The 224,864-nt window shown below is 62.1% G+C and carries 221 protein-coding genes and 2 other RNA genes (2 of these 223 cut by a window edge); 109 read left to right on the forward strand and 114 right to left on the reverse strand.

Going from position 1 to position 224,864, the window contains the following annotated elements:
• The 3 genes in view from ACYQ12_RS00915 to ACYQ12_RS00925 are tightly spaced (at most 59 nt apart) and all read right to left on the reverse strand, a layout consistent with a single transcriptional unit that may run on beyond the window.
• Positions 1-969: the 5' portion of an MFS transporter gene (locus tag ACYQ12_RS00915; protein WP_459866337.1), read on the reverse strand. Its footprint begins 255 nt before the window's first position; the window shows 969 of its 1,224 coding nt (coding positions 1-969); it begins with the start codon at positions 967-969; the stop codon falls past the left edge of the window.
• An 11-nt stretch (positions 970-980) separates the two neighbouring features.
• Positions 981-1,904, reverse strand: a complete 924-nt coding sequence (locus ACYQ12_RS00920) for a SphA family protein (RefSeq protein WP_459866340.1) — start codon at positions 1,902-1,904, stop codon at positions 981-983.
• A gap of 59 nt (positions 1,905-1,963) precedes the next feature.
• Positions 1,964-2,947: a helix-turn-helix domain-containing protein gene (locus ACYQ12_RS00925; RefSeq protein ID WP_459866343.1), complete on the reverse strand. Its 984-nt coding sequence runs from the start codon at positions 2,945-2,947 to the stop codon at positions 1,964-1,966.
• Between the two features lie 484 nt (positions 2,948-3,431).
• Between ACYQ12_RS00925 and ACYQ12_RS00930 the strand changes: the two genes are divergently transcribed.
• The gene (locus ACYQ12_RS00930; RefSeq protein WP_459866346.1) at positions 3,432-4,274 is read left to right on the forward strand and encodes an inositol monophosphatase family protein; all 843 of its coding nucleotides are present in this window, start codon (positions 3,432-3,434) and stop codon (positions 4,272-4,274) included.
• Between the two features lie 84 nt (positions 4,275-4,358).
• Here ACYQ12_RS00930 and ACYQ12_RS00935 read toward each other — a convergent pair whose 3' ends face one another.
• Positions 4,359-5,564 carry an MFS transporter gene (locus ACYQ12_RS00935; RefSeq protein WP_459866349.1) on the reverse strand — a complete coding sequence of 402 codons (1,206 nt, stop codon included), beginning with the start codon at positions 5,562-5,564 and terminating at the stop codon, positions 4,359-4,361.
• Between the two features lie 132 nt (positions 5,565-5,696).
• On the opposite strand from ACYQ12_RS00935, the gene ACYQ12_RS00940 reads away from it, so the two are divergent.
• Positions 5,697-6,299, forward strand: a complete 603-nt coding sequence (locus ACYQ12_RS00940; RefSeq protein ID WP_459866352.1) for a histidine phosphatase family protein — start codon at positions 5,697-5,699, stop codon at positions 6,297-6,299.
• A 159-nt stretch (positions 6,300-6,458) separates the two neighbouring features.
• Here the strand turns inward: ACYQ12_RS00940 and ACYQ12_RS00945 are convergent, their stop codons facing one another.
• From ACYQ12_RS00945 to ACYQ12_RS00965, 5 genes are all read right to left on the reverse strand, one after another.
• Positions 6,459-8,015 (reverse strand): MDR family MFS transporter, encoded by a 1,557-nt coding sequence (locus tag ACYQ12_RS00945; protein ID WP_459866355.1) that lies wholly within the window; start codon positions 8,013-8,015, stop codon positions 6,459-6,461.
• Positions 8,008-9,120: an HlyD family secretion protein gene (locus tag ACYQ12_RS00950; protein ID WP_459866358.1), complete on the reverse strand. Its 1,113-nt coding sequence runs from the start codon at positions 9,118-9,120 to the stop codon at positions 8,008-8,010. Before ACYQ12_RS00950 ends, ACYQ12_RS00945 begins: the two co-directional genes overlap by 8 nt.
• 1 nt (position 9,121) lies before the next feature.
• Entirely contained in the window at positions 9,122-9,601 is a 480-nt protein-coding gene (locus ACYQ12_RS00955; RefSeq protein ID WP_459866361.1) for a MarR family transcriptional regulator, read from the reverse strand.
• A 115-nt stretch (positions 9,602-9,716) separates the two neighbouring features.
• A complete protein-coding gene (gene pyrC, locus ACYQ12_RS00960) occupies positions 9,717-10,769 on the reverse strand; it encodes a dihydroorotase (protein WP_459866364.1) in 1,053 nt (350 codons plus the stop codon).
• Positions 10,770-10,917: 148 nt separating this feature from the next.
• The gene (locus ACYQ12_RS00965) at positions 10,918-12,126 is read right to left on the reverse strand and encodes an MFS transporter (RefSeq protein WP_459866367.1); all 1,209 of its coding nucleotides are present in this window, start codon (positions 12,124-12,126) and stop codon (positions 10,918-10,920) included.
• 106 nt (positions 12,127-12,232) lie between these two features.
• Between ACYQ12_RS00965 and gmk the strand changes: the two genes are divergently transcribed.
• From gmk to ACYQ12_RS00995, 6 genes are all read left to right on the forward strand, one after another.
• Positions 12,233-12,937 carry a guanylate kinase gene (gmk, locus tag ACYQ12_RS00970; RefSeq protein WP_459866370.1) on the forward strand — a complete coding sequence of 235 codons (705 nt, stop codon included), beginning with the start codon at positions 12,233-12,235 and terminating at the stop codon, positions 12,935-12,937.
• A 59-nt stretch (positions 12,938-12,996) separates the two neighbouring features.
• Positions 12,997-13,248: a DNA-directed RNA polymerase subunit omega gene (gene rpoZ, locus ACYQ12_RS00975; RefSeq protein ID WP_459866373.1), complete on the forward strand. Its 252-nt coding sequence runs from the start codon at positions 12,997-12,999 to the stop codon at positions 13,246-13,248.
• A gap of 34 nt (positions 13,249-13,282) precedes the next feature.
• Positions 13,283-15,412: a bifunctional GTP diphosphokinase/guanosine-3',5'-bis pyrophosphate 3'-pyrophosphohydrolase gene (spoT, locus tag ACYQ12_RS00980; protein ID WP_459866376.1), complete on the forward strand. Its 2,130-nt coding sequence runs from the start codon at positions 13,283-13,285 to the stop codon at positions 15,410-15,412.
• A gap of 117 nt (positions 15,413-15,529) precedes the next feature.
• On the forward strand, positions 15,530-15,919 hold the full coding sequence (locus ACYQ12_RS00985; RefSeq protein WP_459866379.1) for a RidA family protein: 390 nt from the start codon (positions 15,530-15,532) through the stop codon (positions 15,917-15,919).
• A 183-nt stretch (positions 15,920-16,102) separates the two neighbouring features.
• Positions 16,103-16,627 carry an RNA 2',3'-cyclic phosphodiesterase gene (thpR, locus tag ACYQ12_RS00990; protein ID WP_459866382.1) on the forward strand — a complete coding sequence of 175 codons (525 nt, stop codon included), beginning with the start codon at positions 16,103-16,105 and terminating at the stop codon, positions 16,625-16,627.
• A 74-nt stretch (positions 16,628-16,701) separates the two neighbouring features.
• Positions 16,702-17,232 (forward strand): acyloxyacyl hydrolase, encoded by a 531-nt coding sequence (locus tag ACYQ12_RS00995; protein WP_459866385.1) that lies wholly within the window; start codon positions 16,702-16,704, stop codon positions 17,230-17,232.
• 88 nt (positions 17,233-17,320) lie between these two features.
• Here ACYQ12_RS00995 and ACYQ12_RS01000 read toward each other — a convergent pair whose 3' ends face one another.
• The gene (locus ACYQ12_RS01000; protein ID WP_459866388.1) at positions 17,321-18,196 is read right to left on the reverse strand and encodes an SDR family oxidoreductase; all 876 of its coding nucleotides are present in this window, start codon (positions 18,194-18,196) and stop codon (positions 17,321-17,323) included.
• A gap of 96 nt (positions 18,197-18,292) precedes the next feature.
• Here ACYQ12_RS01000 and ACYQ12_RS01005 point away from each other — a divergent pair, with 96 nt between their 5' ends.
• Positions 18,293-19,213 (forward strand): hydrogen peroxide-inducible genes activator, encoded by a 921-nt coding sequence (locus ACYQ12_RS01005; RefSeq protein ID WP_459866391.1) that lies wholly within the window; start codon positions 18,293-18,295, stop codon positions 19,211-19,213.
• The gene (gene recG / locus ACYQ12_RS01010; RefSeq protein ID WP_459866394.1) at positions 19,210-21,291 is read left to right on the forward strand and encodes an ATP-dependent DNA helicase RecG; all 2,082 of its coding nucleotides are present in this window, start codon (positions 19,210-19,212) and stop codon (positions 21,289-21,291) included. The genes ACYQ12_RS01005 and recG overlap by 4 nt, the downstream gene beginning before the upstream one ends.
• Before the next feature lie 88 nt (positions 21,292-21,379).
• On the opposite strand, the gene ACYQ12_RS01015 is transcribed toward recG, so the two are convergent.
• Complete coding sequence (locus ACYQ12_RS01015) at positions 21,380-21,697, reverse strand: HU family DNA-binding protein (protein ID WP_488193314.1); 318 nt, start codon at positions 21,695-21,697, stop codon at positions 21,380-21,382.
• A gap of 162 nt (positions 21,698-21,859) precedes the next feature.
• On the reverse strand, positions 21,860-23,020 hold the full coding sequence (locus ACYQ12_RS01020) for an FAD-dependent oxidoreductase (RefSeq protein ID WP_459866400.1): 1,161 nt from the start codon (positions 23,018-23,020) through the stop codon (positions 21,860-21,862).
• Between the two features lie 158 nt (positions 23,021-23,178).
• Between ACYQ12_RS01020 and ACYQ12_RS01025 the strand changes: the two genes are divergently transcribed.
• The 4 genes from ACYQ12_RS01025 (at position 23,179) to phoR (ending at position 26,716) form a co-directional block, all read left to right on the forward strand.
• Complete coding sequence (locus tag ACYQ12_RS01025; protein WP_459866403.1) at positions 23,179-23,649, forward strand: chorismate--pyruvate lyase family protein; 471 nt, start codon at positions 23,179-23,181, stop codon at positions 23,647-23,649.
• A 30-nt stretch (positions 23,650-23,679) separates the two neighbouring features.
• Complete coding sequence (gene ubiA / locus ACYQ12_RS01030; RefSeq protein WP_459866406.1) at positions 23,680-24,567, forward strand: 4-hydroxybenzoate octaprenyltransferase; 888 nt, start codon at positions 23,680-23,682, stop codon at positions 24,565-24,567.
• Positions 24,568-24,689: 122 nt separating this feature from the next.
• Complete coding sequence (gene phoB, locus ACYQ12_RS01035) at positions 24,690-25,379, forward strand: phosphate regulon transcriptional regulator PhoB (protein ID WP_459866409.1); 690 nt, start codon at positions 24,690-24,692, stop codon at positions 25,377-25,379.
• Positions 25,380-25,381: 2 nt separating this feature from the next.
• On the forward strand, positions 25,382-26,716 hold the full coding sequence (phoR, locus tag ACYQ12_RS01040) for a phosphate regulon sensor histidine kinase PhoR (protein ID WP_459866412.1): 1,335 nt from the start codon (positions 25,382-25,384) through the stop codon (positions 26,714-26,716).
• 251 nt (positions 26,717-26,967) lie between these two features.
• On the opposite strand, the gene ACYQ12_RS01045 is transcribed toward phoR, so the two are convergent.
• The 7 genes from ACYQ12_RS01045 to ACYQ12_RS01075 all read right to left on the reverse strand — a co-directional run bounded on the left by ACYQ12_RS01045 (position 26,968) and on the right by ACYQ12_RS01075 (position 35,161).
• The gene (locus ACYQ12_RS01045) at positions 26,968-27,579 is read right to left on the reverse strand and encodes a superoxide dismutase (protein WP_459866415.1); all 612 of its coding nucleotides are present in this window, start codon (positions 27,577-27,579) and stop codon (positions 26,968-26,970) included.
• A 296-nt stretch (positions 27,580-27,875) separates the two neighbouring features.
• Complete coding sequence (cysZ, locus tag ACYQ12_RS01050; protein ID WP_459866418.1) at positions 27,876-28,601, reverse strand: sulfate transporter CysZ; 726 nt, start codon at positions 28,599-28,601, stop codon at positions 27,876-27,878.
• A 102-nt stretch (positions 28,602-28,703) separates the two neighbouring features.
• Entirely contained in the window at positions 28,704-29,435 is a 732-nt protein-coding gene (gene phoU, locus ACYQ12_RS01055) for a phosphate signaling complex protein PhoU (protein ID WP_459866421.1), read from the reverse strand.
• Positions 29,436-29,468: 33 nt separating this feature from the next.
• A complete protein-coding gene (pstB, locus tag ACYQ12_RS01060; RefSeq protein ID WP_459874444.1) occupies positions 29,469-30,242 on the reverse strand; it encodes a phosphate ABC transporter ATP-binding protein PstB in 774 nt (257 codons plus the stop codon).
• A gap of 65 nt (positions 30,243-30,307) precedes the next feature.
• Positions 30,308-31,936 carry a phosphate ABC transporter permease PstA gene (pstA, locus tag ACYQ12_RS01065; RefSeq protein WP_459866424.1) on the reverse strand — a complete coding sequence of 543 codons (1,629 nt, stop codon included), beginning with the start codon at positions 31,934-31,936 and terminating at the stop codon, positions 30,308-30,310.
• On the reverse strand, positions 31,936-34,113 hold the full coding sequence (locus tag ACYQ12_RS01070; protein WP_459866427.1) for an ABC transporter permease subunit: 2,178 nt from the start codon (positions 34,111-34,113) through the stop codon (positions 31,936-31,938). The genes pstA and ACYQ12_RS01070 overlap by 1 nt, the downstream gene beginning before the upstream one ends.
• Before the next feature lie 85 nt (positions 34,114-34,198).
• Positions 34,199-35,161, reverse strand: coding sequence for a PstS family phosphate ABC transporter substrate-binding protein (locus ACYQ12_RS01075; protein WP_459866430.1), 963 nt, complete (start codon positions 35,159-35,161; stop codon positions 34,199-34,201).
• A 243-nt stretch (positions 35,162-35,404) separates the two neighbouring features.
• On the opposite strand from ACYQ12_RS01075, the gene ACYQ12_RS01080 reads away from it, so the two are divergent.
• Complete coding sequence (locus ACYQ12_RS01080; RefSeq protein WP_459866433.1) at positions 35,405-35,812, forward strand: acyl-CoA thioesterase; 408 nt, start codon at positions 35,405-35,407, stop codon at positions 35,810-35,812.
• Here the strand turns inward: ACYQ12_RS01080 and ACYQ12_RS01085 are convergent.
• The 4 genes from ACYQ12_RS01085 to hexR all read right to left on the reverse strand — a co-directional run bounded on the left by ACYQ12_RS01085 (position 35,791) and on the right by hexR (position 40,768).
• Positions 35,791-36,900 (reverse strand): TRAP transporter substrate-binding protein, encoded by a 1,110-nt coding sequence (locus ACYQ12_RS01085; protein WP_459866436.1) that lies wholly within the window; start codon positions 36,898-36,900, stop codon positions 35,791-35,793. The genes ACYQ12_RS01080 and ACYQ12_RS01085 overlap by 22 nt on opposite strands.
• 96 nt (positions 36,901-36,996) lie before the next feature.
• The gene (locus ACYQ12_RS01090; RefSeq protein ID WP_459866439.1) at positions 36,997-37,464 is read right to left on the reverse strand and encodes a phosphate-starvation-inducible PsiE family protein; all 468 of its coding nucleotides are present in this window, start codon (positions 37,462-37,464) and stop codon (positions 36,997-36,999) included.
• Positions 37,465-37,555: 91 nt separating this feature from the next.
• Positions 37,556-39,775 carry a DNA helicase II gene (gene uvrD / locus ACYQ12_RS01095; protein ID WP_459866442.1) on the reverse strand — a complete coding sequence of 740 codons (2,220 nt, stop codon included), beginning with the start codon at positions 39,773-39,775 and terminating at the stop codon, positions 37,556-37,558.
• A gap of 138 nt (positions 39,776-39,913) precedes the next feature.
• Entirely contained in the window at positions 39,914-40,768 is an 855-nt protein-coding gene (hexR, locus tag ACYQ12_RS01100) for a transcriptional regulator HexR (protein ID WP_459866445.1), read from the reverse strand.
• 270 nt (positions 40,769-41,038) lie between these two features.
• Here hexR and ACYQ12_RS01105 point away from each other — a divergent pair, with 270 nt between their 5' ends.
• Positions 41,039-41,236 carry a PA3496 family putative envelope integrity protein gene (locus tag ACYQ12_RS01105; RefSeq protein WP_459866448.1) on the forward strand — a complete coding sequence of 66 codons (198 nt, stop codon included), beginning with the start codon at positions 41,039-41,041 and terminating at the stop codon, positions 41,234-41,236.
• Between the two features lie 206 nt (positions 41,237-41,442).
• Here the strand turns inward: ACYQ12_RS01105 and ACYQ12_RS01110 are convergent, their stop codons facing one another.
• Together ACYQ12_RS01110 and ACYQ12_RS01115 are read right to left on the reverse strand one after the other, a co-directional pair.
• Positions 41,443-42,810, reverse strand: coding sequence for a sodium-dependent transporter (locus ACYQ12_RS01110; protein WP_459866451.1), 1,368 nt, complete (start codon positions 42,808-42,810; stop codon positions 41,443-41,445).
• Positions 42,811-43,144: 334 nt separating this feature from the next.
• A complete protein-coding gene (locus ACYQ12_RS01115) occupies positions 43,145-44,011 on the reverse strand; it encodes a DUF72 domain-containing protein (RefSeq protein WP_459874445.1) in 867 nt (288 codons plus the stop codon).
• Positions 44,012-44,234: 223 nt separating this feature from the next.
• On the opposite strand from ACYQ12_RS01115, the gene ACYQ12_RS01120 reads away from it, so the two are divergent.
• Both ACYQ12_RS01120 and mltA read left to right on the forward strand, forming a co-directional pair.
• Complete coding sequence (locus tag ACYQ12_RS01120) at positions 44,235-44,909, forward strand: DUF6198 family protein (protein WP_459866454.1); 675 nt, start codon at positions 44,235-44,237, stop codon at positions 44,907-44,909.
• A 179-nt stretch (positions 44,910-45,088) separates the two neighbouring features.
• Positions 45,089-46,186 (forward strand): murein transglycosylase A, encoded by a 1,098-nt coding sequence (mltA, locus tag ACYQ12_RS01125; RefSeq protein WP_459866457.1) that lies wholly within the window; start codon positions 45,089-45,091, stop codon positions 46,184-46,186.
• 161 nt (positions 46,187-46,347) lie between these two features.
• Here mltA and ACYQ12_RS01130 read toward each other — a convergent pair whose 3' ends face one another.
• A complete protein-coding gene (locus ACYQ12_RS01130) occupies positions 46,348-47,370 on the reverse strand; it encodes a hypothetical protein (RefSeq protein ID WP_459866460.1) in 1,023 nt (340 codons plus the stop codon).
• Between the two features lie 862 nt (positions 47,371-48,232).
• Here ACYQ12_RS01130 and ACYQ12_RS01135 point away from each other — a divergent pair.
• From ACYQ12_RS01135 to ACYQ12_RS01145, 3 genes are read left to right on the forward strand one after another with little or no spacing between them, the layout of a single operon-like run.
• Positions 48,233-49,057 (forward strand): heme/hemin ABC transporter substrate-binding protein, encoded by an 825-nt coding sequence (locus ACYQ12_RS01135; RefSeq protein ID WP_459866463.1) that lies wholly within the window; start codon positions 48,233-48,235, stop codon positions 49,055-49,057.
• Complete coding sequence (locus ACYQ12_RS01140) at positions 49,054-50,097, forward strand: FecCD family ABC transporter permease (RefSeq protein WP_459866466.1); 1,044 nt, start codon at positions 49,054-49,056, stop codon at positions 50,095-50,097. Before ACYQ12_RS01135 ends, ACYQ12_RS01140 begins: the two co-directional genes overlap by 4 nt.
• A gap of 9 nt (positions 50,098-50,106) precedes the next feature.
• Entirely contained in the window at positions 50,107-50,874 is a 768-nt protein-coding gene (locus ACYQ12_RS01145) for an ATP-binding cassette domain-containing protein (protein ID WP_459866469.1), read from the forward strand.
• 167 nt (positions 50,875-51,041) lie between these two features.
• Here the strand turns inward: ACYQ12_RS01145 and ACYQ12_RS01150 are convergent, their stop codons facing one another.
• Positions 51,042-53,255, reverse strand: a complete 2,214-nt coding sequence (locus ACYQ12_RS01150) for a TonB-dependent hemoglobin/transferrin/lactoferrin family receptor (RefSeq protein ID WP_459866472.1) — start codon at positions 53,253-53,255, stop codon at positions 51,042-51,044.
• 413 nt (positions 53,256-53,668) lie between these two features.
• Positions 53,669-54,091, reverse strand: coding sequence for a helix-turn-helix domain-containing protein (locus tag ACYQ12_RS01155; RefSeq protein WP_459866475.1), 423 nt, complete (start codon positions 54,089-54,091; stop codon positions 53,669-53,671).
• 80 nt (positions 54,092-54,171) lie between these two features.
• Here ACYQ12_RS01155 and ACYQ12_RS01160 point away from each other — a divergent pair, with 80 nt between their 5' ends.
• Positions 54,172-54,660, forward strand: a complete 489-nt coding sequence (locus ACYQ12_RS01160; RefSeq protein ID WP_459866478.1) for a DUF2938 domain-containing protein — start codon at positions 54,172-54,174, stop codon at positions 54,658-54,660.
• Between the two features lie 194 nt (positions 54,661-54,854).
• Here the strand turns inward: ACYQ12_RS01160 and ACYQ12_RS01165 are convergent, their stop codons facing one another.
• Positions 54,855-55,775: a DMT family transporter gene (locus tag ACYQ12_RS01165; protein ID WP_459866481.1), complete on the reverse strand. Its 921-nt coding sequence runs from the start codon at positions 55,773-55,775 to the stop codon at positions 54,855-54,857.
• A gap of 261 nt (positions 55,776-56,036) precedes the next feature.
• Between ACYQ12_RS01165 and ACYQ12_RS01170 the strand changes: the two genes are divergently transcribed.
• From ACYQ12_RS01170 to ACYQ12_RS01180, 3 genes are all read left to right on the forward strand, one after another.
• Positions 56,037-57,098, forward strand: a complete 1,062-nt coding sequence (locus ACYQ12_RS01170; RefSeq protein ID WP_459866484.1) for a LysR family transcriptional regulator — start codon at positions 56,037-56,039, stop codon at positions 57,096-57,098.
• 150 nt (positions 57,099-57,248) lie between these two features.
• Positions 57,249-57,869: a LysE family translocator gene (locus ACYQ12_RS01175; RefSeq protein WP_459866487.1), complete on the forward strand. Its 621-nt coding sequence runs from the start codon at positions 57,249-57,251 to the stop codon at positions 57,867-57,869.
• Between the two features lie 383 nt (positions 57,870-58,252).
• Positions 58,253-59,092 (forward strand): AraC family transcriptional regulator, encoded by an 840-nt coding sequence (locus ACYQ12_RS01180; protein ID WP_459866490.1) that lies wholly within the window; start codon positions 58,253-58,255, stop codon positions 59,090-59,092.
• Here the strand turns inward: ACYQ12_RS01180 and ACYQ12_RS01185 are convergent.
• The 3 genes from ACYQ12_RS01185 to ACYQ12_RS01195 all read right to left on the reverse strand — a co-directional run bounded on the left by ACYQ12_RS01185 (position 59,072) and on the right by ACYQ12_RS01195 (position 61,125).
• Positions 59,072-59,665, reverse strand: a complete 594-nt coding sequence (locus ACYQ12_RS01185) for a LysE family translocator (protein WP_459866493.1) — start codon at positions 59,663-59,665, stop codon at positions 59,072-59,074. The two genes, ACYQ12_RS01180 and ACYQ12_RS01185, sit on opposite strands and share 21 nt — an antisense overlap.
• A 102-nt stretch (positions 59,666-59,767) precedes the next feature.
• On the reverse strand, positions 59,768-60,145 hold the full coding sequence (locus tag ACYQ12_RS01190; protein ID WP_459866496.1) for a carboxymuconolactone decarboxylase family protein: 378 nt from the start codon (positions 60,143-60,145) through the stop codon (positions 59,768-59,770).
• The gene (locus tag ACYQ12_RS01195) at positions 60,142-61,125 is read right to left on the reverse strand and encodes an aldo/keto reductase (protein ID WP_459866499.1); all 984 of its coding nucleotides are present in this window, start codon (positions 61,123-61,125) and stop codon (positions 60,142-60,144) included. The genes ACYQ12_RS01190 and ACYQ12_RS01195 overlap by 4 nt, the downstream gene beginning before the upstream one ends.
• Positions 61,126-61,172: 47 nt before the next feature.
• Between ACYQ12_RS01195 and ACYQ12_RS01200 the strand changes: the two genes are divergently transcribed.
• From ACYQ12_RS01200 to ACYQ12_RS01215, 4 genes are all read left to right on the forward strand, one after another.
• Entirely contained in the window at positions 61,173-62,120 is a 948-nt protein-coding gene (locus tag ACYQ12_RS01200) for a LysR family transcriptional regulator (RefSeq protein WP_459866502.1), read from the forward strand.
• A 130-nt stretch (positions 62,121-62,250) separates the two neighbouring features.
• Positions 62,251-62,793, forward strand: a complete 543-nt coding sequence (locus tag ACYQ12_RS01205; protein ID WP_459866505.1) for a GNAT family N-acetyltransferase — start codon at positions 62,251-62,253, stop codon at positions 62,791-62,793.
• A 155-nt stretch (positions 62,794-62,948) separates the two neighbouring features.
• Positions 62,949-63,527 (forward strand): nucleotidyltransferase family protein, encoded by a 579-nt coding sequence (locus ACYQ12_RS01210; protein ID WP_459866508.1) that lies wholly within the window; start codon positions 62,949-62,951, stop codon positions 63,525-63,527.
• Positions 63,517-63,957 carry a GNAT family N-acetyltransferase gene (locus ACYQ12_RS01215; RefSeq protein WP_459866511.1) on the forward strand — a complete coding sequence of 147 codons (441 nt, stop codon included), beginning with the start codon at positions 63,517-63,519 and terminating at the stop codon, positions 63,955-63,957. Before ACYQ12_RS01210 ends, ACYQ12_RS01215 begins: the two co-directional genes overlap by 11 nt.
• A 173-nt stretch (positions 63,958-64,130) precedes the next feature.
• Here ACYQ12_RS01215 and glmS read toward each other — a convergent pair whose 3' ends face one another.
• From glmS to erpA, 19 genes are all read right to left on the reverse strand, one after another.
• Entirely contained in the window at positions 64,131-65,966 is a 1,836-nt protein-coding gene (gene glmS, locus ACYQ12_RS01220; RefSeq protein WP_459866514.1) for a glutamine--fructose-6-phosphate transaminase (isomerizing), read from the reverse strand.
• A 12-nt stretch (positions 65,967-65,978) separates the two neighbouring features.
• A complete protein-coding gene (gene glmU, locus ACYQ12_RS01225; RefSeq protein ID WP_459866517.1) occupies positions 65,979-67,343 on the reverse strand; it encodes a bifunctional UDP-N-acetylglucosamine diphosphorylase/glucosamine-1-phosphate N-acetyltransferase GlmU in 1,365 nt (454 codons plus the stop codon).
• Between the two features lie 136 nt (positions 67,344-67,479).
• On the reverse strand, positions 67,480-67,905 hold the full coding sequence (locus tag ACYQ12_RS01230) for a F0F1 ATP synthase subunit epsilon (protein WP_459866520.1): 426 nt from the start codon (positions 67,903-67,905) through the stop codon (positions 67,480-67,482).
• A 27-nt stretch (positions 67,906-67,932) separates the two neighbouring features.
• A complete protein-coding gene (gene atpD / locus ACYQ12_RS01235) occupies positions 67,933-69,309 on the reverse strand; it encodes a F0F1 ATP synthase subunit beta (protein WP_459866523.1) in 1,377 nt (458 codons plus the stop codon).
• Between the two features lie 49 nt (positions 69,310-69,358).
• On the reverse strand, positions 69,359-70,228 hold the full coding sequence (atpG, locus tag ACYQ12_RS01240) for a F0F1 ATP synthase subunit gamma (RefSeq protein WP_459866526.1): 870 nt from the start codon (positions 70,226-70,228) through the stop codon (positions 69,359-69,361).
• Between the two features lie 65 nt (positions 70,229-70,293).
• Positions 70,294-71,838 (reverse strand): F0F1 ATP synthase subunit alpha, encoded by a 1,545-nt coding sequence (atpA, locus tag ACYQ12_RS01245; RefSeq protein WP_459866529.1) that lies wholly within the window; start codon positions 71,836-71,838, stop codon positions 70,294-70,296.
• 16 nt (positions 71,839-71,854) lie between these two features.
• A complete protein-coding gene (locus ACYQ12_RS01250; RefSeq protein WP_459866532.1) occupies positions 71,855-72,400 on the reverse strand; it encodes a F0F1 ATP synthase subunit delta in 546 nt (181 codons plus the stop codon).
• 11 nt (positions 72,401-72,411) lie between these two features.
• Entirely contained in the window at positions 72,412-72,882 is a 471-nt protein-coding gene (locus tag ACYQ12_RS01255; protein WP_459866535.1) for a F0F1 ATP synthase subunit B, read from the reverse strand.
• Between the two features lie 66 nt (positions 72,883-72,948).
• Positions 72,949-73,197: a F0F1 ATP synthase subunit C gene (gene atpE / locus ACYQ12_RS01260; RefSeq protein WP_011508579.1), complete on the reverse strand. Its 249-nt coding sequence runs from the start codon at positions 73,195-73,197 to the stop codon at positions 72,949-72,951.
• A 56-nt stretch (positions 73,198-73,253) separates the two neighbouring features.
• A complete protein-coding gene (atpB, locus tag ACYQ12_RS01265; protein ID WP_459866538.1) occupies positions 73,254-74,117 on the reverse strand; it encodes a F0F1 ATP synthase subunit A in 864 nt (287 codons plus the stop codon).
• A 14-nt stretch (positions 74,118-74,131) separates the two neighbouring features.
• Positions 74,132-74,530 carry an ATP synthase subunit I gene (locus tag ACYQ12_RS01270; protein WP_459874446.1) on the reverse strand — a complete coding sequence of 133 codons (399 nt, stop codon included), beginning with the start codon at positions 74,528-74,530 and terminating at the stop codon, positions 74,132-74,134.
• A gap of 202 nt (positions 74,531-74,732) precedes the next feature.
• Positions 74,733-75,650 (reverse strand): ParB/RepB/Spo0J family partition protein, encoded by a 918-nt coding sequence (locus ACYQ12_RS01275; RefSeq protein ID WP_459866541.1) that lies wholly within the window; start codon positions 75,648-75,650, stop codon positions 74,733-74,735.
• Positions 75,651-75,687: 37 nt separating this feature from the next.
• A complete protein-coding gene (locus tag ACYQ12_RS01280) occupies positions 75,688-76,455 on the reverse strand; it encodes a ParA family protein (RefSeq protein ID WP_459866544.1) in 768 nt (255 codons plus the stop codon).
• Positions 76,456-76,502: 47 nt separating this feature from the next.
• Positions 76,503-77,138 (reverse strand): 16S rRNA (guanine(527)-N(7))-methyltransferase RsmG, encoded by a 636-nt coding sequence (gene rsmG, locus ACYQ12_RS01285; RefSeq protein WP_459866547.1) that lies wholly within the window; start codon positions 77,136-77,138, stop codon positions 76,503-76,505.
• Positions 77,135-79,030: a tRNA uridine-5-carboxymethylaminomethyl(34) synthesis enzyme MnmG gene (mnmG, locus tag ACYQ12_RS01290; RefSeq protein ID WP_459866550.1), complete on the reverse strand. Its 1,896-nt coding sequence runs from the start codon at positions 79,028-79,030 to the stop codon at positions 77,135-77,137. The genes rsmG and mnmG overlap by 4 nt, the downstream gene beginning before the upstream one ends.
• A gap of 586 nt (positions 79,031-79,616) precedes the next feature.
• On the reverse strand, positions 79,617-80,390 hold the full coding sequence (locus ACYQ12_RS01295; protein WP_459866553.1) for an amino acid ABC transporter ATP-binding protein: 774 nt from the start codon (positions 80,388-80,390) through the stop codon (positions 79,617-79,619).
• An 11-nt stretch (positions 80,391-80,401) separates the two neighbouring features.
• A complete protein-coding gene (locus ACYQ12_RS01300; RefSeq protein WP_459866556.1) occupies positions 80,402-81,073 on the reverse strand; it encodes an amino acid ABC transporter permease in 672 nt (223 codons plus the stop codon).
• 140 nt (positions 81,074-81,213) lie between these two features.
• A complete protein-coding gene (locus ACYQ12_RS01305) occupies positions 81,214-81,990 on the reverse strand; it encodes a transporter substrate-binding domain-containing protein (RefSeq protein WP_459866559.1) in 777 nt (258 codons plus the stop codon).
• A 136-nt stretch (positions 81,991-82,126) separates the two neighbouring features.
• Positions 82,127-82,480: an iron-sulfur cluster insertion protein ErpA gene (gene erpA / locus ACYQ12_RS01310; RefSeq protein ID WP_459866562.1), complete on the reverse strand. Its 354-nt coding sequence runs from the start codon at positions 82,478-82,480 to the stop codon at positions 82,127-82,129.
• 229 nt (positions 82,481-82,709) lie between these two features.
• Here erpA and ACYQ12_RS01315 point away from each other — a divergent pair, with 229 nt between their 5' ends.
• The 6 genes from ACYQ12_RS01315 (at position 82,710) to ACYQ12_RS01340 (ending at position 89,431) form a co-directional block, all read left to right on the forward strand.
• Positions 82,710-84,461: a chloride channel protein gene (locus ACYQ12_RS01315; protein WP_459874447.1), complete on the forward strand. Its 1,752-nt coding sequence runs from the start codon at positions 82,710-82,712 to the stop codon at positions 84,459-84,461.
• A gap of 87 nt (positions 84,462-84,548) precedes the next feature.
• Complete coding sequence (gene hemJ / locus ACYQ12_RS01320) at positions 84,549-84,980, forward strand: protoporphyrinogen oxidase HemJ (RefSeq protein WP_459866565.1); 432 nt, start codon at positions 84,549-84,551, stop codon at positions 84,978-84,980.
• Entirely contained in the window at positions 84,980-85,822 is an 843-nt protein-coding gene (thiD, locus tag ACYQ12_RS01325; protein WP_459866568.1) for a bifunctional hydroxymethylpyrimidine kinase/phosphomethylpyrimidine kinase, read from the forward strand. The genes hemJ and thiD overlap by 1 nt, the downstream gene beginning before the upstream one ends.
• Positions 85,809-86,465: a thiamine phosphate synthase gene (gene thiE, locus ACYQ12_RS01330; RefSeq protein WP_459866571.1), complete on the forward strand. Its 657-nt coding sequence runs from the start codon at positions 85,809-85,811 to the stop codon at positions 86,463-86,465. Before thiD ends, thiE begins: the two co-directional genes overlap by 14 nt.
• 76 nt (positions 86,466-86,541) lie before the next feature.
• Positions 86,542-87,837, forward strand: coding sequence for a glutamate-1-semialdehyde 2,1-aminomutase (gene hemL, locus ACYQ12_RS01335; protein ID WP_459866574.1), 1,296 nt, complete (start codon positions 86,542-86,544; stop codon positions 87,835-87,837).
• Positions 87,838-87,856: 19 nt separating this feature from the next.
• Positions 87,857-89,431 carry a bifunctional aminoglycoside phosphotransferase/ATP-binding protein gene (locus ACYQ12_RS01340; protein ID WP_459866577.1) on the forward strand — a complete coding sequence of 525 codons (1,575 nt, stop codon included), beginning with the start codon at positions 87,857-87,859 and terminating at the stop codon, positions 89,429-89,431.
• 79 nt (positions 89,432-89,510) lie between these two features.
• Here the strand turns inward: ACYQ12_RS01340 and ACYQ12_RS01345 are convergent, their stop codons facing one another.
• The 6 genes from ACYQ12_RS01345 to ACYQ12_RS01370 form a co-directional block, all read right to left on the reverse strand.
• Positions 89,511-90,203 carry a hypothetical protein gene (locus tag ACYQ12_RS01345; protein WP_459866580.1) on the reverse strand — a complete coding sequence of 231 codons (693 nt, stop codon included), beginning with the start codon at positions 90,201-90,203 and terminating at the stop codon, positions 89,511-89,513.
• A 50-nt stretch (positions 90,204-90,253) separates the two neighbouring features.
• Positions 90,254-90,727: a hypothetical protein gene (locus ACYQ12_RS01350; protein WP_459866582.1), complete on the reverse strand. Its 474-nt coding sequence runs from the start codon at positions 90,725-90,727 to the stop codon at positions 90,254-90,256.
• 206 nt (positions 90,728-90,933) lie between these two features.
• A complete protein-coding gene (locus tag ACYQ12_RS01355; protein ID WP_459866585.1) occupies positions 90,934-91,764 on the reverse strand; it encodes a CsgG/HfaB family protein in 831 nt (276 codons plus the stop codon).
• A 62-nt stretch (positions 91,765-91,826) separates the two neighbouring features.
• Positions 91,827-92,225, reverse strand: coding sequence for a curli assembly protein CsgF (locus ACYQ12_RS01360; protein WP_459866588.1), 399 nt, complete (start codon positions 92,223-92,225; stop codon positions 91,827-91,829).
• Positions 92,226-92,250: 25 nt separating this feature from the next.
• On the reverse strand, positions 92,251-92,595 hold the full coding sequence (locus ACYQ12_RS01365) for a CsgE family curli-type amyloid fiber assembly protein (RefSeq protein ID WP_459866591.1): 345 nt from the start codon (positions 92,593-92,595) through the stop codon (positions 92,251-92,253).
• A 134-nt stretch (positions 92,596-92,729) separates the two neighbouring features.
• Entirely contained in the window at positions 92,730-93,413 is a 684-nt protein-coding gene (locus ACYQ12_RS01370; protein ID WP_459866594.1) for a LuxR C-terminal-related transcriptional regulator, read from the reverse strand.
• Between the two features lie 426 nt (positions 93,414-93,839).
• Between ACYQ12_RS01370 and rdgB the strand changes: the two genes are divergently transcribed.
• The 4 genes from rdgB to ACYQ12_RS01390 all read left to right on the forward strand — a co-directional run bounded on the left by rdgB (position 93,840) and on the right by ACYQ12_RS01390 (position 97,322).
• Positions 93,840-94,439 (forward strand): RdgB/HAM1 family non-canonical purine NTP pyrophosphatase, encoded by a 600-nt coding sequence (gene rdgB, locus ACYQ12_RS01375; protein ID WP_459866597.1) that lies wholly within the window; start codon positions 93,840-93,842, stop codon positions 94,437-94,439.
• Positions 94,436-95,602, forward strand: coding sequence for a radical SAM family heme chaperone HemW (hemW, locus tag ACYQ12_RS01380; RefSeq protein WP_459866600.1), 1,167 nt, complete (start codon positions 94,436-94,438; stop codon positions 95,600-95,602). Before rdgB ends, hemW begins: the two co-directional genes overlap by 4 nt.
• 54 nt (positions 95,603-95,656) lie before the next feature.
• On the forward strand, positions 95,657-96,346 hold the full coding sequence (locus ACYQ12_RS01385; protein ID WP_459866603.1) for a YiaD family glycine zipper/OmpA-like lipoprotein: 690 nt from the start codon (positions 95,657-95,659) through the stop codon (positions 96,344-96,346).
• A 127-nt stretch (positions 96,347-96,473) separates the two neighbouring features.
• Positions 96,474-97,322, forward strand: a complete 849-nt coding sequence (locus ACYQ12_RS01390) for a 23S rRNA (adenine(2030)-N(6))-methyltransferase RlmJ (RefSeq protein ID WP_459866606.1) — start codon at positions 96,474-96,476, stop codon at positions 97,320-97,322.
• A 2-nt stretch (positions 97,323-97,324) separates the two neighbouring features.
• Here ACYQ12_RS01390 and ACYQ12_RS01395 read toward each other — a convergent pair whose 3' ends face one another.
• The 6 genes from ACYQ12_RS01395 to rpmH all read right to left on the reverse strand — a co-directional run bounded on the left by ACYQ12_RS01395 (position 97,325) and on the right by rpmH (position 104,807).
• The gene (locus tag ACYQ12_RS01395) at positions 97,325-99,076 is read right to left on the reverse strand and encodes an ABC transporter ATP-binding protein (protein WP_459866609.1); all 1,752 of its coding nucleotides are present in this window, start codon (positions 99,074-99,076) and stop codon (positions 97,325-97,327) included.
• Positions 99,069-100,859: an ABC transporter ATP-binding protein gene (locus ACYQ12_RS01400; protein WP_459866611.1), complete on the reverse strand. Its 1,791-nt coding sequence runs from the start codon at positions 100,857-100,859 to the stop codon at positions 99,069-99,071. Before ACYQ12_RS01400 ends, ACYQ12_RS01395 begins: the two co-directional genes overlap by 8 nt.
• Positions 100,860-100,949: 90 nt before the next feature.
• The gene (mnmE, locus tag ACYQ12_RS01405; protein WP_459866614.1) at positions 100,950-102,323 is read right to left on the reverse strand and encodes a tRNA uridine-5-carboxymethylaminomethyl(34) synthesis GTPase MnmE; all 1,374 of its coding nucleotides are present in this window, start codon (positions 102,321-102,323) and stop codon (positions 100,950-100,952) included.
• Between the two features lie 172 nt (positions 102,324-102,495).
• The gene (gene yidC, locus ACYQ12_RS01410; protein WP_459866617.1) at positions 102,496-104,172 is read right to left on the reverse strand and encodes a membrane protein insertase YidC; all 1,677 of its coding nucleotides are present in this window, start codon (positions 104,170-104,172) and stop codon (positions 102,496-102,498) included.
• A gap of 102 nt (positions 104,173-104,274) precedes the next feature.
• The gene (rnpA, locus tag ACYQ12_RS01415; protein ID WP_459866620.1) at positions 104,275-104,661 is read right to left on the reverse strand and encodes a ribonuclease P protein component; all 387 of its coding nucleotides are present in this window, start codon (positions 104,659-104,661) and stop codon (positions 104,275-104,277) included.
• 11 nt (positions 104,662-104,672) lie between these two features.
• Positions 104,673-104,807, reverse strand: a complete 135-nt coding sequence (rpmH, locus tag ACYQ12_RS01420; protein WP_011508608.1) for a 50S ribosomal protein L34 — start codon at positions 104,805-104,807, stop codon at positions 104,673-104,675.
• A 580-nt stretch (positions 104,808-105,387) separates the two neighbouring features.
• Between rpmH and dnaA the strand changes: the two genes are divergently transcribed.
• From dnaA to gyrB, 4 genes are read left to right on the forward strand one after another with little or no spacing between them, the layout of a single operon-like run.
• Positions 105,388-106,857, forward strand: coding sequence for a chromosomal replication initiator protein DnaA (dnaA, locus tag ACYQ12_RS01425; protein ID WP_459866624.1), 1,470 nt, complete (start codon positions 105,388-105,390; stop codon positions 106,855-106,857).
• A 45-nt stretch (positions 106,858-106,902) separates the two neighbouring features.
• Positions 106,903-108,006, forward strand: a complete 1,104-nt coding sequence (gene dnaN, locus ACYQ12_RS01430) for a DNA polymerase III subunit beta (RefSeq protein ID WP_459866627.1) — start codon at positions 106,903-106,905, stop codon at positions 108,004-108,006.
• 59 nt (positions 108,007-108,065) lie between these two features.
• Complete coding sequence (gene recF, locus ACYQ12_RS01435) at positions 108,066-109,151, forward strand: DNA replication/repair protein RecF (RefSeq protein WP_459866630.1); 1,086 nt, start codon at positions 108,066-108,068, stop codon at positions 109,149-109,151.
• Between the two features lie 19 nt (positions 109,152-109,170).
• Positions 109,171-111,585 (forward strand): DNA topoisomerase (ATP-hydrolyzing) subunit B, encoded by a 2,415-nt coding sequence (gene gyrB / locus ACYQ12_RS01440; RefSeq protein WP_459866633.1) that lies wholly within the window; start codon positions 109,171-109,173, stop codon positions 111,583-111,585.
• A 60-nt stretch (positions 111,586-111,645) separates the two neighbouring features.
• On the opposite strand, the gene ACYQ12_RS01445 is transcribed toward gyrB, so the two are convergent.
• Positions 111,646-112,176, reverse strand: coding sequence for a carboxypeptidase-like regulatory domain-containing protein (locus ACYQ12_RS01445; RefSeq protein ID WP_459866636.1), 531 nt, complete (start codon positions 112,174-112,176; stop codon positions 111,646-111,648).
• A 690-nt stretch (positions 112,177-112,866) separates the two neighbouring features.
• On the opposite strand from ACYQ12_RS01445, the gene ACYQ12_RS01450 reads away from it, so the two are divergent.
• Together ACYQ12_RS01450 and ACYQ12_RS01455 are read left to right on the forward strand one after the other, a co-directional pair.
• The gene (locus ACYQ12_RS01450; RefSeq protein ID WP_459866639.1) at positions 112,867-114,042 is read left to right on the forward strand and encodes a zinc-dependent alcohol dehydrogenase; all 1,176 of its coding nucleotides are present in this window, start codon (positions 112,867-112,869) and stop codon (positions 114,040-114,042) included.
• A 15-nt stretch (positions 114,043-114,057) separates the two neighbouring features.
• Positions 114,058-114,624 carry a hypothetical protein gene (locus ACYQ12_RS01455; protein ID WP_459866642.1) on the forward strand — a complete coding sequence of 189 codons (567 nt, stop codon included), beginning with the start codon at positions 114,058-114,060 and terminating at the stop codon, positions 114,622-114,624.
• A gap of 456 nt (positions 114,625-115,080) precedes the next feature.
• On the opposite strand, the gene ACYQ12_RS01460 is transcribed toward ACYQ12_RS01455, so the two are convergent.
• The 4 genes from ACYQ12_RS01460 to glyQ form a co-directional block, all read right to left on the reverse strand.
• Positions 115,081-116,133 (reverse strand): SDR family oxidoreductase, encoded by a 1,053-nt coding sequence (locus tag ACYQ12_RS01460; protein ID WP_459866645.1) that lies wholly within the window; start codon positions 116,131-116,133, stop codon positions 115,081-115,083.
• An 11-nt stretch (positions 116,134-116,144) separates the two neighbouring features.
• Positions 116,145-116,738, reverse strand: coding sequence for a D-glycero-beta-D-manno-heptose 1,7-bisphosphate 7-phosphatase (gene gmhB, locus ACYQ12_RS01465; RefSeq protein WP_459866648.1), 594 nt, complete (start codon positions 116,736-116,738; stop codon positions 116,145-116,147).
• A 147-nt stretch (positions 116,739-116,885) separates the two neighbouring features.
• Complete coding sequence (gene glyS, locus ACYQ12_RS01470) at positions 116,886-118,952, reverse strand: glycine--tRNA ligase subunit beta (protein ID WP_459866651.1); 2,067 nt, start codon at positions 118,950-118,952, stop codon at positions 116,886-116,888.
• Positions 118,953-118,954: 2 nt separating this feature from the next.
• Positions 118,955-119,917, reverse strand: coding sequence for a glycine--tRNA ligase subunit alpha (gene glyQ, locus ACYQ12_RS01475; RefSeq protein WP_459866654.1), 963 nt, complete (start codon positions 119,915-119,917; stop codon positions 118,955-118,957).
• Between the two features lie 151 nt (positions 119,918-120,068).
• Here glyQ and rfaD point away from each other — a divergent pair, with 151 nt between their 5' ends.
• Together rfaD and waaF are read left to right on the forward strand one after the other, a co-directional pair.
• Positions 120,069-121,025, forward strand: a complete 957-nt coding sequence (gene rfaD, locus ACYQ12_RS01480) for an ADP-glyceromanno-heptose 6-epimerase (protein ID WP_459866657.1) — start codon at positions 120,069-120,071, stop codon at positions 121,023-121,025.
• Positions 121,018-122,064: a lipopolysaccharide heptosyltransferase II gene (gene waaF / locus ACYQ12_RS01485; RefSeq protein WP_459866660.1), complete on the forward strand. Its 1,047-nt coding sequence runs from the start codon at positions 121,018-121,020 to the stop codon at positions 122,062-122,064. The genes rfaD and waaF overlap by 8 nt, the downstream gene beginning before the upstream one ends.
• Here waaF and ACYQ12_RS01490 read toward each other — a convergent pair.
• The 5 genes from ACYQ12_RS01490 to ACYQ12_RS01510 all read right to left on the reverse strand — a co-directional run bounded on the left by ACYQ12_RS01490 (position 122,057) and on the right by ACYQ12_RS01510 (position 128,259).
• Entirely contained in the window at positions 122,057-123,625 is a 1,569-nt protein-coding gene (locus ACYQ12_RS01490) for a sulfatase-like hydrolase/transferase (RefSeq protein ID WP_459866663.1), read from the reverse strand. The two genes, waaF and ACYQ12_RS01490, sit on opposite strands and share 8 nt — an antisense overlap.
• Before the next feature lie 153 nt (positions 123,626-123,778).
• Positions 123,779-124,834 carry a glycosyltransferase gene (locus tag ACYQ12_RS01495; protein ID WP_459866666.1) on the reverse strand — a complete coding sequence of 352 codons (1,056 nt, stop codon included), beginning with the start codon at positions 124,832-124,834 and terminating at the stop codon, positions 123,779-123,781.
• A gap of 9 nt (positions 124,835-124,843) precedes the next feature.
• Entirely contained in the window at positions 124,844-125,644 is an 801-nt protein-coding gene (locus ACYQ12_RS01500) for a glycosyltransferase family 2 protein (protein ID WP_459866669.1), read from the reverse strand.
• A gap of 32 nt (positions 125,645-125,676) precedes the next feature.
• On the reverse strand, positions 125,677-127,530 hold the full coding sequence (locus ACYQ12_RS01505; RefSeq protein ID WP_459866672.1) for a DUF3413 domain-containing protein: 1,854 nt from the start codon (positions 127,528-127,530) through the stop codon (positions 125,677-125,679).
• Positions 127,531-127,536: 6 nt separating this feature from the next.
• Positions 127,537-128,259 carry a 3-deoxy-D-manno-octulosonic acid kinase gene (locus ACYQ12_RS01510; RefSeq protein ID WP_459866675.1) on the reverse strand — a complete coding sequence of 241 codons (723 nt, stop codon included), beginning with the start codon at positions 128,257-128,259 and terminating at the stop codon, positions 127,537-127,539.
• Here ACYQ12_RS01510 and ACYQ12_RS01515 point away from each other — a divergent pair.
• From ACYQ12_RS01515 to waaA, 3 genes are read left to right on the forward strand one after another with little or no spacing between them, the layout of a single operon-like run.
• Positions 128,258-129,394: a glycosyltransferase family 9 protein gene (locus tag ACYQ12_RS01515; protein ID WP_459866678.1), complete on the forward strand. Its 1,137-nt coding sequence runs from the start codon at positions 128,258-128,260 to the stop codon at positions 129,392-129,394. The two genes, ACYQ12_RS01510 and ACYQ12_RS01515, sit on opposite strands and share 2 nt — an antisense overlap.
• Positions 129,384-130,814, forward strand: a complete 1,431-nt coding sequence (gene hldE, locus ACYQ12_RS01520; protein ID WP_459866681.1) for a bifunctional D-glycero-beta-D-manno-heptose-7-phosphate kinase/D-glycero-beta-D-manno-heptose 1-phosphate adenylyltransferase HldE — start codon at positions 129,384-129,386, stop codon at positions 130,812-130,814. Before ACYQ12_RS01515 ends, hldE begins: the two co-directional genes overlap by 11 nt.
• A 1-nt stretch (position 130,815) precedes the next feature.
• Positions 130,816-132,114 carry a lipid IV(A) 3-deoxy-D-manno-octulosonic acid transferase gene (gene waaA / locus ACYQ12_RS01525; protein WP_459866684.1) on the forward strand — a complete coding sequence of 433 codons (1,299 nt, stop codon included), beginning with the start codon at positions 130,816-130,818 and terminating at the stop codon, positions 132,112-132,114.
• A 52-nt stretch (positions 132,115-132,166) separates the two neighbouring features.
• Here waaA and rpiA read toward each other — a convergent pair whose 3' ends face one another.
• Positions 132,167-132,835, reverse strand: coding sequence for a ribose-5-phosphate isomerase RpiA (rpiA, locus tag ACYQ12_RS01530; RefSeq protein ID WP_459866687.1), 669 nt, complete (start codon positions 132,833-132,835; stop codon positions 132,167-132,169).
• Between the two features lie 162 nt (positions 132,836-132,997).
• Here rpiA and ilvA point away from each other — a divergent pair, with 162 nt between their 5' ends.
• Positions 132,998-134,512 (forward strand): threonine ammonia-lyase, biosynthetic, encoded by a 1,515-nt coding sequence (gene ilvA, locus ACYQ12_RS01535; RefSeq protein WP_459866690.1) that lies wholly within the window; start codon positions 132,998-133,000, stop codon positions 134,510-134,512.
• 499 nt (positions 134,513-135,011) lie between these two features.
• On the opposite strand, the gene ACYQ12_RS01540 is transcribed toward ilvA, so the two are convergent.
• The 3 genes from ACYQ12_RS01540 to ACYQ12_RS01550 form a co-directional block, all read right to left on the reverse strand.
• Positions 135,012-135,662, reverse strand: coding sequence for a 5-formyltetrahydrofolate cyclo-ligase (locus ACYQ12_RS01540; protein WP_459866693.1), 651 nt, complete (start codon positions 135,660-135,662; stop codon positions 135,012-135,014).
• Positions 135,663-135,841, reverse strand: a non-coding RNA gene (gene ssrS / locus ACYQ12_RS01545) — 6S RNA.
• Between the two features lie 50 nt (positions 135,842-135,891).
• Positions 135,892-136,200 (reverse strand): cell division protein ZapA, encoded by a 309-nt coding sequence (locus ACYQ12_RS01550; RefSeq protein ID WP_459866696.1) that lies wholly within the window; start codon positions 136,198-136,200, stop codon positions 135,892-135,894.
• Between the two features lie 193 nt (positions 136,201-136,393).
• Here ACYQ12_RS01550 and ACYQ12_RS01555 point away from each other — a divergent pair, with 193 nt between their 5' ends.
• From ACYQ12_RS01555 to ACYQ12_RS01570, 4 genes are all read left to right on the forward strand, one after another.
• On the forward strand, positions 136,394-137,011 hold the full coding sequence (locus ACYQ12_RS01555) for a UPF0149 family protein (RefSeq protein WP_459866699.1): 618 nt from the start codon (positions 136,394-136,396) through the stop codon (positions 137,009-137,011).
• A 44-nt stretch (positions 137,012-137,055) separates the two neighbouring features.
• Positions 137,056-138,396, forward strand: coding sequence for a Xaa-Pro aminopeptidase (pepP, locus tag ACYQ12_RS01560; protein ID WP_459866702.1), 1,341 nt, complete (start codon positions 137,056-137,058; stop codon positions 138,394-138,396).
• A gap of 153 nt (positions 138,397-138,549) precedes the next feature.
• Complete coding sequence (gene ubiH / locus ACYQ12_RS01565; protein ID WP_459866705.1) at positions 138,550-139,752, forward strand: 2-octaprenyl-6-methoxyphenyl hydroxylase; 1,203 nt, start codon at positions 138,550-138,552, stop codon at positions 139,750-139,752.
• Between the two features lie 133 nt (positions 139,753-139,885).
• On the forward strand, positions 139,886-141,106 hold the full coding sequence (locus tag ACYQ12_RS01570; protein ID WP_459874448.1) for a UbiH/UbiF/VisC/COQ6 family ubiquinone biosynthesis hydroxylase: 1,221 nt from the start codon (positions 139,886-139,888) through the stop codon (positions 141,104-141,106).
• A 270-nt stretch (positions 141,107-141,376) separates the two neighbouring features.
• Here ACYQ12_RS01570 and ACYQ12_RS01575 read toward each other — a convergent pair whose 3' ends face one another.
• From ACYQ12_RS01575 to gpmI, 3 genes are all read right to left on the reverse strand, one after another.
• Positions 141,377-142,690 (reverse strand): S41 family peptidase, encoded by a 1,314-nt coding sequence (locus ACYQ12_RS01575; RefSeq protein ID WP_459866708.1) that lies wholly within the window; start codon positions 142,688-142,690, stop codon positions 141,377-141,379.
• A 93-nt stretch (positions 142,691-142,783) separates the two neighbouring features.
• A complete protein-coding gene (locus ACYQ12_RS01580; protein ID WP_459866711.1) occupies positions 142,784-143,959 on the reverse strand; it encodes a murein hydrolase activator EnvC family protein in 1,176 nt (391 codons plus the stop codon).
• Positions 143,960-144,005: 46 nt separating this feature from the next.
• Complete coding sequence (gpmI, locus tag ACYQ12_RS01585) at positions 144,006-145,577, reverse strand: 2,3-bisphosphoglycerate-independent phosphoglycerate mutase (RefSeq protein WP_459866714.1); 1,572 nt, start codon at positions 145,575-145,577, stop codon at positions 144,006-144,008.
• A 466-nt stretch (positions 145,578-146,043) separates the two neighbouring features.
• On the opposite strand from gpmI, the gene ACYQ12_RS01590 reads away from it, so the two are divergent.
• The 7 genes from ACYQ12_RS01590 to ruvX all read left to right on the forward strand — a co-directional run bounded on the left by ACYQ12_RS01590 (position 146,044) and on the right by ruvX (position 150,875).
• The gene (locus ACYQ12_RS01590) at positions 146,044-146,463 is read left to right on the forward strand and encodes a rhodanese-like domain-containing protein (RefSeq protein WP_459866717.1); all 420 of its coding nucleotides are present in this window, start codon (positions 146,044-146,046) and stop codon (positions 146,461-146,463) included.
• A 77-nt stretch (positions 146,464-146,540) separates the two neighbouring features.
• A complete protein-coding gene (gene secB / locus ACYQ12_RS01595) occupies positions 146,541-147,026 on the forward strand; it encodes a protein-export chaperone SecB (RefSeq protein ID WP_459866720.1) in 486 nt (161 codons plus the stop codon).
• Positions 147,027-147,752 carry a 16S rRNA (uracil(1498)-N(3))-methyltransferase gene (locus ACYQ12_RS01600; protein WP_459866723.1) on the forward strand — a complete coding sequence of 242 codons (726 nt, stop codon included), beginning with the start codon at positions 147,027-147,029 and terminating at the stop codon, positions 147,750-147,752.
• A 123-nt stretch (positions 147,753-147,875) separates the two neighbouring features.
• Positions 147,876-148,832, forward strand: coding sequence for a glutathione synthase (gshB, locus tag ACYQ12_RS01605; protein ID WP_459866726.1), 957 nt, complete (start codon positions 147,876-147,878; stop codon positions 148,830-148,832).
• Positions 148,833-148,847: 15 nt separating this feature from the next.
• On the forward strand, positions 148,848-149,879 hold the full coding sequence (locus ACYQ12_RS01610; RefSeq protein WP_459866729.1) for an energy transducer TonB: 1,032 nt from the start codon (positions 148,848-148,850) through the stop codon (positions 149,877-149,879).
• 14 nt (positions 149,880-149,893) lie between these two features.
• Complete coding sequence (locus ACYQ12_RS01615; protein WP_459866732.1) at positions 149,894-150,451, forward strand: YqgE/AlgH family protein; 558 nt, start codon at positions 149,894-149,896, stop codon at positions 150,449-150,451.
• Entirely contained in the window at positions 150,444-150,875 is a 432-nt protein-coding gene (gene ruvX, locus ACYQ12_RS01620; protein ID WP_459866735.1) for a Holliday junction resolvase RuvX, read from the forward strand. The genes ACYQ12_RS01615 and ruvX overlap by 8 nt, the downstream gene beginning before the upstream one ends.
• A gap of 62 nt (positions 150,876-150,937) precedes the next feature.
• Here the strand turns inward: ruvX and ACYQ12_RS01625 are convergent, their stop codons facing one another.
• On the reverse strand, positions 150,938-151,972 hold the full coding sequence (locus ACYQ12_RS01625) for an aspartate carbamoyltransferase (protein ID WP_459866738.1): 1,035 nt from the start codon (positions 151,970-151,972) through the stop codon (positions 150,938-150,940).
• 199 nt (positions 151,973-152,171) lie between these two features.
• On the opposite strand from ACYQ12_RS01625, the gene ACYQ12_RS01630 reads away from it, so the two are divergent.
• Positions 152,172-153,026 carry an SDR family oxidoreductase gene (locus ACYQ12_RS01630; RefSeq protein ID WP_459866740.1) on the forward strand — a complete coding sequence of 285 codons (855 nt, stop codon included), beginning with the start codon at positions 152,172-152,174 and terminating at the stop codon, positions 153,024-153,026.
• 98 nt (positions 153,027-153,124) lie between these two features.
• Here the strand turns inward: ACYQ12_RS01630 and ACYQ12_RS01635 are convergent, their stop codons facing one another.
• Together ACYQ12_RS01635 and uraD are read right to left on the reverse strand one after the other, a co-directional pair.
• Positions 153,125-153,979, reverse strand: coding sequence for an IclR family transcriptional regulator domain-containing protein (locus tag ACYQ12_RS01635; RefSeq protein ID WP_459866743.1), 855 nt, complete (start codon positions 153,977-153,979; stop codon positions 153,125-153,127).
• 78 nt (positions 153,980-154,057) lie between these two features.
• Positions 154,058-154,585, reverse strand: a complete 528-nt coding sequence (uraD, locus tag ACYQ12_RS01640) for a 2-oxo-4-hydroxy-4-carboxy-5-ureidoimidazoline decarboxylase (protein ID WP_459866746.1) — start codon at positions 154,583-154,585, stop codon at positions 154,058-154,060.
• A 172-nt stretch (positions 154,586-154,757) separates the two neighbouring features.
• Here uraD and uraH point away from each other — a divergent pair, with 172 nt between their 5' ends.
• From uraH to ACYQ12_RS01660, 4 genes are all read left to right on the forward strand, one after another.
• Positions 154,758-155,111 carry a hydroxyisourate hydrolase gene (gene uraH, locus ACYQ12_RS01645; protein ID WP_459866749.1) on the forward strand — a complete coding sequence of 118 codons (354 nt, stop codon included), beginning with the start codon at positions 154,758-154,760 and terminating at the stop codon, positions 155,109-155,111.
• 88 nt (positions 155,112-155,199) lie between these two features.
• Positions 155,200-156,378, forward strand: a complete 1,179-nt coding sequence (locus ACYQ12_RS01650; RefSeq protein ID WP_459866752.1) for a urate hydroxylase PuuD — start codon at positions 155,200-155,202, stop codon at positions 156,376-156,378.
• Positions 156,379-156,388: 10 nt separating this feature from the next.
• A complete protein-coding gene (locus tag ACYQ12_RS01655; protein ID WP_459866755.1) occupies positions 156,389-157,744 on the forward strand; it encodes an 8-oxoguanine deaminase in 1,356 nt (451 codons plus the stop codon).
• Positions 157,745-157,830: 86 nt separating this feature from the next.
• Positions 157,831-158,559: a GntR family transcriptional regulator gene (locus tag ACYQ12_RS01660; RefSeq protein ID WP_459866758.1), complete on the forward strand. Its 729-nt coding sequence runs from the start codon at positions 157,831-157,833 to the stop codon at positions 158,557-158,559.
• Between the two features lie 82 nt (positions 158,560-158,641).
• On the opposite strand, the gene ACYQ12_RS01665 is transcribed toward ACYQ12_RS01660, so the two are convergent.
• The 3 genes from ACYQ12_RS01665 to ACYQ12_RS01675 form a co-directional block, all read right to left on the reverse strand.
• A complete protein-coding gene (locus ACYQ12_RS01665) occupies positions 158,642-160,096 on the reverse strand; it encodes an NCS1 family nucleobase:cation symporter-1 (protein ID WP_459866761.1) in 1,455 nt (484 codons plus the stop codon).
• Between the two features lie 75 nt (positions 160,097-160,171).
• Entirely contained in the window at positions 160,172-161,503 is a 1,332-nt protein-coding gene (locus tag ACYQ12_RS01670) for an NCS1 family transporter (protein WP_459874449.1), read from the reverse strand.
• A gap of 217 nt (positions 161,504-161,720) precedes the next feature.
• A complete protein-coding gene (locus tag ACYQ12_RS01675) occupies positions 161,721-162,461 on the reverse strand; it encodes an aspartate/glutamate racemase family protein (protein WP_459866764.1) in 741 nt (246 codons plus the stop codon).
• A gap of 301 nt (positions 162,462-162,762) precedes the next feature.
• Here ACYQ12_RS01675 and puuE point away from each other — a divergent pair, with 301 nt between their 5' ends.
• The 8 genes from puuE (at position 162,763) to ACYQ12_RS01715 (ending at position 168,623) form a co-directional block, all read left to right on the forward strand.
• Positions 162,763-163,698: an allantoinase PuuE gene (gene puuE / locus ACYQ12_RS01680; RefSeq protein ID WP_459866767.1), complete on the forward strand. Its 936-nt coding sequence runs from the start codon at positions 162,763-162,765 to the stop codon at positions 163,696-163,698.
• A gap of 43 nt (positions 163,699-163,741) precedes the next feature.
• Positions 163,742-164,593 carry a bifunctional allantoicase/(S)-ureidoglycine aminohydrolase gene (locus ACYQ12_RS01685; RefSeq protein WP_459866770.1) on the forward strand — a complete coding sequence of 284 codons (852 nt, stop codon included), beginning with the start codon at positions 163,742-163,744 and terminating at the stop codon, positions 164,591-164,593.
• An 18-nt stretch (positions 164,594-164,611) separates the two neighbouring features.
• The gene (locus ACYQ12_RS01690) at positions 164,612-165,100 is read left to right on the forward strand and encodes an ureidoglycolate lyase (RefSeq protein WP_459866773.1); all 489 of its coding nucleotides are present in this window, start codon (positions 164,612-164,614) and stop codon (positions 165,098-165,100) included.
• Between the two features lie 193 nt (positions 165,101-165,293).
• On the forward strand, positions 165,294-165,569 hold the full coding sequence (locus ACYQ12_RS01695; protein ID WP_459866776.1) for a BrnT family toxin: 276 nt from the start codon (positions 165,294-165,296) through the stop codon (positions 165,567-165,569).
• Positions 165,547-165,819 (forward strand): BrnA antitoxin family protein, encoded by a 273-nt coding sequence (locus ACYQ12_RS01700; RefSeq protein ID WP_459866779.1) that lies wholly within the window; start codon positions 165,547-165,549, stop codon positions 165,817-165,819. Before ACYQ12_RS01695 ends, ACYQ12_RS01700 begins: the two co-directional genes overlap by 23 nt.
• Before the next feature lie 232 nt (positions 165,820-166,051).
• Positions 166,052-166,993 carry a hypothetical protein gene (locus ACYQ12_RS01705; protein WP_459866782.1) on the forward strand — a complete coding sequence of 314 codons (942 nt, stop codon included), beginning with the start codon at positions 166,052-166,054 and terminating at the stop codon, positions 166,991-166,993.
• Between the two features lie 13 nt (positions 166,994-167,006).
• Complete coding sequence (locus ACYQ12_RS01710) at positions 167,007-167,735, forward strand: hypothetical protein (protein WP_459866785.1); 729 nt, start codon at positions 167,007-167,009, stop codon at positions 167,733-167,735.
• Positions 167,736-168,311: 576 nt separating this feature from the next.
• The gene (locus ACYQ12_RS01715) at positions 168,312-168,623 is read left to right on the forward strand and encodes an antibiotic biosynthesis monooxygenase family protein (RefSeq protein WP_459866788.1); all 312 of its coding nucleotides are present in this window, start codon (positions 168,312-168,314) and stop codon (positions 168,621-168,623) included.
• 19 nt (positions 168,624-168,642) lie between these two features.
• On the opposite strand, the gene ACYQ12_RS01720 is transcribed toward ACYQ12_RS01715, so the two are convergent.
• From ACYQ12_RS01720 to trhO, 6 genes are all read right to left on the reverse strand, one after another.
• The gene (locus ACYQ12_RS01720) at positions 168,643-169,386 is read right to left on the reverse strand and encodes an endonuclease (protein ID WP_459874450.1); all 744 of its coding nucleotides are present in this window, start codon (positions 169,384-169,386) and stop codon (positions 168,643-168,645) included.
• A gap of 1,019 nt (positions 169,387-170,405) precedes the next feature.
• The gene (locus ACYQ12_RS01725) at positions 170,406-171,494 is read right to left on the reverse strand and encodes a hypothetical protein (RefSeq protein ID WP_459866791.1); all 1,089 of its coding nucleotides are present in this window, start codon (positions 171,492-171,494) and stop codon (positions 170,406-170,408) included.
• Between the two features lie 988 nt (positions 171,495-172,482).
• The gene (locus ACYQ12_RS18525) at positions 172,483-173,028 is read right to left on the reverse strand and encodes an abortive infection family protein (protein ID WP_488193310.1); all 546 of its coding nucleotides are present in this window, start codon (positions 173,026-173,028) and stop codon (positions 172,483-172,485) included.
• Between the two features lie 74 nt (positions 173,029-173,102).
• Positions 173,103-173,312, reverse strand: coding sequence for a hypothetical protein (locus ACYQ12_RS01735; RefSeq protein ID WP_459866794.1), 210 nt, complete (start codon positions 173,310-173,312; stop codon positions 173,103-173,105).
• Positions 173,313-173,954: 642 nt separating this feature from the next.
• Positions 173,955-174,334, reverse strand: a transfer-messenger RNA (tmRNA) gene (ssrA, locus tag ACYQ12_RS01740).
• Positions 174,335-174,486: 152 nt separating this feature from the next.
• Positions 174,487-175,434: an oxygen-dependent tRNA uridine(34) hydroxylase TrhO gene (trhO, locus tag ACYQ12_RS01745; protein WP_459866796.1), complete on the reverse strand. Its 948-nt coding sequence runs from the start codon at positions 175,432-175,434 to the stop codon at positions 174,487-174,489.
• Between the two features lie 160 nt (positions 175,435-175,594).
• On the opposite strand from trhO, the gene ACYQ12_RS01750 reads away from it, so the two are divergent.
• Positions 175,595-176,842, forward strand: coding sequence for an amino acid deaminase (locus tag ACYQ12_RS01750; RefSeq protein ID WP_459866799.1), 1,248 nt, complete (start codon positions 175,595-175,597; stop codon positions 176,840-176,842).
• Between the two features lie 38 nt (positions 176,843-176,880).
• Here the strand turns inward: ACYQ12_RS01750 and ACYQ12_RS01755 are convergent, their stop codons facing one another.
• On the reverse strand, positions 176,881-177,792 hold the full coding sequence (locus ACYQ12_RS01755; protein ID WP_459866802.1) for an NAD(P)/FAD-dependent oxidoreductase: 912 nt from the start codon (positions 177,790-177,792) through the stop codon (positions 176,881-176,883).
• 170 nt (positions 177,793-177,962) lie between these two features.
• On the opposite strand from ACYQ12_RS01755, the gene ACYQ12_RS01760 reads away from it, so the two are divergent.
• From ACYQ12_RS01760 to ACYQ12_RS01770, 3 genes are read left to right on the forward strand one after another with little or no spacing between them, the layout of a single operon-like run.
• A complete protein-coding gene (locus tag ACYQ12_RS01760) occupies positions 177,963-178,517 on the forward strand; it encodes a LemA family protein (protein ID WP_459866805.1) in 555 nt (184 codons plus the stop codon).
• Positions 178,517-179,299: a TPM domain-containing protein gene (locus tag ACYQ12_RS01765; protein ID WP_459866808.1), complete on the forward strand. Its 783-nt coding sequence runs from the start codon at positions 178,517-178,519 to the stop codon at positions 179,297-179,299. Before ACYQ12_RS01760 ends, ACYQ12_RS01765 begins: the two co-directional genes overlap by 1 nt.
• A gap of 39 nt (positions 179,300-179,338) precedes the next feature.
• Entirely contained in the window at positions 179,339-179,956 is a 618-nt protein-coding gene (locus ACYQ12_RS01770) for a TPM domain-containing protein (protein ID WP_459866811.1), read from the forward strand.
• Here ACYQ12_RS01770 and ACYQ12_RS01775 read toward each other — a convergent pair.
• Both ACYQ12_RS01775 and ACYQ12_RS01780 read right to left on the reverse strand, forming a co-directional pair.
• On the reverse strand, positions 179,953-180,396 hold the full coding sequence (locus ACYQ12_RS01775; RefSeq protein WP_459866814.1) for a BLUF domain-containing protein: 444 nt from the start codon (positions 180,394-180,396) through the stop codon (positions 179,953-179,955). The two genes, ACYQ12_RS01770 and ACYQ12_RS01775, sit on opposite strands and share 4 nt — an antisense overlap.
• Before the next feature lie 16 nt (positions 180,397-180,412).
• Positions 180,413-182,053 carry a putative bifunctional diguanylate cyclase/phosphodiesterase gene (locus ACYQ12_RS01780; protein ID WP_459866817.1) on the reverse strand — a complete coding sequence of 547 codons (1,641 nt, stop codon included), beginning with the start codon at positions 182,051-182,053 and terminating at the stop codon, positions 180,413-180,415.
• 238 nt (positions 182,054-182,291) lie between these two features.
• Here ACYQ12_RS01780 and ACYQ12_RS01785 point away from each other — a divergent pair, with 238 nt between their 5' ends.
• The 5 genes from ACYQ12_RS01785 to ACYQ12_RS01805 all read left to right on the forward strand — a co-directional run bounded on the left by ACYQ12_RS01785 (position 182,292) and on the right by ACYQ12_RS01805 (position 186,076).
• The gene (locus tag ACYQ12_RS01785; RefSeq protein ID WP_459866820.1) at positions 182,292-183,290 is read left to right on the forward strand and encodes an MBL fold metallo-hydrolase; all 999 of its coding nucleotides are present in this window, start codon (positions 182,292-182,294) and stop codon (positions 183,288-183,290) included.
• A gap of 2 nt (positions 183,291-183,292) precedes the next feature.
• Positions 183,293-183,910, forward strand: a complete 618-nt coding sequence (locus ACYQ12_RS01790) for a cyclodeaminase/cyclohydrolase family protein (RefSeq protein ID WP_459866823.1) — start codon at positions 183,293-183,295, stop codon at positions 183,908-183,910.
• Between the two features lie 57 nt (positions 183,911-183,967).
• Positions 183,968-184,909, forward strand: a complete 942-nt coding sequence (locus ACYQ12_RS01795; RefSeq protein ID WP_459866826.1) for a DUF808 domain-containing protein — start codon at positions 183,968-183,970, stop codon at positions 184,907-184,909.
• Positions 184,910-185,062: 153 nt separating this feature from the next.
• Positions 185,063-185,515 carry a YqaA family protein gene (locus ACYQ12_RS01800; RefSeq protein ID WP_459866829.1) on the forward strand — a complete coding sequence of 151 codons (453 nt, stop codon included), beginning with the start codon at positions 185,063-185,065 and terminating at the stop codon, positions 185,513-185,515.
• 90 nt (positions 185,516-185,605) lie between these two features.
• On the forward strand, positions 185,606-186,076 hold the full coding sequence (locus ACYQ12_RS01805) for a COG4315 family predicted lipoprotein (protein ID WP_459866832.1): 471 nt from the start codon (positions 185,606-185,608) through the stop codon (positions 186,074-186,076).
• A gap of 30 nt (positions 186,077-186,106) precedes the next feature.
• Here the strand turns inward: ACYQ12_RS01805 and ACYQ12_RS01810 are convergent, their stop codons facing one another.
• Positions 186,107-187,864, reverse strand: a complete 1,758-nt coding sequence (locus tag ACYQ12_RS01810) for a sensor domain-containing phosphodiesterase (RefSeq protein ID WP_459866835.1) — start codon at positions 187,862-187,864, stop codon at positions 186,107-186,109.
• Between the two features lie 323 nt (positions 187,865-188,187).
• Between ACYQ12_RS01810 and corA the strand changes: the two genes are divergently transcribed.
• The 8 genes from corA to ACYQ12_RS01850 all read left to right on the forward strand — a co-directional run bounded on the left by corA (position 188,188) and on the right by ACYQ12_RS01850 (position 194,851).
• Complete coding sequence (corA, locus tag ACYQ12_RS01815; RefSeq protein WP_459866838.1) at positions 188,188-189,156, forward strand: magnesium/cobalt transporter CorA; 969 nt, start codon at positions 188,188-188,190, stop codon at positions 189,154-189,156.
• A 226-nt stretch (positions 189,157-189,382) separates the two neighbouring features.
• Positions 189,383-190,549 carry an amine dehydrogenase large subunit gene (locus ACYQ12_RS01820; RefSeq protein WP_459866841.1) on the forward strand — a complete coding sequence of 389 codons (1,167 nt, stop codon included), beginning with the start codon at positions 189,383-189,385 and terminating at the stop codon, positions 190,547-190,549.
• Positions 190,546-191,079 (forward strand): MauE/DoxX family redox-associated membrane protein, encoded by a 534-nt coding sequence (locus ACYQ12_RS01825; RefSeq protein WP_459866844.1) that lies wholly within the window; start codon positions 190,546-190,548, stop codon positions 191,077-191,079. The genes ACYQ12_RS01820 and ACYQ12_RS01825 overlap by 4 nt, the downstream gene beginning before the upstream one ends.
• Entirely contained in the window at positions 191,076-191,681 is a 606-nt protein-coding gene (gene mauD, locus ACYQ12_RS01830) for a methylamine dehydrogenase accessory protein MauD (RefSeq protein WP_459866846.1), read from the forward strand. The genes ACYQ12_RS01825 and mauD overlap by 4 nt, the downstream gene beginning before the upstream one ends.
• An 11-nt stretch (positions 191,682-191,692) precedes the next feature.
• Positions 191,693-192,232 carry a methylamine dehydrogenase light chain gene (locus tag ACYQ12_RS01835; protein WP_459866849.1) on the forward strand — a complete coding sequence of 180 codons (540 nt, stop codon included), beginning with the start codon at positions 191,693-191,695 and terminating at the stop codon, positions 192,230-192,232.
• A gap of 75 nt (positions 192,233-192,307) precedes the next feature.
• Positions 192,308-192,763 carry a c-type cytochrome gene (locus tag ACYQ12_RS01840; RefSeq protein ID WP_459866852.1) on the forward strand — a complete coding sequence of 152 codons (456 nt, stop codon included), beginning with the start codon at positions 192,308-192,310 and terminating at the stop codon, positions 192,761-192,763.
• Positions 192,764-192,858: 95 nt separating this feature from the next.
• Entirely contained in the window at positions 192,859-193,155 is a 297-nt protein-coding gene (locus tag ACYQ12_RS01845) for a c-type cytochrome (protein WP_459866855.1), read from the forward strand.
• 250 nt (positions 193,156-193,405) lie between these two features.
• Positions 193,406-194,851, forward strand: coding sequence for a methyl-accepting chemotaxis protein (locus tag ACYQ12_RS01850; protein WP_459866858.1), 1,446 nt, complete (start codon positions 193,406-193,408; stop codon positions 194,849-194,851).
• 75 nt (positions 194,852-194,926) lie between these two features.
• Here ACYQ12_RS01850 and ACYQ12_RS01855 read toward each other — a convergent pair whose 3' ends face one another.
• The 5 genes from ACYQ12_RS01855 to ACYQ12_RS01875 form a co-directional block, all read right to left on the reverse strand.
• Positions 194,927-195,409 carry a cupin domain-containing protein gene (locus ACYQ12_RS01855; RefSeq protein WP_459866861.1) on the reverse strand — a complete coding sequence of 161 codons (483 nt, stop codon included), beginning with the start codon at positions 195,407-195,409 and terminating at the stop codon, positions 194,927-194,929.
• A gap of 47 nt (positions 195,410-195,456) precedes the next feature.
• Positions 195,457-196,347: a complex I NDUFA9 subunit family protein gene (locus tag ACYQ12_RS01860; RefSeq protein ID WP_459866864.1), complete on the reverse strand. Its 891-nt coding sequence runs from the start codon at positions 196,345-196,347 to the stop codon at positions 195,457-195,459.
• A gap of 185 nt (positions 196,348-196,532) precedes the next feature.
• A complete protein-coding gene (locus tag ACYQ12_RS01865) occupies positions 196,533-197,510 on the reverse strand; it encodes a YihY/virulence factor BrkB family protein (RefSeq protein WP_459866867.1) in 978 nt (325 codons plus the stop codon).
• A 165-nt stretch (positions 197,511-197,675) separates the two neighbouring features.
• On the reverse strand, positions 197,676-198,251 hold the full coding sequence (locus tag ACYQ12_RS01870) for a hemerythrin domain-containing protein (RefSeq protein ID WP_459866870.1): 576 nt from the start codon (positions 198,249-198,251) through the stop codon (positions 197,676-197,678).
• Between the two features lie 154 nt (positions 198,252-198,405).
• Positions 198,406-198,627, reverse strand: a complete 222-nt coding sequence (locus ACYQ12_RS01875) for a DUF3820 family protein (protein ID WP_459866873.1) — start codon at positions 198,625-198,627, stop codon at positions 198,406-198,408.
• Positions 198,628-198,717: 90 nt separating this feature from the next.
• On the opposite strand from ACYQ12_RS01875, the gene ACYQ12_RS01880 reads away from it, so the two are divergent.
• Complete coding sequence (locus ACYQ12_RS01880) at positions 198,718-199,014, forward strand: YciI family protein (protein ID WP_459866876.1); 297 nt, start codon at positions 198,718-198,720, stop codon at positions 199,012-199,014.
• A gap of 7 nt (positions 199,015-199,021) precedes the next feature.
• Positions 199,022-199,360: a hypothetical protein gene (locus ACYQ12_RS01885; protein ID WP_459866879.1), complete on the forward strand. Its 339-nt coding sequence runs from the start codon at positions 199,022-199,024 to the stop codon at positions 199,358-199,360.
• A 36-nt stretch (positions 199,361-199,396) separates the two neighbouring features.
• On the opposite strand, the gene ACYQ12_RS01890 is transcribed toward ACYQ12_RS01885, so the two are convergent.
• Together ACYQ12_RS01890 and ACYQ12_RS01895 are read right to left on the reverse strand one after the other, a co-directional pair.
• Entirely contained in the window at positions 199,397-200,269 is an 873-nt protein-coding gene (locus tag ACYQ12_RS01890; RefSeq protein ID WP_459866882.1) for a sirohydrochlorin chelatase, read from the reverse strand.
• Positions 200,270-200,392: 123 nt separating this feature from the next.
• Positions 200,393-201,352 carry a siderophore-interacting protein gene (locus ACYQ12_RS01895; RefSeq protein ID WP_459866885.1) on the reverse strand — a complete coding sequence of 320 codons (960 nt, stop codon included), beginning with the start codon at positions 201,350-201,352 and terminating at the stop codon, positions 200,393-200,395.
• 399 nt (positions 201,353-201,751) lie between these two features.
• Here ACYQ12_RS01895 and ACYQ12_RS01900 point away from each other — a divergent pair, with 399 nt between their 5' ends.
• The 11 genes from ACYQ12_RS01900 (at position 201,752) to ACYQ12_RS01950 (ending at position 212,379) form a co-directional block, all read left to right on the forward strand.
• Complete coding sequence (locus ACYQ12_RS01900) at positions 201,752-202,771, forward strand: TRAP transporter substrate-binding protein (protein ID WP_459866888.1); 1,020 nt, start codon at positions 201,752-201,754, stop codon at positions 202,769-202,771.
• Between the two features lie 11 nt (positions 202,772-202,782).
• Positions 202,783-203,307 carry a TRAP transporter small permease gene (locus tag ACYQ12_RS01905; protein WP_459866891.1) on the forward strand — a complete coding sequence of 175 codons (525 nt, stop codon included), beginning with the start codon at positions 202,783-202,785 and terminating at the stop codon, positions 203,305-203,307.
• The gene (locus ACYQ12_RS01910) at positions 203,297-204,586 is read left to right on the forward strand and encodes a TRAP transporter large permease (RefSeq protein WP_459866894.1); all 1,290 of its coding nucleotides are present in this window, start codon (positions 203,297-203,299) and stop codon (positions 204,584-204,586) included. The genes ACYQ12_RS01905 and ACYQ12_RS01910 overlap by 11 nt, the downstream gene beginning before the upstream one ends.
• A gap of 183 nt (positions 204,587-204,769) precedes the next feature.
• Complete coding sequence (locus tag ACYQ12_RS01915; protein ID WP_459866897.1) at positions 204,770-205,999, forward strand: FAD-dependent monooxygenase; 1,230 nt, start codon at positions 204,770-204,772, stop codon at positions 205,997-205,999.
• Positions 206,000-206,144: 145 nt separating this feature from the next.
• On the forward strand, positions 206,145-206,897 hold the full coding sequence (locus ACYQ12_RS01920; RefSeq protein WP_459866900.1) for a maleate cis-trans isomerase family protein: 753 nt from the start codon (positions 206,145-206,147) through the stop codon (positions 206,895-206,897).
• 15 nt (positions 206,898-206,912) lie between these two features.
• Positions 206,913-207,713 carry an alpha/beta fold hydrolase gene (locus tag ACYQ12_RS01925; protein WP_459866903.1) on the forward strand — a complete coding sequence of 267 codons (801 nt, stop codon included), beginning with the start codon at positions 206,913-206,915 and terminating at the stop codon, positions 207,711-207,713.
• A gap of 18 nt (positions 207,714-207,731) precedes the next feature.
• Complete coding sequence (locus ACYQ12_RS01930; RefSeq protein WP_459866906.1) at positions 207,732-208,775, forward strand: 2,5-dihydroxypyridine 5,6-dioxygenase NicX family protein; 1,044 nt, start codon at positions 207,732-207,734, stop codon at positions 208,773-208,775.
• Positions 208,772-209,404 (forward strand): isochorismatase family protein, encoded by a 633-nt coding sequence (locus tag ACYQ12_RS01935; protein WP_459866909.1) that lies wholly within the window; start codon positions 208,772-208,774, stop codon positions 209,402-209,404. Before ACYQ12_RS01930 ends, ACYQ12_RS01935 begins: the two co-directional genes overlap by 4 nt.
• Positions 209,405-209,519: 115 nt before the next feature.
• A complete protein-coding gene (locus ACYQ12_RS01940; RefSeq protein WP_459866912.1) occupies positions 209,520-210,203 on the forward strand; it encodes a TetR/AcrR family transcriptional regulator in 684 nt (227 codons plus the stop codon).
• Between the two features lie 174 nt (positions 210,204-210,377).
• On the forward strand, positions 210,378-211,853 hold the full coding sequence (locus ACYQ12_RS01945) for a protein adenylyltransferase SelO (RefSeq protein ID WP_459866915.1): 1,476 nt from the start codon (positions 210,378-210,380) through the stop codon (positions 211,851-211,853).
• A 46-nt stretch (positions 211,854-211,899) separates the two neighbouring features.
• Entirely contained in the window at positions 211,900-212,379 is a 480-nt protein-coding gene (locus tag ACYQ12_RS01950; protein WP_459866918.1) for a YtfJ family protein, read from the forward strand.
• 24 nt (positions 212,380-212,403) lie between these two features.
• Here the strand turns inward: ACYQ12_RS01950 and ACYQ12_RS01955 are convergent, their stop codons facing one another.
• The 3 genes from ACYQ12_RS01955 to ACYQ12_RS01965 all read right to left on the reverse strand — a co-directional run bounded on the left by ACYQ12_RS01955 (position 212,404) and on the right by ACYQ12_RS01965 (position 214,782).
• Positions 212,404-213,504, reverse strand: coding sequence for an NAD(P)H-dependent flavin oxidoreductase (locus tag ACYQ12_RS01955; RefSeq protein WP_459866921.1), 1,101 nt, complete (start codon positions 213,502-213,504; stop codon positions 212,404-212,406).
• A 274-nt stretch (positions 213,505-213,778) separates the two neighbouring features.
• Positions 213,779-214,207, reverse strand: coding sequence for an organic hydroperoxide resistance protein (locus ACYQ12_RS01960; RefSeq protein ID WP_459866924.1), 429 nt, complete (start codon positions 214,205-214,207; stop codon positions 213,779-213,781).
• A 113-nt stretch (positions 214,208-214,320) separates the two neighbouring features.
• Positions 214,321-214,782, reverse strand: a complete 462-nt coding sequence (locus ACYQ12_RS01965; protein ID WP_459866927.1) for a MarR family winged helix-turn-helix transcriptional regulator — start codon at positions 214,780-214,782, stop codon at positions 214,321-214,323.
• 136 nt (positions 214,783-214,918) lie between these two features.
• Here ACYQ12_RS01965 and ACYQ12_RS01970 point away from each other — a divergent pair, with 136 nt between their 5' ends.
• Positions 214,919-215,428, forward strand: coding sequence for a sterol desaturase family protein (locus ACYQ12_RS01970; RefSeq protein ID WP_459866930.1), 510 nt, complete (start codon positions 214,919-214,921; stop codon positions 215,426-215,428).
• Here ACYQ12_RS01970 and ACYQ12_RS01975 read toward each other — a convergent pair.
• The 7 genes from ACYQ12_RS01975 to fni form a co-directional block, all read right to left on the reverse strand.
• Positions 215,405-216,052, reverse strand: a complete 648-nt coding sequence (locus tag ACYQ12_RS01975) for a LysE family translocator (RefSeq protein ID WP_459866933.1) — start codon at positions 216,050-216,052, stop codon at positions 215,405-215,407. The genes ACYQ12_RS01970 and ACYQ12_RS01975 overlap by 24 nt on opposite strands.
• A 105-nt stretch (positions 216,053-216,157) precedes the next feature.
• A complete protein-coding gene (locus ACYQ12_RS01980; RefSeq protein ID WP_459866936.1) occupies positions 216,158-216,937 on the reverse strand; it encodes an AraC family ligand binding domain-containing protein in 780 nt (259 codons plus the stop codon).
• Positions 216,938-216,965: 28 nt separating this feature from the next.
• On the reverse strand, positions 216,966-217,967 hold the full coding sequence (gene crtB, locus ACYQ12_RS01985) for a 15-cis-phytoene synthase CrtB (protein WP_459866939.1): 1,002 nt from the start codon (positions 217,965-217,967) through the stop codon (positions 216,966-216,968).
• Entirely contained in the window at positions 217,964-219,457 is a 1,494-nt protein-coding gene (locus tag ACYQ12_RS01990) for a phytoene desaturase (protein WP_459866942.1), read from the reverse strand. The genes crtB and ACYQ12_RS01990 overlap by 4 nt, the downstream gene beginning before the upstream one ends.
• Positions 219,454-220,644 carry a lycopene beta-cyclase CrtY gene (gene crtY / locus ACYQ12_RS01995; RefSeq protein ID WP_459866945.1) on the reverse strand — a complete coding sequence of 397 codons (1,191 nt, stop codon included), beginning with the start codon at positions 220,642-220,644 and terminating at the stop codon, positions 219,454-219,456. The genes ACYQ12_RS01990 and crtY overlap by 4 nt, the downstream gene beginning before the upstream one ends.
• Complete coding sequence (locus tag ACYQ12_RS02000; RefSeq protein WP_459866948.1) at positions 220,641-221,936, reverse strand: nucleotide disphospho-sugar-binding domain-containing protein; 1,296 nt, start codon at positions 221,934-221,936, stop codon at positions 220,641-220,643. The genes crtY and ACYQ12_RS02000 overlap by 4 nt, the downstream gene beginning before the upstream one ends.
• Positions 221,929-222,990: a type 2 isopentenyl-diphosphate Delta-isomerase gene (gene fni / locus ACYQ12_RS02005; protein ID WP_459866951.1), complete on the reverse strand. Its 1,062-nt coding sequence runs from the start codon at positions 222,988-222,990 to the stop codon at positions 221,929-221,931. Before fni ends, ACYQ12_RS02000 begins: the two co-directional genes overlap by 8 nt.
• Positions 222,991-223,127: 137 nt before the next feature.
• On the opposite strand from fni, the gene ACYQ12_RS02010 reads away from it, so the two are divergent.
• Positions 223,128-224,048, forward strand: a complete 921-nt coding sequence (locus tag ACYQ12_RS02010) for a polyprenyl synthetase family protein (protein ID WP_459866954.1) — start codon at positions 223,128-223,130, stop codon at positions 224,046-224,048.
• Between the two features lie 9 nt (positions 224,049-224,057).
• Here the strand turns inward: ACYQ12_RS02010 and ACYQ12_RS02015 are convergent, their stop codons facing one another.
• Positions 224,058-224,204: a type 1 glutamine amidotransferase family protein gene (locus ACYQ12_RS02015; protein ID WP_459866957.1), complete on the reverse strand. Its 147-nt coding sequence runs from the start codon at positions 224,202-224,204 to the stop codon at positions 224,058-224,060.
• Between the two features lie 193 nt (positions 224,205-224,397).
• On the opposite strand from ACYQ12_RS02015, the gene kdpF reads away from it, so the two are divergent.
• Positions 224,398-224,478, forward strand: coding sequence for a K(+)-transporting ATPase subunit F (gene kdpF, locus ACYQ12_RS02020; RefSeq protein WP_459874452.1), 81 nt, complete (start codon positions 224,398-224,400; stop codon positions 224,476-224,478).
• A 10-nt stretch (positions 224,479-224,488) separates the two neighbouring features.
• Positions 224,489-224,864, forward strand: the 5' portion of a protein-coding gene (gene kdpA / locus ACYQ12_RS02025; protein WP_459866960.1) for a potassium-transporting ATPase subunit KdpA. The gene runs 1,343 nt beyond the window's last position; 376 of the gene's 1,719 nt are visible here — the first part of the coding sequence; it begins with the start codon at positions 224,489-224,491; its stop codon lies off the right edge, out of view.

Consider the following 224,864-nt stretch of genomic DNA (forward strand, 5'->3'; position numbering starts at 1 on the left):
GGCATTGGGCACCAGCAAGCCGGCGCCGATGCCATGGACGGTGATGGCGAGCATGGCGGCAGGATAACTATGCGACTCGACCAACCCCACCAGGCCGGCGGCAAGCAGCAGCAGCAGCAGCACATTGCAGCCGCGGGAACCGAACGTGCGCCGCGCCCAGGGCCACAACAAGGCACCCAGGAGGGTAGCCAGCAGCCCCAGGCCCGTCGCCAGGCCGATCAGGGTACTCGACGTCACACCCAACCCGACCAGGATCACCGGGGCCTGGATGGGAACGACGAAACTCAGCACCATGCCCAGGCCGATGAGCAGGTACCCGGCGATCAGCGTGCCCATGGCCACCGTGTCTTCACCCCGCTCATGGTCGCGTGCTTCCTGGTGCTCGACGGACGGCTCCCACAGCACGCGAGCCATGAACGGCACCAGTGCCAATGGCAACAAATAGAGATAGAAGGGAGCTCGCCAGGACGATTCGCCCAGCATGCCACCGATCACGAAGAACGCGGCGCCGACCAGGCCGATGGTCACTACCTGGCGATTGACGTAACGCATGCGCTGCTCGCCACGCCAATAGTCGGCGATCAGCGTCGAACAGCCGGTCATGATCATGGCCTCGGCGACGCCGAACAGCAGCCGCACGCCGACGATGCCCATCAAGGCATCGAGTTGCGCCGGCAAGGCCCCCAACACGCTGTACAGCAGCGTCGCCACGATCAGCATGGACTTGCGGCCGAAGCGATCGGCCAGCCAGCCGGCCACCGGCGCGAAGAGCGCAATGGCCAACGCCGGTCCGGTGATGGCCAATGGCACCCAGAGCTCGGCATGCGGGTTGGACGGAGCGAACTCCGCCATCATCTTGGGCAACACCGAGGTCACCATCACCGAGCCGACGATGGTCAGGCTGCTGCCCAGCAGCAGCACGGCACCTTCACGGGCCCCGGCCTGCCTGTCTACGATTGTCGTTGTCATCATCTAAATCCCTAGAAACTGTAGGCGACGCGAAACGCGAGGTTGTAGCCTTCGGTGCGATTCTCGGCGGAAAACTCCTTGTAGGCGTGAACCCAGAAGGCCGGCTTGCCAGGCGCGACGTAGCTGAGCGCCGGCCCTGCGGCCCAGACCTTGGCCCGATTGCCATTGCCGTCGGCCAGCGTGGCGCTTTCGTCGTCGGTCAACTGGTCGTAGTAGTAGCCGGCCACGCCGGCCGTCCAGGCACCGAAATGCTGGCCGAGCGCGAACTCATTGCGATACTCGATCCCGTTGCGGTAATCCGTGTCGTGATTGCGGGTATTGACGTCCAGTTGCGACAGCGTCGAGACTTCGAAGCCACTGGGCGTGATGTAGCTGATGCCGACGATCGGCGAGAAGGTCCAGTGGTTGAGCCCCGGATTGACCAGCCGATCCTCGTCATAATCGCCGGTCGGTGCCTGGATCTGGAATTGCGCGGTCACCCCCATCCCGGGCCTGGGTCGCCACTCGAGCATCAGCGGCAGGAGTTGCAGATCGGCCTGGGCGAACGGGTCCGCCTCGTCCTCGAACACCGTCTGCCCGCCGACGTTGACGCCCAGCGAGGCATCCATGTCGAAGAACGGCGCCACGCCACCGAAACCGTAACGCGCCCCCAGCAACCGTTTGTCTGTCATATGGATATAGGCGACACCGATCGAGAGCACGTCGAGGGAGAAGTCGTTGCCTGAAGATGACCCATCGGCGGTCTTCTGCTCATCTGCTGTGTAGTAGGCCGTGCGAAGCCCGAAGGTACCGTGTGGTGTCGAGGGAGGCAGGAAGCCGGAACCGAAGTCGTAAGTCCCCATCGCGGTGGTGGGCGCGCCGCCTTCGGTGGCCAGGGCCGGTGCCGTGCAGGCGATGCCGGCCAGCGTCAGACATACAGCGAGATTGTTGTTCATTGTGCACCTTGTCATTGTCATTATTGTGCACGAGCTTAAGACCCTGCCTTGACCGTGTGTTATCCAAAATTGGCACAATTACTCTGAGACCGCTGCAGGGTTTGCGAAGGTCTCTCGCCGAATAGCCTTCTGTATTCTCCGGAAAAACGCCCCAGGTGATAGAAACCCCGGCGGGCCGCTTCGTCCTGGACATGGGTCGCCCCACCACCGTTCAATAGCGATTTATGGACTTCATTGAGTCGAAATAGCCTGATGTAAGTCACCGGACTGACACCGAGACAGTCTTGAAAACAATATTGCAATTTACGCCGACTCACCCCGATTTCATGACACAAGGAAAGAATGGTTATTGAATCGCCTTCGTTCGCGGCAATGACCTCACGCGCCCGGTCCACGACACGCTTGCGCGCTGATGCGGTTACCTTTTCGACGTCGCCCCGGTCCAGCAAATCGAGCATCTGGCCCAATAACGCATCACGCAATTCGTGCCGCACTGCCGGATAGTCATAAGGTAGCCGTGAGTGGCATATAAACTCGAAAAGCTGGGCCAGCTTTCGGTAGCTAGCCGAAGCCGGTATATAGCAGGGCTCTGCCAGCGAACGGTCAATGTCGGTACTCGGCCCCTCCAGCAACCCCGTCAGATAATGAGCGTCCATACTCAGACAGAGCAGGTCCAGGCCCGCCGGCACCCTGATCTCCGGCAATTCTCCGCCCTTCACGGCCAATATGCCGGGATAATGATAGGTCTTGCCCTGGCAGATAAGCGGCGATGTGGGTCTTGAGAGCGGAATACTGAAACTGATCGAAGCGTTCTCGAGCTCACCTTTCTTGAGGATAGACTGATTGATTCTATCCTTGATGACCTTGAGTCCCTCCAACTCGAAGCAGGCTATTTCGCCTTCGAACGGTCCTTCAGTCATTTGCAGAAAATGTAGATCCCAACCTTTTAAGGCGTTGACATGTTGTTCGATGTCTTGAGTATTGCTATAGAAAAATGACGACAATTTCTTGGCATTTTTATAGCGACAGTCTCTGTTTTCCATGACGACAACCTTCCGTGTGAAAGGGCTAGTCATTACCTAGCCTTACCGAGACCCTGCGCTAAGTCTCTAGTACCAGAGGCGCCAATTCACCCAGCATCCCGGCATCGATCGGTCCCGAACGAATATCATCGAAAATCGCGGTCGCGGCATGAGCTCCCGGAGAATTCGGTTTCATTCTTCATACCATCATTGGGTGAACAGGATATCGAGTATCGCGACATTGATTCAGTTAACGCAGCCGATGAGACAAATGCTTGGCAGCGCGTGCCGGACAATTGACCGAATCTGCCACCTGGCGATCTCGCGACGTTCACCAGCCGCAAGGCCGTCACGTCATGTCCCAGCGGCGTGCGTCGAGACTATTGATCGGCGCCAGAGCCTAGCCCAGTCGGCCAGACGCGGCAGCAAAGCCGGCTTGCCTCGAAGCGATCGGCTCGGGAATCGAGTACGCTGATAACCGTCGCCGACAACCCAGGAGATCCCCATGCCGACCGCCAGAGTCATCACGCCGAGCGAACAGCAGCAACTCATCGATATCGTCCGCCGCGCCGCGCAGGCGGAGATCCTGCCGCGCTTTCGCAATCTCGATGCCGATGCCATCGAGACCAAGAGCGGCCCGGAGGATCTGGTGACGATCGCCGACAAGCGCGCCGAAGCCTTCATCCAGCGCGAGGTCGCGGACCGCTTTCCCGAGGCGACCATCGTCGGTGAGGAAGCCGTCTCCGCAGATCCGGCGCTGCTGGAGAAGATTGCCGGGGCCGAGATGGCGGTGATCATCGACCCGATAGACGGTACCTGGAATTTCGCCCGCAACCTGACCCACTTCGGCGTGATCCTGGCCGTGGCGAGCAAGGGCGAAACGGTGTTCGGCCTGCTCTATGATCCGGTGATGGACGACTGGATCATCGCCCGGCGCGGTCACGGGGCATTCTATGCGCGTCCCGACGGTACCGAGCGGCGCCTGGAAGTGTCCGCCAAGGATCGCCTGGAGGAGATGACCGGCTTCACCTCCCTGCGCCTTTTCCCCAAGCAACAGCAGTACCGGCTCGCGGCGACCTTTCCCGATTTCTCGCGCATGATGAGTATCGGCTGCGCCTGCCATGAGTACCGCACCCTGGCCAGCGGCTTCGGCGACTTCAGCCTGATCGGCGCCTTGATGCCCTGGGACCACGCCGCGGGTATCCTCGTGCATCAGGAAGCGGGCGGCTACTCGGCCCTGCTCGACGGGCGCCCTTACTCCCCCACGATCCATCAGGGCCAGTTGCTGGTCGCCAGCAGCCAGGACAATTGGGAGCGGCTTCGCGAACACTTCAGCTTCATGCTCTAGGCCCTAAGAGTGCATCAAGCAATGAAGGGGCGGCACAAAGGAAACCTCGTGCGTGATCCATGAGGGGAGTCTGACGCTTTTCCGTCACGCCTGTCGGGCGGCGAGCCGGCGACGCTCCGTCCAGACACCGGCCATGAAGATTGCCAGACCTCCAGCGGCCAGCACCGCTCCGACCAGGCCGGTGGTCGACCAGGCGAAGCCTAGCTTGACGGTAACGCCAGCCAGCCAGGCGCCCAGGGCATTGGCGATATTGAAGGCGGCGTGGTTGAGCGAGGCCGCCATGGTCTGGGCGTCCTCCGCCACATCCATCAGTCGGGTCTGCAATGCCGGCCCCAGCGCCATGCCGGTTCCTACCAGCCCGACGAAGAGTATGCCCAGCCACACGGAGCTGGCAGCGAAATAGAATCCGCCCTGGACGATAATGCACCAGACGAGGATCAATGGAATCGCGCGCATCAGGTTCTTGTCCGCAGCGCGCGCGCCGACCAGGTTGCCGATGATGGTACCGACACCGAAGATCGCCAACACCAGCGGTCCCAGCGTTTCGTTCATGCCGGCCTGCTCGGTCAGGGTGGGAATCACGTAACTGAACACCGCGAACATGCCGCCGAACCCGACGCAGGCCACGCCCAGGGTGAACAGCACACGCGGCTTGACCAGTGCGGTAAGCTCGCGCCCGGGACTGGCATGAGGATCGGCAGGCTGTGCCGGAACCCATGACACGATCAACAGCGCGGTGAGCAGTGCAATGCCTCCCACCCCGGCAAAGGCCGTCTCCCAGCCGAACTGGTTGCCGGCCCAGGTGGCCAACGGCGCGCCGGCCAGGATCGCCACGGTCAGCCCCAGAATCACCCGGCTTACCGCGCGGGCGCGCTGTTCGATGGGTACCGACGCCGCCGCGACCAATGCCGCCACGCCGAGATAGGCCCCGTGGGGCAGGCCAGCCACGAAGCGCAGCGTCACGAAGGACCAGAATTGCGGCGCCAGGGCGCTGGCCAGGTTGCCGAGCGCGAAGATCAGCATCAGACCGATCAGCAACGCCCGCTTGGGCATGCGGGCCGCCAGCACGGAAATGATCGGGGCGCCCACGACCACGCCCAACGCATAGCTGCTGATGGCGTAACCCACATCGGGCACCGCCACCTGCAGATCCTCGGCAACGCGATTCATCAGGCCCATGATGACGAACTCCCCGGTACCGATGGCGAAACCGCCCAGCGCCAGGGCCAGCTCGGCCAGACGCGGATGAACGACCTTGGGAGGGGGCGTAGCCGGATTGGCGTGACTCATGCATGGTCTCCGTATCCATGGATAGCGTTGCGTATCGCCGCTCAGGGAGCTGACGATGGGGTGAACCCGCCAGTATACGACTTAAGTTTAAAAAGAGTAGGATCAAACGACATGCTTCGACACGAGGCCCCCATGCCCGAACTGATTCGGCGCCCCTTTGTCTTCCTGCGTCATGGACAGAGCGTGCGCAACCTGGAAGGACGCATCGCCGGCAGCTGCGACGTTCCCCTCACGCCCCAGGGCGAGGCGGAAGCGCAGGCGGCGCGCATGCTGCTGGAAGCCGTTGAATGGTCACTGGTGGTCAGCAGCCCCCTCGAGCGTGCCCGGCGTACCGCCGAGCTGGCCGTCGGCCGCGCTCCCGATCGTCTCATCGAGGGCTTGAGGGAGCGCCACTGGGGCGTACTCGAGGGCCAGCCTGCGCCACGCCCCATGCCCCACCTGATCGAACCCGAGGGCGGCGAGGCCTGGCACGTCTTCGTCGAGCGCATCGTCGTCACGCTCAATGCCGTGCTGGAGCAGACCGAGGCGCCGCCGCTGATCGTCGGCCACTCCGGCCTGCCCCGCGTGATGCGTTTTCTGGTCCATGGCACGCCCGAAGGGCCGCGCACCGCCAACGCCATTCCCATGTGGGTGGCGCCAGCCGCCGACGGCTGGGAGATGCGCCCGTTTACCGCTGACGACGTTGCGGCATTACGCCAGCTTCCGGCCACGCTGCATGCAACGAAGGAGTGCTAAGTTCTGTCTGGAAAATGCCGGCGCTCGGCGCACGATGCGCGAACGAGACCACGGTCATCCAGGAAGTGAAGCCATCGCAGGATACATCGGCATCCTGTCGAACTCGCACATGAGCCGGCTCTAACGCCTCGGGAATGCTTCAGCCATTCAGGCCGCAGGCTAGCGCCGCTGGTACATCAACGCCGTGGGCACCAGCGCCACCAGGAAGAGCAGCGCCACGGCAAGAAAGCTTTCGCGAAAGCCCATCATGTAACTCTGGGCGTATACCACCTGACCGAGATAGTGGCTGGCCGCGGCCGCCTGAAGCGACTCCGGGAGCCCGGCCTGGGCCATCAGCCCGGCGGTACTCTCGAGCAGCGCACGGGAAGCGCTGTTGGCGGCGTCCTGAGTGGCGGTGAAGGCTTGCGCATACAGTTGGGTGCGGTGCTCGAGCAGGATCGACAGCAGATTGACCCCGAATGCGCCGCCGAGCTGGCGCACGAAGTTGATCGCCCCGCTACCCTGGCTGAGTAGCGCCGCAGGCAGCGCTTTCAGGGCACCGGCGTTGAGACTGGGCAGGATGAACCCCAGGCCGACGCGACCGAGCATGATCCAGCCGGCGAAGGTCCAGAACGGCGTGTTGGTATCGGCGTCCCCCATCAGGAAGCAGGACAGGGCGAACAGGATCAGGCCGAACATGATGGTGAGCGGCGGCGGCGTCCTGTCGGTGGCACGCCCGGCGATGGGGAACACCAGTGCCAGGATGAAGCCGGCGGGCATCAGCAGCAGCCCCGAGCGGGTCGGGGTGTAGCCCTGGATGGTCTGCACGAACAGCGGGATCAGATAGGTGGAACCGTAGATGCCGGCGCCGAAGATGAACGCCACCACTGCGGCTCCGGAGAATACCCGGCGCGAGAACAGTCCCAGGTTGAGCAGTGGCGTGGCGGTCTTGAACTCCCAGGTCACGAACCCGGCGAAGGCGAGCAATGCGAGGGTGAAGTTCGTCAGGATGGTATCCGACAGCCAACCGTCGCGCTGGCCGTTGGACAGGCCGTTGAGCAGGGTGACCAGAAACAGCGTCAGCAGCCCGAACCCCAGCCAGTCGAAGCGCTTGGCCGGCCCCGAATGCGACCGCCCCGGCATGAACAGCAGCGCCAGGAAGGGTCCCGCCACGCTGAACGGCAACGCGATGAAGAACACGTAGCGCCAGCTGAAGCTGTCGACCATGATCCCGCCCAGGGTCGGCCCCAGTGCCGGCGCCAGCACCACCCCGATGCCGTAGATACCCATCGCCGAACCTCGCCGCTCGGGCGGATAGACCTGAAAGATCACCTGCATCGCCAGCGGCTGCAGGATGCCGGCGGCGCAGCCCTGCAGGATACGCGCCAGGATCAGTTCCCCCTCGTTGACCGACAGGCCGCCCATGATCGAGGCCAGGGTGAACACGCCCATGGCGAGTATGAAGGTCATGCGCTGACCGATGGTCTCCACCAGCCAGGCATTGAGCAGCATGGTGCCGGTCATCGCCGCCAGAAAGCCGGTGGAGAGCAGCTGCGCCTTGTCCTGGCCCATGCCGAAGGCACCCATGATGTCGGGCAGGGCAACGTTGATGATGGTCGCCGTGAGTACAGTGGCGATGGTGCCCATCATTACCGTCGCGGTAACGAGATAACGATAGGTCGGGCCATAGCGCGCAAACAACGCCTCGAGACTGTCCGAGCGTGGTGCATCACTCACCGGTGGAGGCCTCGAGTTCCACCATCATGCCGGGCTTGAGCAGGCCTTCGTGCTGAGACACCGCAATACGTACCGGCAGGCGCTGGGTGATCTTGGTGAAGTTACCGCTGGGATTGGGGCTCGGCAGCAGGGCGAATTCGCTGGTGGCGGATTGGCCGACGCGTTCGACGGTGCCCTGGAAGGCCCGGTCCGGCAAGGCATCCACCCGGATAGCGAGGTTCTTGCCGGGCGGGAAGTGACGGATATCGGTCTCCTTGACGTTGGCCTCGACCCGCACCTTCCCAGGATCATGAACCATCAGCAGCCGCTGGCCCGGCGTCACGTACTCGCCGTCATCGACAAAGACCCGGTCCACCACGCCATCGAAGGGCATCACGAGGGTGCGATCCTCGAGGTCGAGCCGAGCCTGCTGGCGCTGGGCCCGCAACTGCTGCGCCTGGGCCTCGAGCCCGGCGAGCTGGCGCTTGAACACCGCCAGCTCCTCGCGATCCGCCTTGGCCTCCTGCCACTGGGCGCGCGCGCCGCCGAGATCCTGGCGCGCGGTCTCCAGTGCCGTCTGGGTCTGATCCAGCCGCGCCTGGTTGACCGCCCCCTGCTTGACCAGCTTCGCCACCCGCTGATTGTCGATCTTCGCCAGCTTGAGCCTGGCCTCGGCCGAGGCCACCGCAGCCGAAGCCACCTCGATGGCGCTCTGGGTCTGGTGATCGACCATCTGCAGCCGGGCGGCGGTCTCGTCATGGCTGGCGGCGTTAGCGGCAAGCTGGGCATCGAGCGCCTGCACTTTCAGGCGGCTCTCACGGGCATCGATAGTGACGATGGCCTGGCCGCGTGCGGCGGTATCGCCCTCGATGACGTCCACGTCGGTCACCCAGCCGGGAACGCGACTGCTCAGCACCACCATATCCGCGGCGATCCGCGCATCGATGACATTGACATGGGTGAACTGATCGTAGAGCCAGGCACCGCCCCCGGCGAGGATCGCCAGGCCAATGATCATGCCTGCCAGCATTCGCCGCCGTTGCAGCCAACCCCGACGTGGCCCGTCGGCGGGTGAAGCGCTGGATGAGGCGGGCTTCGCCGCTGCCTCATGCTGAGAACTTGTCATGTCACGTGTCCTTGCTGAAGGTGAGCCCCCGATCATCGTCGACAACCGTGGAACCGAGCCTGCCGACGATGCGCTCGAAGACGTTCAGGCAGGTCTGCAGATCGTCTGCGGCAATCCCTGCCAGGATCTCGCCACGCACCTTGCTGGCCACGCTCTGGATGCGTTCGAGAACGGGCGTGGCCTTGGGTGTCAGATGCACCGTCTTGACTCGCCGATCGCCGCTGGTGGCCCGGCGTTCGATCAACCCCTGCGACGCCAGCCAGTCGAGCGATCGCACCAGCGTCGGCCCCTGAACGTTGATGGCCCGGGCCAAGGTGGTTTGCGTGACCGCCTCCTGCGCCCGGGAGAGCTGCAGCAGAATCCGCCAGCGCGACTCGGTCAGGCCGTACGGCGCCAGGCGCTGGTCGATCTCCGCGCGCCACAAACGGGCGACCTGACCCAGCATCTGGCCGAAGATTTCCCGCGGGTCGCTGTCTTGCATCTCGTGATCCTCGTTCCGGTTATATTATTAGCACGCCCTTCAATAGGTAGCTAGCTATCAATAAGTGGCATAAAAAAACCACCATGATGCGACACATGGCGGTTAGGTGGCGGAACTAGCCGCTGCGCTTGACCGACCAGGCCAGCGTCTCGCCGGCGCGAAACGGCACCAGACGATGCTCGCCCTCGCCGATAGTCTCGGGCACCTGACATGGCGTGCGGGTGAGTTCGATGGTGGCCTCGTTGGGCGCCAGGCCGTAGAAACGCGGCCCGTTCAATGAGCAGAACGCCTCGAAGTGCTCGAGTGCCCCTTCCTCCTCGAAGACGGTGGCGTACACCTCGAGCGCCGAGGGGGCGTTGAACACCCCGGCGCAGCCGCAACTCGTCTCCTTGGCGGGGATCACGTGCGGTGCGGAATCGGTACCCAGGAACAGCCGCGGATGGCCGCTGGCGATGGCCCGGCGCAACGCCTGCTGATGCGTGCCGCGCTTGAGTATCGGCAGGCAGTAGAGGTGCGGACGGATGCCACCGACCAGCATGTCGTTGCGGTTGTGCGCCAGATGCTGCGGGGTGATCGTCGCCGCCAGAAACTCGTTGCCTTCACATACGTACTGGGCGGCCTCGGCAGTGGTGATGTGCTCGAAGACGATCTTGAGCTCGGGGAACTGACGACGGATCGGTTCCATGACCTCGTCGATGAAGGCCTTCTCGCGATCGAAGATATCCACTTCGGCGTGGGTCACCTCGCCGTGGATCAAAAGCGGCATCCCCAGGCGCTGCATGGTCTCGAACAGCGGGTAGATCGCCTTGACGTCGCGTACGCCATGCGCGGAGTTGGTGGTGGCGTTGGCCGGATAGAGCTTGGCGGCGGTGAATACGCCCTCGATAAAGCCATGCTCGAGTTCTGCGGCATCGACGCTCTCATTCAGATAGCAGGTCATCAGCGGCGTGAAGTCGTGCCCGGCCGGCAGCGCGGACAGGATCCGCTCGCGGTAGGCCTGGGCGGACGCGACGGTCGTCACCGGCGGCACCAGATTGGGCATGATGATCGCCCGGGCATAGAGACCGCTGGTATGGGGCAGCACCGTCGCCATCAGTTCGCCGTCGCGCAGGTGCAGGTGCCAGTCGTCGGGGCGGCGGATGCGTAGGGAAGAGGCGGGCGCGGTCATGTCAGGCTCCATTGTCACTGGGCACGGCTGCGGCGCGCGCAGCCCCGATAAGGCAAGAATTGACGAGACGACGATTTTACCGCGACTCGGCGCGTCATTCGTGACAATTTTCATGGCGTCGACATGACGCGGCCGTTCATCCGGTCACTCACGAAGAGGCTGCCACCGCCTGGCGCCGGTGAATCAGCAGCCCCAGCGCCACCGCCGCCAGCAGGGCCACCAGGGCGGCGAAGCTCATTCCGGTGGTCGCCAGCCCGAAAAAGCGCGCCGTCAGCCCGATTCCCACCACCGGGATCGAGATCGCCACGTAGGCGACAAAGAAGAAGGTCGAGGTGACCGTGCCGCGCTGGTCGGCGGGGCTGGCCGCGGTGACCAGACCCAGCCCGGCGCGAAAAGCGATGCCCTGCCCCAGCCCGACGATCACCGCGCCGGCCAGAAACAGCGCCAGGGAGTGGGCACCGATGCCGGCACCGACCAGGCCCACGCCGAGGATCACCACCGCGCAGCCCAACGGCAGCCGCCAGGCCTTGGCGAGGCGGTCCTGCACGCTCTGGCCCAGGATGGAGGCGAAGAACACCACCCCTACCACCACACCGATCAAAAAGAGGTTGTCGTAACCCAGCACCTGTCCCATGAAGGCCGGCGCCGTGGCGGTGAAGAAACCGAACACCGCGAATCCGGCGAAACCGGCGATGGCGGCAGGCAGGAACACCGCGCGCACCTCGGCCGGCACGCTCAGGCGTTGCAGGCCGAGGCGTGGATGAGCAGGCCGCTTCACCGTTTCGCGAACCCGCCACACCGCGACTGCGGCAATGACGAGCAGCGTCAGGTGCACGGCGTAGGCCAGATGCAGCGGCCAGGGGGCATATTCGCCGAGCCATCCGGCCATCACCGGCCCCATTCCCAGCCCCCCCATGTTGGCGGCAGTGGCCGTCAGGGTGGCGAGCGGCTTGTTGTCCTCGGGCGCCAGCTCGATCACCGCCACGGTGGCGGTGCCGGTGAAGATCCCGGCGGAGATACCCGACATCACGCGACCGATGAGCAGCGCCACCAGGCCGTCGCTCTGGAAGAAGATCACGTCGCTGACCGCTGCGGCAGACAAGCCGGCGAACAGCAGCGGGCGCCGGCCGAGCTGATCCGACCAGCGGCCGGTGACGATCAGCGCGGCGATCACGCCCACGGCGTAGGCGGCGAAGATCACCGTGATCATCAACTCGGAGAAGCCGAACTGCTGGCGATAGAGCGGATACAGCGGCGTCGGCAGGGTGGTGCCGAGCATGGTCACCAGAAAGGCAAAAGCGACACCGAGAAAGGCCAGGCGCGGTATCGATGCACCGCTGGCTGCAGAATCGGGCATATCGAGCATCCTTGTTCACAGTCGTCCGTTCGCGTCAGTGTAGAGGCAGGCGGGCATGTGCGATAATGACGAGCTCCTTTCGCAGCGGCTCAATCGGACACCCACCATGTCCCACGGTACTTATTCTTCATCTTCATCCTCTTCTTCGCGTTCTCCCCATGAGGCATCGTCCGACACGACGCCCCACGGTACGCTGTATATCGTTTCCGCGCCCTCGGGAGCCGGCAAGACCAGCCTGGTCCGCGCCCTGCTCGAGCGCGTCGACGGCATTCAGGTCTCGGTTTCCCATACCACCCGCGCGATGCGCCCGGGCGAGGCCGACGGCACCAACTACCACTTCGTGGACGCGTCCACCTTCGAAGGCATGATCGCTCACGGCGACTTCTTCGAGCATGCCCGGGTCTTCGACAACTACTACGGCACCTCGCGTTCGGCGGTGCAGGCATTGCTCGCCGCCGGCACCGACGTGATTCTCGAGATCGACTGGCAGGGCGCGCGCCAGGTGCGCCATCAGATGCCCGATGCGGTGTCGGTGTTCATTCTGCCGCCGTCGCGCGAGGCGCTGCGCGAGCGCCTGTCCGGGCGTGGCACCGATGATGACACGATCATCCATCGGCGCATGCGCGACGCCGTCAGCGAGATGTCGCATTTCGACGAGTACGATCACGTCATCATCAACGACACCTTCGCGCATGCCGTGGCCGAACTCGAGTGCCTGGTGCATGCCGAACGCACCCGCCTGGCGCGGGTTCGAGCCCGGCACGGCGCCCTGCTCGAGGCGCTCTTGTCACGCGAGGAAGACGTCGAGTAGACTCAAGGGTCCTACCGTATTTTCCCGTATTTGTTTCCTACTACCATCAGGATACTTTCATGGCACGCGTCACTGTCGAAGATTGTCTGGAACATGTCGAAAACCGTTTCAAGCTGGTCATGATCTCCACCCAGCGCGCTCGCCAACTGTCGCGCGGTTCCCGTGATGCCCTGCTGCCCTGGGAAAACGACAAGCCGACCGTCATGGCGCTGCGCGAGATCGCCGCAGGCCGCATCGATGAGAATGTCCTCGACGAGCCGATGGAAGCCGCCCCGGTACGTGCACGCCGCGAGCCCGAGATTGATAGCTGAACCGGCACCCCTCGCCTCACGACAGGCGCGCTTGATGTTCACCATCGATGATCTCACCGACCGCCTGGGCGGTTACCTGCCGGCGGAAGAGATCCAGCAGGTCAGGCGCGCCTTCTACTACGCCGAGCAGGCCCACGACGGCCAGCGACGGCGTTCCGGTGAGCCCTACGTCACGCATCCGCTCGCCGTCGCCAATATCCTCGCCAACATGCACATGGACCATCAGAGCCTGATGGCCGCCATGCTGCACGATGTGATCGAGGATACCGGCGTGTCCAAGGAGGCACTGGCGGCGCAGTTCGGCGAGCCGGTGGCGGAACTGGTCGACGGCGTCTCGAAGCTGACCCAGATCACCTTCGAGGACAAGGCGGTCGCCCAGGCCGAGAACTTCCAGAAGATGGTGATGGCGATGTCCAACGACATCCGCGTGATCATCGTCAAGCTCGCCGACCGGCTGCACAACATGCGTACGCTCGGTGCGTTGCGTCCGGACAAGAAGCGCCGCATCGCCCGCGAGACGCTGGAGATCTACGCCCGCATCGCCGGGCGCCTGGGCATCAACACCATCCGCATCGAGCTCGAGGACCTGTCGTTCCAGGCCATCTATCCGATGCGCGCCGAGCGCATCAAGCGCGCGGTGACCAAGGCGCGCGGCAACCGCCGGACCATGATGCGCCAGGTCCAGGACAGCCTGCAGAAGTGCCTCGACGATGACGGCCTGACCGGCACCGTGGTGGGCCGTCAGAAGCATCTGCTGTCGATCTATCGCAAGATGCGCGATCAGCAGAAGCCCTTCGCCGAGATCATGGACGTGTTCGGTTTTCGTATCATCACCGACAACGTCGACAGCTGCTACCGTATCCTCGGCGCGGTACACAATCTCTACAAGCCGGTTCCCGGGCGCTTCAAGGACTACATCGCCATTCCCAAGGCCAACGGCTACCAGAGCCTGCATACCACGCTGTTCGGCGCCAATGGCATTCCCATCGAGGTGCAGATCCGCACCCGCGAGATGGAAGCCATGGCCAACAACGGCATCGCCGCGCACTGGCTCTACAAGGCCGGCCAGACCGAGCGACCGATCGCCGTGGGCAGCCATGCCCGGGCCCGGGAATGGGTCCGCGGCCTGCTCGAGATGCAGCGCCACGCCGGCAATCCGCTGGAGTTCATCGAGCACGTCAAGAACGATCTGTTCCCCGACGATACCTACGTGTTCACTCCCAAGGGCGACATCATGGAGCTGCCGCGGGGCGCCACCGCAGTGGACTTCGCCTACAGCGTGCATACCGACATCGGCAACAGCTGCATCGCCTGTCGCATCGACCGCCATCTCGCGCCACTGTCCACCGAGCTGGAAAGCGGCCAGACGCTGGAAATCATCACCGCCCCGGGTGCACGTCCCAATCTGGCGTGGCTCAACTTCGTGATCACCGCCAAGGCCCGCTCCGCCATCCGTCATGCCCTGAAGAACCAGCAGCGCACCGAGGCCATACAGCTGGGCCGGCGGCTGCTCAACAAGGCATTGACGAGCTTCGACACCAGCCTCGAGGAGCTGCCCGAGGCCAGCATGCCTTCGCTGCTGGGCGAGCTGGAAGTCACTCACGAAGACGACCTGCTGGAATCCATCGGTCTGGGCACGCGCATGGCCTATGTCGTCGCCCGCCGCCTGGTCGAAGGCGAAAGCATGGCGAAGTCCGACGTTCCGGCCGCTCGCCAGGACGGGCCGATTCAGATCAACGGCGCCGAAGGCATGGTGCTGAGCTTCGCCCGCTGCTGCCACCCGCTGCCCGGCGACCCGGTGCTCGGACACCTCTCGGTGGGCAAGGGCATCGTCGTGCATCGTCACGACTGCAGGAACCTCGACGAACTGCGCAGCGACCCCGACAAGCTGTTTGCCCTGGAGTGGTCGAAGCAGATCGATCAGGATTTCCCGGTGGCGCTGCGCATCGAGGTCGAGACCCGGCGTGGCCTGGTGGCCGAACTGGCCAGTCTGGTCACCGACGCCGATGCCAATATCGAGCGTATCGGTATCGAGGAGCGCGACGTTCACCTGTCGATCGTCAACCTGACGCTGGCGGTACGCGATCGCGTCCACCTGGCGCGAATCATCAAACGGATACGTAACCTGCCCCATGTCGGCAGGATCACTCGCGTCACCAATTGACCCCTGGCGACTGCCCTGCCGCGGCCGGCGCGGCAGGGCAGTCGTTTTTGTTTCCTGCCGTTCCGGCGGCAAATGACAACGCTGGCACACACGACATAACGATAAGGAACAGACATCATGAGCAATATCGCCGTCATCAGCACCGAGCGCGCCCCGGCCGCCATCGGCCCCTACTCCCAGGCCATCAAGGCCGGCAACACTGTCTATCTGTCCGGGCAGATTCCCCTGGACCCGAAGACCATGGAACTCGTGGAAGGTGATTTCGAAGCCCAGGCACGCCAGGTGTTCACCAACCTCGCCGCCGTCTGCGAGGAAGCCGCCGGCTCGCTCAAGGAGATCGTCAAGCTCAACCTGTATCTGGTCGATCTCGACAACTTCGCCGTCGTCAACCGGGTGATGGAGGAGTTCTTCCAGGCACCCTATCCGGCCCGTGCCGCCGTCGGCGTCAAGGCCCTGCCCAAGGGTAGCCAGGTCGAGGCCGAAGCCATCATGGTCATCGGCGATTGACGGAACGCTGAACCACTGTCTGCGCGGACAGATCACTGCGTTGCGCGGTGCTGGCGTGTCGTCCCGGCCGGAATCATCACCTGCAAGTTTCCAGGCTCCGGCTCCCGCGCTCCGTGCGCTTTGCTCCGCTCGCCGAGCTTTTCAGGTTCCCGACACCGACCGTCGGCTGGGGAAGACGAGAATATGCGTCTATTCTTCGCTTTATGGCCCGACGCCGCCCTGCGCGGGCAGTTCGATACCTTGGCGCAAGCGGCACATGATGTCTGCGGAGGCCGTCTCACGCGCCCGCAGACGCGACATCTGACCCTGGCCTTTCTTGGCGAGGTCGCCGCAGCGGATGTCGCGCCCTTGGTGGCATTGACCCGCTCGCTGCCGGTGATGCCCGGACAGTGGCGGCTGGATCGGCTTGGCTACTTTCCGCGTGGCGGAGTGGTGTGGGCGGGCAGTCGCGAGCCATCGCCCGATCTCGACGCGCTGCATGCCAAGCTGCATCAGGCGCTGGCGGCACGCGCCCTGGCGCCCCGCGTGGAGGAATCCTTCATTGCGCACGTCACCCTGCTTCGTCACGCCCGCAGACCTCAGCCTGGCAGCCTGCCGCCTCTCCCCCTGACATGGCGCTATAGTCATCTCGAGCTGGTGCATTCCGTTCCCGACGGTTCACGCAGGCGATATGAGACGCTGGCCCGCTCGGTAGATGCCACCCCCTAGACTCACTCCTCTGCATTGCTTATCGCTATAAGCTTTGCTTAAATCATTAACGAAACCTAAATCAAGGATGAAACATGGGATTTCGTACTCTTCGCGGCCGGAGCGTCGCTTCTACACTGGCAGCCGGTCTGGCGGTGCTTGCATCCGCCTCTTTCACCCCTGCCCAGGCGGATGTCTCCGTGGCACTGGGCAGCAGCAGCGAAAGCACACCCGTCTACAAGGTGGAAGTGGACAGGCAGTTCTCGCTTCATCAATGGCATCCTGCGCTGAGCCTGCGCCTGGCGGGCGGCGCCATGTGGTTGCCTGGCGATGACGACGACGACAATGCGGCGCTGCTGATCACGCCGGCGTTCCGTTACACCTTCATGAGTTCGTCCTATCGCCCGTTCATCGAAGCGGGCGTGGGCGCTGCCGTGTTCATGAACACGCATTTCGAGGATCGTCGGCTGGGCTCGGCGTTTCAGTTCGAGGATCGCCTCGCGGCAGGCATGCGCGTGGGTCCGGGGGAGCTGGGCGTGAGCGCCACTCACTACTCGAATGCCGACATCAAGTCACCCAACGACGGCTTCGAGGTGTACGCGGTGAACTACCGGCTGCCCCTGTAGGGCAACCCTCTGTCGATTGGGGCAGGCAAGAAGCAGGAACGGCCCATGATCATGGGCCGCCTTGGCGATGCAGACCGCAGCCGACAGGTCAGGCGCTTTCGGGCTGTCGGGAGCCGTTCTCCTTCAGCACTTGGGCATAGCCCTCGCGATAGGAGGGATAACGGAAGCGATAGCCCGTCTCGCAGAGCCGGGTGTTATCGCAACGCTTGCTGGCGCGGCGGCGCAGCGGCGACTGGATGGTCTCGGTGAGCTCCACCTTGAGCTGCTTGGCGAGCCAGGCCATGACCTCATGCAGCGGCGTGGGCTCGCAATCGCTGGCCAGATAGAGGTCGTCGACCGGTTGCCCGTCCAGGGTGCGCTGAATGAGATGTACCAGTACCCCGGCGCAATCGTCGCGGTGAATGCGGTTGGAGTACATCGGCGGATTGGCCGCAGCGCTTCGCCCTTCGCGGACCTGACGGATCAGGCGATCGCGTCCGGGGCCGTAGATACCCGAGAAACGGACTACGGTACCCGGCAACGCATGATCGAGTAGGGCCTGTTCGGCATCACGCATCAGTTGGCCCGAGAAGCCGCTGGGCGCCGTGTCGGAGGTTTCGTCGACCCTTTCACCATCCTGCTGACCGTAGACGCTGGTCGAGGAGACGAAAAACACGCGCCTGGGGTGTTTGTCGCGCCCCTCGAGCTCCGCCAGCAGCGCTTTCATGCCTTGGGGATAGGCCGCCTGATAGGCGCTCTCCTCGAAGCGATCGGCAGTGAGGACGTAGACGACGATATCCGCGTCGGGCAGCTGCGCCAGGGCCCCTTCGGCATTGATATCCAGCGCCAGCGGCTCGATTCCGGTACCCTCGAGAAGCGCGGCGTTACGTCGGACGCCGACGACACGCAAACCTTCGGCAGTGAGTTGTTGGCCAAGCACGACACCGATGTCGCCACAGCCGAGAATCAGACAGGTTTTCTTCACCTTTCCCTAGCCTCTTGGTAAAAAGTCCCTTGGTGATACATCCTTGATACAAAACCGAACTCATCGCGCTGACAGGAGGCCCTTGCGGGCCGCACCATGACTCTAACAGAACTCCGCTATATCGTAACCTTGGCGCAGGAGCGTCATTTCGGACGCGCCGCCGAACGCTGCTTCGTCTCGCAGCCCACGCTCTCGGTGGCCGTCAAGAAGCTCGAGGAGGAGCTGGGCATCGCCCTGTTCGAGCGCTCCAAGTCCACGGTTCAGGTCACGCCGCTCGGCGAGAAGATCATCGAGCAGGCCCACCGTGTCCTCGAACAGGCCAGCGTCATCAAGGAAATGGCCAGCGAGGGCAAGGACCAGTTGGCCAGCCCGCTGCGCATCGGCGCCATCTACACCATCGGTCCCTACCTGTTCCCCCATTTGATCCCCGAGCTTTCCCGTAGCGCCCCGCAGATGCCGCTGTACATCGAGGAGAACTTCACCGCCACCCTGCGCCGCAAGCTGCGCAACGGCGAGCTCGACGCCATCATCGTGGCGCTGCCGTTCACCGAGCCGGACGTGCTGACCAAGCCGCTCTACGAGGAGCCCTTCGAGGTGCTGATGCCGGCCAATCATGCCTGGGCGGGCAAGGCCGCCATCGACAAGGAGGATCTGCTCCACGAGAAGCTGCTGCTGCTCGGCGAGGGGCACTGCTTTCGTGACCAGATTCTCGAGGCCTGCCCGGCGATCGGCGCCCAGCTCAACAGTCCCGGCAATACCTTGATCGCCGAAGGCGGCTCGCTGGAAACCATCCGCCACATGGTCGCCTCGGGACTCGGTGTGACCGTGCTGCCGCATTCCGCCATCGGCACCGGACACTACGAGTCCGGCATGCTCGAGAGCCGGCCCTTCGCCAGCGAACCGCCCAGCCGCACCGTGGCAGTGGCCTGGCGGGCCAGTTTCCCGCGTCCCAAGGCCATCGACGCCCTCACCGAGGCGATCGGCTTCTGCCAGCAACGCGACTTCGAGGCGGCATGAACGATCTCGATGCGCCGGTGACGGCCCTCGCCGGCGTTGGCGACGCCCTGGCGGCCAAGCTGGCCCGGCTGCACATCGAGAGTATTGCCGATCTGCTGTTCCATCTGCCGCTGCGCTACCAGGATCGTACCCGCATTACGCCCATCGGCACTTTACGTGCCGGTCATGAGGCGGTGATCGAGGGTGAGATAAGTGCCGCCGATATCGTCAAGGGACGTCGCCGCAGCCTGCTGGTCAGACTCAAGGACGACTCGGGCATCCTCAGCCTGCGCTTCTTTCACTTTTCCCCGGCCCAGCACAAGCAATTCACCCGTGGCGTGCGGGTGCGCTGTTTCGGCGAAGCGCGCGCCGGAAGCACCGGTCTCGAAATCTACCATCCCGAATACCGGCTGCTGGCTCAGGGCGAGGCGCCGGTCGACGAACACCTGACGCCGATCTATCCCACCACCGAGGGACTGACCCAGCCCCGCCTGCGGGGACTGATCGGTCAGGCGCTCAAGCGGCTGCACGAGGAGCCCGAGGCGTTGCCGGACTGGATTCCCGCACCCCTGCGCGAGCGCTTTCGCCTACCCGAGCTGCACGCGTCGCTGAGCTACCTGCACGAACCGCCGCCGGACGCCCCGGTGGAGCGCCTCGCGACGGGCCAGCACCCCGCCCAGCGCCGTCTGGCGCTGGAAGAGCTGCTCGCCCATCAGTTGAGCCTGCGTCAGGTGCGCCTGCGCATCCAGACCGACGGCGCCCCGGTACTGCCCTCCGGCCGCAGCCTGCAGGCGCGCTTTCTGACGCAGTTGCCCTTCGCGCTGACCGGGGCCCAGCGCCGCGTGCTCGACGAGATCGCCCGCGACCTCGAAACGCCGGTTCCCATGCTACGCCTGGTGCAGGGCGATGTCGGCTCCGGCAAGACGGTAGTCGCCGCCATGGCCGCACTGCAAGCGATCGCCGGCGGCTGCCAGGCGGCGATCATGGCCCCCACCGAGATTCTCGCCGAGCAGCATTTCCGCAACTTTCGCGACTGGTTCGCACCGTTGAACATTGATGTCGCCTGGCTCGCCGGCAAACTCAAGGGCAAGACACGCCTGGACGCCAAGGCCGCCATTGCCGATGGCCGTGCCCAGATCGTGGTCGGTACCCACGCGCTATTCCAGAGTGATGTGCACTTTCACTGCCTGGGCCTGGCGATCGTCGATGAACAGCATCGTTTCGGCGTGCATCAGCGGCTGGCACTGCGCGAGAAAGGCGAAGCCGGCGGGCTGACACCGCATCAGTTGATCATGACCGCCACGCCGATCCCGCGTACCCTGGCGATGAGTGCCTATGCCGATCTCGATCTGTCGGTGATCGATGAGCTCCCCCCCGGGCGCACCCCGGTACAGACGGTGGCCATACCCGACGAACGGCGCCCCGAGGTAGTGGCGCGCATTCGCCGCGCCTGCGCCGAAGGCCGCCAGGCCTACTGGGTCTGCACGCTGATCGAGGAGTCGGAAGCGCTCACGTGCCAGGCCGCCGAAGCGACCCGCGAGACGCTTGGCGAGGCATTGCCGGAACTCGCCATCGGGCTGGTGCACGGGCGCATGAAGGCGAGCGAGAAGGCCGAGGTAATGGCAGCGTTCAAGGCCGGCGAGCTGGACCTGCTGGTTGCCACCACGGTCATCGAGGTGGGCGTGGACGTGCCCAACGCCAGCCTGATGATCATCGAGAATCCCGAGCGTCTGGGGCTGTCCCAGCTGCATCAGCTGCGCGGGCGTGTGGGGCGCGGCAGCACCGAGAGCTTCTGCGTGCTGCTCTACCATCCTCCGCTATCGCATCATTCACGCGAACGGCTGGGGGTAATGCGAGAAACCAGCGACGGCTTCCGTATTGCCGAGAAGGATCTGGAGCTACGGGGACCCGGCGAGGTGCTCGGCACCCGCCAGACGGGGCTGGCGCAGATGAAGATCGCCGATCTCGAGCGCGATCGTAACCTGCTCGATGTCGTCAGTGCGCTGGCCAAGGCGCTGCTGGCCGAGGCACCGGATGCCAGCGAGCCGCTGATTCGGCGCTGGCTGGGAGAGGAAGCCGGGCGCTACGGACAGGTGTAAGCCTGTCCCGAAAACCGCATCGGCCGCCGCCGACCCGCGCCGGCATTCACGCTCCGGCGCGATGACACCTGTCGGACGGATGTCCGGATTACTTGGAAACGGCGTCCTTGAGCGCTTTGCCGGGCTTGAAGGCCACGGTCTTGCTCGCCGGGATGGTCAGGGGCTGACCGGTCTGAGGATTCTTGCCAGTACGCTCGGCACGCTCGCGCACCACGAAGGAGCCGAAGCCGATGAGGGAAACGTCATCGCCCTTGGCGACCGTTCCGGCGATTTCGTCGAGAATCACGTTCAGAACCTGACTGGCCTTGTCCTTGGAAAGATCAGCACGCTCGGCGATCGCCGCGGCGAGTTCTGGCTTGCGCATAAAGCCCTCCTGATGGAATGAGACGTTGGCCCCGCATGGGATGCCGTTGTTGTTTTCGAAAATGGTGGATACGTGTTGTTACAAGCTCCGCGAGCGCCATGATAGGCCGCAAACAACCCGTCTTGTCCAGTGGCTGCACATAAAAAAACACGCCTTTTTCTCATCTCGGCATGCTGGTGCCCGACCAGATGGCTTGCAACATCGCTAGCCTAGCAATGGCGGGGCCGCCCGCGCCAGTTCGACTTTACGCCGGACACAGTTTCCGGTCAGGGCGAAACCCAGCAGTCGGCCATGAACATCCTCGGCCAGTGCGGTCAGATCGCGGCCCTCCCCTTCGATCCGCCAGCGTGCCGGCACCTCACGCGGCGCCAGGGCGACGACCGGGCAGGCCGGTGTCTTGACCAGCACCGGCCAGGGTCCGTAGGCCACACGGGTCGGCGTCCCGGTCAGCGTCGCCGCCAGCGCCCTGACACTGGCCTGCAGGGGCTGGACATACATGGCGTTGATGCCCGCCACGCAGGCCGCGTCCCCCAGCGCATAGACGTGCGGCGCCGACGCGGCCAGGGTGCGGTCAGTGTGAATGCCTGCCGCACTCACCTCGAGTCCGGCGGCTTGCGCCAGTGCCGTACGCGGTGCAAGCCCAGTGGCGAACAGCACCACGTCCGCCCGCAACGCGTCGCCATTGTCGAGACGGAGTAGCACATCGTCTTCGGCAAGCGTCATGCCGTCGAGACTGCGCCCCAGTTGCATGGTAACGCCAGCAGCATGCAGGGCCTCACCCAGTACCCGGCCCAGCGGCTCCGGCAACAGGCGCGCCAGTGGCGTGGCCTCCGGCGCGATCAGGCTGACCTCATGGCCGCCGGCCACCAGGTCGTTGGCGAACTCGCAGCCGACCAGTCCCGCGCCGAGAATGGCCACGCGTGCCGGCTGCCGGTGTGCGCAGAGAAAGTGGTGAAAGGCTCGATAGTCGTCGAGGTCGTTGATGGTGAATACCCGATCGTCGAGCTCGGCGGGGAGGGTGAAGGGAATGTGCGGTGCAGCACCGGTGGCGATGACCAGATCGCCATAGGGCAGCCGCTCGGCGCCGATCACCAGCTCACGCGCCGCCACGTCGATGGCTTCGACCCGGGTATGCGTGCGGACCACCGCGTTGAAGGCATCGGCTATCTCGAGCGGCGTGCGCTGCACGAGACGTTGTGGCGTCATGCGCTTGGCAAACCCTGTCGACAACAGCGGCTTGGAGTATTCGTCGCCGCTGTCCGCGGTGATCAGGGTAATGGCCCGCTGCGGATCGCGGGCGCGTAGTTGACGAGCCAGCCCCAGCCCGGCCATGCCCGTGCCGAGAATGGTCAATGATGCAGTCATGCCGCTCCTGGAGAAAAGATTCAGCCGTGTCACGCCGATGTTACACTACCTGCAGATTTTTTGGCCCGGAGGCGACATTGACCCACGACCGTGCTGTCCTGTGCTGGCCTTCGGCTCCCCCGCTTCGCTGGCGTCCCGTCAAGGCCTGGCGACCCGAGATGAGCGATGCCTGGTGGCAGTGGGTGGCCTCGACCGATTCGCTGACGACCCGGCTGGTCGACGCAGCCGCCGAACCGTTCCAGGTACGTCTGATCTCGCAGCGCCTGGCCCGGCCGCGGCGTGACGAGGCGCTGGCGCTGCATATTCCGTTCAGCCAACACGCCTGGTGCCGTGAAGTGGCGCTGTGCGTCGGCGGGCGCCCCTGGGTCATGGCGCGCTCCCTGGCCCCGCTGGCAGCGCTTCGCGGCCAGCGTCTGGGGCAGCTCGGAGAGCGCTCGCTGGGCGCGTGGCTGTTTCGTCAGCCGGGTCTGCAGCGCGGTCCGATCACCGTCACTGCCGCTTCTGCCTGTCCTGAAACGCCTCGCCTCTGGGGACGGCGCTCGGAATTTCGTCATGGCGACTTTCGGGTGCTGGTGCAGGAGTTCTTTCTGCCACGGATGGCGGATGAACTGGGCCTGCCTTCACGCTAGACTGGCGGCGTCCTGTTTACGGAGGCCTTCATGGAAGACGCTTATCGCCCTCGCGGCCTCGCCCGCCTGCCCGATTTTCTGCGCCTGACGCGCCTCGATCGGCCCATCGGTACCTGGCTGCTGATGTGGCCCACGCTGTGGGCCTTGTGGCTGGCGGCCGAAGGCGTGCCCGAGCGCACCACACTGCTGATCTTCGTTGTCGGCGTCTATCTCATGCGCGCCGCGGGCTGCGTGATCAACGACTATGCCGACCGCCACTTCGACGGACACGTCAAGCGCACCCGGGAACGCCCCCTGGCCACGGGGCGCATCACCGAAGCCGAGGCCAAGGGGCTGTTCGTGGCCCTGGTGGCCCTCGCCTTCGTACTGGTGTGCTTCACCAATCCATTCACCATATTGCTATCGCTGGGTGGCGTGGTGCTAGCGTTCATCTACCCCTTCATGAAGCGCTACACCCATCTGCCCCAGGTGGTGCTGGGCGCCGCCTTCTCGTGGGGCATCCCCATGGCGTTCGGCGCCGTACGCGAGAGCGTGCCCCTGGAAGCCTGGCTGCTGCTGGCGGCCAACGTGGCCTGGACAGTGGCCTACGACACCGAATATGCCATGGTCGATCGCGACGATGACCTGAAGGTCGGCATCAAGTCCACGGCGGTACTGCTGGGCAAGGCGGATCGCCTGGCCATCGGCCTCCTGCAGGCGCTGACACTCGCGCTGCTGGCCTGGGTCGGTGTCCGGGTCGCACTGGGCGGCTTCTTCTGGCTGGGCCTGACGGCGATGGCTGCGATCTTCGTTTATCAGCACTATCTGATTCGTCAGCGTGAGCGCATGCCCTGCTTCCAGGCCTTTCTCAACAACCACTGGGCAGGGCTGGTGGTGTTTGCAGGCATCGCCCTCTCCTGGTGGCCCCAGGGGAGCTAAGCGACCATGCCGTCGGAGCGGAGCGTTGTCACGGCACTGTCATACAAGCACGGTGTAATTGTCATTATCCTGTCATTGCCGGATGCTTCGACACATCCCGGCCATTTGCATGAGGCAAGTGCATGACCGCCAAGACCGTTCTCATCGTCGATGACGAAGCCGCCATTCGCGAGATGATCGCCGTGGCCCTGGAAATGGCCGATTATCAGGTGCTGGAGGCCGACAATGCCCAGGCCGCCCATGCCATGGTGATCGATCACCAGCCCGATCTGGTACTGCTGGACTGGATGATGCCCGGCACCAGCGGCATCGAACTGGCCCGGCGCCTGAAGCGCGAGGACACGACCCGTGAGCTGCCGATCATCATGCTCACGGCCAAGGGCGAGGAAGACAACAAGATTCAGGGGCTGGAAGCCGGCGCCGACGACTACATCACCAAGCCGTTCTCGCCGCGCGAACTGGTGGCCCGTCTCAAGGCAGTGTTGCGCCGCACCACGCCGCGGGGCATCGAGGATCCCGTCGAGGTCGAGGGGCTGCGGCTCGATCCTGCCAGCCATCGGGTCTCCGCACACGGTAGCGCCGTGGAGATCGGTCCCACCGAGTATCGCCTATTGCAGTTCTTCATGACCCATCCGGAACGCGCCTATACCCGCAGCCAGCTTCTCGATCAGGTCTGGGGCGGCAACGTCTATGTCGAGGAGCGCACCGTCGACGTGCATATCCGGCGCCTGCGCAAGGCGCTGGGTGACGCCCATCAGCATCTGATCCAGACCGTACGGGGTACCGGCTACCGCTTCTCCGCCAAGGTGTAGACGTGCATTACTGGACCAACGAACTGTGGCGCCTGGCCTACCTGACGCTCGGCCTGGGCGTGCTGGGCCTGCTGCTTGGCGAACCCGGCTGGGGCGTGGCGGCGGGGCTCGGACTCTACGTTTTCCTGCATCTGCGTCACCTGCGCGCCCTGTATGTCTGGTTGCTTTACCATGTTCAGGAGGAACCGCCGCCCGGCAGCGGCGTGTGGGGCGACCTGTTCGATCGGCTCTACAAGTACCAGAAGGGACAGCGCCAGAGCCAGGAGCGTCTGCGCGACATCATCCGCCGGGTTCAGGACTCCTCCGAGGCAATGCGCGACAGCGTGGTCATGCTCGACAGCCACGGCGACATGGAGTGGTGGAACAGCGCCGCCGAACGGATGCTGGGCCTGCAAGCCGCCCATGACCGTGGCCAGCACATCACCAACTACCTGCGCGATCCGCGCTTTATCGCCTATTTCAATCAGCGCGACTACCGCGAACCGCTGACCCTGTCCTCGCCGATCCGCGACGACCTGATCCTGCAATATCAGATCACCTTGTACGGTGACAACGAACGCCTGGTGATGGCCCGCGACATCTCGCGATTACACCGCCTGGAGCAGATGCGCCGCGACTTCGTCGCCAATGTCTCCCACGAGCTACGCACGCCGCTGACCGTGCTCGCCGGCTACCTGGAGACTTACTCGGCGTACTCCGATCAGCTGCCGGCCCGCTGGCAGCGTGGTCTCACCCAGATGGAAGAACAGACCACGCGCATGCAGAATCTGGTGAATGACCTGCTGCTGCTGTCGCGCCTGGAAAACGACAATATCCCGCCGAATGCAGCCCCGCTGCCCGTGGCACCGCTGCTGGACAGCATCCGCGACGATGCGCTGGCGCTGTCGGGGGGGCGCCATGCCGTGAAGGTGGAGATCACCGAAGCCCGTCTGCTGGTCGGCAATGCCCAAGAGATCCGCAGCGCCGTCTCCAACCTGGTGTTCAATGCCGTGCGCTATACCCCCGAAGACAGCACCATCACCATACGCTGGAAGCCCTGGGAGCAGGGCGCTGCCCTGGAAGTGGAGGACGATGGCGAGGGGATCGACATGCAGCATCTGCCCCGTCTGACCGAGCGCTTCTATCGGGTCGACAAGGGGCGCAGCACGGCGACCGGCGGTACCGGCCTGGGACTGGCCATCGTCAAGCATGTCCTGCTGCGCCACGGCGCGCGTCTGGAGATCATCAGCCATCCCGGCGAAGGGGCCCTGTTCCGCTGCCTGTTCCCCGCCGAACGTCTGGACACGCCGAAGCCTCAAGCGCCGCACGTGATGTCGAGCGGGCAGTTGCCGCAGTAGCCCACCCCGGGCAGCACGATCTTGTGCTTGAACCTCGCCAGGGGGCCGACAAGCAGGGGGAAAGGGAGGGAATCACGCCGGAGATGTCGGCCTGCGCCAGCGGCATCGCGACTCGTATCCGCGATCTTTCAGCATGGCGGCCAGGGCCGGTGGAATAAAAAACAAAAAACCGGCATCAGCCGGTTCGATCAGGCAAGAATGAAAGCCTCACTCTCGATGCAATGCCGCCCCGCATCGGGGCGGCGCTGACATCACGCCATGGCGTCATCGTAACGACGGGCGACTTCTTCCCAGTCGACGACGTTGAAGAAGGCGCCGATGTACTCGGGACGACGGTTCTGATACTTCAGGTAGTAGGCGTGCTCCCAGACATCGAGACCCAGAATCGGCGTGTTGCCGTGCATCAGCGGGCTGTCCTGGTTGAGCGTGTTCTCTACCACCAGCTTCTTCTGGGGCGTTACGCTGAGCCATGCCCAGCCGCTACCGAAGCGTCCTACGGCTTCCTGGGTGAAGGCTTCCTTGAAGGCATCGAAGCCGCCCAGTTCGCTCTCGATGGCATCGGCCAGCTTGCCCGTCGGCTTGCCGCCACCGTCCGGTGACATGATGGTCCAGAACAGCGAGTGGTTGGCATGGCCACCCCCGTTGTTGCGCACGGCGGTACGGCTGTCTTCCGGGACCTGGTTGAGATCGGACACGATCGCCTCGACCGGCATGTCGCCCAGCGAGGTGCCTTCCAGCGCCTTGTTGAGCTTGTCCACGTAGGTCTGATGGTGCTTGGTGTAGTGAACTTCCATCGTCATGGCGTCGATGTGGGGTTCCAGCGCATCGTAGGCATACGGAAGCGTCGGTAAAGTATGGGCCATAATCAAAGACTCCCTTCGTATGAAACGTCAAATCGGTGAATGACGTGCGAGACCAGACCGGCCTCACTACCCGCAGGGCGAGGCCTGTGTCCGCCTCCCCCCGCAAATTCTGTCAATCGTTCACATGCCGGGCCTTGAACCGGATAGCCGGCGTGTCTTCAAGCCCGGGCCGTGTCATGCCCTTTCTTTGCATATATGCGCGCAAAGAGATAAATCAAGGCCCTCAGTAAAAATAGTTCTCATGTCCTGTTTGGCAAGTTCCCTCTGAAAGCCCCTTGCGCGGAGCTTCGCCGGTATCAGAGCCGCATGGGCAGTTGCCGGTAATGCCGGTCCCAGAGCATCACGGCACCGGCCACGCCTCCCGGCAGCAGCACGAGATTGGCCAGCGGCACCCAGGTCGCCACCGACATGCAGGCGCCGAAAGTCAGAGTCGGCCACCAGCGTACGCGCAGACGATGGCGCATGTCACGGAAGCTGACCTTGTTGTTGTCCATCGGATAGTCGAGATACTGGATGGCCAGCATCCAGGCGGAGAATCCCGCCCATAGAAAAGGCATGAACACGTTCAGCCCCGGCACGAAACCGAGCACGAACAGCAGGGCCATGCGCGGCAGGATGTAGCCCAGCTTGACCAGCTCGCGACCGATGGCGTCAAGGGCGGTCCTGGCCAGGCCACGGTCGTCGAGCGGCGGCTTGCCGGTGATGCGCAGTTCGACCTTCTCGGCCAGAAAGCCATAGAAAGGTGCGGCGATCAGGTTGGAGACCAGCGTGAAGGTGAAGAACACGACCAGCACCAGACTCACCACCAGCAGCGGCCAGATCAACCACTCCAGCCATGTCAGCCACTCCGGCACCTTGAGCATCCAGTAATCGATCCACCCACCGAAATCCCTCAGCAGATAAAAGATCGTGGCAGCGTAAAGCAGCAGGTTGACCACCACCGGGGCAATGACGAAACGCCGCAGCCCGGGGGACAGCACCAGCCGCGTGCCATGGATGATGGCGCTCAGCGCGTTGTTCATGCAGACACCTCATGACTCGTCTCGTAAACGAGAGAGGCTAGCATGAGTCCGCCCCTGCATGCTGCCCGCCGGGCTCCCGGGACGCTCAGCGGGGGAGGTCGGTCAGGGCGTGAACGACTCATCGTCGAGGTCGTCGACGTTTTCGATGTCGGTATGGCGGATGTCGAGCCCCTTGACCAGATAGATCACGTGCTCGGCCAGATTGTCGGCATGATCGCCGACACGCTCCAGAGCGCGCAGGATCCACATCACGCTGAGCACCGAGGTGATCGAGCGTGGATCCTCCATCATGAAGGTCACCAGCGAACGCATGGCGGTGGCGTATTCGCTGTCCACCTGGTTGTCATCGTGGACCACCTTGAGTGCCAGACGCGTGTCGAAGCGCGCGAATGCCGTCAGGGAATCGCGCACCATGGCACGTACCAGTTCACTGATATGGCGCACCTCGACCAGACCGCGCGGGCTGCGCTCCGACTCGATGAGCGTGATCGCGTTGCGCGAGATCTTGTTGGCCTCGTCGCCGATGCGTTCGAGATCCGAGGTGGCACGAATCACCGCCAGCACCAGGCGCAGGTCGGATGCCGCCGGCTGGCGCCGGGCCAGCACTCGGGTGCACTCCTCGTCAATCTTGAGCTGCATGTCGTTGACGGCCTTGTCGTTGTCGCGCACACGCTCGGCCAGGCCACTGTCGCCGTCGAGCAGTGCCTGGACGGCATCCTGCACCTGGCGCTCGACCATCCCGCCCATGGCCATCAGGTGGGTCTTGAGTTCGTCCAGTTCCTGGTTGAACTGCTTGGAAATGTGCTGGCTATGGATATCGCTGGTGATGTCCATGAGACCACCTCCGCTGGGGTCGTGTCGTTCGGCTCAGCTGAGCCGGCCGGTAATGTAATCTTCGGTGCGCTTCAGGCGCGGGTTGGTGAACAACGTGTCGGTGGGGGCGTACTCCACCAGTTCGCCGGCTTGCAGAAAGGCGGTAACATCCGATACCCGCGCCGCCTGCTGCATGTTGTGCGTCACCAGAATCAATGTCAGCCGCGACTTCAGGCTACGGATCAGTTCCTCGATCTTGAAGGTCGAGATCGGATCGAGCGCCGAGGCGGGTTCGTCGAGCAGCAACACCTCGGGCTGCACGGCCAGGGTCCGGGCAATGGTCAGACGCTGCTGCTGTCCGCCGGACAGTCTCCACGCCGAGGTATGCAGGCGATCCTTGACCTCGTCCCAGAGTGCCGCCGATACCAGCGCCCATTCGATGACCTCCTCCAGATCGCGCTTACGCTTGATACCCTGCAGGCGTAGCCCGTAGGCGACATTCTCGTAGATCGACATGGGAAATGGGTTGGGATTCTGGAATACCATGCCCACCCGGCGACGCAACTCCGCCACATCCGTGCCCCGGGCGTATATGTCCTCGCCATTGAGTGTCACGCGCCCGTGCATGGCAACCTCGTCGTTGAGATCGTGCAGACGGTTGAACACCCGCAGCAGCGTGGACTTGCCGCATCCGGAGGGGCCGATGAAAGCCGTGACCCGGTGACGCGGGATTCGCAGACGCAGATCGCGCAGCGCAGTCTTGCCAGCATAGTCCAGACTCAGTCCATCGATATCGAAACAGCTCGACTCGAGGGAAAAGTCGGTAATGACCGGCGAAGCCTGGCGTTCCCTGACGGACGACGATGAAGTGACGGACAACGGCGATTCTTCTCCTAATGCTCGAGCACGCGATAACGCACTCGCAGATGATGACGCAGAAATATTGCAGTCAGATTAAGCACGCCGATCACGCCCACCAGCAGCAATGCCGTGGCATAGACCAGCGGCAGCGCGGCTTCGACGTCGCGGCTCGAGAAGCTCAGGTCGAACAGATGATAGCCAAGGTGCATGAACTTCCGGTCAAGATGCAGGAAGGGAAACTCGCCGTCCAGCGGCACGTCGGGAGCCAGCTTGGCCACGCCGACCAGCATCAGCGGTGCCACCTCGCCCGCGGCCCGTGCCACGGCGAGAATCACCCCGGTCAGCATCGCCGGCAGGGCCATGGGCAGCACCACTCGCCGGAGCGTCTCGACTCGTGTCGCGCCCAGCGCCAGCGACCCCTCACGCAATTGCGTGGGGATACGTGCCAGGCCCTCCTCCGTGGCGACGATGACCACCGGCAGGGTCAGCAGGGCCAGGGTCAGCGAGGCCCACAGGATACCGCCGGTACCGAAGGTCGGCGACGGCAGGCGGTCGTCGAAGAACCAGCGGTCCAGCTGCCCGCCGATGCCGTAGACGAACACGCCCAACCCGAACACGCCATAGACGATTGAGGGCACTCCGGCCAGATTGCGCACCGCGATGCGGACCAGGCGGATCGCTGCCCCCTGCCGAGCCACCTCGTTGAGATAGATCGCCGCCAGCACTCCGAATGGCGTGACCAGCAGCGACATCAACATCACCATCAGTACCGTGCCGAAAATCGCCGGCCACACCCCGCCTGCCGTATTGCCGGCCCGGGGCCCCTGCGACAGGAAGGCCCAGAGCTGCCGGACCCAATGGTGCATCTTGTCCCACTCGCTCATGGCGTTGGGGCGGTAGGCCGACAGCACCTCGCTCAGAGACTGCTCGACCCGCCGGCCTGCAACGCTTTCCAACACGACCGTATCGCGTGCCATGGCGGACTGCAGGGCCATGACCTCCGCGCTGGCTTCCGCCAGTGCCGTCTGCAACGCCTGGATGCGTCGGTCCGGCGTATCGCCGTGCTCCTCGCTCAAGGCCTCGAGTTCACGCACCCGGGGGGCAATGACCGTTTCGCGCAGCGCGTCACGTCGCTCGCGTAGTGCCTCGACGCGCGCCAGACGCGCTTGCAGAACCTGCCAAGGCGTCGCTGTCGCGCTGTCCTCGTGGTTTCCCGCCACGATCGGCTTGCCATCCTCGAGCACGCCGACGACACGACCGATGAACTCGCTCCAGCGCGTACGCGATACGACTGCCAGTTCCGGCGGTGTCTGTCGCGCCACGATCGCGTCATGCGCCACCCAGCGCCAGACCTCGCCGTCCAGGTCGCGATTGCCGGTGCGATAGAGCGTCTGTGCAACCCCATCCGCGACCCTCTCCTCTTCCCGTACGGCGCTGCCCGCCACACGGCTGCCGTCCGCGAGCGTCACCAGTTCCACCGGCGCTGGCCAGAAGTGGGCCAGCCCCCGTCCGGCCAGCAACGTCAGCAAGGCAAGGACCATCAGCAGCGACAGTGCCACCCCGGCCGCACTGAGCCACGGCCAGACACCCTCTCGCCCTTGGGAAGAAGAAGAGCGCCGCTTGGCAGGCACCGTGACAGGAGCGGAAAAGGTATGGCGCATCACCGACCTCCGCCATACAGGCGGTAACGGCGTCCCAGATGGAGGCGGACCCCCTCGGCAAGCGTATTGACGAAGAAGGTGAACAGGAACAGCACGAGCGCGCACAGCAGCAGCAGGCGGTAGTGCGTACCGCCCACCGCCGCCTCGGGAAGCTCGATGGCCAGCGTCGCCGCCAACGAGCGCAGCCCCTCGAACAGGCTGGCGGACATCAACGGCGTGTTGCCGGTGGCCATCAGCACGATCATCGTCTCCCCCACGGCACGCCCGATGGCGATCATGATCGCCGCAAAGATACCGGCACTGGCGGCGGGCAGTTGCACGCGACGCAGGGTCTGCCAACGGGTCGCTCCCAACGCCAGGGAACCTTCGGCCAGACTCCGGGGCACTCCGGAGAGGGCGTCCTCGGCCAGCGAATAGAGGGTGGGGATCACCGCGAAGCCCATGGCCAGACCGACGATCATGGCATTGCGGCTGGCATAGTCCAGCCCGGCCACGCTTTCCAGCCACCCCCGCAGGTCACCGCCGAAGAACGCCGCTTCCAGCCACGGCGAAAGCTCGAGCGCCGCCCATGTCAGCAGGGCCAGCCAGGGGATCAGCCAGATACCCGCCGCCCCCTCCGGTAACCGCGCCTGCACGGCCGATGGCAGGCGCGGCCAGACGCGGCTCGCCAGCCACACGCCGGCGGGGATGAGCAGTACCAGGCTGAGTACGCCGGCCAGATGGCGCTCGACGTAGGGCGCCAGCACCAGGCCGGCGATGAAGCCGACCACCACGCCGGGCATGGCCTCCATGAGTTCGAGCGTCGGCTTGATGCGCTGGCGCCAGCGCGGTGTCATGAAGCAGGCGGTATGGATCGCGGCCCCCAGCGCCAGAGGAATGGCGAACACCAGCGCCCAGAACGCGGCCTTCAGCGTACCCCAGGCCAGCGGTACCAGGCTCGGTTTGAGAGCTTCCTCCGCCTGCGTGGTGCTGGCCTGCCAGCGGTACTCGGGCTGCTCGAATCCCGCATACTGCACCGGTGTCCACAGCGTTCGCCAACTGACTCCGGCATGCTCGGCATCGAACGTCAGACGCCGCAGGACACCTTGCCCATTCAGCCAGTAGAGGCTCCCGGCAGCATACGTCGCGACGGCCTGTTCCGGGGAAGGTACCCGGCCCTGCCAGCGTCGCCCCGCCGTGGCATGATAGAGTCCCAGCTTGCCCGCCGCGTTCACGGCCAGGAACCGGTGCCGCGCCGGGTCCGCCAGCAGGGTGACGATTGCAGCCTCGCCCAACGGCGCATAGGCCGCAGTGGGTTGCAGGGAGCGTTCGGTATTCAGCCAACGGCGCACGCCACCGGTACTGTCGCCGACGATCAGCGTCTCGCCGTCCACCAGATAGGCCAGGGCGGTGACGCGCCGCGATTCTTCCAGCACGGTGACGGTGTCCAGACGCTGCGGCAATTCGCCACCCAGCGACCATATCGCGATCCGCCCGCCTTCGGCGGTCGCCAGCCGCCATCCGCGCCCCAGCGCCACATGCTCGGCCGCGGTCGGCAGTGCTCCGCGCTCGACCCGGGCATCGTCGGCCAGGGGCCAGCGTCCTGTCAGCCATGCGACCTGTCCCGTTGCATCGAGCCCCGCCACGGCCCACCGCCCGTCTTCCACACGCAGGGTGAGCCGCTTGACGCCGGTCCGCTCGAACAGCGTCCAGCTTTGCGCCTGTGTCCAGTCGGGCCGGCCCTGCGCATCCCGGGGAACCAGTGCGACACGGCCGTCCTCCAGGCCCAGCGCCAGCGGGCCCTGCGCTGCACTCCCGGCCACGACGGCGATGCGCGTCTTCGCGGACAGCACTTCCTGTCGGCTCCCCGCATGGCCATCCATCGTCAGGGTGCGAAGCACGCCATCGCGCGACAGCAGTCGCAGCGAGTCCTGCGACGTAGGCTCGAGCCACACCGCCTGCGCTGTACCGCTCAGCCGGGTATCGTCATGGAGAGCGTCGGAAGAGGTGAGAGTGTCGGCGGTCACTCGGACCGGAGAAAACAGCGGCAGTGTCGCGACGACCAGATAGACCCCGATCATCAGCACGGCGGCGATCACCCCGATACCGCCGGCACGGATGGCCAGCGTCGCCAGGCGATCGCGGGAGTGACGCAGCCGCCGCCGCAGCCGCATCCTGGGCGAGGAGAAATCGATCATGGGTACCAAGCGCAGGTGGTGGCTGAAAGCATGAGGCGATGGAACGACAATTACGTCAGTTTCGTGACAGAATGATGACAGTGGCTCAATCGGGGGCGGTCGACAACCCCAACATACGCCGCGCACGGTGCAGCGTCTTCTCCGGCAGCGCGATGAAGCCCTCCTGCACCACGATGGCCTGTCCCTCCCGGGACAGCACCAGATCGAGAAAGGCCCGCTCCAGAGCCGGCAGCGCCGTGTCCGGTGGCGCATTGACATAGAGGTAGAGTTCTCGCGACAACGGATAGCGCCCGTTCGCGACATTGACGGCGCTGGGCTGCCAGGCCTGCCCCGTCTCGTCGCTCAGTGCCACGACATGCACCATGGGCGTCACATAGCCGAGCCCGGCATAACCGATGGCGTCAGGGCTTGCGCCCACGGCGGACACCACCGCCGCCGACCCCGGCAACGCATTGACGTCGTCACGGAAATCGCCACCGCACAGTGCCCGGCGCCGAAACACACCATAGGTGCCCGAAGCCACATTGCGGCCGTAACGCGCCACGGGGCGCGACGCCCAGGCGCCCTCCAGACCCAGCGCTCCCCAGCGGGCCACCGTTTGCGGCGCCCCGCAGCGTCGGGTCGCGGAGAACAGAGCATCCAGCTGCTCGATGCGCAGCGCCACGAGAGGATTGTCGCGGTGGACGAACACGGCCAAAGCGTCCAGCGCCACCGGTACGGCGGTGGGGGCATAGCCTTGGCGATCGATGAATGCCGCCCGCTCCTGCGCCGTCATGCGCCGTGACATCGCCCCCAGACGCGTCGTCCCTGCGGCCAGCGCAGGCGGTGCCGTGGCGGAGCCGGAAGCCTGAAGCTGCAGGCGGACCCCGGGATAACGCTCGGTAAGCGCTTCTCCCCAGCGCATCATCAGGCCCGCCAGGGTGTCCGAACCCAGCGACGACAGCGTTCCCGCTATGCGGGTATGCTCGGTCTCGGCCCGGGCCGGGGAAAGCGCCACCAGCAGACACATCGTCAACACTGCGGCATGACCCAACACCGAATGTCTCATGCTTGTCTCGCTCCGCTGATGAGAGATGGCGGGCATTATTCACTTAGCGGGAAATTATCGCAAAAGGCGGTTTCGCGGCTGGCCGGAGCGACCCGTCGACGTTTACCATGTGCGGGCAGGCGGGGCCGGAGATGACGGACCTAGCCTGCGTGACGCTGCAATCCCATCCATAACAATAAGGCTTGAACGTGTACGAGGCGCCAATCAGGTGTGTCTGTCGTGCATGGTCCAGAATGAAATGACATGACCGATCTCGACGATATTCCCGCTCCGCAAGGCCAGCTGACACTCAAACTCGTCGCCTCGCGCCAGGACACCAACTTCTACGGCGACATTCCCGGCGGCTGGCTGGTCGACCGCATGGATCAGGCGGCCGAACTGGCGGCGGGTCGCCAGGCACACGGACGCACCGCCACGGTGGCCATCGAAGGCATGGATTTCCTGTGTCCGGTACGGATCGGGTCGGTGGTCAACATCTTCACGGTGGTGCGTGAGATCGGCCGCAGCTCGATCAAGATCGACGTGCAGGTGTGGATTCGTCCGCCTCACGAGCGCGACCCCGATGAACTCTACAAGGTCACCGAGGCCCGCTTCGTGATGGTGGCGCTGGACGACAACGGCCGTATCCGTCAGGTGCCCGTCGACGCCTGAGACTCCGATACCATCTGGCGAGTCTTCAGATAGGCGAACTCGCCGATGTCGGTGTAACGGCGTATCTGTTGCTGGAACTGCCGGTAGGAGTCGTAGATCTTCTCTGACGCGGCGTCACCGGTAGCCTGCTCCTGCAGAACAGCATTCGATGCCTCGCTGAGTGCCCCAAGCACGTCGTCGGGCAGCGCGCGCAGCTCGACGCCATGCTCCTCGACCAGGGTCCGCAGTGCCTCGGCATTGCGATAGGTGAACTCGTCGATCATTGCCAGGTTGGCGGAACGCGCCGCCTCGGCGACCACTATCTTGAGATCGTCCGGCAGCGCATTCCAGGCATCCAGATTGACGGTCCCCTCGAGAATCGCGCTGGGCTCGTTCCATGCCGAGGTGTAGTAGTACTTGGCGACCTGATACAGGCCGAAGGCCAGATCGTTGTAGGGACCGACCCAGTCGGCGGCGTCGAGCACGCCGGTCTGCATGGAGGTGAAGATTTCCGACCCCGGCATGTTCACGGCAGTCGCTCCGATGCGGTTCATGACCTCGCCGGCCAATCCCGGCAGACGGATCTTGAGTCCCTGCATGTCGTCCAGCGAGTTGATTTCCTTCTTGAACCAGCCGGCCATCTGGGTGCCGGTGTTGCCCACCGCGAAGGGCTTGAGGTTGTGCTGGGCGTAGAGCTCGTCCCACAACGTCATCCCGTTGCCCTGGTAGAGCCAGGCGTTGGTCTCGAGGGCGTTCATGCCGAAGGGCACCGCCGTGAAGAACTGCGCCGCCGGCACCTTGCCGCGCCAGTAGTAGGAAGCGGAATGGCCCATCTGCGCCGTGCCGCTGGAGACGGCATCGAACACTTCGAGAGCCGGCACCATCTCGCCGGCCCCATAGACATGCACTTTCATGCGGCCGCCGGAAAGCGTCTCGATACGCTTGGCGAAGTCGTTGGCGCCGGTGCCCAAGGCGGGGAAATTCTTGGGCCAGGACGTCACCATCTTCCAGGTGACGGTATCCTGCGCCCGGGCCGTGGACACGAAGGGGGCACAAGCGGCCCCTGCCGCGCCGGCACCCAGTGCGGTGAGAAATTGACGACGTTGCATGAAAGCTGGCTCCTGGTTCTTGATCTGACATCGCCCCGAAGTGGGCAGTCGACCAGTATGCTCAGACGCTACGCGAGATACGACTCGACCTTCGGCTCAGCCATCCTCCCGCCGCCCCTGGCGCACCAGCCAGTAGCTGATGCCCAGCGTCATGACCGCCACCGCCAGCGCCATGATCTTCCAGGCATCGATACTGTCCAGATCCATTACCATGAACTTGCGCACCAGGGCCATGATGGCGATCAGCACGACGATCTCGACCTGGATGAAGCCGCCACGCTCGAACATGGTACGCACGATGGAGTTGTTGAATTCCATGGCGATCAGTACGGTCAGGATCATGTCGAACACCGCCTGGAAGAGCCGGTAGTCGAAAGGATCGCGGCTTTGCACGAACAGCAGATCGATGACGTGCATGACCAGATAGTACAGCGCCACCACCACGACAGCGCCGATCGAGATGCTCAGGATCAGCGACACCAGACGCTCGAAACGCTGATAGCCGGACAGACTCGACCATTGGTTGGTGAGTTCGGGAAATATCCGCAACAAGTATTTCTTCATCGCCTCTCTCTCCATGAGATCGCTGACTGATGGGGCACGTTGTTGTCATGAGCCGGGGCAGCCGCCTCCGGCCGGACGCGAGATCGCTGCGTTACAGCGGGGTCAGCTTGGCGAACCCCAGCACCAGCCACTTGTCGCCCTGGCCCTCGAAGCTGACATGGACCCGGGCGCGGGCCCCTTCCCCCTCGGCGTCGAGAATCACGCCCTCCCCGAACAGCGGATGACTGACCCGTTGGCCCAGCGACAGACTGGGCAGGTCCGCACCGCCCTCGACACGTTCCTGGCGCGACAGTCCGCTGGTCGGACGCGAACTCACCGGACGCGAGACCTGACCGCGCAGGCGCACCTCCTCGAGCAGCGCCTCGGGCAGCTCACGCAGGAAACGCGACGGGCGCTGCAGGGTTTCCTTGCCGTGCAGGCGCCGCAGTTCGGCGTAGGTGAGATAGAGCTTGCGCATCGCTCGGGTCAACCCGACATAGCAGAGACGGCGCTCCTCCTCGAGCCGGCCGGGCTCCTCCAGCGACATCTTGTGCGGAAACAGCCCCTCCTCGACGCCGGCGATGAACACCACCGGAAACTCCAGCCCCTTGGCGGAGTGCAGGGTCATCAGCTGCACGCTGTCCTCGAATTCGGCAGCTTCGTGGTCACCGGCATTGAGCGCCGCCTCGGACAGGAACGGTTCCAGGGACGCCGCGCCCTCGCCGATCTCCTGCATGGCGAACGGATCCCCCTGAATGAAGGCACGCGCGGCGTTGATCAGTTCCTCGAGGTTCTCGACCCGGGCCTGACCCTTTTCGCCTTTCTCGTTGCGGTGATGCTCCATCAGCCCGGAAATCTCCACCACATGGGTCACGATCTCATGCAGCATCATGCCTGCGGTGTCGTTGTCGAGGCGCTCGATGAGATCGGCAAACGCCATGAGCGCGCTGCCGGCGCGCCCCTTGCAGGTGCCGTCGCTGACACTGTCGTGCAGCGCCTGCCACAGCGAAACATTCTGCATGCGGGCCCGCTCGCGCAGGATCTCTACGGTGCGCGTGCCGATGCCGCGGGCCGGCACGTTGATCACCCGTTCCAGCGAGGCGTCATCCTCGCGGTTGAGCAACAGCCGCAGATAGGCCAGCGCGTTCTTGATCTCCAGACGCTCGTAGAAACGCTGCCCGCCGTAGATGCGATAGGGCACACCGGAGCGGATCAGCGTCTCCTCGAGCACCCGCGACTGGGCATTGGAGCGATACAGGATGGCGATGTCACGGCGGGAGTGACCGGCACGTACCTGTTCGGCGACGCTGTCGACGATGAAGCGCGCCTCGTCGAGATCGTTGAAACCGGCATACACGGAAATCGGCTCGCCCTTCTCGCCCGAGGTCCACAGTTCCTTGCCCATGCGCCCCGCATTGTGGCTGATCAGGGTATTGGCAGCCTCGAGGATTGCGCTGGTGGAACGATAGTTCTGTTCCAGGCGCACCGTGCGGGTGCCGGCGAACTCCTGCTCGAAGCGACGGATGTTCTCGACTCGAGCCCCGCGCCAGCCGTAGATCGACTGGTCGTCATCGCCGACTACGGTCATGCAGGCGCGATCCCCGGCCAGCAGTTTGAGCCAGGCGTACTGCAGGGTGTTGGTGTCCTGGAACTCATCGACCAGCAGCTGCGAAAAACGCTCGCGGTAGTGATTGAGCAGCGCCGGGGTATCGCGCAACAGTTCCAGGCTACGCAGCAGCAGCTCGCCGAAGTCGACCAGCCCGCCGCGCTCGCAGGTCAGTTGATAGAGCTCGTAGAGTTCCACCATTCGCCCCATGTAGGCGTCGCCGTGGGTCTGCACCTGTTGAGGGCGCAGCCCCTCCTCCTTGCAACTGGAGATGAAATACATCACCTGGCGTGGCGGAAAGCGCTCGTCGTCGACGTCATGGTCCTTGAGCAGGCGCTTGACCAGGCGCAGTTGATCGTCGCTATCGATGATCTGGAAGTGCTGCGGCAGTCGTGCATCCTGCCAATGGGTACGCAGCAGGCGATGGGCGATGGAGTGGAAGGTGCCCACCCACATCGAACGCAGCGAGAAGCCCTGCAGGGCCTCGAGACGCGTGCGCATCTCGCGGGCCGCCTTGTTGGTAAAGGTCACGGCCAGAATGGCGTACGGAGAAAGTTGCTCGACCTGCATCAGCCAGGCGATACGATGCACCAGCACCCGGGTCTTGCCGGAACCGGCACCCGCCAGTACCAGCATGTTGCCCGGCGGGGCACTGACGGCCTCGCGCTGGGCCGGATTGAGATCATCGAGAAGCGGCGAAACGTCGCCCGGCGAAACGTCGTCCATGGAAGCGGCCGTCGGTATATCGAAGTGGACGCTCAGCTTACCATATCCCTCCTTGGCGACGCCGAAGTCTCCTTCGTGTCCTCCAAGGATATGGCAGGAGCGGACGCAGCCGAGCTCATGGCGCCGAATGCAGCAGCGTCACTGGGGCTCGGGAAAGCGCAGCGGGTTGAGGCTCTTCTTTACCGCTTTCAGCTGCTCGGCAAGTCGCGGGCCGCGGGTCTTGGCCACGCCTACCGCCAGCACGTCGACAATCACCAGATGCGCGATACGCGAACTCATCGGGGTATAGATCTCGGTATCCTCGTGCACGTCGATGTACAGCGGCAGCGTCACTTCGGCAGCCAGCGGCGAATTGCTGGGACACAGGCCGATCACCGTGGCGCCCGCCTCGCGTGCCATGCGCACGCTCGCTACCAGCGCGCGGGTACGGCCGGTCTGAGAGATCGCCACCACCACGTCGCCCTCCTTGAGGGTCGCCGCCGACATGTTCTGCATGTGCGGATCGGCATAAGCCGATGTCGATATCTGCAGACGAAAGAACTTGTGCTGGGCGTCGAAGGCCACGGCGCCGGAGGCACCGAAGCCGTAGAATTCGACGCGATTGGCCATGGCCAGCGCCGTGACGGCCTTGCCCAAGGCATCGTTGTCGAGCCGGTCGCGTACCGACAGCAGCGTTCCCACGGTGGAGTCGAAGATGCTGTGGGAAAATTCGGCGACGCTATCGCTGTCGTTCATCGAGAACTGGGCGAACTGGCTACCGGTGGCCAGCATCTGCGCAAGCTTGAGCTTGAAATCCTGGAAGCCGTTACAGCCCAGCGCGCGGCAGAAGCGCACCACGGTCGGTTCGCTGACGTTGGCCTCGGTGGCCAGATCGACGATCCGCATGTGGATCACTTCGTCGGGATGGCGCAGCACGAAGCGCGCCACCTTTTGCTCGGAACGACGCAGATTCTCCATGCGGCGTCTGAGTTCGTCGAACAGGGCACGGCTCACGAAACGCTCCTCTCTAACCCATCCTTCTGCCGACAGCTGTCGTTCTGTTGACGGCCGTTCTGACGTCAGGTTGGTAACGGGTATTGAACTTGCTAAATTAAACGAGACGAAACATGAAAGTCAGTATGCCTCACTTGTCGTGACAGAGGAAAACGTGTCTCTGCAGGCAGGTATGGCCACGGCGTCATGATTCTGTCAAATGAAACAGTGTAAAAGAGACCCGCCGAGCAAAGTACGGCTCGCAGAAAAACATCTTCCGGGATTGTGATCATGCGAAACGTCGAACAGATCAGTGCCCTGAAAAGCGAGATTCTCGATATCTTCATGCACATGGAGATGGATGAACACGAGCAGCGCAAGAAGAGCGCCGCGCAACGCTATCTACGCGCCAGACGTGGCATCGAGAAGCACAAGGAAATCAAGCATCTCAAGCGCAACATCGCTGTCTTTGACGATGATGTTCCTTAAGTTCCGTCCGGGAATCGACGAGCGATGTCCAGGCACGGAAAAATCGACGCAGAAGCCCGGTTTACTGGACGTAGATGAGCCTTCTGAGTCGATTTTTGCACCGTACGGACAAGCGCAGGCCTCTTCGGACAGAGCGTAGCCCAGTCTCTGCAGGAAACGGCCCCCGAATGACGGGGGCCACGGGCGTCTGATCCATCGGCAACGCCTCAGAGGCTGCTGACGAAGACCACGATCACGCCCAGCGGTGCCACGAAACGCGCCGTAAAGCGCCATAGATTGAAAGCGCTATCGCTCATGTTGAGCTGAGAGCGAACCTCGTCACGGCCCAGTATCCAGGCGACGAAGAGCACCGTGGCCAGCCCGGTCAGCGGCAGCATCAGCTTGCTGGTGACATAGTCCAGCAGGTCGAATACCGTCATGCCGGCAAACTTGTCGAAGGCGCCCAGCGGGGCGACATCTCCCCATAGATTGAACGACAGTACCGTGGCGATGCCCAGCAGCCAGGTCGCGGCTCCGGCCACCAGGGTGGCACCGACACGCGACAGGGGAGAGCGCTCTTCAAGCCATTCCACGACAGGCTCAAGCAGCGAGATGGCCGATGTCCAGGCGGCGAAGACCAGCAGCAGGAAGAACAGCAGTCCGAACAGCCACCCCCCGGTCATGTTGCCGAAAGCCAGCGGCAGGGTGGTGAAGATCAGTCCGGGTCCGCCACCGGGATTCAAGCCGTTGGAGAAGACCACCGGGAAGATCGCCAACCCCGCCAGCAACGCGATGAGGGTATCCATGATCACCACGATCAGCGCCGTACGCCCGATATTGACGTCATCGGAGAGGTAGGAACCGTAGGCCATCATGATGCCCATGCCCAGGCTCAGCGTGAAGAAGGCATGTCCCAGTGCGGCCAGGACGCCGTCGGCGGAGAGCTTCGAGAAGTCGGGGTTGAAGAGATAGGCGACGCCTTGGGCGAAGCCATCGGTGGTCGCCGCATAGCCGACCAGCACAATGAGGATCACCGCCAGCGCCGGCATCAGGATCTTGGCCGCACGCTCCAGCCCGCCGGCGACACCGCCCACGACGACCCCGATGGTCAGGATCATGAAGATGCTGTGTCCCAGCAGCAGCTCGCCGGGACTGGCCAGCAGATTGCCGAACAGCGCGCCCACGGCATCGCCATCGAGTCCCGAGAACGTGTCGGTCGCCGCCATCCAGGTATAGGAAAGCGCCCAGCCGCCGATCACGCTGTAGAAGGACAGGATCAGGTAAGCGCCCAGTATGCCGAGCACCCCGATCAGCACCCAGGCCTGGCTGCGCTTGAGCCGGCGGGTAATGTCGCTCATCGTCGAGATGGGGTTCTTCTGCCCCAGCCGGCCGAGCAGCCACTCGGACATCAGGATCGGCAGGCCCACCAGAAAGATGCAGACCAGATAGATCAGCACGAAGGCACCGCCTCCGCTCTCGCCGGTCATGTAAGGGAATTTCCAGATATTGCCCAGCCCCACGGAAGAACCGACCGCGGCTAGAACGAAGGCAAGTCGGGAGGACCATTGGGCATGCGAATGAGACTTGTAGGACATCGGATCACCATGAGTTTCGGAACATCATCGATCGGTCGGATGCGATGACGGCGTTATCCTTGTTATTGCCATGTCCCGGACGCCATGGATCGCACGGCTCGAGACGGACATGACAGGATCCCTGGCCAGGCAGGATCTCCGCCAAGGCGCGTTGCCGGCGTAAGCCAAGACAACAACATGAATCGGTGCCGGTAAACACCCCCGAAAGCGAGAATAGCACTCCCTTCCGATAGCCTCTGTCGCACTGGGCGACAGAAAGCCACCAAAACTATCTGAAACTCCCCGGCAAGGCCAGCCGAACGCCAGCTGATCCTGGACATGTTCCACGGCGCAGTCAGAACAGCGAGGCCTGATGCTCTCCGGCAAATTCGCCTATTTTCTGCAGTACATCGCAGCGCTCGGCAACGCGATTGTATAGCCGCCGGGCCAATATCGGCGCCTCGCGATTGTCGGGTGTATGCACAAATAGAAAAGGGGTTTTCCCCTGTTTTATCCACAAGACGAGACGTTCGATCCAGGGGGTGAAAAGCGTCTCGTTGATGTCGCGATCGAAATGCCCGATGAAGCGCACCACCGGACGATTTGCCGTGGAAATCACGTGTAGCGGACGTTTCGGCTTTTCCGCCTGGGCCTTGGCAAGGCGCAGGTCGTCGGTGGCAGAGGTGGCGAAAAGCGGCCTGACATCGAGCATGACTCGATCCACGCCACAAGTTATCAACAGGCGGTTGAGTTGCTGCTCCGCCTCCCCTTTGTGGAAAAATTCACTGTCACGCACCTCCACGCTACATGGCAGCTGACGCGGCCAGCGCTCCAGCACCGCCGCCAGACGAGGCAGTTCGCGATGACCGAAATCCCTAGGCAACTGGATCATCAACGGACCAAGCCGATCATGTAGAGGCGCAAGGCGCGCGAGGAAGTCGTCCAACTCCGACTCGACATCTTGCAGGCGCCGCTCATGTGTCAGCCGGGCCGGAAGCTTGAAGCAGAAACGGAATCCCGGTGGTGCCTGCCTCGCCCAGGCCTGGACCACCTCGTGCCTCGGCGCTCCGCTGTAGAAGGTGGTGTTGCCTTCCACGGCACTGAAGCACTTGGCATATTCCTCCAGAGCTTCCTCGTTTGCCGCATGCGGCGGATACAGGCTGCCGCGCCATTCCGGGTTGGCCCACATGGGCAGCCCCAGATAGAGTCGGGGTGGTGTCATGTCCTGCATCGCGCCCTCCTGTCCGCCCAAATCCTGCATCCTACTCCCCGTCGTGCCTATCCCGCGCTATGCTTGCGCCGCACGAGCCGCCTCAAGGTATGCTTTTTGCAATCAATGCACCAAGTCCTTGGCGGGACTCGCCGTCGGCGGGCCAAAAGCCCACCGATAGCCGCCGAATACCCTCGGCATCGTTTTCTGCTTCCTTACCCCGGGAGACATCGCAATGAATATCGCATGGCGTCAATGGCTGACGCTGCTCGAAGGCTGCCTGCTGGTTGCCCTCGGCGTGCGCCTGCTGCAATCCTCCGAGTTGCTGGTCAGCGGCACGGCCGGTCTCAGCCTGTTGCTCAGCGACTTGGGCCCACTGAGCTTCGGCCTGACCTTCTTCCTCATCAACCTGCCCTTCTACGGGTTGGCCTTAAGCCAGCTGGGCCGAGATTTCACCCTGCGCACGCTATGCTGCGTCACGCTGCTTTCGGTACTCAGCGACGTGCTGACCATCGCGCTGCCGCTGGGCAATACCAGCGCACCGGTATGTGCAGTCGCCGCGGGGCTGCTTATCGGCCTGGGCCTCGCCCTGCTGTTTCGTGCCAACGCCTCGCTGGGCGGGCTCAATATCCTCGCCCTGTATCTCGAACGTCGGGCCGGCTGGCATGCCGGACGGACCACCCTGTTCTGCGACCTGCTCTTGCTGACGCTAGCCTTCTCCATCTATCCCCTGTCGCAGGTGGCAGGCTCGGCCCTGGCCTTCGTGACCCTGAGCATCGTGCTGGGACGCTATCACCGCAACAGCACTGTCAGCCGTCAGGCGGAGGAGCGGGTGCCGCGCCACAAAGGCGCATTGTCGCCCCATCGCGCTTCAGCAACGCGCATCCGCAACTGGAACGTGGAAGGGTAACGACAAATTCCCCCTCGTCTCCCTGCAGTCATATCGCCACGCTTCGCCTATAATCGGCGAAGCCGACGCCGAGGCGTCCTGGAGCGCCATCCGGGCGACCCCGCTGTCGTCGATTCAGGGACTCGAACATCGAGGTGTGTCACGTGCTTTTCTCCTTCGTCAAGCGAGGCGTCAGTGGTATGGGTCAACCGCCGCATCGCTTGTGTCTGCTGGCCTGGCTGGTGCTGGCATGTCTGATCAGTGCCTGTAGCAGTCGTCCGCTGGCTCCCGTCAGCTCCGTCGAGCGGGGCGTGACGCATCAGATGCAGCGCATGGCCTGGCAGGACCTGCCCGGCTGGTCCCAGGACAATGCCATTCCCGCCTGGAGCGCCTTTCTGGCCAGTTGCACGCGGCTCGAGCGCAAGGCGCAGTGGGCCGAAGCATGCGCCGATGCCCGTCGCATCGACCCCCTCGACAATCGCGCCATTCAGCGCTTCTTCGAAGAGCGCTACGACCCTTATCTGCTGGCCAACGAGGATGGCTCCACCGTCGGTCTCATCACCGGTTATTACGAGCCGATCCTGCGCGGCTCCCGGAAGCGTCACGGTCCCTACCAGATACCGCTCTACCGGTTTCCCGCGGCCTGGCAGGCCCACCCCGACCGCAAGCGCGCCTCGCGTGCCGAACTGTTACGCATCGGCGCCCTGCGCGATCAGGAACTGGTCTGGGTGGATGACCCGATCGAGGCCGCCTTTCTGCAGATTCAGGGCTCCGGGCGCATCGAGCTCGCCGAAGGCGGTGTGATGCGCGTGGGGTTTGCCGGCACCAACCAGCAACCGTTTCGTTCGTTCAGCCGCTGGTTGATCGACCGCGGCGACATCACCCCGGCCCAGGCAACCCTGCCCGGCATCCGCCGCTGGGCGAAGCTCAATCCTGGACGCGTGGAAGAACTGCTTAACGTCAATCCGCGCATGGTCTTCTTCCGCGAGCTCGAGGCCGGTGAAAGCGATCCCCATCAGGGGCCGATCGGCGCGCTCGGTGTACCGTTGACCTCGGAACGCAGCATCGCCGTGGACCCCGCACGCATTCCCCTCGGCGCTCCCGTCTTTCTGGCGACCACCCGACCGCTCTCCAACGAGCCGCTACAACGCCTTATGGTTGCCCAGGATACCGGCAGCGCCATCAAGGGAACGGTACGCGCCGACTTCTACTGGGGACATGGGGACTCGGCGGGCGAGATCGCCGGGCGCATGAAACAGCAAGGCCGGATGTGGGTGCTGATGCCCAAGGCACGCTAGTTTCAGCCCGGGGAATCGCTCAGCATTGGTATGTGTGCCATTTATTCATCCATCGCTGTCGACAGCATGGGCCGGCGAAGGCTGGCGGTGCCGCAGGCCGCCGGAACCCGACGAGCGGGTTCCGGCGGCTGCCAGACATCAAGGCAGCATGGGAGGGCCGATCAGGCCGGATCGGCGATCTGGATGTTGTTGGGACCGTTCAGATCATGCAGACCAACGATCTCGACTGCAAAATCGCGATCGTCCAGTTCTCCCTGCACATCTCCATTGTCCGCAAAGACGAAGGTGTTGCCTCCTGATTCGAAAACGTAATACGTCGACGGATCATCGTTGGCGTTGGATTCACGCAGCGCCACCTCGTAGCCCTGATCGATCGTTGCATATTCGCAGCCACACGACATGCGGATCTGGGTCAGTACATCGCCGTTATCGAGTTGTATGCCGCCCGACACGAGGGTGTCGTCATCGTCGAATCCATCGATAAGCGCCGTATCGCCGTAGGTGGAGTCGACCTCGACATTCTGGGCCCCACCGGTCAATGTCACATTATCGCCCCGCTCCACGCTCACCGTACCGCTACAGACTTCGGTGGTGTCCTCATTGCCGATATAGCGCCCGTGACTCGAGACCACATCCTCGACGGTGATGGTGGCGGTTGCCGGTGTAGAGTCGACACTACCGTCATCGTCCTGAGCAGCGTAGTGGAACGTCACCTTGCCATCGAAATCGAGTTCGGGGACAAACCGTAGCGTGGCGGTATTGTCGGTAGCGCTGATCGTGTCTCCCGCTTCGAGCACGGTATCGCCGTTATACAGCGTGCCATGCGCCGGCAGGTCGTTGAGTGTGAACTGCACGATCTGCCCATCCTTGTCGTTACCGCTCAGGGTGATGGGAATCCCCGCGCTATCTTCCTTGCCTTGCGCGCAAACATTGTCGGTTTCCGGTGCGATATTCTTCGGCTCTGGAGTGCAGCCCTTGCCATGATGGCTATCGTGATGCCAGCCCCATTTTTTATCGTCATGGCCCCAGAAGCTCCCCTTCTTGTCGAAGCTTCCCCTCTTGTCGAAATAGTTACCGATCCCGCCCTTATGGCCATCATGACCCCAGAAGATATCCTTCTTATGGCCATGGCCATCGAAGCCGCTCTTGTGGTGGCTGAAATCCCCGAAAGCAAACTTGTCCAATATGCTGGACACGCCATTGAGAGCATGCCCTTTAGTTCCTATCACCGAAGATAAGACATTGAAAAACATATCGTAGACCTCTCAGTTATGCGTTATTTGATTTATAATCAGCTAATATAAAGAAGACGGCTAACCCGTAGCCTGATCAAGACATGGTTTATCACCGGCGGGTTATGACTTGCTTTTTACCGTCGACTTACGCTGGTGCCGCCATGAGCCGTGCTGTCTGACGCAACGTTGGCAGACCGTTGGATAAAACAGCACTTATCGCGACGCATTTCGGCCCCAGCAGCATATACGTTAAGTTAGTTTTTGTTTCGTTATTTAGACATTAATATTACTTTAAAGGTACTTTTTTTAGAGCCAATTAATACTAAAAAAACAAAACAGCTTGTCTTTTTAGTTAGCCATATTTATTTTATTTAATCTCCCCAGAAAATGGAAACGTTGTCCCGCCGACTAAGGTGGCGATCCGTGTACCAGCGACGACGCCAACGTGCAGCGCTTGGTGATGGTGGGTACCGGGATTGGCCCCATTCCCGGCCTGGTGGCAGCCGCTCACCTTGCGGCGCGTATCCGCCAGGCCACGAGCTGTTGCATGGTTTCGAGAAACGAGCGTCACCGGCCGGTCAGGTCTCATGGTGTATGCACGATCCTTTCCCGATTGCGCACCGCGCTGGCAAAGGGAATTGACGAGCGAGGCAGTTGTTTTTTCTTTAAAGATAATTATTATTATTTGCATTAACTCATCGACGCTGAGCCTCCGATGCCTTCGTACCTTGCCAATCGATCGTGTCCTTACCGAAACGCTGTCTTCGCTTCGCAGCCTACGCTCTCTCTGTTGTGGGTCATTCGGTGGACGATGAGCCTGGTGATCATGCTATCGATGTGCATCGCATCGGCCGCACCGGCCCAGGAAGCGCCACGCACGGTGGTGATCGGCGGCGATATCGGCGAGATCCTGGCGGCGTTGGATGCGGCCGACTCGCTGGTAGGGCGTGATGACACGGTGCTTTATCCACCTGAGCTAACAGCTCTGCCCAGTATCGGCTATCTGCGTCGACTGACCGCCGAAAGTGTCCTCTCGTTGCGCCCACAGCGGCTGATCGTTAGCGCCGATGCGGGGCCGGAAGAGGTTCTGGAGCAATTGCGTGCCAGTGGCGTCTCCATGGTTACCATACCCGCAGAGAAGCGCCTCGATGCCATCCCGGACAAGGTACGCAAGGTGGCTGCCGCAGTGGGCGCCGATGAACGCGGAGACGCCCTTGCCGAGTCGTTGAGCGCACAGATCGACGCCCTGCGAGAATTGCCGCCACTGGATCTTCGCGGCATGTTTCTGCTCAGCCATTCCGGCATGACGCCCATGGTGGCGGGTCAGGACACCGGCGGCGGAGGAATCATGCAGGCGGTGGGTATCGAAAATGCCTTTGCCTCGCTCAACGGGTATCGCCCTGTCGGCTCGGAAGGACTGGTGTCGCATCAGCCCCAAGTCATCATCGCCACGACCCTCGGTGTGCAGGCGCTGGGTGGCGAAGAGGGCGTCTGGGCGCTGCCGGGGATGGCGCTGACGCCAGCCGGTCGCAACCAACGTCTGCTGATCTTCGATGACCTGGCGCTGCTGGGCTTCGGTCCGCGTACGCCCGACACCTTGTTGAAGCTCAGGCGGGCATTGGAAACGCTGCAGTGAGCGAGTCGGCCATCTTGACCGAGCCGGGCGAGTCGCCTGACGGTGCCACCCGCCACCGACGTCGTGTGCTGTGGGGCTTCTCCCTGCTGCTGTTGGTGGCACTCGGCGTGGCGGCGTTCAGTGGCTCGGTCGGGCTATCGCCACGCTTGCTGCTTGGCGAACTGCCATCGTCGCTGGATGGTTACGTGTGGTGGCAGCTCCGCCTGCCCCGGTTACTTGCCGCCGTGCTGATTGGCGCCATTCTTGCGGCAAGCGGTACAGCGATGCAGGGACTGTTCCGCAATCCTCTCGCTGATCCCACCTTGCTGGGGATTGCCAGTGGTGCAGGGTTGGCGGTGGCAGTATGGATCGTGCTGCTCGGTGGTACAGGCGGCGCCTGGGGTTTGTACGGACAGTTCGTGGCGGGCTTTCTCGGCGCGCTGGGAATTACCGTACTGGTCTTTGCCCTGGGGCGGCGGGCTCAAGGGGGAGGTACGCTGACGGCACTTCTGCTTACCGGGCTGGTGCTCAACACGCTGGCGAGCGCCGCCGGTGGCTTGTTGGCGTTCATCGCCAATGACGAACAGCTGCGCCAACTCAGCCTGTGGGGCATGGGAACGCTGGCGCATTCGCTATGGCCGGGCGTGATCGCCGCTTTATTGGTCATTCCGCCGACGTTGATCCTGCTGCTGCGCAGCTCGCATGGACTGGACCTCCTGCAGCTGGGCGAATTCACGGCCTTCGGGGCCGGGCTGGATACGGCTCGCCTGCGCCGCAGCGTGATTGTTGCCACGGCGCTCGGCGTCGGCTTGAGCGTCGCGCTGGCCGGTATCATCGGATTTCTCGGCCTTTTGGTCCCTCACACGCTGCGCCTGTGGCTGGGGCCGGGGCATCGATTGTTGATGCCGGCTTCGATGCTGGGCGGCGCACTGCTGCTGGTGATTACCGACACCTTGGCTCGGACCTTGGCGAGTCCCGCCGAGATTCCGGTAGGTTTGCTGACGAGCCTGGTCGGCGGTACTTACTTCCTGTGGCTGCTGCTACGCCGTCAGATTCACTGAGGAGCTGGCATGCTGCGATTGAACGGAGCGGGGCTGATTTCGACGCCTGCGCTGATGCCGATCAGCGATTGCATCGTTCCTGGAGAGTTGCTGGCTATCGTCGGGCCCAACGGGGCCGGCAAGAGTACGCTCCTGGCGATGTTGGCCGGCTTGCGCCAGGCCGAGCTGGGGAGTGTCGAATTGGACGGACGCTCACTCGACGAATGGCGACCAAACGACCTGGCGGCCCGGCGAGCTATTGTCGCTCAACAGGAACTGCCAAGCTTTGCCTGGAAAGTCCGTGATCTGGTGGCACTCGGCGGTGAACCTTCTCCGCGCCGTCTGGCCGGCACCCTCGAAGCGATGCAGTTGACACCATTGGCCGCGCGCGAGGTCACGCACCTTTCGGGAGGCGAGGCGCAGCGCGTCATGATTGCCCGTGCCCTGTGCCAGCTGGCCGCACGCCGCGAGGACAGCGAGCGGCCACGATCCGGGGGCATGCTGCTGCTCGATGAACCCACCAGCGCACTCGATATCGGCCATCAGCAGCGCTTGATGCGACTGTTGCTGCATTGCGCGCATCAGGACGAGCTGGCCATCGTCTGTGTCCTGCATGATCTCAATCTGGCGGCCCGCTATGCCGATCGCGTCTGGCTGTTGCAGGGGGGAGAGCGCGCCGCGCATGGTCGTGCTGAGGAAGTCTTGACGGCAGAAACGATCACCCAGGTATTCGGTGCCGAACTCACCACGCTGCGTTTTCCCGACGGTCGTGGCCAGGCGCTGTTGCTCGACCGTTAACTGTACCGCTTCGACAGCGTGTGGCCTCGACGGGATATCCTAGAGTGGCCCACCGATGACCTCGGGCAGGTCAGGCTGCCGGCCTTCTCCGCGATGCCCCTACGCTCAAGACAAGGGAACGGCACGCAGCAAAGGCTGGTGCCGTTCCTTTCGTACTGGCTGGAGGCCTAGAAGACGTACTCGGCGCTCACGCCAAAGTTGCGTCCTGGCTGCGTATAACGCTCGATTCCCGCATAGCTCGTCGAGACGCCTCTGACGTCATCCCATACCCAGTATTGCTTGTCCAGCACGTTGAATACACCGCCACGCAGTGTCAGGTGGCCTCCTATGCTCACGTGTCCAGTCAGGTCATAGAGCTGGTAGGCGGCGGGCGCATAGTTGTCATCCGCGTCGTGGTCGCTGACATGGTTGACGAACGTTCCCACGAGTTCGCTGCCCCATCGATGATCGGGAGCCTCATAGCCGAAGGCAACAACGGCCTGGATGGGTGGGATGGATTCTATCGCATCGCCATCCTCCAGATTCTTGCCCTCGATATAGGCTGCCGCTGTGCGGGCATACCAGCCTTCATTGGTGCCGATGGCCTGGTGCAGGTCCAGTTGGCCCTTGAATTCGGCGCCTCGGATGATAGCGCGGTCGATGTTTTCGGTGGTGTACTCCCCACGAGGATAGTTCGCGGGGTCGATGCTCACCGAGACCGAACTCTCGATGAAATCACGGTAGTCGGTGTAGAAGCCCGTGAGTTCGGCGCTGCCGAGAGCGCCTTGCCGACGCAGCCCGAGTTCCACGAAACGACTGTGCTCATCGTCGAGATCGGGGTTGGCGACGATGCGATAGCCTCTGCCTGCGTTGTAGTCGTAGTAAAGCTCTTCATAGGACGGCGCCCGGAAGCCGAGGCCGGTTTTTCCGAACAGCTCGGTGTTCGAGGTGATGTTCCAGGTCCCGCCGAGCTGGCCGGTCAGTGCCTGACCCTCGGCGCCGTCGTAGGATTGAGAGGTCAGGTTGTCGTTATCGAGGTCGTACTCGTAATGGTCGAATCGCACGGCTGGGGTCAGGCTGCCGCGCTTGTCCGCCAGCGATAGCCGATCTTGCAGATAGAGTCCGACACGTGTCGCGGTGCCCGGTGGCGAAAAGCGCGATTTGTCCACCATGTCGGCATCCAGATTGTAGTCTTCGCTGAGGCTCTCGTAGTCATCACGTTTGAGAGTCATTCCATAAGCCAGTTGCTGTGGAACACCTGCATCGATCCGCTTGCTGAAGTCCGTCTTGAGCTGCCAGGTGGTTTGGTCGTAGTCACGATCGACCAAGCGATGGTAGCCGTTGTAGACCATCGAGCTGTCGTTGACCGTCTCGGTGCGTTGCCAGTCGATCTGCCAGTGGAAAGCGTCGAACAATGACGTCTGGTGGTCGGCATCCTGATAGATACCCAACCTAGAGCGCGTCAGCGTGTCGTCGGCGTAATAGTCGCTGTATCGGGAGTCTTCCAACGAATAAAGGTGGAGGTCAGACGTCGCTCGATACTTTTGTGCCACCATCCCGACCCGTCCATTGTCGTTGAGCTTCTGGAGTTTCAGCAGAACATCGTAGTTGTCCACCTCGCCGGGATCGGGCGTGGTGCGCTCATCGCCGCTGGTTCGGTCGTTTTCACCACTGCCGTTGTAGTTCTCGGTCGCATCGCCATTGCGGTTGGTGGCGACCAGCAAGGACTCATAATCGCCGCGTCGTGCGGCCAGCGTGACGTTCTCGAAGACGCCATCGCTGTCGCTGCGATAGCCTCCCTGAACGCTTGCATAGGTGTCGTCGCCGCTTGGGTCGAGAAAGTCTTGCGGCGAGTGCAACTGCAAGGAAACCGAACTGAAGCCCGACCCTCGTTGGGCGTTGCCGCCCTTGACCACCGATACGCTGGAAAGTGACGAGACATCGGCGCTCAGTCGCCCGGTATCGAGATAGCTCGAGGTCGGGCCATAACTCTCGGCCATCTCGACGCCATCGAGCTGAACCGATATCCGGTTTTCGTCGAGCCCGCGAACATTGAAACCGGCGAGGCCGAAACGCCCCTTGTCGGTCGTCAATATGCTGGGATCGTAACGAAAGAGATCGTCAGCCGAATAAGCCACCGTATTGTCTAGGCGTTGGGCATCGATCACGGTGACCGAGCCTTCTTCCCTGGCGGTCTTTTCGGTCGCCGAGATCGGCCGCTCAGCTGTCACCCGAACGCGAGGTAAATCGACCGTTGTGCCCTCGTTAACGCTTTTTCCAGCGATGGAGAGCGCTGAGGTAGTGTCAGCCTGCGCTGCGGAGAAGGCGACAAGCGAGGCGAAGGTCAAGGGGAAGATAGCGTAGCCGGAACGGCTGGCAGGGTGCGGTATGTAGAGTTTCATTTCTCTTCACTGAGCGGTAATGGTTTTACCTATCATAAGTTAATGATAACAATTTGCAATAGCACCGAGTTGTCAATAAGGAGGCGATACAAAATTTGCTGCCCTGGGGCGACGGAGGCATCGTGATTGCCATGCTCCCCTCAGTACTGGTCTCGCATGGCCTGTCGGCGTGGTCGGGCTTCGCCACGTTCGGTATCTGCAGTCGTGGTGTACTGTTTTAGCCATGGGCTTGCAGACTGTCGCTCAGGCGTCGGTCCAACGGGTCTGGTCACTCTTCCGTTGACCTATGGGCTGATCGCGTGAGGCATGCTGCTGAATACCTTGGCCGAAGCAGTGCCTGTTATGGCTTCGTGTACCTAGGTGGGCTGAGCGATGTCACGGCCCTGGCCGGCGGTGTTCATCGAGGGAGCCGGCTAACGCAGGGCATCGCCGCGCCGGCGGGGACGGCGCGCGACATCGGCCATGGCCAGGCCCATCAGGCGCCGGAAGGTGGGGCATTCCAGATGGCTGGGCGCCGAGCACTCCGCCGCGTGGCGCAGGCCATCGCGCATGGCGGTCAACTCGCGGATGGTGCGGTCCAACTGGTCGGCCTTGTCGCCAAGCGCCTGGCGATCGATCCGCGGCTGGCCCGGGTCGCCCAGCATGGGCGCGATCTCCTCCAGCGAGAACCCGGCCGAGCGGCCCAGGGCGATCAGCGCCAGCCGCTCCAGTACCCGAGGGCTGAACTGACGACGCAGGCCGCGCCGCCCCACGGAATGAATCAACCCTTTTTCCTCGTAGAAGCGCAGCGTCGATGCCGGCAGCCCGGCCTGTTTCGCCACTTCGGAAATATCCATCACCCGACCTTTACTTAAAGTGAACTTGAAGTCGTAGGCTAGCACAGCACCTTCCCATTCCATCCCTAGCGGAGAGAACCATGGAAACCCTGCTGCCTACTCTGATCATCGGCATTGGCGCCACCGCGGTGATGGACGCCTGGAACCTGGCGCGCCAGGCCCTGCTCGGCCTGCCCGCTCCAGATTTCGGCCTGGTGGGGCGCTGGCTCGGGCATATGTTCCGGGGTCGCTTCCGCCATGAACGCATCGCCACGGCGCCACCGATCCCCGGAGAACAAGCGTTGGGCTGGACCGCCCATTACCTGATCGGCATCGCCTTCGCCGGCCTGCTGGTGTGGCTGGGCGGCCCGGTCTGGCTCGATCGGCCCACCCCGGGACTGGCGTTGGCCGTGGGGGTCGCCACCGTGGCGGCGCCCTTTCTGATCATGCAACCGGGCATGGGCGCCGGCCTCGCCGCCCGCCGAACGCCGCGCCCCTGGCTGGCGCGCCGGCAAAGCCTGCTCAACCACGCCGTGTTCGGGCTGGGCCTGTACGGCGCCGCCTGGCTCGCGACGATGCTGTCCGGCTAACGCCAGACGGGCGGGGACTGGCGATGCTGGCGGACCATGGGCTCGCTGATCTCCGCGGCGGCGCGGGTACTGGCAACCGTCCGCTTCGGGTCGGTTTAGCCAAGCCGCTTTGGTTTTTTATCGTCCAGTGCCTACCGTCATTGGCTGTGCTGCTGGGCCTAACGAAAGCAGGGATCCAACAGACAGGGGATGACTCAACCGGTTTTTGCGCCGACGTTCGGACTATAAATCATCCCTTCAACGCGAGGCCAACTGGCCCACAGCGATGCGGACACGATCAGCACTCCCCCCACCCAAGCGAACGCGCTCAATTGCTCACTCAGCCACAGCGCGGCGAACAGTGCGCCGAAAAGCGGCTCCGACCCCATGAGCAGGGACGCGCGTGTCGGTGTCGTCCGCTTGACCGCGTAGTTCTGGGCGAAGAATGCGAATAAGGTCCCAAACAACACCAGGTACACAGTCGCCACCCAAAACGGTGCGTCAAAAGGCAGTGGGGGAATGTTCCCTGGAGCTAAGACAAACACGGCCAGGCTCCCGATACCGACCACCCCAGACTGAACCGCAGTCAGGGCTAGCGCGGAGACATCGGTGTGCTGGGTCAGCTTTTTGGTCAGACACACCATGCACGCACGGCAAAGCGCTGCTGCAATCATCAGACAATCGCCCAGATTCATTTCGATGTGTCCGGCTTGGGTCAGTAACAGTGCCCCCGATAGTGACACGGCTGCTGCGATGAGCGCGCTTCCCGGCGGCCGGTGTTTAAACACCCACCATTCCACCAGAGGAGTAAAGACAACGCACAAGCTGATCAAAAAAGCCGCATTCGAGGCGGTGGTGATCGCCACTCCGTACGTCTCGCACAAAAAAATGGTGAGGAGCACCAGACCTAACGGGATTCCAGGCAAAACGGCTTTCAATGGCTGTGCTCTTAACGCCGGCAGCAACAGCAAAAACGTAAGCAGAAACCGCACCGCGAGAAAGCCCAGCACCGGGTAGGAAAGAAGCGCGCCTTTCGCCACGCCGTAGCTGGTCCCCCACACGATCGCAACGGCGAGCAACATGAGATCGGCGTGCCGGGCAGCCACGGCCTCCGCAAAGCGATTCAAGTTAGCCATGGGACGCCGTCCGTGCAAAGGCGATAACCAGTGCATCCCGATACCCGGGCCGCTCGGTGCAGACAACCGTGGGCCGTCACCTGCTCCTCTGAGATCCATTTGCAAATGCTTTGGGGTGCGACGAACTGTTCCAGGTTGTCCAGGCATCCATGACGTAGGTAGCTGCTATCCACGCCTCCACTAAAAAGCGTCAGAACGTGTTCACACCGGCCCGCCAGAAACTCGATATCCTCCAAACTCCGTACTTCCTTGGATGGCTTCATGCTGTTTGCTTCCGCTCGTCTGCGCAGCAAAGCGCTGCCTGGAAAAGCATTGTCAGGAAGCGGCGAAGGGGGAACAATCGAGTTCTCAATACAACAGTTTTGCGCCATGAGAACGAATCAATATATGGGGCTGATGCCCTATATGGCTGTGTTTGTGAAAGTAGTGGAATGCGGAAGCTTCTCGGGCGCAGCGGAGCGACTAGGCACCACTGCGTCGGCGGTCAGTCGACAGGTGGCGAGTCTCGAGGCGGCGTTGTCGGTGAAGCTGCTCGAACGGACAACGCGCAAGCTGCGTTTGTCCGAGGCTGGCGTCGAAGCCTATGTGAGATGCTGTCACCTCGTTGAGTCGTGCCAAGCGGTTATGGAGGTGACCAGCCGCTTCAACAGCAGCCCTCAAGGGCTCGTAAAGCTGAGCGTCCCGAAGGCGTTCGGCCGAAAGCTAGTCGGCCCACACATTCCGGCTTTTCTGAGGATGTATCCGGATATCAGTGTCCAACTGATGCTGACCGACAACCCGGTCGACCTGATCAGCGATGATTTGGACCTGATGATCAAGATCACTGACATGCCGCCGTTAGGGCTGGCTGCTCGACCGTTGACCAACGTCTGTCATGTCCTGTGTGCCACCGAAAAGTACCTGTCAGAGCACGGCATACCCCTGCATCCCCGTGATCTTGCTCAACATAGCTGCCTATATCTTGGAGAAATTCCGAGCGACAACCGATGGCAGTTTCGGCACAAGGGAACCAATGAGTGCGTGAACGTAACGGTAAGCGGGCGCTTCGTAACCAATCACAGCGAAGCCCGCCTTGACGGAGTTCTGGAAGACCTAGGTATTGGCTGCCTGCCGGTCTTCACGGCGGAAGAAGCACTTAAGAAGGGTCGTATCGTCCAGGTATTGCCGGATTGGCACTACGTCACCTCTTACTTCGGGATGGCCTGGATTCTTTACCAGCCGAACCGCTATCTGTCGCCAAAATGTCGTGTTTTGATCGATTATTTGGCTGCTCGGTTTGCCTCAGCGGATGACGGGGCTAGCACACCGCTACCCAACGGGTAACGCCAGACCAACCGCTATCATCTTCTCAGGATCCAGCACTTCTGAATATGCAGCCGACAGCTTTAGCTCGGAAGCTCGAAGACTCGTACGTTACCTCATGAAGGATACGATGCACTAAAGTGAAATAATCTAAAAACAAGGAGTTTCATCATGTCGTTTGAACTCTGGCTATCGTTTGTCCTGGCCTCGTTCCTGATCATTGCTTCTCCAGGCCCCGCTGTTGCGCTGCTAGTTGCCACTGGTATTAACCAAGGACGCAAGGCTGCCCTGGCCATGCTGCCAGGTTTCTTTCTTGGTGACTTGGTTGCCATGTCTCTTTCCTTTGCCGGGGTCGGTGCACTGCTCATGGCTTCGGCTGAGTTGTTTAGCCTGGTTAAATGGTTGGGGGCAGCCTACCTGGTTTATTTAGGGGTCAGGATGTGGCGTGAAGCTGGGCAGCTGAATGACTTGGAGGCGTCCCGTGCGCGGCTTCATGTAAGTACTGCCAAGGCTTTTCTCGTGACGGTTCTCAACCCAAAAAGCATCCTTTTCTTCATGGCGTTCATGCCCCAGTTTGTGGAGCCGGATCAACCATTACTACCGCAGCTGATAGTCCTCTTCTCAACTTTCCTGTGTGTTGGAGTCGTAACGGATCTGGGCTACACCATGCTCTCTACTACCGGAGGCCAACTGATGACAGCCAGGTTCCGCCGGATCTTGCATCGGTGCGGCGCAAGCAGTTTGGTGGGGGCTGGCATATTGATGGCGGTGATGCGACGCCCGGCTGCCTGAATGAACGCTGGTTCGATAGGTCATACCTCGACTCCTTTCATACCTTCGTCGGTATAGCGGGCGCCTGCCACTGCAAGGCGCGCAATGTCGCGGTCCAGTTGGGCGAGGTCCTCAGCGCTCAGCACGACAGAGAGTGCATCGACGTTTTCCTGCAGGTAGCGCGCGCGCTCTTGCTTGTTGTGTTCTATCCACGTGCAGTCTTCGAAAAGCGGCTACAAGATGCCTGGTCGTGTTTCGAATGGGGGTTAGTAGTCGAACTGGTGGCTAGCGTTGTAGCAAAATCGGTTATTCTTCTTACTAAGAAATGATTGGTTGCAAGATTCGGTAGCCGTGCACAAGCGGATCAAGCAAGAAAGAAGCCAGAGAAATGGTGTGGACTGGACATGAGCACTGAAAGCAAGTCTCTATTTTGGCGAGACGGCCGCCTTCCTCATGTGGAGTTGCGTAAGGTCAGTGATGGACGCCAAGTCTGTTATGCTCCTCATAGCCACACTCAGTGGTCAATAGGCGCCATTACTGGGGGTGAAAGCACTTTTCAGTATCGGAGCGAGCATTACCGGGTACGTGCTGGCGACCTCGTGCTAATGAATCCGCAATGGATCCATGCCTGCAACCCTATTGACGATATGCCATGGGCATATCTGATGCTGTATGTGGATGCCGGATGGCTCACGGATTTGCGGTTCCGTGCGGGTTTACTGCAGGAGGCTCAGTGGCAGGACATTTCTAGGGCTACGATATCCGACCCGCTCTGGTACGAACGCTATTGCCACATGGCGGGCTGCCTTCTCGATCCGCAGCGTGATCTACTGGAAAAGCAAACGGAGGTGGCGGAGTTTCTATCGGATCTGATGCACAAACTTTCCAGACAGCCAGTGGTGAAAGAGCCAAATGCACCGGAGACTCTGAAGATGTTGGCTACCTATCTGGACGACTACACTGCTGAAGATACTTCGCTGGACATGCTTTGCGAAATTTCAGGGTATAGTGCAGGCCACTTGATTCGTGCTTTCAGACAATATTCTGGTATTACGCCCCATGCTTATTTGGTGAACCGGCGGGTAAAGATTGGTCGCCATGAACTGAAAAATGGCACTCCGATTGCAGCAGCGGCCCTTAACGCAGGCTTTGCAGACCAGCCCCACTTCCATCGAACGTTTAAACGGCTGATGGCGGTAACACCAAACCAGTACCGACTCTCCTCACCCGACCAGAAGATATAGACAACTGGCGCCGAGCAGGAGGGCCAATATCCGGTTTACGGTGGCGAGTATCTCTGGCCGCTGAACATATCTGCGAAGGAAAGCACCGGCGTATACCCAGCAGGCCAGCGACAGCCAGCATATTGGCAGATAAATGGTGGCGAACAGTAGAACCTGCTGTAGGTCATTTGCGCTGGTGTATGCGCCGATGCCAGAAGCCGAGGCCAGCCAGGCCTTGGGGTTAAGCCACTGCATCAGAACTCCGGTCCCGAACCCAGGGGCCTTTTCGGTTCTGTTCTCTGGCAGTTGTCCGTTGTCCATGGCCAACTTCAGGCTTAGGTAGAGTAAAAAGACTACGCCTACCCATCTCAACAGGTCTTCAAATACTGGCACCACGCTCAACAGCGAGTAAAGCCCCAGCCCTACGGCAATGAATAGCGCGATGAAGCCTAGCGTGGCTCCGGTAACAAAGATCAGCCCGCGGGAGACGGGGTAGTATGTGCCGTTGCTTAGGCACACAAGGTTAACTGGCCCAGGAGATATGGAAGCCGCTAGCGCAAAGGCAGACATGGGCAGAATCAGGGAAAGGCTCATTGTTGGTATGCTCGATTTCAGGTTGCAGGCGGAGTCTGCCCTGAACGTCGGCTTTGGTATTGAACAAAATTGAGGTCCTTGCCGGTCTGAAAGATAACGCTGCTATACATCCAGTGCTTTTCTGGCCGCAGCGACGCCATTCATGCAGGCAGGGACCCCTGCATAGACGGCCATTTGTAGCAGGATCTCGATGATTTCCTCTCGACTCACTCCGGTATTGAGAGCGGCACGGATATGAAATTCCAGTTGTGCCGGCGCAGTGCCCATCGCGACGAGCGCCGCGACCATCAGCATCTCGCGTGTCTTGAGGTCGATGCCGGGTCGGGACACGACATCCGTGAAGGCAAAGCCCAGCACGATCTCCAGAAAGTCATCGGACAAACTATCGAGATTCGCCGAGACCTTGTCGGGCGCCTCGCGATCCAGCCGTTCGAGAAGCGCCAATGCCTGGGCGCGGCGGGTATTGGTTGAATGGGTCATACCTCGACTCCTTTCATGCCTTCGTCGGTATAGCGGGCGCCTGCAACTTTAAGATGCGCAATGTCGCGGTCCAGTTGGGCAAGGTCTTCGGCGCTCACCTCGACGGAGAGTGCATCGACGTTTTCCTGCAGGTAGCGCTCACGCCGGGTGCCGGGAATCGGCACGATATCGTTGCCTTGAGCCAGCAGCCAGGCCAGCGCGATCTGCGCGGCGGTGCATCCCTTGCGCTCGGCAAGCTGACGAACGACATCCACGATCAAGCGATTGGTGGCCATGTTCTCGGGCGTGAAGCGGGGCATCGAGGCACGGAAATCGCCCTCCTCGAAGCGCGTGTCGCTCTGGAAACTGCCGGTCAGAAAGCCGCGGCCCAGTGGTGAATACGGGACGAAACCGATACCCATTTCCCGACAGGTCGGTAGCACCTCAGCCTCAACGTTACGCGTCCATAGCGAGTATTCCGTCTGCACCGCCGTGACCGGGTGCACGGCATGGGCGCGGCGCAGCGTGGCTGCGCTGACCTCGCACAAGCCGATCCTGGCAATCTTGCCTTCACGGACCAGCGTGGCAAGGCCTTCCATCGTCTCCTCGACCGGCTGATCGAAATCCAGGCGATGCACGTAGAAGAGATCGATGCACTCGATGCCCAGACGGCGAAGCGAGGCCTCGCAGGCCTGCCGCGCATAGGCGGGCGTATTGTCGATCTGTCGCCGGTACTCACCGGGTCGCCGCACGATACCGAACTTGGTGGCGATCTTGACCTTGGCACCGTAAGAGGCGAGAAAACGTCCGATCAGCTCCTCGTTGTGGTGAGGGCCGTACATGTCGGCAGTATCGAAGAAATCGATGCCCAGTTCCACGGCACGCTCGAGCACGCGCAGCGATACCTGATCGTCGCGGGGGCCATAGAACTCGCTCATGCCCATGCAGCCGAGTCCCAGGGCCGAGACTTCGAGATCGTGACCTAACTTGCGTCGTTGCATGTCGCTTCTCCTTGTGAAAGTCAGAAGGAGTATGGTTTTCTGAATTCATGAAAACTACGCGCAAAAACAGAAACCAGCCTTCCGATAATGGAAAGCCGCTCGCCTCGGGTCTGAACTGGGACGATGCCCGGATATTCCTGGCGATTGCCCGTGCCGGCACCCTGAGCGCAGCAGCCAACAGGCTGGGCCTGGGGATTGCGACGGTGTCACGGCGCCTCGAGCGCCTGGAGGCGGCGCTGGGAGTTGCACTGTTCAGTCGCCACCAGAGCGGTTATCAAGTGACCGACGAAGGCGCCGCGCTCATCGCCAAGGCCGAAGCGCTGGAGCAGGCGGGACACTCCTTCGGAGCGGCCGCGCAGGGCCTGGGGGAAGTGACGGGGTGCGTTCGACTCGCCACCGCCGAGAATTTGGCGAATCCGTTGATCGTCCCCTCGTTGGGCACGTTGTTCGCCAGACACCCCGAACTGCGCGTCGAGGTGCTGACGGGCATCCAAACAGTCAACCTGCACCGCCGCGATGCCGACCTGGCGATTCGCATGGTCAGGCCGGAACAGGGGAATGTCACCCTGCGGCGCCTGGGTGGACTGGGATTCGGGTTGTATGGCTCATCCGACTATGTTCTGCAGCGTCAATCCTGGCCTGATGTGGCTAAGTTCGATAAAGACGACTTTATCGGCTGGACCGAGCTGCATCAGCATTTCCCCGCGGCGCAATGGTTGGATCGTGCCCTGGGCGGGCGGACCTGCCGGATCACGACCAGCACCCTGGCCAGCCAGATCTCTGCGGCCAGCGCAGGGCTCGGGCTGGCCGTCCTGCCACATTTCCTGGCCCGGGGGGCCGGCCTGGTCTGTGTCGATGCCGAGCTCGGCGTCGATCAGCCCATCTGGCTGGTCATTCACTCGGATCTGGCCCATTCCCGGCGAGTCCGGGTGGTCGCCGATCATCTAATCGAGCTGTTTCTGGCACATGGGCCGGCGTTGCGAGGGGAAATCTAGGCCACCCCAGAGCCACGAGAATCAAAACGAGGTTGCAGGCCACCTGGCGCAGACCCAACACACGGGTTACGTTCCAGGAAGCTAACCAACCGACTGGAAGCTAACCAACCGGCTGAGAGCGGAAACTGGAATGTTCTATCGGTACATCAATGACGACCTGCAGGTTGCCCTGACCTTGCCAAAGCATGCCGAAGCGCTGTTTTCCTTGACCGACGAGAACCGGACCTATCTGAAGGCGTGGTTGCCTTGGCTTGATGATGTGAAAACGGCCAACGACACAAGACGATTCATCGAATCGAACCTGGAGAGCTTCGCCAGCGGTACGGCTCTGCACGAAGTTCTACTTTACCAAGGCCATCTTGTCGGCGTGCTCGGCTTCAATACGATAGACAATAAGAATCGTATCGCTCAGATCGGTTACTGGCTCGGCAAGGCTCATGTCGGAAAAGGTCTCATGACCTTGGCGGTAGACGACTTGATCAATCTCGGGTTCGAGGAGCTTGGGCTACAGCGCCTCGAAATTCGTTGCGCTACTGAAAACTTCAAGAGTCGAGCCATTCCGGAGCGCCTGGGATTCCAGCATGAAGGCACCCTGCGTAGTGTGGAAAAAGTAGGCGAAAAAACGTATTCGCATGCCGTATATGGCCTGCTACGTGAGGATGTGAAAAATTAAAGGCCAACCGTCGATATGCCCAACGTCGGCTGGCGAAACCAGAACGAACGACTGTAGTCGGGCAAGAACAAGGCCTTGCCCGGCTTACGGCTTCGACTGCCCTTCACTTCACTGTCACCAACTTGCGACTAACCTCCCGAAAGGCAGGACGATGCATGACGATCCCGATAGAGGAAATGTTAATCGCTTGGATCGAGGCGGATCCAGAAAGGAAAGAAGCACTAAAGGTAGCAAGCCAGCTTCAGCTCAACGATTGGAGCCTGGCGGCGGGATTCGTGCGTAATCTCGTTTGGGACAGGCTGCATGGTTATTCAGAGCCCACGCCTTTGGAGGATATCGACCTGATCTATTTCGATCCGACAGACGTCAGCGAGAGGCGCGATAGGCTCCTCGAATCGCGACTTCACGGGATGCTGGGACGGCGCTGGTCAGTTAAGAATCAAGCCCGAATGCATGTACGAAATGATGATACTCCTTACCATTCCATGGCCGATGCAATGACGTACTGGGTTGAGCTGGAAACGGCGGTAGGCGTGCGTTTGACAGGCGGAAAGGCTAATGTTTTGGAAATAGTCGCTCCGTTGGGGCTTGAGTCGTTATTCAACCTTAACGTGACAATGAATCCCAAGAGGAAGAAGCCAAAAGCCTTCGCTGATCGAGTTCAGGGTAAGGGATGGAAGAAAAAATGGCCAATGCTAGTCATTGAAAACAGCAATAAGCATCATGAAATATAAGACAGTGATATCTTTGTCATTCAAGAAATCAGAAGATTCCCGGTTTGCTGAACGAATGATTATTGCCAATATGCAGGCAGACTATCTGCATCACGGCATTGAATGGGATTCAATCCAGTTCAGGCAAAGCTGGCTAGAGACCTGTAATTATCTTCTCGAGGCCGACAAGCAAGTCATCGGTCTGGTGAGAATGAATTTCCAGAATGAATCCTGTTACCTGAACGACTTGCAGGTCATGAAGTCTTGGCAAGGGCAAGGTGTCGGCTCAAAGGCATTGGATGAAGTGTTAAACAGGGCAAGAGAGGCAGGATGCTTGACCCTTCGCCTGAAAGTATTTGCCGATAGCGATGCAGTACGGCTCTATCTCCGCAAAGGCTTGCAAATAGTCAAGCAGGAGGGGCCACTGCTCTTTATGGAAGCGAGATTATAGGCATCTCTGGCACCAGAAACATTCGTTCACGGTAGTGAAGATGACACCCGGTTCCAATGAAAAACCAGTAACCATTGAATAGCCGGTATGCCCAACGTCGGCTGGCGAAACCAGCACGAATGACCGAAGTCGGGCAAGGACAAGGCCTTGCCGACTTCGGCACCGGCCGTCACTCACTCCACGGTGACCGACTTGGCCAGATTACGCGGCTGATCGACGTCGGTGCCCTTGAGTACGGCAACATGATAGGCGAGTAACTGCAGCGGCAATGTATAGACGATGGGCGCCAGAATCTCGTCGACATGAGGCAAGCGCACGATATGCAGATTGTCGGACGGATCGAGCTTGATCTGCTCGTCGGCGAAGACGAACAGTTCGCCCCCCCGGGCCCGCACTTCCTGCAGATTGGACTTGAGCTTTTCGAGCAGTTCGTCGTTGGGCGCCACGGCGATCACCGGCATCTCGCTGTCGACCAGCGCCAGAGGGCCGTGCTTGAGTTCTCCCGCCGGGTAGGCCTCGGCGTGGATGTAGGAAATCTCCTTGAGCTTGAGCGCGCCTTCCAGCGCGATCGGGAACTGCGTGCCGCGCCCCAGGAACAGCGCATGATGTTTCTCGGCAAACACCGCCGAGAGCCGTTCGATCTCGCCATCCAGCGCCAGAGTCTGGCTCATGATACCCGGCAGTTCGCGCAGCGCCTTTACCAGTTGGGCTTCCCGCGCTTCATCACCGCCGCGTATGCGCCCCAAGGCCAGGGTGAACAGCAGCAACGCGACCAACTGGGTGGTAAAGGCCTTGGTCGAGGCCACACCGATTTCCGGTCCCGCCTGGGTCATCAGCGTGAGGTCGGATTCACGCGCCAACGAACTCCCCGGCACGTTGCAGATCGCCAGGCTGCCTACATAGTCACGCTGTCTGGCGAAGCGCAGTGCCGCCAGGGTGTCCGCCGTCTCGCCGGACTGAGATAGCGTCAGGAAAAGCGTGCCCTCGGGAACCACCACGTCGCGGTAGCGGTATTCGGAGGCCACCTCGACCTGCGTCGGCACGCCCGCCAGCCGCTCCAGCCAGTAGCGCGCCACCAGGCCGGCATGATAGCTGGTCCCGCACGCCACGATATGCACCTGACGCACCCCGGCAAACAGGGATTCGGCCTCGACGCCGAAGCTCTTGATCAGCACGTGGCGCTCGCTGACCCGTCCCTGAAGCGTGGCCGCCACGACCTGGGACTGCTCATGAATCTCCTTGAGCATGAAGTGGCGGTAGCCCTCCTTGCTGGCACTGCCACTGCCGTGCTCGAAGACCTGGACGGGCCGCTCGACACTCTGCTGCTGCATGTCGAAAACTTCGACATGCCCCCCTCGGGAAAGACGCGCCACGTCTCCTTCCTGCAGGTAGATGAAGCAGTCCGTGACCTGCAGCAGGGCCAGCGGGTCGGAAGCCAGGAAAGCTTCGTCGATCCCCACCCCGACGACCAGCGGACTGCCCTTGCGCGCGCCGATCACCACGTCGGGTTCGGCCTTGTGAATCACCGCCAGGGAATAGGCACCCTCGAGTGCGGCCACGGTGTGCTGCACGGCGACCAGCAGATCGTGGGTACGCGTGTATTCACGAGCCAGCAGGTGCGCCATCACCTCGGTATCCGTTTCGGAAGTGAACACGTAGCCCTGGGATTCCAGCTCGGCCTTGAGCACCTCGTAGTTCTCGACGATGCCATTGTGCACCACCGCCAAGCTCTCGCCGGAGTAGTGCGGATGAGCGTTCTGCTCGCTGGGACGGCCATGGGTCGCCCAGCGGGTATGCGCGATGCCCACGCCACCCTTGAGGGGCGCCTGGGAGAGCTTTTCCTCCAAGGCCATGACCTTGCCTGCCGCCCGCTGGCGATTGAGGCGCGCCTCGCCCGAGAGCACGGCCATTCCGGCCGAGTCATAGCCGCGATACTCCAGCCGTCTGAGCCCTTCGAGGAGAATGTTCTGTACGTTGCGTTCCGCAACAGCCGCCACGATTCCACACATGCGATCTTCTCCTCAGGATTGCGTCTTGCGCGGTCGACGCCAACCCGCCTTGCTGATCTGGCGACCTCGCGCTACGGCGAGCGCGTTCGCCTCGACATCGCGGCTGATGGTCGATCCCGCACCGATGGTGGCACCGTCTCCCACCGCGACCGGCGCCACCAGCGCGGAGTTGGAGCCGATGAAGGCGTTATCGCCGATATCGGTGCGATGCTTGTTGGCGCCATCATAGTTGCAGGTGATGGTGCCGGCACCAATGTTGACGTTACGCCCCAGGCGGGCATCTCCCACATAGCTCAGGTGATTGATCTTGCTGCCCTCGCCGACCTCGGCGTTCTTGGTCTCGACGAAATTGCCGACCTTGGCGCCGCGGGCCAGGCGGGTACCGGGACGTAGCCGGGCGAAGGGGCCGACATGATTGCCTCCCGTTGCCTGGGCGCCATCGATCACGCTGTGCGCTTCGATGACGCTATCCTCGCCGAGACGGCTGTCGCGGATCACGCAGTAGGGGCCGATGCGCACGCCATCGGCGAGTTCGACTTCACCTTCAAACACACAGCCGACATCGATCTCGACATCACGGCCACAGCGCAGCGAACCGCGAACGTCCAGGCGCGCCGGATCGGCCAGGGCCACGCCCTCGCGCATCAGACGCTCGGCCTGGTCGCGCTGGTAGGCACGTTCCAGCCTCGCCAGTTGCAGGCGATCGTTGACGCCTTCGACCTCGACGGGTGAAGCGGGCGCTACCGTGGTCACGGCCACGCCATCGGAAACCGCCATGGCAATCACGTCGGGGAGGTAGTACTCGCCCTGGGCATTGTCCGCCGAAAGCCGGGGCAGCCAGCGTCTGAGCTGTTCGGCAGTGGTGGCCAGTATGCCGGTATTGCACTCTTGAATGTCGCGCTGCGCCTCGCTGGCATCCTTGTGCTCGACGATGGCAGTGACATGTCCTTGCCCGTCCCGCACGATACGCCCGTAGCCCGTGGGATCGTCCAGCGTCACGGTGAGCAATCCCAAATGGGTCTCGTCGGTCTCGGCGAGCAGGGCCGCAAGCGTGTCGCGACGAATCAGCGGCACATCGCCATACAGGACCAGCACCTTGCCATCGCCCAGCGCTTCGAGCGTCTGCGCCACGGCATGCCCGGTTCCCTTCTGCTCGGCCTGGAGCGCGAAATCCAGCGTCTTGTCGGCCAGCGCTTCACGCACTTGCTCCGCGCCATGGCCCACGACCACATGCAACCGGCCGACCTCGAGCGAGTCAGCGGTCTCGATGACATGGCGTATCATCGGCTTGCCGGCGAGTCGATGCAGTACCTTGGGCTTGGCCGAACGCATGCGAGTCCCCTGACCCGCGGCCAGTATCACCACATCCAGGGCCATGCGATTTCCTCGTCCATTGAAAGTGTCTCCATTCTAGCGCCGCTCCGGCGGCATACCAATCCATCATCGTTTCGCCAGGTACTGAAACGACAAGGGCGGCCCGAAGGCCGCCCCGTCATGGACCGCGAGAACGCGCTCAGCCCCTGCCGCCTCGATTGCGCAGTTGCTGAATGGTCCGCAGCTGAGCCATGGCCTCGGCCAGCTCCGCGGCTGCACGCGTGTAATCGATATCGGACTGCTGGTCGTTCAGATGACGCAGCGCCTCCTGACGCGACTCCTCGGCGGAAGCCTCATCGAGATCATGGGCACGCAACGCCGTATCCGCCAGCAGTGAAACGATATCCGGCTGTACCTCGAGGAATCCTCCCGTCACGTAGAAGAGCTCCTCCTCGCCGTTTTCGCGAATGATCCGCACCGGGCCCGGCTGCAGTTCTGTCAGCAGCGGCGCGTGTCCGCGCAGGATACCCAGATCGCCCATCTTGCCGGCAGCGACGATCTGCTCGACGCTGCCCGAAAAGATGGCCTTCTCGGCGCTGACGATTTCGCATTGGAAGCTAGCCATACCTGTTTCCTCTTCCGGTGGACGGCCTTACTTCATGTTGCTGGCTTTCTCGACAGCTTCGTCGATGGTACCAACCATGTAGAAGGCCTGTTCCGGCAGCTCATCGTAGTCGCCGTTGAGGATACCCTGGAAGCCACGGATGGTCTCCTGGAGGGAGACGTACTTCCCGGGAGCCCCGGTGAACACCTCGGCGACGAAGAACGGCTGGGACAGGAAGCGCTGGATCTTACGCGCCCGGGCCACGGTCTGCTTGTCCTCGTCGGACAGCTCGTCCATGCCCAGAATCGCGATGATGTCCTTGAGCTCCTTGTAGCGCTGCAGCACGTTCTGCACGCGACGCGCCGTGTCGTAGTGCTCGTCGCCGACCACCAGCGGATCGAGCTGGCGTGAGGTGGAATCTAGCGGATCGATGGCCGGATAGATCCCCAACTCGGCAATCGAGCGCGCCAGTACCACGGTGGCATCCAGGTGGGCGAAGGTGGTGGCCGGAGACGGGTCGGTCAGGTCGTCCGCAGGCACGTAGACCGCCTGTACGGAAGTGATCGAGCCGGTCTTGGTGGAGGTGATGCGCTCCTGCAGAACGCCCATCTCCTCGGCCAGCGTCGGCTGGTAACCTACCGCGGACGGCATACGGCCCAGCAGTGCCGAGACCTCGGTTCCCGCCAGGGTGTAACGATAGATGTTGTCGACGAACAACAGCACGTCGCGGCCTTCGTCGCGGAACTTCTCGGCGATGGTCAGACCGGTCAGCGCCACGCGCAGACGGTTGCCCGGCGGCTCGTTCATCTGGCCGTAGACCAGCGCTACCTTGTCGATAACGTTGGACTCGGTCATCTCATGATAGAAGTCGTTCCCTTCACGGGTCCGCTCACCCACACCGGCAAACACGGAGTAGCCGCTGTGCTCGGTGGCGATGTTGCGGATCAGCTCCATCATGTTGACGGTCTTGCCCACACCGGCGCCGCCGAACAGGCCGACCTTGCCGCCCTTGGCGAACGGGCAGACCAGATCGATGACCTTGATACCCGTCTCGAGCAGCTCGTTGGAACCGGCCTGATCCGCATAGCTGGGCGCCTTGCGGTGGATGGGCATGCGCTCCTTCTCACCGATGTCGCCGGCTTCGTCGATCGGCTCGCCGAGCACGTTCATGATACGTCCCAGCGTCTCGGTACCTACCGGCACGGAGATCGGCGCACCGGTCTCCTCGACGACCAGTCCGCGACTGAGGCCTTCGGTGGTGCCCATGGCGATGGCACGCACCACGCCGTCTCCCAGCTGCTGCTGGACTTCCAATACTGTCCCGGCGTCCGAGACTTTCAGCGCTTCGTAGACCTTGGGCACTTCGTCCCGCGGAAACTCTACGTCAATCACCGCGCCGATGATTTGTACGATACGTCCGCTCATCTTGGTTCCTCTCAAACCTGCAAATGAAACCTGCTTGGCCAAGCCGTGCTTACACCGCTGCGGCGCCGCCGACGATTTCCGAAATTTCCTGGGTGATCGAGGCCTGACGAGCCTTGTTGTAGACCCGCTCCAGGTCGCCGATCAGATCACCGGCATTGTCGGTCGCGTTTTTCATCGCGATCATGCGCGCCGCCTGTTCGCAAGCCGCATTCTCGACCACTGCCTGGTAGACCTGCGATTCGACGTAACGCACCAGCAGTTGATCGAGCAGGGACTTGGCGTCCGGCTCATACAGGTAGTCCCAGCTTCCGGGACGGTCTTGTTCATCATCGTCCTGACCGGCGGCGAGGGGCAGCAATTGCTGCACGACCGGCTTCTGAACCATGGTGTTGACGAACTCGTTGTACACCACGTAGAGCCGATCCAGACGTCCTTCGTCGAAGGCGTCGAGCATCACCTTGACGCTACCGACCAGATCCTGGGCCTCCGGGGCTTCGCCGAGACCACTCTTGGCTGCCACCAGGTTGCCGCCATGATTGCGGAAAAAGGTACCGGCTTTCTTGCCGATCGAGGCGAAATCGGCCTCGACGCCCTTGTCGCGCCATTGCTTGGCGTCTCTGACCACTGCCTTGAACACGTTGATGTTGAGACCGCCGGCCAGGCCGCGATCGCTCGACACCACGATATAGCCCACACGTTTCACGTCACGATCGATCATGTAGTCGTGACGATACTCGGGGTTGGCCTTGGCGATATGGCCCACGACCCTGCGGATCAGCTTGGCGTAAGGCTGGCTGGCCGCCATGCGATCCTGTGCTTTACGCATTTTCGACGCAGCGACCATCTCCATGGCGCTGGTGATTTTCTGCGTATTCTTGATGCTCCCGATCTGGGTGCGTATCTCTTTTGCAGCTGCCATCGCGATCTACCTCATTCATGCCGCTCAGATGGGTCATAGGCCCGGCGAGTGCCGGGCCGCATGGTTTACCAGGTCTGAGTGGCCTTGAACTTCTCGACGCCTTCCCGGAGACCCTGCTGGATCTCTTTGTCGTAGTCGCCGGTCTGGTTGATCTTGTCGAGCAGTTCACCATGCTCGGACTTCATGTAATCGCGCAGGGCGCGTTCGAAGTCGAGCACCTTGTTGACTTCGACATCATCCAGGAAGCCTTCGTTGGCGGCGTACAGCGACAGGGCCATCTCGGCAACCGACATCGGCGAGAACTGCTTCTGCTTCATCAGTTCGGTGACGCGTTCGCCATGCTCGAGCTGCTTGCGGGTCGCTTCGTCGAGGTCGGAAGCGAACTGCGAGAACGCTGCCAGCTCTCGATACTGAGCCAGCGCCAGACGCACGCCGCCACCGAGCTTCTTGATGATCTTGGTCTGGGCCGAGCCGCCGACACGGGATACCGACAGACCCGCATTGATCGCCGGGCGAATCCCCGAGTTGAACAGGCTGGTCTCGAGGAAGATCTGGCCGTCGGTGATCGAGATCACGTTGGTGGGTACGAACGCCGAGACGTCGCCGCCCTGAGTCTCGATCAGCGGCAATGCGGTCAGCGAGCCGGTCTTGCCTTTCACTTCGCCGCCGGTGAACTTCTCGACGTAGTCGGCATTGACGCGCGAAGCGCGCTCGAGCAGACGCGAGTGGAGATAGAAGACATCGCCCGGATAGGCTTCACGGCCCGGCGGACGACGCAGCAGCAGGGAAATCTGGCGATAGGCCCAGGCCTGCTTGGTCAGGTCATCGTAGACGATCAGCGCATCTTCGCCGCGGTCGCGGAAGTATTCGCCCATGGAGCAGCCGGCATACGGCGCCAGGAACTGCATGGCGGCCGGATCGGCGGCACCGGCGGAGACGACGATGGTATGCTCCATCGCACCGTGCTCCTCGAGCTTGCGTACCAGCCCGGCGATGGTCGACTGCTTCTGTCCGATCGCCACGTAGATACAGGTGATGCCCTTGCCTTTCTGGTTGATGATCGCATCGATGGCGATCGCCGACTTACCGATCTGGCGGTCACCGATGATCAGCTCACGCTGACCGCGGCCGATCGGCACCATGGCGTCGATCGATTTCAGGCCGGTCTGGATCGGCTGGTCGACGGACTGACGGCTGATGACGCCAGGCGCGACCTTCTCGACCGCATCGGTGAGCTTGGCGTTGATCTCGCCCTTGCCGTCGATGGGGGTGCCCAGCGCGTCGACCACGCGGCCAACCAGCTCGGGACCTACCGGCACCTCGAGAATGCGCCCGGTGCACTGAGCGGTCATGCCCTCTTCGAGCTGCTGGTAATCGCCGAGTACCACGGCACCCACACTGTCGCGCTCGAGGTTGAGCGCCATACCGTAGATGCCGCCGGGGAATTCGATCATCTCACCGAACATCGCATCGGCAACACCGTGGATCTGCACGATGCCGTCGGAGACGCTGACGATGGTGCCCTGATTGCGGGCTTCGGATGCGACATCCAGCTTCTCGATGCGCTGTTTGATGATGTCGCTAATCTCGGAAGGATTCAGTTGCTGCATGCCATGTCCCTCAGACTCAAGCGGAGAGTGCGTCGCGCAGACGTGCCAATCGACCGCGTACCGAACCGTCGATGACGGTATCGCCGGTACGCAGGATCACGCCGCCCAACAGGTCGCGGTCCACTTGAGTGGTAATGGAGATTTCGCGGTTCAGGCGCTTCTTGAGCGCGCGCGCGAGCTTATCCTGCTGTTCGGTATCCAGGTCGAAAGCGGAGACGATGGTGACGTCCACTCGTCGCTCTTCCTGCGCCCGCAGCTGCTCGAACTGCTCGGCAATGGCAGGAAGGGCGTCAAGGCGACCCTGCTGCCCGAGGGTCACGACGAAGTTGCGTACCGACTCGTCGAGCGAGTCACCACCGATCTCGAGCAGCACATCCGTCTTCTGCCCACTGGACAGACGGGGATTGTGCAGGACGCGCTGACTCAGCTCCTCGTTGGCGACGGTCGCCGCCACCAACGCGAGGCTCGCGGACCAGGCATCAAGCGTCTTGTGGTCTCGCGCAAACTCGAACGCCGCTTTAGCGTACGGTCGGGCTACGGTCGACGTTGACGTTACAGCCATGGATCACCTCCTCAGAGCTCGGCGGCGAGCTTGTCGACGAGCTCGCGATGTTTGGTCTCGTCAATGGAGGATTCGAGGATCCGTTCCGCGCCTTCGACAGCCAGCTTCGCGACCTGGGCGCGCAGCTCGTCCTTCGCGCGGTTGATCTCCTGCTCGATCTCAGCGCGGGCGTTGGCGATCATGCGTTCGCCTTCGGCACGTGCGTTGTCGCGCGCCTCCTCGATCATCTGGTTCGACCGTTTATGGGCCTGCTCGATGATTTGTGCAGCCTGCTCCTTGCTTTCCCGCAGCGTCTCGTTGGCCTGCTCCTGGGCCAGTTCGAGATCGCGGGAAGCGCGGCTGGCCGCATCCAGGCCATCGGCGATCTTTTTCTGGCGTTCCTGCAACGCCTGCATGACCGGGGGCCATACATAGCGCATGCAGAACCAGACGAAGACCGCGAAGGCAATGGCCTGACCGATTAGGGTTAGGTTCAGATTCACGCCAGCACCTCTCGCGTCACAAGTTTGGGGTTAAGGTTACCTCGGCCGGATGGCCGAAACGGCACGTTAACCGACAAACGGGTTGGCGAAGGTGAAGAACAGGGCGATACCGACACCGATCATGGTCACGGCGTCCAGCAGGCCGGCCACGATGAACATTTTCACCTGCAGCTGAGGAATCATTTCCGGCTGACGTGCGGCGCCTTCGAGGAACTTGCCGCCGAGAATGCCGAAGCCGATGGCGGTGCCCAGTGCACCCAGGCCGATCAGCAGGGAAACGGCGATTGCAGTCATGCCCAGTACTTGTGCTTCCATGGTGGTCTCCAGTTTTGCTTAAGTGGTTTAGCGGTTAAGGGTTAAGGGGATCGAACTCAGTGTTCTTCCGAGGCCATGCTCAGGTAGACGATGGTCAGCATCATGAAGATGAAGGCCTGCAGCGTCACGATCAGGATGTGGAACACCGCCCAGGGGAAGTGCAGCGGCAACTGCCAGATGCCCAGCATGGCGATGAGAATGAAGATCAGCTCGCCTGCGTAGAGGTTACCGAACAGTCGCAGCGCCAGCGAGATGGGCCGAGCCAGCAAGGTGACGGCTTCGAGCAGGAAGTTGACCGGGATCAACAGGACCTGCAGGGCCTTGTTCGAAGTATTGAACGGATGCAGCGTCAGTTCGGCCAGAAAGCCCGATACGCCCTTGTTGCGAATGGCATAGAAGATGATCAGGGCGAAGACCGACAGCGACATGCCCAGCGTGGCGTTGACGTCAGTGGTCGGCACGACCTTGAAGTAGACGTGTGCTGGGTCGGCGCCCAGCATGCCGCCCACTTTCTGAGCGATTGCCGGCAGGAAGTCCACGGGTACCAGATCCATGAGGTTCATCAGGAATATCCAGCAGAAGATCGTCAGCGACAGCGGCGCGATCAGCCGGCTCTTGCCGTGAAACGTTTCCTTCACCGACTTGTCGGTGAACTCGACCATCATTTCGACGAAGTTCTGCAGGCCGGTGGGAACACCGGTGGTGACGCGCTTCGCTGCCGAACGGAACACCAGCAGGAAAAGCAGGCCCAGGGCGATCGACCAGCCCATGGTATCGACGTGGATCGCCCAGAAGCCCATGTCCTGGGCGTCTTGCGGCGAGTGCGCGAAGGACCAGCCGTGCTCGGGATGCAAGCCGTACGTCAGGTTCTGGAGGTGATGCTGAATGTACTCCGTGGGAGTCGGGTTGTTGCCTGCCATAACTCAGCCTCGATTCAGGTGTGCGACGGTCGGCGCAAGAGCCAGGGACCCAGCCAGTGCACCAATTGTGTCGCTACATAAGCGCCAAAGAAGAAAGCGGGGTTTGAGGGGGGCACGGTCAAAAAGACAAGCGTGAACAATGCCACCGTCAAACCGAACTTGCCGGCTTCAGCCCGATAGAAACTCTTGACGATGTCTCGAGTAAAGCGCGCTCCCTGGTAGCGGAAGGCTCGCCAGGCGAAATAGATATTGGGAATCCAGGCGACCATTCCACCGAGCAGAGCGGACAGTGCGGCCTGTCCTCCCAGCGTGACCAGAGCAACCAGAGAGATGCACAGGGCAAAGCTCAACTGGGTCAGGGCCAGGGGCAGAATCCTTGGGCGTTTCAGCGTGGCCGGTGCCGGTTTTCGCATCACGTCGGGTTCGCCTGTCGGTTGTGGCTGCCTGCGATCCGTCAGGCAAATCCCGGCGGATTATAGGGGAGCTCCCCCGTGCCTTCAACCGAACTTGCACCGAATTTGCACGAATTAAGAGTGCTTTACAACCAAAGAAGCGCGAAAAGCGGGCAACTTCAGTTAACGTGCTAAATGTTTTTTACACTTCGTTAACTGTCAACTAGCGGATATGCGACAGAATGCCATCCAGCTCGTCGAGACTGGAGTAACGGATGGTCACCCTCCCCTTTCCCGACTGGCCGTGGGCGATCTTGACCGGCGCCCCGAGCAGGTCGGCGAGCTGGTTCTCGAGCCGCCCCACATCGGCCGGCACCTTCGCCGCAGGCGGCTTGGCCGTTTGCCCCGCCGCCCATTGCTTGACCAGGGCCTCGGTCTGACGAACGGTGAGATCCCGATCGACCACCTCGTGTGCCGCCTTGCGCTGCCTTGCCCCGGAAAGCGCCAGCAGCGCCCGGGCATGGCCCATGTCGAGATCGCCTCTTTCGAGAAGCGTCTGGACTTCGGGATCGAGACTCAGCAGGCGTAGCAGGTTGGCGACCTGGGCTCGAGACTTGCCGACGGCGTCGGCCACCTGCTGCTGGGTAAGCTCGAACTCCTCGAGCAGGCGCTTGAGGGCAAAAGCCTCCTCGACCGGATTGAGGTTCTCGCGCTGGATGTTCTCGATCAGGGCCAGGGCCAGGGCCACCTCATCGCTGACCTCGCGTACCACGGCGGGGATGACATCGAGTTCGGCAAGCTGGGCCGCCCGCCAGCGGCGTTCCCCGGCGATGATCTCGTAACGTTCCTTGCCGACCGGGCGCACCACGATGGGCTGCATGACGCCCTGGGCACGGATCGAGTCGGCCAGTTCCTCGAGCGCTTCGGGCTGGATCTCGCGGCGCGGCTGATATTTGCCGCGCGAGAGCTGCCCCAGCGGCAGGCGCATCAGACGCTCCTGCATTTCCGATGCCGCCGGATCCTGGGCGGGAGGCGTCTCGCCCGGCGCCGTCTGGCCTTCGATTTCCAAGCCTTCGCGGCGACGGGCACCGGCCCCGATCAGGGCGTCCAGGCCGCGCCCCAGCGCACGTTTACGCGTCATGGAGAGTCCCTCGAATGATTTCCAAGCGTCAGGTCAATTACAGCGACAGGCGTCGAATCAGTTCCTTGGCCAGTACCCGGTGGGCCTGGCTGCCCCGTGACAGACGGGCATACTTGGTCACCGGCAGGCCATGACTGGGCGCCTCGGCGACTCGCACGTTACGTGGAATGGTGGTCTTGAGCAGGGTATCGCCGAAATAATCGGCGAGTTGCTTGCTGACATCACGGGTCAGGCTGTTGCGGGAGTCGTACATGGTACGCACGATGCCGTAGACGGCGAGCTCGGGATTGACGCTCTCGCGGATCTGCTCGACGGTGTCGAGCAGCGCCGACAGCCCCTCGAGAGCATAGAACTCGCACTGCAGCGGGATCAGCACGCCATGGGCGGCGGTCAGGGCATTGACGGTGAGCATGTTGAGCGATGGGGGACAATCGATCAGCACCACATCATAGTCGCCCGCCACGCTGGCAATGGCATCGTGCAGGCAGCGCTCGCGCCCGTCACGTCCGAGCAGCTCGACCTCTGCCGCCGTCAGGTCGCCATTGCCGGGCAACAGGGCATAGCCGGCCCGAGGGCAGTTGCGAATCACCTCGCCGGCTGGCTTGTCGCCGAGCAGCACGTCAAGCACGCTGGCCGAGAGCGCATGCTTGTCGACTCCGCTACCCATGGTGGCATGTCCCTGGGGATCGAGATCGATCAGCAGTACGCGCCGATCCAATGCCGCCAGACATGCCGACAGGTTGACCGCGGTGGTCGATTTGCCGACCCCGCCTTTCTGATTGGTCAACGCGATGATCTTGGTCACAAGTGACTCCCTTGCTTCGATGATCCCACTGGCGCCGTGACCTGGTATCAGGCCTTATCCTTGCGCTTCATTCGCAGCAGGTGGCGCTGCCCCTCCTCGCCGGGAACCCTCAGTTCCCGACACTCGAGCGCCTCGACCCCCTCGGGAAGCTCCGCGAGTTCCTCGCTGTCGATACGCCCCTTCATGGCCAGCCACTCGCCCTGGTCGGCAAGCAGATGCCCGGTCAGCTGCACGAAATCGCCCAGGCTGGCAAAGGCCCGGGAGATGAGCTGGTCGAAGTCGGACGGCGCGAAGCTCTCGACCCGAGCCTGCACCGGCGTGACATTGCTTAGCCCCAGTTCGAGCACCGCCTGGCGCTGGAAGCGCACCTTCTTGCCGTTGCTGTCGAGCAGCGTGACCTGCAGTTCGGGTCTGAGGATCGCCAGTACCAGTCCCGGCAGCCCCGGGCCGGCTCCCACATCCAGCAGGCGCGGTCCCGTCACGGCATCGAGCACACTGGCACTGTCGAGCAGATGGCGAGTCACCATCGCTTCGGCCGAACGTACCGCGGTGAGGTTATAGGCGCGGTTCCACTTGTGCAACAGGACCAGCAGGGCCAGGAGCCGTTCCCTGGCCTCGGGCGTCACGCGGATATCCAGCGACTCGAGCCCGCCGTCGAGCAGTCGTTCGCAGGCTGGCGTCATGCGTTCACCGCCCGGCTGTCGTCGATCAGACGACGTTTCTTGAGATGGATCAGCAGGATCGAGACCGCAGCAGGCGTCACGCCGGAGATACGTCCCGCCTGGGCCAGCGTCTCGGGACGCACCGCGGCAAGCTTCTGGCGAATCTCATGGGACAGCCCCTCGACCCTGGCGTAATCGAGATCCGTCGGCAACGGCGTGGCTTCATGGCGACGCAGACGCTCGATCTCATCCTGCTGACGGCCGATGTACCCCTCGTACTTGGCCTGGATCTGTACCTGTTCGGCGACGGCCTCGTCGCTCACCGCTTCGCCCTTGAGGTCGCCCAGATCGGCGTACCCCAGCTCGGGGCGCTTGAGCAGATCCAGCAGGGTGTATTCACGACCCAGCGGCTTGCCGGTCTTGGCCTCGATCCTTGCCGCTTCCGTCGAGCCGGGCTGGACCCAGGTCGCCTTGAGGCGGGCGCTCTCGCGCTCGATCGCCTCGCGTTTGGTCGCGAACGCCTCCCAGCGGGCGTCATCCACCAGCCCCAGCCGGCGCCCGCTCTCGGTCAGGCGCAGATCCGCATTGTCCTCGCGCAGCAGCAGACGGTATTCCGCCCGCGAGGTGAACATGCGATACGGCTCCTGGGTGCCCATGGTGATCAGATCGTCGACCAGCACGCCGAGATAGGCCTCGTCGCGCCGCGGCGTCCAGACATCCTGGTTCGTCGCGCGGCGCGCGGCGTTGAGCCCCGCCAGCAGTCCCTGAGCGCCCGCTTCCTCGTAGCCGGTGGTGCCGTTGATCTGTCCGGCGAAGAACAGGTTGTGGATAAATTTGGTTTCCAGCGAGTGCTTGAGATCGCGGGGATCGAAGAAATCGTACTCGATGGCGTAGCCCGGCCGGGTGATGTGCGCATTCTCCAGCCCCTTGATCGAGCGCACCACCTGCAGCTGCACGTCGAACGGCAGCGAGGTGGAAATCCCGTTGGGGTAGAGCTCGTGGGTATCCAGCCCCTCGGGTTCGATGAACACCTGGTGGCTCGATTTGTCGGCGAAGCGATGCACCTTGTCCTCGATGGAAGGGCAATAACGGGGCCCGACCCCTTCGATGACACCAGAATACATCGGCGAGCGGTCGAGATTGGCGAAGATGATCTCGTGGGTTCGCTCATTGGTATGCGCGATATGACAGTTGACCTGGCGCGGATGCTGCTCGCGATGTCCCAGATACGACATCACCGGTGTCGGCGTATCGCCGGGCTGCTCCTCGAGGACCGAGAAGTCGACGCTCTTGGCATCGATGCGCGGCGGTGTGCCCGTCTTCAACCGTGCGACACGAAACGGCAGGGCGCGCAGACGTTGCGCCAAGGCGTTGGACGGCGGATCACCGGCACGGCCGCCGGCATGCTGTTCAAGCCCGATATGGATCACACCGCCGAGGAACGTACCGGTACACAACACCACGGTTTCGCCGTGAAAACGAATACCGCTCTGGGTGATCACACCGCAGACGGTGTCGTTGGCCACGAGCAGGTCATCCACCGCCTGCTGAAACAGCGTCAGGTTGGGCTGGTTCTCCAGCATGCCACGGATCGCCGCCTTGTAGCGCACGCGATCGGCCTGGGCGCGGGTCGCGCGAACGGCCGGCCCCTTGCGGGCGTTGAGTACCCGAAACTGGATACCGCCGCGGTCGGTGGCCATGGCCATGGCGCCGCCGAGTGCGTCGATCTCCTTGACCAGATGGCTCTTGCCGATGCCGCCGATGGCCGGGTTGCAGGACATCTGCCCGAGGGTCTCGATGTTGTGTGTCAGTAGTAGCGTCTGACAGCCCATACGGGCGGCGGCCAGGGCGGCTTCGGTTCCCGCATGGCCACCGCCGATGACGATGACGTCAAAGCGGTTGGGATAATCCACGTAGCACCTCGAATCACGCCTGACGGCGCGGGTTTGGAAACTGAGGTCGAAAGAAGCCGCACAGTATAAACCTCCTGTGGGTAACCGTCAGGGGTTTTCCACACCCCGAGTTCATTTGGGTCCCAATCGAGACTTAAAACAAATATATAAAAGAAGAAAGAAAAGAAGTTCTGCTGTGGTTGTAATTATTAGTGTGGATATATTTTGTGGATAAGCGATTCATCGTCAGGCATTTCAAAAGGTTGCTTTGTTAGCGATCGATTGGAAAAGCCGTTTCCAGCCTGCGGAGATCCTGGCGTGAGGCTGTGGATGAAAAGGGCGCTTATCCACATCGCGATGCGCACACGGCTTATCCACCGTCGGATACCATCGTTGTCACCGCAAGCACTCACATGAGGCGAATTTTTCTCTCAGGCCTGCCACGGCAGGCCTGAGGACGGTATCGAGCCATAAAGTGAAAATAGTTATCCACAAACGGATTTTTAGCTTGTGCAAGAAAAAAAGCAGGTAGTGCGAGGGGAGAGGTGGCGAACGTAACCTCTGACCGGAGCCATTGGCCGCCCCGGTCAGGGCCTGGCAGGTAGCGTCAGTGTTTCAGTACGCGGGAAAGGAATGCCTGAGTCCGATCATGTCGGGGGCGGTCGAACACCGCATCGGGCGGCCCCTGTTCGACGATCTCGCCGCCGTGAACGAAGATCACGCGATCCGCCACTTCACGAGCAAAGCCCATCTCGTGGGTGACGATCATCATGGTCATGCCTTCGGAGGCCAGCTCGCGCATGGCATCGAGCACCTCGCCGATCATTTCGGGGTCGAGCGCCGAGGTGGGCTCATCGAACAGCATCAGACGCGGTTCCATGGCCAGAGCCCGGGCCAGTGCAACGCGCTGCTGCTGGCCTCCGGAGAGCTGGCCGGGAAACTTGTCGGCCTGATCGGCGATACCTACCCGTTCGAGCAGACGCTGGGCCGTTTCAGTGGCCCGGGCCCGGCTCCAGCCACGCACCTTCATGGGTGCCAGCGTCACGTTGTCACGTACCGAGAGATGCGGAAACAGGTTGAACTGCTGGAATACCATGCCGACTTCGGTACGGATGGTCTGCAGCGATTTGCCTCCCTTGCCGTGCGGCAGCAGTTCGTTGCCATCGACGACGATACGTCCGCTCTGGAACTCCTCCAGTCCATTGACGCAGCGGATCAGTGTCGACTTGCCGGAGCCACTGGCACCGATGACCACCACCACTTCGCCGGGAGCGACCTCGAGATCGATGTCGCGCATGACATGCAGGCTGCCGAAGTGCTTGTTGACCCTGTCGAGCCTGACGATCGGCGGCTGTGCCGAGAAAGCGTGCGATTCACTCATGGAAGCTCTCCTTATTGGCCGACCAGGCCCTTGCGCTCAAGCATGCGCAGGGCGAAGGACAGGCTTAGGGTGATCACCAGATACATCATTGCGACCATGAAGTAGACCTCCAGGGCGGTGAACGTGGTGGCGATGTAGACCTGCCCCTGCCGCACCAGCTCACCCACGCCGATCACCGAGAAAAGCGAGGTGTCCTTGATGCTGACAATGCCTTGATTGCCGAGTGCCGGAATCATGCGTCGCAGCGCCTGGGGCCAGATGATGTAGCGGAACGCCTGGGTCCGGGACAGGCCTAGCGACAGGCCGGCTTCCCGCTGGCCCTTCTCGATGGACTGCACGCCACCGCGCACGATTTCCGAGATGTAGGCACCGGCATTGAGCGCGATGGCCGCGATCCCGGCGGTCAGGGCATTGATCGGTCCTCCAAGCAGTTGGGGCAGGCCGTAGAAGATGAACAGGACCTGAACCAGCACGGGCGTGCCGCGGAAGACTTCGATGTAGGCCACGGCCGGCCAGCGCAGCAAGCGTAGTGGACTGATGCGCAGAAGGCCGAAGATGATGCCGATCACGAAACCGATGGCCAGGCCACCAAAGGAGATCAGCAGAGTCCAGGGAATGCCTTCGAGCAGGTAGGGGATGGAGGCGATGGCCGCCTCCCAGTCGAACTGGAAAGTGACGTCCACTAGGATTCTCCAGGCGACGGGCTCCCGACCGGCGTACGCGGCACGTTCGGAGGTGTCCCGTCACGTTGTCTAATGTGTTGTCCAATGAAAAGGGGCCGGGCAGTTTCGGCCACCCGGCCCCGGCGATCCTTGAAAGGAGGTTACTGGGCGTCTGGCGCCTCGCCGAACCACTTCTTGTGGATCTCGTCGTAGGTGCCGTCCTCGCGCATTTCCGCCAGCGCCTGGTTGGTGGGTTCGACCCACTTGCTGCCATTGGTGAAGGCGATGCCGTACTGCTGGCCCTCGTAGAGCGGACCGACGGTCTTGACCCGGCCCTGGCCGCGGGTCTGGGCAAAGTAGCCGACGTTGGGCGCGTCATAAAACACGGCATCGACACTACCGCCCATCAGTGCCATGTACATGTCGGCACTGCCGGGATAGGGAGTGATCTCGGCCTCATCGCCCAGCTCCTGCTGCAGATAGTCGTAGCTGGTCGAGCCGATCTTGGTGCCGATGCGCATGCCTTCGAGATCGCTGATCTCGTCGACATCGTCATTGTTGGCGGAAACCAGGATACGCAGGCCGGAATCGTAGTAGGGGTCGGAAAAGTCGACGATCTTCTCACGCTCGTCGGTAATCGTGATACCGGCGATGGCGAGATCGACGTTACCGGTCTGCACGGCGGGAATGATGCCGTTGAAATCCATGGTATTGATGTCGGCCTGGAAACCCGCACGATCGGCGATCTCGCGCAGGATATCCATGTCGAAGCCGACCATCTCGCCGCTGTCCTTGTCGAGCATTTCGAACGGAACGAAGCTGGGGTCGGTGGCTGCCTTGAGGGTGGGTGCCTGCTGAGCGACGGCGAGCCCGCTGATACCGAGCGCCACGGTCAGCGCGGACATCCGCAGAGTGTAAGCCAGTGTCTTGTTTTTCATAACGTTCCCCACTTGGAGTTTTGTTCATGGAACCGCTAATAACCATGACCAGAACGAGGGGAAGCGTCAAGCGGACGTTAGGCCGAAGCCGATGGCCCGAGCCGCGAACAGACGGGCCAGGCCACTGCGGTGCGAATCAGACCATGAAGGAAGAACCGCATCCGCAGGTCGAGGATGCATTGGGATTCTTGATCACGAAGCGCGCCCCGGCAAGGCCCTCCTCGAAATCCACGGTGGAGCCGACCAGGTACTGATAGGACAGCGCATCCACCACCATGGCGACATCGCCGTTTTCGATCACGGTATCGTCTTCGGCCACCTTTTCGGCGAAATCGAAACCGTACTGGAAGCCGGAACAGCCGCCTCCCGTGACATAGACGCGCAATTTCAGCGCCGGATTGTTCTCCTCGGCAACCAGCGCGCGGACCCGCTTTGCGGCGGCGTCGGTGAAGAACATCGGCGTCGGGACGAAGCTTTCAGCCCCGCTCATAGGCCACCTCCAATGGGTTGGTCGGGTGTGCAGCTCCTCATTATCGTGAAAACCCAGCAAAAGGGTCAACTTTGTTGCTGGCGAAGGTCGGCGTCTTGTCCGGTCGATGCGGCCTGTCAGTTGCCGAACGAAGCCGGGACGGGACTCCGCGAGTATGATACACAAGGGAAGAGCAAGCCTCGTTATACCCGCGTGTGAATGGTCAAGACAGGAGAACCGTGTGCTACGCCTGCCTCGCGTACCGCTGCTGCAGCCGAGACTGGAACGCTTTCGACGCCAACTGGCCAGCGTCGATGCACTGCCGCAGCTTTGCGTGCTCGGGATACTGTCGGGACTTCTGACCGGCAGCCTGATGGTCGGGTTCCGGCTGTTGCTCAACCTGGGCGCCTGGACCTTCATGCCCGATGCCAGCCCCGAGGCCTTCGAGGCATTGTCGCCACCGGTTCGCGCGCTGCTGCCGATCATCGCGGCGGCACTGATCGGAGCGTGGCTGTGGCGCCAGCCGATCAAGAATCGCAAGATCGGCATCGGCCACGTGATCGAGCGCCTGACCTACTACCAAGGCAAGATGCCGCTACGCAACTGGCTGACGCAATGGTGGATCGGCGTCATCTCGGTGGTCGGTGGGCTATCCGCGGGACGCGAGGGGCCGGCGGTCCACCTGGGCGCGGCAGCATCGAGCTGGATCGGCCAGTTCCTGCGACTCCCCCACAACAGTCTGCGGGTACTGGTCGGCTGCGGTACGGCTGCAGCGATCTCGGCCTCTTTCAACACCCCGATCGCCGGTGTCATCTTCGCCATGGAAGTGGTAATGATGGAGTACACCACGGCCGGCTTCATGCCGGTGATTCTGGCCTCGATCATGGGCGCGCTGGTATCGCAGCTCGTCTATGGGCCGGACCCCGCCTTCGAGGTGCCCAGCGTACACCTCAACTCCCTGATGGATCTGCCATGGATCGTGGTCAGTGCCCTGATCATCGGTCTGCTGGCCGGTGCCTTCGTACGGCTCGCCCATGCCGGACCGCGCCTGGCGCGGTGGCCGGTGTGGCTGCGTCTGGCGCTGATCGGCGGAGCCACCGGCACGGTGGCCTGGTGGTATCCCCAGGTTCAAGGCATGGGCTACGACACGCTGGGCGCCACATTGACTGACATGCCCGCGCTCGATGTCCTGTTCGCCGTGGCCATCGGCAAGCTGCTGCTTACCGCAGGCGCCATCGCCTGCGGCGTACCGGTGAGTATCATCGGTCCGGTACTGGTCGTGGGCGGTACCGCGGGCGCCTTGTGCGGCATGGCGGGGAGTGCGCTGATGCCCTCGCTGGCCTCGACGCCCGATGTCTATGCCATGCTGGGCATGGCGGCGATGATGGGCGCCGTACTGCAGGCGCCGCTGGCCGCACTCATGACCCTGCTCGAGTTGACGCACAACTCGAACATCATTCTGCCCGGCATGCTGGCAGTGGTGGTGGCGGTCCTCACGTCTCGCCAGCTATGCCATTGTCAGGGATTCTTCCTGCTCAATCTGACCCAGCAGGGCCTGCATCCGTTGCAGCAGCCCCTGATGCAGGCGTTGTCCCGCGTCGCCGTGCCGGCAGTGATGGAGCGCAGCCTGGCGCGTACCTCGCGTCGGGTCAGCCGCGAGCAGGCGCAGGCGCTGCTCGAGGACAAGCCGACCTGGCTGGTGATCACCCGCTCCAGCGAAGACAAGCCGACGGTGGGGCTCAAGGCAGCGGATCTGGCGCGGACGCTGCTCGACGAGCAATGGGCCGAGGAATCGGAGTTCGATCTGCTCGAGATTCCCGGCCAGCGCCTCGATCTTGTCCCGATTCATCTGCAGGCGACACTTTCGGAAGCCTATGACCGGCTCAATGAGTTCGGGGTGGATGGGCTGTTCGTCGAGCACACCACGGCGCCGATGATTCGCAAGATTTCCGGTATCATTACCCGCGAAGCGATCGAGAACTACTATCGCTACAAGAAATGATCGCTACGAGAAATGACATCGTGTCATCCGGTCAGGAAACCCTGGCGACAGGATGCCGAAGAGACTTATCCACATCGAGGAGCTGGCATGTATCTATGGATCGAGGCCTTTCACCTGATCGCGGTGGTGACCTGGTTTGCTGCACTGTTCTACCTGCCGCGTCTGTTCGTGTATCACGCCATGGCGCGTGACAAGGGCGACACTCAGGCGATCGACTACTTCACCACCATGGAGCGCAAACTCTACCGTGGCATCATGCTGCCCTCGATGATCGCCGTGCTGATTCTGGGCGGAACCCTGCTGTTCATGGCGCCCGGCTTCTTGAGTTCCGGATGGCTGCACACCAAGCTGCTGCTGGTGTTGCTGGTGGTGGGCTATCACCATGTCTGCCTCTCCTACATGAAGAAACTGGCTGCCGGTACCTGTCGGAAATCGCACGTCTTCTTTCGCTGGTTCAACGAGGCCCCGGTCGTGGCGCTGGTGCTGATCGTGATCCTGGTCGTGGTCAAGCCCTACTGATGAAGCCTGTCGCGCCCCGCCCGCCTGTGGTGCTGGTACTGGCCGGGCATGATCCTACCGGCGGCGCCGGGCTGATCGCCGACAGCGAGGCGATCCGGGCCTGTGGCGGCTGGGCGGTAACGGTGCCCACTGCACTGACGGTACAGACCTCATCCGATGTCGTCAGCGTCTCGTCCTGTTCGCCGGAGAGCATTCTCGCTGCCACCGAGGCGCTCTTTGCGGATATGGAAATCGCTGCACTCAAGGTCGGGTTGATCGCCGACGCGGCGGTACTCGATGCGGTGGTCGACATTGCCCGTGCCCACCCCGAGCTACCTCTGGTGATCGATCCGGTACTGAAGGCCGGGGGCGGAAAAGAGTTATCCACATCCGGTCTAGTGTCGCGCTTCATGGAACGCCTGCTACCGCTTGTGGATATCCTGACGCCCAACCGCCTGGAGCTGGCGCGGCTGGCCGAGGCCGCCGGGAGCGATGAGCAACGGGTGGCGCGCCTGCTGGGACAGGGGTGCGGCGGCGTACTGGTTACCGGTACCGACCAGCCGCCCCCAGGCGCTGACGAAACGTGCGTGGTGCATGCGCTGTACATGCCGGGTAGCTACCATCGATGGCACTGGCCGCGCCTGCCCGGGCACTACCATGGCTCGGGCTGTACCCTGGCGTCAGCCTTGAGCGCGCGCCTGGCGGCGGGCGAATCTTGGGCCGCTGCCTGCGAGCAGGCGCAGCGCTTCGCCTGGAACAGCCTGAAGCAGGCGTTGTATCTCGGCAGAGGCCAGGCCCTGCCCAACCGAAGCAGCGCCGATCTTTTCCTGACAGCCGGTGGGGATGACCATGCCTGTGCATGACTGGACGCAAGGCGTCTACGCTATCACCGATGCCAAGCTGCTGCCCGATGATGAGCGTCTGCTACAGGCCTGCGAAGCGGCGTTGCGGGGCGGACTGGCGCTGCTGCAATATCGTGACAAGTCGGACGATACTGCCAGGCGCTGGCGTCAGGCCAGGAGCCTGGCCGCATTGTGTCGTGATTTCGGTGTACCGCTGATCATCAATGATGATCTGACGTTGGCTGCACGGCTGCAGGACGATTATGGTAAAGGCGTCGGGCTGCATCTGGGCCAGCAGGACGGCTCGTTGACGCAGGCCCGCGAACGGCTGGGGCGCGAGGCCATCATCGGCGCCACCTGCCATGCCCAGTTGGATCTCGCAGTACGCGCAAGCGCCGAAGGCGTCAGCTACCTGGCGTTCGGGCGTTTCTTCGCCTCGCGTACCAAGCCGCAGGCGCCACCGGCCAGCCTCGATCTGCTGGCCCAGGCGGCACGTTTCGGCCTGCCCCGGGTGGCCATCGGCGGGATCGATGCCGACAATGCCCGTAACGCTCACGCAGCAGGTGCCGATCTGCTGGCCACGGTACATGCCGTATTCGGTCAGCGGGACCCCCAGGCCGCGGTACGCACCCTGAGACAGCAGATGAGCCGCGACAGGACATGAAAACATATCCACAGGCATGTGTGCCGAGTTGTTCCACCTGTCCAGAGATTTATCCACACGTTCGAGCGAGACGATCATGACGACCTCCGCACAACTTTATGAACAGGCCTGCCGCCACATTCCCGGTGGCGTGAATTCTCCGGTACGTGCCTTCAAGGGACTGGAGCGGGCGCCCGTCTTTATCGAACGGGCCCAGGGCGCCTACCTGTTCGACGTCGAGGGCAAGCGCTACATCGATTACGTCGGATCCTGGGGACCGATGATCACCGGGCATGCCGATCCCGACGTGCTAGACGCGGTTCGCGAACGCCTCGATGCCGGACTCTCCTTCGGTACCCCGACGGCGATCGAGACCACCATGGCCGATCTGATCTGCGAGATGATGCCCTCCGTCGAGATGGTACGCATGGTGAACTCGGGGACCGAGGCGACCATGTCGGCGATCCGCCTGGCTCGCGGCTATACGGGCCGCGACAAGATCATCAAGTTCGAGGGCAACTACCATGGTCACTCCGATTCGCTGTTGGTCAAGGCCGGCTCCGGCGCACTGACGCATGGCGAACCGAGTTCGCCGGGAGTGCCTGCCGCCCTGGCCGAACATACCGTGACCCTGCCCTACAACGACATCGATGCCGTACGCGAGAGCTTTGCGGAGATCGGCGATCAGGTGGCGGGCATCATCGTCGAGCCGGTGGCCGGCAACATGAATTGCATTCCGCCGTTGCCGGGGTTTCTGGAAGCGCTGCGAGAACTCTGCGACAGCCATGGCAGCGTGCTCATCTTCGATGAGGTCATGACCGGTTTCCGTGTGGCGCTGGGCGGGGCCCAGGCGCACTATGCCATCACGCCGGACCTGACCTGCCTGGGCAAGATCGTCGGCGGCGGCATGCCGGTGGGAGCCTTCGGCGGCAAGCGCGAAATCATGTCGCAGATCTCCCCGCTGGGTCCTGTCTACCAGGCGGGCACGCTCTCCGGCAATCCGCTGGCCATGGCGGCGGGGATCACCCTGCTGAACAAGCTGCGCGAACCGGAATTTCATGAGGCGCTGACCCAACGGGTGAACACCTTGTGCGATGGCCTGGAGTCACGCGCCCGGGCCGCCGGCGTGGAGATGCTCACGCAGCGGGCCGGCGGGATGTTCGGACTCTTCTTCACCGCCCAGTCGCGGGTGGATAACTTCGCTCAGGCAACCGCCTGCGACGTGACGGCTTTCCAGCGCTTCTTCAGTACCATGCTGGATCATGGCGTCTACCTGGCACCTTCCGCCTATGAGGCCGGCTTCATGTCCAGTGCCCATACGCCGGAAGACATACAGGCCACGCTGGACGCCGCCGAGCATGCCTTTGCCGAGCTGGCCCGGGCGACACGTTGAGTAATCGTAGGAGAGCATTGTGAGCCAAGCTCTGATTCGCGCGCTGCAGGAAGGCAACGGTTTTGACCATTCCATCGGCACGATCGAAGTGCACGAGACGCACATTTCCTGGGTCGTGCTGACCGGCGACTACGCTTACAAGATCAAGAAGCCGCTGGACTTCGGCAAGTTTCTCGATTTCTCCACCCTGGAGAAGCGCCGCCGGCTATGCGAGCAGGAAGTGCGGCTCAACCAGCGTCTGGCGCCGGCGTTGTATCTCGAGGCGGTACCCATCTCCGGATCGCCGGAAGCGCCGCGCCTCAATGATGCCAGTGCGCCTTTCGAATATGCCGTGAAGATGCGCCAGTTCAGCAATCGCCATCTCTTCAGCGCCTTGCAGGCCAGCGGCGAGCTGTCGCTGGAGCTGCTCGACGATCTGGTCGATCAACTGGTGGCGTTCCACGAAATAGCGCCGCGGATCGAGGGCGATCGCGAGTTGGGATCTCCCGACTCGGTGCGTCGGGTCGTCGATCGCGAGTTCCGGCTCATCGAGTCGCGACTTGGCGCCCCCGAGGATAAGCGGCGCCTGGCGCTGCTGGAAACCTGGACACTGGAAACCTTTGCGCGTCTGCAGGATGAACTCGAACGCCGCTGGCGTGGCGGGTTCGTGCGCGAGATCCACGGCGACATTCACCTGGGCAACGCGGTACACCATGAAGGGCGGGCGCTGCTCTTCGATGGCCTGGAGTTCAATGAAGAGCTGCGCTGGAACGATGTCGGCTGTGAGCTGGCCTTCCTGCTGATGGATCTCGAGGCACGCGATGAGCAGGCCTATGCCAGTCATGTCCTCAACCGGTATCTGGAACTTTCGGGCGACTACGATCTGGTACGTCTGCTCTCCTATTACAAGATCTATCGGGCACTGGTCCGGGCCAAGGTCGCGATTCTGCGCTACCACCAGCCCGAGCTGCACGATGCCGACCGCCCCAAGGTGCTGGCCGAATATCGTCGCTACATCGAACTGGCCGAACGCTACAGCGAATTCAGCTTCCCCTATCTGGTCATCGGCGTCGGTGTGTCCGGAAGCGGCAAGAGTCGATTCACCGGCGAGATGGTACGCCGGCTGGGAGGCGTGCGGGTACGCTCCGACGTCGAGCGCAAGCGTCTGCATGGATTCGCTCCCGAAGCACGCACCCAGGCAGACGGCAGCGGTGAAAGCATCTATACCCCCGAAGCGACCCAGCGCACCTATGCGCGTCTGGCGGAACTGGCCGGGGTCCTGCTGGAATCGGGTATTCCGGCGTGTATCGATGCGACCTGCCTGAAGCGCGACCAGCGCCGGCGGCTACGCTTCGAGGCCGAACGGCGTGGCCTGCCGGTAGTGATGATCAGTTTCGAGGCTGACGAGGCGACACTCAGGACGCGCATCGAGAAGCGTGCCCTGCGCGGTGGCGATCCCTCCGAGGCGGGTCTTGAAGTGCTCGAGCATCAGTTGGCCAATCAGGAGGCGTTCGCCGACGACGAACTGGCGCATCTGGTGCACCTCGATACCACCGCTCCCAACGCCAACCTGACGCTGGTGGCGATGATCCAGGAACGAATGCGGTTGAACTGATCATTGTGTCGTTTTGCATAAAAAAGGCCCCACGCAAGTGGGGCCAGGATAAGCGCGATGAAGATGAAATAACCGCTGATTAGTATTGGCTGACAGTAGCCGTGTTGTAGCTACCGCTCTGCGTGATGTAGGACGCACTGTTGTAGGAAGCCTGCGTGACTTGTGCCGTATTGCCCGTTCCCGGTTGGGTGATTTCCGAGTAGTTGTCTGCACCACTCTGGGAAACTTCGGCTGAGTTGTAGCTACCGGTCTGAGTGATATCCGAGTCGTTACCGACACCGTTCTGGGTCACTTCGGCGAGGTTATAGTCGCCGCTCTGGTAGACCTTGCTGTTCTGGCTCAGTCCGTACTGGAGAATAGTGGACTCGTTGTTGTTACCTGTCTGGTAAATGTCGGAATAGTGTCCACCCAGTTCCGCCTGAGTCACGCTAGCCTGGTTGTTGTGACCGAGCTGGTCGATATCGGAATCATCGCCGCCTTTCTGCGAGACGCTGGCCTGGTTGTTGTTTCCGTTCTGAATGATGTCGGAAACGTTCTTGCCAAAGTTCTCCTGGGCGACATCCGCCAGATTGCTTTCGCCACCCTGCTTGATGATGGAGTAGTTTTCTCCCAGCCCTTTCTGTGTAACGGTAGACTTGTTGTAATCTCCGCCTTGGGTAATGCGTGAGGTGTTGTCACCGCCCCAGCCGCCAAGTTTGCCGCCGTTAGCGCTTGCGGTAGCCGAAAGGGCCATGACCAGAGCGGATGCTGCGAAAACCGTTGCCTTTTTCATAAATTCCCTTTGCACCTTATCAATGTTGCTTGTTATTCAGCCAATGCGATTCATTGGGCTGTTCGCACCGCGACTGAAGCCGTGCTGTTGGTGCTTGACCAACGCACGCCCTGGGCCGGGGTCTGGTACAGTCGGATCTGGCTTCCGCCACGGCCTGACTGCTTCACGGAAGCCGCCAAGCCATTGCCCGACTGTGAAATCGAGGCTTCGTGGGCGTCTCCCAACTGAGTAATATCGCCGTAATTGTCATTACCCTGTTGGGTGATTTCCCCACGGTTGTCATTACCAACCTGATAAATACTGGCTGTATTGCCGTAACCGATTCCTGCAGCAGCCTGTCTGATACGTGCCTGGTTGTAAGAACCGCTCTGATGAATCGTGGCGGTGTTACTGCCTTTTTCCATGGTGACGGAACGATCCTGAAGCGCGCTGAGAACCTCTGAATCGATATCGCTGGCAAGGCTCTGGCTAGATACGAGTGTCAGGAAAGCCGGACCTATCAATGAGGCCATCAGGGTGAACAATCTATTTCTTGAGTGATTCATGGATTCGGCCCGTTGCATGAAAGCTGAAATAATTATGGGCCGTGCCGGTTTGTTATCTATCGTAATTTAAGCGTATTTTATGTGATTAAAATTGTGATTATTACAAGCTTGACGAGTGCTAGATATTTGATTTAAAGGCATTAAAAAAGGTGCCGTATGGCACCTTTCTAACGGCAAAAAAGCGGCTATAACATGGGGGTGGGCGCCTGAAGGTAGGCCTGAAGCGTGGAGTTATCGATCTGTTCGGGCTCCTGGAGATTCCACAAATGGCTTTCAATACCTCGAGCAATCAGGTGAATGACGGAGGACTCGATTGCCGACATGACAGCAAGCTGTACCGGTTCATTGTTGGTAAACCCGATCTCGCCCTCCAGCAGCCGCTTGAAATCGATGAAGCGATAGACACCGGCCCGGACTTCCTGGGAGTAGATGGTCTTCGTCGTCGTGACGTTGGCCAGGACTTCACCGCTGGATATTTCCACGGCACGCAGGTTGATGGTCACCTGGTCCACCTGGTACTGACCGGAGGCGCCAATACCGAAGTATTCTGCACCGGCCCCACCGGTCCGAACGTTCGATTCGTAGGCGATGATCCCGCCTTCCAGCAATACCGCAGCCGAGCGCAGCGATGGCAGGCTGTCCGGTCTGCCGTAGCGTTCGTCTTCGGCACGGATGATCTTGCGTTCAGTCAGCAGATTCTGCAGTCCGACCCGTTCGAGCGGAGTAAACCAGCCGGAATCCGCCAGTGCCCCGGTCAGCATGGCGGAGGCGCCTTGCGTGACAGCGGTCGAAAAGGTACTCGCCGGGGCGGGCCGGTACTGGCCGGTCAGGTCGCGAAAGTCGTAGATGGCGGCGGCTATCTTGCCGGCGGGCGGAGGCAGGGCGATCAGATCCTGATAGGTTCCACTGCGGGGCGTCAGGGTCGCCGGTGCGCCCTCCAGCCCTTCCGAATGGCTGACGACACCCGCGCAGCCGCTCAAGGCAGCCGCGAGCAATAGCGCAACTAAGCGTTTCATGGAGGTCCCTTGCGTATAGACGTTATGAATATATTTTTCTTATGCGTTCTTATGCACTGCGCTTACGGATTGAAGCTCAGACCTCCGACCTGAATGCTGGTCACGTCGCCGGAAACCAGATCCGTCACTTCCAGGGACAGGGCCCCGCCGCTGTTGTCGACAACGACGCTGTAATCGTCACTGACGAAGCTTCCCGTCTGGCCGTCCTCGACACCATTGACGAGGTCGGCAAGCAGCCGGCTCTGCAGGCTCTGAATCATGCGCTCCGTTGCCGTGAGGCTGGTGTAGTCCTCCAGGCTTGGATCCTTGTGGGTGTCCTGCGCCTGGGCCTTGCCCAGCAGGTAACTACCGTTGAAGGGGTCGCCTCCGAAGGAGGGATTGATCGGCTGGTAGACCAGTTCGCCGGCCCCGGCCATACCGGACAGGCATAGGCCCAGCAGGCAAGCGTAATGTGGCTTCATGATGTTTCTCCGCGACCGATAAAGCCTAGAGGCCGTTACCGGCTAGATCCTGATTGGGTTGCAGCGCGTCCATGAGGCGCTTTTTCAATATGCGTTCCTGAACCACTTCGATGGCCTGCTTGACGTCATCGTCCAGGGTAGAGAGCCGCGGCGAGAGCGTCGTTCGGTACAGGATATCGTCGCCTTCGGCGATCCAGATCAGGCTGCCCCAGCGTGCCGAAGGGCGTTCATGAATGGTGAGGCTGGCATCCGGCAGGCCAGGTGCATACAAACGCATCTGGGCAAAGCGCGAAAAGAACGTCTTTGCCGCCAGCGTGATGGTTCGATCCACCAGGATGCCATTGAGCCCGGCGTCGTGATGTCCGCTCAATGTCGCCTCGGTATCATGCGCGCGACTGGACACATCACGTCTGGATGGCGCTGTTCCATCAGACGTGGTGTCGGCAAGGGCCCCCGTTCCCCAGACCAGAAGCAGTACGAGGGGGAGCGTAGTCGCACGTGCGTTCAAGAGACTTTCGAACGGCGGCCGTTGCGCAGGTGCGCCGCAGGCGGAGCTCCTAGGTTCTGGCGTGCCCAGTTCATTGCCTGGATACGGTTGTGTACCTTGATCTTGCGGAAGATGTTGTAGAGATGCGATTTCACCGTATGCTCGCTGACGAACAGCTGGTCGGCGATCTCGGTATTGGAAGCCCCGGACCCCAGAAGACCGATGATCTCGAGTTCCCGGTGGGTCAGCCCGCATACCGGCCGGTAGGCGTTGAGCTGCTGACGGCGATAAAAGTCGATGAGCCGGGTCGTGAGCGCGCGCGACATCCACAGATCGCCCTCGAGCAGCTTCGAAATGCCCTTGCAGATCAGCAACAGGCTATCCTGACGGTAGAAGACGCCCTGCAGGTGCAGGCTGACCAGCAGCTCCGCGGCGTGCTCGTCGTCACGCAGGTTGAAGGCCGCCAGCACCATGTCGGGACATTCGCTGGCCCGGGTGTTCCACAGGTGCATGCAGTTTTCGTCGACATGATCGGCATCGAGCAGCACCAACATTGGCGCGGACTCGGGGAGACTGATCTCCTCGTCCGGTCCTAAGGGGATCACCTCACAATCCAGCTGCTGACGAATGTAGTCGATGAATAGCTGAGACTGCGGGTTGAAATCGGTGATCAATAATACCCTTGCGTTGTCCAAGCTCATGGTTTCCGTCCCTTATGAGTGATGTTATGGAGTTATAGTTTTTCCCGACTTTCAGATGGCTCGGGTCATCCAAATCTCCCTCAGTAGCGTTGCCGCTATCGTCCTTTATGTAAATAAGCGTTAAGGGCGCTTTGATATATAGAAATGTTATTTAATTATACTTTTTATAAATAAGTAATTTTTTTATAGACAAAACATAAAGTTAAATAAAAATAGCAGGCTAATTAATTAGACAGCAGGCTAGCGAGGAGATAAATTTCAGCTGGGTGGATCTTTTTTGTTACCTGTTTTTCAGTAAAAAAGTATGAATTACCTAATCAGAAGCGAAAAAATCCTTCCTCCAGCCCCGAGACGGCGCCGAATCTCCCTTTTCCCTTGCCCTGAGGTTCCCCGTAGAATGAGCATGAGTTTCATGGGAGGACGCTGATGACGAGTACACGGACGCTGGTAGTGGCAAGCGGTAACCGCGGCAAGCTGATCGAGTTTCATAACCTCCTGGCTCCGCTGGGTTTTACGGTTCGCCCCCAGGTGGATTTTTCGGTTCCTGAGGTCGAGGAGACGGGGCTGACTTTCGTCGAGAACGCTCTGCTGAAAGCGCGTGAAGCTTGTCGTGTCAGTGGTCTGCCGGCACTGGCTGACGATTCGGGGCTGGAAGTCGATGCGCTCGATGGTGCACCGGGAATCTATTCGGCCCGTTATGCCGGCGAGCCCAAGAGCGATGACGCCAACAACCGCAAATTGCTCGAAGCACTCAAGGAAATCCCCGAGGGGCAGCGTACGGCGCGCTACTGGTGCGTACTGGTATATCTGCGCCACGCCGAGGATCCCGTGCCGCTGATCGTGCAGGCCAGTTGGGAAGGCGAGATCCTGGCTCGGCCCCGCGGCGAAGGCGGATTCGGCTACGATCCGCTGTTCTGGGTACCGGAGCGGAGCATGAGCGTCGCCGAGCTATCGCGTGAGGACAAGAACCGTCTCAGTCACCGTGGCCGGGCTCTCGAGGCACTGATCTCCCAGTTGCGCGCATGACGCTACCTCCCCTCGCTCTGTACGTGCACGTTCCCTGGTGCGTTCGCAAATGTCCTTACTGCGACTTCAACTCGCATGGCCTGGGACGAGAACAGGCCCTGCCGGAAACGGCCTACGTCGAGGCATTGCTGGCGGATCTCGACGCCGAGCTGCCCTGGGTGGCGGGGCGTGAGCTGACCAGCATCTTCATCGGCGGCGGCACTCCCAGCCTGCTCTCCGGTGAGGCCTATCGACACCTGTTCGACGGACTGCGCTCACGACTGGCGTTCGCTGCCGATATCGAGGTCACGCTCGAGGCGAACCCCGGCACCGTGGAGCAGGGACGCTTTGCCGCCTACCGCGAGGCCGGTGTCAACCGCCTGTCGCTGGGGGTGCAGAGCTTTCAGACCGCACAACTCGAGGCGCTGGGGCGCATCCATGGCGGCGAGGAGGCCGAGCGTGCCGTGGACAGCGCCCGTCGGGCGGGTTTCGATAACTTCAATCTCGACCTCATGCATGGTCTGCCCGGGCAGACCATCGCCCTGGCGATGGCCGACATCGACCGGGCCCTGGCGCTGAAACCGACGCATCTGTCGTGGTACCAACTGACGCTCGAGCCCAATACCGAATTCCATTCCCAACCGCCTCGACTCCCCGAAGACGAAACGCTGTGGGACATTCAGGATGCCGGCCATGCCCGGCTCGAAGCGGCAGGGTATTCACGCTACGAAATCTCGGCGTACGCCCGGCCGGGGCATGGCTCGCGACACAACCTCAACTACTGGGCATTCGGCGACTATCTGGGAATCGGGGCCGGGGCGCACGGCAAGTTGAGCCGGCGTGAAGCCGACGGAAGGCTGCACATCGAACGGCGCTGGAAGACCCGCCAGCCCGAGGCTTACCTGCGTCGGCGCCACGATCCCCGAGGATTCCTGGCCGGTCGTCACGCAGTGGAAGCGGAGGAACTGCCGCTCGAGTTCCTGATGAACGCCCTGCGCCTGGTCGAAGGGGTTCCGTCCGCCTACTGGGAGTCGCGCACCGGGCAGCCGTTTCATCGGCTCGAGGCGCGCCTGAGGCCCGCTCGTGAAAAAGGATTAATGGTGCAAGCGCAGGAACGTCTGCAGGCCAGCCCTCAGGGTCTGTTATTCTTGAACGAGCTTCTCGCACTATGTGATGACAACTAGTCCATCCTGTCGCAGGGACGAAGCGATGATCCATCAGGTAAGGAGTTATACCCAATGAAGAAAGCGATCTGGCTTGCGCTGCCGCTATCCGCCGCCATCGGCCTGACCGGTTGTGCCAGTAACACCCCCTACTCGGGACAGTCGCAGAATCAAAGCCAGAACCAGAGCCAGCACGGCAAGACGCTCACCGGGGCCGGTATCGGCGCCGCGCTCGGCGCAGTCGCCGGTGCGCTTTCGGGCGACGGCAGTTCCAGCCGCCGGGATCGTGCCCTGATCGGTGCCGCTGCGGGTGCTGCCCTCGGCGGTGGCGTAGGTGCCTACATGGATGCCCAGGAGGCCGAGCTGCGCGAAGGCCTGCAGGGAACCGGCATCGACGTCGCTCGTGAGGGGAACGATATCGTACTCAACATGCCCAACAGCGTGACGTTCGGTTTCGATTCCAGCGAACTGCAGACATCCGCCCGTCAGGCACTCAACGACGTCAATGCGGTGCTGCGCGAGTACCCCGAAACCCGGATCACCGTGGCGGGACACACCGACAGTACCGGCTCCGACAGCTACAACCAGCGCCTCTCCGAGCAGCGCGCCCAGACAGTCGCCAACTATCTGGCTCAGGGCGGTGTCTCCAGCTCACGCATCAACGCCGTGGGTTATGGCGAGAGCCGCCCCGTGGCCAGCAACGACAGCGAGTCGGGGCGCGCCCAGAACCGCCGTGTCGAGATCACTCTGACCCCCACGCAGTAAGTTGCGACGGCCATCGCCTGCCCGGGCGGTGGTCGCCTCTTCTCTCCCTGTTCATTCGCTCCTTCGGTTCAGCTCGCCTGACGCGTTATCATGCGTCGATCGTTTCCTTTCCCTGCGAGCCGTGACCATGCTTGCCTACCAGCACGCCTATCATGCCGGCAACTTTGCCGACGTTCATAAACATTTGACGCTGTATGCCGTACAGCAATCCTTGTTACGTAAAGAATCCCCCATTACGTACTTCGATACCCATGCCGGTCGGGGGCTCTATCCATTGGCGGCGGAGGAGACCCAGCGTCTGCAGGAGTATCAGCAGGGCATCGCCCCGCTCTGGTCCGCGCGTCAGCGCCTGACGCGCGACACGCTGCTGGAGGGATGGTTCGAGGCGCTGGCTCGACTTCAGCAGGGTGAGAGCCTGCGCTGCTATCCCGGCTCTCCCTGGTGGCTTGCCCAGACCCTGCGCAAGCAGGATCGCCTGAGTCTCTACGAGCTGCATCCCGGCGAACATTCCCATCTCGAGGCGCAGACGTTGCCGGCCAATGCCCGGCGCCTGCATGCCGATGGTCTGGCCGGGTTGCTCAAGGCACTGCCTGTTGCCACTCCCCGTCTGTGCGTGCTGATCGACCCCAGTTACGAGAACAAGGCGGAATATGCCCAGGTGGCCGCGACACTGGCCTCCGTCGTTCGCAAGGCCCGTCATGGCGTGGTCATGATCTGGTATCCGCTGCTGCCTGCTGGGCGCCACCAGCAGTTGCTGGACGACTGCAAGGCAGCGGGTCTGCGCAAGCTGTGGTGCAGCGAGCTGCGTCTGCGCGACCCGCAGACCGGCGAGGGGCATGGCATGTACGGTAGCGGGATGCTGCTGCTCAACCCTCCCTGGGGGCTCGATACGCAGTTGTCGAACAGCCTGGAGCGGGTAGCCACCGTGCTGGGCGGATCGGCGAAGCATCGTGGCCAGTGGTGGGTCGAGGAGTGACGCTAGCGCGCTGCGTCCGGTAAGCGTGTCGCCTCGCGCTGCCAGAGACGACGATAGCGCCCTTCCGGAAGCGCCAGCAGATCCTCATGCGTGCCCTGCTCACGGATACGTCCGGCCTCCATCACCACCAGCCGGTCCGCATCACGCACGGTGGACAGTCGATGAGCCACGACGATCAGCGTGACGCGGCCTCGCAGCGACTCCAGTGCCGCCTGAAGACGTGCCTCGGTGGCACTGTCGACGCTGGCCGTCGCCTCGTCGAGCAGCAGAATGCGGGGCTGACGCAGCAGGGCCCGGGCCAGCGCCAGCAACTGACGCTCGCCGGTGGACAGCGTCAGGCCACGTTCACCCAGCCGGGTATCGAGCCCCGCCGGTAGTCGGCTGATCAGATCGTCGAGCTGGGCGTCGTGTAGGGCCTGACGGAGCGTGGCGTCGTCGATGGCACGATCCAGAACCAGATTGTCGCGTAGCGTCGTCGAGCGGATGAAGGGCTCCTGCGGCACCGTCGCCACCGTCGTGTTGACCACGTCAGGCGCGAGGGTGGACAGAGGCCGCTCGTCAAGCAGCAGGGTACCGCCCGTGGCGGACTTGAGCCCCGCGAGCAGATCGAGCAGGGTCGATTTGCCGCTGCCGGTGGGTCCCACCACGCCGATGAAACTGCCCGGTGCGATATCGAGCGTGAGTCCGCGCAACGTGTCGTCCTCGGCCCCATGATGGCGAAAGCGCAGCCCGTCGAGATGGAAGTGCGGTGTGCGGATTGGTCGCCGGTCCTCGCCGAAGTTGGCTGCGGGGCGGTCAAGAAGGGCTTGCAGGCGCGTGCCGGCCACGCTGGCCTGCTGAAAGATGTTGAAACGCTGGGTAATCTCGATCAGCGGCTCCGAGACGCGCCCCAGGTAGGTGACAAAGGCGTAGAGCACGCCGATTTCCCCCGCTCCCTGCAGGTGATCCAACCCATAGCCGAGCAACAGGCCGGCGAGTATGACCACGCCGATCAGGTCGACCGCCGAACGCAAGAACAGTCCCGAGATACGTACAGTGCGCATGCGGGCACGATATTGTGCGGCGTTAAGGGTATGGAAGCGCTCACTGAAGCGGCCGATCTGGTTGTAGCTCTGCAGGACCGTCATGCCACCGATCGCTTCGTTGATGCGAGCGTTCTGCTCGGCACGCAGGTGGCGCACCTCCATCGCCGCCGGTCCGCTCAGGCGCTGATAGCACCAGATAACCGCCAGTGCAGTCGGGATCAGCATCGCCGCGATCGCCATCAGGCGCAGATCCATCAATGCCATGGCCGTCAGGATACCGATCAGCAGCACCACGTTCTGCAGCACGGTGGCCAGGAAGGCGACATACAGCTCGCGCAGGGCATCGGTATCGTTGGTCACCCTGGCGACCATCTCGCCGACCGGCGTGGCGTCATGGACGTGCTGCGGCAGTTGCAGGACATGACGGAACAGGCGCTTGCGGATGTCGAGTACCGCGTCCAGTGCGATACGGGCAAAGCGCAACGTCTGCAGGTAGCGGCCGAGAGCGGCAAGGCTCTGAGTCGCGACGTACAGCAGGACCAGAATCATCAACGGTGCCGGGCGCAGATCGCCCGGCACCAGGAAGTTATCCAGATAGTACTTGGTCAGCCACGGTCCGGTGACATCGAGCGCAGTGGCACCGATCAACAGCAGCACCGCCACCAGCAGGCGGCGTCGGTTGGCGATGACCGGGCCCAGCAGCAGCGACAGCAAGCGGCGATCAGGCATGGCGCCCCCCATGAAGCGACAGGTCGAAACGCGCGCTGCCGCGGTCATTCCCTTGCCGACGGGCCTCGGTCTGCTGATAGCTCCACAGCCGGGCATAATGGCCCGCCTGGGCGAGCAGGGTGTCATGGTGGCCCTGTTCGACGACCCGGCCTTCCTCGAGGACCACGATATGATCGGCACCGGAGACCGCCGAGAGGCGGTGGCTGACGATCAGGCAGGTCCTTCCATGTTGCTCCCTGAGCGTGGCCAGCAGGCGTTGTTCGGTGGCGTAGTCCACTGCCGACAGCGTATCGTCGAGTAACAGCACCGGGGCCTGAGAGAGCAGGGCACGGGCCAGTGCCACACGCTGGCGCTGGCCGCCGGAGAGCGTGATGCCGCGCTCGCCGACCGGTGTCTCCAGCCCCTGCGGCAGCTCGGCGAGGTCGGTGGCGAAAGCGGCATCCTCGAGTGCCTGGACGATCTCGTCGCGGCTGGCCTGTGGTCGGCCGAGCGCGACGTTCTCGCCCAGCGTGGCGGCGAACAGGAACGGGTCCTGGGGCACGTAGGCGAACGTCGCCCGCAGAGTGGCAAGCGTGTACTCACGAATGTCGCTTTCAGCGAGGCGGATCTCGCCTTGCTCGAGCGGATACTGGCGCAGCAGCAGGCGAATCAGCGTGCTCTTGCCGCTTCCGGTGGTACCGACGATACCCAGCGTCCGACCCTGGGGCAGGGAGATGTCGATGTCCTCGAGCGCCGGCGTGGCGCTGCCGGGATAGGTGAATACCGGTACATGAAAGCGGATGTCGACACTGTCCACGGTCCGGCGCGTCCCCTTGTCGACGATGGTCTCCCGCTCGCCAAAGAAGGCCTGCAGCCGCCGTGCCGCGGCCTCGCCGCGCTGGAGGATGTTCAGACACCAGCCGAGGGCGAACATCGGCCAGATCAGCTGAACCAGATAGAGGGTGAAGCTGGTCAATTGGCCGAGCGTGATGGCAGCGTCGAGATAGCGCCATGTGCCCACCGACAGGGTCAACAGCGTGGCCGCCCCCAGCGCCAGGAAGACGACCGGATCGTAGCGCGCCTCCATGCGCTGGACCTCATAATCGGCACGGGCGGCGGCCTCGGCGCGTGCATTGAAATCCTCGATCTCCACTTCGACAAGTGAATGCTGACGCAGCATGCGCAGCCCGCCTAGCGCTTCCTGGGTACGGTCGTTGAGCCGCGAGAAACGTTCCAGCGACTGGCCGAAATGGTGCTGGACGCGTCTGGCGACGCGATAGAAACCCCACGCCATGAACGGAAACGGCACCAGGGCGAGTAACGCCAGTGGCGCGTCGATGCCGATGATCATCACGCCCAGTACCAGGAACAGCGTCATCGCACCGTCGACGCTGGACAACACCCCTTCGCCGGCCGCCGTTTCCACCGCATCGATATCCTGCGTCGAGCGGGCCAGCAGATCGCCGCTGCGGTGAGTCTGAAAGAACCCCGGGTCGAGGCGCGTCAGCTTGGTGTAGTAGGCATCGCGCAGCTCGATGCCGAGCCGATAGGAGGTGCCGAACAGTTGCACTCGCCAGGCGTAGCGCAGCACATACATGCCCAGGCCGACGGCAATCAAGAGAGCGGCACGTGTCAGCAGGTCACCGCGATCGAGCTCACCGTCGCGCAGGGCGTCGATGGTGGCGCCGATCCACCACGGCAGGACCAGATTGAGCAGGCCGACACCGAGCAGGCAGATGATCGCCGCGAGATAGGCGAGGCGATGGCGGGCGAAGAAGTCACTGAGAATGCGCCATAACGCCATGGGCAGAGTCCGGGTCGAAAGGGTAAGAAATCATGATACTTGCCAGCTCGCTCATGGAGCTCGTGTCGTATCGCCTCACTTGCCGATTGCTCATTTACCGATGCAGAACTCGCCGAAGATCTTGCCCAGCAGATCGTCGGCGCTGAATTCGCCGGTGATTTCGCCAAGCGCCTGCTGTGCCTCGCGCAGATCCTCGGCAAGCAGTTCCCCTGCGGCATGGCCTTGCAACTGGGCCTCGCCATTATCGAGTGCGGCATCGGCCCGGCCCAGGGCGTCGAGATGGCGTCGTCGCGCCGAGAAGCGTCCTTCGCTCCCGCTCTGATAGCCCATCACCGCCTTGAGGTGCGCCTTCAGGTTATCCACACCCGTTCCGGTCGTGGCGGAGATACGCAGCACCGGTGGGGTTGTGGATAATTCGCTTTGCGGCGCTTCGCCGGTGGTATCGATCTTGTTGCGCACCAGCGTCAGTCGGGACGCATCGGGCAGCCGCGAGACGAACTCGGGCCAGATCTTCATCGGATCGGTCGCCTCGGTGTCGGCGGCGTCGACCAGCAACAGTACGCGGTCGGCACGCTCGATCTCCGCCCAGGCGCGCTGCACGCCGATTCGTTCGACTGCGTCCGGCGTATCGCGCAGCCCGGCGGTGTCGATCACGTGCAGCGGCATGCCGTCGAGATGAATATGCTCGCGCAGCACGTCGCGGGTCGTGCCGGCAATGTCGGTGACGATGGCCGTTTCCTGCTCGGTCAGAGCATTGAGCAGACTCGACTTGCCAGCGTTGGGACGCCCGGCGATGACCACCGTCATGCCTTCGCGCATCAGCGCCCCCTGACCGGCGGCCTCGCGCACACGATCCAGTTCATCGCGTATCCCGGCGAGTTTCGCGGCGACCTTGCCGTCGGCGAGAAAGTCGATCTCCTCCTCGGGAAAGTCGATCGCCGCTTCCACGTACATGCGCAGTTCGATCAGGCGTTCGACCAGACCATGTACCCGGCGTGAAAACTCGCCCTGCAGCGAACGCAGGGCGTTCTCGGCGGCGGCACGAGAATTGGCATCGATCAGGTCGGCGATGGCCTCGGCCTGGGCCAGGTCAAGCTTGTCGTTGAGAAAGGCGCGCTCGGAGAATTCGCCGGGCCGGGCCAGACGCGCGCCGAGCTGCACGCAGCGCTCGAGCAGCAGGTCCATGATCACCGGGCCGCCATGACCCTGCAGTTCCAGGACATCTTCGCCGGTAAAGGAGTGCGGGCCGGCAAAGAACAGGGCGATGCCCTCATCGATCTGTCCCTGTGCGCCTTCAAATGGACCGTAGTAGGCATGGCGAGGAGGCGGGCAGCTGCCGAGCATGGCCTGGGCCACACGGCGGCTCTCCGGGCCCGAGACCCGAATGATGCCCACGCCGCCGCGTCCCGCCGGCGTGGCCAGGGCGGCGATGGTGTCCTGAGTGTAAAGCGTCGAAACTGGCATGGCGGCTTCCGTAAAGCAGAACCGTAACGTCATCAGCCCGCACGCTGGCAAGTGCCGGGTGACGTTGCATTGTAGACATGAAGAATCCGATATCGCGAGGTGCCATCCCGCTTCATCCCCGCTGAAACGCCAGACCCCCGCCGGGGCGGGGGTCTGGAGGGACTCGAGGCGGTCAGCCTTTGGCCTTGGCGCTCTTGCCCGCGTTGGGATCGTTTTCGATCCGTCGGGTGATGAAGTACTGCTGGATGATCGACAGGGTGTTGTTGGTGATCCAGTAGAGGACCAGACCGGCCGGGAACCACAGGAAGAAGAACGTGAAGATGATCGGCAGCATCTTCATGATCTTGGCCTGCATGGGGTCCGGCGGGGTCGGGTTGAGCTGCTGCTGCACGAACATGGTGAGCCCCATGATGATGGGCAGCACAAAGTACGGATCCTGCACCGACAGGTCATCGATCCACAGCATGAACGGCGCATGACGCAGCTCCACCGACTCCATCAGCATCCAGTACAGGGCGATGAACACCGGCATCTGGATGACGATGGGCAGACAGCCTCCCAGAGGATTGATCTTCTCCTTCTGGTAGAACTTCATCATCTCCTGCGACATCTTCTGACGATCGTCGCCGTACTGCTCCTTGATGCGCTGCATCTCGGGGCCGAGCTTGCGCATCTTGGCCATCGACTTGTAGGCAGTGGCGGAGAGCGGGAACAGTACCGCCTTGACCAGTACGGTCAGCAGCACGATCGACCAGCCCCAGTTGCCGATCAGGTCGTGGATCTTCTCCAGCAGCCAGAACAGCGGATTGGCGATGAACCACAGCCAGCCGAAGTCGACGGTCAGCTCCAGATAGGGCGCAACGGCTTCCAGGCGCTCCTGTACCTTCGGCCCCATGTACAGCGTGGCGGAGAGATCCGCCTGGCTGTTCGGCGCGATAGTCTGGACCGGACCTGCGAACGCCGCCACATTGCGGTCGCGGGCATCCGTCGTGGCGTAATAGAGGTTCTGCTGATTCTGATCGGGGACCCAGGCCGATGTGAAATAGTGCTGGATAATGGCCACCCAGCCACCCTGGACATCGCGGTTGTTGAAGCTGCCTTCCTGGATATCGTCGAAGGAGACTTTTTCGTAGTGCTCATCGGGAGACGAATAGGCCGCGCCGAGGAAGGACTTCATGCCCATGCCGCCGCCACTTGACGGGTCGGGGCTGTTGTCGCGGGCCAGCTGGCCGATGAAGCGGGCGGTGATGGGCTGCTCGCTTTCGTTGTCGATCAGATACTTGACGTCGACCGAATAGTTGTCACGGTTGAATACGAAGCGCTTGGTGACATCGATACCCTCGATCTCACCATGCAGATCGACGATCAGGGAATTCTCGCTCTGCTCGAGTACATAGCGATTCTGCTCGGAGGTGAAACGGATGCGCCCCTGGTGACCTTCGAGCTGCAGTCCCGACTTGGCCACGTAGCTGCGTGTGCCGCTGTCATTGAGCAGGACGAAGGGATGTTCGGCATCCTGGGACTGCTTGTGCTGGGGGAGCGCGGCGTAGACGATATCGCCGCCCTGAGGATCGATGCGCACATCGAGGACATCGGTGCGTACCTGGATCAGATCCCGGTTGCCGGTGGCCGGCGTTTCGCCCGGCATGTTTCCGGCTACGTCAGGCTCGGCCCCGCTTGTCGGCGCGGCGAGCTGTTCATCGCCTGCACCGTCCTGACCATTGACGCTGCTGATGGCGGGAGCATTCTGCTGTACGGCCGGCTGGCCGTAGTCCTGATTCCACTGGATCACCAGCAGATAGGCGAGTACCGCCAGCGGAATCACGAGTAAGAGTCGTTTTACGTCCATAAGGGTTCTGCCCGGTGGGGTGATGAGATTCGGTGGTCACGGGCTGCCGGACGGATGGCAAACGTCATGGAGCCATGACAGTTCGTGACGGAGGGTATCCGGTCAGGAAGACGGCGTGGACGTAACCGACTGCTTGCGAACGTCTTTTTCCAGACGCCGCCACATGCCGTGCAACTGGCGATGTAGGGTGTCGTTGTCCAGTTCCTGAACGCCACGCCGGGCGAGAACCACGATGTCCACGGCGGGAAGGCGATGCTGCTGGAGGCGAATGGATTCGCGGACGAGGCGCTTCAGGCGGTTGCGATCAACGGCGCGACGCACGTTCTTCTTGCTGAATACCAGTCCCACGCGAGGGTGGCCGAGGGTATTGGGACGGACGAGCGCCAGTAACCCCTTGCCATGAACCTTATAATGGGCGTCATCGAAGACGTGCTTGTATTCCCCGGCAGTCAGCAGACGCAACTGCCGGGGAAAGCCCAGACCGGACATCCGTAGCCCGATCAGGCGCTCAGACGCTTGCGGCCCTTGGCGCGACGGCGAGCCAGGACCTGGCGGCCGTTCTTGGTAGCCATGCGAGCACGGAAACCGTGTACACGCTTGCGCTTCAGAACGCTCGGTTGAAAGGTGCGTTTCATAGCTGCTGATTCCCACGTGGTTGTTTGAAAAACGATCGATTGGAAGTGCCTGATTCCTGCCTGGAACCAGGACGGATTCGGCTCAAGACCGGGCATTCTATTGAATTCGCCAGGCCGGTGCAATTCTTCTTGCAATTATCCACATCCGGTTTTCGAGAGATGCCGATCCCCGGTGATCTGTAGCGCCCCGCAACGATTTGTAACCGATCGTGGCTCATGATGGGTCGGGATTATATCTTCGCTATCTCAATAACTATAAATTTTGGTTTTTAAATGCTGTTGTTATTAATAGTGGGGATACTTTTTGTGGATAAGTGTTTTTTAATTCGATTATTCAAAAGGTTGTTTTGTTTTCTCTACTGTGGGAAAGATGCGCGGACAAAGAGGAAAAGCTGCGTACGGTGCTGTGCATAACTCGCGTTTCATGCACAGCCTCACGGTCATGCCCGGTTTGTACGGCGATTCTCCACTGCCCTCCGAGAAAGTTTTCCACAAGTTGATCGGTGTCGGGTCACGTGTGGATAACCTGCTCGCTGGGCGATACAATGTTCGGCCATTCGTCAACGCTATGGTGTCTCGCGTGTCGGTCGCTCTCTGGCAACAATGCTTGGATTACCTCCAGGACGAATTGAATTCGCAGCAATTCAATACCTGGATTCGCCCTTTACAGGCGGAAGATGGGGAAGCCAACGAGCTTTGCCTGCTGGCGCCCAATCGCTTCGTGCGTGATTGGGTCAGCGACAAGTATTTGAAACGCATCAATGAACTGCTGCGGGAACTGGCCTCCGGCAAGCCGCCCAAGGTACGTCTGTCGGTAGGCAGCCGTAGAGCCGTGACGACGCCACAACCGCGGGAATTGGGTGCCCCCGTGTCGGCGAGCGTGCCTGCACCGGCTCGCGGCCCGGCAGTCCATACGTCCCATAAGGCCGATTACGCCGACGAACGCGAGATCGAGCAGCTACGCGAGGAGGCACCGCGTCGCAGCGGGGCGAACGAGCGCCAGGTCCAGGTGGAGGGCAGCCTCAAGCACCAGAGCGGCCTCAATCCCAACTTCACCTTCGAGACCTTCGTCGAGGGTAAATCGAACCAGCTGGCCCGGGCCGCCTCGCGCCAGGTCGCCGAGAATCCGGGCGGTGCCTACAATCCTCTGTTCCTCTATGGCGGTGTGGGACTGGGTAAGACTCACCTGATGCATGCGGTGGGCAATCATCTCGCCAATCAGCGGGAGAATGCCAAGGTGATCTATCTGCATTCGGAGCGCTTCGTCGCCGACATGGTCAAGGCGCTGCAGCTCAATGCCATCAACGATTTCAAGCGTTTCTACCGTAGCGTCGATGCTCTGTTGATCGACGATATCCAGTTCTTCGCCGGCAAGGAGCGCTCCCAGGAAGAGTTCTTTCACACGTTCAATGCGTTATTGGAAGGCGGCCAGCAGATGATTCTGACTTCCGACCGCTATCCCAAGGAGATCAACGGCGTGGAGGAGCGCTTGAAGTCGCGCTTCGGTTGGGGGCTGACGGTGGCGATCGAGCCGCCGGAGCTCGAGACGCGGGTGGCGATCCTGATGAAGAAGGCCGATCAGGCCAAGGTCGATCTGCCGCATGACGCCGCGTTCTTCATCGCTCAGAAGATTCGCTCCAACGTGCGTGAACTCGAAGGAGCATTGAAAAAGGTGATTGCCGACTCGCATTTCATGGGTAAGCCGATCACCCAGGATTTCATTCGCGAGTCGCTCAAGGATCTGCTGGCGCTGCAGGACAAGCAGGTGGGCGTCGACAATATCCAGCGCACGGTGGCGGAGTACTACAAGATCAAGCTTGCAGACCTGCTTTCCAAGCGGCGCTCCCGCTCGGTAGCCCGGCCTCGTCAGGTAGCGATGGCGTTGGCCAAGGAGCTCACCAACCATAGTCTGCCGGAGATCGGCGACGCCTTCGGCGGGCGCGACCATACCACCGTGTTGCACGCATGCCGCAAGGTACAGGCGCTGCAGGAAGAGAATGCGGATATCCGCGAAGACTACAAGAATCTGCTGCGATTGCTGACCAGCTGACGCGGCGGACCAAGTGATGCATTTCAGGACAAGAGTGGAGTCTCAATGAAATTTTCCATCTCCCGCGAAGCCCTGCTGCGCCCGCTGTCGCTGGTCGCCGGCGTGGTCGAGCGCCGTCAGACGCTGCCGGTCCTTTCCAACGTACTGATCGAGGTGCAGGACGCTCAGCTGTCTCTGACCGGCACCGATCTGGAGGTCGAGCTGATCGGCCGGGCGGTGCCCAACCAGGTGGATGAGCCGGGCTCCGCCACCGTGCCGGCGCGCAAACTGATGGATATCTGCAAGTCCCTGCCCGACCAGGCCGAGATTACCTTCGCCCTGGAAGAGGGGCGGGCAGTGCTGCGTTCGGGGCGTTCCCGCTTCACACTGTCCACACTGCCGGTAGCGGAGTTCCCCAATATCGAGAGTGGCCAGAGCAGTACCACCCTGTCGTTGCCGCGCGGCACGCTCAAGCACCTGATCGACGCCACGGCGTTCGCCATGGCGCAGCAGGACGTGCGCTACTATCTCAACGGATTGTTGCTCGAGCTGCGCTCGCATCTGGTCCGTACCGTGGCCACTGACGGCCACCGCCTGGCAGTCTGCTCGCGTAGCGCCGATATCGAACTGGAGCCGGCCCAGAAGCTCATCATTCCCCGCAAGGGCGTGCTGGAGCTGGTGCGCTTGCTCGACGGCAGCGACGAACCGGTGGAGCTGACCCTGGGCGACAACCATATCCGCGCCAATACCGGCGAGTACACCTTCACCTCGAAACTGGTGGATGGCAAGTTTCCCGATTATGAGCGTGTCGTGCCGCGCGGCGGCGATAAGGCCTTCGTGGCCGAGCGCGCCGAACTGCGTCAGGTGCTGTCGCGTACGGCGATTCTCTCCAACGAGAAGTATCGCGGCGTGCGTCTCTGCCTCGAAGAGGGCAATCTGCGCGTCATGGCCAACAATCCCGAACAGGAGGAGGCCGAGGAGAACGTCGCCATCGAGTACAGCGGCGACACGCTGGAGATCGGCTTCAACGTTGGCTATCTGATCGATGTCCTGAGCGTGCTGGAGAGCGATCGTGTCCAGATGACGCTTTCCGATCCCAACAGCAGCGCTCTGATGGAAGAGCCGGGTGGCGGTGACGCCATGTACGTCGTCATGCCGATGCGGCTTTGATCCCTCCTCGTTGCCTGCCGGGATTCCTTCGGGAATTCCGGCACATGGCGTAGTCTGTCATGCCTCTCGAACGTCTCAGTTTTCTCGGTCTTCGCAACCTGGCCGGCTTGGAGATGCGTCCCGGTCCGGGCATCAATCTCATCAGCGGTGCCAATGGCAGCGGCAAGACCAGTATTCTGGAAGGTATCCACATCCTGGGAATGGCGCGCTCCTTTCGTACCCGCCATTTGAAGTATGCCATCGCCCATGATGCCGAGGCGATGACCCTGCATGCGCGCCTGAGCGGCGAACCAGCCCCGACCATCGGCGTCCGCCGTCTGCGCGATGCCAGCGAGCTGGAAATTCGCCTGGCGGGGGAGAAGGCGGTACGTATCGCCCAACTGGCCGAAACCATGCCATTGCAGCTGATCAATCCCGATGCCTTCCGCCTGCTGGAGGGCGCGCCGGCATCACGCAGGGAGTTCCTCGACTGGGGAACGTTTCACGTGAAACACGATTTCTTCGAGGCCTGGAAGAGCGTCAGACGGGCGCTGAAACATCGGAATGCTCTGCTCAGGCATGATAGAATGGACGCTTCATCCCTGCATGTCTGGGAGCGGGAGCTGGCCCACTGGGGAGCTCGCCTGGATGCGCTTCGCAGCGATTACATGGCGCGTTTCGTGCCGGTGTTCGAGGAGACGCTGGCGGAACTTCTGGAAGTCCCGCAGCTGTCCCTTCGCTACTATCGCGGCTGGGATCGCCAACGGGATCTGGCGGAAGTGCTGCAGGCGGGGCGTGATACGGATCGGCAGATGGGCTTTACCCAACAGGGCCCGCAGCGGGCCGATCTGCGTATCCGCATCGACCGGCGCGCCGCGGTGGAAGTCCTGTCCCGCGGTCAGCAGAAGCTGGTAGTGAGCGCGATGAAGCTGGCCCAGGGGCGCCTGCTCGACATGCTGACGGGACGCACCTGCATCTATTTGATCGATGATCTCCCTGCGGAGCTGGATGCCAGCCATCGGCGCATTTTCTGTCATTGGCTGGAGCGTCAGCACTGTCAGGTTTTCATCACCAGCGTTGACATCGGCTCCCTGGCGGAGACATGGCAGCGGGAAACGGACGTCACGATGTTTCACGTGGAACACGGGCGGCTGCATACGGAATGACTTCACGACGGAGTAGGCAATGAGCGAAAACGCTTACGACTCATCAAGCATCAAGGTACTCAAGGGCCTGGATGCCGTACGCAAGCGCCCTGGCATGTACATTGGTGATACCGATGACGGCACGGGCCTGCATCACATGGTCTTCGAGGTGGTGGACAACTCCATCGACGAGGCGCTGGCGGGCCACTGCAGCGAGATCCGTGTGGTCATTCATCCCGACGAATCGGTGACGGTCAGCGACAATGGTCGCGGCATTCCCACCGAACTTCACGAAGAGGGCGTCTCTGCAGCCGAGGTCATCATGACCGTGCTGCATGCCGGCGGCAAGTTCGACGAGAATTCCTACAAGGTTTCGGGTGGGCTGCATGGCGTCGGGGTCTCGGTGGTCAACGCCCTTTCCGAGGAGCTCAAGCTGACAATCTGGCGTGCCGGCCAGGTACATGAGCAGATCTATCATCATGGCGTGCCCGAATCGCCACTCACGGTGGTCGGCAAGACCGAAAAAAGCGGGACCCGCGTCCACTTCAAGCCTTCTGCCGACACCTTTACCAATATCGAGTTTCACTACGATATTCTCGCCAAACGCCTGCGCGAGCTGTCGTTCCTGAACTCGGGTGTCGCGATTCGCCTGCACGACGAGCGCAGCGGCAAGGAAGAGCTGTTCCATTACGAAGGTGGACTCAAGGCCTTCGTGGATCACCTCAACCATAACAAGACGACGCTGAACCCGGTCTTCCACTTCATCATGGAGCGCGATGACGGTATCAGTGTCGAAGTGGCAATGCAGTGGAACGACTCTTTCGTCGAGAACATCTTCTGCTACACCAACAATATTCCCCAGCGTGACGGTGGCACCCACTTGGCCGGGTTCCGCGCCGCGCTGACCCGTACGCTGAATCATTACATCGAAGCCGAGGGCCTGCTCAAGAAGGCCAAGGTCAGCACGTCCGGCGACGATGCGCGAGAGGGGCTGACGGCGATCGTCTCCGTCAAGGTGCCCGATCCCAAGTTCTCTTCCCAGACCAAGGACAAGCTGGTCTCCTCCGAGGTCAAGACTGCCGTCGAGCAGGAGATGGGTCGCCAATTCGCCGATTTCCTGATCGAGCGCCCCAGCGAGGCCAAGTCGATCGTCAACAAGATGCTCGAGGCGGCGCGTGCCCGTGAAGCCGCGCGCAAGGCGCGCGACATGACGCGGCGCAAGGGGGCACTGGATATCGCCGGCCTGCCCGGCAAGCTGGCCGACTGCCAGGAAAAGGATCCCAGCCTTTCCGAGCTGTACCTGGTGGAGGGTGACTCGGCGGGCGGCAGCGCCAAGCAGGGCCGGGACCGGCGTACCCAGGCGATCCTGCCGCTCAAGGGCAAGATCCTCAACGTCGAGAAGGCCCGCTTTGACAAGATGCTCTCTTCCGCCGAGGTGGGCACGCTGATCACCGCCCTGGGCTGCGGTATCGGCCGTGAGGAGTTCAACCCCGACAAGCTGCGCTATCACTCGATCATCATCATGACCGACGCCGATGTCGATGGCTCGCATATCCGCACCTTGCTGCTGACCTTTTTCTTCCGGCAGATGCCGGAATTGATCGAGCGTGGCCATGTCTTCATCGCCCAGCCGCCGCTTTACAAGATCAAGCGTGGCAAGCAGGAGAGCTATCTGAAAGACGAGCAGGCACTGGTCGATTATCTGACCAGCACGGCCCTGGATGGGGCGCGGCTCTACGTCAATGCCGACGCACCGGGTATCGGTGGCGAGCATCTCGAGTCGCTGGTAAGCCAGTACCGGGATGTCATGAAGCGCATCGACCGCCTGTCGCGGGTCTATCCCAATGCAGTGCTGCGCAAGATCGTGCATACGTCAACGCTGAACGAGGGTAGCCTCAAGGACCGTATCACCATGCAGGGCTGGATCGAGGCGTTGCAGGCCGAGATGGATGCGCTGGTGGCCTATGAGGGTGGGCCGCGCTATACCTTCCAGCTGCACGAGGATACCGAGCGAGGCCTGTTCCTGCCCAGTGTGGCGCTGACCGCCCACGGCGTCACCACCGACTATGTGTGGGGCGTGGACTTCTTCCGCAGCGCGGATTATCGGGCCATGGCGGCTCTGGGCGAAACGCTGGAAGATCTGATCGATGATGGCGCCTATATCGCGCGCGGCGAACGTCAGAAGCCCATTTCGAACTTCTATGAAGCGTTGGAGTGGCTGATGGGTGAGGCGCAGCGCGGTCTGAGCATCCAGCGCTACAAGGGGCTGGGCGAGATGAACCCCGACCAGCTCTGGGAAACTACCATGGATCCCGAATCCCGGCGTATGCTGCGGGTTTCCATCGAAGATGCCGTCGCCGCGGACATGATGTTCAATACGCTGATGGGAGACGAAGTCGAGCCGCGCCGCGATTTCATCGAGCGTAATGCGCTGGTGGCCAATCTCGACGTCTGATGTTTCACGTGAAACAGAAAGAAGCATCAAGAAGGCCGGCGATTGCCGGCCTTTTATTGTCTACCTGCTCAACTCCACCTGCGCGGTACCGCTTTCTCCGAGGCGGATCTGCTTGATGATGATCTGCCGCTGAGTGTTCGATCCCGGCTGGCTGACGCTGCCGGCCACATAGTAGACACCGGCCGGCAGACCACGCACTTCGAAATGACCCTGTTCGTCGGCCTCGGCGTAGTGAGTATATTCACGGGCTCGAGGATCGGCGCGCTCGACGGCTTTTCCTGCCAATGCCGCTTCCGCAGCCTCGGCGGAGTAGGTGGTGGCCGGTGCAACGGAGATGGTCTCTCCCGCACCGTAGACGATGTCACCGCTTTGCGTTTTGAGGAAGATTTGCCCGACCACGCGGGAATTGCCGGTTTTCTTCAACTCGGCATACTCTTCCTCAGGGAAGGCGACTTTCCTTTCGATTCGTGCCGATTGCTGCGGGCGGGCCTCTTCGATTTCGGGGCGCTGCGTTTCGCTCTCCGACCCGGGCCCGATAGCCTGGCATCCCGCCAGGACCAGCCCCAGCACCACCAGAATCCATCTTCCCATGATAGCGCTCCTGTCGCTTGGTAGTGCCGACAGTTTATCGGGGTCCTTGGCAGGGGCCAACAGGATATGAAAGTGAAGAGCCGGGCCTGGAGAACAAAGACGAGAATGGGCGTACGGTGGGCCTCTTCATGGGAAGTGAACGATACCCAGCGTGATTACCTTTTGAAACCTAAAGAAACTTTCTGTCATTGTGATGCCGATCTTCGCTGTTTATAGTGGTTTACATACGGTGAGTAGCGGCCAGGCAGGTCGCCAGTACAGGGAAGTGCGCGATCAGGATGATCGATGCTCAGGAAGGAGGCACGAGACGGCAGGACGCCATGCATGCCAAGGAACCTGAGGACTTACCGTAGCAGAGCTCGACTCTGCAGGCCCGGCCGAGTGCCGGGCCTTTTTTATGCCCGCCTGAAATATCGTGGGGAAAGGCAGCTTGAATGCAGAAGAGCCATCTCGGAAGGCGCTTCCGGCTGGCAAGGCCCTCCCGCCCCGGTAGATTTCCCTGTGATGGTCTAGTCTCTAAAGGAACGCTGATGCAGCGCCGTCCTTGGGACATCCGGTGTCGTGCCGTCGCTGACAGCTACAGTATGTGCATCTGCCCAGCCTCATGCTGAAGGAGCATCGTGGCAAGGCAGAACGCAATCGATCATGCCCCGCAATGGGGATGATAACTCGATCTCAGAGAGGTAACGCATGAAAGCTCTATGTTGGCATGGAAAGACCGACATCCGCTATGAAACGGTTCCCGATCCCGAAATCGAGCATGGACGCGATGCGATCATCAAGGTCAGCAGCTGCGCCATCTGCGGTTCCGACATGCATCTTTACGATCACTTCATTCCCGGCATGAAATCGGGCGACGTCCTGGGTCACGAGTTCATGGGCGAAGTCATGGAGGTCGGTGCCGATAACAAGAAGCTCAAGGTGGGCGACCGGATCGTCGTGCCGTTCACCATCTTCTGCGGAGAGTGTGATCAGTGCCGGCGAGGCAATTTCTCGGTCTGTGAACGTTCCAATCGCAACAAGGCCCTGGCGGACAAGGCGTTTGGCCACGGTGGGGCAGGGCTGTTCGGTTATTCCCATCTGACCGGCGGCTATGCGGGGGGACAGGCTGAATATGTGCGTGTGCCGTTTGCCGACACTACTCACGTCAAGGTGCCGGATACTCTCACCGATGAGCAGGTGCTGTTTCTGGGCGACATCTTTCCTACCGGCTGGCAGGCCGCGGCGCAGTGCGATATTCAACCGACCGACACGGTGGCGATCTGGGGCGCCGGTCCGGTCGGGCAGTTCTGCATCCGCAGCGCCGTGCTGATGGGCGCACGCCAGGTCATTGTCATCGACAATGTACCGGAGCGCCTCTCCATGGCCGAGGCCGGCGGGGCGATCACCATCGATTTCAGCAACGAGAGCGTGCTCGAGAGGCTCAACGAGCTGACCAGTGGCAAGGGGCCCGAGAAGTGTATCGATGCCGTAGGGCTCGAGGCGCATGCCACCCGCTCGCTCGACTCCGTCTACGACCGCGTCAAGCAGGCGACCATGATGGAGTCCGACCGGGCGCACGTGCTGCGCGAGATGATCTATGTCTGCCGTCCCGCTGGTGTGCTGTCGATTCCCGGTGTCTACGGGGGGCTGGTCGACAAGATCCCCATGGGGGCACTGATGAACAAGGGGCTGACGGTACGTACCGGCCAGACCCACGTGAATCGTTGGACCGATGACCTGCTGCGGCGGATCGATGAAGGCCAGATCGACCCCTCCTTCGTTATCACCCATACCGTAGGACTGGATCAGGGGCCGGAAATGTACAAGACGTTCCGCGACAAGCAGGACGGCTGTGTCAAGGTCGTACTCAAACCCGGAATGTAACGCAAGGAGGCGATTATGAGCGAGGTGGAACGGCATTACTCGCATACGCCCGCATCGTCGGGGCATCGCTCGATGGCCGGCTCGGATAGGCTGGCCCGTGGCCTTGGCTGGTTCAGCATTGGCCTGGGGCTCGTTCAGCTGTGCGCGCCGCGGACGTTGACTCAGGCACTGGGGGCTGAGGGGCATGAGCGCTTGGTGCAGGCCTGTGGCGCCCGCGAGATCGCATGCGGGATCGGTGCGCTGACGGATAATCCTGCGCCCTCCATCTGGGCACGGGTTGGCGGCGATGTGCTGGATCTTGCAGGTCTGACCATGATCTACACGCCGGACAACCCGAAACGGGAGAATGTCGGTTGGGCAATGACCGCGATGGCGGCGACAACGGCGTTGGACCTCTATTGTGCCCAGTCGTTGAACAAGCGCCACAAGGCACATAGCCCTGCGGTGGCGGTATATGATTATGCGGATCGCAGCGGCTTTCCGTATCCGGCGAAGGAGATGACCGGAGTCGCCGACGATTTCGAAGTTCCCGTCGATATGCGCGCCACGCCGCCGATGATGGTCTATCCCGCTAAGGTCTGATCAGCAGCGGTTGTCGCTGTCGCCTGGCCCGGTGCAATGCCGGGCCTTTCACGTCTTGGCCGCTGTTCTCGACTGGCTGACTCTGTCCCACCTGCGAGCTTGCCGGGCCGATCCTGACCGCCCTTCGATGCGTATCCCGTCCCCAGGGAGCTTTCTCCTGTCATGCAACAGCGGAGCGATCGGACCGGGTCCGGCGAAGCCTCGGCCAGATGAAAGCCGGTGTCCATGACAGGATGATGTCATGTCGGGGTTTCAATACGCGACTCTCGGCCAGCCCTGGTGGATATGCGCGGGGCCTGTTGGTCAGATCACGCGCGGAAGCGGGCGGAGAGACTGGCACTGATGGGAGCGAAGGCAAGTCGAGCGTAGCGTGTTTCACGTGAAACATGCCCCCGCCCCGCATCCCGGAGGGTGAAGCCCTCCGGCTGCGAGAGGGCCGGGTAACCCGGCCCAACATCACGGGATGATGCGGTGCCTCTTCAGGTTGTCGATGGCGTCGAGTAGCGTCTGGCGTGCCTCGCAGGTTTCAGTGAAACCGTGACGATGGATCTTGTTGACGTCGGAAATGACGTCCGTTTCCGTATTGAAGATGAAGTCACCGAAGCTCCAGCCGACCAGCTTGTCGAGATCGGGCTCGACGAGACCGTGGCGCTCGGCGAGCTGTCGCCACACCTCGCTCTTGTCAGCCATGTGGGTGGACAGGTCGAGCGGCACGGGAGACGCCGTTGCCAAGCCGAGATGATCGGCCACATCCTGCCAGAGCCGCTCCCACCGGAAGACGTCGCCATTGGTCACGTTGAAGGCCTCTCCGCCAATACCGGGTGTGGTGGCGGCCCAGACACTGGCGCGGCCGAGCAGCTCGGCATCGGTGAACTGCATCAGCACGCGGTAGGCGGTTTCGCTGCCGGGATAGCGCATCGGCACACCCAGCTCGCGTGACAGCTCGGCAAATACCCCGATCACCAGGGCGATGTTCATGGGGTTGCCGTAGACGTGACCGTCGACAACCACATCGGGGCGCAGCGCCACGTAATCCCAGCTGGCCTGCGCGGCTCTCCGGGCCAGCATTGCCTCCTGCGCCCGGTAAAGGTTGGGCGGCATGTGGCTGGGATCGTCCTCGCGCGCCGGAGTGGGCACCTTGGCACCGAGATGAATGCCATAGATCTTGAAGCCCTGATAGATCACCACGCGTTCGAGCGGTGCGCCGGCCTTTTCCAGAGCATTGAGCAAGTCGTCGAGCATCAGCGCGTTGCGCCCGGCTTCGATGGACAGGTCCCCGTCGGGAGCCAGCGCGGCATAAAAGAGATGTGTCGTGTCGCTGGCCTGCTCGGCAATGGCCTGGGTAGTCTCCTCGGCGTTGGTAAGGTCGGCACATATCGTCTCGATATCGGCGATCGGGCGACGTGCGAGTCCCTTGACCTGGGCGCCGTGCGCCTTCAGGGCACGGTAGGCGCCGTGACCGATGATGCCGCTGGCACCGGCAATCAATGCCTTCATGGGTGTCGCCATGCTGAATCTCCTTATTCCGGTCTCACGGGGTGGTCGAGCAAATGCGCGGCGAATGCCGCCAGATCATCGAATCTCCATGCCTGCCCCAGCCCGCCGCTGGCTTCGGTCCGCTTGCCCTTGCCGGTGCGCACCAGTGCCGGCCGGCAACCCATGGCGATCCCGGCCTGCAGGTCCCGCAAGGTGTCGCCCACCATCCAGGCCCCTGCCAGGCTTTCCAGCTTCAGGGCAGCCTGGATCTGCTCAAGAAGCCCGGTCTTGGGTTTTCGGCAGGCGCAGCCATCATCGGGACCATGGGGACAGTAGGCGATGTGCACGATTTCACCGCCAGCCTCGTGTACCAATGCCAGCAACCGTTCATGCATCCGGGCCAGTTCGGCCTCGTCATAATAGCCGCGGGCGATGCCCGATTGGTTGGTGGCGACGGCGATCGTCCAGCCGTTCTGCGACAGCTGGGCGATGGCGCCGATGGCCTGCGGATAGGGTATCCACTCTTCGAGCGACTTGACGTAGGCTTCCGAGTCCTCGTTGATCACGCCGTCGCGGTCGAGAATGATCACCTTCTGAGGCGCTACGTCGTAGGGGGGAGCGGGAAGCGGTTGGGGCATGAAAGAGGGCCTTGGCAATATGGTCAGGTGAGACAAGCATGGCTCAGCTTGTGAGAGGTTTCACGTGAAACACGGGAGAGCGAGAAGGGCTGGAAAGAGAAGGACCGGTACGATGACCGGTCCTTGGCAGCATGGATAGCTGAAAGCTTACTGCTGCAGCTCGGCGATATCCGCCACCTCGAGGAATAGCCCCTGAAGACTGGCGAGCAGGGCCAGGCGATTGCGCCGCACGGCTTCGTCGTCGGTCATGACCATGACATCATCGAAGAAGCTGTCCACCGGCGTGCGCAGTGCCGCCAGGGCATCCAGCGCCTCGCTGTAGCGAGCCTCGGCGAACAGCGGCGCTACCTCGCGCCGACGTGCCTCCAACGCCTCGGCGAGGGACTTTTCGGCGTTCTCGTGCAGCAGCGAAGTGTCGACGCTGTCGCCGACCTCATGCGCCTGCTTGGCGAGAATATTGGAGACACGCTTGTTGGCGGCGGCCAGGGCGGCGGCTTCCTCGCGCTGGCTGAAAGCATGCACGGCACGCACGCGACGGGCGAAATCCAGCGGGCGCGTGACCGGACGTGAGCGCACGGCGAGATAGACCTCCACGGCGATGCCTTCTTCCTGGGTCCAGGCGCGGAAACGGTCGAGCATGTACTCGAACACCTCATCGACCAGACCCTCGGCCTTGGGCAGGTCGCGATGCTGGGCAGCGGCCTGCTCTAGCAGCTCGCGCAGATCGAGGTCGAGCTCAGCCTTGATCAGGATGTTGAGCACGCCAATCGCTGCACGGCGCAGGGCGAAGGGATCCTTGGCGCCGGTAGGGCGCTGACCGATACCGAAGATGCCGGTCAGTGTATCGAGGCGATCGGCCAGCGCCAGGGCCAGGCCGGTCCTGGTTCCGGGAATCTCGTCACCCGCAAAGCGTGGCAGGTATTGCTCGTGAATCGCTTCGGCAACCGCCTCGTCCTCGCCGTCGTGACGGGCATAGTAGGTACCCATGATGCCCTGCAGTTCGGGGAACTCGAGCACCATCTCGGTGACCAGATCGCACTTGGCAAGCTGGGCGGCACGTCCGGCATGTTCCACGTCGCCATTGATGCGCTCGGCGATATAGCGAGCCACGGCGTCGCTTCGGTCGGCCTTGTCGGCCAGGGTGCCGAGCTGCTGCTGGAAGACCACGTTGGCCAGGCCGTCGCGGCGCGAGGCCAGCGTCCGCTTGAGGTCGGTCTCGTAGAAGAAGGCCGCGTCGGCCAGGCGCGGACGGATAACCTTCTCGTTGCCGGCAATGACCTGCTGGGGGTCACTGCTCTCGATGTTGGCCAGCGTGATGAACAGCGGCTTGAGCCGGCCCGTGTCATCGAGCAGGTGGAAATATTTCTGGTTGGCCTTCATCGACGAGATCAGACATTCGGCAGGCACCTCGAGGAAGCGCTCGTCGAAGCTGCCGGTCAGCGCCACCGGCCATTCCACCAAGCCGTTGACCTCATCGAGCAGATCCTCGTCGATGACGGCCTGGGCCTCCTGAACCTCGGCCTCAGCCAGTACCTGCTCGCGGATGCGTTCGCGCCGACGCGGCATATCGGCGATGACGTAGGCCTGCTCCAGCGCGTCGAGATAATCGTCGGCATGGGCAAGCGAGATGGCCTCGGGCGCATGGAAGCGATGGCCGTAGGTGAGGCGATCGGCCGAAAGTCCCAGCACGCTGGCCTCGATCACGTCGTTACCGTAGAGCATCGTCAACCAATGCACGGGGCGAGAGAACTCGATGCGCGAAGCGCCCCAGCGCATGTTCTTGGGCACCGGGAGGCCGGCCACCGCCTTGGCGACGATTTCGGGCAGCAGCGCATTTACCGCTTCGCCCTGCTGCTGGACGCGATAGCCCAGCCAGGTGCCCTTGTCGGTTTCCAGATGAATCAGTTCATCGACGCTGACACCGCAGGAGCGGGCGAAGCCTTCGGCGGCCTTGGTCGGTACACCGTCCTTGAACGCCGCAGCCAGCGCCGGGCCTCGACGCTCGATCTCGCGATCCGGCTGCTTATCGGCGAGCTGTTCGATGCGTAAGGCCAGGCGGCGCGGCGTGGCATAGGCCTGGGCATGGGAAAAGGGAACCTCGGCGTCACGCAGGGCGGCGCTGATACCGTCGCGCAGGGCCTCCGCCAGGGAAGCGATAGCGCCGGGCGGCAGTTCCTCGACGCCCAGTTCGACGAGTAGGGTATTGGCAGCCATGCTTAGGCGTCTCCTTCCTGGGCCAGCGATTCCTGGCCGAGTAGTTCCTGGCGCAGGGCCTCGGGTGCCATGGGAAATCCGGCGGCCTTGCGTGATTCGTAGTAGGCATGCGCGACGTCACGGGCCATGGTACGTACGCGCAGAATGAAGCGCTGGCGCTCGGTGACCGAGATGGCGTGGCGAGCATCGAGCAGGTTGAAGGTGTGCGAGGCCTTGAGCACCCGTTCGTAGGCGGGCAGCGGCAGATTCGCCTCGAGCAGCCGGTTACACTCGGCCTCGAGCTGATCGAAGCTGGCGAACAGCGCCGTGACGTCGGCATGCTCGAAATTGTAGGCGGACTGCTCGCGCTCGTTCTGCAGATAGACGTCGCCGTAGCTCACCTGGCTGCCGTCCGGGGCGATGGCCCACACCAGATCGTAGACGCTGTCGACATCCTGCAGGTACATGGCGATACGCTCGAGGCCGTAGGTCAGCTCACCGGTGACCGGGTAGCACTCGATGCCGCCGGCCTGCTGGAAGTAGGTGAACTGGGTCACTTCCATGCCGTTGAGCCAGACTTCCCAGCCCAGGCCCCAGGCCCCCAGCGTCGGCGATTCCCAGTTGTCCTCAACGAAGCGGATGTCATGCACCAGCGGGTCGATGCCCAGACGCTCCAGCGAGCCGAGATAGAGCTCCTGCAGTGCCAGCGGGGAAGGTTTCATGACCACCTGGAACTGGTAATAGTGCTGCAGGCGGTTGGGGTTCTCGCCGTAACGGCCGTCGGTGGGGCGCCGCGACGGCTGCACGTAGGCGGCATTCCAGGTCTCGGGACCGATGGAGCGCAGGAACGTCGCCGGGTGAAAGGTCCCCGCGCCGACTTCCATGTCCAGCGGCTGCATGATCACGCAGCCCTTTTCGGCCCAGTACTGCTGCAGGGCGAGGATCAGGCCCTGAAAGGTTTTCACGTCTGGCGTCGACTGTGTCATTGGTGAAGCACCATTGGCCCATGAATTCAAGAACCGCCAAGTATACAATTACCCGCTAACGGGTTATAGGCACCGGGCGGAATGTCGCGGCCACGGCCGACACGTCATCGGGACACCCCCGAGGTGCACAGCGAAAGATAGAGGGGAAGACATGATCGTAGTGACAGGCGGCGCCGGATTCATCGGGGCCAATCTGGTCAAGGCACTCAACGCGCGTGGCCGTGACGATGTCATGGTGGTCGACGATCTGAGTGACGGCACCAAGTTCGTCAATCTGGCCGACTGCACTTTGGGCGACTATCTCGACAAGGACGACTTCCTGCACCGCGTACAGGCTGCGCTGCGCGGCGAGGAGAGCGGCCTGCCGCCCATCGAGGCGATCTTCCACGAGGGCGCCTGCTCGGACACCACCGAGTGGGACGGCAAGTTCATGCTCGCCAACAATTTCGAATACTCCAAGGTGCTGCTGCACTACTGCCAGAAGCGCGGCATCCCGTTTCTCTACGCCTCCTCGGCGGCCACCTACGGCGGCAGCGAAGTGTTCGTCGAGCAACCCGAGTTCGAAAAGCCGCTCAATGTCTATGGTTACTCCAAGCTGCTGTTCGATCAGTATGTGAGAAGCCGCTGGGCCAGCCTGGCCAGCCAGGTGGTGGGCTTTCGCTATTTCAATGTCTACGGTCCGCGTGAACAGCACAAGGGCAAGATGGCCAGCGTCGCCTACCATCACCACACCCAGGTGCGCCAGGGCCAGAATCCGCGTCTGTTCGGCGCCTGGGAGGGGTATGAGGCGGGCATGCAGAGCCGCGACTTCATCTATGTGGGCGACGTGGTCGACGTCAATCTGTGGTTTCTCGACCATCCGGAAAAGTCCGGCATCTTCAACCTGGGTACCGGACGTGCCGAGCCCTTCAAGGCCATCGCCGACACGGTGATCGACTACTACGGCAAGGGGGCGATCGAGTTCATCGAGTTTCCCGACGAACTCAAGGGGCGTTACCAGAGCTACACTCGCGCCGACATCTCGCGGTTGCGCGAGGCCGGCTACGATGGCGAGTTCAAGACCGTCGCCCAAGGGGTGAGCGCCTATCTGGACTGGTTGAATGCCTGATGCGGCGCGCCCGGCCGAAGTGTCGCGCATCCTGATCGTAGGGCCGTCCTGGGTCGGCGACATGGTCATGGCCCAGAGCCTGTTCATGACGTTGAAGACGCGCTATCCCGGTTGTCGGCTGGGAGTGCTGGCGCCGGCCTGGTCGCATCCCGTCCTGGCGCGCATGCCGCAGGTCGACGAGGCCATTGCCCTGGACGTCAAGCACGGGGAGTTCGGCTGGCAGGCCCGACGGCAGCTGGCACGCACGCTCAGGGGGCGCTTCGATCAGGCCATCGTTCTTCCACGCTCCTGGAAGTCGGCGCTGGTTCCGTTTCTCGCCGGAGTCCCCAAGCGAATCGGTTTCACCGGCGAACAGCGCGTGGGGCTTCTCAACGAGCGTCGCAAGCTGGACAAGGCCGCCCTCGACCAGACCGTCAAGCGCTTCGTATCGCTCGGGCTGCCGCAGGCTGAAACGCGCAAGGGGGATTTCCCCATCCCGCATCCGCGACTCAGTGTGGATCGGGAAAACCAGCTGGCGCTACGCATGCGGTTGGGCCTGTCGCTTCGGCCTGCCATCGGCATGATGCCCGGTGCCGAGTACGGTCCTTCCAAGCAGTGGCCGCTGGCCTCCTTTCGACGCCTGGCCGAGCGCCTGACGGTGGAGGGCTACGAGGTGCGCGTCCTGGGCGGACCCAAGGATGTGGAGGCTGGCGAGGCCATCGGGTCGGGACTTCTCCATGTACACAACCTCTGCGGAAGAACGCAGTTGGCCGATGCCGTGGACCTGCTTGCCGACTGCCAGCAGGTCGTGACCAACGACTCGGGGCTGATGCACGTGGCGGCCGCCGTGGGCACCCGTATCCACGCCTTGTACGGCTCTACCTCGCCGGCCTACACGCCGCCGCTGTCAGAAGATGCCAGGATCCATATGCTGGGGCTGGACTGCTCGCCCTGTTTCCAGCGCACCTGTCCGCTTGGCCACCATCACTGTCTGCGGCTGCTGAGCCCGGAGCAGGTGTTCGACGCCGTCACGGCGGGCAGGATGAAAGGGGTCAGTTGACCCCCTTCCACATGTGCTCCTGCAGGGCTCTTTCCACCTGCATGTGGCTGTTGATTTCCTCCAGGCTGTGGCGTTCGACCAGCGTTGGACTCTCCGAGAGAAGCGATACCCCGAGTCCGGCACGGTGATTCCTCAGTCGGTAGCCCATGGCTTCGAGCACGGTGGGGTAGACGTCGACCATGGAGGCGTCACGGTCGATCGTCATGCGCGGCGCCATGCTCTTGCCGAGCAGGATGAAGGTGTTCTCGCGGGGGCCGGCGACGAGCTGCTGCCAGGCGGAGTTGCGCATCGACAGATGATCGCTGGCAATCACTACCAAGGTATTGTCGAGCAGCCCTTCGCGATCCAGCTGCTCCACGAAGCGTCGCGCCAGCCAGCCGGTACATTTCACTGAATAGAGAATGTTCTCGCCATCGAAGTCCCCCTGCTGGTCAAGACAGGCCTGGGCAGGATTGCCGAACGGCGGATGGGCAGCCAGCGTCAGGCCAATGAAGGCGAACGGCTGCTGACGGCTCGCCAGGTCGCGGACGTGCTCGACTGCCATGTCGAGCAGCGTGTCGTCGAACAGGCCCCAATCGTTGAGATAGTCCGGCGGTGTTACCTGATCTTCGAGTTCGTCGCGCCCGAGTACGGTATCGAAGCCGTGGCCCCGATAGAACTTGGCCTTGCCGGCGAAGCGGGTGCTGGCTCCGCCCATGAACGTCAGGTGGTAGCCACGCTCGCTCAGGATATCGCCGAGGCAGGTGACGTTGGGCAACACCTCATCGAGAGGCTCGAACTGATTGTCATGGACCAGTCCGGCGGGAATCAGCGGCACGCCGCACTGCGAGGCGACCATGCCCGCCATGGTCCAGCCGGTGTTGTCGAGCTGGTGAATACCCGTCACTACCGTGCCCCGACGGCCCAGCGCGGCGAGATCGGCATAGACATCGCCGAAGCGCTCACGGTCGGCATAGGTACGTTCGGTACTCTCCAGATACAGGTAGATGAGGTTGGGCGGGTTCTGAGGCTCTGCCTCGATCTGAGGCTTGCGATAGCGCTGCTCCAGCCAGTTGTTGTCGTTGCCCACGACGGCGGCGCCGCGTAGCGACAGGCCGAACAGCAGTGGATTCAGCGCCAGCAGGAACAGCGCCAGTACCCGTTCCCAGAGCCGCCAGCGATGGTCGACGCGCACCAGCCAGGTAAAGGCCGCCAGCATGACCAGAGCCGCCAGGGTGTAGAGGATGCCGACGATGATGCGTTCGGTGCCACCACTTTCGGTGATGCCGGCCTGAAGATGAAAGATGACGGCCCCGAGATCCACATTGCCGAAGCTGGCCGCAAGGTAGACATAGCACCACCACAGGGCCAGCGGCAGAAGCGACCAGGGCCAGACACGGCGCGAGGTGGCCCGCTGTCGCGGATGGCCCCAGTGGAACACCCAGGCCATTCCCAGCCACAAGGCGATCGTCGGCAACGACCACCACCAATGCAGCGGTACGCTGATCACCAGGGCATGACCCAGACATATTCCAATGTAAGTAAGTACACACCAACGAAGGGTGTCATGAGAGATCGACATTGTTCGTTTCATCCATGAGTGCCGTCAGCGAGAGTAACATTACCGTCTGATGACGGACATCGATGCGCCAGGTTCCGTGGTGGCTGAATTGTTTCTCATGCTCCGATGCGCTGCGGCATACGGCGCCCTGCATGGCCAGACCATGCAGGGTGGTTACCCTTGGGCAGCGGCATGACCGAGTAGGCGCCGGTAAAGCGCCAGGTAGGCACTGCCCATCGCCTGGGGCGTGAAGGCGTCCAGGCGTCGTCGAGCTCCCGCGGCCAGGCGCGTACGCCGCTCGGGATCGTCGATCAGCGCGGCGATCGCCTGAGCCAGGGCATCGCTGTCTTCCGCAGGCACCAGCACGCCGCTCTCCTGATCGATCACGATATCGGGAATGCCATCCACGCGGGCGGCAACGATCGGCACGCCGTGATCCATGGCGTCGAGCAGCGTCGACCCCAGCCCCTCGTTACGCGACGGAAAGGCGAACAGCTCCATGGCTTCGAGATAGTCGCCGACATTGCGCTGAAAGCCCTCCCAGACCAGATTGTCGAGATCGCTGCTCTCGGCGCGCAGGGCATCGCCATCCTCGCCCTGGCCCAGACACAGGAAGAGCAGGTCGGGGTGGCTGGTGCGCAGGCGACGGGCCGCCTCGATCAGCAGTCGCTGTCCCTTATGGCGGTCGACCAGCGCGCCGACATGGCCGACGATGCGACGGCCCGCGAAGCGCTGGCGTAGCGCCGCGACCCGCTCCGGATCGCTGGGCAGATGCGACAGGGCACTGGGAATGCGGGTCACCGGGCACCAGCTGCGCTCCTCGAGGTGATGCTCGATCACCGAGGAGATGCCCACGGCACAGGCCGCGGCGCGGTAGGTGAGGCGATTGAACGGCTTGTCCTTGATCGGTTGCGGGACGCGTCGGGTGAGAATGTAGGGCGTACCGCGCAGTCGATGCTGCAGATACGCCCAGTGCACGGCCTTGGCCTCGTGAGCGTGCACGATATCGGCGCGTGGCACCGTGAAATGCCCCGCCAACTGCGAGTCGGCGCTGACCACCGCGACCGGCAGGACGGCTACCTCGTCACGCAGAGGCGAGTCCCGACGGCAGACCAGCGTCTGACGAATGCCGTGGCGGGCCAGTGCCTGGATCAGCAGCGCGGTCTGGCGTTCACCGCCGCGGAAGCCGCGTGCCAGATTGACATGGCAGACATGCAAGTGAGCGCTCATGGACCCGCCTTACCAGACATTGTCGAAGTTCTCGGCGTCGCGCACCTTGGCGTCACGCTGGAACTCGAGCAGCTTGGCGTACTTGAGATAGGCGTTCACCGCCGCCGAGAGCGCCACGGAGAAGCCATCGACACCCGAGGCGAAGCCGCGCTGGAAGAGGTACTTGCGCACGAAGGCGTTGGCGCCATGAGTGATCGGCGACAAGGCGCGGGCGCGCTTGCCCTTGAGGTACATGATCTTGGCCGCTCGGCTGGAGAAGCGTCCGCCGGCCTTGGTGAACAGCTCGGCGAGATTGGCGAAGGAGTAGTGCTCGATATCGGCATCGAGCCGGCGGGGATTCTCCGCCTGCACCGAGGCGTGCTGGCGGGTATCGGAGAACCCCGTGCGCGTGCGGTCGTAGAGCCGGATACAGTAGTCCGGGTACCAGCCGCAGGTCTTCACCCAGCGCGAGCCGATGAAATTGCGCCGGCGCAGGGCGAAACCGTCGTGTGCGGTGGCGTCGAGGTCGAGTGCGGCGATGGTGGAGACGGCCGCATCGGTCAGCCGCTCGTCGGCGTCGAGGGAGAGAACCCAGCGGTGCCTGGCGTGCTGCGGCCCCACGTTCTTCTGCGGGCCGTCCCCCAGGTAGGGTTGCTCGACGATGCGTGCCCCGGCCTGCGCCGCCAGTTCGCGGGTGGCGTCGCTCGAGCCGGAATCGACCACGATCAGCTCATGACACACCCGGGCCAGCGAGGCCAGGCAGGCCTCGATGTTGTGAGCTTCGTTGAGCGTGATCACCACGCCGGTGATCCTGGCTCGCTGATGGGGCATGGGGCCTCCTGGAGAGGGCTGAAAGATTGCGGCTAGTCGAAGAAGCGCTTCATGCTGGTGACCGCCTCGAGCACCGCCGGTGAAAAGGTCTGCTCGGGCAGCGGATCGAGCTGCGGATCGACCACTTCCCAGGAACCCGTGCCGTCGATCACGGTGATACGGTCATCCTCGATGATGCCGTAGTCCAGATAGCTGCTCGCCATGACCCAGGGATGATCCAGCGTGGCATCGAGCATGTCCTGACCATGGCTGTAGTCGTCGCTCGGATTGGTGCAGCCCAGCGCGTGACGCATCAGTGTCGGCACCACGTCGAGATGGCTGGTGGTACCGGCGTGCTCGCCGGGTTCGATACCCGGGCCGCTCAGAATCATCGGCACCCGGGTCTGCGGAGCTGCGAAATGACTGTTGTGTCCCCAGTAGTTCTTGCCGAAATCGTTCAGGGACTGACCGTGGTCGGCGGTAACCACCAGTACGGTGTTCTGCCATTCGCCGCTCGCCTTGAGGTCGTCGATGACCTTCGCGACCAGACTGTCATCATAATGCACCGCGTTGCGGTGCAGATTGAAGTACGGCGTCGGGTCGGTCTCGGGGCCGAGCTCCAGATAGCCCATCGTCTCGGCGGCCGGTTGGAAGGGCGCTGCGGCCTCTTCAGGCACGCTGTAGCCGTGTGGAGCATCGAAGAACAGCAGACCGAACCAGGGCGCATCGGATGCCTCTCGGCGTGCGGCCTGCCAGGCCAGCCAGTCCTCGGTCATGCGCCGGTCGCGCTCGGCCGGGGTGTCGCCCGGTGTGGCAAGGCGCAGGTCAGGCACCGAGGCGAAGAGCGTGCGATCGAAACCGACGCTGTCCAGGCTTGCCGACGCAAAGATGCCCAGCGCGTAGTGCTGACGCTGCAGTTCGGTGATCAGCAGCGGCGGGGTCTGGGTGTCGTCGAGCAGGGGATAGTAGTTGCCGGTGAGACCGTAGAACAGGCTCATCATGCCGTTGCGGGTCGCGTTGCCGCCGCTGTAGTGCTCGCGGTACACGCGGCCCTGCCCGGCAAATGTGTCGTACATGACGGGAGTGACATCGGGGCCGTACTCGTCATGACGCCAGGAGTCGAGCACGATGAACAGGATGTTGGGGGAGGGCTCGCCCGGCGTGCAGCTCAGCGGCGCTTTCGGCCAGTGCAGGCTGTCGGCGTTGCCGCTGGCGATGTCGGTGCGCTCGGCGCGCGCCGCACGCGGATCGAGCCAGCCACGCTTCTCCATGAAATCCTTGGCGGTGGCGGGAAACAGCAGCGGGAAGATGCCGACCTGCTGGGTGACGCTGCGTTGATAGCGGGCATCGGCCACCACGTGGATCGCATGACTGGCGACCATCGCCAGCATCAAACCGGCCACGGTGCGCCAGACCGGCAACCGCCAGGCACGCGGCGAGGCGAACAGGTAAGCGGCCAGCCACGCCTCGAGAAGAAACAGCGTCAGCGCCACGCCGGCAAACACCAGCCAGGTCGACAGGGGGAAGCTGAAGATCTCGCCGTTCTTGTCGTTGAGAAACAGCGATACCATGAACTGATTGATATGAAAGCGATACTGGGCATAGACGCCGGTGTCCAGCAGCATCAGCCACAGCCCGGCAGAGGTGAGCAGCGCGGCCGGCAGCCACAATGCCCTGCGCGGCAGCCCCAGCGACAAGAGGCCTAAGGGGAGCCAGGCGAGCAGTACCAGCAGAGCGAAATGCCCCGTCCAGGTCAGTATCAGATAACTGATGCCCAGCAGGTCGTCGGGGGATTCGAGATAAGGCGCGTAGCGCAGGGCGATGAGCCATACCAGCAGCAGATTGAACAGCGCGAAGACGAGGCTGGCGCGCAGTTGGCGCATGCGCCATGAAAGAGTATCGGTCATGAAGGTTCAGGGCATCAGGGTAGGGGAGTGATAACCGCGTTGTATGGCATGCAGCCTGTCTTCTCCCTGGCCGGGAGCAAAGCGCTCCAGCGAGCGTCCGAGCCGCGCGAGATTGGCCTGTTGCCAAGTCCCGGGCGGGCGCAGGCGGCAACGGTCGAGATCGATCAGCCAGACCCGGGCATCGGGAGTGATCAGCAGGTTGCGTGCGTTGAGATCCACATGATCCAGGCCGGCATCGTGAAAACGTCGAAGTGTGGCGCCGACCTGCTCAAGCAGGCCATTATCCGCCTGAGGCAGCAGTTCTGCCAGCGTCTGGGCGCCGGTCAGGCGTACCGTCATCAGCGCCGCCTCGTAGGTGGGACCATGGCGCCACACGCATCCACCCACCGGGCGCGGTACCGGCAGCCCCCGCGTGTACAGCGTGGCGGTCAGGCGCATCTCACGAAAGGCGCGGGTACGCTCGAGGCCGGTCCACACATAGCGGGAATCGCTCAAGCGGGCCACCATCCCGCCGCGGCGGTACGGACGCAACACCCACTCCTCCTCGCCGACGCATAGAAACAGGCTGGCACCCCGCCCCGGCGCCTGCCCCGTCACCGCATGACGATCATGCCAGAAATCCGGCGTGAACCAGGCGGCGTCGATTTGTGACGGCCCGGCGGCGTCACATAGAATGTCCGCATCATATAGAATGAAAGTCTTTCTCTTCTGGAACGTTGCCAACTGCATGAAGCATCCTCTGCCCGTCCGTCCCGCGCATATCGGCGTGCTGCGACTCTCCGCGCTGGGCGACGTCTGCAACCTGGTGCCCACCATCCGCGCCCTGCAGCGCCAATGGCCCGAAGTCCGCATCACCTGGATCATCGGCAAGGGGGAGCACAGTCTACTTTCCGGCCTCTCCGGGGTCGAGTTCGTGGTCTACGACAAGGCGACGGGGCTGGCGGGCATGCGCGAGATATGGCGACGTCTCGCCGACACGCGCTTCGACGTGCTACTGCACATGCAGCAGGCGCTGCGTGCCAGCGTGCTCTCGCTGGGGCTCAAGGCCGATGTGCGGGTCGGTTACGACAAGGCTCGCGCCAAGGACCGGCAATACTGGTTCACCCATCACCAGCTCGCGCCCCATCCCCATGCGCACGTGCTGGAGTCGTTTCTGGATTTCGCTCGCCTGCTGGGGGCCGAGGTGCCTGACCGGGCCGACCTCGAATGGCGATTGCCGATTCCCGACAATGCCTATGCGGAGGCGGCCAGGCTGACCGGCGAGGCGGCGTATCTGGTCATCAGCCCGTGCGCCAATCCGCGGCTGCGCAACTTCCGCAACTGGTCCGCTGAAGGTTATGCCTCGGTGATCGAGCGGGTCTGGGATCAGCATGGCCTGGTGACGGTGATGACCGGCGGCAGCAGTCCCCAGGAGCGTGAAATGGGCGCCCGAATCTGCGCGCTGACCCGTCCCGAAACGACGATCGACGCCATCGGCGCCACCTCGCTGAAAGGATTGCTGGCGCTGCTCGACCGGGCCCGTGTGGTCATCGCGCCCGATTCCGGGCCGGTGCACATGGCCAATGCGCTGGGAACGCCGACGTTGGGGCTGTACGCCACGACCAACCCCGACCGTGCCGCGCCCTACTGCTGGCGCGAGTATGTGGTCAACCGCTATCCCGATGCGGTGCGCACCTACCTGCACAAGCCGCCCGGCGAGATCACCTGGGGCCAGCGGGTGCGCCATCCCGATGCCATGGCGCTGATCCAGGTCGACGACGTCGTCGACCGGCTCGAGTCGCTGCTGGCCCTTCCCGTACCGGAAAAGGCGCGACCGCCACATCCCGCTCACCCTTCTGCCCAGGAGCCCGACGATGAAGCTTGACCTCACTGCACTGGAACAGGCCCGCCTGCTGGTGGTGGGAGATGTCATGCTCGACCGCTACTGGCACGGCGGCACGTCGCGCATCTCGCCGGAAGCGCCGGTGCCGGTGGTCAAGGTGGAGGAGGCGGAGGACCGTCCCGGTGGTGCCGCCAACGTGGCGCTCAACATCGCCGCCCTCGGAGGGCATGCGGTGCTCGCCGGCCTGGTCGGCGAGGATGACAATGCCGACCGGCTGACGACCTGCCTGGAGAAGTCAGATGTGAGGACTTACTTCCAGCGCAGCCGCCAGGTTCCCACGATTACCAAGCTGCGAGTGATGAGCCGCAACCAGCAGTTGATCCGTCTGGATTTCGAGGAAGCGCTGCGGGACGTGGACACCTCGGGGCTGCTGGATCAGGCCAGCACGGCCCTGGCGCACGTCGACGTGGTGATCCTGTCCGATTACGGCAAGGGCACGCTCAATCGTGTCGAGGAGCTCATCGCCCTGGCCCGCAATGCCGGCAAGCGCGTACTGGTCGACCCCAAGGGCAGCGATTTCGGCAGATACCGGGGGGCCAGCGTGATCACCCCCAACCTGGGCGAGTTCGAGGCGGTGGTCGGGCCGTGTCGCGACGATGACGAGCTGGCCGCCAAGGGCGAGCGCCTGCGCGACGAGCTGGCACTCGAGGCGGTGCTGATCACGCGCAGCGAGAAGGGCATGACACTGATCCGTGAGGGGCACGCGCCGCTGCACCTGCCGACCCGGGCCCGCGAAGTGTTCGACGTCACCGGGGCCGGCGATACCGTGATCGGCGTGCTGGGGCTGGCGCTGGCTGCGGGGCACGCCTATCCCGAGGCGATGACCCTGGCCAATCTGGCCGCCGGACTGGTGGTCGCCAAGCCCGGCACCGCGACGCTGTCGGTGGCCGAGCTCTACACCGCGGTACATGGCGACAAGCTCGCCGAGTTCGGTGTCATCGACGAGGCCGCGCTAATCGAGGCGGTGCGCGCCGCCCAGACCCGCGGCGAGCGGGTGGTGATGACCAACGGCTGCTTCGATATCCTGCATGCCGGGCATGTAGCCTACCTGGAGCAGGCGCGACGGCTCGGCGACAGGCTGATCGTCGCGGTCAATGACGACGCCTCCATCGGCCGCCTCAAGGGGCCCAAGCGGCCGATCAACGCTCTGGCGCGACGCATGCAGGTGCTTGCCGGGCTCGGGGCAGTGGACTGGGTCGTGCCGTTTGCCGAGGATACGCCGGCGCGGCTGATCGAGGCGGTGCTGCCGGACGTGCTGGTCAAGGGCGGCGACTACAAGCCGCAGGAGATTGCCGGAGGCGATGCGGTCATCGCCCATGGCGGAGAGGTCCGGGTGCTGGGCTTCGAGGATGGCGTCTCGACCACGGCCATGATCTCCACCATTCTCGACCGCGAGCGCTGAGGTGAAAAGGCGCATCGGCTGGGCGCGGGGACTCTACAGCGCCGCGCTGTATCTGCTTTCGCCCTTGATCTGGTGGCGGGTGTGGCGTGAGTGGGCGCCCACTCATCTGCGCCGCGAACGCCTGGGAGGGGTGGCGCGCCCGCGCAATGCCAAGGTGATCTGGCTGCACGCCGCGTCGGTGGGCGAGGTGCTCGCGGCCAAGCCGCTGATCGACGGTCTCTGCTCCCGCTATCCCGATCATTGCCTGGTCGTCACCACCATGACCGCCACCGGAGCGGAGCGGGTCCAGACACTGTACCCGGCCGAGCACTTTCCCGTGGTTCACCATTTCCTGCCCCTGGACTTCCCCGGCGCGGCGCGGCGCTTCATCCGTCGCCTGCGTCCACGGCTGGCGATAATCATCGAAACCGAACTCTGGCCCAACCTGATGGCGGCCTGCGCACGCCATGAGGTCCCGGTGATCGTCGCCAATGCCCGGCTCTCGGCCCGCGCCTTCGCCGGCTACCGACGAGTCGGTGCGCTGATGGCCGATACCTTAGCGAACGTCAGCTGGCTGGCGGCCAAGTCTGCCGAAGATGCCCGGCGCTTCATCGCCCTGGGGATGCCCGCCGAACGTGCTCAGGTCGTCGGCTCGATCAAGTACGACCTGTCCTTGGATGAAGAGACTCGCAGGCGAAGTAAGCACTTGCATGCGCGGTTGGGGAGTCGACCGGCATGGGTGGCGGGCTCGACCCATCCCGGCGAGGATGAGCAGGTTCTCGAGGCGCACCGGCTGTTGCGTCAGGCATTCCCTGAGGCGTTGCTGATTCTGGTGCCGCGCCATCCCCAGCGCTTCGAGGCGGTCGGTGCATTATGCGAGAGCTGGTGCCAGGCGCGGGGCGAGGAGCTGGCTCGACGCTCCCGCGGTCAATGGCCCGGCGCCGCCGCCAGCGTGCTGTTGGGTGACACCATGGGTGAGCTGATGATGATCTATGGCGCCGTCGACGTGGCATTCGTGGGGGGCAGCCTGGTCGAGATCGGTGGACACAATCTGCTGGAGCCGGCGGCGTACGGTGTACCGGTCATCAGCGGCCCGCATCTTCACAACTTCCGCGACATTGCCGATACCCTGCACGAGGCGAACGCGCTGGTCGAGGTGACGGACGCGCACACGCTTGGCGAGACGCTGGTCGATCTTTTCCAGCGCAGCGCCGAGCGCGAGCGTCTGGGGCGTGCCGGCGAGGCGGTAGTGAGCGCCAATCGCGGCGCCCTGGCCCGCACCCTGGCGGGTATCGACGAGCGGCTGACGCCGGCAGGATGAGCACGCGCCGTCAGCGAACGGCGTGCGGCCATGACACTCAGGTGAACCGTATTCAGGTGAAGCGCTGCACGCCCTGCTCCGTGCCCAGCAGCAGTACGTCGGCTCCCCGGCAGGCGAACAGCCCATTGGTGACCACACCGACGATGTTGTTGAGGCGCTCCTCCATGGCGATGGGGTCTTCGATGAGGAACTCGAAGCAGTCTAGGATCTGATTGCCATTGTCGGTGACCACGCCGTCGCGATAGACCGGCTCGGCACCCAGCTTGACCAGCTCGCGGGCAACGTAGGAGCGCGCCATGGGGATCACCTCGATGGGCAGCGGAAAACCGCCCAGCACTTCGACCCTCTTCGAGGCATCGGCGATGCACACGAAGCGCTCGGCGCAGGCGGCGACGATCTTCTCCCGGGTCAGCGCCGCGCCGCCGCCCTTGATCATGGCCAGGCGCGGGTTGATTTCATCGGCACCGTCGACGTACACCGGCACCGTACCGACATGGTTGAGTTCGAAGACATCGATGCCGTGTCGCTTGAGACGTTCGGCGGTGGCCTGAGAGCTGGCCACGGCGCCTCTGAAATCGTGGCGCAGGGCGGCCAGTTGATCGATGAACTGATTGGCGGTGGAGCCGGTGCCCACGCCGATCACCACATCGCTGGCCAGGAGCGGCTTGATTTCATCGATGGCGGCGGCGGCAACGGCGCGTTTGAGTTCGTCCTGAGTCATGGCTGTCTCGATCGTCGTGTCGGTGAAGGGAATGGCGCCATTATAGTGGAAGCGCGAAGTGAGCGGGTCGGTCGCTGGACGCTGTTACCCGTGGTCTGCTACCAATAGAGGTTTGTTCGGCGGCCGGGCGGCTGTCGGCGGGATGCGCGATTAGGACTCAAAATGCTCGAAGAAACCGTCAAGAAAATTCTCCAGGCCCGCGTCTACGAAGCGGCTTACGAAACGCCGATCTCCAGGGCGTCCTTTCTCTCCCGCCGTCTCGACAATCAGATTCTGATCAAGCGCGAGGATCTCCAGCCGGTCTACTCCTTCAAGATTCGTGGTGCCTATAACAAGATGGCCCAGCTCAGCGACGAGCAGAAGGCCAAGGGGGTCATCGCCGCCTCGGCAGGCAATCACGCCCAGGGGTTGGCGATGGCAGCGAAACAGATGGGGGTCAAGGCGGTGATCGTCATGCCGCGCATCACGCCGGATATCAAGGTCCAGGCGGTGCGTGCCCGCGGCGCCAGGGTGGTGCTCAAGGGCGACGCCTTCGGCGAGGCGCTCGAGCATGCCCAAGCGCTGATCGCCGAGCATGGCTACACCTACATTCCCCCTTTCGACGATGCGGACGTGATCGCCGGCCAGGGTACCGTGGCCATGGAAATTCTGCGCCAGCATACCGGGCGGCTGGATGCCATCTTCGTGCCGGTGGGCGGCGGCGGGCTGATCGCCGGCGTGGCCGCCTACGTCAAGTACCTGCGCCCCGAGATCAAGGTGATCGGCGTCGAGGCGGACGACTCGGCCTGCCTGAAGGCGGCGCTTGCCGCCGGCGAGCGCGTGGTGCTCGATCAGGTCGGCGTGTTTGCCGAAGGCGTGGCAGTCGCGCAGATCGGCGAAGCGCCCTTCGCGATACTGCGTCACCATGTCGACGATGTGATCACCGTCAACACCGACGAGATGTGCGCGGCGGTCAAGGACATCTTCGAGGACACGCGTGCCGTGGCCGAGGTGTCCGGGGCGCTCTCGCTGGCCGGCCTCAAGAAGTACGTTCAGCAGACCGGCGCCCAGGGGCAGACACTGCTGTGCATCAACTCCGGCGCCAATACCAACTTCGACCGCCTTCAACACATTGCCGAACGCACCGAACTCGGCGAGCAGCGTGAGGCGATCCTGGCGGTGACGATTCCCGAGCGTCCCGGCAGCTTCAAGCAGTTCTGCAAGATCGTCGGCAAGCGCATGGTGACCGAATTCAACTATCGCTATGCCGATCCGCAGGATGCCCATATCTTCGTCGGCGTGCAGGTCAAGCCCGGCGGAGAGGATCGCCAGGAAGTGATTCGCAAGCTGTGCGATGCCGGCTATCCGGTGGAGGATCTGACCGACAACGAGTTGGCCAAGCTGCATATCCGCCACTTGGGCGGAGGGCGCCCCAGGGAGCAGTTCAGTGAGGAGGTCTACCGCTTCGAGTTTCCCGAACGCCCCGGTGCGCTGATGAACTTCCTGACGCATCTACCGGCGGACTGGAATATTTCACTGTTTCACTATCGCAATCACGGAGCCGCCTATGGGCGGGTACTGGTGGGCATGCAGGTTCCCAACGGGGATCGTTGCCATGTCGAGGAGCATTTCGACAGGATCGGCTATCGCTACTGGAAGGAAACCGATAATGCTGCCTATCGCTTGTTCATGGCTTGAATTGGTTATCTGTACAGTAGTTAAAAAACATTAAAATTGTCAGTTTGTCAGGAATATTTAATAAATCTTATACATAAATTAACGCGAACTGCGTTCATTAATTAAAATTTAACTCAACCACAAGAATGATGGTTGTCAGCCTTTTCCTGCAACCCTATAGTCGTTGCGTCGTCAGGGGTGTGGCGGCGTCAATGTTTGCGGAGCGGGAAATGAAACGTAAGCCTGATTTGGTCATGGCCCTGGTTCTGGTATTTGGTTTGGGTGTCGTTGCGACCGGTTATGCCCAGACGCTGATCGGATCCTGATACACAAGCGACTAGAGCCGAGATCAATACTCGACGACCGGCCGGTGGGGTAACCCATCGGCCGGTTGGCTTTCCGTGCGCTAAACTATCTCTTCCAAAAACGACGGTCTCTTCCAAAAACGACGGTCTCTTCCAAAAACGACGGGCTCTTCCAAAAACGACGGTCTCTTCCAAAAATGACGGCGGCGCCGGTATCAACGGTGGCGGCGAGCAGGACGTATGACACGCGTATCGCTGACCAGCGCATCGAGCGGCACGTCCCAGCTCGCCACCGGCAAGGTGGCGACACGCTGGCAGTCGTGGGCCAGCCCGATCAGGCGGGGATGCGGACGGCGCAGGCGCGTGAAGGCAAAGGTGCGATCGTAGAAGCCTCCTCCCATGCCCATGCGGTTTCCCTCATCATCGAAGCCCACCAGCGGCAGCAGGACGAGATCCAGCGCCCAGGGCGAGACACGGCGGGCGCGGTGGGCGCCGTGGCGCCTGTCGGGCTCGGTGATGCCGAAACGGTTGCGCACCATCGGCGTGGCGGCATCATAGGTCACGAACCACAGCTGATTGGCGGTGAACGGGCGTAACACCGGCAGATAGACCTTGGCGCCACGCCGATGCAGCCAGGGTATCAGCGGCGTCGGGTCGATTTCGCCATCGTTGGGCAGATACAGGGCAATGCGCCGGGCACGGCGTACCTCGGGCAACTGGCGCAAATGACGGCATAGCGCCAGCGATGCCAGGCGCTGTTGCAAAGGGCTCAGCGCACGACGGCGCTGACGAAGCTCGCGACGCAGTTCACGGCGAGCCGTGAGCGAGGGCGTCGAGGCGGAGGAAGCGGTAACGGTCTCGTTCATGAGTTCCCCAGAGTGCCGCTGTCGTTCTGGCCCTGAACCTACTGGTTCAGGTGGGTGGCCGCCGACAGACCATTAGGCTTTCCGTCGCACGGACATGCACACAGGCCTGGCTGGCAGCCCCCTGGGTACAGCGCATAGGCTCAAGGGACGTCAACGACTGGCGCACACCCCAGGGAACATCTTCATCCTAACAGAGGATGGGCATCAGCCCAAATGACCTGCATCGTTTTCAACGCTCGTCCAGCGTACCGGCGGGAGCCAGCGCCTTCTCGAGACGGGCCGCGAGCTTTTCCAGCTTCGCCTCGCTGGTACGCTTCTCGTCCTGGGCCTGGAGGAGTTCGTTGGCGATATTCAACGCTGCCATGATGGCGATCTTTTCCGCTCCCAGGACCTTGCTGCGCGCATGGATGCCATTCATGGCACGATCGAGATAGCGGGCCGCCCGGTTGAGCTGGGCCTGCTCCTCCGGCGGGCAGGCAATGACATAAGAGCGTCCCAGCAGGCTGATCTCGGTGGTGGGACGCGAGGCGTCGGTCATGACATCGCTCCACAACGGGCCAAGTCCGGGCCCGGTAAGGTAAGATGAGGGATATGCACTTCATGCGTCCGGCGGCACGCGATGCTTGTCGCGTACCGGGCGCGACGTCTCGGGCACGATAGCTTGAGCCACTATAGAGAGCCGCCCCATAGCGGTCAACGCAAGCGGGCGGCGACCCACCAAGGAGGCTTCCATGTCGATCATCAACGACCAACTCGATTTCTCCAGCGTCGCCGATGTCTTCCTTGCCCATGGCAGCCTGCAGTCGCCGGCATTTCTCGATGGCCGTCTGTGCTCGCAGCTCGCCCTGCGCGATATTCCCGCCGAGCACTGGCTGGAAGAGGTGTGTGCGGCACTCGGCGTCGAACAGCCGCAATCCCGCGAGGATGGCGAGCTTCTGCTGGCCTGGCGCCGTCAGACCCTCGACGCCCTGGCGGCCCCGGAACTCAATTTCGAGCTGCTGCTGCCTGATGAGATGTTTTCGCTGGCGGAGCGTGCCCAGGGGCTCAAGGACTGGACGCTGGGCTTTCTCGAAGGCGTGGGCGAAGTCGAGCCCGACATCCGGGACAACTGGTCCAGCAGCCTGCGCGAGGCGCTGGAGGATCTCGAGGGGCTGGCGAACATCGATGTCGAACTCGAGGACAACGCCGAGAACGAGAATGACCTGTTCGCCCTGACCGAACATGCCCGCATGGCCGCCATGCTGCTGTATACCGAGCAGCATCCCGGCCAGCCGCAGGTCGAGCAGGTGGAGAAGGACGGACACCAGGGCAATCCGGACGGTGAGGTCTCTCCTCCCGTTCGTCACTGACCCGTCCGCTACATCGATATCGCGAATCACCACCAGGAGGGCTGATGCAACGTGAATCCCTGCCGCGTCCCGCGGCGATCTCCGTGCCACAGTACCGCGCCCGGCGTCAGGCGCTGATGGCCGATCTTCCCCCGGGCAGCGCAGTGCTGCTTCTCGGCGCTTCGCTGGTCACGCGCAACCGCGACAGCGAATACCCCTTCCGTCAGGACAGCGACTTTCACTATCTCACCGGCTTTCCCGAGCCCGATGCGCTGTTACTGCTGTTGCCGGGACGCGAAGAAGGCGAAGCGGTGCTGTTCTGTCAGGAAAAGGATCCCGAAAAGGAAGCCTGGACCGGTATCCGCATAGGCGCGAGCGGCGCCGTGGAGCACTACGGCATGGACGAGGCCTTCGACAATGCCCAGCGCGAACGCCTGGGAGCGCTGCTCGACGGGCGTGACACGCTCTATCTGCCGCTCGATGACGACCAGGCTCTGGCGCTGGCCGAAGAGGTGCGCAGCGAGTTGGCCGGTCGGACTCGTCGCGGGGCCTGTCCCCCCCAGGCCTTTGCCGACGTCAGCCATCTGATTCACGAGCACCGCCTGATCAAGAGCGAGGCTGAACTGGAGCTGATGCGTCACGCCGCGCATGTCTCGGCACTGGCACACATGCGTGCCATGCATAGCGCACGTCCCGGATTGTACGAGTATCAACTGCAGGCCGAGATCGAGCATGAGTTCCAATGGCACGGCGCCCGTGCCCCTGCCTACGGCACCATCGTCGGTGGCGGCGCCAATGCCTGCGTGCTGCATTACATCGAGAATGCGGCGCCGCTCAACGATGGCGACCTGGTGCTGATCGATGCCGGCGCCGAATTCGACCTCTATGCCGGCGACATTACGCGCACCTTCCCGGTCAACGGCCGCTTCAGCGAGATGCAGCGTGCCGTCTACGAGGTCGTGCTGAAGGCGCAGTGCAACGCCGTGGCGGCAGTCAAGCCAGGCATCAGTCTCAGCGAGATCCACGACGGCGTGGTCCGTGACCTGACCGAGGGGCTGATGCGGCTGGGCCTGCTCGAAGGCGATGTGGACAGCTGTATTCGCGAGGGCGCCTATCGGCGTTTCTATCTGCACTCCACGTCTCACTGGCTGGGGCTGGACGTGCACGACGTGGGCCCTTACCGCCGTGACGGGCAGCCACGCCCTCTCGAGCCGGGCATGGTGCTGACCGTCGAGCCGGGGTTGTACATCCCCGATGCCGAGGACATTCCTCCGGCGCTGCGCGGGATCGGGATCCGCATCGAGGACGATGTCGCCGTGACGGCCGAGGGAGGCGAAGTGCTGACATCGGCGGTACCCAAATCCTGCGACGAGATTGAGGCCCTGATGGCGAGAAATGAAAGCTGACAGGCGAAGGCTCTTCGGTATTTTACGTAAATTACATAATGGTGTAACGCGTGGCGGGCGTGTCGGTGGCATACGGGAGCCGGAAATGGAGAGGACGAACATCGCGATGGGAAAATACGCGGCGCATGACGCCAGGCCGGGGAGCTCGATGACATGGCTTTGACCCGGGTGGATGTCGCTATCGTGGGGGGCGGACTGGTCGGCGCCAGCCTGGCCTGCGCCCTGGCGCCACTGATTGCGCGAAACGTTCTGCGGGTGGCCGTGATCGAGGCGTCACCGCTGCCCCGTGATGGGCTGGCGGGCTACCAGCCCAGCTTCGATGCGCGGGCCAGCGCCATTGCCCAAGGTTCCCGACAGCATTTCGAGCACCTCGGCGTCTGGTCGGCCCTGATGCAGGAAGCCGCACCGATCCGGCATATTCATGTCAGCGAACGCGGCCGCCTGGGAGCGGTGCGGCTGCATGCCGAGGAGTTCGGGGCCGATGCTCTGGGTTATGTGCTCCCCAATGCCTGGATGGGGCGGGTACTGCATGCCCGTCTGCAGGAGCTTGCGCTGGACTGGCACTGTCCGGCCCGGGTGGAGAGCATCGCTCCGGAGCCCGAGGGGCATTGCCTGACGCTTTCCACCGGCACTCGGCTGCAGGCGGGCCTGACCGTGCTGGCCGACGGGGGGCGTTCGGGACTCAAGGAGCACCTGGGAATCTCCAGCCGTGCCGAGCCCTATGCGCAGAGTGCGCTGATCGCCAACGTCGAGATCAGCCAGCCGCATGCCGGTGTGGCCTTCGAGCGCTTCACCGCCGAAGGCCCCATGGCATTGCTGCCGTTGCCGGGCAATCGCATGGAGCTGATCTGGACACATGCGCAGCGCGATATCGATGCCACACTGGCGCTTAGCGATGGCGATTTCCTGGCTCGCTTGCAGAGCGCCTTCGGCGATCGGGCGGGGCGCTTTCGGCGTGTCGGCCAGCGCCACGCCTATCCCCTGTCGCTGGTGACCGCCGAGGAAACGGTACGACCGCACCTGGCCGTGCTCGGCAATGCCGCCCACGCGCTGCATCCCGTCGCCGGGCAAGGGTTCAATCTGGCACTGCGCGGCGTGATGGATCTGGTCGCGGCACTGGAAGCGGGACTGGCCCGAGGGCATCGGCCAGGCGACATGGCGGTCCTGCAGGATTTCGATACCCGCCGTGACCGCGACCGGCACAACGTGATCCGTTTCAGCGATGGGCTGGTGCGACTGTTCGGCATCGATCATTCTCTGTTGTCGCATGCCCGTGCCGCAGGGCTGGTGGGGCTCAACCTGGCCGGGCCGCTGCGAAGGACGCTGGGGCGGCGGGCAATGGGGCTGGAGCGGTAGGCGATGCATGCATCGGCGCCTGATCACGCTGGGCCGGGCAGACGGGGTATCGGTGGACAGGAAGGATCAGGCAATAGCGCATCGAAGCTCATTCTCGAGCGAAGCCAAGGGCAACCAACAAGGAGATAGCCTCATGCAGGCGGAAGTGATCATTGTCGGCGGAGGCATGGTGGGCGCCGCCCTGGCGGCGCTGCTGGGCGAGGCGGGAATGGCCGTCACCGTGCTCGATGCCCGTCCCGGCCCCCTGGATGGCAAGGCGGCGGGGCGGGGCCTGCCGGCTCCGCGCGTCAGTGCTCTGACACCGGTATCGCAGCGCCTGCTGAATCGGCTGGGTGCCTGGCCGCTCATGGTCGAGCGGCGTGTCACGCCTTACACCGCCATGCAGGTCTGGGACGCCGAGGGCCATGGAGAAATCGCCTTCGCGGCGAGCGATGTGGGCGTCCCGGTTCTGGGGCATATCGTCGAGAACGAGGTGGTGCTGGCGGCCCTGGAAGCCCGGCTGGCGCGGCTGGATGGCGTGACCCAGGTGTACGGTGCCCGTGTCGCCGCTCTCGAAGGGCAGGAACAGAGGCGTACGGTGATCCTTGAAGACGGCCGACGCTACCGGGCGCCCCTGATCGTCGCCGCCGATGGAGCGAATTCGCCGCTGCGTCGACTGGCCGGGATCGGCGTACGCTCGCATGACACCGGTCATGTGGCGGTGGTGATGACGGTACGCGTGGAGACGGCACATGGCGGCGTGGCGCGCCAGGTCTTTCTGCCCGACGGACCGCTGGCCTTCCTGCCGCTGACCGTCGATGGCCAGGCGCATTACTGCTCCATCGTCTGGTCCACGTCACCCGACGAGGCGGCACGCCTCGTCCACTTGCCGCCGGACGCTCTGGGGCGTGAGCTGGGCGTGGCCTTCGAACATCGCCTGGGACGGGTGGAGGTCGTCGACGAGGCGCTCAGCTTTCCCCTGACGCAGCGTCATGCCGAGCGCTATGTGGAGCCGGGACTGGCCCTGGTCGGCGACGCGGCCCACAGCATTCATCCGCTGGCGGGCCAGGGTGTCAACCTGGGTTTCATGGATGCCGCAGTGCTGGGTGAAGAGCTGATCCGGGCGTATCGGCGCGGCGCGGCGGGGGGCGATGAGCGTATCCTGTCACGCTATGCGCGACGCCGGCGCGGCGACAATGCCTCCATGCTGGCGTTGATGGACGGCTTTCGCTTGTTGTTCGGCTCGTCGCAGCCGGCGCTGCGCCTGGTGCGCAACCTGGGGCTCTCCGGCGTGAACCGCGTCGATCCGCTCAAGCGTTTGCTGGTCCGTCAGGCCATCGGCGAGCGAGGCGAGCTGCCGGCAAGCTGTCGCTAGCGGCGCCGGTGTCGGTCCCGTCCGGCCACCATGGCCGGAACGGATGCAAAAGCTGCGGCCCCGCACATGACGGGGCCGCAGTCGTTACGTCGGATCAATCGATATCCGCTCAACCGACAGCCATGCGGAAGCAGGTCGGTGCCAGGGCGCCCTGAGCCCATCCGTGAGCGCGCTGTATTCGCCATCCATGACGAATGATTCTGGCACCTCCCTGTTCCCGGCTGCGCTCTGGAACACGCTCCCACGGAACGCTCCAGGTGGGAGTGAAAGCTACTCTCTAGCGGCGGCCGGACGCTGCTTGATCACGTTGAGGGCCTTGAGCAGGTTGAGGGCCTCACCGAGTTGATAGTCCTGCTTGGCCAGCGGCGAAGCCTGACGCGCTTCGCTGCTGCGCTCGCCGGCCTCGTTGAGCAGGTGGCCGGAGAGATCCGCTTCGCGCAGCTCGAGTCCCATGCTGTCGGCGATCTCCAGATGGCCGCGCACGACCTCCACGTCGGGGTCGATACCCTGCGCCTGAATGGAGCGGCCGTCGGGCGTGTAGTACAGCGCTGTCGTCAGCTTGAGCCCATCGCCATTGCCCAGCGGCAGAACCTGCTGCACCGAGCCCTTGCCGAAGCTGTCGGTGCCCATGACCACGGCGCGACGATGATCCTGCAGAGCGCCGGCGACGATCTCCGCCGCGGAGGCGCTGCCGCCGTTGATCAGCACGACCATGGGGACGTCGCTCGCGGCACTGCCCGGGGTGGCCGAGAACTGCATGTCGCTGTCCGGCAGGCGACCCTCGGTATAGACGATCAGGCCGCTGTCGATGAACAGATCCGCCACATCCACGGCACTCTGCAGCACGCCGCCGGGATTGTTGCGCAGATCGAGTACCAGCCCGTCGAGCGGGGTGTCGGCCTGCAGACGCTCCAGGGCCTCGCGGGTCTGGGGGCCGGTACGGTTCTGAAACTGACTGATGCGAATGTAGCCGTATCCCGGTTCGAGCGTTTCGCTCTTCACGCTCTCGGTACGTATCGCCTCCCGTGTCAGGGTCACGTCACGCGGGGCGTCCTCGCCGCTGCGCAGGATCGTCAGGCTGACGTCGGTGCCGGGCTCGCCACGCATCAGTTCCACCGCTTCCTGCAGCGAGAGGCGGTCGGTGGGGGTGTCATCGATACGCAGAATGGTGTCCCGGGCCTGCAATCCGGCGCGTGCGGCGGGCGTGTCGTCGATGGGCGAGACGATCGTCAACTGCCCCTCTTCCATGCCGATTTCGATGCCCACTCCGCCGAACTCGCCTTCGGTGGATTCGCGCAGGGCCTCGAAGGAGTCGGCGTCCAGGTAGGCGGAGTGTGGGTCCAGCTCGCCGAGCATGCCGCGCATGGCGTTGCGCATCAGTGTGGAGTCGTCGACCTCGTCGACATAGGCGCGCTTGATGCGCTCGAATATCTCGACGAAGGTCTGGACATCCTCCACGGGCAGATCGACAGCGCTCTCCGGCTCCGTCTGGGCTGCGGCGGGCTGGGACAGCAACGCCACCAGCGGGAGCAGCAACAGAAGGCTCCGTCTCGGGAAACACGCGTTGGGTAGTTTGACGGCCATGCATTCTCCAGGGCGAGGCGGGACAAGAGGCCAGCATAGCCTCTGAGGTCGGCGGGAATCCACATATCATCGCCTTCCGGATGGGGTGCCTGGTCAGTGCCGGGCGATCCAGCCCTGCGGATCGATGGGATCACCGTTGCGGCGTACCTCGAAGTACAGGCCGGGATGCGGCTGGCCACCGGTGTTGCCGACCGCGGCGATCACCGTGCCGCGGTCGACGCGGGCGCCGACGTCGACCGAGAACTGCTGCAGGTGGGCGTAGAGCGTCATCACGCCATCGCCGTGATCGACAATCAGCAGATTGCCGAAGCCTCGCATCCAGTTGGCGAACACGACACGCCCAGGGTGCACGGCCCTCACCGGTGTCCCCTCGGCAGCGGCAATCAGCATGCCGTTGCGGTCGACGCCGTCGCCCTTGCCATAGGCGGATACCACCTTGCCCTGCACCGGCCAGGGCAGCTCGCCGCGTGTCTGTTCGATACGCGTCGAGGGCGGCGGCTGCTTGAGCCGGGCCAGCTCTTCCTGCATGTGCCTCAAGATGCGCTCGGCGTGGGCCCGGTCCTGATTGAGCGTCTCCAGGCGCACCTGCTCGCTGGCGTAGCGCTGGTCGAGCTTGGCCAGCAGCGCCTCGCGCTCGCGCTGCTGCTCGGCAAGATTGGCGCTACGCTTCTCGAGTTCGGCCGTCAGGCTGGCGAGTCGCTCACGGTGAGCGCCGATGGCCGCCAGATTCTCCTCGAGTTCGGCGTCCAGTCGGGCAAGTGCTTCGATACGCGTCTGACGCGCCTGCGATAGATGGTTGAGATAGGTCTGCAACCGGTCGATGCGCGCCGGGTCCTCCTGATTGAGCAGCAGTTTCAGCTGTGGCGTGAATCCCAGGCGGTAGAGCGCGTTCAGCTGCCGGCCCAGGGCCTCGCGCTGGGCGTCGCGCTCACGCTCGAGTGTCTGGCGCCGGGCCTCGAGCGTCTCAAGTTCGTCATCCAGGCGGCGACGTTCTTCATATAAGCCGTCGAGACGGCGGTGGGTCTCGCCAAGTGCCGTCTCGATGGTCTCGAGCTGGCGGCTGGCATCGCCGCGGGCATCGCGGGTACTGTCCAGGCGCTGCTGCCAGGTGCGGATATCGGACTGCAGGGCATCGAGCTGGGCACGCACCTCCTTTTCGTTGTCGGGGGCGGCCTGCGCCGAGGGCATGAGCGGCATGACAAGCGCCGCCAGGATCACGATCCTGGCGGCGCGCTTGCAGACGAGGCTGCGATGACGCAGCTGGCTCATGCGAATGGCGCGAAAGGGCGGCTCATGGCGCTGACATGCCTCACGGTCAATACTCGATCAGGACCTTGCCGGTCATCTCGGCGGGGGCCTCCTGACCCATCATCGCCAGCAGGGTGGGAGCCAGATCGCACAAGCGTCCCCCTTCCTTGAGATGCGCCTGACGGTGCGTGACGTAGATCAGCGGCACCTCGAAGGTGGTGTGCGCGGTCTGCGGCGCGCCGGTCTGCGGATTGACCATCTGCTCGACATTGCCGTGGTCGGCGGTGATCAGACATTCGCCGCCGGCGCGCTCGATGGCCTCGACCACGCGTTCGACGCAGACATCCAGCGTTTCCACCGCCTTGACCGCTGCGTCGAAGTCGCCGGTGTGGCCGACCATGTCGCCATTGGCGTAGTTGCAGATGATCAGGTCATAGGTACCGGAGTCGATCGCCGCCACCAGCTTGTCGGTGACCTCTTCGGCGCTCATTTCCGGCTTCTCGTCGTAGGTTCTGACGTCCTGAGGCGAGGGCACCAGGATGCGGTCCTCGCCGGGGAACTCGGCTTCCCGGCCACCGGAAAAGAAGAACGTGACGTGAGCATACTTCTCGGTTTCGGCGATACGCAGTTGGGTCATGCCGCGTGCGGATACCACTTCGCCCAGCGTGTTGACCAGGTCGGAGGGCGGAAAGGCGACCGGAGCCGGAATGTCGGCAGAATACTCGGTCAGCATCACCAGGCCGTCGGCGGCGAGCTTGGGGCGCGCCTGGCGGGTGAAGCCCTGGAAGTCATCCTCGACGAAGGCTCGGGTCAGCTCGCGGGCACGGTCGGCGCGGAAGTTCATGAAAATGGCGGCGTCGCCGTCTTCCATCTTCACGATGCGGCCCTGAGGGCGCACGCTGGTGGCGGCAACGAATTCATCGGTTTCGCCGCGCTCATAGGCGGCGTCGAGGCCCGCCTCGGCGGATTCGGCGACATGTTCGCCATCGGCCGCGGTGACGACCTTGTAGGCCTTCTCCACGCGATCCCAGCGATTGTCACGATCCATGGCGAAGTAACGGCCGACGATCGAGGCGACGAAACCCTCGCCATCCGGACAGAGCTCCGCGAGCTTGGCGTTGGCACGCTCGAGCGAAGGTCGGGCGCTCTGCGGCGCGGTATCGCGGCCGTCGAGAAAGGCATGAATGTAGATGCGCCTGGCGCCGCGCGCGGCGGCCATCTCGGCCATCGCCAGGATATGGTCTTCATGGCTATGTACGCCGCCCGGTGACAGCAGGCCGAGCAGATGCACCGCCTTGCCGGCCTTGACCGCCGCATCGACGGGCTTGGTCAGGGCCTCGATACTGGCGAGCTCGCCATCCTCGATGGCCTTGGTGATGCGGGTGAAGTCCTGATAGACGATACGTCCGGCGCCCAGGTTCATGTGGCCGACTTCGGAGTTGCCCATTTGCCCTTCCGGCAGGCCGACATACTTGCCGTCGGTGTGGATCAGGGTCGTGGGGTACTCCCGCTGCAGACGATCCATGACCGGTGTGCGTGCCGCCTTGACGGCATTGTGCTGGGTTTCTTCATTGTGGCCGTAGCCGTCGAGAATGATCAACGCTACCGGACGGGGGCGCTGGGGCGTGGTATCTGCCATGACATGCCTCGCATAAGTGTGGGGAACGGTGCGCGTATCACGCGCAGGCGTCCCGCCGGGTTTGCGATCTACGCTCTGCCTGAAAAATATCTGCGCTCGCTCGGGCGGCGTCAAAACGGCTAATGCTCGTTTACCTCTTTGTAAACGCCGCCGTTTCGCCGATTTCTGCCTTGCCCGAGCGTCGCTCGCCGATTTTCCGGACCGAGCTTAAGACGTATGCTTTATGTGTCCCTACACCGGGATAATATCGCACACCCGCCCCGGGCGTCAGCCGCGCTTGCTATCGGACGCTCGAGATCACCTCGTGTATACTGGGCGCCGCTTGGAGCCGGGGGACGGGCTGCCATCGTTGCCGGCTCCGAACGGGCCGCGATGTCCGCATTCGCCGGCCTATTACATACCGCATCGCGCCGGCAGGTCCCGCGCCAGGCGGAAACGCGTTGTGCAACAAGAGTTATCCAGACCCATGATCGATAAGCTGTTCGAATTCGCGCAGAACCATCCGCTACTGGTGGGGGCCTTCCTGCTGGTGCTGCTGGCGTGGATCGCCTTCGAGGCGCTACGCGGCAATCACGGTGTCTCCACCGGCGAAGCCACCAATCTGGTCAACCGCGAGGACGGCGTCATCGTCGATATCCGCGACAGCAAGGACTTCAAGGCGGGCCATATCGCCGGCGCGAAGAACATCCCCCAGAGCCGCCTCAACGACCGCCTCAATGAACTCGAGAAGTTCAAGGACAAGCCCGTCATCGTCGTCTGCAAGCATGGCCAGTCCTCGGGCGTCGCCGTGGCGCAGCTGAGCAAGGCCGGCTTCTCGCGGGTAAGCAAGCTCAAGGGCGGTATGGGGCAGTGGCAGGCCGACAACCTGCCGGTCGTGCGCAAATGACTTCATGCGTAGCGCACGGAAAACTTTCAGCACGCGACCCTGAGTGAGTCGCATCCAGAGTCAAAGGAAACGCAATCATGGCGGAAGACAACAACCAGGCCGCACAAGGCCAGAGCCCGCAGCTGCAATTCTCTCTGCAGCGGATCTATGTCAAGGACATCTCCTTCGAGTCCCCCAACGCCCCGGGCGTGTTTCAGCAGCCGTTCAAGCCCAAGGTCGGCCTGGACCTGAACACCGACAGCTCCCAGGTTGGGGAGGACCTCTATGAAGTCGTGGTCAAGGTCACCGCTCAGGTATCCAACAGCGAGGACGAATCCGTCAACTTCCTGGTCGAGGTCGAACAGGCCGGCCTGTTCCGCATCGCCGGGCTGGAAGGCGACCAGCTCGACCACACGCTGGGCGCCTTCTGTCCCAACGTGCTGTTCCCCTATGCCCGCGAGTGCATCGACAACCTGGTCAATCGCGGCAGCTTCCCTCCGCTGATGCTGGCGCCGGTCAACTTCGAGGCGATGTACGCCCAGAAGAAGCAGCGCGAAGCCCAGGCCAAGGAAACCCTGCAGTAAGTGGCCGCGCCGCGCATTCACGTCCCGACGACGCTTGTCCCCGGTGCGACGCTGACACTGCCCGAAGGGCCCGCCCGACACGTGGCGACCGTGCTGCGCCTGCGCGAAGGCGCGACGCTGACGCTGTTCGATGGCCGTGGCCACGAGGCCACGGCCGCACTCGTCGAGATCACCCGCAAGCGGGTTGCCGTGCGCATCGAGGCGGTGACAGCGGGGCGCGGCGAGTCGCCGCTGGCCGTGCACCTGGGCCAGGCGATCTCCAAGGGCGATCGCATGGACTACGCCATCCAGAAGGCCGTCGAGCTGGGCGTGGCGGCGATCACTCCGCTCTACACCGAGCACGGCGACGTGCGCTTGAAGGGCGAGCGCGAGGCCAAGAAGCTCGGCCACTGGCAGGGCGTGGCGAACAGCGCCTGCGAGCAGAGCGGGCGTGCCACCGTGCCGACGGTTCACCCGCCGCAGGCGCTCGGCGAATGGCTGGCCCGCCGCGACGAGGCGTTGCGGCTGGTGCTGCACCCGGCCACCGACACTCCCTGGCAACAGGCCGGTGAGATCACCAGTGCCGCGCTGCTGATCGGCCCCGAGGGCGGCCTGTCCCCCACCGAAGTCGACACCGCCACGGCCGCCGGCTTCACCCCGCTGACCCTCGGACCGCGCATCCTGCGCACCGAAACCGCCCCCGTCGTCGCCCTGACACTGCTCCAGCATTATTTCGGCGACCTTTAGGCGGTTCCTGCCGCGAGCCACAGCCGGTTCCGCCCTTGTCTGTCTTGCCGGTCGCCTTGGTCTTCTCCATGGGGCTGCGTCATACTGACGTCCATTCTCAACTCGTCCTGGAAACTTGCTTTCATGAGCCAACGCCCCCTCAAGATCGGTGTGGTGATGGATCCCATCGCCGCGATCGCCTACAAAAAAGACACCACCCTGGCCATGCTGTGGGCCGCCCAGGAGCGTGGGTGGTCGCTGCACTACATGGAACAGGAGGATCTCTTCCTCGATGACGGCCGCGCCCAGGCGCGCATGCGCGATCTCGAGGTCTTCCACGATCCCCAAGACTGGTACCGGCTCGGCGAACCCGTCGCCACGCCGCTGGCCGAACTCGACGCGATCCTGATGCGCAAGGATCCGCCGGTCGATACCCAGTTCACCAACGCCGTGCACTTGCTGGGATTCGCCGAGCGCGAGGGCGTGCTGATCGTCAACCCCACGGCGGCGCTTCTCGAGTGCAACGAGAAACTCTTCGCCCAGCAGTTTCCGCAGTGCTGCGTGCCCACCGTGGTGTCCTGCAGCGATAAGGTGCTGCGCGCCTTCCATGCCGAGCATGGCGAGGTGATCTTCAAGCCGCTCGACGGCATGGGCGGCACCGGAATCTTTCACGTGCGTCCGCAAGGCCGCAATCTCGGGGCGATCATCGAGATGCTCACCGACCGTGGCAAGCGCCAGATCATGGCCCAGCGCTATATTCCCGAGATCAAGGACGGTGATACCCGCATCCTGCTGGTCGATGGCGAGCCCGTGCCCTATGGGCTGGCGCGGGTGCCGATGGCGGGCGAGACCCGCGGCAACCTGGCCGCCGGCGGGCGCGGCGTGAGCCGCGAGCTGACCGAGCGCGACCACTGGCTCATCGAGCAGGTCCGTCCCGTCATTCGCGAGAAGGGCCTGATGTTCGTGGGGCTCGACGTGATCGGCGACTATATCACCGAGATCAACGTCACCAGCCCGACCTGCGTGCGCGAGATCGACGATCAGCGCGGTACCGATATCGCCGGGCTGCTGATGGATGCGATCGAGCGCCGCTTCGGCTGAGTCGCGAAAATCGCCATGTCCGTCCCGATGATCAGCGATCCGGTCCAGTATGCCCCGGTCAACCGACGCTACCGGCGTGTCGTGGCCGGAGCCCTGGCGCTTGGCCTGCATGCAGGCTTGATCGCCTGGATGGCCACCTGGGACATCCTGCCCGCGGGCTCGACGCCCGCCGCCACGCAGAGTCTGGATGTCGTGCTGGTCAGCGAACCGGCGCCGCTTCCCGTCGAGGCGGGGTCGATCGGCGAGGCCGACCAGCGCGCCAGCGGCGAGCAGCGGGAGCAGCCCACGGCGGTCCAGGCGCCTGCCGAAGACGCGGCGGATACCGGCCCGTCAGGACCCTCACAACCGGCAGCGGCAACGGATGCCAGCGAGCCGTCGAGCGCCGAATCGACGTCATCCGACGCCGCCCGGCGCACGGTGTCGGCGGCCGCGGTGAGTGCCGGCAGGCAGGCCGCCGAGCCGGTGCAGCGCACGACCCCCGAGTCGCCCGCTCCTCTGCGTGAGGCGCCGCCGTCTGCCGAACCTGCGGCTGAGCCCGAACCTGCGGACGAGCCCGCAACGGCTCCCGAGCCTGACGAACCCGCGCCCGCCGCGACTCCCCAGACGTCGTCATCATCGGCCAGCCGCTCGCGGCCCAGCGGGGCCGAGCTGCTGGCGCGGGCGACCTCGAGTGTCCGCGAACAGGCCTTCACCGCCAGTCGCACATCCGACGAGCCGCCACGCTCGGCAGCGCGGCAGGCCGCCGAGGCGCGCTATATCGCCGACTGGACGCGACGCGTCGAGCAGTACGGCAATCTGCATTATCCCGCGCCGTCGCATCTCGAAGGGCAACTGCGCATTCGGGTGGTCATCGGGCGCCAGGGACAGGTGCGGGAGGCGGAAGTGGTACACTCCTCGGGATATCCCGAACTCGACCAGGCCGCACTCGACACGGTTCGTGGTGCCGCTCCCTATCGTCCTTTCGATGCGGGACTCGAAGGGCGTGATAGTCTGGAGATCACGCGCATCTGGCGTTTCGGGAAAGGCAACAATTTTGGCGTGCATTGACGCCAGGGAGGCACATGCAAAGCTTGAAGAACCATTTTCTGCTGGCGATGCCGCATCTCGAGGAATCCGAGTTCAGCGGCACGCTCACCTATCTCTGCGATCACGATGACAACGGGACGCTGGGCGTGATCGTCAACCGACCTCTGGAGCTGACCTTGGACGCCCTGTTCGATCAGCTCGATCTCAATGGCGAGAACAGCCCCCACCGCGATGCGCCCGTCTATTATGGCGGGCCGGTCAACAACGACCGCGGCTTCATCCTGCATCGCGGCAGCGCGGCGCCCTGGGATTCCAGCCTGCAGGTTTCCGACGATATCGCCCTGACCACCTCGATGGACATGCTTGCGGCCATCGCCGAAGGCCGCGTCAAGGAGGAGTTCATGGTCTGCCTGGGCTGCGCCGGCTGGCAGGGCGGCCAACTGGAGGACGAACTCAAGCAGAACGCCTGGCTGACCGTCGAGGGCCAGGCCGGAATCCTCTTCGCGGCGCCACCCGAACAGCGGCTGACGGCTGCCGCCGGGATCCTGGGCATCGATCTCAACCTGATGACCCGTGAAGCCGGGCATGGCTGAGGCGGGACAGCGTCTGGTGCTGGCGTTCGACTTCGGCACGCGGCGCATCGGCGTGGCGGTGGGCAACGAGATGCTGGGCAGCGCCTCGCAGCTGGCGCCCTTGCCGGCCCGTGACGGGATTCCCGATTGGAACCTGGTGACGCGGCTGGTCGAGGAGTGGCGCCCGGACCTGTTCGTGGTGGGGTTGCCACTCAACATGGATGGCAGCGAGTCCGAGATGAGCGTGCGGGCGCGCAAGTTCGGCAAGCGTCTCTACGGACGCTTCGGCAAGCCCTGCGAGATGATGGACGAGCGCGGTTCGACCCGCGCCGCCAAGGCCATCGCCCGCGACGCGGGGCATCGAGGCAACTATCGTGAAGAGAGCGTCGACGGCCTGGCGGCGCAGTTGATCCTCGAGAGCTGGTTCGTCAGCGCCGGCGAGTGACTGCGGCACGCCGGCTACGCGGTCGGTGTCGTAAGGCCTGCTGAGGTCGTAACGTATCGGCGTCAGCTGAAGTTGCGATCGTCCACTCCTACCCGCTTCGGCACGAACCAGCGCACGTCGCGCAGGTCGCGTTCGACTAGCTCCTCCACTTCCAGCAGTGTGGCGAAGATCGCCATGCGCACCGGGATACCGTTGTCGGTCTGGCGGAAGATCGCCAGACGCGGATCGCCGTTCAGATCCACGCTGAGGTCGTTGGCGCCGGGGCGGCTGTCGCGGGGCAGCGGATGCATGACCACCGTGGTCGGGGTGCAGCGCTGATCGAGAAAGGCCCGGTCGACGGTGTAGTCCTGCGAGACGCCGGCGAAGTTCTCCGACATCTCGTCGGTGAAGCGCTCCTTCTGGATGCGCGTGGTGTAGATCACGTCGAGATCACCGAAGTCGCAGGCCAGACTCTCGCGCTGTTCGACGCGATGTCCGCGTGAGACGACCAGATCGATCAACTGGCTGGGCATCTCCAGTCCCGGCGGCGAGACCAGAGTGATGCGCAGCGGCTCGTAGAGTGACAGCAGCTTGATCAACGAGTGGACCGTGCGCCCATGCTTGAGATCGCCGGTCAGCAGCAGGTGAGCGCCGGCGAGCCGTTTGCCCAGACGCGCGAACTCCTTGTCGATGGTATAGAGATCCAGCAGCGCCTGGCTGGGATGCTCGCCGGGGCCATCGCCGCCGTTGATCACCGGCACGTTGGTGGCTTCGGCGAACTCGGCCACCGAGCCCTGATCGGGGTGGCGCATGACGATGGCGTCGACATAGCCGCCCATCACACGGCTGGTGTCGTAGAGCGACTCGCCCTTGGCCATCGACGAGAAGGTGAAGCCGGTGGTGTCGCAGACGCTGCCGCCCAGCCGGCAGAAGGCAGCATTGAAGCTGATGCGGGTACGGGTGCTCGCCTCGAAGAACAGGTTGCCGAGCACGGCGCCTTCCAGCACCCGGGTCACCTTGCGGCGGTTTGCTATCGGCTCCATGCGTTGAGCGACCCGCAACAGATGATCGACGTGATCGCGTGACAGGGAGTCGACGGTCAGTAGATGGGAACTCATGGCGGGCCTCGCGTTGTGACGAACGGATGGTGGCGGGAAACGGCGGCGACAGTGTACCCGGCAAACCGGCCCCGGAAAATCGTCGGCGCATGGTGCGGCAACGGCGATGGGCCACGTCCCGGTGCGGTTGGCGCAATGTTGAGAGGCTTCTATCTTTGCAGAGTCAGGTTCCAAGGATTCACGACAGGAGACGGCAAGGATGGCAGACGAACATTTTCCTCCGCAGCATCAGCCCAAGCAGCCCGGCGAAGAGCATGACATGCACCCCGAGCCGGAGTTCATCCGTGCCAGCTACCGGGGCACGGACAAGCTCAAGGGCAAGGTGGCGATCATTACCGGGGGCGACAGCGGTATCGGCCGCGCCGTGGCGCTGCACTTCGCCCGTGAAGGCGCCGACGTGGTGATCGCCTATCTCGAGGAGGACCGCGACGCCGAGGACACCAAGGCGCTGGTCGAGGCCGAGGGGCAGCGCTGCCTGCTGATCAAGGGCGATGTGGGCGAGCCGGCGTTCTGCCGCGAGATCGTCGACAAGACCCTCGAGACCTACGGCAAGCTCAACATCGTGGTCAATAACGCCGCCGAACAGCATGACTGGAACGACGTCACGGAAATCCCCGACGACCAGCTCAAGCGCACCTTCCAGACCAACATCTTCAGCCACTTCTACATGGTCAAGGCCGCGCTGCCGCACATGAACGAGGGCGACTCGATCATCGCCACTTCGTCGGTCAACGCCTTCAAGGGTAACAACTCGCTGATCGACTACTCCTCGACCAAGGGGGCCATTCAAGGGCTGGTGCGTTCGCTGGCGATGTCGCTGGCCGAGAAGAATATCCGCGTCAACGCCGTGGCGCCGGGGCCGGTGTGGACTCCGCTGATTCCGGCCAGCTTCCCCGACGAGAAGGTACAGAGCTTCGGCGGGCAGGTGCCGATGAATCGTGCCGGCCAGCCCAGTGAAATGGGGCCCGCCTATGTCTACCTGGCCAGTGAGGAATCCTCCTACATGACCGGTCAGACGCTGCATCTCAACGGTGGGGTGATTCTCAACACCTGAGGGAATGCGACACCTGAAGGAGTGCGATGGCCGTTCACGACCGCCGGGCCCGGGCCCGGCGGTTTTTTTATTCTCCCTTGAGCCGCGAATGATCCGGTTCAGGCGCGCTGAGCGGACCTCTCCGTTTCCAGCGCGGGCTGGCGGCCACCGATCTGGGCGGTAATCTCGCGCGCGGCGCGGCTGACCAGACCGCCGAGTTCGGCCAGGCGCGACTCGGGAATCCTCGCCACCGGGCCGGATACCGAGATGGCCGCCAGCGGGCTGCCCTGTTCGTCGTGGATCGAGGCGGCGACGCAGTGCAGGCCGACGGCATGCTCCTCGCGATCGCAGGCATAGCCCTGGCGGCGGATGTCGGCCAGGCCGGCGTGCAGTCTCGCCGGCGTATCCAGCGTATTGGCCGTGACCCGGACCAGGCCGCGGCTCTGCAGGATGCGTTCGATCTCCTTTTCCGGCAGCCAGGCCATCAATGCCTTGCCGACGCCCGAGGCGTGCAGCGGTGCCCGTGAGCCGAGCCGGGTGATCATGCGCATCATCTGCGGCGATTCGTTCTGGGCCAGGTAGACCGCCATGCCTTCGTCGCGGATGCCGAGATTGGCGGTCTCGCCGCTCTCCTCGGTCAAACGCCGCAGGAAGGGCCGGGCGGTGGCGACGACATCGCGGGATTCGAGAAAGGTGTTGCCGATCTGGAAGGTCTTGACACCGACCTTCCACAAGCCCAGCGAGGCATCCTGAGTGATGAAGCCCTGCTGATACAGAGCCTGCAGCAGGCGATGGGTGGTGGAGGGCGCCAGTCCGACGATCTGGGCGATATCGGACAGGGCAAGCCCGCCCGGCGCGGCGGCCAGCCCTTCGAGGATGTTCAGGCCCCGCACCAGCGATTGGCTATGGCCCCCGGTGGTGGCCTTGCCGGAGCCGGCCGGTCGTCCGACCGATTTGCGTCTGGTTTCTGTCACGCCTGGTACTCTCCGCTATGCTCTCATGCCCGCTTTTCAGACAGACCGTAGCATACACTGTCGCGGCCGGGCTGTCCGTCAGACGCCCATCGCACGCGCCGTCAGGCGCAGCAGAGCGATGCGGTTGACCTGCACAATGGCGGTGCGGCGCTCCTCGTCGGGCGTGTTGGGCAGGCGCTGCTCGAAGGCAGCGAGGATCCGGTGGCGGTCGCTGCCCTTGACGGCCATGACGAAGGGGAAGTCGAAGCGCGCCTTGTAGGCCGCGTTCAGGCTCTGAAAGCGCTCGAACTCCTCGCGGGTGCACTGGTCGAGTCCGGCGCCGGCCTGCTCGCGGGTCGAATCCGCCGTCAGCTCGCCGGCCAGCGCGGCCTTGCCGGCCAGATCCGGGTGGGCGCGAATCACCTTGAGCTGCCGCTCCGGGGAGGCGGCATCGAGAATGCGGCCCATGGCCTGAGCGAGTCCCTCCGGCGTGTCCTGGGCGTCACCGAGACCGGTATCCCAGGCTTCGGCGGCGATCCATGGCGAATGTTCGTAGACGTCGCCGTAGTGCTCGACGAATGCCTCCCGGGACAGCGTGCTGGGGCGTGGCGTCAGCGTCTTGCTCATGTCGCGATGTTCCTTGTCGTCGCAGCGAGGCACCTCAGTTCGCGCCTCTGCTCATGGATTGTATACAAAAACACTTTGAACTGTATGACATCAAACGGTAAAACGGTTCTCCAACCCTAACTCTATCCTCCTTCGGTACGGCGATACCGAGGCATAGCCAGGAGATTGCCACATGGGACGCTTGACGACACATGTGCTGGACACCGCCCGGGGCTGCCCGGGGCAGGGCATCCGCATCGAAATCTTTCGCATCGAGGGTGAGGCCCGCACGCGCCTTTGCGAAGCGGTGACCAACGCTGACGGCCGCTGCGACGCGCCCCTGCTCGAAGGCGATGCATTGCTGGCGGGCACCTATGAGCTGCTGTTCCATGCCGGGGACTATCTCGAGGCTCAGGGGGCCCCGGACAGCGCGCCGCGTTTCCTGGATCGTATTCCGCTACGCTTCGGTGTCGCCGACGCCGACGCTCATTATCACGTGCCGCTGCTGCTCTCGCCGTTTGGCTACTCCACCTATCGGGGCAGTTGAGGCATCGCCGTCACCTGCCGATCGCGGCTCCGCTCGGCTGACTCAAGATCCCAAGACCGCAATAACAACCAAGCCAACAGGACTCCCCATGGAAGCGCACCTTCACGAGTGGGCCAACCTGCTGATCCGCTGGACGCACCTGACGGTGGGTATCGCCTGGATCGGCGCCTCCTTCTACTTCAACTGGCTGGAGAACAATCTCGAGCGGCAAAACGCCCGGGGAGGTGTGGCCGGCGATCTGTGGGCCATCCACGGCGGCGGATTCTATTACCTGCAGAAGTACGAGGTCGCCCCGCCGCAACTGCCGGAGCATCTGCACTGGTTCAAGTGGGAAGCCTATTTCACCTGGATCACCGGCTTCGTCATGCTATGGGTGGTCTACTACTTCAACGCCTCGACCATGATGCTGGCGCCGCAGTCGGGTCTTGCGCCCTGGCAGGCGGTGGCGGTCGGCCTGGTCGTGGTGATCGGCAGCTGGTTCGTCTACGACGGACTGTGCAGAAGCGCCCTGGCCAGGCGTCCGAGCCTGCTGGCGCTGGTCGGTTTCGTGCTGCTGGTCATTCTGGCCTGGGGACTGTCGCAGATCTTCAGCGGCCGCGCCGCCTACATCCATGTGGGGGCCGCCATCGGCACCTGCATGGTGGCCAACGTCTTCCGCGTGATCATTCCCGGCCAGCGGGCCATGGTGGAGGCCATGCAGAAGGGCCAGAAGCCCGATCCGGCCCATGGCCGCAACGGCCTGCTGCGCTCGCGTCACAACAATTACCTGACGCTGCCGGTGCTGTTTCTGATGATCAGCAATCACTATCCCGGCACGTATTCCAGCCAGTGGGGCTGGGCGATTCTCGCCGCGCTGATGGTGATCAGCGCCGGGGTCCGTCACTACTTCAATATTCGCCACAAGCCGGGCGCCAAGGTGTGGATCCTGCCGGCGGCAGGCGTGGCGATGGCGGTGCTGATCCTGGCCACGGCACCGTCACTGCACGGCACCGACAGCCGTGATGCCGAGGCGGTGAGCGTCTCCCGGGTCGAGCGGATCGTCACCGAACGCTGCGCCGGCTGCCATGCCGCCGAGCCGAGCTTCGCCGGCTTCACCAGCCCACCCCTGGACATTCGCCTCGACAGCGCCGAGCGGATTCGTGCGCACATGGCCGACATCCAGCGCGTGGCGGTGCAGACTCACTACATGCCGTTGGGCAACGTGACCCAGATGACCGACGAGGAGCGCGCGACCGTCGGTGCCTGGATAGAACAGCAGACTCCCTGAGGGCGAGGCGATGACCACGACGCTGATTCGTAACGCGGAACGCATCGTCACCTTCGACGATACCGACCGCGAACTCACCCATGCCAGCATCCGCCTGGAGGACAACCGCATCGTCGCCATTGGCCCCGCCGAGGCACTGGCAGGGCCGGCGGACGTGGTGATCGACGCTCGCGGTCATGTGCTGATTCCGGGGCTGGTGAACACCCACCACCATTTCTACCAGACCCTGACCCGCAACCTGCCGGCGGGGCAGGATGCCGAGCTGTTCGACTGGCTGGTGGCGCACTATCCCATCTGGGCGCGCATGGACCCGCAGGCGCTGTTCGACGCCAGCCAGGTGGCGGCGGCCGAGCTGATGCTCTCGGGCTGCACTACCGCGGCGGACCACACCTATCTCTGGCCCAACGGCGCGCGCATCGACGACCAGATCAGTGCCGTCTCCGAGCTGGGATTGCGTTTCCACGCCTCGCGCGGGTCGATGTCGGTAGGCGAGTCCGCCGGTGGCCTGCCGCCGGACCACGTGGTGGAGAAGGAAGCCGATATCCTCGCCGACACTCAGCGCGCCATCGAGCGCTACCATGACGCCGATGAGCTGGCGATGACGCGCATCGTGGTGGCGCCGTGCTCGCCGTTTTCGGTATCCACCGAGCTGATGCGCGAGAGTGCCGCGCTGGCGCGCCACTACGGCGTGCATCTGCACACGCACCTCGCCGAGACCCGCGACGAGGAGGCGTATTGTCGCGAGGTGTTCGGCTGCACGCCGGTGGAGTATGCCGAGCGGGTCGGCTGGGTGGGGCGTGACGTATGGTTCGCGCACATGGTGCATCCGCACGCCGAGGAAATTGTCCGTCTGGGCGGGCACTGCTGCGGCGCGGCGCACTGCCCGAGTTCCAACATGCGCCTGGGCTCGGGCATCGCCCCGCTGCTCGAGATGCACCGCGCCGGCATGCGCGTGGGATTGGGCGTCGACGGTTCGGCGTCCAACGACGGGTCCCACATGCTGGGCGAAGCCCGCCAGGCGATGCTGCTGCAGCGTCTCAACGGCCACATGCGCGACATGGGCGCGCGTCAGGCGTTGTGGTTCGCTACCCGCGGAGGCGCGCAAGTGCTGGGGCGCGACGATATCGGCCAACTGGCCGTGGGCAAGGCCGCCGACATCGTCGGCTTTCGCCTGGACAGCCTGGCGCTGGCGGGCGGCGGCGTGCACGACCCGCTGGCGGCACTGGTGTTCTGCCAGCCGCCGCGTGTCGATCTGTCGATCATCGACGGCCGGCTGCGGGTCATGGCGGGCGAGCTGCTCGGGGTGGACCTGCCGGCCCTGGTACGTCGTCATAACGCTCATGCCCGGCGCCTGGTGAACCGGTGATACCGTGCGAGGCGGCTCGGGGGCGGTTCTGAGTCGAGGGCCGATTACGTATACAATGGCCGTACAATGACAGGCGGAGCCACGACATGACGGAGCGTCAGCAGCGGCAGGAGAGCGAAAGCCCGGGGACCGGCAAGGGCGGTGACGGACAGGAACGTCACGATGTCATCTATCGCACCATCAGCAACGCCATCGTCGAGCACCGCCTGCGTCCCGGCGCCCGGCTGCGCGAGGACGCTCTGGCCGAGGTGTTCGGCATCAGCCGCACCGGCATTCGCAAGATTCTCCAACGCCTGGCACTGGAGCACCTGGTGACGTTGACACCGCGGCGCGGCGCCAGTGTCGCCCGTCCCACCGCCGATGAGGCCCTTGACGTCTTTGCCGCCCGTCAACTGGTCGAATGCGGCCTGATGGAGCCCATCGCCGCGTCAATCACCGCCAACGACATCCGCATATTGCGTGACGTGGCCACGCGCGAGCGCAAGGCGCTCAAGGCCGGCGAGCAGAGCGTGGCGATCAAGCTCTCCGCCGAGTTTCACGAACGTCTGGCCGCCCTGTCCGGCAACGCGGTGCTCGCCGAGTTCGTCTCCCAGCTGTGCTCACGCTCCTCGCTGATCCTGGCCGTCTACGGTAGCGCCGGTCATCTGGGCTGCGAGTCCCACGACCACGACGATCTGATCAATTATCTCGAAGCGGGCAAGGGCGAGCGTGCCCGGGCCTTCATGAGTCGCCATCTCAAGGCCATCGAGGCGTCGCTGTCCATCGACGGCGACGTCGATGAGGCGCCGGACCTGCATCGGATCTTTTCGGCCTGACAGCCACTGCAAGCGTCACGACAAGGCGTCGACGACCATGCCCGGAAAGAGCGCCGGGCATGATCGTCCTGAAAGCCCAGTCTCAGCTCTGCGGTGAGGTGGCGGGGACCTTGTAGCGGCGCATCAGCAGAGAGTAGAACAGCCCGCCGAGCCCGGCGCCGATCAGCCAGGCGTAGCCCTCGAGCGCCGCCAGTGCCGGGACCCACACCGAGGCGATCGAGAACAGCGCCGCCAGGCCGAAGGCCAGCAGGGCGTTGCGGTTCCAGCCCTTGACGTAGTAGTAGGCGCTGGCCGATGCCGAGGTGAACATCTGCTGGATATCCAGACGCTGATGTCTCACCAGGTAGTAGTCGGCCACGATGATGCCGTAGAAGGGGGCGATGATGGCGCCCAGGGCGTTGACGAAACCGGGAACGCCGATGCGGCTGATCAGTGATACCCACAGCGCGCCGATGAAGAAGGCGACGATGGCCGTGATCAGCCCGCCGGCCCGAAAGCTGATCCGGCTGGGAAAGAGATTGGCCAGGTCGTAGGCCGGGGGAATGAAGTTGGCCACCAGATTGATGCCCACGGTGGCGGCGAAGAAGGTCAATGCCGCGACGATGGTCAGCGGCAGGGAGTCGACCCGCTCGACGATGTCGGTGGGGTTGGTCAGGGCATCGCCGAACAGCACCAGGGTACCGGCCGTGATGATCAGGGCGATGAAGGAGAAGAACGCCACGTTGAACGGCAGGCCCAGCAGGTTACCGAGCTTCATCTCCCGCTCGCTTCTGACGAAGCGGGCGAAGTCCCCGAAGTTGATCACCACTGCGGCGAAATAGGCGACCATGGTACCGACCACGGCCAGGAAGGCGGCAATGCTGCTGCCGGAGTCCGCTTCGGCGCTGAAGATGGTCGCCACGGCGGGCAGGAGTTCGCCACCGGCCTGAACCCACACCACGATCATCAGCACGATCATCACGGCATACACCAGGGGGCCGGCCCAGTTGAGGAAGTGCTTGATGCGCTCGATGCCCTGCCAGAAGATCGCAAGCTGGAACAGCCACACGATCACGAACGACAGCCAGGCGACACCGGAGAGGCCGAGGAAGGTCGCTCCATCGCCGCCGCCGAACAGTGCCGTTATCAGCAATGCCACCGCGGTGGAGGCGAAGTAGGTCTGCACGCCGTACCAGAAGATGCCGATGATGGCACGCAGCATGGCCGGCAGATTGGCGCCGCGTACCCCCATGCTGGCCCGGACCATGACCGGAAAGGGAATGCCGTACTTGACGCTGGGCCTGCCGGTCAGGTTGACCAGCCACATGACGATGACGCCGGCGAGGATGATGGCGGCCATCACCGCCCAGCCGTTGAGTCCGTAGGTTAAGAAAAGCGAGGCCGCCAGGGTGTAGCCGAACAGGCTCTGGATGTCGTTGGACCACACGTTGAATATCTCGAACCATCCCCACGAGCGTCGGCTGTGCGGGATGGGCGCGAGATCATCGTTGTAGAGCGTGGGATCGTCGCTCTGGACCTGAAGGTCGTTGTCGTTCATGGGAGGCTCTTGTGATTGTGGGTGGCGGCCATGCGTCCCGCGCGGCGCGGCCGGGCGGGACGCATGGCCGGGGCATCAGTGGCGGAAGCGCTGACAGGGCGCCCAGTGCCGCATTAGCAGGTAATAGACCAGGCCGGCAGGAATCAGGCTGGCGTACCAGGACACCGAAGAGAAGGAGAGGGCGGCGGCGATTCCCACGGCAGTCGCGATCAGCGCGGCATAGTTGACGCCCCGGTAGGGACCGTTCTCATCGTAGAGCTTGACCAGGTCCAGGGTACGGCGGCGAATCAGATAATAGTCCACCACCAGCACGGCGAAGATCGGGCCCAGAAAGGCCGAATAGGTCTGCACGAAGAGCTGCAGGCCGGCAGCGGATTCGTCCTTGACCAGCTCCCAGGGGAAAGTGGCGAAGGCCAGCAGGCCGACGATCACCGTCGCGGTGCGAAACTTCAGCTTGAAGGTGTCCATCAGCACATAGGTGGGCGGCACCACGTTGTTGAGCACGTTGGTGGTGACCTGGGCGAAGGCGATGAACAGCAGCGTGGTCATCAGCAGCGGCGTGTTGTCCACGGCGTTGGCGAAGACCTGGATGGGATCGGCGACCCCGGTGGCTTCCGACACCATGAAGCCGATCAGTCCCATGAACAGCGTGCAGGGCAATATCGACATCGAATAGATCGTGGTGAGCAGCCCCGGCCCGTTGCCCTCCTTGAGTTCACGGGCATAGTCGCTGACGTTGAGCATCATGGTGCTGTAGATGCCCAGAAACAGCATGGTGGCCCCCCAGAACGGCATGCCCCAGGAACCCTCCATGGTGATCAGGCTGGCGGAGAGTTCATCGCCGTAGCGCTGCACGGTAGCGATGAACATGTAGACCAGCGAGGCCAGAATGAAGGCGCTGCCGATGTTCTCCAGCCACTTGATGCCCTGGAAGCCGAGGACCGACAGGGCAATCTGCAGGAACTGGAAGGTGACGAAGTAGAAGATCAGATTGTCGAAGCCGAACAGGGTCGCCGATACCATGTTCAGGGCGCCCGCACCGATCCAGCTCTGGAATCCGTACCAGACGATCGCCGGTACGGCCCGCACCAGACCCGGCAGACGGGTACCGCTGAAGCCGAAGGCGCTGCGTGCCTGGACCATGAAGGGAATGCCGTACTTGTAGCCCGGCGCTCCATTGATGGCCAGCGCGATGCCGATCACCAAACAGCCGATGGCGATGGCCAGGGTGGCCTGGATCAGGTTGAGGGTCCCGACGACGCTGGAGCCCATGGCGAAGGTGCCGATCGAGACGCAGCCGCCGAACCAGGCCAGAAAGTAGGAGGCGCGGCCCATGATGCGGGTCTGCTGCGGCGCCAGCGACTCTTCGCCCGGTGCCTTGGTGCCCGAGGTGCCGGCACCCGGCATGTTGGAGGCAGGGGCTGGCGTCGGACCGGGCTGTCCGCCGGGCAGGGGCGCCTGCGCCTGGAGGCGTGGATCATTGTTCATAATACCGTCCTTGCAAGGGTCGTATGGCGTCTATCGTTGTTTTCCATTTCCAGCCCGGTGGGCAGGGTGGCTCTTGCGGCGTGCTCGTATTATTCGTGTGGCCGGGTTCGATGCCCGGTCTTTATCGTATTCTGGCTCAGCGGACGGTATGCGACAGGTAGTCGTAACGGCCCGTGAACGACTTGGGCCGGGGAAAGGCCAGATCGCCATGCTTGCTGGTGCCCAGTCCCAGGCCGACCAGGGCCTCCGTCAGCTTGACCGCGGCGGTCACGCCCTCGATGACCGGCAGGCCCACTGCGTCGCTGATGCGCCCGGTGAGGTCAGCCATGCCGCCGCAGCCCAGCACGATGGCGCCGATGTTGTCCTCGTCCCGGGCCCGGCGGCACTCGTCGATGATCCGCGCGAGCGCGGCATCTCCGTTGTCCTCCAGGTCCAGCACCGGAATCTCCGCGGCCCGCACCCGGCGGCAATGATGGCTGAAGCCGTAATTCTGCAGCAGGTGCTCGGCGATGATGCCGGTCCGTCCCAGCGTGGTGACGATGGAAAAACGCGTGCTGATGAGCGTGGCCATGTGAAAGGCCGCCTCGGCGATGCCGATCACCGGCGCGCGGGTCAGTTCGCGTGCGGCGAGCAGGCCAGGATCGCCGAAGCAGGCGATAATGTAGCCATCCACCTGCTCGCGCTCGCCGGCGATGATTTCGTCGGCAACGCCGGTAGCGCTGATCACCTCGTCGAAATGACTTTCGATGGACACCGGTCCGCTGGCGGGATTGGTGGCACTGATGCGCGTGCCCGGTGCGGCGATGCGGCTGGCGGCTTCGCCGATCTTGCGCGTCATGCTGGCCGTGGTGTTGGGGTTGATCACCCTGATGTGCATCCGCGCATCCTCATGTAGCGGTAGTGACGGTGTTGTTCACAATCGATATGTGTGTTGTACACAAAAAACCAGATCGTGCTCGAAATCAAGACTCCAATGGTCGCCAATGACCGCAGATATCATTCGTTACGGTTTTATACCCTGGCTTAACGGCGCATGGTTCGTGAAGAACCGTCATGAGCCGAGAGCTTGAGTGGATACAGCTCAGTTATGTATCGTATACATGAAGGTCCATCTCGCTAGTGGCTTTCCTGCGCCAGCCATACCCGCCGACAGCCACAGAACCGCAAGGAATCTCTCCATGACGTCTGTACAAGACCCCGGCTATCCCCGTGACCTGATCGGCTACGGCCGTACGCCGCCTCAGGCCAACTGGCCGGGCAAGGCGCGCATCGCGGTGCAGTTCGTCCTCAACTATGAAGAGGGAAGTGAGAACTGCGTGCTGCATGGCGACAGCCACTCCGAGCAGTTCCTTTCCGAAATCGTCGGGGCCGAGGCGTATCCCGCCCGCCACATGAGCATGGAGTCGATCTACGAGTACGGTTCGCGGGCCGGCGTATGGCGCATCCTCAACGAGTTCGAGCGCCGCGGACTGCCGCTGACCGTCTTCGGCGTGGCCATGGCGCTGGAGCGCAACCCCGAGGCGGCGCAGGCCTTCAAGGAGCTGGGGCACGAGATCGCCTGCCACGGCTGGCGCTGGCTGCACTACCAGGGCGTGTCGGAGAATGTCGAACGTGCCCATCTGCAGCGGGCACTCGATATCTTTCAGTCGCTTTACGGCGAGCTGCCGCTGGGCTGGTATACCGGCCGCGACAGCCCCAACACGCGGCGCCTGCTGGTCGATCAGGGCGGCTTCCTCTACGACAGCGACTACTACGGCGACGATCTGCCGTTCTGGACCACCGTGGAGGACAGCCAGGGCGAGACGCATCGGCACCTGGTCGTGCCCTATACCCTGGACAGCAACGACATGCGCTTTGCCACCCCGCAGGGCTTCAACAGCGGCGAGCAGTTCTTCGCCTATCTGCGCGATGCCTTTGACGTGCTCTATGCCGAGGGCGAGGAGTCGCCCAAGATGCTTTCGGTCGGGCTGCACTGCCGCCTGATCGGCCGGCCGGGACGCTTCCGCGCCCTGCAGCGTTTCCTCGATCACATCGAGGCCCACGACCGGGTATGGGTGACGCGTCGCGTGGACATCGCCCGGCACTGGGCCGAGCAGCATCCGGCACGCGGCTGACGCCTACGATCCTCACCCACGCTCTTGTTTGCAAGGTTCCGTCATGACGCAACACAACGATTCGCAACGTCGCTACTACGCGCCTCAGGGCGGGCTGCCGCCGCAGACGCAGCTGCTGTCGGACCGCGCCGTGTTCACCGAGGCCTACGCCATCATCCCCAAGGGGGTCATGCGCGACATCGTCACCAGTTACCTGCCGTTCTGGGAGAAGACGCGTCTCTGGGTACTAGCGCGGCCCCTGTCGGGATTCGCCGAGACGTTCTCGCAATACATCATGGAGGTGGCGCCGGGCGGCGGCAGCGAGCGCCCCGAGCTCGACCCGGCCGCGGAGGGGGTGCTGTTCGTCGTCGAGGGCGAGCTGACCCTGACGCTGGCCGGCGAGCGCTATGTCATGGTGCCCGGCGGCTATGCCTTCATTCCGCCGTCGAGCGACTGGCAGGTCAGCAATACCGGCGCTACGCCGGTGCGCTTTCACTGGGTGCGCAAGGCCTACGAGCGTGTCGAGGGTATCGACGTGCCCGAGCCCTTCGTGACCAACGAGAACGACATCGAGCCGGTCGCCATGCCGGATACCGATGGCAAGTGGAGCACCACGCGCTTCACCGACCCCGCCGATGTTCGCCACGATATGCATGTGAATATCGTCAACTTCCAGCCTGGCGGTGTGATTCCCTTCGACGAGACGCATGTCATGGAGCACGGCCTCTACGTGCTCGAGGGCAAGGCCGTCTATCACCTCAACCAGGAGTGGGTCGAGGTCGAGGCCGGCGACTTCATGTGGCTGCGCGCCTTCTGTCCGCAGGCTTGCTACGCTGGCGGCCCCGGCCCGTTTCGTTACCTGCTCTACAAGGATGTGAACCGCCACATGAAGCTGACGCCTTTTGGCGCCCGCTGATCACGAGAGGAAACGCTCATGCTCGAACTCGCTGCCCAACCGCTGACGCCGGAGGCTTTCGCGCCCTTCGGCGAGGTCATCGATGCGCGCACGTCCGCCTCCTTTCCCATCAACGCCGGACGTACCCAGCGCCATCATGATCTGGCCCGGGTCGAGACGCTGGGCGAGGGCGCCCGCACATTGATCAGCCTGTTCGTCAGCCAGCCGGTCGCAGTGCCGTTGACGCTCGACTTTCTCGAGCGCCACCCGCTGGGCAGCCAGGCCTTCATGCCGCTGCATGAGGAGCGCTTCCTGGTAGTGGTCGCGCCTCCTGGCGAGACGATCGACCCGGACAGTGTCCGTGCCTTCGTCACCGACGGCCGGCAGGGTGTCAACTACCGGGCCGGCACCTGGCATGCCATCCAGTCGGTACTCGATCGCGAGGGCGAGTTTCTGGTCGTGGATCGCGGCGGAGAAGGCGCCAACTGCGACGAGTATCCGCTGGATATTCGCGTCACGCTGGCTTAGGCAGGATGTATCGCCACCCGGTCATCTGGCCTGGCCATCCGACAAATGGCGGCGATACGAGCAACAAAGGGCCCTGAGGCCGGCTACATTTCCCAATGTGGCCTTCTGCTCCCACTCCTGCGTACCAATCAGCTTCAGCCGCATCGGGCAGAATGAACTATCCTTCGCTTCTTTTTGTCCATACAATTAAACCATGCGAATAGACTTCGATCCTGATAAGAGCGCCAGAAACGAACGCGAGCGCGGCTTACCCTTCACGGCGGCTGAGCACTTCGACTGGGAAGAGGCGTTGTACACAGAGGACACGCGTCACGACTATCCCGAACGGCGCTTCGTTGCCCTGGGCAGGATCGGCCAGCGGGTCCATGTGGAGTGCTTCACACCGATCAATGGCGGGGTTCGGGTTATCAGCTTTCGCAAGGCCAACGAACGGGAGGTACGGCGCTATGAGCAAGCCACTGACGAATAGGGATGGTGAGGTCAGGGAACTGACAGATAAGGACATGAAGCGTATGCGTCCGATGTCAGAGGTGCTGCCCGCCGATCTCCAGCGCACCATCCGCCAGCGAGGGCAGCGCGGCCCCCAGCAGGCACCCACGAAGGTGAAGACCACCATGCGGTTATCACCTGACGTGATCGACCACTTCAAGAAGCAGGGGCCGGGCTGGCAGAGCCGGATTGACCAGGCGCTGAAGGAATACATTCAAGAGCACGGCTAGATAACAAAAAAGGGCCCTGAGGCCCTTTCTAGTGCGGTTTCCGGTATCGCTTGGAATGTCCTGAAACCGATATTTGGTGGAGGCGGCGGGAATTGAACCCGCGACTAGTTCCTAACAACCAATAACTTATAAGAATGCCTAGACCGAATACAGACCATCTAGTTGCAGTGACGAAATCTAAGTAAGATAAGGGAATATAAATGTCGGCTGTTGGCGACACTCGGGAGGATGGATGGCAAACACAGGTGTGCTTAGCTTCGTAGAAGATACTTGGGGAGCTGAAGATGTCCGCAGGATCAAGAATGTAAGACAGGGTGGAGACAATAATGATAAAGGTGGCCGTTACGAGGCCTCCTTTGCTGCTTATCTCATTGCCAAATACGAATCTGCGGGTGTTGGCAACCAGACCCTTATAAGCGCACAAGAAGTTGCCTGGGTCGATGACCTTTGCGTCCGCACCGCGGACCAACGGAAAATCAACTATCAAGCAAAGAATTCATCAGGCGACTCTGCAGACTGGACTGCTGATATCCAAGAGCGCTTCGAAAAGCAAAAAACGATAGATGAATCCTATCATGGAGCCGTCTCATCGAGGCAAGTCTTGCTCGTCAGTGACGAGGTTAAGCATTCAAAAAACAAAGAAAAAATCCCCGATGAAATGGTCGATTTTGCTACGTGTGAGTTCTACCCTTACTTTGAACGTCCCACCCACGCTCTCCTAGAGCACGACCCTACCTTCGATGCGGTAGCGGCACTGTGCGAGGATCCCATGCTTGACAACATGGAGATTGCACTTAAGAGCATTATGGGGCAATGGGCCAATCACCCTGGAGCTGAGCCTGTGCTAGTGGGCGACTTGATAGCTGACGCCAAGTCTGAGATAAAGCCCAATATATTTAAAACCTTAGACACAGAAGCTACGGGCAGTAAGCTTGGCTTGGCTGCTGCCATGGAGCCCTTGGAGTGGTTAAGCGAACTTATCTCCCCCTTCCCTTCTGCTAGTATGAAGGTACAATCTAGCGGTTTCAGAGTGAATGTCAGGACGAATGCCGGTGAAGCGTCCATCTTGCTTCCCCAGGACATTCCGACCGAGGGATCACTACCATCTAAAGTAGGTAGCGAGCAGGAGCTCGTCGCGCTACTGTTTAAGCTAGCCAGTCAGGCACGGCTGTAGAAGGGGCTTTAGCATGGCAACTACAAAGCGTGAAGGAAGGACTTACAGCGCCATCGCTGATGAGGCTGCACGCGGTGCTCTGCAAGAACTGCTTTCGGCCAGCGAAGGGCATGACACCACCAAGTATCAGGACGCCATGCATGTACTGGGCGAGCTGCTCGGCCAGTCGCTCCTGTCGCGGGGTGCATTGTCACAGTCCAAGAATATCCTGGTTGTATCTACAGCAGAGGATGCTGACTATCTTGCTAGTGGTGTGATGGATTCTTTGAGTAAAGTGCATAAGGTCCGCTGCGCGGTCTTTTGGAATAACCATTATTCGCTGCCCAGCAATGAGAAAGAAAGCATCGCCCCCGTGGTAAATTCTTATTATCAAGATGGTTATGAGTCTTCTGACGCCTTGGTAATAGTGAAATCCGTCATATCCGGTAGCTGTGTCGTCAAGACTAATCTACTCAGGCTCATGTCCATAAACAGGAAGCTGCTTAACAATGTTCATGTGGCTTCGCCTGTGATGCATGTTGACGCAACTGAAAAGCTTAAAGCCGAATTTCCTGCGTCTATCTCTGAAAAATTTGATTTTACTTACTTCGCTATTGATTCAGAAAAATCTGGCGGTGAAGTGATTCCAGGGATCGGTGGGCAAGTTTACGAGCTACTTGGCCTTGAGGATCAGCCTGCCAAAACAGGCTATGTGCCTCAGTTAGTCACCAAGCAACTCTTTTCTGACTCCGTCAGCGTTTAACGCCACACCCCCCTCCATGGGGCGCCTTTCAAATACAGTATCTCGCAACAGCCAGCATCCCCGCTTGGCTATTGCTTATGGGTATCCACTGCGCGTAGATCCGCGCCGTCGTGACTACATGAGTATGGCCCATCTGTCCCGACACCCAGGCAAGCGGCTCCCCAGCTAACACCATCATCGACGCGTAGGTGTTTCTGGTTTGGTACGGGCGCCGGTACCGAACACTGGCACGCTTGAGAGCGTGGGTCCATAGTGTCTTCTTGATCGCCTGGTCACCGGTCCACGGTTCCCCTGTGCGCGGGTTGAGGAATATTCGTCCGCTAGGAGTCCCTTCAGGCTGGGTTTCAGGGGGGGGCGCTGCCGTCGCCTGCTTCTTCTTTGCCATGGTGAACTCTCCTGTGTACCAATGCTGTCTGTTTATACAGTATTGGTACACAGGAGAGCGATAGCAAAATGCTAATAAAAGTCCAGCTATATGAGACAGTGAGCGTGGCCAGAACAAAGGGCTTCGCTTACGCTTGAAGGGTTGGGGCGCCCTGGTTCTCTGCTGTATTACCCCGTGGAAGGAGGTGCGTCATGTACGCACGTTCTCTAACATTCAAGTCTACCGCTGACCAGCGTGAACGAATTGAGGCATTAGCGACTAGCATGGCGCAGTTTATGCAATCGCTTCAAGGGTTTGTAGATCTGCATTATCTCGCCTCAGAAGACTCAACTGACTATGCGTCGATCAGTTTTTGGGCAACAAAAGATGATGCTCAAGCAGCCGGTGAGCTGCTATGTGAGCGTGTCCTGGGGCAGATAGAGGCTCTCTCAACAGAACCTCCAAAGATCATGGTATATGAAGTATACGAGCCCCAAGTGGGACTCCAGGCTAAGGCAAGCTGAACGTTAGCGTTTGCACCAGTTAGGAAAAGGCGGGGCCCCAACACTTGCCTTTGTCCCATCTACGGCAGATAGACTCACATGGGGTGCCATCGCCGTCGAGCCGCCCGTTGCCGCATTGTTGCAAATGGAAAATTGCTTCTTGGCAACTGGTTACGGCGCTACAGGTCTTCTTCGTTCCGCAAACAAATTGCAGCGCTGATGGCTGAGCGATAACCGTATCGTTAGTCGCCGGGGTAGGCACTGGTGCCGGCGTGGCGTTTGGCTCAACATAGGGATTGCCGTAGCCCTGGATCGAGGCAATACGCCGGTTGCGCAGCCGTTCCCAGTCATCGATCGGGTCGGCCGTGGCCCAGGCGTTGAGTAACTGCTGCTGCTGACGGCTGATTGAGATGCCGTAGGTGTCGCGCATGTACCAGTATGTTCGTGCGATGTCCCCTCGGACCTCAGGGCGTGGCTCGAACGTTCTTTCCTTGAAGCTCACCTTTGATTGACACTGGCCATAGCGAAACGTATCAGCGCTGGTAACCATACCAAAGCGCATGTTGCTGCGATCACCGTTGGCTTCGCCGATACTCGGTACCAGTTTTACTAGATCGGCTTCTGCGCGTCGAAAGGCTGGATCCGTCGCACGGCAGTGGTCCCTTCCACCGGCTTGCCAGCATTGCAGGGCCCGTCCGAAATCATAGGCTGGCATAACGTGTTCCCACTCGACGCGGCTGGCACGTGCCGGGTGCTTGCGCACTTCGTAGCCGCAGCCTTTCAGATCCGGCGTGTTGTCTGGTCCACTGTAGCTACAGCCGCAATAGAAGGTTTCCGAGTGATCGGCATCCTTTCGTAATGTGAAGGTTTACTCTAAAAGTACATTTCAAGGACCTTTCTAGCAAGGAAGATCGATTCCTGTGATAGTTTAATTACCCAGATAGCATTGTAATATGTCTGTGCTATTGTCAAGGAGCACAGCTACAGATAAACTCGGCCAAGTTTTTACTTTTTATAGACTTATTGAACCCATTCCATTTTTAATTTTATTAAGAAATTTTGAATATCTCATGGTTGCATTTCGGGCATCTAATTGATGTGCCTGCTTGTTGAGGCTGGTTTATAGTACTAGGGGCGTTCGTACTTGCAGTACTGGCTGGGCCACGTCCAGGGTTGTTGAACCAAGCTAATATTTCTAAGGTTCGTGCATTTATCTGTTCTAGTTGTTTTGCTTTTTCTAGATAGAAATCGCTTGTCGAGCTGGTTTTAAAAACTTCTGTTGTGTCTTGTGGCCTCTCCTGGGCTAGCTCGTCTAGAAGAGACATTATTGATCTAAATTTAGACATCTTAAAGCTCCTGTTAATTAAAGTTTTCTGTGAAAAATTTTCCTATACAAGCTATTCCGCCCACAAATGATATCGAAGCAATGAAAACGCTAATGTACCCGGTTTTTTGAAGAGACTTGCAGATGTTTCTATCCCTCATGATTGAAGTGCATAAAATTAGAATGCTGGTAATTGAAAAGCATATACTGATGCCGAATAGTATTAGCGAGTTAGCGACAAGATGCTTGTAAACTGCATTTTTATACGAATTATCTAGGAAAGTTGATATTAGGATCATTGATCCGCTGCTAAGGGTTGTTAAATGTTTGTAAGTTTCTATTATCAGTTTTTGTCCCTCAGCATAGTTGTCATTCATAGCCTTTCCTGTTTTTAAACAACCATGTCAGATTAACTGGCTAGCGCTGTTTTATGATACTGGTTTTGTTGAGAATTGTAATTTCTGATAACGAGAGATAGGTTAATACTTGGGTAGCCATATTTCAAGCTGACCTTTAGGAGCGGGTAAATTTATTTTTGTGGAAATTGCCGTTGGGAACAGCTGTTTTAGCCTGTTTAAAGCGCGCTCTGCTAAAGCCGTGTCGCTATCGTTGAAATACCTAACTTGGGCGATTTTTGGCATTCTTGAAGAATCTATACTTTCAATATCGGGAACGACATTGAAACCAGAGTCGATAAGTTTAGAGGCAATTACATCTGCATTAGCACTTTTGTCACGGCGGTCTTTTTGTATATATAACCTTCCCGTGCTGTCTATGATGGTTGGTTTTTTAAATATATCTGTCTGCTTGGGTGTAGGCGCAGACGAGACTGTGAAATCCTCAGGTACAGAAACTTGAGAAACTATTTGTAAAAATTCCTTATCTCCACTATCAACGATGCTAAGAGATTCACTGTTGGGTCCTGAAGTTACTTTGAAGCTGGGAAAAGGAGGTATCGTGCTGCCTAGATCTATACCAGATTCTCCCTTTAAAATTATAGTCCTATGGCCTAATATATATCCCCTGACAATCCAGACTGTATTGTCATTTATAGCTTTTATGCATGATGGGCTTTTGAAAATACTTTCAATGTCATTGTCTGAAAGAACCTTTATTTTTGGATCGCTAACTTTTAGAGTAACGGTGTCAGCGTCGCTTACTTTGAATCTCAAAAGATCTGTTACAGGCAAGGTTTCACTAATTAGGCCAATATCTATAGCGGTCTTTTTGTTAAGCTCGTAAGTTGGAAATATTGTGGGGGTGGAGGATGTGGGGATTCCGTTTTCACTTGAAGGTTGGCAAGCAGTATAATCTATAGGTATGGTTCTACTCGGTCTGATCAATGTGCCTATTGGGTATGAGGCTAAAGATACACCAATGTTGAAGTCATCAGCCGGTGGATTTGGATCATTACCGTAGAATATATTTCTTGCCCTTTCTGCGAGGTGATCATGTAGTTTGTCAATATCATTGAAGCGGAGTGTTGTTGGGTCTTCAACACCTTGGGTTGCGCATCCTCCTATCAGGCCGAAGGCTAAAGCAAAGCAGCGAAAATAATTATTGTTCATGGAGTTTCCCCCCATTCTAATTTTTATGTTGGCGGCTATTCTGAATCGCTTCTTGTGCTGTTAAGAATAATTTAGAAAGCGCATTTTCTAAAAAATAATTTGTTTTATTTCGTTACTATAGCGTAATTTGGTTTTACTTGTTTTCCGATAATCTGAAATCATTCTTTATTAGATTAATTATATTGATCATAATTATAAATTAATGGTCGTTTAATTAGACCCTGTTTATGCTTTTTATATATTTTATTCAATTGCTTATAAGTGGGCATGCAGAAGGACATCATTCCTTGCTCAATCCGCTCGAGCGCATTCAGTATCCACTTGCTGATGATGTAGCCGCTGGTCACGTCACAGCCCACCGCGTGACCCACTAGGCGCTTGATGGTGTAAGGACAGATGTCGAGCCCCTCGGCAATGGTAATGAACATGCGATGCAGATCATGGCGCTTTACCCCGACGCTAACTTGTCGGCTACCCATTCGACTCAGTTGGCGACGTACTGAGTCTGCAGAAGTGTGTCGTTGTCTCTGGGCCTGAATGGGTGCTGGCTGGGACTGTTAACTTTTCCTTCATCAGTCTGGCGACCAGGCTCATACGATCGACATAATTCTTCGCCGGTACATGATAAGTAGCCCAGTTCAAGGTGGCGCAGCTTGAGTACCTCAGCGGTGCGCAACGCTTCCACGATGAACTATTTGATCAGCGCTTCCTTCCGGTCTTCCTCTGCCTCCGTGTCGTACCGTCTGGTTAGCTCTGGCACGTTAATGCCTAGCACTCTACCCGGATGCGCTCATCGAAGATCGGCGGCCAGCCTTCGATGTTGGCCCCGGAGTGTATCGGCATCGTAGATGCTGGTGATCTCAGCCACCATAGCGCTGCCGTAGTCGGCTAAGGCGAGAGAAGCGGGTGTTCTAAAAGGACATTAGGAGTAGGCTTGATTCGAAGCCCTTCTATGAAGAAGGGCAACGATTTTTTGCGTAAACTAATTTTAAAAAGGAATGGTGTCATCAAACGAGAATGGACTTTCCTGTTTGCTTTCCTGACTCATCTTGGTTTTAGACTTTGCTTCTAGAGACTTTATGAAACGTATAGAGCTAGCGATATGGTTGAATATTAAAAGGCTTTCTTCATAATTTAGGATGGGGTTGTCATGAGCAAGGCTTTGGTTGTTCCTTACATCGTTGAATGCTTCTAAAATAGATATACTTGATTTTAGTATGCGCTCAGTCATTACTGAGTCGAGAAGGCGGTCGCTTCGCAAAGACTTCACATATTCGCCGAAGATACTATGGAGTGGCTTACTTCGATTGACCTCTATGCTGCGGTGCTCGCACACGGTTCTGATGTACTTGATTACGTAGGTATGTAGCCTATCCAGGCCCGTTTCGGGCTTATTCTGCTCAATGGCTTCCCTTATGCTTGCTGCAACGGCTTCGAAGTCCCTTTCATCATTAATAGCTGATAGAGCGTCTGCATCGGTTACGATAGACCCTTCTTTAAGCCTGATTGCAATTTTGCGGCACGACTCAACCAAGTCATATGTTGCACTTTCATTAGGAAAACAGTTCTCGACCTGTCCATGAATTATTAACTCTTCAATAATTTTCCCTATGATATAGTTGTTTTCTTGTTGCCAAAATGAGCGCAGCCTATTGGCTTTTGAAGTGCCTCAGTATAAATAGGAGGGTCTATATCAATATGCGTATGCTCTTCAAAAAACTCGCTGAACGTTCTGTTAGAAAAATCTAATGCATATCCGGACGACATCCCCAAAAGGCGTTCAAGTTGCCTCTTTTCTATGGCGGTTAAGTCAGACATAGGGTCTCCTGAAAGCGGCATTTAAAGAAATGCTTTTTAAACGGACATGAATAGCCGGTTGCGGCAAGCAAGATTACGTTTAATGAGGGGGGACTTTGGCTCCCTTACAAAAATTTCCCTATGACCGAGAAAACCATGAAGGTACGCATGCGCGCTCTTCACGAAGGTTTTCTAGCTTGAATGAAAGGAAGCTGTTTGCCGCCTCGTAAGCTGACATGTTGGCTGGGATGCGGTCGGCTGCATAGTGCATCGTCCATGTTAATCATGGTTCCTGTAGCTGAGAAGATGTGTCGCTTCTCAAGAGCATCGTCGTTCAGGCTACAGTTGATAGCATTGTTAATAAGGACTGTCTGAACAGTAATTAGAAGGTCGAATCTTTTCTGGTCGAAACCTTCTTTCAAGGCCCCTGGAATGCTGTGCGTACAGTGATGGCTTGACTCGCCTGGTGGAGGGCGAGTCGAAGTGCTAAATGATGCGTGTGCAGAACCGAGTGGGCAAGCATGAGGAGCAGGAGCCGCTAGGCAAAATATAGATGGAGTCTGGCCTGCCGAAGGAAGCTGACCAAGGCATGCCAAAAACAGGCCCATACAGGCCTATAGAAACGAAAAAAGCACCCGTAGGTGCTTGATTCGTATAGCTAATTGATGGAGGCGGCGGGAATTGAACCCGCGTCCGCCGGTACTCGCCCTTCGGCTCTACATGCTTAGTTTCGTCTTCTGATTTAACGCCATGGACTCCGACGAGCAGGATTCCATGACGCGATCCTCCTGAGTTTTAACGGTCAACGGGAAGGCGCCGTCGACCGCGATCCTATCCGCTTTGGCTCATATCCCCTCCGTGATGGATAGGCACATCACTTCGGGGCCAGGCTAACTACCAGCAGTCTTTAAGCTGCCAGAGCGCCCTGAGCGTAGTTTTCGTCGTTTGCGACTATTTGATTGTGATGTGGGATTTACGAGATACATCACGCTCTCGGCATGCACCTCGGGGGTTGCTCCCGGCGTCGAAGCCATGTCGCCCCCTTCGATTTGATCGATTCTAGCAGCTCAGCGGATAAGATGCAAGTGTAATGCATCTTATCCGCTGCTACGGACATCGGCATCGCCATCCGCTTCGGGAAGCGCTGATAGGCGCTTCCCGTCCACCGGCAGGTCATGTTGTCCCGATGCGAGAGTCACTCCTGCCAGCGGGGATCGCGGCCGATCGGGTGCGGCTCGCCCCGGCGCTTCGCCAGTTCGATCTGCTTCTGGCGCTCGCGGGCGCCGGCGCGGGTCTTCTCGGACAGCGAGTCCCAGCAGTGCGGGCAGCTCACGCCCGGCGAGTAGTAGTCGGAGGCCATGTCCTCGGCGGAGATCGGCATGCGGCAGGCGTGGCACTGCTCGTATTCGCCCTCGGCGAGATCGTGGCGCACGGTCACGCGGTTGTCGAAGACGAAGCAGTCGCCGCGCCACTTGGTCTGCGTCTCGGGCACCTCCTCGAGGTACTTGAGAATGCCGCCCTTGAGGTGGAAGACCTCTTCGAAGCCCTCGTTGAGCATGTAGCTCGACGCCTTCTCGCAGCGGATTCCGCCGGTACAGAACATGGCGACCTTCTTGTGCTTGCTCGGGTCGTAGTTGGCCTTCACATAATCGGGAAACTCGCGAAACGAGTGGGTCTGAGGGTTGACCGCACCCTCGAAGGAGCCGATCGCCACTTCATAGTCGTTGCGCGTGTCGATCACCAGTACTTCCGGATCGTCGATCAGCGCGTTCCAGTCGTGTGGCTCGACATAGGTGCCCACCTTGCGGTTGGGGTCGACACCCGGCACGCCGAGGGTGACGATCTCCTTCTTGAGCTTGACCTTGGTGCGATAGAACGGCTGCTCGTCGCAGTACGACTCCTTGTGGTCGATCCCGGCCAGACGCGGATCTGCCCTGAGCCAGGCGAGCAGGGCATCGATGGCGTCGCGGGTGCCCGATACGGTACCGTTGATGCCTTCCTCGGCGAGCAGCAGGGTGCCCTTGATGTCGTGAGCGCGCAGCGTCTCGAGCAGCGGCTCGCGCAAGGCGACGTAGTCTTCCAGGGTGACGAACTTGTATAGCGCGACGACGACGATTCGCGGGGAAGCGTGGGGTGTGGTCATGCAGGGTCTCCAGGCAGTCGTCCGCGTAAAGGACGGACCGGATTCGATGATGCGCCGGACGAACTTCCGGCGCCAAGGCGCGGCGTATTTTACGCCAGTCGATGCCGGGCTGCATCCCGGGCGGTGCAGCCGGTCGCGCGATGACAGAGGAGAGAATGAGATGCCGGACGAACGGTTTGCGGCAGTCGAACTGGAAAAGGGTGCCGTGATCGGCGATGGCCGCTCCCTGCTCGCCGACGCATCGCTGCCGGCGGCGGTGATTCATGCGCGGGCCCTGGCCCACAACCTGGGCTGGATGCAGCGCTTCGCCGAATCCCATGGCGCAAGCCTCGCCCCGCACGGCAAGACCACCATGGCTCCGGCACTGTTCCAGCGTCAGCTCGATGCCGGGGCCTGGGCGATCACTCTGGCCACGGCGATCCAGTGTCGCGCCGCATTCGCCCACGGCATCAGGCGACTACTGATGGCCAACCAGCTCATCGGCCAGGCCAACATGACGATTGTTGCCGAGCTGCTCGAGGGCGGCGTCGAATTCGCCTGTGTGGTGGATGGCGAGGCCAACGTTCGCGAGTTGGGGCGTTTCTTCGCGGCTCGCGGCCTGACGCTCGACGTGCTGATCGAACTGGGCGTGGAGGGTGGACGCTGCGGCTGTCGTGACGATGCTCAGGTGACGGCGCTGGCCGACGCCATTCACGGCGAGCCGGCATTGCAACTGATCGGGCTGGAGGGCTATGAAGGCGTGATCGCCGGCCCCGAGCCCGAAGCGGCGATTCGCGCCTATGCCGCGCGGCTGGTGAACATCCTGGGAGTACTGCAGGCCAAGGGGCGCTTCGCCGTCGAATGGCCCATCGTCACGGCGTCCGGCTCGGCCTGGTACGACCTGATCGCCGAGGCCTTCGAGGCTGGCGGGCAGCGTCTGCGCGTGAATCCGGTGCTGCGTCCGGGCTGCTACGTGGTACACGATCACGGACTCTATGCCGACGCCCAGCGCGACGTGCTGGGCCGGCGGCCCGATCTGCACGCTGGCCTGCACCCGGCGCTGGAGGTCTTCGCCCCGATACAGTCGCTGCCCGAGCCGGGCCTGGCCATCGTCGCCCTGGGCAAGCGCGACATCGGCCACGATGCACTGCCCGTGGCGCTGCGTCGTTATCGCGAAGGGGGACGGGCCGAGGAGGAACTCTCCACCGTCGGGTGGGAGGTCGTCCGGCTGATGGACCAGCACGCCTTCGTGCACCTGCCCCGGCAGCAGGTCGGGGCAGGTGACGATGCCGCTGTCGATAATATCCGGATCGGCGATATCGTCGCCTTCGGTGTGTCTCACCCCTGTCTCACCTTCGACAAGTGGCGACACCTGCATGTGATCGACGAGGCCCTGCAGATCGAAGAGACGCTAGGGACGTATTTCTGACCGAGCCTGGCATCGCTTGCCGATTTCCCGGGCAGAACCTAGAAGCGCCCCAACAGGCGGTTGTGGATCGCCGTCGCGGCAATCGCCGCCTGGCCGGTGGCGACCGTCAGCTGGCTTAGCCGGTTGGTCATGTCGCCGGCGGCATAAAGCCCCTCGATGCCGGTCTGCATATGCTCGTCGATGATCAGATAATCGTCGCCGTCATGGCGGGCGCCAAGCATGCGGCCGAGATCGCTGCGCACGCGGCTGCCCAGTGCGCAGTACAGCACGTCGAATTCATGCGCCTCGCCCGAGGCCATCTCGATATGGATCACGCCGTTGGCGTCCCGGTACATCCGGCGGGCATGGTCGATGACGACCTCGACCTGCTCGCGCTGCAGATACTCGATCTGAAGCGGGTTGAGCCCCGCATCGCCGTCGATGCCGAGAAAGGTCAGCTTCTGGCTGAAGCGCTTGATGAACAGCGCCTCGCGCATGCCATGTGCACCTCTGGCGATCACGCCGATGCGCTGGTTGGTGAACTCGTAGCCGTCACAGATGGGACAGTAGCGGATCAGGCTCTGCCGCTTGAGATCCTGAAAGCCCTCCAGGTCCGGCTCGATATCCACCACACCGGTGGCCAGCAGCACCGTCTGGGCCTGGATGCGCTCGTTTTCGGTCTCGGCAATGAAATCGCCCTCGGCGGAGCGCGTCAGGCGCGTGACATGGCCCGGCGTCACGCTTCCGCCGTTATCCTCGAGCTGCTGGCGCAGACGTGCCAGCAGGTCGTTGCCGTTGATGCCTTCGGTGAAGCCCGGATAGTTGTGCGATAGCGGAATCAGCGAGGCGCGACTGTACCCCGCATCGACGATGCGTACCCTGCGGAAGAAGCGGTTGAGATTGATTCCGGCGGTCAGGCCGGCGGGGCCGGCACCGATCACCAGACATTCGTAGCGTTCGCCGTTGTCCATAGCGTAAGCCTTCCTTGACGTTGCGGGTTGTGTGAACTTCCTTCTCGTATGAGCTCTTGAGGTGTACGTTGACAGCACGACTTTCAGGAACCGGGAATCAACCAATCATGCAAACCCAGCGGGCATCTTCCTTCCCTCGTTACCCGTGGCAGTGGGCCATTTTCCTTATCATGGCACTTCTTCTGTCCGGCTGCGGCATCAACAACATTCCCACTTACGACGAGCAGGTCAAGTCGGCCTGGTCCCAGGTGGAGAACCAGTATCAGCGTCGCGCGGATCTGGTGCCCAACCTGGTGGAGACGGTCAAGGGGTATGCCAATCAGGAGCAGGAGACCCTGACCGCAGTGATGGAGGCCCGGGCCCGTGCGACCTCGATCAACATCGATGCCGAGTCGCTCGACGACCCGCAGAAACTGCAGCAGTTCGAACAGGCGCAGCGTCAGCTAAGCGGCGCCTTGAGCCGGTTGATGGCGGTGTCCGAGAACTATCCCGAGCTGCGCTCGAGCGAGAACTTCCTCGCCCTGCAGTCCCAGCTCGAAGGCACCGAGAATCGTATCGCGGTGGCCCGGCGCGACTTCATCCAGGCGGTGGAGCGTTACAACACCGAGATCCGCACCTTCCCGGGGCGCATCTGGCATAGCCTGCTGTACAGCGACATGCCGATTCGCGAAAACTTCGAAGCCACGGCGCCCGATGCGGATCAGGCACCGCAAGTGGAGTTCTGATGATTCAACGACTGCGTTTGCCCGTATTGCTGGTGCTGCTGAGCTGGGCGCTGCTGGCCCAGGCGCAGCAGCCCGACTTTCCCGAACTCACTGGCCGGGTCGTCGATCAGGCCGATTTGCTCGACACCCAGACCGAGGCCGAGCTGACGCAGATGCTTGCCGCCCATGAGCAGGACACCACCGAGCAGGTGGTGGTGGTGACCGTGCCCGATCTGCAGGGCTACGCCATCGAGGAGTACGGCTATCAGCTCGGTCGCCACTGGGGCATCGGCCAGGAGGGCGAGGACAACGGCGCGCTGCTGATCGTCGCCCGCGACGACCGCCGAGTGCGCATCGAGGTCGGCTACGGTCTGGAGGGGCGCCTGACCGATGCGCAATCGTCGCTGATTATCAACCGCATCATCACGCCGGCCTTCCGCGAGGGCGAGTTCGAGCGCGGCATCGTCGAAGGGACTCAGGCGATCGTCCAGGTACTCGGCGGCGACCCTCTCGACACGCAGGGCGGCGATCAGCCGGAACAGGCCTCGGAGCGCGCCGAGGGTCCCATGTCGATCCTGTTTTTCGTGATGTTCATCATCGTCATGGCGCTGGTGCGCGGTGGCGGCCGGGGCGGACGTGGCGGCGGAGGCGGACTGCTCGCCGGGGCGCTGCTGGGTTCGATGATGGGCGGCCGCGGCGGGTCCGGTGGCGGTTTCGGCGGCGGAGGTGGCTTCGGCGGCGGAGGTGGCTTCGGCGGTGGTGGGGGCGGCTTCGGTGGCGGTGGCGCTTCGGGCGGCTGGTGATTCAATCGAGCAAGATCACTTCACGGGAAACGACAACGCATGGCTTTACTGAGCGAGAGCGATCAACGCCAGGTGGCGGAGGCGATCACCCGCATCGAGCGCGAAACCGATGCCGAGCTGGTCACGGTGCTCGCCGCGCAGGCGGACAACTACACCTACATTCCCCTATTGTGGGCGGGGATCATCGCCCTGGTGGTCCCCGGCGTGATCAATTTCTTCCCCGGCTGGCTGAGTGCCCCGGCGCTGCTGCTGGTGCAATGGGCCACGTTCATCGTGCTGAGCCTGATCTTTCGCATCCCTCGTGTCACGACACGACTGATTCCGCGTAGCGTACGCCACTGGCGGGCATCGAACCTGGCCCGGCGCCAGTTTCTCGAGCACAACCTGCACCATACCGAGGGCGGCACCGGCATGCTGATCTTCGTCTCGGAAGCCGAGCGCTACGTGGAGATCCTGGTCGACCAGGGCATCTCCAGGCGCCTGGATGATGCGACCTGGCAGGCCTCGGTCGAAGCCTTCACGCGCCATGTCAGGCAGGGCCAGACCCTGCAGGGATTTCTCGAATGCATCGAGTCGTGCGGTGAGCATCTCAAGCGGCACCTGCCGGCGACCCATGAGCGCAACGAACTGCCCAACCGGCTGGTCATCCTGCCCTAGGGCTTGTCGCCATTCCCCGCGAGCAGATGCGTCTGCAGCAGGGCATAGACGCGCTCGCCGATCTGCTGCCTGGTGTCGGTGTCAGGCTGGTCGTCCAGCGCGGCAATGTGTCGGGGAGCGTCGCTATCGGCGGTGACGTAGCCCATCGCCCATTGCGAGAAGCTGCACTGGGCGATGGGCTCGAAGATCAGCACAACGATATCGGTATGGCGAGGATCGCACTGGATGCACTCGAAGAGTGTCTCCAGGGCATGGCGCGGCCCCTCGAGCACTTGAGCGAAGCGATCGGCATTGAACAGCAGCGCCCCGTTTACGCCGGCGGAGGGGTTCTTGTGTCGCGAGATGGCAAGAATCCGCTCGATCTCGTGGCGTTGCGTCTCGCTATCTCCGGGGATGGCGTTGCGGCTAAGGTAGACCAGTCGATAGAGAGTATCGGCCATGGTCGGGTCCTCATTGTCAGCAAGAAGGACAGGGGGACGCTGCCCACGGCGAGTGACAGAATGCCCCGATCGCCTCCGGTGGCATCGGCTGGGCGATGAGATAGCCTTGAGCCTTTTCGCAGCCGCTTCGGGCCAGTGTCTCGAACTGTGCCTGCGTTTCGACGCCTTCGGCGATGGTCGTCATGCCAAGGCTCGAACCCAGGGTCAGGATAGCCTCGACCAGCGCCCGGGATTTGGGCGACTGCTCACCGCGAATGAACGATTGGTCGATCTTCAGCTTGGAGAACGGGAAGCTGTTCAGGTAGCTCAACGACGAGTAGCCGGTGCCGAAGTCATCCATGGCGATGCCCACGCCCATGTCGCGCAATTCCCACAGCCGCTGCATGATCGCCTCCGAGTTGCCGATCAGCACGCCTTCGGTGATCTCCAGCTCCAGGCGCTCCGGCGCCAGTCCGGACGTTGCCAATGCATCACGCACGATGTCGACGAGACGGTCGCTCTCGAACTGCAGCGGCGAGACATTGACGGCCACGGTCAGCGCGTTGTCCCAGGTGGCGGCTTCCTGGCAGGCGGCACGGATCACCCACTCGCCGATGGCGTGGATCTCGCCGATCTCCTCGGCCAGGGGAATGAACTCCGTGGGGGGAACCGGACCGCCGTCGCCGCAGTTCCAGCGGATCAGTGCCTCGAAGCCGCTGAGTTCCCGCGTCGCCACGCAGACTTGCGGCTGGTAGACCAGTTGGAACTCCCGAAGCCCCAATGCACGGCGCAGGTTGAGCTCCATGTGGCGACGCTCGAGAGCGCGGGCTTCCAGGTGGGACTCGAAGAAACGGAAGGTGCCGCGGCCTGCCGCCTTGGCGGCATACAGGGCAAGTTCGGCATGCTTGAGCAGGCTGTCAGTCTCGTGAGTGCCATCGTGCAGGATGGCGATACCCACGCTGGCGCCGATGTTGACCTGCTGCCCTTCGATCAGAAAAGGCCGGCTGAGCAGGTCGACGATACGCTTGGCCAGAGATTCCGCACTACCGGACGTGGTGCAGGGCAAGTGAAGAATGGCAAATTCGTCTCCGCCCAGGCGGAACACGATGTCTTCATCGTGCATCACGGTATTCAGACGTCTGGCGACGAGCTTGAGCAGTGCATCGCCGATCGTATGCCCCAGCGTGTCGTTGACCTGATTGAAACGATCGAGATCGATCATGATCACCGCAAGCGGCTGGGTCTCGGAGTTGAAGGGCGCCCATTGGCTGAGCGCTTTCTCGAAGCATTGTCGGCTACCGAGACGGGTCAATGGATCGCACAGGATCGGGGATTCGTCGCGCAGGATATCGTCCGGTCTGGCCACTTCCGTCGCGCTGATCAGGCGGGTGGCGTTGCCTTGGGCACCGATGTGTAGCGTGATCACGCGGCCGTTGGCGCTCTGGACATGCAGTGAGGCGCCCTCGGGACGGGCGAGCAGGGTCGTCAGGGAGTGTCGTGCAGAAGGGGCGGCACTCCCGAACCAGTCCAGCAGCGGTTGGCCTGCCCCCGGCTTGTCCGCCAGCTCGAACAGGGTGGCGAAGGCCGGATTGGCGTAGATCACCTTATCTTGCATGTCGAGCAGCGTGAGTCCGACCGAGGCCATGCTGGCGGCTTGGGCAAAGGTCGTGAAGTCCAAGCCTGCCTCACTATGCGCTACCGAAGTGCGGAGGCCCGGGTTCGGATGGACATTCGTTGTTCTTGTCTTGCTGGGCATAATCGTCAGTCATCCCTTGCCGCTGAATCCTTTTGCCTAGCGCAGGCCGTCCGACAGTCTCGCCTGGAATTCAAACGGTCGAATGTCCGATATCAAAAGCCTACGCTATCACTGTGACACGGTAATGTATCCTGGCGTCGATTCTTATAAGGCAGATTATATGGAGATGATCTTTCTGGGAACCTCCGCCGGCATTCCGACGAAGGCGCGCAACGTTTCGGCGCTGGCGGTCAAGAAGCGCAGCGCCAAGGCGTGGTACCTGATCGATTGCGGCGAGGGAACGCAGCATCAGGTCCTGCGCACGCCGCTGTCGCTCAACCGGCTCGAGGCGGTGCTGATCACCCATGTTCATGGCGATCACTGCTACGGCCTGCCCGGTCTGCTGGCCAGCGCCTCGATGGCCGGGCGGCAGGCGCCACTGCGGATCGTCGGGCCGCGGGCAATTCGTGATTTTCTCGATGCCGTCCAGGCGTCGACGGGGCTGCACCTGACCTATCCGGTCGAGTTTCACGCCGTCGAGGAACTCGCCGGGCCGCTCGATTGCCGGGATTTTTCCCTCGAAGCTGCGGTTCTCTCGCACGGCGTGGCGTCGTACGGCTATGCACTCGTCGAGAAAGATGTCGAGCGTAAGCTCGATACCGGGCGGCTCGAGGCTCTGGGGATACCTTCCGGGCCCGACTGGGGGCGCCTGTTCCGGGGCGAGGCGGTGCTTCTCGAGGACGGTTCGCGGCTCACCGGCGAGGAGGTGCTGCTGCCGACAAGGCGCGCGCGCAAGATCGTGGTCGGTGGCGATAATGACACGCCCCACCTGCTCGATGCCCTGTGTCGCGGCGCCGACGTGCTGGTGCACGAGGCTACCTACACCCGCGATGTCGTTGCGCGGCTGGGCACCAGCAACCAGCACAGTACCGCCGCTGACGTGGCGGCATTTGCCAGGGATCGGGGCCTGGCGAACCTCGTGCTCACCCACTTCAGTCCTCGCTATCAGTATGCCCGCGAGGCGACACCCTCGATCGGTGATATCGCGGCCGAAGCCCGGTGCTACTATCAGGGCGAGCTGTTCCTGGCCAACGACTTCGACGCCTACCGGCTGTCGCGGGAGGGGGTGCTGCATAAAATGGACGGTGGACAACGCGCATCAGCCCCCCGGAGCCCATGATCATGTCGACATCTTCCAGTGTGTGGAGCATGCCTCTCGCCGAGTTTCGCGATGCCATCGTCTCGCGTGCAGCGCCAGGATGCGGTGCGGCGGCGGCGGCGGCCGCCGATGTCGGCCTGGCCCTGGTCATGAAAGGGCTGCGCATCAGCCAGACCAGGCAGCACGACGCCCGACGCACCGTTCTGGCCGAGCAGGCGCAAGCGCTGCTTCACACGCTGGGCCGGCACGCCGATCAGGACATGGCCGCTTTCGAGGATTACCTGAACGCCACGCAACTGCCCCGGGATTCCCGGGCACAGCAGCAGGAGCGCGACCGGGCCGTTGCCGAGGCGGCGGTGAGGATCAATGCCATTCCGCTGGCCACCGCCGAGACCTGTCTCGAGGCCTTGACCCTGGCGACCGAGGCGCTGCCGCTGACAGTCGCCAGTCTGCGCAGTGACGTGGTGGCCGGCGGTTTCCTGCTGCATGCCGGGTTGAGCGCGGTGCTGTTGAATGTCGACGCGAATCTGGCGAGCCTCGACGATGACGCCAGGCGGGAACGGGCGCATCGTGAGCGTCAGGCGCTACAGCAGGAGGCCGACCGCCGGTATCGGGTGCTGCAGCGAGCCGACGTGTCGTGAAAGGGCCGGCGCCGCTATGCTGAGCCCTTGAATCCCACGCTGAAAGGATGAGCGAAATTGGCCGGCGCAAGCTTACTGACTCTGATCGATGACATCGCCACGATTCTCGACGATATCTCGGTGATGTCCAAGGTGGCGGCAAAGAAGACCGCCGGTGTGCTGGGTGACGACCTGGCGCTCAATGCCCAGCAGGTGACCGGTGTCCGGGCGGACCGGGAGCTGCCCGTGGTCTGGTCGGTGGCCAAGGGGTCGCTGCGCAACAAGCTGATTCTGGTGCCCGCGGCACTGCTGATCAGCGCCTTCGCGCCATGGCTGGTGACGCCCTTGCTGATGCTGGGCGGCGCCTTCCTCTGTTACGAAGGCTTCGAAAAGCTGGCCCACCGCTTCCTGCATGACCGCCACGAGGAGGCGGAAGCGCGTGAGCGCCATCGCCAGAGACTGGCGGATACCCAGAGCGATATCCGGGCCCTGGAGAAGGACAAGATCAAAGGCGCCGTGCGTACCGATTTCATTCTCTCCGCCGAGATCGTCGCCATCACCCTGGGTACCGTGGCGGGTGCCAGCCTCACGCAGCAGGTGGTGGTGGTGGCGGGAATCGCGCTGACCATGACGGTCGGTGTCTACGGTCTGGTCGCAGGAATCGTCAAGCTGGACGATCTGGGCGGCTATCTCCACGACAAGGGAACCTCCGTGGCCCGGCCGGTCGGCGATACCATCCTGCGGGCCGCCCCCTATCTGATGAAGGGGTTGTCGATCGTCGGCACCGTGGCCATGTTCATGGTCGGGGGCGGAATTCTCACCCACGGCATTCCGTTTCTTCACCACTCGGTGGAAGGCGTGGCCCGCGCGGCCGAGACACTGCCCGGTATTGGAATCATTGCCGGCTCTCTCAGTGCGATGCTGCTAAATATCGTCCTGGGGATCCTGGCCGGCGCCCTGGTACTGGCGGTCGTGAAGGGCTTCACCCGTCTTAGACGCAAGTTCGGGGCGGCGCGCTGACGCCGTGGCCGATCATCGCGAGCCCGCTGGTTGGCGGCCCTGCACGGCCGGAGCGGCAGTCGATCCTGCTGTGCAGGGCCGAGTGCTCATGCCTGGTTTCACGGAGTATTCAATGCATTCTCATCCTCTGCGCTGACGAGGAAGTGCAGGGCGATGCCATACACACCGGAGCAAGGAGAGGCGATGACCGGTTATCTGGGCTTGTTCGTGTCCTCGTTCGTGGCGGCGTCACTGCTGCCTTTCTACTCCGAAGTGGCGCTGGTCGGGCTGGCGCACGCCGGTTACGACGCCTTCGCGCTGCTGGCGGTCGCGACCGCCGGCAACACCCTGGGAGCGGCGCTGAACTGGGTGATGGGCCGCTATCTGGAGCAGTACAAGGAGCGGCGCTGGTTTCCCTTCAAGCCCCACAAGCTGGGACGCGCGCAGCACTGGTTCAACCGCTTCGGCGTCTGGTCGCTGCTGCTGGCCTGGCTGCCGGTCGGTGGCGATGCGCTGACCTTCATCGCCGGGCTGATGCGCGTCTCCTTTCCCCTGTTCTTCGTGCTGACCGCGATCGGCAAGGGGGCCCGTTACGCCGTCATTCTGCTCGCCATGCAGCAGTTCTAGGGAAGCGCCTGCAAGTGGTGCCAAGCCTGCCTTCATGCCAATGCGGAAACGGCTATATTGAATCTGTCGATACCCTGAGGAGCGACTGAGATGAAACTGCTTGCACTGGCGGCGATCGCCGCCATGACCGTTGCCGGAACCGCCCTGGCCCAGCCGGATAGCGACGACGTTGCCCTGACGACACAACAGGCGGAAGGTTACGGCACCTATGTGGCCGATTTTCAGGGACGGACCCTGTATCTCTTCACCACCGACACGCAGGGACAGGGCGATGCTCAGGCCGCCAGCACCTGTCATGACAAGTGTGCCGAGGTGTGGCCGCCCCTGCTGTCGGTCGATGACCATCCGCAGGCCGATGACACGCTTCAAAAGGATCTGCTGGGGACTTTCCAGCGCGAGGATGGGCAGACGCAGGTAACCTACGGGGGGTGGCCGCTTTACTATTTCGCCAAGGATCAGCAGGCGGGAGACGTCAACGGCCAGGACGTCCACGGCTTCGGTGGCGAATGGTACCTGGTGGCACCGGACGGAACGAAGAACACGCAGCAGAAGGGGCAGTGATCCGTCATCGGCGCGTGCCCATCGCAGCCGTCAGTATCCGGCAGGCTCAGCCAGCCAGGCCTCGAAGGCGTCCTGCTCCATCGGTCTGGCGATCAGGTAGCCCTGCACCTCGTCGCAGTCGAGCTGCGCGAGGCGCTGATAGACGTCCTCGGTTTCCACTCCTTCGGCAACGACGTGGTAGCCCAGCTCATGGGCCATGGTGATCATGGCCTTGACCAGTGTCTGGCTGCGCGAGTCGTGGCCGAGGCCGCTGATGAACGAGCGATCGATCTTCACCACATGCGCCGGGATTTCCTGAAGATACGCCAGACTGCTGTAACCGGTACCGAAGTCGTCGATGGCGACTCGGATCCCGGCGGCGATCAGCGTGTCGAGCTGCTCGCGTGCCGCACGATTGTTGCCGACCAGGGCGCTCTCCGTCAGCTCCAGCTCGATGGCGCTCAAGGGCAGTGCCGCCTGTTCCATCTGCGTCAGCAGGCGCTGCGCGAAATCCTCTTCCTCGAGATTGACTGCCGAGACGTTGAGCGAGATCCGTTGCGACAGCCCCTGACACCGCCAGGCGGCGACCTGGGCGATGGCCTTGCGCACGACCCAGGCCGTCAGCGGACGGGCTTGCGGCGTATTCTCGACCAGCGGGATGAACTCGGCCGGCGAGATATCCCCGAGGGTGGGGTGGCGCCAGCGCAGCAGTGCTTCCGCACCCACGCAGGCGCCAGAACTCAGCGCCACCCGTGGCTGGTAGACCAGGCGCAACTGGTCCTCGGATTCCAGTGCGCTATGGATATCCCCCAATAGCGTGAAGCGCCGCTGATAACGGGCATCGAGCGCCAGCGAGTAGATGCCGACGCCCGTTTCGGCCTGCCGGGCATCCTGGCAGGCACTGTGGGCCGTACGCAGTATGTCTTCCGGCGTCGTCTCGCCGAACAGTACCGGTGCGATACCCATCGCTGGACGCACCAGCACCGCCGCGGCCTGCGTCGGATTGAGCGACATCAGTTCCCGGCGCAGGCGCAGCGCCTCATCCAACAGCTCGGCGTCGCTGTCCGCCTGCAGCAGATGCACGTACTGGCAGGGGCCGATGTGATACAGCCGGGTGCCCTTTGGCAGTGTCTGCTGCAACTGCTGGGCCGCGGTTCGCGCCAGTCTGTCCAGATGGGCGGGGCCCAGGATGCGGTGCAGCATGCCTGATTGTGTCGCATCGACCAGCTCGGTGAACATCGCGAAGCGCGGCGTCGCAGAAGCCTCCCGCGCCATGTCTTCGATATCCTCGACGAACTGGCTGCGGTTGGGCAGGCCGGTGAGCGGGTCTATGCGGCCAAAGGCGTGCTGCAGCTCGATCTGGGCCATGACCATCGCCGCGAGATCCTGGAGTACCGCCTCCTCCTGTTCGCTAATGGCCCGTGGCTCCGTGCCCAGCACACACATCGCCCCCAGCGTATAACCTTCGCGGGTCAACAGCGGTGCGCCGGCATAGAAGCGGATGCCCGATTCGGCCAGGTAGCTATCCCTGAATGAGTGGGATTCGAGCAGATCCGGCACGACCACTACCCGCGAGGAGTCGCTGACCTCGGCGCAACAGGCCTTGAAGCGCGGGATCTCCGTGTGATCGACCCCCACCCGGGACTTGAACCATTGGCGGTCCTGATCCGTCAGCGACACCGCGGCGATCGGCAGGTTGAAGAGCTGGCTGGCCATGCGCGTGATGCGGTCGAAACTCTCGCTGGGCGGCGTATCCAGCAGGTTGAGTTGCCGTAGCGCGAAAAGCCGCGCCTGCTCGTAATCTGGCATGGAAGGCGTCCCTGAATGATTCATGCACGAAGCTCGCATGGCGCTACTTTAACGTAACAATTCGTAAAGCCTATTATCACGAGTTAAGACCTTGCAAGAACGCACTTTTAACGCATCGACGGTATCGCTAACCGTCGCTTGATGCTAAGGATGCCGGTGCTGTCGAGAGCTTGCCCGCAGATGGGGCATAGGACGAAGCCGGGAGCGGCGTCAGGCCGACAAAGGGGCATCGATGCGTTAATCTCGGCGGGGGCGGGCGCAGCCAGCGATACGCGCCTGCTGCACGATGGCAAGGCAACCCGATGTAAACGGACAGGCTGAATATGATACGTACCCTGCTGGTCACGCCCGATGGCCATTCGCAGCATGGCGGTGAGGAACTGATCGCAAAGTGGCGACGCGAGCCGGATAGCCATATCTGGATCGATCTGCAAGGCGAGACAGCGGAGAGCCAGAAAGCCTTTCTGGAGAACTTCGACTGCCATCCCATGGCGATCAACGATGCCTTGCGCGACCGGCATCCGCCGAAGATCGAGGAGTTCGCGTCGCATACCCTGATCATCTATCGCGGCATCGCCTCTTTCGATGCCGAAATCAATTACCAGCCGCAGCAGATGTCGTTCTTCGTCGGCGAGCGATACCTGATCAGCCTGCACGAGAGCCTGGCCAAGAGTATCGACCGCCTGTTCGAGAGCGGCGGCCAGGCGCTGCTGCAGAAATCGCCCGAGCACGTCGCCCTGAAGATCATGTACATCTCCGCCGGCTTCTATCTGGACAGCCTGCTCGACTTCGAGACGGAGCTCAGCGATCTGGAGGACGAGCTGCAGACGGCCGGTAACGACGAACTGATGCGCAGGATCATCAGTTACCGCTCGCGCCTGGTGAAGATGCGCCGGGTGTTCAACTACCATCTGGGCATCACGCAGGAGCTGATCGCCTACGACTATCATCATTTGCCGCGCGAAAACGCCGAGACCCTGCACGCCATCAACGATGTCTTTGAGCGCTTCGAGCGTCTGCACAGCCTGACGCAGATGTATTATGAGATCTGCGGCGACCTGATCGACGGTTATATCTCGATCTCCTCGCACCAACTCAACATCACCATGCGCGTACTGACGGTGATCACCGCCATCTTCGTTCCCCTGACCTTCATCGTCGGCATCTACGGGATGAACTTCGAGCACATGCCCGAGCTGAATTTCCGCTACGGCTATTTCATGGTGCTCACGGTGATGCTCGTCATCGGCGTCTGGCTGGTATGGGCCTTCCGCCGCAGAGGGTGGTTCTGAAAGGATGCGGCCGTGGTGCAGAATGCGCAGCAACTGTCGAAAACGGCACCGTTACGGTGCGCAAATCGCCCGTTTCCGTCGGAGTGGGCACGGCAGCGACGAATGATCGATAAAAAAAGCGTATAGATATCAGCTGTATTAGCGCTTCCCGGTGCTCGGGTGAGGCAGCGCTGGCACGCTTGTTGAATGGCATGTCGTGTCGCGGTTCGTCCACCGGGAGGCCTCTATGTATTTCACCCCAAGTTTACCGCATGTGCTGGGCATCAGTGCCCTGCTGTCCGGCATGATGCCCTTGGCATCGGCGGCGCAAGAAACGGATTCCGAATTCACGCCGGAAGAACTCACGGTCGAGGCGTCGATCAAACCGGGGGCCAACGTGTTCGTCAACAGCGCCTCCTGGGACGGCGCCAGTCGTATCCATGTCTACGGCCAAGAGAATCTCGCCTACAAGGGACTGATGTCCCTGGGGCTGACCTCGCAGATCCTGCTGTCGAATGACAGTCGCCGCATATTCGCCTTTTCCGACTACATGAAGCGCTACACCTACGGCCCGGTGGAAAGCGTCCTGCAGGTCTTCGACGTGGCGGGCCTGACGCCGGTGCAGGAAATCGTCATCCCCAATAAGGCGGCCAAAGCCATCGGCATGACCCAGCTGATCGAGACCAGCGCCGATGAGAATTATGTCTATATCCAGAACGCCACCCCGGCAACGTCGGTCACCGTTGTCGATCTGGCGTCGGGCGAGGTGGTGAACGAAGTGCCGACGCCCGGCTGTTACGGCATCTATCCCACCCCGCAGGGGTATCGCTTCTCAACGTTGTGTGGCGACGGCACGATCAAGACCTACTCTCCACAGGATGATGGCTATGAGGTGGCCAGTTCCGAGGCGCTGTTCGATATCGACAATGATGCACTCTACCTACACGCCCAGCGACTCGAGGACGGCAGACTGCTGTTCACCTCCTTCAACGGCAATCTTTATCTCGCCGACGATAGCGGCGACAGCGTGGTATTCGACGAGAAGATCGCCGTGACGGAGGGGATCGAGGGCGGCTGGGTGCCTGGCGGGTATCTGGTCTCGGCCTACAACGCCCCGAACGACATGGTCTTCCTGCTCATGCATTCGGATGGCGCCGAGGGCAGTCACAAGGATGCCTCCGAGGAGATCTGGGCCTACCGCCTGAGTGATCGCACCCTGGTCAGCCGCTCCCCGGCGGAGCACCTGGTGGCCATCGACGTCACCCAGGAGGAACGCCCGCATCTCTATGGCTCCAACGAGGAGGACGAGTCCGTGGACGCTTACGCACTGAGCGGGGACGAAGGCTTCCAGTTCACCAAGGTGGCTAGCGACGACACGGTCGGCTGGAACACGTCGCTGACGGTGACGCCATGATGACGGCTTTTCTGGGTCTGGTCGGGCTGGCCTTCATCGTCCTTGTCCTGCTTCGCGCCGTGCTGCACAAACTCTTCGACTTCCTCGAGTTCCAGGGCTTCGTCGATGATTACCAGCTGCTGCCCGAACGCTGGGGGCGGCCGGTGGCCGCGCTGCTGGTCGGTGCCGAACTGGCGATGCTCATGCTGCTGCTATTTGCCCCGACGCGCAGTGCCGGGCTGATGCTGACCGCCGCACTGCTCGTGGCCTATGCCGCCGCCATCGCCATCAACCTTCGGCGTGGACGCACCCAGATCGAATGCGGCTGTGGCGGGGTTCCCCAGCGGCTCAACGCGGTGCTGGTTGCGCGCAACCTGGCGTTGGCCGGCATCGCGCTGCTGGCCGCTAGCAGCGTTCCGGCGGCACTAGGGCCGGCCGCCACGTCACTGGCCGTGATGGCCGGCTTCACGTTATGGACGCTTTATCTGCTCTTCGAGCAGTTGAACGGCAACTCGCTGATCCTGAACCCCCCGATAAAGGTATCGCTATGAGCCTGATCCATGTCGCTCTCGTCATTCTCTTCGTTGCGATCATCCTGCTGGCTTTCGCCTTCCTGCTGTTGGCGCGCCAGATCGGCGTGTTGTTCGAGCGCGTGACTCCGATGGGCGCTCTGGTCAATGACTCGGGACCCAAGGTAGGGGACGCCTCTCCGAGCTTCACCTTGACCAGCCTGACGGGAGGCCCGGTAACCATCGGCGCCGAAAGTGACAGATCGACGCTGGTCTTCTTCCTGTCGCCGACGTGTCCGGTGTGCAAGAAACTGCTGCCGGTGCTGCGTTCGGTGCGTCGCAGCGAAGACCACTGGCTGAATGTCGTGCTGGCCAGCGACGGCGAGGAGCCCCGGCATCGGCGCTTCCTCGAGACGGCCCGTCTCGAGGAGTTTGCCTACGTACTGTCGCCGGAACTGGGTATCAGCTATCGCGTGTCGCGCCTGCCATTCGCCGTTCTGGTTGATGCACACGGCGTGGTGAAGGCCAAGGGGCTGGTGAATACCCGGGAGCAGCTCGAAAGCCTGTTCAACGCGCACGAGCAGGGCGTGGGGTCCATCCAGGCGTATCTGGATGATCCTCAGGTTACCCTTCAAACACGGTAGGAGACGGCACGATGAAACGATACCTGGATGCTTTCCTGGCGCGCATGGACCAAGGCTCCGAACGCATGGCCCGGCATGTCGCCCAGCGCAGTGGCCGACGCAATTTCCTGACGCGCGCCGGCACGTTCATGGCGGGTGCCGCGGTCTTGCCGATCCTGCCGTTCGATCGCAACTTCGGCCTGGCATATGCCGCCTCCGACACGCCGGATCCCAACGATCCGGCCAGTTGCGACTATTGGCGCTACTGCGCGCTGGACGGCGCCTTGTGCAACGATTGCGGCGGTACCCTGACCAGCTGTCCGCCGGGTTCCGAGGCCTCGGCCGTGTCGTGGGTCGGGACCTGCAGCAATCCCAACGACGGCAAGAACTATCTTGTCTCCTACAACGATTGCTGCGGGAAGGCCATGTGTCTGGGGGATTCGTGTCTGGTCAGCGAACGTGAACGCCCCGGTTACCGGATGGGACTGCACAACGATATCAACTGGTGCATGGCCAACACCTCGCAGGGATATCACTGTACGGTGGCATTGTTGGTCGGTTTGGCCGAATAGCGTCGGCACGCTACCGACGAGTCCCGGGCCGCCGATCGTTCTGGATAGACGGCCCGGGCCAGGGGGGGCGCTTCGATGCAAGCTAGACGATTCCTACCGGGAGTGATGGCTGCCGCTCTGCTGGCCGGCTTGCCGCCTGCGTCGGCGGACAGGAGCCCGCAGACGAACTATCTCCTACGCTGTGCCGGCTGTCATGGCATGAGCGGGGCTGGTGCCCCGAATGCCGGTATTCCCGACTTTCGAGGAAAGGTCGGCTCGCTTGCCATGACGCAAGACGGCCGGCTCTACCTGATGCATGTCCCTGGAGTCGTCGGTTCGCAGCTCAGCCACCGGGAAATCGCCGAAGTGACCAACTACTTGATGCAGCGCTGGGGCGGAGACTCGGCGGGAGCGGGCTATCAGGCGTTTACCGAGGCCGAGGTGCGCAGGCTGCGCGAAGAAAACGTCGCTGACGTGGTGGTTCTGCGTCGCGACGTGGTGCGTGAACTCGAAGTCTTGGGCCTGCCGGTCGCCACCTACCCCTGGCCGTAAGGCGTCTTCACGCGGGCGAAACCTTATCGACGAGCGAGGCAGTCATGAAAAAAGGGATGGGTGGGTCCGGGACCGTCACATTGTTAGGGATGATCATGGTGCTTGGGTTGGTCACGATGGGCCTCCGGCAACCGGCGAATGCCGAGGACGCCGAATCCCTGTTCCGGCAGAAGGCTTGTTCGTCCTGTCATGCCATCGACACACCGGTCGTGGGACCGTCCTTTCGCAGCGTTGCGTCCCGCTATGCAGGGCAGGACGATGCAACAGCAACCTTGATGCACAGTATCCTCAATGGGAGCCAGAGCAAGTGGGGCCCGGTTCCCATGGTGCCCAACCGGGTCAGCGAGGAGCAGGCCCGTATCCTGGCGGAGTGGATACTCGAACAGCAGTGAAAACACCAACCACATGAAAGGCCATCTTGGGCGAATCCGCCCCCTCGAGCTGCAGTGGCAGCCAACCGGATCGCAATGAGACGGTAACCTGCGCCGCGACGTCACGTTCGATTGTCATCATTCCGTTACTTGGCTTGATAACAATGTAACGCTCTATCAAGCCTGCTCTGGCACGCGTCCGTGTCGCTGTGCTGTCGCATCAGGACACGACGCGCCGCAAGCCAGAGACGGAGACACGCAGAGGAAAACGATGACACTACGCACCGGGATGGGTCTCATGCTCGGCGTCTTTGCGCTGATGGTACTGCTGGTGGGTACGGGAGGGTTCGTCGCGCTCAAGGAAGCCAAGCACTCCTTCGACACGCTCCACCGACTGAATGTCACCAGTATCGGGGCGGCCGAGCAGGCCTACGGCGCCCTGATGAGCACGCGCCTGCAGCTCAACACCTACCAGACATTGTACAACCGGCTCAAGGTCAAGCCCGCCAAGGCCGCCTGGGAACAGGCCGAGGCCTCCTTTTCCCGAGCACGGCAAGCGCTGCTGCAATTGCAGTCCAGCCAAGTGGGCGCGAAAGAGGCGCCGCTGATCGAGGCGGCCCAAGCCGCTTTCGATGCATTGATCGCACAAGGCATCACGCCGACCTTCGATGCCCTCAAGCGCTGGGATCTGGATGACTATGCCGAGGCCAATACGCAGGCCAACCTGTTGACCGATCAGCTCGACATTGCCCTGGCGCAATTGTCCGAACACGCCGGGGCCGTGGGAGCCGACGCCACCGGGGCGATCACGCGTAACGTCGACCGGATGCGTATCGGCATCCCCGCTCTGCTCGTGCTGGCCAGTGCATTGATGCTTCTGGGCTATTTGCTGGCCCAGCGGGCCCTGTTTCGGCCACTTGGCCAGGCTCGGCACCATTTCGAGCGTATCGCCGCAGGCGATCTCACCGCCAAGATCGAAGCCCGCAGCAACAATGAGATAGGCAAGCTGTTCATGTCACTGGCACACATGCAGCAGGCGCTGCAGGAGATGGTCCAGACGATGCGGTACAACAGCCATGGCCTGCGTGACAATGCCAGCGCCTGCTCGCGGCAGGCTTTCGCGATCATCGCCATCATCGATGAAATCGCTTTTCAGACCAATCTTCTGGCGCTTAACGCCTCGGTCGAGGCTGCGCGGGCCGGCGAAAAGGGGCGGGGCTTCGCCGTGGTCGCCAATGAGGTCCGCATCCTGTCACGGCGCTCGGCGGAAGCCGCGGCCAGCATTCGACAGCTGATCGAAGAGACGCATGAGCGCGTCAATCAGGGAGCGTCGGGGATCGAAGCAGCCGGCAAGGCGCTGGGTGAGGCCGAGAGCGCCAGCCAGCACGTCGCCACGTTGCTCAGCCAGATCGCCCAGGTCTCGCAGGAACAGAGCGATGGGATCGAGCAAGTCAGTCGCGCCATTGCCCAGATCGAGGCCACGGCTCAGCACAATGCCGCCATGACTCAGCAGTCGGCACTGGCGGCACGGGATCTATATCATCGTTCCGGCCTGCTCGACGCGCATGTCGCCCGCTTCACGACACTGCCTGAGGATGTCGCAAGCGCTGACGAGGGTGATGACAAGAGCGCCGCCACGCCGCCCGTTTCATCCCCATTGCAGCAAACATCGCGCTTGCCTGTCGCGGCCGGGGCGACCGAAGTGTCACTGACCTGAACCGGTTCAGCGGCTCCTGGTCTTCGTGAGCCCGTTTGGGGCTTGGCCATGGTCGGAAAGAGGGAGAACATCTGTCTAGTAGGGGCTGCCATCCTTGTGGGCGAACTGCCATTGGCCGTTGGCGCCCAGCATGGCGGCTAGATCATCGTCCGGGTAGCTCACGATATCGCCTGCCGAGCGGTCGCCGACTTCCAGATAGAGCGCTTCGGTATCAGCGCGGTTGACGAGATGGTGCCCGTCACCGCTACCGGCCTTGAAACCGGCGCACATCCCGGGAGCCAGAACGGTTTCTCCCGCATCGGTAATCAGTGTCGGAAAGCCACTCAAGATATAAACGAACTCATCCTGACGGGAGTGCGCGTGACGCAGTGCCGACATGGCACCGGGCGGCAGCCGGGTCACGTTGACGCCGAAGTTGGTGAGTCCGAACAGATCGCCGAGAGGCCGTTTCTCTCGTCCGTGAAGGCGTGAGGCGAACACTGGCGGATAACGGGAGGGCTGGCTGCGCGGTGGCGTGTCGGCGGCGATGATCGCGACGGGATAATATTGTGCTCCCATGGGATTTCCTCGGCTAACGGGCCTTTGATGCGCATGATACGACGGGTTCAGCGCGGATCACTTGTGACCAATGCCGCTTCCAGACTGCGTGGGGTAATGCCCAGTGTCTGAAAGGTATCGGCACCCTGGCCGACGACATTGTCGCTTTCCATGAGAGTGACCTGATCCCGCGTCAGCGGTGGGTTCGGCAGGAGCGAGCCCAGGGCGGCAAGGCGGTGCCACACCGCAAACGGCACCGGCAGCAGCGGACGTTGGCGATCATGGCTCTTCAGTACCGCCTGCAGGATATCGCGATAGCGATACGCCTGGGCACCGCCCAGCTCGAAGACCCTGCCTGCGGCGGCGGGCCACTCCACCACACGGCCGACAGCGGCGGCCACATCATCGACGTGGACGGGCTGCAACCTCACGCGACCGTCGCCGAACAGGGGAATGACCGGCAGCCGGGTCATTCCCTCCAAGGCACTGAGGAACGCATCGTCCGGACCGAAGATGACGCTGGGCCGCAGGACGACCGCCTGCGCAAACGCGGCGCGTACCCGCTGCTCGCCCTGGGCGCGGGCCCGCACGTAGGCCGAGGAGGACGTCGTGCTGACGCCCAGGCCGGAGATGTGTACGAGGGTGGCCACGCCGGCCTGGGCGGCAAGGCGTGCGATCCGCTCGGCAGCCACGACGTGGATGTCATCGAAGCTCAGGCCGCGGCGTTCGACGTACAGGCTGACGGCATTGACTGCGGCCTCGGCCCCCTGCAGGGCCTGCGCGACGGCCGCCTCGTCGCGCACGTCGGTGGGCTGGAATTCCACCGTGCCGGGCACGTCCACACGATGCGAATGGCGGGCCGCGATTCGTACCGTGATCCCGGCATCCGCCAGGCGGCGCACGATGCAGCGGCCCAGGAAGCCGGTGCCGCCGAAAACCGTGACGATGCGCTTGGCCATTGTGGCGTCCCTTGCGTTGAGCGAATGTGGAGCGAGGCGTGGCAATCATGCTGAAGGCGACGCATCCCGTTACGACTGCCACGCTTGGCAGTATAGGGGCTGCTCATGAGCGCTGACGAGATTCAAGAAGGCAAATGCACCACTGTCGGCTTACATGAGAGCAGCGCCTCAACGACCATACGGCACTAGCGTTCTGGTGTCTTGTCTTCACCTACCGTGTCTGCAACGTAAGCACTACGCTCCCCCATCGGCTCTTTTGCGCCGGTCGTCGTATCGTGTTTCGTCTGATGCTCGATTTCGCTGTTGAATTCTGCCCCCAGCAGCACGGTAAAGGCAGACAGCCAGAACCAGATGAGCAGGACAACGACGGCACCCAGCGATCCATAAACCTGGCCAAAACTGGCAAAGTGACTGACATAAAGGGAAAAACCGACCGATCCCGCTATCCACAACGTGACCGAGAGTAACGAGCCGACACTGATCCATTGCCAGCGCGGTTCCTGGCGATCCGGGGCATAGCGATAAATGATCGCCACGGCCAGCATGACCATGATCATCAGCAGTGGCCAGCGCAAGAGCCCGATAGCCATGGCAAGGGTGTCATTCATGTTGAGTACGCTCGTGATGATGGGGATCAGGGCGATCAATCCCAGCGCAATTATCGTCATGAATATCGCACCCGTGGTCAGCGCCAGCGTCTCGGCAATCTTCTTGATCAGACTCCGGCTCTCATGCTCCCCGTAAATGGAATTCAGTCCCTGCATGAGCCAGTACATGCCCTGGGAGGCGCTGTAGATAGCCAGTGCCAGGGCACCGGCCGCAGTCAGGCTGATACTCGTCCCCAGGTCTTCGAGAGTCTGCTCGATGCGTTGCCCGATGATGTCCGTTGCCTCGGGCGGAAGTAAATGGCTGATCAATGAAATCTGCTGGGCAATCTGGCTGGGGTCGAACAATAGGCCCCATAGGGCAATAACTGCCGCAATGATCGGGAAAGTGGCCAACAAGCCATAAAATGCGATGCCGGCACTCAAGACGGGAATATAGTCGCGGCCGATGTTACCCTTGACTCGCCACAACACATCCAGCCAGCCCGCCCAGGGAATTTGTGTCGGTCGCTCGGCCTGACGGCCACGCCGAGGCTGCGATGATTTGCGAATCGTCATAAGCCCTTCCATGCACGTCTGCAGATGGCTTCCGATAAACTGTAGCCAAGCCATGCCTGGGCTGCCGAATACGCGAGACGGGAGCAATGTCCCGTCTCGAAGTGAGTGCTTGTACTGAATCGGGCTAAAGCGCTTCGCGGTGATGACACCCGAGACGGCTTCTGGTCAGCCGGTCTGACGTCCCGTGAGCTTGTCACGAAGACGGTCGATCATGCCGACGCCCGGCCCGACGCTCTTGTGGAAGAGTTCGGAATGCGGTGCGCTGGGATGCGGGCGGGTCGGTGCCAGTTGCTTGGCCTTCTGCACCTTGTCACCCATGTCCACGAGCTGTTCGCCGGAAAGGTGGGCGCGCAGTTTGGGGAATTGATCGGATTCCTCATCGTCGGCATGGTGGCGCAACTGCTTGTCCAGTTCCTGGACCAGCCCCATGAACTCCGGATCGGCAGCATCGGCATCTTCCAGCTTCTTCATCACCTGGACGATCTCGTCGTGCTCCTGCTTATCATGCTCGACTTCCTCCTTGCCATTTGGCAGCTCCTTTTCCATCGTCGGATAGACGTACATCTCCTCGGCAACGGCGTGACGCATCACTTCGGCAATCACCGTTTCGACCAGATCCCGGCGCTGATGGGCATCGGGTGTCTGCGAGGCCTGGGCGAGCAGTTCCGTCATTTCCCGGTGGTCAGTCGTCAGGATGTCGACGACATCCGCGTTCGGTCTAGTCACGTTATCGTTCGTCATTATTTCCCTCCTTGGGATTTTCTTCCTGAGCGTTGATCCGACGCTCGGTTTCAACCTCGATTTTTCAACCTCCATTTTCAACATAGTCGCGCTCGGCAATCAGGTCCAAGCCTGGCCGCCATCCCGGGGCGGCCTGGTTCTTTCGACGGCGATATCATGTGGTGTGTCGCTGACGCAGGGGGTCGAGCAGCGGGCTCAGGCCGTTGTGGTCGATCTCGTACATGAGCTGGAGAAGTTGGCCGATCTCGCCAGATGGAAAGCCCTCGCGGGCGAACCAGTTGAGATAGGGCCTCGGCAGGTCGGCGATCAGCTGGCCTTCATATTTGCCGAAGGGCATCTTTCGGCTGACCAGCTTTTGAAGATCCTCGGGCTTCACTTGCGTGTTCCTTTATCGTCGCATTTCGTTGCCTGGCGAATGGTGACATGATTCGACACGTTCGGTGAGCCAGATAGATAGGAGTAACGCATGAGGCAATACGCCGTGGTGGCCTATGACTATACGGACAACGAGGCGCTCGAGCGTCGCCTGGCCAATCGCGACGCGCATCTGGCAGGCGTGCGCGAGCTCGCCAGACAAGGGAAATTCCTCAGTGGCGGGGCGATCCTCAACGATGACGGCAAGATGATCGGCTCCAATGCTCACTTCCGCTTTACCGACCGACAGGCGCTGGATGTCTGGCTCGAGACCGAGCCCTACATGACCGGACGGGTCTGGGAACGCGTCGACATTCGCGAAGTGAAGCTCTTCGACCCGAACGCCTGAGCGCACCATGACCGATAATCCACCGTTGCCCGCCCAGGCCCGCCATCTCCTCGAAACCGCACCTCGCGAGACGTTGCCGATGACCTATCAGCAGCTCGCCGAGGCGCTGGGGCTGCGCCCGCCGCGCACCATCCAGCGCGTGGCTCAGGCACTGGAAGCCTTGATGCGCGAGGATGCACAACGGAACCGCCCCTTCATCGCCGCGCTGGTCGTCAGCCGACAAGGGGAGGGACTGCCGGCGCAGGGCTTCTTCGACCTGGCGGTGGCGCTGGGACGATTTTCCGCAGATTCGGCACGGCATGCCGAGGCCTGGCGGCAAGAGTTACAGCGTGCGCTGGAAACCTAGGCCTGTCTGGAACTCGTTCCTGTCTGAACCTGGGACCTATCTGAAAAGTGCCTGCGCTCGCCCATGCGGCAGTTCCATCAACAGCGGCCCGCCGGCAAGGGCCTGCTGCAGGCGGGTGGCGAGGATATCCACGATGGCGTCGTTCTCACCCACCAGTCGCGTCGTGGTGACATTCAGGCCCGGGGAGCGCGCCATCGCTTGTGCGCCGATCTCCGCGATATCGCCGCCTTCGCCGGCGTGACGGCCCGGAGAAAGAAACAGCATGGACAATATCACGTCGCTGCCGGCCAGCGACGGCGAGGCCAGCAGGTCTTCCAGTAGCGGCTCGTTGAACCGGTAGGCCTCGCCGTCGCGACGTTCCATGGAGGCAAAGGTGACGCAATCGACCTCGCCGGCCAGCAGCACGCTCAGCTGCCCGGCGAGGTAGTTACGTACCGCCGTGACCTCCGGGATCGGGCTGCCGTGATCGACCAGCACCACCTTCGGTCGCGACAGGCCCTCCACCCGTTCGCGCACGTTGTCCGCCAGCAGCCGCGCCAGACGCAAATCCACCGCTGCCTGGCTGTCGGCCAGTGGCAGGGCCACCTTGACGTCCAACTGCGGGTAGTTGGCCTGTACCTCGGCCAGGCGCTCGGGCAGGTAGCGGGTCAATGCCTGGCTGGGGCCGAAGAAGAAGGGCAGGATGAGCAGTTCGGTAACGCCGTCGGCTGCATGGCGTTCGGCCAGCGGTCCCAGCGTCACGGCCTTGTGGCCCTCGAGTTCCTCGGAAGGGATCTTGTAGGAGTGCAACAGGGAAGTGGCCTCGACCGTCTCCCCGGTGGCCTGGCTCAAGGCGTGGGCAAGGCGACGCAGATTGAGCGTGGCCTGAGGGCGCAGGGAACCGTTGTCGACGAGCAGGATCTTTCGCATGGAGGCCTCAGAGGGTGTTTACAGGGTAGGCGAGCGAAGGCAGGGCGAAATTGAGTGATAAAGCGCCGTCGATTCTCTCAGTATTGACCCGAAAACGATTCATGGCGATGCACAACGGTGGCGCTAGCCCAGCACCTTGCCCTCGCACCAGTAACCCATGCTGGTGACGTAGCGTTTGGGCAACCCGCATTCGTTGACCAGATAGCGGCGAATGCCTCGCGCCACCTTGGTTTCGGCGGCGATCCAGGCGTAGAAGGGGGCACTGTCGGCGCTCGCGGCTTCCCAGAACAGACAATCATCCGCTGTCTCTTCGGGGGCGCCCTCTGCACTCTCTCCGTTTTCTGCGCTCCCCGGCTGGCCGCCCAGGGCGCGAATCTCCTGCTGTAGGTCGAGATCGCGCACTGCGCGTAGCAGCCGTTCGCCGTGAGCATATCCGGGGGCGGCGTCGCGCGGTAGCCAGTGGACCTGGGCGGCAGGCATCAAGGTCTGCTCGTCTCCGCCTTTCGGCACCTCGACCAGCGCTTGTACCAATGGGCGGTCGGAACGTGCGGCGAGCTCCTCCAGAATCCCGGCCGCCGCCGGCAGTGCGGTCTCGTCGGCAACCACCAGGATGCGCCGTACCCCGCGCGGCGGCTTCCATTCGAACCCCACCGGGGCGGCATCGGTGTCGGCCACCGGGGCGGTCATCGCCAGGCGGTCGCCGGGGCAGGCATGCATCGCCCAGCGCGATGCGGGACCGTTGTCGCCGTGGAGCACGAACTCGACATCGACCTCGGCGTAGGCCGGGCGCAACTCGCGGATAGTGTAGGTGCGCATCGGCGGGCGTCGGGCATCGGGCAGGGCGCGATAGGCGCCGTACCAGTCATGCTCGTTCGCTCTGGCGATCTCGAACAGTGCCTCGAGACCGCCTTCGTTGCCGGGGCCGGAGCAGGGGAAGAACAGCTTGATGCGCTGATCCGGCGCATGGGTGGCCATCTGGCCGACCTCGGGCCCGGTGAAGGTGAACCTGATCAGCGAGGGGCTGACCTGAGTGCGCCGGGAGAGCGTGACATCGAAGATTCGGTAGCTTTGTTGTGCGGCCATGGCATGTACTCCCCGTTGTCGTCCCCCGGTTGGTGGGAGAAGGCTATCACCCTTGATAAGCATTCTCAATTAAGCGCGTACCTGTCAGCTGCATGCTTTGTCATCAGTTCATTCAAGCGTGTCTTTGCCAGCGGTTCGAGCACCGGATAATTCAGCTAGCGGACGAGCATCAACTTGGACTGAGCTCCTTGTCTTACAGTGTTTTCCAGATAACTATTTGTTTTTAAAATATAAATTTTATTTCCATTCATTCCTTGCGAAAACAGGAACGATGCGATAGGTTTAAATAGAATTAAATGGTCGTACAAATAATACAAAAAGCTTGGTGAACGTCGCATATGGTCGATTGATGTCCGTCTGCTGAGTACTTAACAAGATCAATAATTATAAGGAGAAATCATGAACAAGGTTATGCAAACTCTGCTAGCTATCTCTATTGCTGGCGCTACGTTCAACTCTCATGCTTCGACAACTCTACGGCTTTCCCATTTCTGGCCTGCCGAGTCCAAGATTAATAAGGAAATTTTCGAAGCCTGGTCAAACGCTGTTGAAGAAGACTCAGAAGGGGAGATTAAGATTCAGAATTTCCCTTCAGAAACGCTGAGCCAAGCAGACAAGTCTTATCAAGGTGCAGTCAAAGGTATATCCGATATTGCCATAACGGCACAGGGGTATACTGCGGGGCGCTTCCCTCTAACACAGATAGTAGAACTGCCTGGCATGGTAAACAGCGCGCAGCAGGGCTCATGCATGGTTCAAACGCTTTATGATGAGGGAGCCATTAAGGAAGAATACAAGGATTCCCACGTTCTTTTTCTGTTTACGCACGGGCCAGGTTATTTACATTTGAAGGACGTCGAAGTAAAGACGCCAAAAGATTTTGAGGGGTTACGCGTTCGTCGTCCAACAGCCGTCGTAGGCAGCATGCTCGAAAGCATGGGAGCGCAGCCTATCGGTATGCCCATGCCTGAAGTTTATACTGCCCTCCAACGTGGAGTGATGGATGGTCTGACGACATCGTGGGAAGGGGTAAAGGTATTCGGATTAAATGATATTGCAAATAGCCATACTCAGGTACCCCTCTATACGCTCACTTTTGTTGCAACCATGAATGAGCGTGTTTATCAGAACCTTTCACCCAAAGCACGTGAAGCTATTGATAATAATAGCGGCATGAAGTGGTCAAGCATAGCTGGTGAAGTATTCGATCAAATTGATAAGTCAGGGAAGCAGGAGGCTGTTCAGGCGGGGCATGCTATTAATGTGGTAGATGATCCCTTGGGAAATCCAGAATGGTCAACTCTACTTAAGTCAGGCATACAGGGCTATCTAACCAGTCTAGAAGATAGAGGGGTTGACGGAGTAGGCCGAGTCTATAAGGCGGCTCAGGAAGCAAAAAATAATTGTGCTTCTAGCTGAAGGAGTATGCCATGAGCTGGTTAGAGGCTATAAGTAACCTACTAGAGCGAGCATGTCGCTATATTGCTGGCTTGGGATTGCTCGCCGTTATGCTCGTTACGGTAGCTGATGTAGGGACGCGTTATCTTTTTAAGCTAACCTCGGGCTACATAGGTTTAACGATTTCCGGAAGTGTTGAGCTGGTAAGCTATTTATTGCTCGTTTCTCTGTTGGCAGCCATGGCCGCCAACGTAGAGAAAAGCCAAGTCGTGGTCGAAGCCTTTACTCATAAACTCCCAGAGAGCGTCAAGCGAAGAATAGCCGGGCTGTATCTGCTAGGTTTCTTTGCGGTGGGATCAATACTTGCTTGGGGCTTATGGGAAGAGGGGGTAAGCGCCGCTCAGTTTGGAGAGGTAACGCAGGATCTAGCAATATCAATGGGGCCTATTTACAAGGCTTCCGCTGTCCTAAGCATGACCTTCGCGCTGAGATGCCTGATCCAGGCGGTGCTCGGGATGGTATATAGCATTGAAGGAGAAAACGTCCATGAGCTCTGAGCTTCTCGGAGGAGTAGGCTTGTTAGCGCTTCTAGCGCTTATGATTCTTCGTGTACCAATAGCGTTAAGCATGCTGACGGTGGGGGTGGTCGGCTTCTCTCAAGTCACCACTTGGGGCGCGGCTGTAGCAATGGTGAAGTCTGTACCTGTTGAGGTGCTTTCAAACTATAATTTTAGCGCTATTCCCATGTTCATCTTAATGGGCGTGTTAGCCTCGTACTCCGGTATGGCTAAGAAGCTGTTTGTTGCCTCGAAAAGCATGTTTGGGGGCTGGCGGGGCGGAATGGCACTAGCCGCAGTAACTTCGTGCGGTGCTTTCGCTTCGATTTCAGGTTCTTCCTTGGCTACAGCCAGTACCATGAGCCGGGTAGCTCTGCCTGAAATGGAACAAAATGGATATGCTAGCTCGCTTGCCACTGGTGTGTTAGCAGCAGGTGGCACACTTGGCATTATGATTCCACCGAGCATCGCACTTCTTTTATATGCCATATTGACTGAACAACCTGTTGGAGACATGTTTCTGGCTGGCTTGGTCCCGGGTGTTTTGGGGCTGGTATTCTATGCTTTAACCGTAGCTATAGTCGTTAGAATCAATCCTGGGCTTGCCTCTGCCGGTACGCCTAATCGGCTAAAGGATAAAATATTGGCTGCTTTAGGGTTGATTCCGTTTCTAGGTGTCTTTCTGGTAATAGTAGTTGGTATCTATGCCGGGCTGTTTACTCCAACGGAGGCTGCCTCTGTCGGTGCCTTTATAACCATGATTTATGCTATAGCCAAAGGGGTTAGAGCAAGAAGAATATGTGAAGCCATCTTTGAAACGGTTGCGCTTTCTTCGGTAGTTTTCTTTATGATAGCCGGCGCTGAGGCATTGGGCTACTTCATCTCTGTATCGCGTATTTCTTTTGAGGCTGCCAATTATGTAATGGGGTTGGGACTGTCTAATCTAGGTGTCCTTTTGTGCATCATTCTGTTGTATTTTGTGCTTGGATGCTTTATGGATGCGATTGCCATGCTTCTCTTAACTGTGCCCGTAGTATATCCTATTATCAGTACATTAGGCATAGATCCCATTTGGTTCGGTATCGTAACGGTTCTCACCGTTGAGCTTGGGTTGATTACGCCGCCGGTGGGGTTAAATGTCTTTATGATAAAGGCGATGGCGCCGCACGTTGGACTGGGGGAGATATTCAAGGGAGTAATGCCATTTATAGTTTCTGATCTAGTGCGGCTGTCTTTGATTATCATATTTCCTGCTATCGTAACATTCATAATCATATAGATAAGTATGCAGTGTTATAGCTGTTAAGCTAACCGGTTGTACTATTGGCGCGTATGACAATAGCGATTACCGGCTTGCCGTAAGGTTGGCTACAACCGCCTAGAGGCTAGAGAAGATTTATGAAGCATGAGCCTCAGTGGGATCATTAAATTAATTGTACGGTAATTTAATAAGGAGAAGGGCATGGATCAGACGTTTCGTGTAGGCATAATCGGTGGGGGCATCGGAGGGGTAGCTTTAGCCTGTTCACTGCAGGAGCAGGGTATTGATTACCACCTCTTCGAGCGTGCCCAGGCTTTCGGCGAAGTAGGGGCTGGCGTGCAAATGACGCCTAATGCGGTCAAAGTACTGAAGGCGCTCGGTTTAAAAAACGACCTATATAATATTGGCTTTTTACCAGAGGCAATGGTTGGCCGAAACTGGGAAACAGCTGCCGAACTGTTCAGAACGCCTCTCAAGGATAGCTCGACGAAGGCTTATGGTGCTGAATTTTTCCATGTTCACCGTGCTGATCTTCACACCATTCTAACCCAGGATATCCCTGAGGATCGTGTAACTTTCGGTGCCCAATGTACTGATGTGCTCCAGAGTCCAGGATCCTCTACCGCTATTTTTGCTGATGGTACCCGTTTCGAAGCAGACTTGATTGTTGGTGCAGACGGTATCCATTCGGCGGTGCGAGGAGCGCTATGGGGAGAATATGACCCTAAATTCACCGGCCATATGTGCTGGCGTGCACTGGTGCCGGTCGAGGAGCATCCGCTCCCCTTTGTAAGCCCAGATGCATCCTTTTGGATGGGGCCTAACGCTCACGTAGTGACTTACTATGTGAAAGGGGGTAAGGCCGTAAATATTGTAGCAGTTACTGAAACTGATGAATGGATTAAAGAGTCTTGGACCGAACCCAGTTCAACTCAAGAGCTTCTTGATGCATACAGGGGATGGCACTCTAACCTGACACAGCTGTTCGAACGTACGGACCCCAGCCAGACCTTTAAGTGGGGGCTATTCGATCATGATCCTATGGCACGCTGGTCCATCGGCCATGCCACTCTTCTAGGCGATGCAGCACATCCAATGCTGCCTTTCCTTTCCCAGGGTGCCGCCATGGCCATCGAGGACAGCTATGTACTGGCGCAGGCCCTTGTGCATTTTGAGGGTGACGTTCCAGCTGCACTAACAGCGTATGAGGATGAGCGCCGTGTACGTACCTCTCAGGTCCAGCTACAGGCTCGCGAGCGTGGCCGGACTTTCCACTTGTCTTCACCTGAAGAACTGCGCAAGCGAGATCTTGCTTATCAGCAAGAGCAGGCCAAGAACCCCAATGCTGTGGGTATCCGTGCGGAGTGGATATATGAATACGATGCCACGAATTGTCGGGAGCGCTTCGAGACAGAGCAATTAAAGGCATGAGTAATAGTGCGCCGGATAACGAAGCCTAGGCGTAATGCTATCTAGCATTACAAAGAATAGTCGGCTCTATTGGTTGATAATTGTCATGAGCTTTCTCTTGGCGAACGAAGTTGGCTTTCGGAGAGCTTAACCAGGAAAAAACGCGATGCAGAGAACCTATCGGATCGGACAAATTGTGCCAAGTTCCAACACTACAATGGAAACCGAAATCCCAGCGATGCTTAATGCCCGCCAGCTGATTCGGCCTGAGCGATTCACTTTCCATTCCAGCCGAATGCGCATGAAGCATGTAAAGAAAGAAGAGTTAGCCGCTATGGACGCTGAGTCCAACCGCTGCGCCTTGGAACTCTCCGATGCGCATGTCGATGTGTTGGGCTATGCCTGTCTCGTGGCAATTATGGCGATGGGGCATGGTTATCATCGTGAGTCCCAGAAGCGTTTGAGCCAAATTACCATCGATAATGATGCTTCTGCACCGGTTATTACCAGTGCTGGAGCATTGGTGGAAGGGTTAAGAGTATTAGGTGCCAAACGTATCGCTCTAGTCGCACCTTACATGAAACCGCTTACTGAACTGGTTGTAGACTACATCCAGAATGAAGGAGTAGAAGTTAAAGTCTGGCATGCCCTAGAAATTTCCGACAACCTTGCGGTAGCCCGCCATGACCCAGATAACCTTCCGAATATCGTTGCCGATCTAGATGTTGCGAACGTGGATGCCATTGTGCTCTCGGCTTGCGTGCAGATGCCATCACTTTCTGCTGTAGCCAAGGTCGAAGCCCAAACGGGAAAACCCGTTATCACTGCATCCATTGCTACTACATATGCCTTGCTCAAGGCGCTTGACCTAGAGCCCATCGTGCCTGGTGCAGGCGCGCTGTTGTCTGGGGCCTATTAAGTAAGGAGGAATAACGTGAATTACGGTTACGGTAAAAACATCCAGGCCAATGGTATTAGGCAGCACTATCTTTGCTACGGAAATAGCGGTAAGCCGCTTGTTATCGTTCCTGGTATCACGAGCCCCGCTATCACTTGGGGGTTTGTCGGTGAACGCCTGGGTCACCAGTTTCAGACCTATATTCTGGATATTCGTGGACGCGGACTCTCCTCGACCGGGGACGAGCTGGACTATGGGATTAATACCCTGGCGCAGGATCTAACGGCATTCATCGACGAATTGGGGCTGCATGACTATCTGCTCATTGGCCATTCCATGGGTGCACGTATCGCTAGCCGTGCCACGGCGCGCTTTCAGCTTTCTCCCGAAAGGCTGGTGTTGGTTGACCCGCCGGTCTCGGGTCCCGGCCGCCGGGCCTATCCCTCCAAGCTGCCCTGGTATGTTGATTCCATCCGTGCCGCGCTCAGAGGCATGGATGCCGAAGCCATGCGGGACTTTTGCCCGACCTGGACCGGCGAGCAACTCAGGCTGCGCGCCGAGTGGCTTCACACCTGTAACGAGGGCGCTGTGGTTAGGGCTTTTAATGACTTCCATGACGACGATTTTCATCAGGACCTTGGCCGGATCGATGCCCCGACCGCACTGCTAGTCGCAGGCAAGGGGGGCGTAATTCTGCCGGAGGATGAGAAAGAAATGCTTTCACTGAAACCGGACTTGGCCATCACTCGCGTGGAAAACGCTGGGCATATGATTCCTTGGGACGATGAAGAAGGATTTTATGCCGCGCTATCTCGTGTTCTCGAAACCCGCATCTGAACTATAAAGGAGGCTACCATGGCCGTCAGCGATAGCGACATGATCAACGCCTGGAGCGAAGTACTGACACTGTCCAAGCTTGAGCCCGGACAGACTGTCACCCTGTTAACCAGTCAGAACACGCATCCCCAGACCCTAGCCACCGCCCAGATTGCCGCCTCGCTGAAAGGCGCGCGAGTGATTCGTCTCGATTTGCCGCCAGTGAATGCGGACAAGGCCCATAGCCGAGACGCCTTGGCTTATTTGGGCACCACGCCACTGACCGGTAACAAGGCAGCTATCGCCGCATTAAAAGAGAGCGACCTGGTTCTCGACCTTATGACGTTGCTGTTTTCGCCGGAGCAAATCGATATTCTGAAATCCGGCACTAAAATTCTGCTCGCTGTGGAACCCCCCGAGGTACTGGTACGTATGGTGCCGACCCAGGCCGACCGCAGCCGGGTGCTTAAAGCCTCTGCCCGCATTGCGGCGGCCAAGGAGATGGCGGTCACATCGTCCACCGGGACGGACGTGCGCTTCGCGTTGGGCGAGTTTCCGGCCGTCAGCGAATATGGCTTTGTCGACGAGCCAGGCCGTTGGGATCACTGGCCGAGTGGTTTCGCCTTTACCTTTCCCGACGAGGGCAGTGCCAACGGCACAATCGTGCTCGACCGCGGCGATATTTTATTGCCGCAAAAAAGTTACCTTGGTTCTCCCATCGAGATGATGGTAGAGGCTGGCTATGTCACCGCCATCAATGGAGGCGTCGACGCTGATCTGCTCAAGGACTATATGGCAGCCTTCGAGGATCCCGAAGCCTATGCCATCTCGCACATTGGCTGGGGTTTGCAGAAGCGAGCCCGCTGGTCGACCCTGGGCCTCTACGATCGCGAGGCAACGCTTGGAATGGATGCCCGTGCCTTCGATGGCAACTTCCTGTTCTCTCTGGGCCCCAATAATGAAGGGGGCGGCAGCCGGACCACGACCTGCCATATCGATATTCCCTTGCGTCACTGCTCCGTCTACCTCGATGACGAGCCAATGGTGCACGATGGTGTAGTCGTAGAAGAGGCCCTGACATGAACTGCACTGAAGAGGTGGTATACGAGAGCCAAGGCTTCGGGGGAGCATTGCCGATCGTTGATAACGTTGCGCTGTTAATCATTGATTTTGTCAATGGTTTTGCAGACCCCGACATCCTAGGTGGCGGCAATATCTGCTCGGCGATTGAAGCCACCATACCGCTGCTGGCAGAAGCGAGGGAGCGCGATTGGCCTGTGGTGCACACACGTATCGTCTTTGCCGACGACGGCAGCGATCACAACGTATTTGCCAAGAAGGTGCCGAGCATGGGCCGGTTGACCGAAGCGCATCCAAACAGTCAGATTGTCTCGGAACTGGCGCCTCTCGCCGGTGAACTGGTCGTATGCAAACGGAATCCTTCCGCCTTCGCTGGGACGCTCTTGGCAGCTTGGCTTGCCGAGAAGCGTATCGGCACCTTACTGGTGGCCGGCTGCGTGACCAGCGGCTGCGTTCGTGCCAGTGTGGTGGATGCCATGTCGTGTGGCTTCTATCCGGTAGTGTTGGAAGACTGTGTTGGTGATAGGGCCTTGGGGCCTCACGAGGCTAACCTGTTTGATATGCGCCAAAAGTATGCTTCTGTCGAGACGAAAGACAACTTTCTGCAACGGTATGACAGATTAACTCTTTAAATCATTACCCATGCAAAGGAGCGGTTGCGTCCCAATTCGCTAGCTGCTCCTGATATGTTGGGTTAACATGCTGCCTTTATTAACCATTCGACTAATTAATATACGGTAATGTCCTATGGCAGGCAGCAATAGCAAAAAGCGTCCCGGCCGACCGGCTGGACAGACTGGTCTACGCGAGCAGATATTAGACGCCGCTGAAGTTTTATTTGCGGAGCAGGGATACGCAGGTGCTTCACTGAGGCATGTCGCACAGGCCGTAGGGGCTACGACCGCTTTAATCACGTACTATTTTAATACAAAGGAGAACCTTTTCAGGGAAGTTTTCATGCGGAAAGGCAGTGAGGTTGCAAATGCCAGGATGGCTGCTCTTGATGCGTTGTATGCTTCGGGGGATCAAGTCTCGGTAGATAGTTTGGTGAGAGCTTTCTTGTCACCTTCCAGCAAATTGCGTGAAACCAAGCAGGGGCGGGCTTTTCTCCGGCTACACGCAAGGTTGCATATGGAACCAGAAAAATTTTCTCTCGAACTTCGACGAGATGTATATGATCAATCTACAAAAGCCTATGCGAAAGCATTTCAAAAGGCATTGCCTAGCTTAGATGAGATAGCCGTCATGCGGCGGCTATCTTATATTATCGGTGCATATTTATACGCATTCTCCGGGACAAACAGGCTAGAAGAGCTAGCCCCGAATATTAATATAAAAGACGACAATGACCTTGAAGAAATGGTGGCATTTTTTACCGCAGGGATGATGCCTAAAAATAGCACCGGAAGCTTGCAGAATGTACCTCAATAGCTACCTGTTCCGGGAGCCGATCAAAACTACGGCCTGAGCGGCTTCACTGAGCACTGCCAAGCTCTAGGCGCCCTTCTGAATTGGCCGTAGCTTCGGCATCGAGACTCGCCATGGCCTACCCTTGTCGGGACAGGAACGTCATTCGTCATTCGGCCCGATGCCGCTGGAGTCATCATGTTTCCCGATTTTTCCCTGCGCTACGTGAAATTGCCGGAGCATTTCTATGTGCGTTTCGATCCCGTGCCGGTGAAGGCGCCCGAGCTGGTGGCTTTCAATCGCTCTCTGGCCGAGGAGCTGGGCTTCGATCTCGATGCGTTCGATGAGCGACAGGCCACGGCGTGGTTTGCCGGTAATGAGGTGCCACCGGGGGCCGAACCGCTGGCCATGGCCTATGCCGGCCATCAGTTCGGTGGCTTCTCGCCGCGCCTGGGCGATGGTCGCGCCGTGCTGCTCGGCGAGGTCACCGACCGCCACGGGCGGCTGCGGGATATCCATCTCAAGGGGGCGGGGCGTACGCCCTTCTCGCGGGGCGGCGACGGGCGCTCTCCGCTGGGGCCGGTGCTGCGCGAATATCTGGTCAGCGAGGCGATGCACACCATGGGCATTCCCTCCACCCGGGCGCTGGCCGCCGTCACCACTGGCGAGCGCGTCATGCGCCGCACGCTGGAACCCGGCGGCGTGCTGACACGCGTGGCCACGAGCCACATCCGCGTGGGCACCTTTCAGTACTTTGCCGCTCGCGGTGACATCGACGGCGTGCGCACGCTGGCCGACCATGTCATCGAGCGCCACTATCCTGAACTGCTCGAGCGTCCCGAATCCGAACGCTACCTGGCGTTGCTGGAGGCGATACAGCAACGTCAGGCTGCACTGATCGCGCGCTGGATGGGCGTGGGATTCATTCATGGCGTGATGAACACCGACAATACGGCCGTCTCCGGCGAGACCATCGACTTCGGTCCCTGCGCCTTCATGGAGGCCTACAACCCGCGCACCGTGTTCAGCTCCATCGACGAGGGCGGGCGTTACGCCTACGCCAACCAGCCCGGCATCGTGCAGTGGAACCTGACGCGCCTGGCGGAGACGTTGCTGCCACTGATCGATGCCGATCAGGATCAGGCCGTCGAGCGGGCCACCGAGGTGCTCAAGGCCTTTCCCGACCAGTACGAGGCCGAGTGGCTTGCGGTGATGCGTGCCAAGCTGGGGCTGGCACACGAAGAGGCGGGCGATGGCGAGCTGATCGATGCGCTGCTCGAGGCAATGCATGCCGGGAACGCCGACTTCACCCTGAGCTTTCGCCAGTTGTGTGCAGCCGCGGAGGCGCCCGAGGCGGCTGCGCCGCTGCTCGAGCTTTTCGAGCGTACCGAGGCCATCGAAGCGTGGCTCGTGCGCTGGCGCGAGCGCCTGGCGCAGGAAGAGGCCGATATCGAGACCATCGCCACGAGGATGCGCGCAGTGAACCCGCTCTATATCCCGCGCAACCTGCGGATCGAGGAAGCATTGAACGCCGCCTATGAAGGCGACTTCGCGCCTTTCGAGACCCTGCGCGAAGTCCTCGCCCGGCCCTTCGAGGAGCAGCCCGGACGTGAGGAATACACGCTGCCGGCAGCGCCCAGCGAGGCAGTGTTCCGCACCTTCTGCGGGACCTGAGCGGGTGACAGCCTCCACCTTTTCTTGACACGGGAGAGCATGCAGCATGATCAAGCGCATCATCCTGGCGGCCGGCCTGGCATGGCTTTTGATGAGCGGTACGGCGCACGCCATCTCGGAGGGCGAACGCCTCGCATCGTGGACGCTCGACGACCAGTTCGGCAATGCCGCCACCCTCGACGGGCAGACGCGCGTGCTGCTGGTGGCCAGCAGCCGTGAGGCGGCCGAGCTGGTCGACGAGGCCATCAAGGACTGGCCCCAAGGCTATCTCGAGGCGCGCGATACCCTGTATGTCGCGGATATCTCGCGCATGCCCGGGCTGATTGCCAGGTTCATGGCGATTCCCGCGATGCGTTCGGCGAACTACCGCATCCTGCTCGATCGCGACAGCCAGGTCGCGCCGGAGCGCCTGGGGATGAAGGATACGGTACTCTGGCTGCGCCTGGAGGATCGGCAGGTGCAGGAACGGCGGCTCTTCGCCTCGCCCGAGACCCTGCGCGATGCGCTGGAAACGCTGTCGCCATGACTCCGGTTGTCGGTACCCTGATCGTCAAGGCCGCACCTGCCGCTCGCCAATGTCGGCATCGTCGAGTTCTTTGATGAGCCTTTCCATCAACGCGTCTGCTGGCAGTGCGCGGGCCAGCGGGGCGCCCTGGCCTGCCCACTGTGCACCGAAGCCGTGCTCGCCGGTTGCCTTGGCGGCCGCATGCAGCGCCTTGCCGGCATCGTAGGCGAGCGGATAGCACGGCACGTCATTCGACTCCACGCATTCGCCGAGCGCCGTGAAGCGGTTGGCAAGACAGCGTGCAGGACGTCCGGAGATGGCACGTGTCATCACCGTGTGATGCGCCGCATCGCTGAACAGGGCGCGGCGATAGCCCTCGTCCGCCGCCGACTCGTCACAGCCGACGAAGGCCGTGCCGAGCTGCGCCGCGCTTGCCCCCAGGCGCAGTGTGGCGGCGATACCGGCGCCGTCCATGATGCCGCCCGCGGCGATTACCGGCACATCGAGTTCATGGACCAGCAGGCGTGTCAGGGCGAAAGTTCCCAACTGATCGTCGTCGCCGTCGGGATTGAAGATACCGCGATGGCCACCGGCCTCGTAACCCTGGGCGACGACCGCATGTAGGCCCGCTGCAACGAGGGCTCGCGCTTCATCGAGGTTCGTCGCGGTACCGAGCAGCACGATGCCGGCTTCCCGCAGTGCCCGAACCCATGCCTGACGAGGCAGCCCGAAATGAAAGCTCACCACCTTCGGCCGGACTGCAAGCAGCATGTCGAACATCGCCTCGTCATCGACGAAGCTGGTATAGATCTCGCCGAGAGCCACGGGCGGCTGAGCGTCCACGCGCTCGAACTCGGGACGCAGGCGTTCCAGCCAGGCGGTCTGGCGCGCGTGATCGGCACGTGCGGGACGATGACAGAACACGTTCACGTTCAGCGACTGTGTCGAGTGCGCGCGGAAGGTCTCGATCGCGGCTTCGGCGGCATCCGGTGTCATCGCTCCGACGCCGAGCGAGCCCAGGCCTCCGGCGTTCGTGACTGCGGCGGCCATGGCAGGCGTCGAAGTCCCGGCCATGGGCGCCTGAATGATGGGCCACTCGATGTCGAGCAGTTCGCAGAGTCGCTGCGGTGCAGTGGAAACGGTCATGCTCTCCTCCTTCGGTTTATCTGGGTATTCGCCAGCACATCGGCGTACACGGCAAGCGAGTGGGCGGCAAGCGCCCCGATGAGATGGCCGAAAGACACTTGGACGCCCGCACTATCATGCTTCGTCGACACGTTGCGCCAGGCCGTGGTCATGGCCGCACCGCAGCGTGCCGTATCCTGATCCAGCTATCGCCATCTTGGATCAGAAAAACGCAGCCAGGAACCGGATTGCCCGGCTCCTGGCTCGTGCAGCTCGACAGCCGGCCTGTCGGGACTCAGACGTCGACGTTCAGGGTGACGTCGATATTGCCGCGGGTGGCGTTGGAATAGGGGCAGACCTCATGCGCCTTGTCCACCAGCACCTGGGCCTGTTCCCGGGCCATGCCGGGCAGGAAGACATTCAGTTCCACCTCGATGCCGAAGCCGGTGGGAATCTGGCCGATTCCGACACTGCCTTCGATGCGCATATCATTGGGCAGCCTGGTTTTTTCCTGTCCTGCAACGAACTTCAGCGCACCGAGAAAACAGGCGGAATAGCCTGCCGCGAACAGCTGTTCGGGGTTGGTGCCCTCGCCGCCAGCGCCGCCGAGTTCGCGCGGCGTGGTGAGACGGACGTCGAGCTGACCGTCTGAGGATGTGGCGCGTCCGTCACGACCGCCGGTGGCCTGGGCATGAGCGCGGTAGAGAACTTTATCGATAGCCATGGTGGGTCTCCTTCCTGTAGTGACGACGGATATGTCGCCGAGTTGTATATCGCTAGCTATTTAATCGTGCACTATACATTTGGTCATAAAAACAGCTCGAGCCGGTCAGGAGGTCAGTCGCAAACATCGTTGAGTCGGTTGCGCAGCGTCAGCAGGTCGTCACGCAGCGATTCCAACTCCTGCGGCGTGCATTGACTGGCACAGCTCACGGCTTCCGGAACGGCTTCGGCACGCTGGCGTAATTCGCGGCCCGACTCGGTCAGCGCCACCTCGACCTGCCGCTCGTCCTGGCGGGCGCGTTGGCGCGTCAGCAGTCCCGCGGCCTCGAGACGCTTGAGCAGAGGCGTCAGCGTAGCGGAATCGAGAAACAGTTGCGTCCCGATTTCCGACACCGTCTGCCGATCCCGCTGCCACAGCACCAGCATCACCAGGTATTGCGGGTAGGTCAGGCCCAGCTCGCGCAGCAGCTTGCGGTAGAGCTTGTTCATCGCCAGTCCGGTGGAGTACAGCGCGAAGCAGAGCTGAGCTTCCAGTGCCAGCGATGAGGTCTCGGATGTCGGATCGTCAGTATGCATGTCGCCAATTTATATCGTGCGCTATATAAGAGCAAGCGATATTTTTTGTGCTGAGGTACGGAGGCTGCAAGGATTAGCCAGTGATTCACACTATCTGAACACATCTGCGTCATGGGACGCAGAAGGCGAGGCTGTCATGACCCTGGTTCTCAATACCCTGATTGTCCTGATGACGGTGGCCGGCATGGAGGCGTTCGCCTGGTTCGCCCACAAGTACATCATGCATGGCTGGGGCTGGGCGTGGCACCGTTCGCACCATGAGCCGCACGACTCGCCCGAACGCACCGGCTGGTTCGAGAAGAACGATCTGTATGCCGTGGTCTTCGCCGGCATTGCGATTGCCCTGATTGCTCTGGGCACGGCGGGGCGGTATCCGCTGCAGTGGATCGGCGCCGGCATGACCGCCTACGGTTTGCTCTACTTCCTTGCCCACGACGGGCTGGTGCATCAGCGTTGGCCGTTTCGCTACGTGCCGCGCCGCGGCTATCTCAAGCGCCTCTACCAGGCGCACCGAATGCATCATGCTGTGAATGGTAAGGACGGCTGCGTGTCGTTCGGGTTTTTGATTGCGCCGCCGGTGAGCACTCTGAAACGTCAATTGCGCGAAAAGCATGACGGGCCGCTAAGGCGCGAACAGCGCCAGTAGTGCATTGTGCCGGGAGACGACGATGCCCAGCGCCAGCAACAGCAGGATGATCCCGGCCAGCCGCTCGATGGTCTTCAGGCTGCGGCCCAGGTGCCGTATCAGCCGGGGATGTCCGGCCATGCGCGCCACGAGAAGATCCCAGCCGAGTACCACGCCGACCATCCACAGCGCATAGAGGCCCTGGATGGCGGGCGATGTGGCACGGGCGTTGAGCACGGCGAACAGGCTGGCATAGAAGAGGCCGTTCTTGGGATTGAGCAGTCCCGAGGCCAGTCCGGCCAGCAGCGCACCGTAGGAGACCTTGAGCGTGGCAGCGCTGGTGGCGGCTTCCGATAGCGGGCTCCGGCCAGCATGACGAATGAAGCGCCCGCCCATGTAAGCGAGAAAGCCGGCTCCCGCCAACTGCAGCAGCAGGAATGTCGTGCTGTCGTTATCCAGCGCCATCAGGCCGAACAGCGCCAGACCGATGAACAGGGCGTTGGCCAGGGCGATCCCCAGGCAGGCTAGCGCTGCCTGGAGGCGGCCCCGCACAATGGCGTAGCGCAGGATGAGAAAGAAGTCGGGGCCCGGACTGAGCAGGGCGAGAAAGTGGGCGCCGGCGACCAGCAGGAATTGTTGCAGCATGACGGATCTCCGCTCCGAACAGGCTGCCATTGTTGGCGCTGGAGGGGGCGGCGTATTGAAGGAAAGTGCGCCTCAGGATCGGATTGCTCGGCGCTCGACCCTCGGTCAGCGGCGGTAGCGCCCCGGCGTGGTGGCCACCCGATCCTTGAAGACGCGCTGGAAGTGGCCCTGATCGGCGAATCCCAGTTCCTGGGCCAGGCCGGCCAGATCGGCGCCCTGCTGCAGGCGCCGGCGCGCCTGTCGGATGCGTCGATCCAACAGCCAGGCGTGCGGCGTCAGGCCCGTCTCGCGTCGAAACAGGCGAATCAACTGATAGCGGCTCAGACCATGATCTCGCGCCAGCGTTTCCAGGCTGGGCGGCCGGTCGAGCCCCTCCAGCAGATGGGCCTGGATGGCCGCGAGCCGTGTCCGTGACGGCTCCGGCAATGCAATGGCGGTGCCGCCGCACCAGAGACGCTCGCTCAGGAAGGTGATCAGCTCGGCTTGCTTCTCTTCGCTCGACGCCGAGGAGAACAGCTGGGCGTTGAGCCGGCAGAAGGCCCGGTAAGCCGGAGGCGAGGCGACGACGAAGGCGTTCGCATGGGAGAGGGATGCCTCGTCACCCAGCACGTCGGCCACCCAGTCGGCATCCAGATACAGCATCTGATAGCTCCAGCTGAGCGCTGGCAGGGGATTGCAGGCGTGCACGACGTTGGCCGGGATGCTGACCAGACTGCCCGGCGTCAGGGTGAAACGCGCGTCCCGACACTGGAAAAGGCTGCGGCCACGATCCACCACGCCGATCGACAGGTTGGGATGGCTGTGTGCCCGGTAACAGGCCCGGCTGTGGCTGGCCCGACGGCTCTCGACGAAAGGCAGTGATGGATCGCGCCAGAACTGGCTCATGCGGAATCCTCGGCGGATGATGCAGGTGTCATGGTGCCGAAGAATGCCACTCTAGGCGAGCCGTTGACTCACGAGACAAGGCCCGGCGAGGCTGTGTCCATAACCCGGCTGGTCGCGGTTCGGGAGTACCCGTCCGCGAACGCAGCGCCATGGCCGAGCCCTGGGCCAGCAGGCGTAGCTTGTCGGCCCGGCTGGTCGAAACCCGTGCATCCCACGCTCGGGCGCCTTGCTCCTTCACCTTGACGCCGATTTCCCGATAGACGCCGTGTGCCGTGGCGATGGCCCAGGCCGAGCGTGGCGGCAGCGCATTGAGGCCACCTTGCGCGGAGCGATAGTAGGGCTCCGCCAGGTCGACCAGGCGTGCAGCCAGTCCTGCCAGGGCGTCGCGATGGTGCGGGTCGGCAACCTCGTCGGTCGGAATGCCGACCTCACGCAGCCACTCGGCGGGCAGGTAGCAGCGGCCGATACCGGCATCCTCGACGATATCGCGGGCAATGTTGGTCAACTGGAAGGCCAGGCCCAGGTCGCAGGCGCGGTCCAGGGTCGGCTCGTCGCGCACGCCCATGACCATGGCCATCATCACCCCCACCACGCCGGCAACGCGGTAGCAGTAGGTCAGCGTATCCTCGAGGGTCTCGTAACGGTGGCGATGCACGTCCATGGCGTAACCGCCGAGGTGATCCATGGGGTAGCGTTCGGGAATGCGGTGTGTCAGAACGACCTGCTGAAAGGCGGCGAAGGGCGGGCTTTCCATCGTCTCGCCGGCATAGGCACGCCGGGTCGTCTCGCGTAGTTCGGCCAGGCAAGCCGCATCGGCGCGCTCGCCGTCGGCCTGGCCGAAGCCAAGCTCCTGACCGTCAATCACGTCGTCGCAGTGACGACACCAAGCGTAGAGCATCACGGCACTGCGCCGAGTGGCGGGGTCGAACAGGCGCGAGGCGGTGGCGAAGCTCTTCGAGCCGGTCTGGATGGTCTGGGTCGCGTGCTGGGCCAAGTCGTCCAGATCGCTAGGATTGGTAGGTTCCCTCATGTGCCGAGCCGCTCCAGCATCAATCCGGCCGTGGCCTTGGCCGAGCCGATCACCCCTGGCACGCCGGCGCCCGGGTGAGTGCCGGCGCCGACCAGATAGAGATTATCGATCTTGGCGTCGCGATTGTGCGGGCGGAACCAGGCGCTCTGGGTAAGGATGGGTTCCAGCGAGAACGCCGAGCCCAGGTGGGCGTTGAGTTCGTCGCGGAAATCCTCGGGTGTGAAATGACGGCAAGTCACCAGATGCTCGCGCAGGCCGGGAATGTAGTGCTGTTCGAGATATTCGAGAATGCGGTCGCGGTAGCGCGGCCCTTCGACGCTCCAATCGATGGGGGACTTGCCCAGATGCGGCACCGGTGCGAGCACGTAGTGTGCGCTGCAGCCGGGCGGGGCCAATGAGGGGTCGGTGACGCAGGGTGCATGTAGATAGAGTGAAAAGTCGTCGGCCAGTGTCTCGCCGTTGAAGATGTCGTCGATCAATTCGCGATAGCGCGGCCCGAAGCACACCGTATGATGCTCCAGGCCCCCGGGCGGTGGCGTGTCGAGGCCGAAGTAGATCACGAACAGCGACATGCTGAAGCGCTTGCGGCCCAGTGCGCGGGCCTGGCTGATACCGCGTGGGTGGGCGCCGAGCAACTGGCCATAGGTGTGCATGACATCGGCATTGGAAGCCAGCGCGTCGGCCGGGAAGCGGCGGCCGTCCTCGACCACGACGCCACTGACGCGATCGTCGTCGACCTCGATACGGCTGACCGGGGCGTTGAGTTCGAGTCGACCGCCCAGGTCTTCGAACAGGCGAACCATGCCGCGCACCAGCGCGCCGGTGCCGCCGCGCGGAAACCACACGCCCCATTCGCGCTCCAGAGCATGAATCAGAGTATAGATCGACGACGTGGCGAAGGGATTGCCGCCCACCAGCAGCGAGTGAAAGGAAAACGCCTGGCGCAGGTGCTCGTCCTTGACGAAGCGCGACACCATGGCGTAGACGCTCTTCCAGGCCTGTAACCTGGCGAGTTGCGGCCCGGCGCGTGCCATGTCGCGAAACGTCAGGAAAGGCACGGCGCCGAGCTTGCGATAGCCTTCCTCGAACACGGCGCGGGAGTAAGCAAGAAACTGCCGGTAACCCTCCACGTCCGCCGGATTGCGCTCGGCGATCTGGCGTTCGAGTTCGGCCTGGTCGTTGACGTAATCGAAGGCGGGCGCGCCCTCCCAGCACAGTCGGTAGAACGGCGTGACCGGCAGCAACTCGACGTAATCATCCAGTCGTCTGCCGGCGAGCGTGAAGAGTTCCTCCAGGGCCGAGGGGTCGGTAATCACGGTGGGTCCGGCATCGAAGACGAAGCCCTGGTCTTCGTAGACATAGGCACGACCGCCGGGCTTGTCGCGCTTCTCCAGCAGTGTGGTCCGGTAGCCGCCGGCCTGCAGGCGGATGGCCAGGGCCAGGCCGCCGAAGCCGGCGCCGATCACCACGGCACGCTTGGGAGGGGTCATGGGCGGCTCCTGTATTGGTGTAAAGCGACTTGCTCGGGGCGGGTCAGTCGTACGGCGCGCGCCGCCTCGCCCAGCGGCACCGGCGGTTTGCCGACGACGATGCGCAATTTGTCGGCGCTGGTGAGTCGGCCGGCGTAGAAGCGCTCGATCAGCGGCTCGGGCAGGCCATAGAAGCGCTGCATGACGCGCCAACGCTGGTCGCTGCGTCCGGCCAGGAACAGCATGCGGTTGAGCAGCCGGAAGTAGCTCTGGCGGCGCCATTCGCGGCACGCCGTGTCGCGGATGGCAGCGAACAGCGCCGGGGCGCTCAGGTCATCGAGATTGGCAATACGCTCGGCAGTACGCACGGCGTGCGGCAGCGAATAGCCGGTGGTGGGGTGGAACAGCCCGGCACGCAACCCGCTGCGTGGCTGACCATCGGCTTCGCGCCAGAAGGCCTCGACATCCCCCGCCAGGGTGATCGGCAGTACGCCATGCTCTTCGCGCAGCACTTCGCGAATCTCCCAGCCCTGCGCCTGGGCATAGGCCTGGATATGTCCGCGCAATGTGGCCTCGTCGACCTGCGGTCCACCGACATAATGGGTGTCCTCGATGAGCAGCGTATCGGTCGTGAAGGGCAGCACGTAGACGAAGCGATAGCCGTCGTTCTGGGTGACGCTGGCATCCATGAGGATGGGCTGCTCGAGGCCATGCGGGCGCGCCAGGCGAACTTCCTGACCGAGAAAGGCCTGATAGCCCAATGCCATGTGCGGGTTGGCCTCGACACCGCGTCCGTCGATCACTACCCCGGCGTGCAGGGTTCGGCCATCGGCCAGGGTCACCTGGGTGGGGTGTACTTCGTCGACGGAAGTGTCGGTCCACAAGTCCGCGCCGAGGGCGGTCTCAAGGGCTCGTGCGAAGTCCGCCGAGAAGATACTGGCATAACCACCACGCAGATGGCGCGTGCGCTGCGGAAAGACCACCCGGTGGCCCGGCCAGCGACAACCGACCAGAGGGGACAGCCAGGCGTGCTGGGCGTCGTCGAGATCGCCCGCGTGAAACGACCAGGTGTGGTTGCCGCCGGGGTGGGCATCGCGTTCCAGCATCAGCAGGCGCAGCGCTGGCCGCTCGCGCTTGAGGCGCAGCGCAATCAAGCCGTTGGCCAGGCCCCCGCCCACCAGGATCAGATCGTAATGTGGCGTCGTCATACGTCGTTCATCCTGGCTGCAGGCACATTGGCACCGATCACGCACTCGACGATATCGGCGGCAGCCGGGGCGCCGCCGGCTGCGTCGACCTCCAGCCCCAGGCGATCCAGTGGCGCGGCGAACCGCGGGTCATGCAATAGGACATCCAACTTGCTGGCCAATGACCGAGCGCTGGCGAATGTCGGGGCGGCGCGCAGGCCGACCCCGGCATGGTCGACACGGGCCGCGACGCCGGGCTGATCGAAGGCGATGGGTAACACGAGCGTGGGGGTGCGGGCTGACAGGGCGTCCATTACCGTATTCAGGCCGCCGTGGGTGATCACGGCATCGGCACGGGCCAGCGCGGTGCGCTGTGGCGCGAAGTCAGTGATCCAGGTCGCCCCCTCGCGTTCGAGCATCCGCTCCTGGGCTGCGCCCAGTCCGCCGCAGTGGGCCAGCAACAGTTGCACGTCGAGGTGACGGCAGGCGCGGACGATACGCCGAAACAGCCGGTAGCGGTGGCCCTGCAGTGTGCCGAGTGAAGCGAACACCAGCGGGCGGTCGTCGGCGTTTGGAATGTCCAGGGCGTCCTGAGGCAGGATCGGCGGACGCAGCGGCCCGACGTGATGAAAATGGGCAGGCAAGGCATGACGTGGCAGCTCGAAACCGGGCACCGTCTGGCTGATCTGCGCATAGGGCGACAGATAGTCATGCAGCCCGCTACGGGGCGGCAGCCCAAAGGCGTCGGCATGGTTGGCGATGACCCGTCGCAGGGGCGCCATTAGCCAGTCGTGGACACGCTCGCTGCCCGCGTACATGCGGCTGAAGCGCGATCCCTGGCCGAAGGCCATCGGCATGACCGGCAGCGGAATGCCGGGTTCGCGGTTGACCGGCAGGGCGCAGGCCACGGAGACGTAGGGCAGCCCGACAGCCTCGGCGACCAGCCCGCCGGCGGCTTCCATCTGGTCGCAGAGCAGGAGATCGATGCCCAGCTCACTCAGGGCGTCGGGCACCTCGCGGCAGAGCATGTCGGTGCTGCGTGCCAGTTCGCGAATCAGCCGCTGCAGGCCCAGCGGGCCACCGGGGTTGGCAGCCAGCTGCAAGGTCCGTGTCAGCGAGTCTGGAGGATGACTGGCGTACCCGACGGCGTGAAAGCCGATGCGGGGATCAAAGAGCCAGCGCACGGCGTCTGGCTGACCGATAAAGCTCACGCGGTGGCCGCGCCCGAGCAGCTCCAGAGCCAACGCCTGTAGCGCACCATAATGACTCGGAAAGGGTGGGGCAACGGCGGCGATATGCTTGGGCTTAGCCATGCAGGCTGCTCGGTGCCGGATCCTGAAGATCGATCAGGGCGGCGCGACGCAAGGCCGGAAGATCCGCACTGCCGGTACAGAAGCAGGCGATGCGCAACTGACGAATCACTATCTCGAAGTGGTCGATTACCGCCTGGGTGGATTGTGTGGCACTGTGCAGCACTGCCGCCGCCTGGCCGACCACATCGGCACCCAGACGGATCGCCTTGGCGGCATCCACGCCGTCACGGATACCGCCCGAGGCGATCAACGGCGTGTCGGGCAGAGCCTGGCGCACCGACTGCAGAGCCAGAGCGGTGGGAATGCCCCAACCAGCGAAGGCCATGGCCACCTGGCGCGAGGTGTCGTCCGCCGAGCGCTCGGCTTCCACGGCAGCCCAGCTGGTACCGCCGGCCCCCGCCACATCGATCGCAGTCACACCGACATCGACCAGCGAGCGGGCGACCGAGGCGGAGATGCCGGCCCCCACCTCCTTGATCACGACCGGGACGTCCAACGCCGTGACCAGGTATTCGATGGCCTCCAGAATGCCGCGCCAATCGCGGTCTCCGCCGGCCTGTACGGCTTCCTGAAGTGGGTTGAGATGCACGATGAGTGCATCGGCGCCGATCATGTCGACGGCACGGCGAGCCCAGTCGGTGCCTCCCCTCTCGATCAGTTGGGCGGCGCCGATGTTGCCCAGCAGGGGGATGCTCGGGGCGAGCTTGCGCAGCTCACCGGTCAGACCATGGTCGCTGCCGGACTGAAGCGCCACCCGCTGCGAGCCGATGGCCAATGCAATGCCAAGCGCTTCGGCAGCCTCGGCCAAATGATGGTTGATGGCCTTGGCGCGTTCGGCCCCGCCGGTCATCGAGCTGATCAACAATGGCGCGCGGAGTGGCTTGCCCAGTAGCTGGGTAGACAGGTCGATGTCGTCCAGGTGCAACTGTGGCAAGGCGCAATGCTCGAACTGATAGCGTGCGAAGCCCGTCTGCCCGGGGGCCAGCGCACGCTGATCATCCAGTACGATATCCAGATGGTCATTCTTGCGACTGACCAGATCTCCGTCGGTCATGAGAGGCTCCTGAGCAAGGGGGGCTGACATCACACCTTTACACTGTATGTAAAACTTGTGCCAAGCTGGGATAAGGATAGTAATTCAATGGATTTGCGCATCCTTGCCTTGCGCGGATGCTTCATGGAGCTTGCCGGATGGTTTCATCTCCCTCGCCACCCGCGACCGATTGTCTCGAGGCCTGCGAATTTCTCGACATTCGCGACAGTATCAACCGACGTCTAGCGGAGCTGCTGCCGAAAGAGGAAGTAAGCGATCCGGTTACCCTGGCGATGCGGGAAAGCCTGCTGATGGGAGGCAAGCGTATACGCCCGATGCTGCTGGTGCTGGCGGCCCGTGGCCTGGGCCACGATTCGCCGGCGCTGCTCGATCTGGGTTGCGCGGTGGAGATGGTTCACTGCGCCTCGCTGATTCTCGACGACCTGCCGTGCATGGACAACGCCAGCTTGCGCCGCGGGCGGCCGACAATTCATCGGCGTTTCGGCGAGGACGTGGCGATGCTCACGGTGGTCGCCTTGCTGACCGAGGCCTTCGGCCTGGTCGCTGCCGTGCCGCAGGTAACGCCCGCGCTGCGCGCACAACTGGTCGCCAGGCTGACCCGGGCCGTCGGCATGCACGGTCTGGTCAAGGGGCAGTACGAGGATCTGCACGAAGGCGGGCTGCGGCGCTCGGCCAGCGCCATCATGACCACCAACACGCTGAAGACGGGGGTACTGTTCGAGGTGACGATGGCCATGGCAGCGCTCGTCGCCGGCGCGCGTGAACCGGCAGCCACGTCGTTGCGCCAGTTTGCGCTGACGCTGGGGCAGGCCTTCCAGCTATGCGACGACCTCACCGATGGCCATGCCGGGCAGGGCAAGGATGCCGGTCAGGACGACGGCAAGGTCACGCTGGTGGCGCTGCTCGGCGTGAACGAGGCGCGCCGACGCTTTGCCGAACATCTGAACGAAGCCGAAAGGCACCTAGTCGCCGTGTACGGTCCCGAACCGCCGATGGCGCGCTTCGTACGTGAGCTGTTCATCCGTTTCGAGGAGAGTCTGGCCGTTTCCGCGGGGTAGGGCCCTATATCACGCCGCGCTTCCCGCCCACTCCACCTCCATCCGTCTTGCCGTGCGCTCCGTCAGCGCTCGGCCATGCAGCCGGCTGACCAGGTGCAAGCGCATGTCGATGCCCGCCGAGATGCTGCCGGAGTTCAAGACGGTGCCTTCATCCACCCAGCGCTGTCCCTCGTGCACGGTAAGGTGCAGATAAACGTGAGCGCAGAGCGGCGATGTCCTCCCAGTGAGTGGTGAGGTGCAGGAAATTTTACGGTCTTTTTACGGCGGGCCCCGAAAAGCCTCATCGATTTTTTACGCGTCCTCTCACTAGCCTTGGCTTTACCTCTTCTCCCTTCGAGGAATCAAGGCAATGCAAATCCTGTTGTTGGTCCTGTCCCTTGCGGTTGGTATCTACCTGTTCGCCGCGCTGCTGTGGCCCGAACGGTTCTAGGAGACCGGCGATGAACGAAGTCATACTCTGCTATGCGCTGATCATCGGGCTGGCGCTTCCCCTGGGGCTCTACATGGCTCGCTCCCTGGAGGGTGATCGCAAGGCGCCTCTGGACGGGCTTTTTCGCCCCATCGAAGCCGTGATTTATCGTTTGGCCGGTGTCGATGCGCAGCGCACGATGGCGTGGCAGGCCTACGCCTGGGCCGTCGCCAAGCTGCATCTTCTGCTGATCCTGCTGGCCTGGGGCGTGTTCATGGCCCAAGGCCTGTTGCCGCTCAACCCCGACGGTATTGCCGGCATGCCGTGGGACACGGCACTGCACACGGCCGTGTCGTTTGCCACCAATACCAACCAGCAGCACTACTCGGGTCAGGCCCAGCTCTCCT

This window comes from Halomonas shantousis, assembly GCF_054654615.1.

Bases quoted from the DNA above. Each gene is read 5' to 3' on its own strand.
- ACYQ12_RS00940 (WP_459866352.1), top strand. From the start codon at position 5,697: ATGCCCGAACTGATTCGGCGCCCCTTTGTCTTCCTGCGTCATGGACAG.
- atpA (WP_459866529.1), bottom strand. From the start codon at position 71,838: ATGCAGCAACTGAATCCTTCCGAGATTAGCGACATCATCAAACAGCGC.
- ACYQ12_RS01800 (WP_459866829.1), top strand. From the start codon at position 185,063: ATGCCATACACACCGGAGCAAGGAGAGGCGATGACCGGTTATCTGGGC.
- ACYQ12_RS01840 (WP_459866852.1), top strand. From the start codon at position 192,308: ATGCAAGCTAGACGATTCCTACCGGGAGTGATGGCTGCCGCTCTGCTG.
- ACYQ12_RS01870 (WP_459866870.1), bottom strand. From the start codon at position 198,251: ATGACGAACGATAACGTGACTAGACCGAACGCGGATGTCGTCGACATC.
- ACYQ12_RS01665 (WP_459866761.1), bottom strand. From the start codon at position 160,096: ATGAACGACAACGACCTTCAGGTCCAGAGCGACGATCCCACGCTCTAC.
- ACYQ12_RS01305 (WP_459866559.1), bottom strand. From the start codon at position 81,990: ATGAAAAACAAGACACTGGCTTACACTCTGCGGATGTCCGCGCTGACC.
- ACYQ12_RS01345 (WP_459866580.1), bottom strand. From the start codon at position 90,203: ATGAAAAAGGCAACGGTTTTCGCAGCATCCGCTCTGGTCATGGCCCTT.
- atpD (WP_459866523.1), bottom strand. From the start codon at position 69,309: ATGAGCGGACGTATCGTACAAATCATCGGCGCGGTGATTGACGTAGAG.
- ACYQ12_RS01695 (WP_459866776.1), top strand. From the start codon at position 165,294: ATGCGAATAGACTTCGATCCTGATAAGAGCGCCAGAAACGAACGCGAG.
- ruvX (WP_459866735.1), top strand. From the start codon at position 150,444: ATGGCTGAGGCGGGACAGCGTCTGGTGCTGGCGTTCGACTTCGGCACG.
- ACYQ12_RS01615 (WP_459866732.1), top strand. From the start codon at position 149,894: ATGCAAAGCTTGAAGAACCATTTTCTGCTGGCGATGCCGCATCTCGAG.
- atpE (WP_011508579.1), bottom strand. From the start codon at position 73,197: ATGGAAGCACAAGTACTGGGCATGACTGCAATCGCCGTTTCCCTGCTG.
- ACYQ12_RS01115 (WP_459874445.1), bottom strand. From the start codon at position 44,011: ATGACACCACCCCGACTCTATCTGGGGCTGCCCATGTGGGCCAACCCG.
- uraD (WP_459866746.1), bottom strand. From the start codon at position 154,585: ATGAGCAAGACGCTGACGCCACGCCCCAGCACGCTGTCCCGGGAGGCA.
- ACYQ12_RS01900 (WP_459866888.1), top strand. From the start codon at position 201,752: ATGAACAAGGTTATGCAAACTCTGCTAGCTATCTCTATTGCTGGCGCT.
- crtB (WP_459866939.1), bottom strand. From the start codon at position 217,967: ATGAGGGAACCTACCAATCCTAGCGATCTGGACGACTTGGCCCAGCAC.
- mnmE (WP_459866614.1), bottom strand. From the start codon at position 102,323: ATGCCAGTTTCGACGCTTTACACTCAGGACACCATCGCCGCCCTGGCC.
- ACYQ12_RS01120 (WP_459866454.1), top strand. From the start codon at position 44,235: ATGAATATCGCATGGCGTCAATGGCTGACGCTGCTCGAAGGCTGCCTG.
- ACYQ12_RS01715 (WP_459866788.1), top strand. From the start codon at position 168,312: ATGTACGCACGTTCTCTAACATTCAAGTCTACCGCTGACCAGCGTGAA.
- recG (WP_459866394.1), top strand. From the start codon at position 19,210: ATGAACGATCTCGATGCGCCGGTGACGGCCCTCGCCGGCGTTGGCGAC.
- crtY (WP_459866945.1), bottom strand. From the start codon at position 220,644: ATGACGACGCCACATTACGATCTGATCCTGGTGGGCGGGGGCCTGGCC.
- hemL (WP_459866574.1), top strand. From the start codon at position 86,542: ATGACGACCTCCGCACAACTTTATGAACAGGCCTGCCGCCACATTCCC.
- thpR (WP_459866382.1), top strand. From the start codon at position 16,103: ATGCGTCTATTCTTCGCTTTATGGCCCGACGCCGCCCTGCGCGGGCAG.
- ACYQ12_RS01610 (WP_459866729.1), top strand. From the start codon at position 148,848: ATGTCCGTCCCGATGATCAGCGATCCGGTCCAGTATGCCCCGGTCAAC.
- ACYQ12_RS01860 (WP_459866864.1), bottom strand. From the start codon at position 196,347: ATGGCCAAGCGCATCGTCACGGTTTTCGGCGGCACCGGCTTCCTGGGC.
- gyrB (WP_459866633.1), top strand. From the start codon at position 109,171: ATGAGCGAAAACGCTTACGACTCATCAAGCATCAAGGTACTCAAGGGC.
- ACYQ12_RS01070 (WP_459866427.1), bottom strand. From the start codon at position 34,113: ATGATCGATTTCTCCTCGCCCAGGATGCGGCTGCGGCGGCGGCTGCGT.
- ACYQ12_RS01005 (WP_459866391.1), top strand. From the start codon at position 18,293: ATGACTCTAACAGAACTCCGCTATATCGTAACCTTGGCGCAGGAGCGT.
- ACYQ12_RS01785 (WP_459866820.1), top strand. From the start codon at position 182,292: ATGGAGATGATCTTTCTGGGAACCTCCGCCGGCATTCCGACGAAGGCG.
- ACYQ12_RS00995 (WP_459866385.1), top strand. From the start codon at position 16,702: ATGGGATTTCGTACTCTTCGCGGCCGGAGCGTCGCTTCTACACTGGCA.
- ACYQ12_RS01690 (WP_459866773.1), top strand. From the start codon at position 164,612: ATGCTCGAACTCGCTGCCCAACCGCTGACGCCGGAGGCTTTCGCGCCC.
- ACYQ12_RS01575 (WP_459866708.1), bottom strand. From the start codon at position 142,690: ATGGCCGTCAAACTACCCAACGCGTGTTTCCCGAGACGGAGCCTTCTG.
- recF (WP_459866630.1), top strand. From the start codon at position 108,066: ATGCCTCTCGAACGTCTCAGTTTTCTCGGTCTTCGCAACCTGGCCGGC.
- ACYQ12_RS01270 (WP_459874446.1), bottom strand. From the start codon at position 74,530: ATGCGAAAACCGGCACCGGCCACGCTGAAACGCCCAAGGATTCTGCCC.
- cysZ (WP_459866418.1), bottom strand. From the start codon at position 28,601: ATGAACAACGCGCTGAGCGCCATCATCCATGGCACGCGGCTGGTGCTG.
- ACYQ12_RS01550 (WP_459866696.1), bottom strand. From the start codon at position 136,200: ATGACCGACGCCTCGCGTCCCACCACCGAGATCAGCCTGCTGGGACGC.
- ACYQ12_RS01190 (WP_459866496.1), bottom strand. From the start codon at position 60,145: ATGACCCATTCAACCAATACCCGCCGCGCCCAGGCATTGGCGCTTCTC.
- ACYQ12_RS01370 (WP_459866594.1), bottom strand. From the start codon at position 93,413: ATGAGCTTGGACAACGCAAGGGTATTATTGATCACCGATTTCAACCCG.
- rpiA (WP_459866687.1), bottom strand. From the start codon at position 132,835: ATGACTCAGGACGAACTCAAACGCGCCGTTGCCGCCGCCGCCATCGAT.
- ACYQ12_RS01975 (WP_459866933.1), bottom strand. From the start codon at position 216,052: ATGCTGCAACAATTCCTGCTGGTCGCCGGCGCCCACTTTCTCGCCCTG.
- glyQ (WP_459866654.1), bottom strand. From the start codon at position 119,917: ATGACACAGTCGACGCCAGACGTGAAAACCTTTCAGGGCCTGATCCTC.
- ACYQ12_RS01165 (WP_459866481.1), bottom strand. From the start codon at position 55,775: ATGGCTAACTTGAATCGCTTTGCGGAGGCCGTGGCTGCCCGGCACGCC.
- ACYQ12_RS01495 (WP_459866666.1), bottom strand. From the start codon at position 124,834: ATGAGCGCTCACTTGCATGTCTGCCATGTCAATCTGGCACGCGGCTTC.
- atpB (WP_459866538.1), bottom strand. From the start codon at position 74,117: ATGGCAGGCAACAACCCGACTCCCACGGAGTACATTCAGCATCACCTC.
- ACYQ12_RS01970 (WP_459866930.1), top strand. From the start codon at position 214,919: ATGACCCTGGTTCTCAATACCCTGATTGTCCTGATGACGGTGGCCGGC.
- ACYQ12_RS01075 (WP_459866430.1), bottom strand. From the start codon at position 35,161: ATGAGACATTCGGTGTTGGGTCATGCCGCAGTGTTGACGATGTGTCTG.
- ACYQ12_RS01880 (WP_459866876.1), top strand. From the start codon at position 198,718: ATGAGGCAATACGCCGTGGTGGCCTATGACTATACGGACAACGAGGCG.
- ACYQ12_RS01855 (WP_459866861.1), bottom strand. From the start codon at position 195,409: ATGGGAGCACAATATTATCCCGTCGCGATCATCGCCGCCGACACGCCA.
- ACYQ12_RS01905 (WP_459866891.1), top strand. From the start codon at position 202,783: ATGAGCTGGTTAGAGGCTATAAGTAACCTACTAGAGCGAGCATGTCGC.
- thiD (WP_459866568.1), top strand. From the start codon at position 84,980: ATGAAGCCTGTCGCGCCCCGCCCGCCTGTGGTGCTGGTACTGGCCGGG.
- ACYQ12_RS01455 (WP_459866642.1), top strand. From the start codon at position 114,058: ATGAGCGAGGTGGAACGGCATTACTCGCATACGCCCGCATCGTCGGGG.
- ACYQ12_RS01355 (WP_459866585.1), bottom strand. From the start codon at position 91,764: ATGAAACGCTTAGTTGCGCTATTGCTCGCGGCTGCCTTGAGCGGCTGC.
- ACYQ12_RS01200 (WP_459866502.1), top strand. From the start codon at position 61,173: ATGAAAACTACGCGCAAAAACAGAAACCAGCCTTCCGATAATGGAAAG.
- ACYQ12_RS01660 (WP_459866758.1), top strand. From the start codon at position 157,831: ATGACGGAGCGTCAGCAGCGGCAGGAGAGCGAAAGCCCGGGGACCGGC.
- ACYQ12_RS01820 (WP_459866841.1), top strand. From the start codon at position 189,383: ATGTATTTCACCCCAAGTTTACCGCATGTGCTGGGCATCAGTGCCCTG.
- ACYQ12_RS01085 (WP_459866436.1), bottom strand. From the start codon at position 36,900: ATGCAACGTCGTCAATTTCTCACCGCACTGGGTGCCGGCGCGGCAGGG.
- corA (WP_459866838.1), top strand. From the start codon at position 188,188: ATGATACGTACCCTGCTGGTCACGCCCGATGGCCATTCGCAGCATGGC.
- spoT (WP_459866376.1), top strand. From the start codon at position 13,283: ATGTTCACCATCGATGATCTCACCGACCGCCTGGGCGGTTACCTGCCG.
- ACYQ12_RS01275 (WP_459866541.1), bottom strand. From the start codon at position 75,650: ATGACGCGTAAACGTGCGCTGGGGCGCGGCCTGGACGCCCTGATCGGG.
- hemJ (WP_459866565.1), top strand. From the start codon at position 84,549: ATGTATCTATGGATCGAGGCCTTTCACCTGATCGCGGTGGTGACCTGG.
- hemW (WP_459866600.1), top strand. From the start codon at position 94,436: ATGACGCTACCTCCCCTCGCTCTGTACGTGCACGTTCCCTGGTGCGTT.
- waaF (WP_459866660.1), top strand. From the start codon at position 121,018: ATGCCTGATGCGGCGCGCCCGGCCGAAGTGTCGCGCATCCTGATCGTA.
- ACYQ12_RS01210 (WP_459866508.1), top strand. From the start codon at position 62,949: ATGACGATCCCGATAGAGGAAATGTTAATCGCTTGGATCGAGGCGGAT.
- trhO (WP_459866796.1), bottom strand. From the start codon at position 175,434: ATGACCACACCCCACGCTTCCCCGCGAATCGTCGTCGTCGCGCTATAC.
- ACYQ12_RS01950 (WP_459866918.1), top strand. From the start codon at position 211,900: ATGATCAAGCGCATCATCCTGGCGGCCGGCCTGGCATGGCTTTTGATG.
- ACYQ12_RS01750 (WP_459866799.1), top strand. From the start codon at position 175,595: ATGCCGGACGAACGGTTTGCGGCAGTCGAACTGGAAAAGGGTGCCGTG.
- ACYQ12_RS01885 (WP_459866879.1), top strand. From the start codon at position 199,022: ATGACCGATAATCCACCGTTGCCCGCCCAGGCCCGCCATCTCCTCGAA.
- ACYQ12_RS01625 (WP_459866738.1), bottom strand. From the start codon at position 151,972: ATGAGTTCCCATCTACTGACCGTCGACTCCCTGTCACGCGATCACGTC.
- ACYQ12_RS01835 (WP_459866849.1), top strand. From the start codon at position 191,693: ATGAAACGATACCTGGATGCTTTCCTGGCGCGCATGGACCAAGGCTCC.
- ACYQ12_RS01090 (WP_459866439.1), bottom strand. From the start codon at position 37,464: ATGAAGAAATACTTGTTGCGGATATTTCCCGAACTCACCAACCAATGG.
- ACYQ12_RS01145 (WP_459866469.1), top strand. From the start codon at position 50,107: ATGCTGCGATTGAACGGAGCGGGGCTGATTTCGACGCCTGCGCTGATG.
- puuE (WP_459866767.1), top strand. From the start codon at position 162,763: ATGACGTCTGTACAAGACCCCGGCTATCCCCGTGACCTGATCGGCTAC.
- ACYQ12_RS00920 (WP_459866340.1), bottom strand. From the start codon at position 1,904: ATGAACAACAATCTCGCTGTATGTCTGACGCTGGCCGGCATCGCCTGC.
- ACYQ12_RS00930 (WP_459866346.1), top strand. From the start codon at position 3,432: ATGCCGACCGCCAGAGTCATCACGCCGAGCGAACAGCAGCAACTCATC.
- rdgB (WP_459866597.1), top strand. From the start codon at position 93,840: ATGACGAGTACACGGACGCTGGTAGTGGCAAGCGGTAACCGCGGCAAG.
- ACYQ12_RS01895 (WP_459866885.1), bottom strand. From the start codon at position 201,352: ATGGCCGCACAACAAAGCTACCGAATCTTCGATGTCACGCTCTCCCGG.
- erpA (WP_459866562.1), bottom strand. From the start codon at position 82,480: ATGAGCGGGGCTGAAAGCTTCGTCCCGACGCCGATGTTCTTCACCGAC.
- ACYQ12_RS01500 (WP_459866669.1), bottom strand. From the start codon at position 125,644: ATGCCCCATCAGCGAGCCAGGATCACCGGCGTGGTGATCACGCTCAAC.
- ACYQ12_RS01930 (WP_459866906.1), top strand. From the start codon at position 207,732: ATGGCCGTCAGCGATAGCGACATGATCAACGCCTGGAGCGAAGTACTG.
- ACYQ12_RS01890 (WP_459866882.1), bottom strand. From the start codon at position 200,269: ATGCGAAAGATCCTGCTCGTCGACAACGGTTCCCTGCGCCCTCAGGCC.
- ACYQ12_RS01650 (WP_459866752.1), top strand. From the start codon at position 155,200: ATGGAAGCGCACCTTCACGAGTGGGCCAACCTGCTGATCCGCTGGACG.
- ACYQ12_RS01175 (WP_459866487.1), top strand. From the start codon at position 57,249: ATGTCGTTTGAACTCTGGCTATCGTTTGTCCTGGCCTCGTTCCTGATC.
- ACYQ12_RS00965 (WP_459866367.1), bottom strand. From the start codon at position 12,126: ATGCCCGATTCTGCAGCCAGCGGTGCATCGATACCGCGCCTGGCCTTT.
- pstA (WP_459866424.1), bottom strand. From the start codon at position 31,936: ATGCGCCATACCTTTTCCGCTCCTGTCACGGTGCCTGCCAAGCGGCGC.
- ACYQ12_RS01385 (WP_459866603.1), top strand. From the start codon at position 95,657: ATGAAGAAAGCGATCTGGCTTGCGCTGCCGCTATCCGCCGCCATCGGC.
- ACYQ12_RS01215 (WP_459866511.1), top strand. From the start codon at position 63,517: ATGAAATATAAGACAGTGATATCTTTGTCATTCAAGAAATCAGAAGAT.
- ACYQ12_RS01155 (WP_459866475.1), bottom strand. From the start codon at position 54,091: ATGGATATTTCCGAAGTGGCGAAACAGGCCGGGCTGCCGGCATCGACG.
- ACYQ12_RS01865 (WP_459866867.1), bottom strand. From the start codon at position 197,510: ATGACGATTCGCAAATCATCGCAGCCTCGGCGTGGCCGTCAGGCCGAG.
- ACYQ12_RS00955 (WP_459866361.1), bottom strand. From the start codon at position 9,601: ATGCAAGACAGCGACCCGCGGGAAATCTTCGGCCAGATGCTGGGTCAG.
- gmk (WP_459866370.1), top strand. From the start codon at position 12,233: ATGTCCCACGGTACTTATTCTTCATCTTCATCCTCTTCTTCGCGTTCT.
- ACYQ12_RS01490 (WP_459866663.1), bottom strand. From the start codon at position 123,625: ATGTCGATCTCTCATGACACCCTTCGTTGGTGTGTACTTACTTACATT.
- gpmI (WP_459866714.1), bottom strand. From the start codon at position 145,577: ATGGCAGATACCACGCCCCAGCGCCCCCGTCCGGTAGCGTTGATCATT.
- ACYQ12_RS01735 (WP_459866794.1), bottom strand. From the start codon at position 173,312: ATGTCTGACTTAACCGCCATAGAAAAGAGGCAACTTGAACGCCTTTTG.
- ACYQ12_RS01805 (WP_459866832.1), top strand. From the start codon at position 185,606: ATGAAACTGCTTGCACTGGCGGCGATCGCCGCCATGACCGTTGCCGGA.
- pyrC (WP_459866364.1), bottom strand. From the start codon at position 10,769: ATGACCGCGCCCGCCTCTTCCCTACGCATCCGCCGCCCCGACGACTGG.
- ACYQ12_RS01810 (WP_459866835.1), bottom strand. From the start codon at position 187,864: ATGCCAGATTACGAGCAGGCGCGGCTTTTCGCGCTACGGCAACTCAAC.
- ACYQ12_RS01150 (WP_459866472.1), bottom strand. From the start codon at position 53,255: ATGAAACTCTACATACCGCACCCTGCCAGCCGTTCCGGCTACGCTATC.
- ACYQ12_RS01675 (WP_459866764.1), bottom strand. From the start codon at position 162,461: ATGCACATCAGGGTGATCAACCCCAACACCACGGCCAGCATGACGCGC.
- ACYQ12_RS01825 (WP_459866844.1), top strand. From the start codon at position 190,546: ATGATGACGGCTTTTCTGGGTCTGGTCGGGCTGGCCTTCATCGTCCTT.
- atpG (WP_459866526.1), bottom strand. From the start codon at position 70,228: ATGGCAGCTGCAAAAGAGATACGCACCCAGATCGGGAGCATCAAGAAT.
- ACYQ12_RS01510 (WP_459866675.1), bottom strand. From the start codon at position 128,259: ATGCAGTTGGCAACGTTCCAGAAGAGAAAGACTTTCATTCTATATGAT.
- yidC (WP_459866617.1), bottom strand. From the start codon at position 104,172: ATGGACGTAAAACGACTCTTACTCGTGATTCCGCTGGCGGTACTCGCC.
- ACYQ12_RS01760 (WP_459866805.1), top strand. From the start codon at position 177,963: ATGGCACTTCTTCTGTCCGGCTGCGGCATCAACAACATTCCCACTTAC.
- ACYQ12_RS01655 (WP_459866755.1), top strand. From the start codon at position 156,389: ATGACCACGACGCTGATTCGTAACGCGGAACGCATCGTCACCTTCGAC.
- glmS (WP_459866514.1), bottom strand. From the start codon at position 65,966: ATGTGTGGAATCGTGGCGGCTGTTGCGGAACGCAACGTACAGAACATT.
- ACYQ12_RS01700 (WP_459866779.1), top strand. From the start codon at position 165,547: ATGAGCAAGCCACTGACGAATAGGGATGGTGAGGTCAGGGAACTGACA.
- ACYQ12_RS01110 (WP_459866451.1), bottom strand. From the start codon at position 42,810: ATGTCCTACAAGTCTCATTCGCATGCCCAATGGTCCTCCCGACTTGCC.
- ACYQ12_RS01505 (WP_459866672.1), bottom strand. From the start codon at position 127,530: ATGACCGATACTCTTTCATGGCGCATGCGCCAACTGCGCGCCAGCCTC.
- ACYQ12_RS02000 (WP_459866948.1), bottom strand. From the start codon at position 221,936: ATGGCTAAGCCCAAGCATATCGCCGCCGTTGCCCCACCCTTTCCGAGT.
- ACYQ12_RS01025 (WP_459866403.1), top strand. From the start codon at position 23,179: ATGAGCGATGCCTGGTGGCAGTGGGTGGCCTCGACCGATTCGCTGACG.
- fni (WP_459866951.1), bottom strand. From the start codon at position 222,990: ATGACCGACGGAGATCTGGTCAGTCGCAAGAATGACCATCTGGATATC.
- ACYQ12_RS01955 (WP_459866921.1), bottom strand. From the start codon at position 213,504: ATGACCGTTTCCACTGCACCGCAGCGACTCTGCGAACTGCTCGACATC.
- ACYQ12_RS01400 (WP_459866611.1), bottom strand. From the start codon at position 100,859: ATGGCGTTATGGCGCATTCTCAGTGACTTCTTCGCCCGCCATCGCCTC.
- ubiA (WP_459866406.1), top strand. From the start codon at position 23,680: ATGGAAGACGCTTATCGCCCTCGCGGCCTCGCCCGCCTGCCCGATTTT.
- ACYQ12_RS00925 (WP_459866343.1), bottom strand. From the start codon at position 2,947: ATGGAAAACAGAGACTGTCGCTATAAAAATGCCAAGAAATTGTCGTCA.
- ACYQ12_RS01195 (WP_459866499.1), bottom strand. From the start codon at position 61,125: ATGCAACGACGCAAGTTAGGTCACGATCTCGAAGTCTCGGCCCTGGGA.
- gshB (WP_459866726.1), top strand. From the start codon at position 147,876: ATGAGCCAACGCCCCCTCAAGATCGGTGTGGTGATGGATCCCATCGCC.
- ACYQ12_RS01445 (WP_459866636.1), bottom strand. From the start codon at position 112,176: ATGGGAAGATGGATTCTGGTGGTGCTGGGGCTGGTCCTGGCGGGATGC.
- ACYQ12_RS01515 (WP_459866678.1), top strand. From the start codon at position 128,258: ATGAAGCATCCTCTGCCCGTCCGTCCCGCGCATATCGGCGTGCTGCGA.
- glyS (WP_459866651.1), bottom strand. From the start codon at position 118,952: ATGGCTGCCAATACCCTACTCGTCGAACTGGGCGTCGAGGAACTGCCG.
- mltA (WP_459866457.1), top strand. From the start codon at position 45,089: ATGGGTCAACCGCCGCATCGCTTGTGTCTGCTGGCCTGGCTGGTGCTG.
- ACYQ12_RS01790 (WP_459866823.1), top strand. From the start codon at position 183,293: ATGTCGACATCTTCCAGTGTGTGGAGCATGCCTCTCGCCGAGTTTCGC.
- ACYQ12_RS01395 (WP_459866609.1), bottom strand. From the start codon at position 99,076: ATGCCTGATCGCCGCTTGCTGTCGCTGCTGCTGGGCCCGGTCATCGCC.
- ACYQ12_RS01965 (WP_459866927.1), bottom strand. From the start codon at position 214,782: ATGCATACTGACGATCCGACATCCGAGACCTCATCGCTGGCACTGGAA.
- ACYQ12_RS01590 (WP_459866717.1), top strand. From the start codon at position 146,044: ATGATCGATAAGCTGTTCGAATTCGCGCAGAACCATCCGCTACTGGTG.
- ACYQ12_RS01185 (WP_459866493.1), bottom strand. From the start codon at position 59,665: ATGAGCCTTTCCCTGATTCTGCCCATGTCTGCCTTTGCGCTAGCGGCT.
- ACYQ12_RS01205 (WP_459866505.1), top strand. From the start codon at position 62,251: ATGTTCTATCGGTACATCAATGACGACCTGCAGGTTGCCCTGACCTTG.
- ACYQ12_RS01230 (WP_459866520.1), bottom strand. From the start codon at position 67,905: ATGGCTAGCTTCCAATGCGAAATCGTCAGCGCCGAGAAGGCCATCTTT.
- ACYQ12_RS01845 (WP_459866855.1), top strand. From the start codon at position 192,859: ATGGTGCTTGGGTTGGTCACGATGGGCCTCCGGCAACCGGCGAATGCC.
- ACYQ12_RS01460 (WP_459866645.1), bottom strand. From the start codon at position 116,133: ATGGCGACACCCATGAAGGCATTGATTGCCGGTGCCAGCGGCATCATC.
- ACYQ12_RS01765 (WP_459866808.1), top strand. From the start codon at position 178,517: ATGATTCAACGACTGCGTTTGCCCGTATTGCTGGTGCTGCTGAGCTGG.
- ACYQ12_RS01685 (WP_459866770.1), top strand. From the start codon at position 163,742: ATGACGCAACACAACGATTCGCAACGTCGCTACTACGCGCCTCAGGGC.
- ACYQ12_RS01180 (WP_459866490.1), top strand. From the start codon at position 58,253: ATGAGCACTGAAAGCAAGTCTCTATTTTGGCGAGACGGCCGCCTTCCT.
- dnaN (WP_459866627.1), top strand. From the start codon at position 106,903: ATGAAATTTTCCATCTCCCGCGAAGCCCTGCTGCGCCCGCTGTCGCTG.
- ACYQ12_RS01630 (WP_459866740.1), top strand. From the start codon at position 152,172: ATGGCAGACGAACATTTTCCTCCGCAGCATCAGCCCAAGCAGCCCGGC.
- gmhB (WP_459866648.1), bottom strand. From the start codon at position 116,738: ATGCCCCAACCGCTTCCCGCTCCCCCCTACGACGTAGCGCCTCAGAAG.
- kdpF (WP_459874452.1), top strand. From the start codon at position 224,398: ATGCAAATCCTGTTGTTGGTCCTGTCCCTTGCGGTTGGTATCTACCTG.
- ACYQ12_RS01250 (WP_459866532.1), bottom strand. From the start codon at position 72,400: ATGGCTGTAACGTCAACGTCGACCGTAGCCCGACCGTACGCTAAAGCG.
- ACYQ12_RS01945 (WP_459866915.1), top strand. From the start codon at position 210,378: ATGTTTCCCGATTTTTCCCTGCGCTACGTGAAATTGCCGGAGCATTTC.
- ACYQ12_RS01450 (WP_459866639.1), top strand. From the start codon at position 112,867: ATGAAAGCTCTATGTTGGCATGGAAAGACCGACATCCGCTATGAAACG.
- ACYQ12_RS01915 (WP_459866897.1), top strand. From the start codon at position 204,770: ATGGATCAGACGTTTCGTGTAGGCATAATCGGTGGGGGCATCGGAGGG.
- ACYQ12_RS01555 (WP_459866699.1), top strand. From the start codon at position 136,394: ATGTCGATCATCAACGACCAACTCGATTTCTCCAGCGTCGCCGATGTC.
- pepP (WP_459866702.1), top strand. From the start codon at position 137,056: ATGCAACGTGAATCCCTGCCGCGTCCCGCGGCGATCTCCGTGCCACAG.
- ACYQ12_RS01295 (WP_459866553.1), bottom strand. From the start codon at position 80,390: ATGAGTGAATCGCACGCTTTCTCGGCACAGCCGCCGATCGTCAGGCTC.
- ACYQ12_RS01360 (WP_459866588.1), bottom strand. From the start codon at position 92,225: ATGAAGCCACATTACGCTTGCCTGCTGGGCCTATGCCTGTCCGGTATG.
- ACYQ12_RS01020 (WP_459866400.1), bottom strand. From the start codon at position 23,020: ATGACTGCATCATTGACCATTCTCGGCACGGGCATGGCCGGGCTGGGG.
- rpmH (WP_011508608.1), bottom strand. From the start codon at position 104,807: ATGAAACGCACCTTTCAACCGAGCGTTCTGAAGCGCAAGCGTGTACAC.
- ACYQ12_RS01935 (WP_459866909.1), top strand. From the start codon at position 208,772: ATGAACTGCACTGAAGAGGTGGTATACGAGAGCCAAGGCTTCGGGGGA.
- thiE (WP_459866571.1), top strand. From the start codon at position 85,809: ATGCCTGTGCATGACTGGACGCAAGGCGTCTACGCTATCACCGATGCC.
- ACYQ12_RS00935 (WP_459866349.1), bottom strand. From the start codon at position 5,564: ATGAGTCACGCCAATCCGGCTACGCCCCCTCCCAAGGTCGTTCATCCG.
- rnpA (WP_459866620.1), bottom strand. From the start codon at position 104,661: ATGTCCGGTCTGGGCTTTCCCCGGCAGTTGCGTCTGCTGACTGCCGGG.
- ACYQ12_RS01775 (WP_459866814.1), bottom strand. From the start codon at position 180,396: ATGGCCGATACTCTCTATCGACTGGTCTACCTTAGCCGCAACGCCATC.
- ACYQ12_RS00950 (WP_459866358.1), bottom strand. From the start codon at position 9,120: ATGACAAGTTCTCAGCATGAGGCAGCGGCGAAGCCCGCCTCATCCAGC.
- ACYQ12_RS01980 (WP_459866936.1), bottom strand. From the start codon at position 216,937: ATGAGCCAGTTCTGGCGCGATCCATCACTGCCTTTCGTCGAGAGCCGT.
- ACYQ12_RS01770 (WP_459866811.1), top strand. From the start codon at position 179,339: ATGGCTTTACTGAGCGAGAGCGATCAACGCCAGGTGGCGGAGGCGATC.
- ACYQ12_RS01390 (WP_459866606.1), top strand. From the start codon at position 96,474: ATGCTTGCCTACCAGCACGCCTATCATGCCGGCAACTTTGCCGACGTT.
- ACYQ12_RS01570 (WP_459874448.1), top strand. From the start codon at position 139,886: ATGCAGGCGGAAGTGATCATTGTCGGCGGAGGCATGGTGGGCGCCGCC.
- ACYQ12_RS01960 (WP_459866924.1), bottom strand. From the start codon at position 214,207: ATGGCTATCGATAAAGTTCTCTACCGCGCTCATGCCCAGGCCACCGGC.
- uvrD (WP_459866442.1), bottom strand. From the start codon at position 39,775: ATGGACGACGTTTCGCCGGGCGACGTTTCGCCGCTTCTCGATGATCTC.
- ACYQ12_RS01160 (WP_459866478.1), top strand. From the start codon at position 54,172: ATGGAAACCCTGCTGCCTACTCTGATCATCGGCATTGGCGCCACCGCG.
- rpoZ (WP_459866373.1), top strand. From the start codon at position 12,997: ATGGCACGCGTCACTGTCGAAGATTGTCTGGAACATGTCGAAAACCGT.
- ACYQ12_RS01990 (WP_459866942.1), bottom strand. From the start codon at position 219,457: ATGACCCCTCCCAAGCGTGCCGTGGTGATCGGCGCCGGCTTCGGCGGC.
- ACYQ12_RS01755 (WP_459866802.1), bottom strand. From the start codon at position 177,792: ATGGACAACGGCGAACGCTACGAATGTCTGGTGATCGGTGCCGGCCCC.
- ubiH (WP_459866705.1), top strand. From the start codon at position 138,550: ATGGCTTTGACCCGGGTGGATGTCGCTATCGTGGGGGGCGGACTGGTC.
- ACYQ12_RS01135 (WP_459866463.1), top strand. From the start codon at position 48,233: ATGAGCCTGGTGATCATGCTATCGATGTGCATCGCATCGGCCGCACCG.
- ACYQ12_RS01705 (WP_459866782.1), top strand. From the start codon at position 166,052: ATGGCAAACACAGGTGTGCTTAGCTTCGTAGAAGATACTTGGGGAGCT.
- ACYQ12_RS01045 (WP_459866415.1), bottom strand. From the start codon at position 27,579: ATGGCCCATACTTTACCGACGCTTCCGTATGCCTACGATGCGCTGGAA.
- ACYQ12_RS01580 (WP_459866711.1), bottom strand. From the start codon at position 143,959: ATGAGCCAGCTGCGTCATCGCAGCCTCGTCTGCAAGCGCGCCGCCAGG.
- phoB (WP_459866409.1), top strand. From the start codon at position 24,690: ATGACCGCCAAGACCGTTCTCATCGTCGATGACGAAGCCGCCATTCGC.
- ACYQ12_RS00985 (WP_459866379.1), top strand. From the start codon at position 15,530: ATGAGCAATATCGCCGTCATCAGCACCGAGCGCGCCCCGGCCGCCATC.
- ACYQ12_RS01540 (WP_459866693.1), bottom strand. From the start codon at position 135,662: ATGAACGAGACCGTTACCGCTTCCTCCGCCTCGACGCCCTCGCTCACG.
- rsmG (WP_459866547.1), bottom strand. From the start codon at position 77,138: ATGACGCCAGCCTGCGAACGACTGCTCGACGGCGGGCTCGAGTCGCTG.
- phoU (WP_459866421.1), bottom strand. From the start codon at position 29,435: ATGGACATCACCAGCGATATCCATAGCCAGCACATTTCCAAGCAGTTC.
- ilvA (WP_459866690.1), top strand. From the start codon at position 132,998: ATGCTCGAAGAAACCGTCAAGAAAATTCTCCAGGCCCGCGTCTACGAA.
- ACYQ12_RS01080 (WP_459866433.1), top strand. From the start codon at position 35,405: ATGACCGATCTCGACGATATTCCCGCTCCGCAAGGCCAGCTGACACTC.
- secB (WP_459866720.1), top strand. From the start codon at position 146,541: ATGGCGGAAGACAACAACCAGGCCGCACAAGGCCAGAGCCCGCAGCTG.
- ACYQ12_RS01710 (WP_459866785.1), top strand. From the start codon at position 167,007: ATGGCAACTACAAAGCGTGAAGGAAGGACTTACAGCGCCATCGCTGAT.
- uraH (WP_459866749.1), top strand. From the start codon at position 154,758: ATGGGACGCTTGACGACACATGTGCTGGACACCGCCCGGGGCTGCCCG.
- mauD (WP_459866846.1), top strand. From the start codon at position 191,076: ATGAGCCTGATCCATGTCGCTCTCGTCATTCTCTTCGTTGCGATCATC.
- ACYQ12_RS01105 (WP_459866448.1), top strand. From the start codon at position 41,039: ATGCGAAACGTCGAACAGATCAGTGCCCTGAAAAGCGAGATTCTCGAT.
- ACYQ12_RS01920 (WP_459866900.1), top strand. From the start codon at position 206,145: ATGCAGAGAACCTATCGGATCGGACAAATTGTGCCAAGTTCCAACACT.
- hldE (WP_459866681.1), top strand. From the start codon at position 129,384: ATGAAGCTTGACCTCACTGCACTGGAACAGGCCCGCCTGCTGGTGGTG.
- ACYQ12_RS01170 (WP_459866484.1), top strand. From the start codon at position 56,037: ATGCTGTTTGCTTCCGCTCGTCTGCGCAGCAAAGCGCTGCCTGGAAAA.
- ACYQ12_RS01850 (WP_459866858.1), top strand. From the start codon at position 193,406: ATGACACTACGCACCGGGATGGGTCTCATGCTCGGCGTCTTTGCGCTG.
- ACYQ12_RS02010 (WP_459866954.1), top strand. From the start codon at position 223,128: ATGGTTTCATCTCCCTCGCCACCCGCGACCGATTGTCTCGAGGCCTGC.
- rfaD (WP_459866657.1), top strand. From the start codon at position 120,069: ATGATCGTAGTGACAGGCGGCGCCGGATTCATCGGGGCCAATCTGGTC.
- ACYQ12_RS01940 (WP_459866912.1), top strand. From the start codon at position 209,520: ATGGCAGGCAGCAATAGCAAAAAGCGTCCCGGCCGACCGGCTGGACAG.
- ACYQ12_RS01725 (WP_459866791.1), bottom strand. From the start codon at position 171,494: ATGAACAATAATTATTTTCGCTGCTTTGCTTTAGCCTTCGGCCTGATA.
- ACYQ12_RS01670 (WP_459874449.1), bottom strand. From the start codon at position 161,503: ATGCCGGGTGCCGGCACCTCGGGCACCAAGGCACCGGGCGAAGAGTCG.
- glmU (WP_459866517.1), bottom strand. From the start codon at position 67,343: ATGGCCCTGGATGTGGTGATACTGGCCGCGGGTCAGGGGACTCGCATG.
- ACYQ12_RS01910 (WP_459866894.1), top strand. From the start codon at position 203,297: ATGAGCTCTGAGCTTCTCGGAGGAGTAGGCTTGTTAGCGCTTCTAGCG.